The organism is Serratia sp. 4542, from assembly GCF_016805595.1.
GTDB lineage: Bacteria > Pseudomonadota > Gammaproteobacteria > Enterobacterales > Enterobacteriaceae > Serratia > Serratia nevei.
This window is the reverse complement of sequence record NZ_RXKV01000009.1, coordinates 1-229,552: the sequence shown is the minus strand read 5'-3', so window position 1 is coordinate 229,552 and position 229,552 is coordinate 1. Positions and strand designations below refer to the sequence as shown.

General features: G+C 60.2%; 205 protein-coding genes, 2 tRNA genes, 1 other RNA gene and 1 riboswitch (1 of these 209 cut by a window edge). Of the genes, 106 read left to right on the top strand and 102 right to left on the bottom strand.

Features of this window, described 5'->3' with window-relative positions:
• The 3 genes from arcB to mtgA form a co-directional block, all read left to right on the top strand.
• Positions 1-1,521, top strand: partial view of an aerobic respiration two-component sensor histidine kinase ArcB gene (arcB, locus tag EKL15_RS11785; protein WP_060440984.1) — the 3' portion only. It extends 819 nt beyond the left edge of the window; 1,521 of the gene's 2,340 nt are visible here — the last part of the coding sequence; its start codon lies beyond the left edge, outside the window; the stop codon is at positions 1,519-1,521.
• Positions 1,522-1,758: 237 nt separating this feature from the next.
• The gene (gene elbB, locus EKL15_RS11780) at positions 1,759-2,412 is read left to right on the top strand and encodes an isoprenoid biosynthesis glyoxalase ElbB (RefSeq protein WP_089186489.1); all 654 of its coding nucleotides are present in this window, start codon (positions 1,759-1,761) and stop codon (positions 2,410-2,412) included.
• Positions 2,409-3,140 (top strand): monofunctional biosynthetic peptidoglycan transglycosylase, encoded by a 732-nt coding sequence (gene mtgA / locus EKL15_RS11775; RefSeq protein ID WP_049198512.1) that lies wholly within the window; start codon positions 2,409-2,411, stop codon positions 3,138-3,140. The genes elbB and mtgA overlap by 4 nt, the downstream gene beginning before the upstream one ends.
• 40 nt (positions 3,141-3,180) lie before the next feature.
• Here mtgA and dolP read toward each other — a convergent pair whose 3' ends face one another.
• From dolP to EKL15_RS11755, 4 genes are read right to left on the bottom strand one after another with little or no spacing between them, the layout of a single operon-like run.
• Positions 3,181-3,756: a division/outer membrane stress-associated lipid-binding lipoprotein gene (gene dolP / locus EKL15_RS11770; protein ID WP_004937101.1), complete on the bottom strand. Its 576-nt coding sequence runs from the start codon at positions 3,754-3,756 to the stop codon at positions 3,181-3,183.
• Positions 3,757-3,765: 9 nt separating this feature from the next.
• Positions 3,766-4,356, bottom strand: a complete 591-nt coding sequence (gene diaA / locus EKL15_RS11765; RefSeq protein ID WP_004937103.1) for a DnaA initiator-associating protein DiaA — start codon at positions 4,354-4,356, stop codon at positions 3,766-3,768.
• 51 nt (positions 4,357-4,407) lie between these two features.
• The gene (locus EKL15_RS11760) at positions 4,408-4,761 is read right to left on the bottom strand and encodes a YraN family protein (RefSeq protein ID WP_094300729.1); all 354 of its coding nucleotides are present in this window, start codon (positions 4,759-4,761) and stop codon (positions 4,408-4,410) included.
• The gene (locus EKL15_RS11755; RefSeq protein WP_197786483.1) at positions 4,758-6,797 is read right to left on the bottom strand and encodes a penicillin-binding protein activator; all 2,040 of its coding nucleotides are present in this window, start codon (positions 6,795-6,797) and stop codon (positions 4,758-4,760) included. Before EKL15_RS11755 ends, EKL15_RS11760 begins: the two co-directional genes overlap by 4 nt.
• A 62-nt stretch (positions 6,798-6,859) precedes the next feature.
• Between EKL15_RS11755 and rsmI the strand changes: the two genes are divergently transcribed.
• Together rsmI and rnpB are read left to right on the top strand one after the other, a co-directional pair.
• Positions 6,860-7,723: a 16S rRNA (cytidine(1402)-2'-O)-methyltransferase gene (gene rsmI, locus EKL15_RS11750; RefSeq protein WP_004937108.1), complete on the top strand. Its 864-nt coding sequence runs from the start codon at positions 6,860-6,862 to the stop codon at positions 7,721-7,723.
• A gap of 41 nt (positions 7,724-7,764) precedes the next feature.
• Positions 7,765-8,142: RNase P RNA component class A (gene rnpB, locus EKL15_RS11745), an RNA gene on the top strand.
• A 57-nt stretch (positions 8,143-8,199) separates the two neighbouring features.
• On the opposite strand, the gene EKL15_RS11740 is transcribed toward rnpB, so the two are convergent.
• Complete coding sequence (locus tag EKL15_RS11740; protein ID WP_049273683.1) at positions 8,200-8,901, bottom strand: pirin family protein; 702 nt, start codon at positions 8,899-8,901, stop codon at positions 8,200-8,202.
• A 107-nt stretch (positions 8,902-9,008) separates the two neighbouring features.
• Here EKL15_RS11740 and EKL15_RS11735 point away from each other — a divergent pair, with 107 nt between their 5' ends.
• A complete protein-coding gene (locus tag EKL15_RS11735) occupies positions 9,009-9,905 on the top strand; it encodes a LysR family transcriptional regulator (protein WP_004937113.1) in 897 nt (298 codons plus the stop codon).
• 50 nt (positions 9,906-9,955) lie between these two features.
• On the opposite strand, the gene EKL15_RS11730 is transcribed toward EKL15_RS11735, so the two are convergent.
• The 11 genes from EKL15_RS11730 to EKL15_RS11680 all read right to left on the bottom strand — a co-directional run bounded on the left by EKL15_RS11730 (position 9,956) and on the right by EKL15_RS11680 (position 17,489).
• The gene (locus tag EKL15_RS11730) at positions 9,956-10,942 is read right to left on the bottom strand and encodes a glutathione S-transferase family protein (protein ID WP_060424696.1); all 987 of its coding nucleotides are present in this window, start codon (positions 10,940-10,942) and stop codon (positions 9,956-9,958) included.
• A 70-nt stretch (positions 10,943-11,012) separates the two neighbouring features.
• Complete coding sequence (locus EKL15_RS11725; RefSeq protein WP_004937119.1) at positions 11,013-11,408, bottom strand: DoxX family protein; 396 nt, start codon at positions 11,406-11,408, stop codon at positions 11,013-11,015.
• Between the two features lie 294 nt (positions 11,409-11,702).
• On the bottom strand, positions 11,703-11,990 hold the full coding sequence (locus tag EKL15_RS11720) for a YqjK-like family protein (RefSeq protein WP_004937121.1): 288 nt from the start codon (positions 11,988-11,990) through the stop codon (positions 11,703-11,705).
• Positions 11,987-12,388: a phage holin family protein gene (locus EKL15_RS11715; protein WP_015379160.1), complete on the bottom strand. Its 402-nt coding sequence runs from the start codon at positions 12,386-12,388 to the stop codon at positions 11,987-11,989. The genes EKL15_RS11720 and EKL15_RS11715 overlap by 4 nt, the downstream gene beginning before the upstream one ends.
• Before the next feature lie 2 nt (positions 12,389-12,390).
• Positions 12,391-12,696, bottom strand: a complete 306-nt coding sequence (locus EKL15_RS11710) for a YqjD family protein (protein ID WP_060424699.1) — start codon at positions 12,694-12,696, stop codon at positions 12,391-12,393.
• 164 nt (positions 12,697-12,860) lie between these two features.
• The gene (locus EKL15_RS11705; protein ID WP_084827508.1) at positions 12,861-13,232 is read right to left on the bottom strand and encodes a DUF1090 domain-containing protein; all 372 of its coding nucleotides are present in this window, start codon (positions 13,230-13,232) and stop codon (positions 12,861-12,863) included.
• 241 nt (positions 13,233-13,473) lie between these two features.
• On the bottom strand, positions 13,474-13,848 hold the full coding sequence (gene mzrA / locus EKL15_RS11700; RefSeq protein ID WP_004937130.1) for an EnvZ/OmpR regulon moderator MzrA: 375 nt from the start codon (positions 13,846-13,848) through the stop codon (positions 13,474-13,476).
• Complete coding sequence (locus EKL15_RS11695; RefSeq protein WP_049198505.1) at positions 13,845-14,525, bottom strand: DedA family protein; 681 nt, start codon at positions 14,523-14,525, stop codon at positions 13,845-13,847. Before EKL15_RS11695 ends, mzrA begins: the two co-directional genes overlap by 4 nt.
• Positions 14,526-14,661: 136 nt before the next feature.
• Positions 14,662-15,108, bottom strand: a complete 447-nt coding sequence (locus EKL15_RS11690) for a hypothetical protein (protein ID WP_060424701.1) — start codon at positions 15,106-15,108, stop codon at positions 14,662-14,664.
• Between the two features lie 186 nt (positions 15,109-15,294).
• Positions 15,295-16,071 (bottom strand): transcriptional regulator ExuR, encoded by a 777-nt coding sequence (gene exuR / locus EKL15_RS11685; RefSeq protein ID WP_004937137.1) that lies wholly within the window; start codon positions 16,069-16,071, stop codon positions 15,295-15,297.
• A 119-nt stretch (positions 16,072-16,190) separates the two neighbouring features.
• On the bottom strand, positions 16,191-17,489 hold the full coding sequence (locus EKL15_RS11680; RefSeq protein ID WP_060440992.1) for an MFS transporter: 1,299 nt from the start codon (positions 17,487-17,489) through the stop codon (positions 16,191-16,193).
• A gap of 77 nt (positions 17,490-17,566) precedes the next feature.
• Between EKL15_RS11680 and EKL15_RS11675 the strand changes: the two genes are divergently transcribed.
• From EKL15_RS11675 to EKL15_RS11665, 3 genes are read left to right on the top strand one after another with little or no spacing between them, the layout of a single operon-like run.
• The gene (locus tag EKL15_RS11675) at positions 17,567-17,734 is read left to right on the top strand and encodes a hypothetical protein (RefSeq protein ID WP_154618198.1); all 168 of its coding nucleotides are present in this window, start codon (positions 17,567-17,569) and stop codon (positions 17,732-17,734) included.
• Positions 17,735-17,789: 55 nt separating this feature from the next.
• Positions 17,790-19,202, top strand: coding sequence for a glucuronate isomerase (gene uxaC, locus EKL15_RS11670; RefSeq protein WP_060424706.1), 1,413 nt, complete (start codon positions 17,790-17,792; stop codon positions 19,200-19,202).
• Positions 19,203-19,222: 20 nt separating this feature from the next.
• Positions 19,223-20,710, top strand: coding sequence for a UxaA family hydrolase (locus EKL15_RS11665; protein ID WP_070915399.1), 1,488 nt, complete (start codon positions 19,223-19,225; stop codon positions 20,708-20,710).
• 52 nt (positions 20,711-20,762) lie between these two features.
• On the opposite strand, the gene sstT is transcribed toward EKL15_RS11665, so the two are convergent.
• The 5 genes from sstT to EKL15_RS11640 all read right to left on the bottom strand — a co-directional run bounded on the left by sstT (position 20,763) and on the right by EKL15_RS11640 (position 25,752).
• Positions 20,763-21,998, bottom strand: a complete 1,236-nt coding sequence (gene sstT / locus EKL15_RS11660) for a serine/threonine transporter SstT (protein ID WP_070915398.1) — start codon at positions 21,996-21,998, stop codon at positions 20,763-20,765.
• A gap of 262 nt (positions 21,999-22,260) precedes the next feature.
• A complete protein-coding gene (locus EKL15_RS11655; RefSeq protein ID WP_060424713.1) occupies positions 22,261-23,229 on the bottom strand; it encodes a TerC family protein in 969 nt (322 codons plus the stop codon).
• A 252-nt stretch (positions 23,230-23,481) separates the two neighbouring features.
• Positions 23,482-24,213 carry a glutamine amidotransferase gene (locus EKL15_RS11650; protein ID WP_060424716.1) on the bottom strand — a complete coding sequence of 244 codons (732 nt, stop codon included), beginning with the start codon at positions 24,211-24,213 and terminating at the stop codon, positions 23,482-23,484.
• Position 24,214: 1 nt separating this feature from the next.
• A complete protein-coding gene (locus EKL15_RS11645; protein WP_197803649.1) occupies positions 24,215-25,195 on the bottom strand; it encodes a Gfo/Idh/MocA family protein in 981 nt (326 codons plus the stop codon).
• A 50-nt stretch (positions 25,196-25,245) separates the two neighbouring features.
• Entirely contained in the window at positions 25,246-25,752 is a 507-nt protein-coding gene (locus EKL15_RS11640) for a M48 family metallopeptidase (RefSeq protein ID WP_004937154.1), read from the bottom strand.
• Positions 25,753-25,901: 149 nt separating this feature from the next.
• Between EKL15_RS11640 and rlmG the strand changes: the two genes are divergently transcribed.
• Entirely contained in the window at positions 25,902-27,041 is a 1,140-nt protein-coding gene (rlmG, locus tag EKL15_RS11635; protein WP_015379148.1) for a 23S rRNA (guanine(1835)-N(2))-methyltransferase RlmG, read from the top strand.
• A 34-nt stretch (positions 27,042-27,075) separates the two neighbouring features.
• Here rlmG and EKL15_RS11630 read toward each other — a convergent pair whose 3' ends face one another.
• Positions 27,076-29,097 carry an FAD-dependent oxidoreductase gene (locus EKL15_RS11630; protein ID WP_203089496.1) on the bottom strand — a complete coding sequence of 674 codons (2,022 nt, stop codon included), beginning with the start codon at positions 29,095-29,097 and terminating at the stop codon, positions 27,076-27,078.
• 424 nt (positions 29,098-29,521) lie between these two features.
• Between EKL15_RS11630 and EKL15_RS11625 the strand changes: the two genes are divergently transcribed.
• A complete protein-coding gene (locus tag EKL15_RS11625; protein WP_197803651.1) occupies positions 29,522-31,141 on the top strand; it encodes an ABC-F family ATP-binding cassette domain-containing protein in 1,620 nt (539 codons plus the stop codon).
• Between the two features lie 15 nt (positions 31,142-31,156).
• On the opposite strand, the gene EKL15_RS11620 is transcribed toward EKL15_RS11625, so the two are convergent.
• Complete coding sequence (locus EKL15_RS11620; RefSeq protein WP_070915390.1) at positions 31,157-32,647, bottom strand: PLP-dependent aminotransferase family protein; 1,491 nt, start codon at positions 32,645-32,647, stop codon at positions 31,157-31,159.
• Between the two features lie 121 nt (positions 32,648-32,768).
• Here EKL15_RS11620 and EKL15_RS11615 point away from each other — a divergent pair, with 121 nt between their 5' ends.
• Genes EKL15_RS11615 through EKL15_RS11605 form a run of 3 tightly spaced genes read left to right on the top strand, consistent with a single transcriptional unit; the run spans position 32,769 to position 36,801 of the window.
• A complete protein-coding gene (locus EKL15_RS11615) occupies positions 32,769-34,034 on the top strand; it encodes a 4-aminobutyrate--2-oxoglutarate transaminase (RefSeq protein WP_048234933.1) in 1,266 nt (421 codons plus the stop codon).
• 12 nt (positions 34,035-34,046) lie between these two features.
• Complete coding sequence (locus EKL15_RS11610; protein WP_038879538.1) at positions 34,047-35,501, top strand: NAD-dependent succinate-semialdehyde dehydrogenase; 1,455 nt, start codon at positions 34,047-34,049, stop codon at positions 35,499-35,501.
• Positions 35,502-35,559: 58 nt separating this feature from the next.
• Positions 35,560-36,801, top strand: a complete 1,242-nt coding sequence (locus EKL15_RS11605; RefSeq protein ID WP_203089494.1) for an amino acid permease — start codon at positions 35,560-35,562, stop codon at positions 36,799-36,801.
• A gap of 73 nt (positions 36,802-36,874) precedes the next feature.
• Here EKL15_RS11605 and yfcF read toward each other — a convergent pair whose 3' ends face one another.
• Positions 36,875-37,510 (bottom strand): glutathione transferase, encoded by a 636-nt coding sequence (yfcF, locus tag EKL15_RS11600; protein WP_004937171.1) that lies wholly within the window; start codon positions 37,508-37,510, stop codon positions 36,875-36,877.
• Positions 37,511-37,681: 171 nt separating this feature from the next.
• Here yfcF and EKL15_RS11595 point away from each other — a divergent pair, with 171 nt between their 5' ends.
• The gene (locus EKL15_RS11595; RefSeq protein ID WP_060388247.1) at positions 37,682-38,398 is read left to right on the top strand and encodes an HPP family protein; all 717 of its coding nucleotides are present in this window, start codon (positions 37,682-37,684) and stop codon (positions 38,396-38,398) included.
• Here EKL15_RS11595 and aac(6') read toward each other — a convergent pair whose 3' ends face one another.
• A complete protein-coding gene (gene aac(6'), locus EKL15_RS11590; RefSeq protein ID WP_203089492.1) occupies positions 38,399-38,839 on the bottom strand; it encodes an aminoglycoside 6'-N-acetyltransferase in 441 nt (146 codons plus the stop codon).
• 122 nt (positions 38,840-38,961) lie between these two features.
• A tRNA-Ile gene (locus EKL15_RS11585) sits at positions 38,962-39,037 on the bottom strand.
• Between the two features lie 146 nt (positions 39,038-39,183).
• On the opposite strand from EKL15_RS11585, the gene mug reads away from it, so the two are divergent.
• Positions 39,184-39,672: a G/U mismatch-specific DNA glycosylase gene (gene mug / locus EKL15_RS11580; RefSeq protein ID WP_060419767.1), complete on the top strand. Its 489-nt coding sequence runs from the start codon at positions 39,184-39,186 to the stop codon at positions 39,670-39,672.
• A 74-nt stretch (positions 39,673-39,746) separates the two neighbouring features.
• Here mug and rpoD read toward each other — a convergent pair whose 3' ends face one another.
• The 3 genes from rpoD to rpsU all read right to left on the bottom strand — a co-directional run bounded on the left by rpoD (position 39,747) and on the right by rpsU (position 43,846).
• Positions 39,747-41,588, bottom strand: a complete 1,842-nt coding sequence (gene rpoD, locus EKL15_RS11575; RefSeq protein ID WP_004937194.1) for an RNA polymerase sigma factor RpoD — start codon at positions 41,586-41,588, stop codon at positions 39,747-39,749.
• 157 nt (positions 41,589-41,745) lie between these two features.
• On the bottom strand, positions 41,746-43,494 hold the full coding sequence (dnaG, locus tag EKL15_RS11570) for a DNA primase (protein WP_025304325.1): 1,749 nt from the start codon (positions 43,492-43,494) through the stop codon (positions 41,746-41,748).
• A gap of 136 nt (positions 43,495-43,630) precedes the next feature.
• Complete coding sequence (gene rpsU, locus EKL15_RS11565; RefSeq protein WP_001144069.1) at positions 43,631-43,846, bottom strand: 30S ribosomal protein S21; 216 nt, start codon at positions 43,844-43,846, stop codon at positions 43,631-43,633.
• A gap of 325 nt (positions 43,847-44,171) precedes the next feature.
• On the opposite strand from rpsU, the gene tsaD reads away from it, so the two are divergent.
• Positions 44,172-45,185: a tRNA (adenosine(37)-N6)-threonylcarbamoyltransferase complex transferase subunit TsaD gene (gene tsaD, locus EKL15_RS11560; protein ID WP_049198481.1), complete on the top strand. Its 1,014-nt coding sequence runs from the start codon at positions 44,172-44,174 to the stop codon at positions 45,183-45,185.
• Positions 45,186-45,215: 30 nt separating this feature from the next.
• On the opposite strand, the gene plsY is transcribed toward tsaD, so the two are convergent.
• A complete protein-coding gene (plsY, locus tag EKL15_RS11555; RefSeq protein ID WP_047729813.1) occupies positions 45,216-45,860 on the bottom strand; it encodes a glycerol-3-phosphate 1-O-acyltransferase PlsY in 645 nt (214 codons plus the stop codon).
• A 107-nt stretch (positions 45,861-45,967) separates the two neighbouring features.
• Between plsY and folB the strand changes: the two genes are divergently transcribed.
• Together folB and bacA are read left to right on the top strand one after the other, a co-directional pair.
• Positions 45,968-46,327 (top strand): bifunctional dihydroneopterin aldolase/7,8-dihydroneopterin epimerase, encoded by a 360-nt coding sequence (gene folB / locus EKL15_RS11550; RefSeq protein WP_100395882.1) that lies wholly within the window; start codon positions 45,968-45,970, stop codon positions 46,325-46,327.
• Between the two features lie 132 nt (positions 46,328-46,459).
• On the top strand, positions 46,460-47,284 hold the full coding sequence (bacA, locus tag EKL15_RS11545; protein WP_025160107.1) for an undecaprenyl-diphosphate phosphatase: 825 nt from the start codon (positions 46,460-46,462) through the stop codon (positions 47,282-47,284).
• A 39-nt stretch (positions 47,285-47,323) separates the two neighbouring features.
• Here bacA and EKL15_RS11540 read toward each other — a convergent pair whose 3' ends face one another.
• Together EKL15_RS11540 and EKL15_RS11535 are read right to left on the bottom strand one after the other, a co-directional pair.
• On the bottom strand, positions 47,324-48,568 hold the full coding sequence (locus EKL15_RS11540) for a multifunctional CCA addition/repair protein (protein ID WP_100395883.1): 1,245 nt from the start codon (positions 48,566-48,568) through the stop codon (positions 47,324-47,326).
• Positions 48,569-48,690: 122 nt separating this feature from the next.
• Positions 48,691-49,311 (bottom strand): TIGR04211 family SH3 domain-containing protein, encoded by a 621-nt coding sequence (locus EKL15_RS11535; RefSeq protein ID WP_019453078.1) that lies wholly within the window; start codon positions 49,309-49,311, stop codon positions 48,691-48,693.
• A gap of 278 nt (positions 49,312-49,589) precedes the next feature.
• Here EKL15_RS11535 and EKL15_RS11530 point away from each other — a divergent pair, with 278 nt between their 5' ends.
• The 3 genes from EKL15_RS11530 to hldE all read left to right on the top strand — a co-directional run bounded on the left by EKL15_RS11530 (position 49,590) and on the right by hldE (position 55,288).
• Positions 49,590-50,897, top strand: a complete 1,308-nt coding sequence (locus EKL15_RS11530; protein WP_100395884.1) for an inorganic triphosphatase — start codon at positions 49,590-49,592, stop codon at positions 50,895-50,897.
• A 45-nt stretch (positions 50,898-50,942) separates the two neighbouring features.
• Entirely contained in the window at positions 50,943-53,780 is a 2,838-nt protein-coding gene (gene glnE, locus EKL15_RS11525; protein ID WP_100395885.1) for a bifunctional [glutamate--ammonia ligase]-adenylyl-L-tyrosine phosphorylase/[glutamate--ammonia-ligase] adenylyltransferase, read from the top strand.
• A gap of 77 nt (positions 53,781-53,857) precedes the next feature.
• Positions 53,858-55,288, top strand: coding sequence for a bifunctional D-glycero-beta-D-manno-heptose-7-phosphate kinase/D-glycero-beta-D-manno-heptose 1-phosphate adenylyltransferase HldE (gene hldE / locus EKL15_RS11520; protein ID WP_019453075.1), 1,431 nt, complete (start codon positions 53,858-53,860; stop codon positions 55,286-55,288).
• A 52-nt stretch (positions 55,289-55,340) separates the two neighbouring features.
• On the opposite strand, the gene EKL15_RS11515 is transcribed toward hldE, so the two are convergent.
• Positions 55,341-55,616, bottom strand: a complete 276-nt coding sequence (locus EKL15_RS11515; protein WP_004937216.1) for an accessory factor UbiK family protein — start codon at positions 55,614-55,616, stop codon at positions 55,341-55,343.
• A gap of 145 nt (positions 55,617-55,761) precedes the next feature.
• A riboswitch (FMN riboswitch) is annotated at positions 55,762-55,922 on the top strand.
• A gap of 109 nt (positions 55,923-56,031) precedes the next feature.
• Between EKL15_RS11515 and ribB the strand changes: the two genes are divergently transcribed.
• The gene (gene ribB, locus EKL15_RS11510; RefSeq protein WP_033636071.1) at positions 56,032-56,685 is read left to right on the top strand and encodes a 3,4-dihydroxy-2-butanone-4-phosphate synthase; all 654 of its coding nucleotides are present in this window, start codon (positions 56,032-56,034) and stop codon (positions 56,683-56,685) included.
• 53 nt (positions 56,686-56,738) lie between these two features.
• Here ribB and EKL15_RS11505 read toward each other — a convergent pair whose 3' ends face one another.
• Positions 56,739-58,271 (bottom strand): alkaline phosphatase, encoded by a 1,533-nt coding sequence (locus EKL15_RS11505; RefSeq protein ID WP_100395886.1) that lies wholly within the window; start codon positions 58,269-58,271, stop codon positions 56,739-56,741.
• A gap of 322 nt (positions 58,272-58,593) precedes the next feature.
• Between EKL15_RS11505 and ygiD the strand changes: the two genes are divergently transcribed.
• Positions 58,594-59,376 carry a 4,5-DOPA dioxygenase extradiol gene (ygiD, locus tag EKL15_RS11500; protein ID WP_033636069.1) on the top strand — a complete coding sequence of 261 codons (783 nt, stop codon included), beginning with the start codon at positions 58,594-58,596 and terminating at the stop codon, positions 59,374-59,376.
• A gap of 47 nt (positions 59,377-59,423) precedes the next feature.
• On the opposite strand, the gene EKL15_RS11495 is transcribed toward ygiD, so the two are convergent.
• Together EKL15_RS11495 and EKL15_RS11490 are read right to left on the bottom strand one after the other, a co-directional pair.
• Entirely contained in the window at positions 59,424-60,584 is a 1,161-nt protein-coding gene (locus EKL15_RS11495; protein ID WP_087763609.1) for a glutathionylspermidine synthase family protein, read from the bottom strand.
• 3 nt (positions 60,585-60,587) lie between these two features.
• On the bottom strand, positions 60,588-61,256 hold the full coding sequence (locus tag EKL15_RS11490) for a DUF1190 family protein (protein ID WP_100395887.1): 669 nt from the start codon (positions 61,254-61,256) through the stop codon (positions 60,588-60,590).
• A 353-nt stretch (positions 61,257-61,609) separates the two neighbouring features.
• Between EKL15_RS11490 and EKL15_RS11485 the strand changes: the two genes are divergently transcribed.
• The 4 genes from EKL15_RS11485 to dhaM are packed head-to-tail and all read left to right on the top strand — an operon-like array spanning position 61,610 to position 65,922.
• Positions 61,610-62,710 (top strand): glycerol dehydrogenase, encoded by a 1,101-nt coding sequence (locus EKL15_RS11485; protein ID WP_060424753.1) that lies wholly within the window; start codon positions 61,610-61,612, stop codon positions 62,708-62,710.
• Positions 62,711-62,761: 51 nt separating this feature from the next.
• Positions 62,762-63,832 (top strand): dihydroxyacetone kinase subunit DhaK, encoded by a 1,071-nt coding sequence (dhaK, locus tag EKL15_RS11480; RefSeq protein WP_060424756.1) that lies wholly within the window; start codon positions 62,762-62,764, stop codon positions 63,830-63,832.
• Positions 63,833-63,841: 9 nt separating this feature from the next.
• Positions 63,842-64,474, top strand: coding sequence for a dihydroxyacetone kinase subunit DhaL (gene dhaL, locus EKL15_RS11475; RefSeq protein WP_100395888.1), 633 nt, complete (start codon positions 63,842-63,844; stop codon positions 64,472-64,474).
• A gap of 17 nt (positions 64,475-64,491) precedes the next feature.
• Positions 64,492-65,922 (top strand): dihydroxyacetone kinase phosphoryl donor subunit DhaM, encoded by a 1,431-nt coding sequence (gene dhaM / locus EKL15_RS11470; RefSeq protein WP_193158417.1) that lies wholly within the window; start codon positions 64,492-64,494, stop codon positions 65,920-65,922.
• Here the strand turns inward: dhaM and dhaR are convergent.
• Both dhaR and tolC read right to left on the bottom strand, forming a co-directional pair.
• On the bottom strand, positions 65,919-67,868 hold the full coding sequence (dhaR, locus tag EKL15_RS11465; protein ID WP_100395890.1) for a dihydroxyacetone kinase operon transcriptional regulator DhaR: 1,950 nt from the start codon (positions 67,866-67,868) through the stop codon (positions 65,919-65,921). The two genes, dhaM and dhaR, sit on opposite strands and share 4 nt — an antisense overlap.
• Before the next feature lie 150 nt (positions 67,869-68,018).
• On the bottom strand, positions 68,019-69,533 hold the full coding sequence (tolC, locus tag EKL15_RS11460) for an outer membrane channel protein TolC (RefSeq protein WP_070915375.1): 1,515 nt from the start codon (positions 69,531-69,533) through the stop codon (positions 68,019-68,021).
• A 346-nt stretch (positions 69,534-69,879) separates the two neighbouring features.
• Here tolC and nudF point away from each other — a divergent pair, with 346 nt between their 5' ends.
• The 6 genes from nudF to EKL15_RS11430 all read left to right on the top strand — a co-directional run bounded on the left by nudF (position 69,880) and on the right by EKL15_RS11430 (position 75,316).
• Complete coding sequence (gene nudF, locus EKL15_RS11455; protein WP_004937242.1) at positions 69,880-70,512, top strand: ADP-ribose diphosphatase; 633 nt, start codon at positions 69,880-69,882, stop codon at positions 70,510-70,512.
• Positions 70,512-70,937: a DUF1249 family protein gene (locus EKL15_RS11450; protein ID WP_004937244.1), complete on the top strand. Its 426-nt coding sequence runs from the start codon at positions 70,512-70,514 to the stop codon at positions 70,935-70,937. The genes nudF and EKL15_RS11450 overlap by 1 nt, the downstream gene beginning before the upstream one ends.
• A 27-nt stretch (positions 70,938-70,964) precedes the next feature.
• Complete coding sequence (gene cpdA, locus EKL15_RS11445; RefSeq protein ID WP_033636061.1) at positions 70,965-71,792, top strand: 3',5'-cyclic-AMP phosphodiesterase; 828 nt, start codon at positions 70,965-70,967, stop codon at positions 71,790-71,792.
• Entirely contained in the window at positions 71,792-72,376 is a 585-nt protein-coding gene (gene yqiA, locus EKL15_RS11440) for an esterase YqiA (RefSeq protein WP_038879469.1), read from the top strand. Before cpdA ends, yqiA begins: the two co-directional genes overlap by 1 nt.
• A 46-nt stretch (positions 72,377-72,422) precedes the next feature.
• Entirely contained in the window at positions 72,423-74,318 is a 1,896-nt protein-coding gene (parE, locus tag EKL15_RS11435) for a DNA topoisomerase IV subunit B (RefSeq protein ID WP_025304305.1), read from the top strand.
• A gap of 83 nt (positions 74,319-74,401) precedes the next feature.
• Positions 74,402-75,316 carry a LysR substrate-binding domain-containing protein gene (locus EKL15_RS11430; RefSeq protein ID WP_060424765.1) on the top strand — a complete coding sequence of 305 codons (915 nt, stop codon included), beginning with the start codon at positions 74,402-74,404 and terminating at the stop codon, positions 75,314-75,316.
• 5 nt (positions 75,317-75,321) lie between these two features.
• Here the strand turns inward: EKL15_RS11430 and EKL15_RS11425 are convergent, their stop codons facing one another.
• Together EKL15_RS11425 and EKL15_RS11420 are read right to left on the bottom strand one after the other, a co-directional pair.
• Positions 75,322-75,630 carry a putative quinol monooxygenase gene (locus EKL15_RS11425; RefSeq protein WP_033638602.1) on the bottom strand — a complete coding sequence of 103 codons (309 nt, stop codon included), beginning with the start codon at positions 75,628-75,630 and terminating at the stop codon, positions 75,322-75,324.
• Between the two features lie 33 nt (positions 75,631-75,663).
• Complete coding sequence (locus tag EKL15_RS11420) at positions 75,664-76,245, bottom strand: NAD(P)H-dependent oxidoreductase (RefSeq protein ID WP_100395893.1); 582 nt, start codon at positions 76,243-76,245, stop codon at positions 75,664-75,666.
• Between the two features lie 315 nt (positions 76,246-76,560).
• Here EKL15_RS11420 and parC point away from each other — a divergent pair, with 315 nt between their 5' ends.
• From parC to ftsP, 3 genes are all read left to right on the top strand, one after another.
• On the top strand, positions 76,561-78,834 hold the full coding sequence (gene parC / locus EKL15_RS11415) for a DNA topoisomerase IV subunit A (protein ID WP_025304301.1): 2,274 nt from the start codon (positions 76,561-76,563) through the stop codon (positions 78,832-78,834).
• A gap of 246 nt (positions 78,835-79,080) precedes the next feature.
• Complete coding sequence (locus EKL15_RS11410) at positions 79,081-79,815, top strand: 1-acylglycerol-3-phosphate O-acyltransferase (protein ID WP_004937266.1); 735 nt, start codon at positions 79,081-79,083, stop codon at positions 79,813-79,815.
• Between the two features lie 132 nt (positions 79,816-79,947).
• Positions 79,948-81,363 (top strand): cell division protein FtsP, encoded by a 1,416-nt coding sequence (ftsP, locus tag EKL15_RS11405; RefSeq protein ID WP_049198460.1) that lies wholly within the window; start codon positions 79,948-79,950, stop codon positions 81,361-81,363.
• Between the two features lie 17 nt (positions 81,364-81,380).
• On the opposite strand, the gene EKL15_RS11400 is transcribed toward ftsP, so the two are convergent.
• Positions 81,381-82,292 carry a LysR family transcriptional regulator gene (locus EKL15_RS11400; RefSeq protein ID WP_060419760.1) on the bottom strand — a complete coding sequence of 304 codons (912 nt, stop codon included), beginning with the start codon at positions 82,290-82,292 and terminating at the stop codon, positions 81,381-81,383.
• A gap of 137 nt (positions 82,293-82,429) precedes the next feature.
• Here EKL15_RS11400 and xapA point away from each other — a divergent pair, with 137 nt between their 5' ends.
• Positions 82,430-83,251, top strand: coding sequence for a xanthosine phosphorylase (xapA, locus tag EKL15_RS11395; RefSeq protein WP_060441014.1), 822 nt, complete (start codon positions 82,430-82,432; stop codon positions 83,249-83,251).
• A gap of 81 nt (positions 83,252-83,332) precedes the next feature.
• On the top strand, positions 83,333-84,583 hold the full coding sequence (locus EKL15_RS11390; RefSeq protein WP_100396073.1) for a nucleoside permease: 1,251 nt from the start codon (positions 83,333-83,335) through the stop codon (positions 84,581-84,583).
• A 34-nt stretch (positions 84,584-84,617) separates the two neighbouring features.
• Here the strand turns inward: EKL15_RS11390 and EKL15_RS11385 are convergent, their stop codons facing one another.
• Both EKL15_RS11385 and EKL15_RS11380 read right to left on the bottom strand, forming a co-directional pair.
• Positions 84,618-85,550: a PfkB family carbohydrate kinase gene (locus tag EKL15_RS11385; RefSeq protein ID WP_100395894.1), complete on the bottom strand. Its 933-nt coding sequence runs from the start codon at positions 85,548-85,550 to the stop codon at positions 84,618-84,620.
• A complete protein-coding gene (locus tag EKL15_RS11380; RefSeq protein ID WP_100395895.1) occupies positions 85,547-86,944 on the bottom strand; it encodes a cytosine permease in 1,398 nt (465 codons plus the stop codon). The genes EKL15_RS11385 and EKL15_RS11380 overlap by 4 nt, the downstream gene beginning before the upstream one ends.
• A gap of 658 nt (positions 86,945-87,602) precedes the next feature.
• Between EKL15_RS11380 and EKL15_RS11375 the strand changes: the two genes are divergently transcribed.
• On the top strand, positions 87,603-88,337 hold the full coding sequence (locus tag EKL15_RS11375; protein WP_060424777.1) for a GntR family transcriptional regulator: 735 nt from the start codon (positions 87,603-87,605) through the stop codon (positions 88,335-88,337).
• Positions 88,338-88,417: 80 nt separating this feature from the next.
• Positions 88,418-90,586, top strand: coding sequence for a YgiQ family radical SAM protein (locus EKL15_RS11370; protein ID WP_060424780.1), 2,169 nt, complete (start codon positions 88,418-88,420; stop codon positions 90,584-90,586).
• A gap of 63 nt (positions 90,587-90,649) precedes the next feature.
• Here EKL15_RS11370 and EKL15_RS11365 read toward each other — a convergent pair whose 3' ends face one another.
• From EKL15_RS11365 to yqhD, 3 genes are all read right to left on the bottom strand, one after another.
• Complete coding sequence (locus EKL15_RS11365) at positions 90,650-91,255, bottom strand: transglycosylase SLT domain-containing protein (protein ID WP_060441017.1); 606 nt, start codon at positions 91,253-91,255, stop codon at positions 90,650-90,652.
• Between the two features lie 143 nt (positions 91,256-91,398).
• Positions 91,399-92,223, bottom strand: coding sequence for a 2,5-didehydrogluconate reductase DkgA (dkgA, locus tag EKL15_RS11360; protein WP_100395896.1), 825 nt, complete (start codon positions 92,221-92,223; stop codon positions 91,399-91,401).
• Positions 92,224-92,500: 277 nt separating this feature from the next.
• Positions 92,501-93,664: an alcohol dehydrogenase gene (yqhD, locus tag EKL15_RS11355; RefSeq protein WP_049196195.1), complete on the bottom strand. Its 1,164-nt coding sequence runs from the start codon at positions 93,662-93,664 to the stop codon at positions 92,501-92,503.
• A 226-nt stretch (positions 93,665-93,890) separates the two neighbouring features.
• On the opposite strand from yqhD, the gene EKL15_RS11350 reads away from it, so the two are divergent.
• Complete coding sequence (locus tag EKL15_RS11350; protein ID WP_232734409.1) at positions 93,891-94,778, top strand: AraC family transcriptional regulator; 888 nt, start codon at positions 93,891-93,893, stop codon at positions 94,776-94,778.
• A gap of 7 nt (positions 94,779-94,785) precedes the next feature.
• Here the strand turns inward: EKL15_RS11350 and EKL15_RS11345 are convergent, their stop codons facing one another.
• Positions 94,786-95,814, bottom strand: coding sequence for an NAD(P)-dependent alcohol dehydrogenase (locus EKL15_RS11345; RefSeq protein WP_100395898.1), 1,029 nt, complete (start codon positions 95,812-95,814; stop codon positions 94,786-94,788).
• A 107-nt stretch (positions 95,815-95,921) separates the two neighbouring features.
• Here EKL15_RS11345 and EKL15_RS11340 point away from each other — a divergent pair, with 107 nt between their 5' ends.
• Positions 95,922-96,842: a LysR family transcriptional regulator gene (locus tag EKL15_RS11340; protein WP_100395899.1), complete on the top strand. Its 921-nt coding sequence runs from the start codon at positions 95,922-95,924 to the stop codon at positions 96,840-96,842.
• Between the two features lie 10 nt (positions 96,843-96,852).
• Here the strand turns inward: EKL15_RS11340 and EKL15_RS11335 are convergent, their stop codons facing one another.
• On the bottom strand, positions 96,853-97,512 hold the full coding sequence (locus EKL15_RS11335; RefSeq protein ID WP_038879412.1) for a DedA family protein: 660 nt from the start codon (positions 97,510-97,512) through the stop codon (positions 96,853-96,855).
• A gap of 145 nt (positions 97,513-97,657) precedes the next feature.
• Entirely contained in the window at positions 97,658-98,854 is a 1,197-nt protein-coding gene (metC, locus tag EKL15_RS11330; RefSeq protein ID WP_038879409.1) for a cystathionine beta-lyase, read from the bottom strand.
• Positions 98,855-99,285: 431 nt separating this feature from the next.
• On the opposite strand from metC, the gene exbB reads away from it, so the two are divergent.
• Together exbB and exbD are read left to right on the top strand one after the other, a co-directional pair.
• Positions 99,286-100,266, top strand: a complete 981-nt coding sequence (exbB, locus tag EKL15_RS11325) for a tol-pal system-associated acyl-CoA thioesterase (protein WP_100395900.1) — start codon at positions 99,286-99,288, stop codon at positions 100,264-100,266.
• A 3-nt stretch (positions 100,267-100,269) separates the two neighbouring features.
• The gene (exbD, locus tag EKL15_RS11320; RefSeq protein ID WP_004937307.1) at positions 100,270-100,692 is read left to right on the top strand and encodes a TonB system transport protein ExbD; all 423 of its coding nucleotides are present in this window, start codon (positions 100,270-100,272) and stop codon (positions 100,690-100,692) included.
• 55 nt (positions 100,693-100,747) lie between these two features.
• Here exbD and EKL15_RS11315 read toward each other — a convergent pair whose 3' ends face one another.
• The 17 genes from EKL15_RS11315 to EKL15_RS11235 form a co-directional block, all read right to left on the bottom strand.
• Complete coding sequence (locus EKL15_RS11315; RefSeq protein WP_060422585.1) at positions 100,748-101,791, bottom strand: LacI family DNA-binding transcriptional regulator; 1,044 nt, start codon at positions 101,789-101,791, stop codon at positions 100,748-100,750.
• A 21-nt stretch (positions 101,792-101,812) separates the two neighbouring features.
• The gene (locus EKL15_RS11310) at positions 101,813-103,222 is read right to left on the bottom strand and encodes a sucrose-6-phosphate hydrolase (RefSeq protein WP_100396074.1); all 1,410 of its coding nucleotides are present in this window, start codon (positions 103,220-103,222) and stop codon (positions 101,813-101,815) included.
• On the bottom strand, positions 103,222-104,592 hold the full coding sequence (locus EKL15_RS11305; protein ID WP_060422588.1) for a sucrose-specific PTS transporter subunit IIBC: 1,371 nt from the start codon (positions 104,590-104,592) through the stop codon (positions 103,222-103,224). The genes EKL15_RS11310 and EKL15_RS11305 overlap by 1 nt, the downstream gene beginning before the upstream one ends.
• Before the next feature lie 63 nt (positions 104,593-104,655).
• The gene (locus tag EKL15_RS11300; protein WP_100396075.1) at positions 104,656-106,056 is read right to left on the bottom strand and encodes a carbohydrate porin; all 1,401 of its coding nucleotides are present in this window, start codon (positions 106,054-106,056) and stop codon (positions 104,656-104,658) included.
• 195 nt (positions 106,057-106,251) lie between these two features.
• Entirely contained in the window at positions 106,252-107,178 is a 927-nt protein-coding gene (locus EKL15_RS11295) for an aminoimidazole riboside kinase (RefSeq protein ID WP_100395901.1), read from the bottom strand.
• A 225-nt stretch (positions 107,179-107,403) separates the two neighbouring features.
• Positions 107,404-109,551: a phosphocholine-specific phospholipase C gene (locus EKL15_RS11290; protein ID WP_100395902.1), complete on the bottom strand. Its 2,148-nt coding sequence runs from the start codon at positions 109,549-109,551 to the stop codon at positions 107,404-107,406.
• A gap of 124 nt (positions 109,552-109,675) precedes the next feature.
• Complete coding sequence (gene queF, locus EKL15_RS11285; protein WP_060441065.1) at positions 109,676-110,515, bottom strand: NADPH-dependent 7-cyano-7-deazaguanine reductase QueF; 840 nt, start codon at positions 110,513-110,515, stop codon at positions 109,676-109,678.
• Positions 110,493-111,389, bottom strand: a complete 897-nt coding sequence (locus EKL15_RS11280; RefSeq protein ID WP_019453032.1) for a queuosine precursor transporter — start codon at positions 111,387-111,389, stop codon at positions 110,493-110,495. Before EKL15_RS11280 ends, queF begins: the two co-directional genes overlap by 23 nt.
• Positions 111,390-112,004 carry a helix-turn-helix transcriptional regulator gene (locus EKL15_RS11275; RefSeq protein WP_004937341.1) on the bottom strand — a complete coding sequence of 205 codons (615 nt, stop codon included), beginning with the start codon at positions 112,002-112,004 and terminating at the stop codon, positions 111,390-111,392.
• 529 nt (positions 112,005-112,533) lie between these two features.
• The gene (locus EKL15_RS11270; RefSeq protein ID WP_049198549.1) at positions 112,534-113,835 is read right to left on the bottom strand and encodes a cytosine permease; all 1,302 of its coding nucleotides are present in this window, start codon (positions 113,833-113,835) and stop codon (positions 112,534-112,536) included.
• A gap of 20 nt (positions 113,836-113,855) precedes the next feature.
• A complete protein-coding gene (locus EKL15_RS11265) occupies positions 113,856-114,545 on the bottom strand; it encodes a PAS and helix-turn-helix domain-containing protein (protein ID WP_100395903.1) in 690 nt (229 codons plus the stop codon).
• Between the two features lie 27 nt (positions 114,546-114,572).
• Complete coding sequence (locus EKL15_RS11260; protein WP_100395904.1) at positions 114,573-114,983, bottom strand: GNAT family N-acetyltransferase; 411 nt, start codon at positions 114,981-114,983, stop codon at positions 114,573-114,575.
• Between the two features lie 428 nt (positions 114,984-115,411).
• Positions 115,412-116,326 carry an alpha/beta hydrolase gene (locus EKL15_RS11255; protein WP_100396076.1) on the bottom strand — a complete coding sequence of 305 codons (915 nt, stop codon included), beginning with the start codon at positions 116,324-116,326 and terminating at the stop codon, positions 115,412-115,414.
• A 625-nt stretch (positions 116,327-116,951) separates the two neighbouring features.
• A complete protein-coding gene (locus EKL15_RS11250) occupies positions 116,952-117,836 on the bottom strand; it encodes an ATP-grasp fold amidoligase family protein (RefSeq protein ID WP_100395905.1) in 885 nt (294 codons plus the stop codon).
• 50 nt (positions 117,837-117,886) lie between these two features.
• Positions 117,887-119,182 carry a lysine N(6)-hydroxylase/L-ornithine N(5)-oxygenase family protein gene (locus EKL15_RS11245; protein ID WP_100395906.1) on the bottom strand — a complete coding sequence of 432 codons (1,296 nt, stop codon included), beginning with the start codon at positions 119,180-119,182 and terminating at the stop codon, positions 117,887-117,889.
• Between the two features lie 1,440 nt (positions 119,183-120,622).
• The gene (locus tag EKL15_RS11240; protein ID WP_157800471.1) at positions 120,623-121,225 is read right to left on the bottom strand and encodes a DUF2913 family protein; all 603 of its coding nucleotides are present in this window, start codon (positions 121,223-121,225) and stop codon (positions 120,623-120,625) included.
• A 345-nt stretch (positions 121,226-121,570) separates the two neighbouring features.
• Positions 121,571-122,395 (bottom strand): CoA ester lyase, encoded by an 825-nt coding sequence (locus EKL15_RS11235; protein WP_060423102.1) that lies wholly within the window; start codon positions 122,393-122,395, stop codon positions 121,571-121,573.
• 216 nt (positions 122,396-122,611) lie between these two features.
• Between EKL15_RS11235 and EKL15_RS11230 the strand changes: the two genes are divergently transcribed.
• Genes EKL15_RS11230 through EKL15_RS11190 form a run of 9 tightly spaced genes read left to right on the top strand, consistent with a single transcriptional unit; the run spans position 122,612 to position 134,168 of the window.
• Positions 122,612-124,471 (top strand): IucA/IucC family siderophore biosynthesis protein, encoded by a 1,860-nt coding sequence (locus EKL15_RS11230; RefSeq protein ID WP_060422613.1) that lies wholly within the window; start codon positions 122,612-122,614, stop codon positions 124,469-124,471.
• A gap of 34 nt (positions 124,472-124,505) precedes the next feature.
• Positions 124,506-126,611 carry a TonB-dependent siderophore receptor gene (locus EKL15_RS11225; RefSeq protein ID WP_060441067.1) on the top strand — a complete coding sequence of 702 codons (2,106 nt, stop codon included), beginning with the start codon at positions 124,506-124,508 and terminating at the stop codon, positions 126,609-126,611.
• A gap of 11 nt (positions 126,612-126,622) precedes the next feature.
• On the top strand, positions 126,623-128,023 hold the full coding sequence (locus EKL15_RS11220; RefSeq protein WP_100395908.1) for a Y4yA family PLP-dependent enzyme: 1,401 nt from the start codon (positions 126,623-126,625) through the stop codon (positions 128,021-128,023).
• An 11-nt stretch (positions 128,024-128,034) separates the two neighbouring features.
• Positions 128,035-129,048 carry a PLP-dependent cysteine synthase family protein gene (locus EKL15_RS11215; RefSeq protein WP_060441028.1) on the top strand — a complete coding sequence of 338 codons (1,014 nt, stop codon included), beginning with the start codon at positions 128,035-128,037 and terminating at the stop codon, positions 129,046-129,048.
• Positions 129,048-130,205: an NAD/NADP octopine/nopaline dehydrogenase family protein gene (locus tag EKL15_RS11210; protein WP_060441029.1), complete on the top strand. Its 1,158-nt coding sequence runs from the start codon at positions 129,048-129,050 to the stop codon at positions 130,203-130,205. The genes EKL15_RS11215 and EKL15_RS11210 overlap by 1 nt, the downstream gene beginning before the upstream one ends.
• A gap of 2 nt (positions 130,206-130,207) precedes the next feature.
• Entirely contained in the window at positions 130,208-131,434 is a 1,227-nt protein-coding gene (locus tag EKL15_RS11205; protein WP_060422630.1) for an MFS transporter, read from the top strand.
• The gene (locus EKL15_RS11200; protein WP_100395909.1) at positions 131,431-132,591 is read left to right on the top strand and encodes an ABC transporter substrate-binding protein; all 1,161 of its coding nucleotides are present in this window, start codon (positions 131,431-131,433) and stop codon (positions 132,589-132,591) included. Before EKL15_RS11205 ends, EKL15_RS11200 begins: the two co-directional genes overlap by 4 nt.
• On the top strand, positions 132,560-133,744 hold the full coding sequence (locus tag EKL15_RS11195) for an aminotransferase class V-fold PLP-dependent enzyme (RefSeq protein ID WP_203089490.1): 1,185 nt from the start codon (positions 132,560-132,562) through the stop codon (positions 133,742-133,744). Before EKL15_RS11200 ends, EKL15_RS11195 begins: the two co-directional genes overlap by 32 nt.
• A gap of 7 nt (positions 133,745-133,751) precedes the next feature.
• The gene (locus EKL15_RS11190; RefSeq protein WP_089186899.1) at positions 133,752-134,168 is read left to right on the top strand and encodes a ParB N-terminal domain-containing protein; all 417 of its coding nucleotides are present in this window, start codon (positions 133,752-133,754) and stop codon (positions 134,166-134,168) included.
• 618 nt (positions 134,169-134,786) lie between these two features.
• Here the strand turns inward: EKL15_RS11190 and EKL15_RS11185 are convergent.
• A tRNA-Phe gene (locus EKL15_RS11185) sits at positions 134,787-134,862 on the bottom strand.
• A gap of 704 nt (positions 134,863-135,566) precedes the next feature.
• Here EKL15_RS11185 and speF point away from each other — a divergent pair.
• Entirely contained in the window at positions 135,567-137,732 is a 2,166-nt protein-coding gene (gene speF, locus EKL15_RS11180; RefSeq protein WP_048234788.1) for an ornithine decarboxylase SpeF, read from the top strand.
• Between the two features lie 50 nt (positions 137,733-137,782).
• Here speF and mltC read toward each other — a convergent pair whose 3' ends face one another.
• The 3 genes from mltC to mutY form a co-directional block, all read right to left on the bottom strand.
• Positions 137,783-138,859 (bottom strand): membrane-bound lytic murein transglycosylase MltC, encoded by a 1,077-nt coding sequence (gene mltC / locus EKL15_RS11175; protein ID WP_004937402.1) that lies wholly within the window; start codon positions 138,857-138,859, stop codon positions 137,783-137,785.
• 63 nt (positions 138,860-138,922) lie between these two features.
• Positions 138,923-139,195, bottom strand: a complete 273-nt coding sequence (locus tag EKL15_RS11170) for an oxidative damage protection protein (protein WP_004937404.1) — start codon at positions 139,193-139,195, stop codon at positions 138,923-138,925.
• Positions 139,192-140,292, bottom strand: a complete 1,101-nt coding sequence (gene mutY / locus EKL15_RS11165) for an A/G-specific adenine glycosylase (RefSeq protein ID WP_004937408.1) — start codon at positions 140,290-140,292, stop codon at positions 139,192-139,194. Before mutY ends, EKL15_RS11170 begins: the two co-directional genes overlap by 4 nt.
• 177 nt (positions 140,293-140,469) lie before the next feature.
• Here mutY and trmB point away from each other — a divergent pair, with 177 nt between their 5' ends.
• From trmB to EKL15_RS11140, 5 genes are all read left to right on the top strand, one after another.
• The gene (gene trmB, locus EKL15_RS11160; protein WP_100397084.1) at positions 140,470-141,189 is read left to right on the top strand and encodes a tRNA (guanosine(46)-N7)-methyltransferase TrmB; all 720 of its coding nucleotides are present in this window, start codon (positions 140,470-140,472) and stop codon (positions 141,187-141,189) included.
• Entirely contained in the window at positions 141,189-141,515 is a 327-nt protein-coding gene (locus EKL15_RS11155; protein ID WP_100397085.1) for a YggL family protein, read from the top strand. The genes trmB and EKL15_RS11155 overlap by 1 nt, the downstream gene beginning before the upstream one ends.
• Before the next feature lie 95 nt (positions 141,516-141,610).
• Positions 141,611-142,534 carry a glutaminase B gene (glsB, locus tag EKL15_RS11150; RefSeq protein ID WP_033649631.1) on the top strand — a complete coding sequence of 308 codons (924 nt, stop codon included), beginning with the start codon at positions 141,611-141,613 and terminating at the stop codon, positions 142,532-142,534.
• Positions 142,535-142,564: 30 nt separating this feature from the next.
• Positions 142,565-143,287, top strand: a complete 723-nt coding sequence (locus EKL15_RS11145; protein WP_100397086.1) for a DUF2884 domain-containing protein — start codon at positions 142,565-142,567, stop codon at positions 143,285-143,287.
• A 100-nt stretch (positions 143,288-143,387) separates the two neighbouring features.
• A complete protein-coding gene (locus EKL15_RS11140) occupies positions 143,388-143,822 on the top strand; it encodes a DUF29 domain-containing protein (protein WP_100397087.1) in 435 nt (144 codons plus the stop codon).
• A gap of 37 nt (positions 143,823-143,859) precedes the next feature.
• Here the strand turns inward: EKL15_RS11140 and hemW are convergent, their stop codons facing one another.
• From hemW to EKL15_RS11110, 6 genes are read right to left on the bottom strand one after another with little or no spacing between them, the layout of a single operon-like run.
• Positions 143,860-145,002, bottom strand: coding sequence for a radical SAM family heme chaperone HemW (gene hemW, locus EKL15_RS11135; RefSeq protein WP_084827142.1), 1,143 nt, complete (start codon positions 145,000-145,002; stop codon positions 143,860-143,862).
• Positions 144,995-145,588, bottom strand: a complete 594-nt coding sequence (locus EKL15_RS11130; RefSeq protein ID WP_100397088.1) for an XTP/dITP diphosphatase — start codon at positions 145,586-145,588, stop codon at positions 144,995-144,997. Before EKL15_RS11130 ends, hemW begins: the two co-directional genes overlap by 8 nt.
• A 17-nt stretch (positions 145,589-145,605) precedes the next feature.
• Positions 145,606-145,896, bottom strand: coding sequence for a DUF167 family protein YggU (gene yggU / locus EKL15_RS11125; RefSeq protein ID WP_033649585.1), 291 nt, complete (start codon positions 145,894-145,896; stop codon positions 145,606-145,608).
• Positions 145,893-146,447, bottom strand: a complete 555-nt coding sequence (locus tag EKL15_RS11120; RefSeq protein WP_100397089.1) for a YggT family protein — start codon at positions 146,445-146,447, stop codon at positions 145,893-145,895. The genes yggU and EKL15_RS11120 overlap by 4 nt, the downstream gene beginning before the upstream one ends.
• A gap of 31 nt (positions 146,448-146,478) precedes the next feature.
• Positions 146,479-147,300 carry a pyrroline-5-carboxylate reductase gene (gene proC / locus EKL15_RS11115; protein ID WP_060422650.1) on the bottom strand — a complete coding sequence of 274 codons (822 nt, stop codon included), beginning with the start codon at positions 147,298-147,300 and terminating at the stop codon, positions 146,479-146,481.
• 19 nt (positions 147,301-147,319) lie between these two features.
• Entirely contained in the window at positions 147,320-148,027 is a 708-nt protein-coding gene (locus EKL15_RS11110) for a YggS family pyridoxal phosphate-dependent enzyme (protein WP_060422654.1), read from the bottom strand.
• A gap of 20 nt (positions 148,028-148,047) precedes the next feature.
• On the opposite strand from EKL15_RS11110, the gene EKL15_RS11105 reads away from it, so the two are divergent.
• Positions 148,048-149,070, top strand: coding sequence for a type IV pilus twitching motility protein PilT (locus tag EKL15_RS11105; protein ID WP_100397090.1), 1,023 nt, complete (start codon positions 148,048-148,050; stop codon positions 149,068-149,070).
• Here the strand turns inward: EKL15_RS11105 and ruvX are convergent.
• The 6 genes from ruvX to EKL15_RS11075 form a co-directional block, all read right to left on the bottom strand.
• A complete protein-coding gene (gene ruvX, locus EKL15_RS11100) occupies positions 149,067-149,489 on the bottom strand; it encodes a Holliday junction resolvase RuvX (protein ID WP_015379046.1) in 423 nt (140 codons plus the stop codon). The two genes, EKL15_RS11105 and ruvX, sit on opposite strands and share 4 nt — an antisense overlap.
• Entirely contained in the window at positions 149,489-150,052 is a 564-nt protein-coding gene (locus tag EKL15_RS11095; protein ID WP_033635940.1) for a YqgE/AlgH family protein, read from the bottom strand. The genes ruvX and EKL15_RS11095 overlap by 1 nt, the downstream gene beginning before the upstream one ends.
• A 145-nt stretch (positions 150,053-150,197) precedes the next feature.
• Entirely contained in the window at positions 150,198-151,148 is a 951-nt protein-coding gene (gene gshB / locus EKL15_RS11090) for a glutathione synthase (RefSeq protein ID WP_047729854.1), read from the bottom strand.
• 10 nt (positions 151,149-151,158) lie between these two features.
• The gene (gene rsmE / locus EKL15_RS11085; protein WP_033635938.1) at positions 151,159-151,890 is read right to left on the bottom strand and encodes a 16S rRNA (uracil(1498)-N(3))-methyltransferase; all 732 of its coding nucleotides are present in this window, start codon (positions 151,888-151,890) and stop codon (positions 151,159-151,161) included.
• A 69-nt stretch (positions 151,891-151,959) separates the two neighbouring features.
• Complete coding sequence (endA, locus tag EKL15_RS11080; protein ID WP_038879275.1) at positions 151,960-152,655, bottom strand: deoxyribonuclease I; 696 nt, start codon at positions 152,653-152,655, stop codon at positions 151,960-151,962.
• 101 nt (positions 152,656-152,756) lie between these two features.
• Positions 152,757-153,269, bottom strand: coding sequence for a SprT family zinc-dependent metalloprotease (locus EKL15_RS11075; protein WP_100397091.1), 513 nt, complete (start codon positions 153,267-153,269; stop codon positions 152,757-152,759).
• A 372-nt stretch (positions 153,270-153,641) separates the two neighbouring features.
• Between EKL15_RS11075 and fumA the strand changes: the two genes are divergently transcribed.
• Positions 153,642-155,288, top strand: coding sequence for a class I fumarate hydratase FumA (fumA, locus tag EKL15_RS11070; RefSeq protein ID WP_033635936.1), 1,647 nt, complete (start codon positions 153,642-153,644; stop codon positions 155,286-155,288).
• A gap of 150 nt (positions 155,289-155,438) precedes the next feature.
• Positions 155,439-156,305: a helix-turn-helix domain-containing protein gene (locus tag EKL15_RS11065; RefSeq protein ID WP_048234664.1), complete on the top strand. Its 867-nt coding sequence runs from the start codon at positions 155,439-155,441 to the stop codon at positions 156,303-156,305.
• On the opposite strand, the gene EKL15_RS11060 is transcribed toward EKL15_RS11065, so the two are convergent.
• Positions 156,229-157,281, bottom strand: a complete 1,053-nt coding sequence (locus EKL15_RS11060; RefSeq protein WP_100397093.1) for an XdhC family protein — start codon at positions 157,279-157,281, stop codon at positions 156,229-156,231. The two genes, EKL15_RS11065 and EKL15_RS11060, sit on opposite strands and share 77 nt — an antisense overlap.
• Before the next feature lie 8 nt (positions 157,282-157,289).
• Positions 157,290-157,874, bottom strand: coding sequence for an NTP transferase domain-containing protein (locus tag EKL15_RS11055; RefSeq protein WP_084827150.1), 585 nt, complete (start codon positions 157,872-157,874; stop codon positions 157,290-157,292).
• A gap of 208 nt (positions 157,875-158,082) precedes the next feature.
• Here EKL15_RS11055 and EKL15_RS11050 point away from each other — a divergent pair, with 208 nt between their 5' ends.
• The 3 genes from EKL15_RS11050 to EKL15_RS11040 are packed head-to-tail and all read left to right on the top strand — an operon-like array spanning position 158,083 to position 162,655.
• Entirely contained in the window at positions 158,083-160,872 is a 2,790-nt protein-coding gene (locus EKL15_RS11050; protein ID WP_100397094.1) for a xanthine dehydrogenase family protein molybdopterin-binding subunit, read from the top strand.
• Positions 160,869-161,423, top strand: a complete 555-nt coding sequence (locus tag EKL15_RS11045) for a (2Fe-2S)-binding protein (protein ID WP_203089488.1) — start codon at positions 160,869-160,871, stop codon at positions 161,421-161,423. Before EKL15_RS11050 ends, EKL15_RS11045 begins: the two co-directional genes overlap by 4 nt.
• The gene (locus EKL15_RS11040) at positions 161,420-162,655 is read left to right on the top strand and encodes a cytochrome c (protein ID WP_203089486.1); all 1,236 of its coding nucleotides are present in this window, start codon (positions 161,420-161,422) and stop codon (positions 162,653-162,655) included. Before EKL15_RS11045 ends, EKL15_RS11040 begins: the two co-directional genes overlap by 4 nt.
• Before the next feature lie 67 nt (positions 162,656-162,722).
• Here the strand turns inward: EKL15_RS11040 and EKL15_RS11035 are convergent, their stop codons facing one another.
• Positions 162,723-164,099, bottom strand: coding sequence for an amino acid permease (locus EKL15_RS11035; protein WP_004937488.1), 1,377 nt, complete (start codon positions 164,097-164,099; stop codon positions 162,723-162,725).
• 631 nt (positions 164,100-164,730) lie between these two features.
• On the opposite strand from EKL15_RS11035, the gene pdhR reads away from it, so the two are divergent.
• The 5 genes from pdhR (at position 164,731) to acnB (ending at position 174,992) form a co-directional block, all read left to right on the top strand.
• Positions 164,731-165,495, top strand: a complete 765-nt coding sequence (gene pdhR, locus EKL15_RS11030; protein ID WP_004937490.1) for a pyruvate dehydrogenase complex transcriptional repressor PdhR — start codon at positions 164,731-164,733, stop codon at positions 165,493-165,495.
• A 165-nt stretch (positions 165,496-165,660) separates the two neighbouring features.
• Complete coding sequence (gene aceE / locus EKL15_RS11025; RefSeq protein WP_004937495.1) at positions 165,661-168,324, top strand: pyruvate dehydrogenase (acetyl-transferring), homodimeric type; 2,664 nt, start codon at positions 165,661-165,663, stop codon at positions 168,322-168,324.
• Between the two features lie 13 nt (positions 168,325-168,337).
• Positions 168,338-170,221: a pyruvate dehydrogenase complex dihydrolipoyllysine-residue acetyltransferase gene (gene aceF, locus EKL15_RS11020; protein ID WP_019456076.1), complete on the top strand. Its 1,884-nt coding sequence runs from the start codon at positions 168,338-168,340 to the stop codon at positions 170,219-170,221.
• A gap of 233 nt (positions 170,222-170,454) precedes the next feature.
• Positions 170,455-171,879 carry a dihydrolipoyl dehydrogenase gene (gene lpdA, locus EKL15_RS11015; RefSeq protein WP_004937500.1) on the top strand — a complete coding sequence of 475 codons (1,425 nt, stop codon included), beginning with the start codon at positions 170,455-170,457 and terminating at the stop codon, positions 171,877-171,879.
• A gap of 515 nt (positions 171,880-172,394) precedes the next feature.
• Positions 172,395-174,992 carry a bifunctional aconitate hydratase 2/2-methylisocitrate dehydratase gene (acnB, locus tag EKL15_RS11010; protein ID WP_033635927.1) on the top strand — a complete coding sequence of 866 codons (2,598 nt, stop codon included), beginning with the start codon at positions 172,395-172,397 and terminating at the stop codon, positions 174,990-174,992.
• 73 nt (positions 174,993-175,065) lie between these two features.
• Here the strand turns inward: acnB and EKL15_RS11005 are convergent, their stop codons facing one another.
• A complete protein-coding gene (locus EKL15_RS11005) occupies positions 175,066-175,356 on the bottom strand; it encodes a hypothetical protein (protein ID WP_064291158.1) in 291 nt (96 codons plus the stop codon).
• Between the two features lie 466 nt (positions 175,357-175,822).
• Here EKL15_RS11005 and yacL point away from each other — a divergent pair, with 466 nt between their 5' ends.
• The gene (gene yacL / locus EKL15_RS11000; RefSeq protein WP_004937507.1) at positions 175,823-176,185 is read left to right on the top strand and encodes a protein YacL; all 363 of its coding nucleotides are present in this window, start codon (positions 175,823-175,825) and stop codon (positions 176,183-176,185) included.
• Between the two features lie 32 nt (positions 176,186-176,217).
• Here yacL and speD read toward each other — a convergent pair whose 3' ends face one another.
• From speD to EKL15_RS10985, 3 genes are all read right to left on the bottom strand, one after another.
• Entirely contained in the window at positions 176,218-177,012 is a 795-nt protein-coding gene (gene speD, locus EKL15_RS10995; RefSeq protein WP_049200100.1) for an adenosylmethionine decarboxylase, read from the bottom strand.
• A 27-nt stretch (positions 177,013-177,039) separates the two neighbouring features.
• Positions 177,040-177,903, bottom strand: coding sequence for a polyamine aminopropyltransferase (gene speE / locus EKL15_RS10990; RefSeq protein WP_197757108.1), 864 nt, complete (start codon positions 177,901-177,903; stop codon positions 177,040-177,042).
• Positions 177,904-178,027: 124 nt separating this feature from the next.
• Positions 178,028-178,375 carry a YacC family pilotin-like protein gene (locus tag EKL15_RS10985; RefSeq protein WP_004937515.1) on the bottom strand — a complete coding sequence of 116 codons (348 nt, stop codon included), beginning with the start codon at positions 178,373-178,375 and terminating at the stop codon, positions 178,028-178,030.
• Positions 178,376-178,593: 218 nt separating this feature from the next.
• Here EKL15_RS10985 and cueO point away from each other — a divergent pair, with 218 nt between their 5' ends.
• From cueO to hpt, 4 genes are all read left to right on the top strand, one after another.
• The gene (gene cueO, locus EKL15_RS10980; protein ID WP_203089484.1) at positions 178,594-180,294 is read left to right on the top strand and encodes a multicopper oxidase CueO; all 1,701 of its coding nucleotides are present in this window, start codon (positions 178,594-178,596) and stop codon (positions 180,292-180,294) included.
• Between the two features lie 105 nt (positions 180,295-180,399).
• Positions 180,400-180,591, top strand: coding sequence for a hypothetical protein (locus EKL15_RS10975; protein WP_049200097.1), 192 nt, complete (start codon positions 180,400-180,402; stop codon positions 180,589-180,591).
• A 5-nt stretch (positions 180,592-180,596) separates the two neighbouring features.
• Complete coding sequence (locus EKL15_RS10970) at positions 180,597-180,872, top strand: type II toxin-antitoxin system RelE/ParE family toxin (RefSeq protein WP_049208401.1); 276 nt, start codon at positions 180,597-180,599, stop codon at positions 180,870-180,872.
• A gap of 90 nt (positions 180,873-180,962) precedes the next feature.
• A complete protein-coding gene (hpt, locus tag EKL15_RS10965; RefSeq protein WP_048234659.1) occupies positions 180,963-181,499 on the top strand; it encodes a hypoxanthine phosphoribosyltransferase in 537 nt (178 codons plus the stop codon).
• Between the two features lie 37 nt (positions 181,500-181,536).
• Here the strand turns inward: hpt and can are convergent, their stop codons facing one another.
• Entirely contained in the window at positions 181,537-182,193 is a 657-nt protein-coding gene (gene can / locus EKL15_RS10960; protein ID WP_049200096.1) for a carbonate dehydratase, read from the bottom strand.
• 210 nt (positions 182,194-182,403) lie between these two features.
• Here can and EKL15_RS10955 point away from each other — a divergent pair, with 210 nt between their 5' ends.
• The 3 genes from EKL15_RS10955 (at position 182,404) to EKL15_RS10945 (ending at position 185,552) form a co-directional block, all read left to right on the top strand.
• Positions 182,404-183,327 carry an ABC transporter ATP-binding protein gene (locus EKL15_RS10955; RefSeq protein ID WP_203089482.1) on the top strand — a complete coding sequence of 308 codons (924 nt, stop codon included), beginning with the start codon at positions 182,404-182,406 and terminating at the stop codon, positions 183,325-183,327.
• Complete coding sequence (locus EKL15_RS10950) at positions 183,324-184,094, top strand: ABC transporter permease (protein WP_004937535.1); 771 nt, start codon at positions 183,324-183,326, stop codon at positions 184,092-184,094. The genes EKL15_RS10955 and EKL15_RS10950 overlap by 4 nt, the downstream gene beginning before the upstream one ends.
• A gap of 177 nt (positions 184,095-184,271) precedes the next feature.
• Positions 184,272-185,552, top strand: a complete 1,281-nt coding sequence (locus EKL15_RS10945; protein ID WP_055311947.1) for a polysaccharide deacetylase family protein — start codon at positions 184,272-184,274, stop codon at positions 185,550-185,552.
• Between the two features lie 34 nt (positions 185,553-185,586).
• Here EKL15_RS10945 and panD read toward each other — a convergent pair whose 3' ends face one another.
• From panD to panB, 3 genes are all read right to left on the bottom strand, one after another.
• Positions 185,587-185,967 carry an aspartate 1-decarboxylase gene (panD, locus tag EKL15_RS10940; protein WP_004937544.1) on the bottom strand — a complete coding sequence of 127 codons (381 nt, stop codon included), beginning with the start codon at positions 185,965-185,967 and terminating at the stop codon, positions 185,587-185,589.
• A 145-nt stretch (positions 185,968-186,112) separates the two neighbouring features.
• A complete protein-coding gene (panC, locus tag EKL15_RS10935) occupies positions 186,113-186,967 on the bottom strand; it encodes a pantoate--beta-alanine ligase (RefSeq protein WP_141960246.1) in 855 nt (284 codons plus the stop codon).
• A gap of 23 nt (positions 186,968-186,990) precedes the next feature.
• Positions 186,991-187,785: a 3-methyl-2-oxobutanoate hydroxymethyltransferase gene (panB, locus tag EKL15_RS10930; RefSeq protein ID WP_004937548.1), complete on the bottom strand. Its 795-nt coding sequence runs from the start codon at positions 187,783-187,785 to the stop codon at positions 186,991-186,993.
• A gap of 166 nt (positions 187,786-187,951) precedes the next feature.
• Between panB and qseB the strand changes: the two genes are divergently transcribed.
• Entirely contained in the window at positions 187,952-188,614 is a 663-nt protein-coding gene (qseB, locus tag EKL15_RS10925; protein WP_004937550.1) for a quorum sensing response regulator transcription factor QseB, read from the top strand.
• Positions 188,611-189,969, top strand: coding sequence for a quorum sensing histidine kinase QseC (gene qseC / locus EKL15_RS10920; protein ID WP_203089481.1), 1,359 nt, complete (start codon positions 188,611-188,613; stop codon positions 189,967-189,969). The genes qseB and qseC overlap by 4 nt, the downstream gene beginning before the upstream one ends.
• A gap of 5 nt (positions 189,970-189,974) precedes the next feature.
• Here the strand turns inward: qseC and folK are convergent, their stop codons facing one another.
• From folK to thpR, 6 genes are all read right to left on the bottom strand, one after another.
• Complete coding sequence (gene folK / locus EKL15_RS10915; protein WP_019456064.1) at positions 189,975-190,475, bottom strand: 2-amino-4-hydroxy-6-hydroxymethyldihydropteridine diphosphokinase; 501 nt, start codon at positions 190,473-190,475, stop codon at positions 189,975-189,977.
• Positions 190,475-192,022 (bottom strand): polynucleotide adenylyltransferase PcnB, encoded by a 1,548-nt coding sequence (gene pcnB / locus EKL15_RS10910; RefSeq protein ID WP_071591451.1) that lies wholly within the window; start codon positions 192,020-192,022, stop codon positions 190,475-190,477. The genes folK and pcnB overlap by 1 nt, the downstream gene beginning before the upstream one ends.
• A 61-nt stretch (positions 192,023-192,083) precedes the next feature.
• Positions 192,084-192,995, bottom strand: coding sequence for a tRNA glutamyl-Q(34) synthetase GluQRS (gene gluQRS / locus EKL15_RS10905; protein ID WP_203089479.1), 912 nt, complete (start codon positions 192,993-192,995; stop codon positions 192,084-192,086).
• 72 nt (positions 192,996-193,067) lie between these two features.
• Entirely contained in the window at positions 193,068-193,523 is a 456-nt protein-coding gene (dksA, locus tag EKL15_RS10900) for an RNA polymerase-binding protein DksA (protein ID WP_004937569.1), read from the bottom strand.
• Positions 193,524-193,706: 183 nt separating this feature from the next.
• Positions 193,707-194,414: a DNA/RNA nuclease SfsA gene (gene sfsA, locus EKL15_RS10895; RefSeq protein ID WP_203089477.1), complete on the bottom strand. Its 708-nt coding sequence runs from the start codon at positions 194,412-194,414 to the stop codon at positions 193,707-193,709.
• The gene (gene thpR / locus EKL15_RS10890; RefSeq protein WP_060422688.1) at positions 194,411-194,953 is read right to left on the bottom strand and encodes an RNA 2',3'-cyclic phosphodiesterase; all 543 of its coding nucleotides are present in this window, start codon (positions 194,951-194,953) and stop codon (positions 194,411-194,413) included. The genes sfsA and thpR overlap by 4 nt, the downstream gene beginning before the upstream one ends.
• A 188-nt stretch (positions 194,954-195,141) precedes the next feature.
• Between thpR and hrpB the strand changes: the two genes are divergently transcribed.
• The 7 genes from hrpB (at position 195,142) to EKL15_RS10855 (ending at position 206,848) form a co-directional block, all read left to right on the top strand.
• Positions 195,142-197,580, top strand: coding sequence for an ATP-dependent helicase HrpB (hrpB, locus tag EKL15_RS10885; RefSeq protein ID WP_203089475.1), 2,439 nt, complete (start codon positions 195,142-195,144; stop codon positions 197,578-197,580).
• Between the two features lie 118 nt (positions 197,581-197,698).
• Positions 197,699-200,191 carry a bifunctional glycosyl transferase/transpeptidase gene (mrcB, locus tag EKL15_RS10880; RefSeq protein ID WP_038872402.1) on the top strand — a complete coding sequence of 831 codons (2,493 nt, stop codon included), beginning with the start codon at positions 197,699-197,701 and terminating at the stop codon, positions 200,189-200,191.
• A 250-nt stretch (positions 200,192-200,441) separates the two neighbouring features.
• Entirely contained in the window at positions 200,442-202,646 is a 2,205-nt protein-coding gene (gene fhuA / locus EKL15_RS10875) for a ferrichrome porin FhuA (protein ID WP_203089472.1), read from the top strand.
• Positions 202,647-202,693: 47 nt separating this feature from the next.
• The gene (gene fhuC, locus EKL15_RS10870) at positions 202,694-203,491 is read left to right on the top strand and encodes a Fe3+-hydroxamate ABC transporter ATP-binding protein FhuC (RefSeq protein WP_049200086.1); all 798 of its coding nucleotides are present in this window, start codon (positions 202,694-202,696) and stop codon (positions 203,489-203,491) included.
• Entirely contained in the window at positions 203,491-204,399 is a 909-nt protein-coding gene (gene fhuD, locus EKL15_RS10865; protein ID WP_038872395.1) for a Fe(3+)-hydroxamate ABC transporter substrate-binding protein FhuD, read from the top strand. The genes fhuC and fhuD overlap by 1 nt, the downstream gene beginning before the upstream one ends.
• Entirely contained in the window at positions 204,396-206,384 is a 1,989-nt protein-coding gene (gene fhuB, locus EKL15_RS10860; RefSeq protein WP_149571399.1) for a Fe(3+)-hydroxamate ABC transporter permease FhuB, read from the top strand. The genes fhuD and fhuB overlap by 4 nt, the downstream gene beginning before the upstream one ends.
• A gap of 311 nt (positions 206,385-206,695) precedes the next feature.
• Positions 206,696-206,848, top strand: coding sequence for a Hok/Gef family protein (locus tag EKL15_RS10855; RefSeq protein ID WP_004937610.1), 153 nt, complete (start codon positions 206,696-206,698; stop codon positions 206,846-206,848).
• Between the two features lie 124 nt (positions 206,849-206,972).
• Here the strand turns inward: EKL15_RS10855 and metK are convergent, their stop codons facing one another.
• Positions 206,973-208,127, bottom strand: a complete 1,155-nt coding sequence (gene metK, locus EKL15_RS10850) for a methionine adenosyltransferase (RefSeq protein WP_016926681.1) — start codon at positions 208,125-208,127, stop codon at positions 206,973-206,975.
• Positions 208,128-209,035: 908 nt separating this feature from the next.
• Between metK and speA the strand changes: the two genes are divergently transcribed.
• From speA to EKL15_RS10830, 3 genes are all read left to right on the top strand, one after another.
• Positions 209,036-211,012 (top strand): biosynthetic arginine decarboxylase, encoded by a 1,977-nt coding sequence (speA, locus tag EKL15_RS10840; RefSeq protein WP_055311965.1) that lies wholly within the window; start codon positions 209,036-209,038, stop codon positions 211,010-211,012.
• A 194-nt stretch (positions 211,013-211,206) separates the two neighbouring features.
• Positions 211,207-212,127, top strand: a complete 921-nt coding sequence (gene speB / locus EKL15_RS10835) for an agmatinase (protein ID WP_004937606.1) — start codon at positions 211,207-211,209, stop codon at positions 212,125-212,127.
• Positions 212,128-212,463: 336 nt separating this feature from the next.
• Positions 212,464-212,616 carry a Hok/Gef family protein gene (locus EKL15_RS10830; protein ID WP_033638576.1) on the top strand — a complete coding sequence of 51 codons (153 nt, stop codon included), beginning with the start codon at positions 212,464-212,466 and terminating at the stop codon, positions 212,614-212,616.
• Between the two features lie 110 nt (positions 212,617-212,726).
• Here EKL15_RS10830 and EKL15_RS10825 read toward each other — a convergent pair whose 3' ends face one another.
• Positions 212,727-213,968 carry an MFS transporter gene (locus EKL15_RS10825; RefSeq protein ID WP_197658473.1) on the bottom strand — a complete coding sequence of 414 codons (1,242 nt, stop codon included), beginning with the start codon at positions 213,966-213,968 and terminating at the stop codon, positions 212,727-212,729.
• Between the two features lie 398 nt (positions 213,969-214,366).
• Here EKL15_RS10825 and EKL15_RS10820 point away from each other — a divergent pair, with 398 nt between their 5' ends.
• The 14 genes from EKL15_RS10820 (at position 214,367) to EKL15_RS10755 (ending at position 227,336) form a co-directional block, all read left to right on the top strand.
• Complete coding sequence (locus tag EKL15_RS10820) at positions 214,367-214,684, top strand: non-heme iron oxygenase ferredoxin subunit (protein ID WP_004937614.1); 318 nt, start codon at positions 214,367-214,369, stop codon at positions 214,682-214,684.
• 2 nt (positions 214,685-214,686) lie between these two features.
• Positions 214,687-214,995, top strand: a complete 309-nt coding sequence (locus tag EKL15_RS10815; RefSeq protein ID WP_004937617.1) for a recombinase-like helix-turn-helix domain-containing protein — start codon at positions 214,687-214,689, stop codon at positions 214,993-214,995.
• Positions 214,996-215,015: 20 nt separating this feature from the next.
• Positions 215,016-216,059, top strand: a complete 1,044-nt coding sequence (locus EKL15_RS10810; RefSeq protein WP_038874286.1) for an aromatic ring-hydroxylating dioxygenase subunit alpha — start codon at positions 215,016-215,018, stop codon at positions 216,057-216,059.
• Positions 216,056-216,811, top strand: coding sequence for an SDR family oxidoreductase (locus tag EKL15_RS10805; protein WP_047729877.1), 756 nt, complete (start codon positions 216,056-216,058; stop codon positions 216,809-216,811). The genes EKL15_RS10810 and EKL15_RS10805 overlap by 4 nt, the downstream gene beginning before the upstream one ends.
• A 36-nt stretch (positions 216,812-216,847) precedes the next feature.
• Positions 216,848-217,642, top strand: coding sequence for an IclR family transcriptional regulator (locus EKL15_RS10800; protein ID WP_004937625.1), 795 nt, complete (start codon positions 216,848-216,850; stop codon positions 217,640-217,642).
• 109 nt (positions 217,643-217,751) lie between these two features.
• Positions 217,752-218,693: a VOC family protein gene (locus EKL15_RS10795; RefSeq protein ID WP_047729878.1), complete on the top strand. Its 942-nt coding sequence runs from the start codon at positions 217,752-217,754 to the stop codon at positions 218,691-218,693.
• On the top strand, positions 218,690-219,901 hold the full coding sequence (locus tag EKL15_RS10790) for an NAD(P)/FAD-dependent oxidoreductase (protein WP_203089470.1): 1,212 nt from the start codon (positions 218,690-218,692) through the stop codon (positions 219,899-219,901). Before EKL15_RS10795 ends, EKL15_RS10790 begins: the two co-directional genes overlap by 4 nt.
• Before the next feature lie 23 nt (positions 219,902-219,924).
• Positions 219,925-221,181, top strand: coding sequence for an MFS transporter (locus EKL15_RS10785; protein WP_038874278.1), 1,257 nt, complete (start codon positions 219,925-219,927; stop codon positions 221,179-221,181).
• A 32-nt stretch (positions 221,182-221,213) separates the two neighbouring features.
• On the top strand, positions 221,214-221,738 hold the full coding sequence (locus EKL15_RS10780; RefSeq protein ID WP_004937634.1) for a cupin domain-containing protein: 525 nt from the start codon (positions 221,214-221,216) through the stop codon (positions 221,736-221,738).
• Positions 221,738-222,556, top strand: coding sequence for an alpha/beta fold hydrolase (locus tag EKL15_RS10775; protein WP_055311972.1), 819 nt, complete (start codon positions 221,738-221,740; stop codon positions 222,554-222,556). Before EKL15_RS10780 ends, EKL15_RS10775 begins: the two co-directional genes overlap by 1 nt.
• Entirely contained in the window at positions 222,553-223,347 is a 795-nt protein-coding gene (locus EKL15_RS10770) for an SDR family oxidoreductase (protein WP_047570596.1), read from the top strand. Before EKL15_RS10775 ends, EKL15_RS10770 begins: the two co-directional genes overlap by 4 nt.
• A gap of 15 nt (positions 223,348-223,362) precedes the next feature.
• Positions 223,363-224,157, top strand: a complete 795-nt coding sequence (locus EKL15_RS10765) for an aspartate dehydrogenase (RefSeq protein ID WP_060422711.1) — start codon at positions 223,363-223,365, stop codon at positions 224,155-224,157.
• A 16-nt stretch (positions 224,158-224,173) separates the two neighbouring features.
• A complete protein-coding gene (locus tag EKL15_RS10760; RefSeq protein WP_203089468.1) occupies positions 224,174-225,643 on the top strand; it encodes an aldehyde dehydrogenase in 1,470 nt (489 codons plus the stop codon).
• Between the two features lie 52 nt (positions 225,644-225,695).
• Positions 225,696-227,336, top strand: coding sequence for a thiamine pyrophosphate-binding protein (locus tag EKL15_RS10755; protein WP_203089459.1), 1,641 nt, complete (start codon positions 225,696-225,698; stop codon positions 227,334-227,336).
• A 40-nt stretch (positions 227,337-227,376) separates the two neighbouring features.
• Here the strand turns inward: EKL15_RS10755 and EKL15_RS10750 are convergent, their stop codons facing one another.
• Positions 227,377-228,129 (bottom strand): M48 family metallopeptidase, encoded by a 753-nt coding sequence (locus EKL15_RS10750; protein WP_019456034.1) that lies wholly within the window; start codon positions 228,127-228,129, stop codon positions 227,377-227,379.
• A 238-nt stretch (positions 228,130-228,367) separates the two neighbouring features.
• Here EKL15_RS10750 and EKL15_RS10745 point away from each other — a divergent pair.
• On the top strand, positions 228,368-229,552 hold a 1,185-nt coding region (locus tag EKL15_RS10745), incomplete at its 3' end, for a transketolase (protein WP_304621775.1).

Genomic DNA, 229,552 nt, shown 5'->3' with positions numbered 1-229,552 from the left:
GACGCGCTGGAGAACGCCAGCAGGGAGAAGACCACCTTTATCTCCACGATCAGCCACGAGCTGCGTACGCCGCTTAACGGCATCGTTGGCCTGAGCCGTATCCTGCTCGATACCGAGCTGAACGACGAGCAGCTGAAATACCTGAAGACCATTCACGTCAGCGCCATCACCCTCGGCAATATCTTCAACGACATTATCGAAATGGATAAGCTCGAGCGGCGCAAGGTGCAGCTCGACAACCAGCCGGTGGACTTCACCGGCTTCCTGGCAGATCTGGAGAACCTCTCCGGCCTGTTGGCGCAGCCGAAAGGGCTGCAGTTCATCATGGAGCCGCAGACGCCGCTGCCGCAGCAGATCGTGACCGACGGTACGCGCCTGCGGCAGATTTTGTGGAACCTGATCGGCAACGCGGTGAAATTCACCCAGCAGGGGCAAATCGTGGTGCGCGTGCGGCGTGAGGCGCAGGAGAAGCTGGTGTTCGAGGTGGAAGACTCGGGCATGGGCATCCCGCAGGACGAGCAGGACAAGATCTTCGCCATGTATTACCAGGTGAAAGATCAGCGCGGCGGCCGCCCGGCCACCGGCACCGGCATCGGGCTGGCGGTCTCCAAGCGACTGGCGCAGAGCATGGGCGGCGACATCACCGTGCGCAGCGAACAGGGGCACGGTTCTTGCTTCACTCTGACCATCCAGGCGCCGGCGGTGCAGGAAGCCGCCAGCGCGGTGCCGGAGGAAGAGGAACTGCCGTTGCCGGCGCTGCACATCCTGCTGGTGGAGGATATCGAGCTGAACGTGATCGTGGCGCGCTCGGTGCTGGAGAAACTGGGCAACAGCGTCGAGGTGGCGATGAACGGCCACGACGCGCTGGCGATGTTCGATCCGGACGAGTTCGATCTGGTGCTGCTGGACATCCAGCTGCCGGACATGACCGGGCTGGACATCGCCCGGGTGCTGCGCGAACGCTACGCCGGGCAGGCGCTGCCGCCGCTGGTGGCCCTGACCGCTAACGTGCTGAAAGACAAAAAAGAGTACCTCGAGGCGGGCATGGACGATGTGCTGAGCAAGCCGCTGTCGGTGCCGGCGTTGACCCAGGTCATCAAACACTATTGGGATCATCAACCTTCTCACACTTCAAAGAAAACGGAGCACAAGGCGATGCAGATTAATGAGTCGTTACTCGATACCGCGATGCTGGAGCAGTACATGGACCTGGTTGGCCCGCAGCTGATCCACCAAAGCCTGGAGATGTTCGAACAGATGATGCCGGGCTACCTGGCGGTGCTGGACTCCAACATGACGGCGCGCGATCAGAAAGGCATCACCGAAGAAGGGCACAAGATCAAAGGCGCCGCCGGTTCGGTCGGTCTGCGTCACCTGCAGCAGCTGGCGCAACAGATTCAAACGCCGACGCTGCCGGCCTGGTGGGATAACGTGCAGGATTGGGTGGATGAGTTGAAACAAGAGTGGCGCAACGACGTGCAGGTACTGCGGGCTTGGGTTGAGAACGCTGAAAAAAAATGACCCCGACCTAAGCCGGGGTGCGCGAATATTGCGCCAACACCAGGGAAATTGTGAACCTGCGTATTGGTTTCAGTGTTCTGGTCGAGCAGGTTGTAGCGAATTCCTAAACATCATACAGCCAACAACATAGCAAATGTAAGCGCTCTTGTTAGAAGATTCATTAAAATGTGTGATGTAGATTAGTGTTTGTCAACTCCGAGCACGAACCAGTTGACAGCAGCGACAGGAGTAAGAGTGATGAAAAAGGTGGGTGTCGTCCTCAGCGGCAGCGGCGTTTATGACGGTACGGAGATCCATGAAGCGGTGCTGACGCTGCTGGCGTTGGACCGTGCCGGCGCGCAGGCGGTGTGCTTTGCGCCCGATAAACCACAATGCCATGTTATTAATCACTTATCAGGTGAGGAGATGGCGGAGTCGCGCAATGTTCTGATTGAGTCGGCGCGCATTGCCCGCGGCGCGGTGCAGCCGCTGGCGCTGGCGGAGGCCGCGCAGCTGGATGCGCTGATCGTGCCCGGCGGCTTCGGCGCCGCCAAGAACCTCAGCAATTTCGCCGAAGCCGGCGCGGAATGTTGGGTCGATGAGGATTTGGCGCGTCTGACGCGCGAGATGCATAAGGCCGGCAAACCAATTGGCCTGATGTGCATCGCGCCGGCGCTGTTGCCGAAACTGCTGGATCAACAAGCGCGGCTGACCATTGGCAACGATCCGGACCTGGGAGAAGTGATTGACGCCATGGGCGGCGAGCCGGTGATTTGTCCGGTGGACGATATCGTGGTGGACAGCGAACACAAAGTCGTGACCACGCCGGCCTATATGCTGGCGCCGTCGATCGCGCAGGCGGCCCTCGGTATCGATAAGCTGGTGGCGCGGATACTGGAAATGGCTGAATGAGAAAATCGCTCGGCGGATGGCGGCGACTGCGCCCGTGGTATTGGCTGAAGCGCGGGGTCATCGCGATTCTCGGCCTGTGGGTGTTGGGCATTGTGGCCTTTGCCTTCCTGCCGGTGCCGTTTTCCGCCGTGATGGTGGAGCGGCAAGTCAGCGCCTGGCTGAGCGGCGACTTTGGCTACGTCGCCCATTCGGATTGGGTGTCGATGGACGACATCTCGCCGCAGATGGCGCTGGCGGTGATGGCGGCGGAGGATCAGAAGTTTCCAGACCATTGGGGCTTCGACGTGGCGGCCATTGAAAAGGCGCTCAGCCACAACGAGAAGCGCCCGACGCGCATCCGCGGCGCGTCCACGCTGTCGCAGCAAACCGCCAAGAACCTGTTTCTGTGGGATGGCCGCAGCTGGCTACGCAAAGGGCTGGAGGCCGGATTGACGTCGGGCATCGAGCTGGTGTGGACCAAGCGGCGCATTCTGACGGTGTATCTGAACATCGTCGAGTTCGGCGACGGGGTGTTTGGCGTTGAAGAGGCTTCACAACGCTTTTTCCATAAGCCGGCCAAACGGCTAAGCGCGGCGGAAGCGGCGCTGTTGGCGGCGGTATTGCCGAATCCGCATCGCTTTAGGGCCGATGCGCCTTCCGGCTATGTGATACAGCGACAGCAGTGGATCATGCGCCAGATGCGGCAGCTGGGCGGGGAAGCGTTTTTAAGCGAGAACAAGCTGGATTAAACGGGCGGGAGCGGCACGGTGCCGCTCCCGCCAGAACGGATTACTTCACATAGGTAAAGGCGGTGGTGACGTGCTTCACGCCGCTCACCTGGCTGGCGATCTGCGCCGCCGACTGCCCTTCCTGTTGGGTGACGAGGCCCAGCAAGAACACTTCGCCGTTTTCGGTGGTGACCTTCACGTTGGATGATTTCACCGTATCGCTGGTGAGCAGCTGCGAACGCACCTTGGTGGTGATCCAGGTGTCGGAGGACGCGGTGCTCAGGCTGACCGGCGTGCCCTGACGGATTTCGTTGTACACTTCGGTCGTGCCTTCCACGCCCATGGCGATCTGCTTGGCGCGCGCGGTGAGATCGGCGTTAGGCGACTGGCCGGTCAACAGCACTTTGCCCTGATAGGCGGTGGCGACCACCCGGGCGTCTTTCTTCAACTGCTGGTCTTTGCTCAGAGCGCTTTCGACCCTGGCTTCCAGCGTGCCGTCATCCACCTGGGTCCCGACGCTGCGCGGGTCGGTGGCGGTTTTGGTCGCGACGGCCGCACTGCCGACGACGACGCCGGCGATACAGCCTTGCAACAGCAGGGCGCTGGACAGCACTGCAAATGTGGCTTTTAGCTTCATCTCAGTTCCTTAATCGTCCTGGTGGGGGAATAACGTATTGTCTATCAGATCGCACAGGCAGTTTACGGTCAGCATATGCATTTCCTGAATGCGCGAGCTGCGGTGCGACGGGATGCGGATCTCGACATCCTGCTGGCCGAGCAGCCCGGCCAGCTCGCCGCCGTCGTAGCCGGTGAGCGCGACGATGGTCATATCGCGCGTGACGGCCGCCTCGACCGCTTTCACAATATCACGGCTGTTGCCGCGGGTGGAAATCGCCAGCAGCACGTCGCCGGTGTGCCCGAGCGCGCGCACCTGCTTGGCGTACACTTCGTCGTGCAGCCGATCGTTGCTGATCGCCGTCAGCACCACGTTGTCGGCGTTGAGGGCGATGGCCGGCAGGCTGGGGCGCTCGGTTTCAAAACGGTTGATCATGCTGGCGGCGAAGTGCTGCGCGTTGGCCGCCGAGGTGCCGTTGCCGCAGCACAGGATTTTGTTGCCGTTGAGTAAGGATTGAACCAGCGTCATCGCAGCGCGGGAAATGGCGTCCGGCAATGCTTCCGCCGCCGCGATCTGGGTTTGGATGCTTTCGGTAAAACAGACTTTAATTCTATCCAGCACGTTGTATTAATCCACTAAGTCAAAGGGCCGGTCTGCGCCGCAAAACCCCGATTAATCCGCATTGAAGGCGTTGGGTATCCATTCTAACTGGCTACCGGTAATGGCCAAAACATCAAAACGGCAAGATGATGTGTCAAAACTGGCTCCGCGCCCCGCCAGCCAGACGGCGGCGGCATGCAGCAACCGCTGTTGTTTGCGAAAGGTGACGCTGGCGGCCGCGCCGCCGAAGGCGTCGTTGCGGCGGTAGCGCACTTCGACGAACACCCAGGTGGCGCCGTCGCGCATGATGAGGTCGAGCTCACCGCCGCGCACCGCGACGTTGGCGGCGCAGAAGGTGAGCCCGGCGTGTTCCAGGTGACGGCGGGCCAGTAACTCATAGCCCGCCCCTGAGGCGCGTGGGTTCAAGAGACCGGAACGACCGTACCCTGACGGTATTGCAGCCAAGGCAGTTTGCGGTTGATCACGCAGTTCGGCGACGCGCTCAGCGTACCGGTGGTGCCGGAAACCTGGAAGCCCGGCAGCTGGCGCATTTCAGCAAAGTGGTTGGCCAATGTCCAGGCATCCATCCCCATCGCATACAGGCGCACCAGCGAGTAGTCGTTGCGGAAGCGCGCGCTGGCCTGCTGCAACAGCTGAGGGTTTGAACCGGCCAGCAGCGGGATGTCGCTGAACTGCAGGCCTTCCATTTCCAGGCGGAAGTCCGGGCCGGCACCGGCCTGATAGCTGCGCGAGCTGGCGTACATCGCCGGCTTGCCGCGCGAGCTGGTGGCCATGTCGATCATCGGTTTGATCAGCGTCAGCTGAGACTGGGTGGCGACGATATACACCGCGTCGACGCTGCCGCCGGTCGCGGCGGGCACGTCGCTCGGCGGCGCAGGAATGGTCAATCCGGCGATGGTCACGCTCTGCGGCGCCGGGGCGCTCGATATCGGCGTGCCGGTCATGCGGATGCCGCCGCTGTTGACCATCTGGCGCAGTTCGCCGGCGGAGCCGATGTCCTGACGCAGCACGGTTTGCCCGCCTTGCTTCTGCCATTCCTGGTTAAAGGCCTTGGCGACGCGATCGCCGAAGGCGCCGCGCGGCACCAGCAGCAGCGGTTGACGCTTCTGCTGTTCCCAGATGTGGCGGGCGGCGTCGCGCGCTTCATCTTCCGGCGACAGGGCGAAGTAACAGATGTTCAGGTTGTCCTTCGGCGTTTCCGGCTGGTTGAGCGCCAGCACGTTCAGCGTGGTGGTGCTGGCGGACAGCTGATCGACGTTCTCTTTCAGCAGCGGCCCGACCACCAGGGTGGCGCCATCCTGCTGCGCCTGGCTCAGCAAGGCGGCCAGCGGCTGGCTGGTGGTATCGTACACTTTGACCTGTGCGTTAGCGGCCTGCAGCGGCGTTATCGGCGCGCTGGACGGCGCCGCCGGTTGCGCGGCGGTCACGGCAGGCTGGCTCTCTTGCGCCGAAGGGCTGACCGCGCCGTTGGCGTTGATGTCACCCGCGGCGGCCTGATCGGTCGGCGCCGTTTGGGCCGGTGCGCTAGCCGGTTGCGCGGCTTGAGGCTGCGGTGCCGGCATGGTACCGCCGTTTTTCGCCGCTTCGAAGCCTTGCTGGATGGCGTCGGCGAACACTTTCGCCTGGCCGTTCAACGGCAGCAGCAGGGCGATTTTCGAGGTGGAGGCCTGGGTGAAGTTCAGCACTTGGTTCAGGCGAGCGGGCAGCGTTTTGGCCGCCGGGTTCTTCGGATAACGGTTCTGCCAGTCTTTGATGCCGGCCTTCAGCAGATCGGGATCCTGCTTGTTGTCCTGATAGACGCGCAGCAGATCCAGCCAGCCTTGCAGCACGTTCTCGTCGGCGTTGATCACCAGGCTGTTCATCTCCTGCGGCGTCAGCTGCAGCAGCGCCTGCCAGGTCTGATCCAGGTTGTCCTGGTGCGGTTTGCCGGTCAGCAACGGCTCCTGAGCGATATAGGCGCGGATCAAGGGCAGCGACGCTTTGCCCTGATTGGCGGCAATCTGCGCCTGGTAGTAGCGCACCTTCTGATTCGGCGACAGCGAAGCGCTGTCCAGATGGCCCAGCGTACTGCGGGCGCTGACGTAGCTCTTGTTGGCGATCTGCAGTTCGGCGGTCAGCAACTGGCGTTCAGTCTGCTGCGCACCGCTGAGGTTTTTCGGCAGCTGGTTCAGCTGGTCGCCGGCCTGCGGCAGTTTTCCTTCACGCAGCAAGGCGCGAATAGCAAGTAATTGCCAGTCAGCCTTGTTATCATCGCTGCTTTGCTGCAACTGCTGCAGGTAGTAATCGGAGCTGGCGCTCGCTTCGTCCTGTATATTGGCGGGCGGCGTTTGCGGGGCCCGACTTGGACAGCCTGCCAGGAAAAGGGCGGCCGCGATGACTGCGGTAAGTCGGACAGGCTTGGAACGCCCTGCTTTGGTACGAACGAATGTTGAGGAAAGCATACTGTATCCAGTGATGTTTTTTTCAAGATGCTCAATATTAAATCGGCAACCCGGATGAAACAATGAATCAACACCAACAATCAGTCATTTCTGCATCAACGCTGTATGTGGTGCCCACCCCCATCGGCAATCTGGGCGATATCACTCACCGGGCGTTAGAGGTACTGAAAAGCGTTGATCTGATCGCGGCGGAAGACACGCGCCATACCGGATTGCTGCTGCAACACTTCGCGATCAACGCGCGTCTGTTCGCGCTGCATGACCACAACGAACAGCAAAAGGCCGATCAGCTGCTGGCGAAACTGCAGGAAGGCCAGAGCATCGCGCTGGTGTCCGACGCCGGCACGCCGCTGATCAACGATCCCGGTTATCACCTGGTGCGCCGCTGCCGCGAGGCCGGCATTCGCGTGGTGCCTCTGCCGGGCGCCTGCGCCGCCACCACCGCGCTGTGCGCTGCGGGCGTCGCTTCCGACCGCTTCTGCTATGAAGGCTTCCTGCCGGCGAAAACCAAGGGGCGCAAGGATACGCTGATGGCGCTGGCGGAGGAACCGCGCACGCTGATTTTCTACGAATCCACTCACCGCCTGCTGGAAAGCCTGCAGGACATGGTCACCGTCTGGGGCCCGCAGCGCTATGTGGTGCTGGCGCGCGAGCTGACCAAAACCTGGGAATCTATCCACGGTGCGCCGGTGGGCGAACTGCTGGCGTGGGTGCAGGAAGATGAAGTGCGCCGCCGCGGCGAGATGGTGCTGATCGTCGAAGGCCACAAGGCGCAGGAGGATGCGTTGCCGCTCGAGGCGCTGCGCACGCTGGCGCTGCTGCAAAAAGAGCTGCCGCTGAAAAAGGCGGCGGCGCTGGCGGCGGAAATTCACGGCGTGAAGAAAAATGCGCTGTATAAGCACGCGCTGGAGCAACAACAGCCGTAAAGCGGTTGACCTGCCGCCGCCGCGACGCTACTATCCGCGCCGGAGTTGACCAGACAGTCGCCGCTTCATTGCCGTCCTCTTCGGGGAGACAGATGGAGGGGAGGAAAGTCCGGGCTCCATAGGGCAGGGTGCCAGGTAACGCCTGGGAGGCGCAAGCCTACGACTAGTGCAACAGAGAGCAAACCGCCGATGGCCCGCGCAAGCGGGATCAGGTAAGGGTGAAAGGGTGCGGTAAGAGCGCACCGCGCGGCTGGCAACAGTTCGTGGCACGGTAAACTCCACCCGGAGCAAGGCCAAATAGGGGTTCACATGGTACGGCCCGTACTGAACCCGGGTAGGCTGCTTGAGCCAGTGAGCGATTGCTGGCCTAGAGGAATGACTGTCCACGACAGAACCCGGCTTACCGGTCAACTCCCTCGACAAAAGAAAACCCCGCGCAACGCAAGTTGCGCGGGGTTTTTCGTTTTCCGGCCGGCTTACACCGGCAGGTCAATCAGCAGCGCGCGCAGCGGGGTCTCGGCGCGGATCGTCAGGCGATTCTCCTCGCGTACGAAGGCGCCGTCGCCGCAGGTCAGGCGCTGCGCTTCGTGGCGCTCGCCGGTGGCGGCGATGGTGCCGTGAATCGACTGCAAATAGGCGCGCGGCCCGTTAATCGTCAGCGTTTGTTCTTCGCCCGGCTGCAGATCGAGATGGTGGATCCAAACCTGCTGGCGCAGCTGCAGGCTGCCCTGCGCACCGTCCGGTGAGGCCAGCAGCAGGTTGCCCGCCGTCGGCAGCGTCAGGCGCTGCACCCGCTCGTTGTTGCGTTCCGGGCAGGCGTCCAGCCACAGCTGCAGGCGGGTCAGCGGCGTATCGCTGCTGACGTTCTGTTCGCTGTAGCTCAGGCCTGGCTGGGTGGCCAGCAGCAGCGCTTCGCCGGCTTTGGCGCGCGCGGCGTTGCCGTCGCTGTCGCGGTATTCCGCCTCGCCCTGCAGGATCAGGTTCAGGATATCCACGCTGGGATAGGTGCGCGGCTGGAACGACGCGCCCGGCGCCAGCACCTCCTGATTCAGCACCCGCAGCGACGCATAGCCCATCAGTTTGGGATCGAAGTAGTGACCAAAGGAAAAGGTGTAGCGAGCCTGCAGCCAACCAAAGTCAGCTTGCCCGCATTGTTGTGCTGTTCTGCATGTAATCATGGCAATCGGCTCTCTAAATTCATTATCCAAATGGTAAGCATCTGGACGTCGGATTGTTAGCCAGTTAATCTGGTCGGCATATTCAAATTTCCTGACAGAGGGATGTGATGGCCAGAGATCGGGCGCTCACGCTTGAGGCGCTGAGAGTGATGGACGCGATCGACCGGCGCGGCAGCTTCGCCGCGGCCGCCGACGAATTGGGCCGGGTGCCGTCGGCGCTTAGCTACACCATGCAAAAATTGGAAGAAGAATTGGACGTGGTGCTGTTCGACCGTTCGGGCCACCGCACCAAGTTCACCAACGTGGGGCGCATGTTGCTGGAGCGCGGGCGGGTGCTGCTGGAAGCGGCCGACAAGCTGACCACTGACGCCGAGGCGCTGGCGCGCGGTTGGGAAACCCACCTGACCATCGTCAGCGAAGCGCTGTCGCCGCCGAGCCTGCTGTTTCCGCTGGTGGACAAGCTGGCGCTGAAGGCCAATACCCAGGTGTCGATTTTCACCGAGGTGCTGGCGGGCGCCTGGGAGCGGTTGGAGCAGGGCCGCGCCGACATCGTGATCGCGCCGGACATGCATTTTCGCGCGTCGTCGGAGATCAACACCCGCAAACTGTACAAGGTAATGAGCGTTTATGTCGCCGCGCCGGATCATCCTATCCACCAGGAGCCGGAGCCGTTGTCCGAGGTGACCCGCGTGAAGTACCGCGGCATCGCGGTGGCGGATACCGCCCGCGAGCGCCCGGTGTTGACCGTGCAGCTGCTGGATAAGCAGCAGCGTCTGACGGTGAGCACGATCGAAGACAAGCGTCTGGCGCTGCTGGCCGGGCTGGGGGTGGCGACCATGCCGTATCCGATGGTGGAGAAAGACATCGAGGCCGGGCGGCTGCGCGTGGTGGGGCCGGAATACAGCCGCGAAGCCGATATCATCATGGCCTGGCGACGCGACAGCATGGGGGAGGCGAAAGCCTGGTTCCTGCGCGAAATTCCGCGCCTGTTCGCGCAGCGTTAACGTCGGTGGGATGACATCCCCTTGCCGGGCGGCAAGGGGATTTTTTTGTCTTAGCCGAAGAGCCGATCGCGGCCGTGCGGCTCGTCCAGATCCTGCGCCGGCCCGATGGAAATGATGCCGTGCGGGTTGATGGTGGCGTGGCTGCGGTAGTAGTGGTTGCGAATGTGCGGCAGGCTGACCGTGTCGGCAATGCCCGGCATCTGGTAGATGTCGCGCAGGAAACCGTACAGGTTCAGGTAGTCGCTGATGCGGTGTTTATCGCACTTGAAGTGGGTGACGTACACCGGATCGAAGCGCACCAGCGTGGTCCACAGACGCAGGTCGGCTTCGGTCAGCCGATCGCCGGTCAGGTAGCGGTGCTGCCCCAGGATCTGCTCCAGGCGCTCCAGCGCGTTGAAGACCCCGTTGACCGCTTCGTCATACGCTTCCTGGCTGGTGGCGAAACCGGCCTTGTACACGCCGTTGTTCACCTGATCGTAAATCCAACCGTTCAGCTCATCGATTTTGCCGCGCAGCTCGGCCGGGTAGTAATCGCCCGCGCGGGCCCCCACGCCGTCAAACGCGCTGTTGAACATGCGGATGATGTCGGCGGATTCGTTGCTGACGATGGTTTGCCGCTGTTTATCCCACAGTACCGGCACGGTCACGCGCCCGCTGTAGTGCGGATCGGCCTGCAGGTAGATCTGATACAGGAAGTCGGCGTGATACAACGGATCGCCGGTGGTTTCAGGAAAATCCTGGCCGAAGGTCCAGCCGTTTTTCAGCATCAGCGGGTGCACTACCGAGACCGGAATGATCTGCTCCAGCCCTTTCAGTTTGCGCATCAGCAGCGTGCGGTGCGCCCAGGGGCAGGCGAGAGAAACATACAGGTGATAACGGCCCGCTTCGGCCTGGAAGCCGCCTGCGCCGTGTTCGCCCGGCTGACCGTCGGCGGTCACCCAATTGCGAAACTGAGCGGTTGAACGTTTGAAACGGCCGCCGGTAGATTTCGTGTCATACCAGATGTCTTGCCAAACGCCATCGACGAGTTGTCCCATGGGAATCTCCTTGGTGTCCGAGTGAAAAGCGACAGGGCCCGGCATGCCGGGCCCTGAATGACAGTTTAGATTACCATTTCTTGTTCAGAAGACGGTCGATGCTGAAGCCGCCCGGGCCTGCAACCGCCAACACGATGAAGCCGCCGGCGATGGTCAGGTTTTTCATGAACATCAGCTGGTTTACGCCTTCCGCAAAGTCAGTGTGGAACAGCAGCGCGGTCAGAATGGTGAAGCCGGCAGTGAACAGCGCTACGGTGCGGGTCAGGAAACCGAACAGGATCGCCAGACCGCCGCCAAATTCCAGCAGGATGGTCAGCGGCAGCAAGAAGCCAGGCACGCCCATCGATTGCATGTACTGTTGGGTACCGGCATAAGCGTCACCCATTTTGCCGTAGCCTGCCACGATAAACAGGATTGGCATCAGAATACGAGCAACCAGCAAACCTGTATCTTCTAATTTTTTCATCATCTACTCCAAAGTGTTTTTGTGCGCCTGTTCGGCGGTAGTCATATCAACGGGCGGTATATCGGGTCTCTCACCCTGTCCGGCCCATATCGTATTGATGGAGTGAATGTTAAGCGGGAAGTGCTCAGGTTGTTAGCAAGTAAAACTGTCGTAATTTTTCAAAAAATCTGAATCTTTAGCGTGCTAATAAACTGACGCTGGTCAGCAGGTTGCCCGGCCCTCGGGATAAGCAGCGCTGTTTTAGGGGGAAAACGAGGGCGGAGCAACAGGATGTTTGAAGGAAAGGCGTGGGGCTTACTTGGCGGAGAAGGTCTTTTTAAACAGGCGGATAGCGCTCCAGGCACCGAAAGCGCGGCGCGACCAGCGGATCATCTTGCTGGGGTGGCGAATGCCGTACAGCGCCATGACGCTGGAACCGAGCACCAGATAGCGGCGCAGGCCAAACACCGTTTGCCAGCCGCGGTCGATGCGTTCGGTCTTCTCCAACCACAGAGACTTGTGTTCGGCCAGATCCAGGCGTTGCTGCTGGATCTGGCGAATCAGCCTCTCTTTTTTCCATTCCAGGTAGCGGCGGCGGCTCATGGCTCGCGCTCCAGTTCGGCGCGGTCGAGTTCCAGCTGCTTGCGCGTGGCGCCGAGCAGCGTGGTGCGACGGGCCTTGACCAGCGTCCAGATGGTGCCAACCACGGCCAGGAACAGCAGCACGCCGGTCGTGGCGCCCAGCGCCACCAGCCGGTAGACCGGATCGATGGCCCAGAAGATCAGGATCAGCAGGCTCATCAAACCGAAGGCGGTGAACAGCAGCGTCATACCGGCCATGATCAGCAGCTGAATGAGGTTGGCTTTCTCCTCTTCCAGCTCGACCACCGCCAGCCGGACACGGGTTTCCACCATGCCGACCAGGATCGTGATGATGCGCTGACCGATATCCAGGACCCCTTTAGCGGGGCCCTGCGCGCGCACTTGCGGTTGTTCAGCCATGATTAACGACGCGCGAGCAGCACGCCCAGCACGACGCCGACCGCCGCGCCGATACCGATGCCGGTCCACGGGTTGTCGCGCACGTAGTCGTCGGCCTGACCGGCGATCTGTTTGGTTTGCGAAGCCAGCTTGTCACCGGCGTCGCTCAGGCGAGCGCGGCTCTCTTTCAGCGCGCCTTCCGCTTTCGAACGCAGCTTCTCCAGCTCGGCTTTCGGCTTATCGGTGGAGGAGTTCAGCACTTCCTCCAGCGTATCGGCTAAGGACTTCAGTTCAGCGCGTAAGTTTTCTGCATTTGAATCATGTGCCATGTGATTATTCCTTAACGTTTATTTCGACAGACTTTTAACATAGCGGATTTTTTCGCCGGAGCAAAGGGGTGATGGCCAGCAGATAACACCAGGCATCAATTCCATATGCTTAAGAAATCCCGTGTGATGGGGCTCTCATCGATAAATCCGCTGGTGTAAAAAAATTATTCCGCCTGGGCGCGTTTCAGCTCAGCCTGCGCTTCCGCCAGCTTTTGCTGCTTCTTGGCGACCTTATCCAGCTTGCCGGTTTGCTGCGCTTCTTTCAGTTCCTGCCGGCGCTCGTCGACCTTGCGCTGCTTCTCCGCGATATTTTTCTGGCGTTCGGCCTGCAGACCGGCTTCGGTACAGTGAGTCTGCACTTCGCTCAGCGCTTTTTTCAGCCCGTCCACGCGGTGGGTGTTGCCGTGTTGGGTGGCGTAGTCGATTTGCTGCTGGATGTCTTGCGCTTTGGCGGCGCAGCCGCCCTCAGCGGCTGAAGCGAGCGACGGCAGCGTGCAGAGTGGCAACAGCAGTAACAGTGAATGGCGTAATTTCATCTTTCAGTTCCTTTTCATGGGATGCCTGAACAGGCATCCGCTTTCCTGACTGCCGAAGGCGGCAGCGCGAGAGGAGGGCGTTCATCGCCAGCTGAAGTTACCCTTCAGCATAGTCATGAAACCGGCGTGCCCCCAAAGAATCAGCCGTGACTTAGTGCCGACTGATTGATTTTTGAGCTAATCGATGCGAATGAAAATGAAGATAATGGCAATGAAAGGAAACCCCTTCATATGAAGGGGATTATCCCAGATTGAGTGGGGAACGCGCAAATTCGCGTACCCAGTGCGACGGCACGGGGGACTCGCTCAACGCGATGTGGTAACCGGGCGGCAGGATGGTTTGCAGCGCTTCGCGCGCCAGCAATTGCTGCTCCGGCGAATCCAGACGGATGACCAGGCCATCGCCTTCCGGCGTAATGCTTTTGATGCGGATGCCGCGCTCATCCAGGCGCTGATAGACGTAAAAACCGTCGGGCAGCGACAGCCCTTGCTGGCTGGCGCGAATGCGCAGCTCGCTCTCGGTGCGCACCATGCAGGGCACCAACAGCGTCGCCAACGCCAGCAGGGCGAGCGCGATCATCAAGACGTATTGCCAGCGCGGGCGCTTTGCTGTCACGCCCCTTTCCCCGGATTCTGGCTGCCGGCGCGTTTTTTGCGCCACAGCACGATCAGTGAGCCGACCAGCCCGACCACCAGCAACACCAGCGGCAACATCATCAGGCAGAACATCAGCTGATCTTCATACTTGCGGAACACCGGGGTTTTCCCCAGCGCGAAACCCAGCGTCGTCAGAATCAAGACCCACAGCAGGCCGCTCATCCAGTTGAAGAACTGGAAGCGCGCGTTGCTCAGGCCGGACAGGCCGGCGATGGTCGGCAGCAGGGTGCGCACGAAGGCCAGGAAGCGGCCGACCAGCAGGGCGGAAAGCCCGTGACGGTGGAACAGGTTGTGAGCGCGCTGATGGTAGTGGGCCGGCAGGTGCGAAAGCCAGCCTTGCACCGTTCGCGTATTGCCGAGCCATCGGCCCTGTATATAGCTGACCCAGCACCCCAGGCTGGCGGCGACGGTCAGGATGACGATGGTCAGCGGGAAGCCCATGGTGCCTTTGGCGATCAGCACGCCAACCAGGATCAGCAGGCTGTCGCCCGGCAGGAAAGCGGCCGGCAGCAGGCCGTTTTCCAAAAACAGGATCATGAACAGCAGAATGTAGAGGGTCCACACCAACGAAGGGTTCGCCAGCGTCTCAAAATCCTGCTGCCACAAGGCATGTATCAGTTCTTTAATGATATCCATCCGGTGTTCCTAAAACGTCATTGTTTATTTTTATCTCAGCGGCGGAGCGGGCGTGGGCTGAAAGCGCGCGGCGATCCTGAATGCTGATAACGATGAAACGGCGTTGCTTTAAGGTTTCTAAGCGGTGCGACACCGGTCATAGGTGGTAAGTCAGCGTGCCACGGTACTGCATGTTGCTTTCTTTCCAGCCGGCCTGCCGGCTCTGTTGCCTGGAGGCGTCCAGCGTCCAGTCGACCTGGGCAAGCCGGTTGGGGGCCGGGGTGTCCTGGCGGGGGAAACGAATTCGGTAGCCCGGCTCTGCGGCCAGGGTATAGACCGGCGCCGTCAGAGAGGACGCGAGCAGCGAACCGGGGAAAGAGTGCGCTCTGGGCAGCAGCAGCGGCAACTTGCCGGGGGCTTTGCGGCGCGCTTCGGCCGGCGCCCGATACACATGATCATAGGGGGAAAGCGCCGGCTCCGCCAGCAGCGGCAGGCTGCTCAGCGCGCTGGGGGTAGGCTTGGGTGACGCCACGCATAGCTGTTGGCCGGAGACCGAACCGGTCCAGCAGAAAACAGCAATCAGCATGGCAAACAACCAGCGCATTTATTCGCGTCCCGCCCCCGCAGCAATGGGTAAAAAAGTGGGCTAACTCTACCAAAATAGCACGATTGGCAACAGGGAAATCTACGTTGCCGACGGTGAAATAGTACACGGCAAACGGCGGTTCCGGCATCGATTCAGCGGATTTTACATTACCTGACATAAGCCGACGGTTTTTGACCGCCGGGGCTATTTCGGCTCGTGGTTCACGCCATCCAGATGTACCACCGGATTCTCGGCGAACAGGTAGCGATCGGCGTTGTATTCGAAGTCGTCGCTGGTGGCGTTAAACAGCATCTGCTTGGTGTTTTCCAGGTGCTGCCACATCGCCAGTTTGGCGGCGTAAGGATCTTTGCGCATCAGCGCCTTGAGGATCTGATCGTGATCGTCGCACCAGCTGGCGATCGAACGTTCGTCGATATGCTCGTGCAGTTTCTTCCAGTAAGGGTTGTTGACCCGCTGCACCCACATTTTTTCCACGATGGTGGCCATGGCGGTGTTCTGGGTGGCCAGCGCCACCTGCACGTGGAACTTCAGATCCCACTGCGAGTCGCGGAAGCGATCCTCTTTGCGGGCGTGCTCCTGGATCTCCATCAGCTGCACGATATCTTGTTTGGTCACCTGGGTGGCGGCGAATTCGGCGATGTTGCTTTCGATCAGCTGGCGCGCCTGCAGCAGCTCAAACGGGCCGGCGGTGGCGAACTCGATGCTGTCGCCCGGCACCACCAGGTGTTTTTGCTGGTTGGACACCACGTGGATCCCGGAACCCTTGCGCACGTCCACATAGCCTTCCACTTCCAGCATGATGATCGCTTCGCGCACCACGGTGCGGCTGACATTCATCTCTTCGGCGATGTATCGCTCGGCCGGCAGCTTGTCGCCTACCGGGTAGCGGCCGCTTTCGATACGTTGCTTAAGCTCGGCGGCCAGTTGCTGATACAGGCGTCTGGTTTCGGTGAATTCCATAGTGAATGCTCTATACGGTGCGGTGGGAGGGGGCGCGTGGCCATCGGATTTGTTATACCACTTATTCGGCACCGCTGCCAGAGGAGCAAAAGGCCCGGCGCGGCGGCCGGGCGGCGGGATCAGCTGCGCGCCGGGGCTGGCTGCAGCGTGGCAGGCTGCGCTTCGGCGGCCGGGCGGTTTTGCAGCACCGTCCAGATGACGATGGCGCCGAGAATGTCGAAGACCGACAGTGCGGCGAACAGCGGGCTGAAACCGAGGGTGTCCGCCAGGGCGCCGACCACCAGGGCGAACAGCGTGCTGGCGGTCCAGGCCGCCATGCCGGTCAGGCCGTTGGCGGTCGCCACCTCATTGCGGCCGAACACGTCGGAAGAGAGGGTGATCAGCGCGCCGGACAGCGCCTGATGGGCGAAACCGCCGACGCACAGCAGCGCGATAGCCGCATAAGGGCTGGTGAACAGGCCGATCATGCCGGGGCCGATCATCAACACCGCCCCCATCGTCACCACCAGCTTGCGCGAGACGATCAGATTGACCTTGAAATACTTCTGGAACAGCGGCGGCAGGTAGCCGCCGACGATGCAGCCGAGATCGGCGAACAGCATCGGCATCCAGGCGAACATGGCGATCTCTTTCAGATTAAAGCCGTAGGCCTTGAACATGAACAGTGGGATCCAGGCGTTGAAGGTGCCCCAGGCCGGTTCCGCCAGAAAGCGCGGCAGCGCGATGCCCCAGAACTGGCGGTTGCGCACGATCTGCCAGGCGGACATCTTTTTGGCGTTTGAGGTCTGGTGCTGCGCTTCCTGGCCTTCGAGGATGTAACGACGCTCTTCCTGGCTCAGTTTCTTCTGATCTTTCGGGTGCTTGTAGAACAGCAGCCAGCAGATGGCCCAGATCAGGCTCAGCACGCCGGTGATGATGAACGCCATCTCCCAGCTGTGCGCCACGATGGCCCATACCACCAGCGGCGGGGCGATCATGCCGCCGATCGACGAACCGACGTTGAAATAGCCGACGGCGATCGAACGCTCTTTGGCCGGAAACCACTCGCTGCTGGCCTTCAGCCCGGCGGGGATCATCGCCGCCTCGGCCATGCCGACCGCGCCGCGCGCCAACGCCAGTCCGCCCCAGCTGTTGGCCAGCGCGGTGCCCATACAGAACACCGCCCAAAGAATGGCGAACATGGCGTAACCGACCTTGGTGCCGAGCACGTCCAACACATAGCCCGCCACCGGCTGCATCACGGTGTAGCAGGCGGAATAGGCGGCGACGATATAGGAATACTGCTGGGTGGTGATGTGCAGCGTATCTTCCAGCGTCGGCGCCGCCACGGCGATGGCGTTGCGGGTCAGGTAACCCAGCACGGTGCCGACGGTCACCAGCCCGATCATGTACCAGCGTAACCCTTTAATTTTACGCATCCGAAATGTCTCCCCGTTTGAAGGTATGGCCGGCGATGCGGCTGGCGAGACAATAACCTGTCATACAGGTTTAAAAGTTGAGTGATATCACAAAAGGCATTATTCGCCTGAGCGATACTGTCGCCGGTGAAATAGGGCGTTTATGCCGCACATTTGCCGTAAAAACGAGTGAAAAAGGGATTGGAGGACAGCAAAACGGCAGATGGCGGGAAAAATTTGCTGGACGCTCGCTAAAATTGGTGTGATAACTTTTGTGATTCGATCCCTGTGCCGCACGGCAAGTAAGGTAAGGAGCCCGAGATGGCGACGTTTTTGAGCGAAGATTTCCTGCTGGACAGCGAATTTGCCCGGCGTTTGTACCATGACTACGCGGCGCAGCAGCCGATTTTCGACTACCACTGCCATTTGCCGCCGCAGCAAATTGCGGAGAATACCCGCTTCAGCAACCTGTACGATATCTGGCTGCGGGGCGATCACTACAAATGGCGGGCGATGCGCACCAACGGCGTGGCGGAGCGGCTGTGCACCGGCGATGCGGGCGATCGCGAGAAATTCGACGCCTGGGCCGCCACGGTGCCGCACACCATTGGCAACCCGCTCTATCACTGGACACACCTGGAGCTGCGCCGGCCGTTCGGCATCACCGGGACGCTGCTGTCGCCGAGCACGGCGGATGAGATCTGGCAGCGCGGCAATGCGCTGCTGGCGCAGGATGAGTTTCGCGCGCGCGGCATCATGCGGCAGATGAACGTGAAAATGGTCGGTACCACCGACGATCCGATCGACGATCTGCGCCACCATCGGGCGATCGCCGACGATCATAGCTTCGATATCAAGGTGTTGCCGAGCTGGCGGCCGGACAAGGCCTTCGCCATCGATGCGCCCGGCTTCAATGACTATCTGCGGCAGCTGGAGGCGGCGGCGGACACCGCCATCGGCCGTTTCAGCATGCTGTGCGACGCCCTGCACAAGCGTATGGATCACTTCGCCGCCCACGGTTGCAAGGTGGCCGACCATGCGCTGGACGTGGTGGTGTTCGGCGAGGCCGATGAAGCGACGCTGGATGCGATCCTGCTGCGTCGCCTGAACGGCGAGCTGCCGACGCCGGAACAGAGCGCGCAGTTCAAAAGCGCGGTGCTGCTGTTCCTGGCCGGCGAATACCGGCGCCGCGGCTGGGTGCAGCAATATCACATCGGCGCGCTGCGCAATAACAACAGCCGCATGTTGGCCGCCGTCGGGCCGGATATCGGCTTCGACTCGATCAACGATCGGCCGCTGGCGGAGCCGCTGTCGCGGCTGCTGGATGCCCAGGCGCGGCAGGGCGGCCTGCCGAAAACCATTCTCTATTGCCTCAACCCGCGCGATAACGAAGTGATCGGTACCATGATCGGCAATTTCCAGGGGGAAGGCACGCCGGGCAAGATGCAGTTTGGCTCCGGCTGGTGGTTCAACGATCAGAAGGACGGCATGCAGCGCCAAATGACGCAGCTGGCGCAGCTCGGGCTGCTGAGCCGCTTCGTCGGCATGCTGACCGACAGTCGCAGCTTCCTGTCGTATACGCGCCATGAATACTTCCGCCGCATCCTTTGCCAGATGATCGGCCGCTGGGTGACGGACGGCGAAGCGCCGGCCGATATCGCGCTGCTGGGCGGGATGGTGAAAAACATCTGCTTCGACAACGCCAAAGACTATTTCGCCATTGACCTGGCGTAGCCGTTATCCGGGACCGGTTTATGCAAAGTACGATAAAGATTCACGAGCAGGATAACGTGGCGGTAGCGCTGCGCGACCTGGCCGCCGGAGACACGGTTGAGCTGGCAGGCGTCGCCGTTCCGCTGGCGCAGCCGGTGGCGCGCGGGCACAAGTTTGCGCTCGGCCCGATCGCCGAGGGCGAGGACATCATCAAATATGGCCAGCCGATCGGCCACGCGCTCGTGGCCATCGGCCCTGGGGAGCATATTCATTCGCAAAACGCCAAAACCAACCTGAGCGATCTGGACAGCTACCGTTACCAGCCGCAGTTCCCGGCGTTGCCGCCGCAGGCGGCGGATCGCGAGGTGCAGCTGTACCGCCGGGCCGGCGGCGACGTGGGGATCCGCAACGAACTGTGGATCGTGCCGACCGTCGGCTGCGTCAACGGCATCGCCCGCCAGATCCAGCAGCGCTTTTTGCAGCAAACGCAGGCGGAGGGGATCGACGGCGTGCATCTGTTCAGCCATCCGTTCGGCTGCTCGCAGCTGGGGCAGGATCATGCCAACACCCGCATCATGCTGCAGAACATGGCGCGCCATCCCAACGCCGGCGCGGTGCTGGTGATCGGGCTGGGGTGCGAGAACAATCAGGTGGATGCTTTTCGCGCCACGCTGGGGATGGCGGACGAGCGGCGGCTGCGCTTTATGGTGTGCCAACAGCAGGACGACGAGGTGGAGGCCGGGCTGGCGCTGTTGCACGAGCTGTACCGGGAGATGCGCCACGATCGCCGCGAGCCGGGCCGCCTGAGCGAGCTGAAGTTCGGCCTGGAGTGCGGCGGTTCGGACGGATTGTCGGGCATCACCGCCAACCCGTTGCTGGGGCGCTTTTCCGATTATGTGATCGCCAACGGCGGCACCACGGTGCTGACCGAAGTGCCGGAGATGTTCGGCGCCGAGCGCATTCTGATGAGCCGCTGCCGCGACGGGGAGACCTTCGACAAAACCGTCGACATGATCAACGATTTCAAACGCTATTTCATCGCCCATCAACAGCCGATATACGAGAACCCATCGCCGGGCAATAAGGCCGGCGGCATTACCACGCTGGAAGAGAAATCGCTCGGCTGCACCCAAAAAGCGGGCCTGAGCCAGGTGGTGGACGTGCTGAAGTACGGTGAGCGGCTGCGCGTGCCGGGGCTGAATCTGCTCAGCGCGCCGGGCAACGATGCGGTGGCGACCAGCGCGCTGGCCGGTGCCGGCTGCCATATGGTGCTGTTCAGCACCGGGCGCGGCACGCCGTACGGCGGCTTTGTGCCGACGGTGAAGCTGGCCACCAACAGCGAGCTGGCGGCGAAGAAACCGCATTGGATCGATTTCGACGCCGGCGGCCTGATCCACGGCGTGGCGATGGAGACCTTGCTCGGCCGCTTCGTCGATCTGATCGTCGAGATCGCCAACGGCCGCCCGGCGCGCAATGAAGCCAACGATTTCCGCGAGCTGGCGATCTTTAAAAGCGGGGTGACGCTCTAACGCTGACAAAAAAGGCGCTCGAGGGAGCGCCTTTTTATGAAGCAACTTGCGCTTAACGCACCTTCAGCGGGTCTTCGTTCGCCAGCCGTTGATCTTCCGCCTGGCAGGCCGCGGCGGTGAACAGCACGTCGGTGGAGGAGTTGAGGGCGGTTTCCGCCGAATCCTGCAGCACGCCGATAATAAAGCCGACCGCCACCACCTGCATCGCCACGTCGTTCGGAATGCCGAACATGTTGCACGCCAACGGGATCAGCAGCAGCGAGCCGCCGGCCACGCCGGAGGCCCCGCAGGCGCACAGGGCGGCCACCACGCTCAGCAGCAGAGCGGTCGGGACGTCCACCGCGATGCCCAGCGTGTTCACCGCCGCCAGCGTCAGCACGGTGATGGTGATCGCCGCGCCGGCCATGTTGATGGTGGCGCCCAGCGGGATGGAAACCGAGTAGGTGTCCTCATTCAGATTCAGCTTCTTGCACAGCTCCATGTTCACCGGGATGTTGGCGGCGGAGCTGCGGGTGAAGAAGGCGGTCACGCCGCTCTCGCGCAGGCAGGCGAACACCAACGGATACGGGTTGCGGCGGATTTTCCAGTAAACGATCAGCGGGTTGAGCACCAGCGCCACCAGCAGCATGCAGCCGAGCAGCACCATCAGCAACTGGGCGTAGCCCCACAGCACGCCGAAGCCGGTTTCCGCCAGCGTGGAAGCCACCAGGCCGAAGATGCCGAGCGGCGCACAGCGGATCACCGCGCGCACCACCAGCGTAACCGCATGGGACATGTCGTTGATCAGCCCTTTAGTGGTTTCGGAAGCGTGGCGCAGCGCCAGCCCCAGCCCGACGGCCCACGCCAGAATACCGATGTAGTTGGCGTTAATCAGCGCATGGAACGGGTTGGCCACCACGCTCATCAACAGGCCTTTCATCACGTCCACGATGCCGCCCGGCGGGGTAATGTCCGTCGCGCCGGTGGTCAGCGCCAGCGTAGAAGGGAAGATAAAGCTGACGACGACCGCCACCAGCGCGGCGGCAAAGGTGCCCAGCAGGTAGAGGAACAGGATCGGGCGAATGTTGGTCTTCTGCCCCTGTTTATGGTTGGCGATCGAGGCCATCACCAGAATCAGCACCAGCACCGGCGCCACCGCTTTCAGCGCGCCGACGAACAGGGTACCGAGCAGGCCGACGGCGGCCGCGGCTGCCGGCGAAACCAGCGCCACCAGAATGCCGGCCACCAGGCCGACCATGATTTGTTTGACCAAGCTGCCCTGAGTAATCCTTTGTAGTAGTTTTTGCATAGTGCTTTCTTCCTGATGTTATCTGGCCGCCGCGGCGGGAACGACGCCGGGTAGCTTTATATGATTCTGTAACTAAGTGTGTTTGCCGAATCAGTATTCAGCAATCGAATGATGTTGGAAAGAGGCGGGGATGAAATTCTGAGCGCGGATCAACACTTGATAACATACTGGTTACATTTGTGTGATCGCAATAACGTTTGGCGTTTTGGGGGAATTGCCAAACAATCGCGGGGCGACTAGCGCCCCGGATAACAGATTGTGGTTATTTCTTCGCCAGGCGATCGTTGCGGCGATTGACCCAGGCGTTGATCAGCAAGGTAAGCGTCAGGATGCCTGCCACCACGCCGAGCGACACGCCGATCGGGATGTGGAAGAAGTCGATAATCAGCATCTTGATGCCGATAAACACCAGGATCACCGACAGGCCATATTTCAGCATCGAGAAACGCTCCGCTACGTTGGCCAGCAGGAAGTACATGGCGCGCAGGCCCATGATGGCGAACAGGTTAGAGGTCAGGACAATGAACGGATCGGTGGTCACGGCGAAGATCGCCGGGATGCTGTCCACCGCGAAGATCACGTCGCTCAGTTCGACCAGGATCAGCACCAGCACCAGCGGGGTGGCGAACAGGATGCCGTTGCGGCGCACGAAGAAGCGCTCGCCTTCCAGGCTGTCGGTCATGCGCAGGTGGCTGCGCAGCCATTTCACCAGCGGCTTGTCGCCGATCGCCGAGTCATCTTCCTTCGCCAGCGCCATCTTGATACCGGTGAACAGCAGGAAGGCGCCGAACAGATACAGCAGCCACTGGAACTGGCTGACCAGCCAGCTGCCGGCGAAGATCATGATGGTACGCAGGACGATCGCGCCCAGCACGCCGTAGATCAGCACCCGCCGCTGCAGGTTGGCCGGCACGGCGAAGTAGCTGAACAGCATCAGCCAGACGAACACGTTATCCACCGCCAGCGCTTTTTCGATCAGGTAGCCGGTCAGGAAGGCCAGCGCCTGGGTATCGGCGACGGCGCGCCCGGCGGTTTCATTCAGGTAGTACCAGAAACCGAAATTGAACAGCAGGGAGAGGCTGACCCACACCAGCGACCAGCTGGCGGCCTGCTTCAGGGTCATGGTGTGCGCGCCTTTACGGCCCTGCAACAGGAGGTCGATTGCGAGCATCACGACTATGACGGCGGCGAAGCTGCCCCATAACCACGGTGTGCCAACGGAATTCATCATCAGAGGTATCCTTCAAAAACAAAAACGGCCAACGTCGGAAGACGCCAGCCGCTCTGTGAACGCTGCAAGCAAACCTCGCCTTCCGGCAAGGTCTCACTTACAACGTTGATGAAGGTGGTTACACCTTTGACATCAGGTTGCCCGGTAACCGGATGCTTGCGCATCGTAATGACGATTGACCGGCAATGAAGTTACTCCCCTTTGCAGAGCAGAAAGTAATGCAAAATGTGTCGGCGGTCAACGTGAATCGCGTTAGCCGGCCATCGCTTTTTGCGCGCCGAGGCTGACGACGAATCCCTGCAGCAGCAGGCGGCTGAACGGCGTGTCGCTAACCTGTTGTTGTTGCTGTTGATAGCGGGCTTGTTGCTCGGGATGCAGTTCGCCAAGCCACTGCAGATACTGGCTCATCACCGCGCCGTTGAATTCCGGATGGAACTGGGTGGTCAGGGCGTGATCGCCATAGCGCAGGATCTGGTGCGCGTCCTGCTGCGAACGCGCCAGCGTCTGCGCGCCGGCGGGCGGCGTCAGCACGCTCTGCGAATGGATAAGGTTGGCCTTGAAACGCGGCGGCAGCAGGGTGAGCCGCCGGTCTTCGGCCGCGGCGGGCAGCAGTTCGATCTCCAGCGTACCCACCTCCATGCCCTGCGGGTGGTAGCCCACTTCGCCGCCGAGCGCGTAGGCCAGCAGCTGGTGGCCGTAGCAGACGCCGAACAGCGGCAGTTTGATCGCCATCGCCTGACGCAGCCATTCGGCGGCTTCCTCGCTCCACGGCAGCTGTTCGGTCACCATCGCCGGCGATCCGGTGATGACTACGCCGCAATAGGCGGCCGGCGGCAACGGCCGTTCGCCGGCGGGAAGATGCACGATGTGCGCGCGTTCGGCGTCGATGTTGCCCTGTTGCAGGAACATACCTTCAAAGTTGGCCAGTTCCTGGCGAATGGCCTGCGGCGCGTCGCCGGTTTGCATCACGAGCAGCGGTTTCATCTCATTCTCCGTCGGCGGGGAAGACGACGCCGGTCTGGCGGCGGATGTCGGTCAGCAGGCGGGCGACGATCAGCGAATTCTCCAGCCCCGGGTGTTCCACCTGATGCTTCTCAATCAGCTCGGCGAAGGCCAGCGCTTCATACAGCATGGTATTGATGTGCTGTGTCTGGCTCAGATCCTGGCGGTTGCCGCCGCGCGGCGTCAGCGCCACGCCCTGACACTCGGAAATCTTGTCGATAATCAGCGTGCCTTCTTCCCCCTGGATCTCGCTGGGGATCGCCGAGTCGCTGACCTTGGAATGGGAAAGCGTGACGTCGAAATCGCCGTAGTTCAGACAGACGGTGCCGTGGGCGTCCACGCCGGTATTCAGCAGCGTGGCGCTGGCCAGCACCGACTGCGGCGCGCCGAACAGCGCTACCGCGCTGGCCAGGCAGTAGTAGCCGATGTCCATGATCGAGCCGTTGGAGAACTGGGGGTTAAAGGTGTTGGGGTTCTCGCCGGCGAGATAGCGCGGGTAGCGCGAAGAGTATTGGCAGTAGTTGATAAAGGCTTTGCGCAGCCGGCCGACTTTCGGCAATGCCTGCTGCAGCGCCAGGAAATTCGGCAAGTAGGCGCTTTTGAACGCTTCGAACAGCACCACCTGATTTTCCCGCGCGCAGGCTACCAGCTGTTCCGCTTCGCGCTGGTTGGAGGCCAGCGGCTTTTCGCAGATCACGTGTTTTTTATGGCGCAGGAACAGCAGCGACTGCGGGCAGTGCAGGGAATTGGGGCTGGCGATATACACCGCGTCTATGGCGTCAGACTGCGCCATCGCCTCGAGCGAGTCGAAAAACTGCGTGACCTGATAGTTGGCGCCAAAGGCCTGCGCCTGGTCCAGCGAGCGTGAATACACGGCGCTCAGCTTGAGTTTGCCGCTTTCATGGGCGGCATCGATAAAACGTTCCGTAATCCAGTTGGTGCCGACGACGGCAAAGCGAATCATGGCGAGCTCCGGTCCAGGCCTAAAACCGCAGATTATCACGGCCTCACTCGCTATGCATACAGCTCGCCGAACAGCGAAAGGTGCGTCAGATACAGCCGGGTATCGAACTCCAGCTGGTGGTAATCCGGCTCCATATGGCAGCACAGGCTGTAGAACGCCTTGTTGTGATCTTTCTCTTTCAGGTGCGCCAGCTCATGCACCACGATCATGCGCAGGAAGGGTTCGGGCGCCACCTTGAACACCGTCGCCACGCGGATTTCCGCCTTGGCCTTCAGCTTGCCGCCCTGCACGCGCGAGATGGCGGTATGCAGGCCAAGCGCGTGCTTCATGACGTGGATCTTGCTGTCGTAGGCCACCTTGCTCAGCGGCTGGGCGTTGCGCAGATACTGGTTTTTCAGATCGACGGTAAACTGATACAGCGACTTGTCGGTGGTACAGTCGTGCACCTGCGGATAGCGCTGCAGCAGCACGTCTCCCAGCCGGTTCTGATGGATCAGTTGCTGCACCTGGCTTTGCAGATGCGTTGGGTAGCCTTGCAGGTAGGTCAATTCAGACATTCTTGTTCCGTATCAACGGCCATTCAGCCGGTCATTCTATGCTGTTTTTTCGCTCAAATCCTGACATACGCAATTTATCCGAAAAAACATTTTACTGACGGGCGTTTTTAGGGGATAAACAGCCCAAATTTTATCAGTCAGGAGGGGCAATGAGCCAACTCGATCTGGGAACACAGCAACTTGAGCTGGAGCGTTATCCCCAACAGGAAGAATCCACCCAACTGCAGGCGTGGGAAGCAGCGGACGAATATCTGCTGCAACAGCTTGAAAACGTAGATATCGGCGGCCGTCCGGTGCTGATTTTCAACGATAACTTCGGCACCCTGGCCTGTGCGCTGCACGCGCATCGTCCTTACAGCGTCAGCGACTCGTACATGAGCCAGCTGGCGACGCGCCACAACCTGAAGCTCAACGGTCTGGATCCCGAGCAGGTCACGCTGTTGGACAGCCTGGCCGAGCTGCCGGCGGCGCCGGCGGTGGTGCTGATTCGCGTGCCGAAAGCGCTGGCGCTGCTGGAGCAGCAGCTGCGCGCGCTGCGCCACGTCGTGACCGAAGACACGCTGATCGTCGCCGGCGCCAAGGCGCGCGACGTGCATACCTCGACGATGCAGCTGTTTGAAAAGGTGCTGGGCCCGACGCGCACCAGCCTGGCGTGGAAGAAAGCGCGCCTGATCTTCTGCCAGGCGGCGGATATCGTCCCACCGGCGGCGGCGGAAACCACCGACTGGACGCTGGACGGCACCGATTGGCTTATCCACAACCACGCCAACGTCTTCTCGCGCGGCAGCCTGGATATCGGCGCGCGCCTGTTTATGGAACATCTGCCGCGTGGCCTGAACGGCCATATCGTCGATCTGGGCTGCGGCAACGGCGTGATTGGCCTGACGGCGCTGGCGCAAAACCCGGAAGCGCAGGTGACCTTCGTCGATGAATCTTACATGGCGGTGGCCTCCAGCGAGCTGAACGTGGAGCACAACCTGCCGCAAGAGCTGGATCGCTGTCAGTTTGAGGTGAACAACGCGCTCGCGGGCATCGAGCGCGAAAGCGTGCAGGCGGTGCTGTGTAACCCGCCGTTCCACCAGCAGCATGCCATTACCGATCACACCGCCTGGCAGATGTTCTGCGACGCCAAGCGCTGCCTGCAGGTAGGCGGCGAGTTACGCATCGTCGGCAACCGCCACCTCGACTATCATCAGAAGCTCAAGCGTCTGTTCGGCAACTGCACGCTGGTGGCCTCGAACAAGAAGTTCGTGATCTTGAGAGCGGTTAAATCCGGCGCGCGTCGCTGAGCGTGATGACCAAGGGGCGCTGTGCGCCCCTTTTTTACAGCGCCATCGCCAGCCGCGTACCCTGATCGATCGCGCGGCGGGCGTCCAGCTCGGCGGCCACGTCGGCGCCGCCGATCAGATGTACGATTTTCCCCATCGCCTGCAGCGGCTGCTGCAGCTCGCGGCGTGGTTCCTGCCCGGCGCAGATGACCACCGTGTCTACCGGCAGGCAGCTGTCCTGCTCGGCGCGGGTGATGTGCAGCCCTTCGTCGTCGATCAGCCGATAGCTGACGCTGTTGAGCATTTTCACGCCGCGCATCGCCAGGCTGGCGCGGTGGATCCAACCAGTGGTTTTCCCCAGGCCTTCGCCCACTTTGCTGGTTTTGCGCTGCAGCAGATAGATTTGCCGCGCGGCGCGTGGCGCCTGAGGGCCTTGCGCCGCCAGCCCGCCGCGCTGCTCAAGGCGGCCGTCAATGCCCCATTCGCGGTTGAATTCCGCCTGATCCTGGCTGCTGGACACGCCGTGCTGGCTGAGGTACTCGGCGGTGTCGAAGCCGATGCCGCCGGCGCCGACGATCGCCACCCGCTGGCCGACCGGTTTTTTATCGCGCAGCACGTCCAGATAGCTCAGCACCTTGGCGTGGCCGATGCCGGGGATGTCCGGGGTGCGCGGCAAGATGCCGCAGGCGAGGATCACTTCGTCGAATTCGCTTAAATCCGCCGCCTCGACCTTGACGCCCAGCCTGACCGTCACTTCGCGCAGCGCCAGCTGGCGGCGGAAGTAACGCAGGGTTTCATGGAATTCTTCCTTGCCGGGGATCTGCTTGGCGATGTTGAACTGGCCGCCGATCTGATCGGCCGCGTCGAACAGCGTCACCTGATGGCCGCGGCTGGCGGCAGTGGTGGCGAAGGCCAGCCCGGCGGGGCCGGCGCCGATCACCGCCAGCTTTTTCGGTTTCTCCGCCATCGTCAACGGCATTTCGGTTTCGCGGCAGGCGCGCGGGTTGACCAGGCAAGACGTCAGCTTGCCTTCAAAAATCTGGTCGAGACAGGCCTGGTTGCAACCGATGCAGGTATTGATCTCGTCGGCGCGTCCCTCGGCGGCTTTCTGCACAAAGGCGGCGTCGGCGAGGAACGGGCGCGCCATCGACACCATGTCGGCACAGCCGTCCGCCAGCACCTGCTCGGCCACCGCCGGATCGTTGATGCGGTTAGTGGTGATCAGCGGAATACCCACCTTGCCCATCAGCTTGCGGGTCACCCAGCTGAACCCGGCGCGCGGCACCATGGTGGCGATGGTCGGGATGCGCGCCTCGTGCCAGCCGATACCGGTATTGATGATCGTGGCGCCCGCCTGTTCGACCGCCAGCGCCAGCTGTTCAATCTCCTGCCAGCTGGAGCCGTCTTCCACCAGATCGAGCATCGACAGCCGGTAGATCAGAATGAATTCCGCGCCCACCGCCTGGCGCACCGCCCGCACGATCTCGACGGCGAAGCGCATGCGGTTGGTGAAGCTGCCGCCCCAGCGATCGTCGCGCTGGTTGGTGCGCGCCGCCAAAAATTGGTTGATCAGGTAGCCTTCGGAACCCATCACCTCAACGCCGTCGTAGCCGGCCTGTTGCGCCAGCGCCGCGCAGCGGGCGAAGTCGGCGATGGTCTGCTCGATCTCCGCTTCACTCAGCGCGCTTGGCGCGAAGGGATTGATCGGCGCCTGCAGCGCGGAAGGGCCCACCGGGTGCGGCTGATAGCTGTAGCGGCCGGCATGCAGGATCTGCAGCGCTATCTTGCCGCCCGCGCGATGAACGGCCTCGGTGACCGGCCAATGGTGAGGCAGCTGCGCCTCGTTGTTGAGGGTGGAACCGCCGCGATACACCACGCCTTTGTCGTTGGGCGCGATGCCGCCGGTGACGATCAGGGCCACGCCGGCGGCGGCACGCTCGGCATAGAACGCGGCCAGGCGCTGCGGGCCGTCAGGCAGCTCTTCCAGGCCGGTATGCATCGATCCCATCAGCACCCGGTTTTTCAGGGTGGTGAAGCCGAGATCCAGCGGCGCCAGCAGGTGAGGGTAATTGCTCATTGCACTCTCCATCGTTCATCCCCCGCCTCTTTCAACCTGCAGCGTTGTTGCCTGCGTTCGCTCGCCCCAGTCACTTACTTGAGTAAGCTCCTGGGAACGCCCGAACTTGCCGCCTAGCTACAGGTTGAAAGCGATTGGGGATGAGCATCTGTTATTATTATGTGAACACAAGTGGTCGGATGAGATAAATCTAGCCGTTGTCGCGCCGCTTGGGAATCTGCGTTGTGCCGAATGTGATAGACGTCATGAATCTCAGGCACCGTTTGCATAACGAACAAAAGATCGGTTAACCTTTGCGCGTTGTAAATACCTTCTCTCTGCGGAGCCATAACCGAAAATGAACAACCACACCTGCTGATATCGGGTCCCACGCTGTGCGCTCCCGCGCCCTGTGGGGATGTTTTGATCTCATTCAGGAGTGCTTATGGCTCATTTTGCGCAGTCCCCTTATTTCGTTTTACATCAACTGACCTGCCAATTTGCTGACGGCGAAACGCTGTTCGGCCCGCTGGATCTCGCTTTCGAACGGTCGCGCTGCGGCCTGGTGGGGCGTAACGGCGTCGGCAAAACCCAGCTGCTGCGCCTGATCGCCGGGCGGGAGCGGCCGGGCAACGGGCACGTCGAATCCCATGCCGCATTGGCTTACGTTGCGCAGCAGCCGGAGATCGCGGCGAACACCACGCTGGCGCAGCTGCTGGGCTACGGAGAGGTCTTCGCCGCGCTGGCGCGCATCGAGCAAGGGCGGCCGTTGGCGGACGACATCGATCGTCTGGAAGGACGCTGGGATCTCAACGATCGCCTGCAAAGCGCCTTCGCCGCCGCCGGGCTGCCGGCCTTCGATCCGCTGCGACCCGCAAGCTCACTGAGCGGCGGCGAACGGATGCGCGCGGCGCTGTGTGGCGCTTTTCTGGGGGAGGCGGATTATCTGCTGTTGGACGAACCGACCAACCACCTCGACAGCGCCGGGCGCGCCTGGCTGTATCAGCAGCTGGATCAGTGGCGCGGCGGGCTGCTGATCGCCAGCCATGATCGGCAGCTGCTGGGGCGTATGGAGCGCATCGTCGAACTGACGCCCGGCGCGCTGCGCAGCTATGGCGGCAACTACGACGACTACCGGCGCCAGCGCGACACGGAGCAGCAGGCGGCGCGCGCCGATCTGGAACATGCGCGCGAGGAGCGCCGCCGCACCCGCGCCCGTCAGCAGAAAGAGCACGACATGAGCCAGCGGCGCTCGGCGCAAACGCTGCGCGTCGTCGATACGCTGAATATCGCCTCTTTCGAACGGGCGGCCTACAAATCGGCGGCGAAGGAGAGCCTTGGCACGCTGCGCAAACAGCATCAGGATCAGCGTGACAGCCTCGATGCGGCGGTGCGCGAGGCCTATCAGCGGGTGGAGGACGAGCAGCCGGTGTTGCTGGCGCTGCCGGGCAGCGAAGTGAGCGCGAACAAGCAGGTACTGGTACTCGAGCAGCTGCAGCTGCCGTTCGTCAGCGCGCCGCCGCTGGATCTGCGGATCGACGGCCCGATGCGCGTGGCGTTGACCGGCCCCAACGGCTGCGGCAAATCCACCTTGCTGAAGACCGTTCTCGGTCAGCTGACGGCGCTTTCCGGCCATTGTCATTGCCCGCTGTCGACGGCCTACCTCGATCAAACTCTGTCGCAGCTCGACCCGAGTCTGTCGGTGATGGACCATCTGGGGCTGCAGGATTCGCCGCTGGCGGAAGGCGCGTTGCGCACCCGGCTGGCGCAGCTGCAGCTTGGCGCGGATCGCATCGCGCTGCCGCTGGGCTCGCTTAGCGGCGGCGAACGGCTCAAGGCGGCGCTGGCCTGCGCGCTGTGGCGGCGACAACCGGCACAGCTGCTGTTGCTGGACGAACCGACCAACCACCTGGATCTGGCGTCGTCGCTGGCGATCGAAACTGCCCTGGCGGATTTCCCCGGCGCGATGCTGGTGGTATCGCACGACGAAGACTTCCTGCAGGCGCTGCGGCCGACGCACCGCCTGAACCGGCAGGCGGACGGCTGGCGGCTTCAGGCCTGGTAACGCGCAAAGGCGGCCCTAGGGGGCCGCCTTTTTCATCTCGGGCGCGTTAATGCAGGCCAACAGTTGGGTGAAGGCCGCGGCCATCTGCTCTTCCGGCACGCAGGCAAACCCCATCAGCAGGCCGCGCCGGCGGTTGGGCAGCATGTAGTAGCGCGACAGCGGCCGCACCAGCACCCCCTGCGCGCCGGCGGCGGCGGCGATCGCCACGTCGTCGGCCTCGTCCGGCAGGTTGAGGATCAGGTGCAATCCGGCGTTGCTGTTGAATTCGCTGAGCGCCTGTTTGCCGATGTGCTGTTCGATCAATCCGGTCAGGAAGGCGCGCCGCCGGGCGTACAGCAACCGCATGCGGCGGATATGCGCGGTGTAGTGCCCTGCCTGAATAAATTCAGCCAGCGCGCTCTGGATCAGGAGGTGCCCACCTCGGTACAGCTCGGCGTGGGCGGTTTTCAGCGCCTGCACCAGCGGCGGCGGTAACACCACATAGCCGAGGCGCAGCGCCGGGTAGAGCGTTTTGCTGAAGGTGCCGATGTAAATCACCGGCGCGTCGGCCTCCAGCCCTTGCAGCGCCGGGATCGGTTGGCCGGAAAAGCGGAATTCGCTGTCGTAGTCGTCCTCGACGATCCAGCCGCCGGCGTTGCGCGCCAGCGCCAGCAGCCGTTGGCGGCGCGCCAGGCTCATCACCGAGCCGAGCGGATACTGGTGCGACGGGGTCACGAAGATCAGCCGCGGTGGGTTGGTCGGCTGCTCCGGCGGCACCAGCCCGGCTTCGTCCACCGCCAGCGGGCAGATGTTCAGCGCATTGATGCGCAGGATATTGCGGATCCCCCAATAGCCCGGCTCTTCGATCCAGGCGTCATCCCCTGGATTGCACAGCATGCGCGTCACCAGATCGATCGCCTGATGGATGCCCTCGGTGATCAGGATCTGTTCCGGCGAGCAGCGCACCGAGCGCGCCACCCGTAAATACTCCACCAGCGCATGCTGCAGCTCCGGGCTACCGCCCTGATTGCTGTAGGTCAGCCGCTGCGGCGCCGGGCGGCGGCTGAGGCGCGCCTGGATCTTGCTGAACAGCTGATGGGGGAAGGCGTTGACGTCGGGCACGCCGGGAATGAATGCCCCCCACTGTTTGGGGCTGGCGCTGGCGTGGTGCAGCAGCGTGGCGCCGCGCTCCGACAGTTCGACGCGGCGCGGTTGCCCGCTGCCGTCCGCCGGGGCGCTGCCGGTGGAGAGGCAGCTGTCCGGCACCGTGTCGGCGACGAAGGTGCCGCTGCCGGCGCGCGCCAACACGTAACCTTCCGCCAATAGTTGTTCATAAACGGTTAACACGGTGTTGCGGGACAGGCTGAGTTCCTGCGCCAGATCGCGCGAGGCGGGCAGGCGGCTGGAGGGCGGCAGGCTGCCGTCGAGAATGCTGGTGCGGATCGCGTTGTAAAGCCGCTTGTGCAGCTTGTCATCGGGCTGCTCGCCGAGGCGCTGCAGCAACAGATCACCACTCAATGAGCGCAATTGGATCCCTCAATTATTCGTAACTGGCACTCGATTATAGGGCCACATCCTGTGTAAATAAACGGCATTGTTTCACGAATGTGAACGAAACGTGTAACTGGCACCGACCGGAGAGAACAGCATGAAAAACGCAGAATTGAACCAACGCCGTCAGGACGCCACCCCGCGCGGAGTGGGCGTGATGTGTGGTTTTTACGCCGAGCGCGCAGAGAACGCCACGCTGTGGGATGTGGAAGGCAAAGAAGTGATCGATTTCGCCTCGGGGATCGCCGTGCTGAACACCGGCCACCGCCACCCGAAGGTGATCGCCGCGATTGAAAAGCAGCTGCAGGCCTTCACCCACACCGCCTATCAGATCGTTCCTTACGAAAGCTATGTCTCGTTGGCGGAGCGCATCAACCAGCGCGCGCCGATCGCCGGCCCGTGTAAAACCGCCTTCTTCACCACCGGCGCGGAAGCGGTGGAAAACGCGGTGAAGATCGCCCGTGCTTACACCGGCCGTCCGGGATTGATCACCTTCGGCGGCGGTTTCCACGGCCGCACCTATATGACCATGGCGCTGACCGGCAAAGTGGCGCCTTACAAACTGGGCTTTGGCCCATTCCCCGGCTCGGTGTTCCACGGCCAGTACCCGAATGCGCTGTACGGCGTGACTACCGAAGACGCGATGAACAGCCTGGATCGCCTGTTTAAAGCGGATATCGATCCCAAGCAGGTGGCGGCGATCGTGCTGGAGCCGGTGCAGGGCGAAGGCGGCTTCAACGTGGCGCCGGCCGAGTTCATGCAGGCGCTGCGCGCGCTGTGCGACCAGCATGGCATCCTGCTGATCGCCGACGAAGTGCAGACCGGCTTCGCCCGTACCGGCAAGCTGTTCGCCATGGAGCACTACAGCGTTAAACCGGATCTGATCACCATGGCGAAAAGCCTGGCGGGCGGCATGCCGCTGTCGGCGGTGGCGGGCCGCGCCGAGGTGATGGACGCGCCGGCGCCGGGCGGGCTGGGCGGTACCTATGCCGGTAACCCGCTGGCGGTGGCCGCGGCGCATGCGGTGCTGGACGTGATCGACGAAGAGCAGCTGTGCCAGCGCGCCCAGCGTTTGGGGCAGCACCTGGTGGAAGTGTTGCAGCAGGCGCGCAAAACCAGCCCGGCGATCGCCGATGTGCGCGCGCAAGGCTCGATGGTGGCGGTGGAGTTCAACGATCCGGCCACCGGCAAACCATCTGCCGATATCACCCGTCAGGTGCAGCAGAAGGCGATGGAAGAAGGGCTGCTGCTGCTGAGCTGCGGCGTGAACGGCAACGTGATTCGCTTCCTGTACCCGCTGACCATCCCGGACGATCAGTTCACCAAGGCGATGGGCATCCTGTCTCGCGCGCTGGCCCACTAAGGAGCGAACGGCATGAAATTGAACAATCCCGAACTGTTGCGCAGCCAGTGTCTGATCAACGGCGAATGGTGCGATGCCCTGAGCGGCAAGCGCGAAGCGGTGATCAACCCGGCCACCGGCGCCGAACTGGCCAGCATTCCGCTGGTCAGCGAAGAGGAAACCCAGCAGGCGATCGCGGCGGCGCAGCGAGCGCAAAACGAGTGGAAACAGCTGACCGCCAAGCAGCGTTCCGCGCTGCTGCTGGCCTGGGCCGACAAGGTGCTGGCCGCGCAGGAAGATCTGGCGCAGCTGATGACCGCCGAGCAGGGCAAATCGCTGGCGGAAGCGCGCGGCGAAGTGGCGTACGCCGCGTCGTTCATCACCTGGTTCGCCGAAGAGGCCAAGCGGGTGGACGGTGCGGTATTGCAGGCGCCGCAGGCTTCGCAGCGCCTGGTGGTGGTGAAGCAGCCGATCGGCGTGTGCGCGGCCATCACCCCGTGGAACTTCCCGGCGGCGATGATCACCCGCAAGGTGGCGCCGGCGCTGGCGGCTGGTTGCGCCATCATCGTCAAACCGGCCGAGCAAACGCCGTTGACCGCGTTGGCGCTGGCCAAGCTGGCGCAGGACGCCGGCATTCCCGCCGGCGTTTTGCAGGTGGTGACCGGGGAAGCGGCACAGGTGGGCAAGGTGCTGTGCGACAGCCCGGTGGTGCGCAAGCTGAGCTTTACCGGTTCGACCGAGGTCGGCCGCATCCTGATGGCGCAGTGCGCGCCGAGCATCAAAAAACTGTCGCTGGAGCTGGGCGGTAACGCGCCGGTCATCGTGTTCGACGACGCCAATCTGGACGCGGCAGTGGCGGGCATCATGGCCTCCAAGTTCCGCAACAGCGGCCAGACCTGCGTCTGCGCCAACCGCATCTACGTGCAGGACGGCATCTACGAGCGGCTGGCGGAGAAACTGGTGGCGGCGGTCGAGCAGCTAAAAGTCGGCGACGGCAGCCAGGAAGGCACCACCCAGGGGCCGCTGATCGACAGCGATGCGGTAGCGAAGGTACAGAGCCATATCGACGACGCGTTGATCAAAGGGGCGCAGATCGCCACCGGCGGCCAGCCGCACGCGCTTGGCGGCACTTTCTTCCAGCCGACGGTGGTGACCGGCGTAACGCAGAAGATGCGCTTCGCCAAAGAAGAGACCTTCGGGCCGGTGGCGCCGCTGTTCCGCTTCCATGACGAGGCGGAAGCCATCGCCATGGCCAACGACACCGAATTCGGCCTGGCCGCCTACCTGTTCACGCAGAACGCCGCGCGCCAGTGGCGCGTGCCGGAGGCACTGGAGTACGGCATGGTCGGCATCAACACCGGGCTGATTTCCAACGAAGTGGCGCCGTTCGGCGGCGTGAAACAGTCAGGGCTCGGGCGTGAAGGATCGCGCTACGGGATAGAAGAATATCTGGAGCTGAAATACCTGTGTATCGATGTGAGCTGTTGAGCGTCAGGACGTTAACCCATCCCGGCGGCCAGCGTCGCCGGGCGATAAAGGATGATGCATGTCTGATAATATCTCTGTTTCTCCGGCGCTTGCCGCCGGGGTGCGAGCACCTGCACCCGCCAAATCGTTAAGTTTCCTCGAAGGGGTGGCGATGATCGTCGGCACCAACATCGGCGCCGGGGTGCTCTCCATCGCCTACGCCTCCAGCAAGGCCGGTTTCCTGCCGCTGCTGTTCTGGCTGGTGCTGGTGGGGAGCCTGACCACCATCACTATGCTGTACGTCGCCGAATCCACGCTGCGCACCCGCGCACATCTGCAGCTGAGCGGGCTGGCGAAGCGCTACGTCGGCGGCCTGGGCGCCTGGCTGATGTTCGCTTCGGTGTGCGTCAACAGCGTCGGGGCGCTTACCGCCTACATGACCGGCAGCGGCAAGCTGCTGCAATCGCTGTTCGGCATCTCGCCGGCGATGGGCAGCCTGCTGTTCTTCGTGCCCGCCGCCGGTGTGCTGTACCTCGGTTTGAAAGCGATCGGCCGCGGCGAGAAGTTCATCAGCATCGGCATGGTGGTGATGTTGACCGCGCTGGTGGCGGCAACGCTGCTGAAAGACACCACCCAGATGCGCAACCTGCTGGACGGCGACTGGCGCTATATGGTGCCGGTGTTCAACGTGGTGGTGTTCTGCTTCTCGGCGCAGTACATCGTGCCGGAAATGGCGCGCGGCTTTGCCGACAAGCCGGAACAACTGCCGAAGGCGATCATCGTCGGTATGGTGGTGACCTTCATTTTGCTGGCGGCGGTGCCGATGTCGGTGATCGCGCTCAGCGGGCTGGATGACATCTCCGACGTGGCCACCATCTCCTGGGGCCAGGCGCTGGGGCAGTGGGCGTTCTTCTCCGCCAACATCTTTGCGCTGTGTGCGATGCTAACCTCGTACTGGGGATTGGGCGGCAGCTTCCTGACCAATATTTTCGACAAGTTCCGGCTGGGCAACGACGAGCTGCCGCTGCGCCGCTTCGGCGTGCTGCTACTGGTGGTGGTGCCGCCGTTCGTGCTGGCCTACAGCGGGCTGGTGTCGTTCGTCAACGCGCTCTACTTCGCCGGGGTGTTCAGCGGGGTGATCCTGTCGATCATGCCGATGCTGATCCTGCGCGGCGCGCGCAAACAGGGCGACCAGACCCCGCGCTGGCAGTGCAACTGGATCACGCACCCGTTGCTGCAGGTCAGCATTGTGCTGCTGTACCTGGCCAGCGCGGTGTACGCCATCGCTTCATTGTTAGGCTATCTGCCCTCTGGATGGTGATTTGCCTTCCCTCAAGCAGTGATGTTGTTTCTCGGCATTGAGAACGGCGGCGTCGTGGCCGCCGATTTTTTTCTCAGGCGCGCCGTTTTTCCGACAACGCCAGCCAGGCCTGCACCGACGGGCGCTGCCACTGCTTGTGCGCATAGTGGCGCACGCGCTCCGGCACCGGGTCGCCGTGCATCACCAGCCGGTTGAGCATCAGCGCCAGATCGGTGTCGGCGATGCACCACTCCCTGAACAGATTGTCCTGCCCGTGGCTCAGCAGCTTTTCCACGGCGGCGATCAGCTTGCGCGCGGCCTCCTGCGCGGCTTCGGACAGCGGCGGGAACTTGCCGTTGTTGAACACCACCTCGGTCGAGCGCTCGGCGCGGATCGGCAACAGATCGCTGCGTAGCCAGGCCTGGATCTCGCGCGCCTTGGCGCGCAGCTTCACGTCGCGCGGGTACACGGCGTGGGCCGGGTGGATGTCTTCCAGGTATTCGGCGATCGCCGAAGACTCCGAGAGCTGAAACTCGCCGATCGCCAGCGTCGGCACCCGGCGGGTGAGCGACAGCGCCGCGTAGGCCGCCTCTTTGTTCTCTTCTTTCGCCAGATCCACCGGCTTCACGGTGAACGGAATGCCTTTTTCCGTCAGCACGACAAAGGCGGACATGGCGTACGGGCTGAAAAATTCACTGTCGGTATAAAGCTCGGTGATCGGTTGAGACATCGGCGGTTCCTCGGGGTTAAGGGGGGAACATTCATCATTGACGAGGGGAGGCTAAAAATCAATCTGTTAGCCTAAAAGTTCTTGGGCGGCGCGGTTTACGGCGCCGTGAGTTCCTTCAGGGTGATGTGATATATTTGTTGCCAACAAGTGAATTGAGCCGTATTGGGTAACATGAAGACGCAGTGGATAGAACGAGTAAAAGTGGGATGCGCGCGCCTGTGGCCGCACCCGCTGGCGGTGGGCAAGCGAGAGATGCTGATTTCCAGCGTCGGCGCCGGTTTGGGGCTAATGCTCGCCGGCTGGATCAGCCACTTTATTTTGGGCGAGGTGAACCTGTGGTTTATCGCGCCGATGGGCGCCTCGGCGGTGCTGCTGTTCGGCGTGCCCAACAGCCCGCTGGCGCAGCCGTGGTCGATCGTCGGCGGTAATGCGCTGGCGGCGACGGTGGGTGTCAGCGCCGGTCTGCTGATCCCCGATCCGGGCCTGGCCTGCGGCGTTGCGGCGGCGGTGGCCATCGGCCTGATGTTCAAGCTGCGCTGCCTGCATCCTCCGGGTGGCGCGGTGGCGCTGACCGCCATCCTCGGCGGCCCCGGCATTCACCAGATGGGCTACCACTTCGTGCTGTACCCGGTGCTGCTGAACTCGGTGCTGCTGGCGGCGCTGGCCATTCTGTTCAATAACCTGGCCGGGCGACGCTACCCGCACGCGCTGGCGCCGGCGGAGGCCAAACCGGCCAATCTACCGATCGATGCCGTTGCCATCACCCGCGCCGATCTGCACGAGGCGCTGATGGAGGGGGATCTGTTCGATATTGACGAGGACGATCTGCAGGAGATCCTGCTGCGCGCCGAGCAGCTGGCGCATCAGCGGCAAAGCAAGACCGCCTGATCAGCCCAGCGTTTTGCGGTAAAACACCACCCGCTCCGTTTCGGCAAAGCCCAGCGCCGCATGCAGGCGCTGGGAGTCCAGATTGGCGATGTCGGTATCCGACGCCAGCTCGCTGCACCCCTGTTGCTTCGCCCACTCCTGCACCTGTGCGATCAAGCGCGCGGCCCAGCCCTGGCGGCGCGCGCGCTCGACGGTATAAATCCCTTCCAAAAACGCCACCGGTGACGATTCGCAGCCGTTGACGTAATCGTAGCGCAGCGCGACCTCGGCAAAGCCAACGAAAGCGCCGTCCAGCCCCCGCGCCATAAACGCGGTGTGGTGCGGTGAAGCCAGTATCTCGCGCATTTCCGCGCGGTGATCTTCAGGCGAGCTGGAGGGCCACAGCGCGGTGCGCAGCGCCAGCCAGGCGGCGAGGTTGTCGTGGTCGCAGTTGATGATCATGCGGGGCCCTTATGAGTCGGAATAAATCAGGAATGCCGAAAGAGAAGTGTGGCACGGCGGCGGGAAACAAAAAAGCCATCCCGGACAGAATGGCTTGTAAGGCTGTGAAAACAGCTAAAATTTGGTGGCCCCTGTTGGGTTTGAACCAACGACCAAGCGATTATGAGTCGCCTGCTCTAACCACTGAGCTAAGGGGCCAAGCCGCGAGATTATAGGGAATCCTTAAGCGGCGGTCTACTGTTACCCGCCCGTATGTTGCTTTTCTGCACAGTTCTAGCCTGTTGTAATTGCTGGCGGATTTTGCGATAACCGCAGTAAATCCCTGTAATGGACTCACGACACTCATGGAACTTCTGGCACCTAACCTGCGGGTGGTGTTTTGCGGCATCAACCCCGGCCTTTCTTCCGCCCATCAGGGCTACCCTTTCGCCAACGGCAGCAATCGCTTCTGGAAGGTGATCCATCAGGCCGGCTTTACCGAGCGCCAGCTGGCGCCGGAGCAGTGGCAGCAGCTGAAGGATAACGGCTGCGGCATTACCGCGCTGGTGGCGCGCCCGACGGTGGCGGCCAGCGAGCTGTCGCGCGACGAGCTGCGCAGCGGCGGCGAGGTGCTGCAAGAGAAAATCCTGCGCTATCAGCCGCGCGCGCTGGCGATTTTGGGCAAGCAGGCGTTCACCACCGCCTTCGGGGTGAAAAACGCGCCCTGGGGCAAACAGGCGCTGATGCTGGGGGAAACCGAGGTGTGGGTATTGCCTAACCCCAGCGGATTGAACCGCGCCACGCTGGAGCAGCTTACCGCCAGCTATCGTGAGCTGTTCCTGGCGTTGCAATGATGCGGCAGGGCGTATTCAGGGCATAAAAAAACCCCGGCAGGCCGGGGTTTTTGTTTTTGGTGCGGCAGCCGGACTTAGTCGTCCAGGAAGCTGCGCAGCACTTCGGAGCGGCTTGGGTGACGCAGCTTGCGCAGCGCCTTGGCTTCGATCTGACGAATACGCTCACGGGTAACGTCAAACTGCTTGCCTACCTCTTCCAGCGTGTGGTCGGTGTTCATGTCGATGCCGAAACGCATGCGCAGCACTTTCGCTTCGCGCGCGGTCAGGCCGGCCAGCACGTCGTGGGTAGCGGAACGCAGGCTTTCCGAGGTCGCGGAGTCCAGCGGCAGCTCGAGGGTGGTATCCTCGATGAAGTCGCCCAGATGCGAATCTTCGTCGTCGCCGATCGGCGTTTCCATCGAGATTGGCTCTTTGGCGATCTTCAGCACCTTGCGGATCTTGTCTTCCGGCATCAGCATACGCTCTGCCAGCTCTTCCGGCGTCGGCTCGCGGCCCATCTCTTGCAGCATCTGGCGCGAAATACGGTTGAGCTTGTTGATGGTCTCAATCATATGCACCGGAATACGGATGGTACGCGCCTGGTCGGCGATGGAGCGGGTGATAGCCTGACGGATCCACCAGGTGGCGTACGTCGAGAACTTGTAGCCGCGGCGGTATTCGAACTTGTCTACCGCTTTCATCAGGCCGATGTTGCCTTCCTGGATCAGATCCAGGAACTGCAGGCCGCGGTTGGTGTATTTCTTGGCGATAGAAATAACCAGACGCAGGTTGGCCTCAACCATCTCTTTCTTCGCGCGGCGGGCTTTCGCTTCACCGATCGACATGCGACGGTTGATGTCTTTGACCTGCTCGATGGTCAGGCCGGTTTCTTCTTCGATCTGACGCAGTTTCTGCAGGCTGCGCTGCACGTCTTCAGCCACGTCTTTCAGCTTTTCCGACCATGGCTTGGCCATCGCCAGCGCGGCTTCGAACCAGGAATCGCTGGTTTCGTTGCCGGCGAACAGGGTGACGAAGTTTTTCTTCGGCATTTTGCACTGTTCAACGCACAGCTTCATGATGATGCGTTCCTGGGTGCGAACCCGGTCCATCATGGTGCGCATGCTGTTGACCAGGAAGTCGAACTGCTTCGGCACCAGGCGGAACTGCTTGAACACTTCAGACAGCTTCAGGATCTCGTCCGCGGCGCTGGCGTGGCTGCGGCCGTTCTTCTTGATCACCAGACGCGTCGCTTCATACTGATCGCGCAGCTCGGCGAACTTCTGACGCGCCAGCTCAGGATCGATGCTGTTGTCGTCTTCGGTATCGTCGTCTTCGTCGTCTTCATCTTCTTCGTCGTCGTCTTGCTCTTCGCTCGACAGTTCAGAACCGATGTGGGTGGCGGTTGGGGCGATGTCCTCTTCCGCGTTAGGATCGACGAAGCCGGTGATCAGATCGGACAGGCGCGCTTCGCCCGCTTCGACGCGATCGTACTGCTCAAGCAGGTAGGTAATGGCTTCCGGGTATTCGGCAACCGAGCACTGCACCTGGTTGATGCCGTCTTCGATGCGCTTGGCGATGTCAATTTCGCCTTCGCGCGTCAGCAGTTCGACGGTACCCATTTCGCGCATGTACATGCGCACCGGGTCGGTGGTGCGGCCGATTTCGGATTCCACGCTGGACAGAACCTGTGCGGCGGCTTCTTCCGCATCTTCGTCCGTGCTGTTCGAGTTTTCGGCGAGCAGCAGGTCATCGGCGTCCGGTGCTTCTTCCATCACCTGGATGCCCATGTCGTTAATCATCTGGATGATGTCTTCGATCTGATCGGAGTCGACGATATCTTCCGGCAGATGGTCATTGACCTCAGCATAGGTCAGATAGCCTTGCTCCTTACCACGGGTGACAAGTAGCTTCAGCTGTGACTGCGGGTTTTGCTCCATAAGACGGTATCCACACTTCAGAGTATTTAGGTTGGTGTCGGTCGGCGAAACCGCCAACAATAGCATTTGGGGCGTTTTCGTTATCGCCGCGGCCCACTATGGCGGCACTGTGCAGGGCTCTGCCCTCGCAATTATCGGCACTTAAGCCGTTTGGTATTCAGTTTTTCTTCGCTAAAACCTGGTTGAGAGAACGGACTTCTTCACGTTCCTCCGGGCTCAGGCCGCGCGTTCTGGCCTGGGCGATCAGCGTTTCCAGCCGTTGCTCGAGCACCGAGTCGTACAGGCTGGCCAACGTATCCAAAAAGGTCTGTTCGACCATGTCCTCAACGATCATATGGTTCCATGTCGCCAAGGTTTCAAGCTGCTGGCTGAATTTGTTGTCGCGATACAGCTCCAGCAATTGCCCGGTCGTCAGGCCCGGCTGCGCCAAACAGGTCTGCACCAGTTCGACGAACAGCGGCAATCCCGCCTGTTTGGTCTGCTCCAGCCCTTCAAGCGAAGGGATAAGTGTAGCCAACTGCGGATTTTGCACCAGTAACCCTATCAGTATACGCATGGTTGTGCGTTTTAGCTGGGGCGCCTGATAAGGATTCGCATTTTCCGCCTGCTTGGGCATCAGCTTGTCGAGCTGGCTGTCGTCCAGCAGCCCCAGCTTGTTGCCGAGCTCCTGACGCAGGTACAAGCGCAACGTTTCGCCCGGCACCTGAGTAATCAGCGGCAGCGCCAGCGTGCTCAGCTTGGCGCGTCCGTCCGGGCTGCTCAGATCCACCTGCGGCAGCAGGCTTTCGAACAGGAACGTGGACAGCGGCTGCGCCTGCTCCATTCGCTGTTCGAAGGCTTCTTTGCCTTCCTTGCGCACCAGGGTGTCCGGATCTTCGCCGTCGGGCAAAAACATGAACCGCAGCTGGCGCCCGTCGTTCAGGTACGGCAGCGCGGTTTCCAGCGCCCGCCATGCCGCCTCGCGGCCGGCGCGGTCGCCGTCGTAACAGCAGACGACGTTGTCGGTGGCGCGGAACAGCAGCTGAATGTGTTCAGCCGTCGTCGAGGTTCCGAGCGAGGCGACGGCATAATCGATGCCGAATTGCGCCAACGCCACCACGTCCATATACCCTTCCACCACCAGCAGCCGCTGGAGGGTAGGGTGGTTCTGCTGTGCTTCATACAGGCCGTACAGCTGGCGGCCCTTATGGAAAACTTCGGTTTCCGGCGAGTTCAGGTACTTCGGCATACCGTCACCCAATACGCGGCCGCCGAAGGCGATCACGCGCCCGCGCTTGTCGCGGATGGGGAACATCACCCGTTCACGGAAACGGTCGTACGAACGCCCCTGATCGTTAGTCACCAGCATGCCGGCATCGTTCAATGCGCGGCGCGAGTCGGCGTCGCGGCCGAAACGCTTCAGGGCGTTGTCCCATCCCGCCGGCGCGAAGCCGATGGCGAAATGGCGAATAACGTCGTCACTTAATCCGCGCTGCTGCAAATAGCTGCGCGCCGGTGCCCCGGAGGACTGCTGCAGTGACTGTTGATAGAACGCGCTGAGCTGCTCCATCAGTTGGTACAGGCTCTGGCGCTGATGGCGTTCGATCTGGGTTGGCCCGGTGCCCGCTTCGTAAGGCACTTCCAGCCCGTGCATGGTCGCCAGCTCTTCGATGGTTTCGACAAACTCGAGTCGGTCGTAATTCATCAAAAAATCGACGGCGTTGCCGTGCGCACCACACCCAAAACAGTGATAAAACTGCTTTTCGCCATTAACGGTAAAGGAAGGCGTCTTTTCGTGGTGGAACGGACAGCACGCGTGGTAGTTCTTGCCTTGCTTCTTGAGCTTCACGCGAGCGTCGATCAAGTCGACGATGTCGGTGCGAGCCAGCAAGTCATTGATAAATACGCGCGGAATTCGTCCAGCCATAAGCCCTTACTTCATTAGCCTATAAACGAGAACAAGCCGCGCATTCCTTTCGGAAAGCACGGCCTTCGTATGCAACTACTCGGTCTGCGCGATTTTGAAAATCAGAAATTCACGCGGTGGGGTTGCCCCCGAAGAATTAATACAGACGAGTGCGGCGTGCGTTTTCGCGAGCCAGTTTCTTCGCGTGACGTTTCACAGCAGAAGCTTTAGCGCGTTTACGTTCGGTAGTTGGTTTTTCATAAAACTCACGACGACGAACTTCAGCTAAAACACCTGCTTTTTCGCAAGAGCGTTTGAAACGACGCAGAGCAACGTCAAATGGCTCGTTTTCACGTACTTTAATTACCGGCATGTGCCTCTCACCTCAATAAAATTCGGTTTGTTGCTGGCCAAGCGCCAGCCTTTTCAAAATGGTGCGGAATTTTACTCCAATGGATGCTGCTTTGTAAAGCATCACCGCAAATTGAAACCCGCGTCGCTCTGCCGCAACGTGCGCAATTTTGCACCGGGCGCTGATTATAGACTAATCAGAAAAAAATGCTCGTGTTTAATCGCCTGGGCATTTTCTGGATGAATCATCGACATAGGTGCGAGCCGGTGACAAGATGCGCCGCGCTGGCGGTAAATGCGGCGGAATGTGGTAGACTGGCGGCCGCACGTGAATGATGGGAAATGTAATGCGAGTACTGGGTATAGAAACGTCCTGCGATGAAACCGGAATTGCAGTGTATGACGATCAAACCGGTTTGTTGGCCAACCAATTATACAGCCAGGTGAAGCTGCACGCCGACTACGGCGGCGTGGTGCCGGAACTGGCCTCGCGCGATCACGTGCGCAAAACCGTGCCGCTGATTCAGGCGGCGCTGAAAGAGGCCAACCTGACTCCGGCCGACATCGACGGCGTGGCCTACACCGCCGGGCCGGGCCTGGTGGGGGCGCTGCTGGTCGGCGCTACCGTGGGGCGCGCGCTGGCGTTCGCCTGGAACGTGCCGGCGGTGCCGGTGCACCATATGGAAGGCCACCTGCTGGCGCCGATGCTGGAAGATAACCCGCCGGCGTTCCCGTTCGTCGCGCTGCTGGTCTCCGGCGGCCATACTCAGCTGATCAGCGTCACCGGCATCGGTGAGTATGAACTGCTGGGCGAATCGATCGACGATGCCGCCGGCGAAGCGTTCGACAAAACCGCCAAGCTGCTCGGCCTGGATTACCCCGGCGGGCCGATGCTGTCGAAGATGGCGCAGCAGGGCACGGCGGGGCGTTTCACTTTCCCGCGGCCGATGACCGATCGTCCGGGCCTGGACTTCAGCTTCTCCGGGCTGAAAACCTTCGCCGCCAACACCATTCGCTCCAACGGCAACGACGATCAGACGCGTGCCGACATCGCCCGCGCCTTCGAGGATGCGGTGGTGGACACGCTGGCAATCAAGTGCAAACGCGCGCTGGAGCAGACCGGTTTCAAACGCTTGGTGATGGCCGGCGGCGTGAGCGCCAACCGCACGTTGCGCGCCAAGCTGGCGGAGATGATGCACAAGCGCGGTGGGGAAGTATTCTATGCCCGCCCGGAATTTTGCACCGACAACGGCGCGATGATCGCCTATGCCGGCATGGTGCGCCTGAAGAGCGGCGCCAGCCCGGAACTGAGCGTTTCGGTGCGGCCGCGCTGGCCGCTGGCGGAACTGCCTGCGGTATAAAGCAAAGGGCCGGATAATCCGGCCCTTCTGTTATTCGTCTTTCGGCTGGTCGCCGTTATCCGCATCCGCCTGGTTTTTCTTCTTGCGGAACTTGCCCCAGATCTTGCCTTCCTGGCCGCGCCACAGGCGCTGAATATTGTCGTGATGCCGCATCAGGATCAGGCAGGAGAGCATCGCCACCGGGAAGGTGAACTGCGGTTTGAACCACCAGACGTAGAACGGGGCGATCAGCGCGCTGACGATGGCGCCGAGCGAAGAGTAGCCGCTGAGCAACACCGTCAGCAGCCAGGTGCCGGTCATCAGGCCGGTCAGATCCCAGCCGATAGGCGCAATGGCTCCAAACGCCGTCGCTACGCCCTTACCGCCGCGGAAGTGGAAGAACACCGGATAGATGTGCCCCAGGCAGGCGGCGATCGCCGTCAGGCCGAGGTACAGCGGCGGCACATCGAGTTTGTAGGCCAGCCAGACCGGCAACATCCCTTTCAGAATATCGAATACCAGCACCGCCGCTGCCGCCAGCCGGCCGCCGATGCGCAGGACGTTGGTCGCCCCGGGATTTCCTGAGCCATGTTCACGCGGATCCGGCAGCCTGGCGATCCGGCAAACCAGGATCGCGCTGGAAATCGAGCCGCACAGATACGCGAAGATAATCATGCCAAGCGCGGTAGCACTCATAACGCGGTTCCGTTTAATAATGGTCGTTTTACTCGCAACATCTATGGATAATACGCACATTCCGCTGGAAGTGGTATCCGGCAAGGCCAAAAACAGAGAATGACGTGATGGATATCGTATTTATTGAAGAGCTTACCGTAATTACCACCATTGGCGTTTATGAGTGGGAACAGGGCATTCGTCAGAAGCTGGTGTTCGATATCGAAATGGGCTGGGATAACCGGCCGGCCGCCGCCAGCGACGACGTAACTGACTGTCTGAGCTATGCCGACGTCAGCGACGCCGTGATCCAGCACGTGGAGTCGAACCGTTTTGCGCTGGTCGAGCGAGTGGCAGAGGAAATATCCGAAATTTTGCTTCAGCGCTTCAATTCCCCCTGGGTCCGTATTAAGGTCAGCAAACCGGGCGCTGTAGCACATGCCAGACGGGTCGGCGTGATCATCGAGCGCGGCACTCGTCCCGCATGATTTTATGTCATCTGCTTGCAACGAAAGACCGTTAACCTGGTCTTAATCCTGAGAATTGTTTTAGCGGCATTGTCTTTAAGCATTGCCGCTTTTTTATGTGATAGCCGTTATTTTATGGGGTGAGCGAAGCACATGGCAGACATGCATTCACTGTTTATTGCGTTTGTTCTTGGGGTTGTCGAGGGATTAACCGAATTTCTGCCGGTTTCTTCCACCGGGCATATGATCATCGTCGGCGAGTGGCTGGGCTTTACCGGCGACAAAGCCAAAACCTTTGAAGTCATTATCCAGCTGGGGTCGATCCTGGCCGTAGTCGTGATGTTCTGGCGCCGGCTGTTCGGCCTGATCGGCATCCATTTCGGTGGCAAGCCGGTGGAGCACGAGGGCAAAACCAGCGGCCAGCTGAAGCTGGGGCACATCCTGTTGGCGATGATCCCGGCGGTGGTGCTGGGCCTGGCCTTCCATGATTTCATCAAGTCGCTGTTCGCGCCGAAAAACGTGATGTACGCGTTGGTGGTCGGCGGCCTGCTGCTGTTGGCGGCGGAATGGCTGAAGCCGAAGAAACCGAGCGCGGAAGGGCTGGATGACATCACCTACCGCCAGGCGTTCATGATCGGCTGCTTCCAGTGCCTGGCGCTGTGGCCGGGCTTCTCCCGTTCGGGTTCCACTATCGCCGGCGGTATGCTGGTGGGCGTGAACCGCTATGCGGCGTCCGAGTTCTCCTTCATCCTGGCGGTGCCGATGATGATTGGCGCCAGCGGCCTGGATCTGTACAAGAGCCTGCACTTCCTGACCTGGGGCGATCTGCCGATGTTTGCCGTCGGTTTCATTACGGCCTTCGTGGTGGCGCTGATTGCGATCAAGACCTTCCTGTCGCTGATCAAACGCATCTCGTTCGTGCCGTTCGCCATCTACCGCTTTATCGTGGCAGCCGTGGTTTACATGGTATTCCTGTAAGCCCGACGCCAAGAAAAAACCCCGCTTTGCGGGGTTTTTTTATGCCTGATCGTTGATAATCGTTTGGCTGAGTTTCCAGTCGGCCAGCGCCTGCTGGCGGCGGCGTTTGAGCTCGTCGCGGATCGCGGTGCCCTGCAGCCCGCTGGCCACCACTTCTTTGATAGATACCGCGTTCGCCACCTGATACGCCTGGCGCAGATAGTCGCCCTGTGGATAAGGGTTCTCCTCAAAGCCGGTGCGGCCGCGCGCGTCCGCTTCGCTGGTCAGGATCATCTGCTCCAGCCTCTGGGGTTTGCGCCAGACGTCGATGGCGTCGAACAGCTTCAGCAGGGTTTCCGGCCGCAGCTTGTTCACGGTGTGGATCAGGTCATGGTACTCGGCCACCAGCTTGCTCAGATCGCGCACCGGGTTGGGCACCCGCAGCCGCTGGCACAGGGCTTCGACCAGCCGCACGCCCGCCGGGCCGTGGCCGTGGTGATGCGGCCAGAATTCTTTCGGCGTCAATCCTTTGCCGAGATCATGGCACAGGGTGGCGAAGCGCACGTCCACCTCCGGCGTGAGGCGGGCGGCAATCGCCAGCGCCATCAGCGTGTGCACGCCGGTGTCGATCTCCGGGTGCCACTTGGCGGGGGCCGGTACGCCGAACAGCGCGTCGATTTCCGGGAACAGCACTGCCAGCGCATCGCAGTCGCGCAACACCTGAAAATAGACCTGCGGGCTCTGGCTTTGCAGCGCCTTTTCGGTTTCCTTCCAGACACGTTCGGCGGTCAGCGCAGCCAGTTCACCGCCGTGCGCCATTTGGCGCATCAGCGCGAGCGTTTCGTCGGCGATGTGAAAACCCAGGTGGGCGAAGCGAGCGGCGAAGCGGGCCACGCGCAGTACGCGCAGCGGATCTTCGCCGAACGCGTCTGAAACGTGGCGCAGCACGCGCGCCTGCAGATCGGCCACGCCGCCGTAAGGATCAATCAGTTCCCCTTCGGCGGAGCGGGCGATGGCGTTGATGGTCAGATCGCGCCGCAGCAGATCTTCTTCCAGCGTCACGTCCGGCGCGGCATAGCAGGTAAAACCGGTATACCCCTGGCCGGATTTGCGCTCGGTGCGCGCCAGCGCGTACTCCTCATGAGAATCGGGGTTGAGGAACACCGGGAAATCTTTGCCGACCTGCTGATAACCCAATGCCAGCAGCGCCGCCGGCGTAGCGCCCACCACCACCCAATCATGATCGACCACCGGGATGTTGAGCAGGCTGTCGCGAACGGCGCCGCCGACCAGATAAATCTGCACTGTTGACTCCTGAATATCGTGTAAGGCTCTGTCTATCAGATTACATGAATTGGCCGCGGGATGTCGGCACGAATGAAAAGGGCGCCCGCAGGCGCCCATACTCAAACTGAACGATACTGAGATCAGTTCATCCAGCGGTTGTTGTTCTTGCGGCGCGGGATCAGGTGCGGCAACAGCAGGCCCAGCAGCAAACCGACGCCGGCGACGCCGCCGCCGTACATGAACCACTGCAGGATAATGGTGCGCTGCTTGTCGTCGAGCTGCAGGTTAACGGCGTTGACCTTCTTCTGCGCGACCACCAGCTGGTTTTTCAGATCCTGGTTTTCCTTCTGCAGACTGCTGATGGTACTGTCGCTGCCCGCGACTTTCTCCTGCATTTCCGAGGTGCGCTGGTTCCAGGTGTTGTCGATGTTGGCCAGCTTGTCGGTCAGGGTTTTCACCTGCTGTTCCAGCTCGGGCACGCGGGTGCGCAGGCTTGGCGTCTGGCTGAGCTGGTCGAGTGGGATCCAGGTGGTGCGGCCTTTCGGATCGCGGATCTGGCCGTAGTTGGTGCTGTCGTTGACGCTCAGCAGGGTGACTTCTTCACCGGCGTTCAGAGTGCCGACAATACGGTACTGATTACCTGGGCCGCTATGGACGTAAGTGCTTAACTCATCGGAGATATAGCGTTTATCTTCGGCATGTGCGGCCCAAGTGATGCTGAAGCTCAGCGCGGCAAGGCAAATCAGGCGTAATTTCTGCATTAGTTCATCGTTTCTGGGTGAATTTATGGAACGATAGTAGAGCGTTCAGTCTGACGACGCAACGCCAAAACCGGAATGAGAACTATCTTACTGTGGCTGATTCTGTGAGTTGCGCAGCGTTTTATAACGTAACAGGTTTTTTCTACAGTTAGCAGGGTTAAGGCGCCGGGAATCGCGGTAAGATAATGGCAACTGTGCGTCATTGGGCAGCATACGGCGGGCCGAACGCGCCGCGCTGAAACCGACGCGAATGCGTAACTTATTGGTGTTAAAGAATTATGACCGTTGAAATTGAACTGAAATTCATCGCCGCGCCGCAAGCGGTGGCCGCTCTGCCACAATGGCTCGCCGCCTGGCCGCATCAGCATTCCGCGCCGCAAAAGCTGACCAACATTTACTTCGAAACGGCCGACAACGTCCTGCGCCGTCACGACATGGGGCTGCGAATTCGCGGTTTCGACGATCGCTATGAGATGACCATCAAAACCGCCGGTAAAGTGGTGGGCGGCCTGCACCAGCGCCCGGAATACAATGTCGCTATCGCCGAGCCGCAGCTGGCGTTGGCGCAGTTCCCTGCCGAGATCTGGCCGCAGGATTGCGATATCACGGCGCTGCAGCAGGCGTTGCAGCCGCTGTTCCGTACCGATTTCGTGCGAGAGAAGTGGGTGGTTACTTACGGCCAAAGCGAGATCGAGATTGGTGTGGACCAGGGCGAGGTGCGCGCCGGTGACCTCAGCGAAGCCCTGAGCGAGGTAGAGCTGGAGCTGCTGAACGGCAATACTGCCGATCTGCTGGCGTTGGCCGGTGAGCTGGCGGCGCACGGCGGGCTGCGTCAGGGCAGCCTGAGCAAGGCGGCGCGCGGTTACCACCTGGCGCAGGGCAATCTGCCGCGCCAGGTGCGCCCGCTGCGGGTGCTGAAGCCGGCGGCGAAGGCGACCGTGGAGCAGGGGATGATCGCCGCCTTCGAGCTGGCGCTGGGCCACTGGCAGTACCACGAAGAGCTGTGGCTGCGCGGCGACGCGCAGGCGCGCGCTTCGGTGATTGAGGCGGTCGGAACGATTCGCCAGGCGCTGGTGATCTTCGGCGGTTTGGTGCCGCGCAAGGCCAGCGCCGATCTGCGCGCCCGTCTGACCGAGCTCGAGCCGCTGTTGGCGGACAAAGCCGCGCAACCAGAGGCCCTGTGCTACAGCGCCACCTACCTGCAATGTAAGTTGGCGCTCACATCATGGCTGGTGAGCGGCGCCTGGCGGCCGTTTATCGATGCCAAAGCGCAGGCCAAGCTGGACGGTTCTTTCAAACGCTTCAGCGACATCATGCTGGGGCGCAGCGGTGCGGAGCTGAAAGAAGCCTTCAGCCGTACGCTGAACGAAGATGAATATCAGGAACAATTGCCGCGCCTGACGCGTCAGATTTCGGCGCTGGTCCTGCTGTCGGGTGCCTACCCCGACGAGCAGACCGGCCCTTATATCGAGGCCTGGCGCGAACTGCAGGCGGCGCTGAGCGAGCGCCGTCAGGGCTGGTATGAAGCCAGCCGCAAACAGGCCTTATCGCATGCGCCATTCTGGTTAAACGGCGCGCTTCGTTAATCAAGCCGGCCCGCCAGCCGTGGGCCGCAGAACGGGTCATACACTATGTCGCCACTTTCAGCCGCGTTACAGGCTCAGGCACAGCAGGTTGTGCAGCGTTTTCAGGAAGTTCACGGCGCGGACAGCGCCTTTAGCGAACAGGAGCAGTGGGTGCTGGCGTCGAGCGACTTCGTCAGCGACGCGCTGCTTGCCCAGCCGGCCTGGCTGGCGACGCTGCGCAAACAACCCCCGGCGCCCGGCGAGTGGCAACACTATGCCGCCTGGCTGCAGGACGAGCTGGAAGAGGTGCGCGATGAGGCGCAGCTGATGCGCACGCTGCGTCTGTTTCGCCGTGAAACGCTGGTGCGCATCGCCTGGGCGCAGGCTCAGGGGCTGTGTTCGACCGAAGAAACGTTGCTACAGCTGAGCGGATTGGCGGAAACGCTGATCGTCAGCGCGCGCGACTGGCTGTACCAAACCTGCTGCCGCGAGTGGGGCACGCCGTGCAACGGCGCCGGTGAACCGCAGCCGCTGCTGATCCTCGGCATGGGCAAGCTGGGCGGCGGCGAGCTGAATTTCTCGTCGGATATCGATCTGATCTTCGCCTACCCGGAAAACGGCCAGACTCAGGGCGGGCGGCGCGAGCTGGACAATGCCCAGTTCTTCACCCGCCTCGGCCAGCGGCTGATCAAGGCGCTGGATCAGCAGACCATTGACGGCTTCGTCTATCGCGTCGACATGCGGCTGCGGCCGTTCGGCGACAGCGGCCCATTGGTGATGAGCTTTGCGGCGCTGGAAGATTACTATCAGGAGCAGGGGCGCGACTGGGAGCGCTATGCGATGGTGAAGGCGCGCCTGATGGGCGGCGCGGAAGACGCCTACAGCCAGGAGCTGCGCAAAACGCTGCGGCCGTTCGTGTTCCGCCGCTATATCGATTTCAGCGTCATCCAGTCGCTGCGCAACATGAAGGGCATGATCGCCCGTGAAGTGCGGCGTCGCGGCCTGAAGGACAACATCAAGCTGGGTGCCGGCGGCATTCGCGAAATCGAATTCATCACCCAGGTATTCCAGCTGATCCGCGGCGGCCGCGAGCCGGCGCTGCAGGGGCGTTCGCTGCTGCCGACGCTGCAGGCGGTGGGTGAACTGGGGCTGCTGGAGGCCGAGCAGGTGCGGGCGCTGAGCGCCGCCTACCTGTTCCTGCGGCGGCTGGAGAATCTGCTGCAGGCGATCGGCGATCAGCAAACCCAGACGCTGCCGCAGGATGCGCTCGATCAGGCGCGGCTGGCCTACGGCATGGGGCTGGCGGATTGGCCGGCGCTGATGGCGACGCTGGAGTTGCACATGCAGGCGGTGCGGGCGGTGTTCGATGACCTGATCGGCGACGATAGCCCGGATGTCGGCGAAGATCCCGACTATCAGCACTACCACAGCCTGTGGCAGGACGCGCTGGAGGAAAACGAGCTGGCGCCGCTGACGCCGCACCTGGACGAAGAGAGGCGCCGACAGATGCTGCGCACCATCGCCGATTTCCGCCACGACGTCGACAAACGCACCATCGGCCCGCGTGGCCGCGACGTGCTCGATCAGCTGATGCCGCGTCTGCTGGCTGAGGTGTGCCCGCGCCAGGATGCGCCGACCGCGCTGGTGCGGCTGGCGCAGCTGCTGCTCAGCATCGTCACCCGCACCACCTACCTCGAGCTGCTGGTGGAGTATCACGCGGCGCTCAGCCATCTGATCCGCCTGTGCGCCGCGTCGCCGATGGTTGCCAACCAGCTGTCGCGCTACCCGCTGTTGCTGGACGAACTGCTGGATCCGGCCACGCTGTATCAGCCGGTGGCGCTGGACGCCTACCGCAGCGAGCTGCGCCAGTACCTGCTGCGGGTGCCGGAAGACGACGAAGAGCAAAAGCTGGAGGCGCTGCGCCAGTTCAAGCAGGCGCAGCAGCTGCGCATCGCCGCGGCGGATATCGCCGGCGCGCTGCCGGTGATGAAAGTGAGCGACCACCTGACTTATCTGGCGGAGGCGATCATCGACGCGGTGGTGCAGCAGGCCTGGAGCGACATGGTGGCGCGCTACGGCCAACCGACCCATCTGCAGGAGCGCGAAGGGCGCGGCTTTGCGGTGATCGGCTACGGCAAGCTGGGCGGCTGGGAGCTGGGTTACAGTTCCGATCTCGATCTGGTATTCCTGCTGGATTGCCCGCCGGAGGTGATGACCGACGGCGATCGCTGCATCGACGGCCGTCAGTTCTACCTGCGGCTGGCGCAGCGGGTGATGCATCTGTTCAGCACCCGCACCTCCTCCGGCATTCTGTATGAGGTGGACGCGCGCCTGCGGCCTTCCGGCGCTGCGGGGATGCTGGTCAGCACCGTCGAGGCGTTCGCCGATTACCAGCAAAACGAAGCCTGGACCTGGGAACATCAGGCCCTGGTGCGCGCGCGCATCGTGCATGGCGACCCGGCGCTGCATCAGCAGTTCGATGCGATCCGGCGCGAGATCCTGTGCAAAACGCGTGATGCGGAGATCCTGAAGCGCGAAGTGCGCGAGATGCGCGAAAAGATGCGCAACCATCTCGGCAACAAGCAGCGCGATCTGTTTGATATCAAAACCGATGAGGGCGGCATTACCGACATCGAATTTATCGCCCAATATCTGGTCTTACGCTATGCGCCGGGTGAACCGCGGCTGACGCGTTGGTCGGACAACGTGCGCATCTTCGAGCTGATGGCCAATTACGACATCATGCCGGAAGAGGAGGCGCGCGCGCTGACCCAGGCCTATGTCACCATGCGCGACGAGATCCACCATCTGGCGCTGCAGGAGCATTCCGGCAAGGTCGGCAGCGGGCTGTTCGCCGCCGAGCGCGAGCAGGTGCGCGCCAGCTGGGCCAAATGGCTGGATTAATACCTTTTTGCGGGTATTCCGGCGGTCTGTGGTAATATCTGCGCCACTAAAATTTTGTACTTTTTTGGAGTTATCGGATGAAAGTTACGCTGCCTGATTTTCGCCGCGCCGGTGTGCTGGTGGTCGGTGACGTCATGTTGGATCGCTATTGGTACGGGCCGACCAGCCGCATTTCACCGGAAGCCCCGGTGCCGGTGGTCAAGGTCGATACCATCGAAGAGCGTCCCGGCGGCGCGGCTAACGTGGCGATGAACATCGCTTCGCTGGGTGCCACTTCCCGTCTGGTGGGCTTGACCGGCATCGACGATGCGGCGCGGGCGCTGAGCGCCAAGCTGAATGAAGTCAACGTGCGCTGCGACTTCGTCTCGGTGCCGACCCATCCAACCATCACCAAGCTGCGCGTGCTGTCGCGCAACCAGCAGCTGATCCGTCTCGACTTCGAAGAAGGCTTCTCCAACGTCGATCCGCAGCCGATGCTGGAGCGCATTCAGCAGGCGCTGCCGCAGATTGGCGCGCTGGTGCTGTCCGATTACGCCAAGGGCGCGCTCAGCCAAGTGCAGGGGATGATCCAACTGGCGCGCGCCGCTAAGGTGCCGGTGCTGATCGATCCGAAAGGCTCTGACTTCGAGCGCTATCGCGGCGCGACGCTGCTGACGCCGAACCTGTCCGAGTTCGAAGCGGTGGTGGGCCACTGCAAGGATGAGGCGGAACTGGTGGAACGCGGCATGAAGCTGGTGGCGGATTTCGAGCTGTCGGCGCTGTTGGTCACCCGTTCCGAACACGGCATGACGCTGCTGCAGCCGGGCGTTGAGCCGCTGCATCTGCCGACCCAGGCGCAGGAAGTGTTTGATGTGACCGGCGCCGGCGACACCGTGATCGGCGTGCTGGCCGCCTCGCTGGCCGCCGGCAATTCGCTGGAAGAGTCCTGTTTCCTGGCCAACGCCGCCGCCGGCGTGGTGGTGGGCAAGCTCGGTACTTCCACCGTGTCGCCCATCGAGCTGGAAAACGCGGTGCGCGGCCGGGCCGAAACCGGCTTTGGCGTGATGACCGAAGCGCAGTTGAAACACGCCGTGGCGCAGGCGCGCCAGCGCGGCGAGAAAGTGGTGATGACCAACGGCATCTTTGACATTCTGCATGCCGGCCACGTCTCTTATCTGGCCAACGCCCGCAAGCTGGGCGATCGCCTGATCGTGGCGGTGAACAGCGACGCCTCGACCAAGCGCCTGAAAGGGGAAACACGCCCGGTCAACGCGCTGGAGAACCGCATGATCGTGCTGGGCGCGCTGGAAGCGGTGGATTGGGTAGTGCCGTTCGAAGAGGATACGCCGCAGCGCTTGATCGCCGACATTCTGCCGGATCTGCTGGTGAAAGGCGGTGATTACAAACCGGAAGAGATTGCCGGCAGTGCGGAAGTGTGGGCCAACGGCGGCGATGTCAAAGTGCTGAACTTTGAAGACGGGCTGTCGACCACCAACATCATCAAAGCGATCAAAGACGGGCGCGGCTAACGCCGGGCGACCTAAAGAACAAGGGCGCGCGGTGCGCGCCCTTGGCGGGAATTTATTCGTCTTCCTGCTTGGCGGCCGGTGCCGCGCTCAGTTTGCTTTCCAGCTCGGCCATGCGCTGTTCCAACAGCGCCAGCTTCTCGCGGGTGCGCAACAGCACCTGAGTCTGTACGTCGAACTCTTCGCGGTTAACCAAATCCAGGCGGGTCAGCTGCGACTGCAGGACCTGACGGATTTTTTTCTCAACGTCTTCCCCGAATTCACGAACGCCTTTAGGCATGGACTCATGAACCTGGCGTGCGATTTGTTCGATTTTTTTCGGGTCAATCATGGCGTATCCCTTTCAGAGTTTAATAGCTGCCGCTTAGTGTAATGCGAGTTGCCCGCCGGATAAACCATTAAGCGCATTCGCCGTGCGTGGCCGAATTGTGCTTTTGCCAATTGCCCTGCCTACCCATTAGCGTTATAGTCATCCTGCTTATTCTCAGGGCGGGGTGAAAGTCCCCACCGGCGGTAAATCACCTTCTACGGTGAAAGCCCGCGAGCGCTCAGCCAGCCTGTCAGGGCCGGTTAGAGGTCAGCAGATCCGGTGTAATTCCGGGGCCGACGGTTATAGTCCGGATGGGAGAGAGTAACGGTATCTGCCGGGCTTGCGCCCGCTTGCGTTATTTTTTTAGCTATTGCTAGCTACTCCTCAAGATCGCCCTGGTTCTGGTAATCCATAATTTTTAATGAGGTTTTTTACCATGAATCAGACGCTACTTTCAGACTTCGGCACGCCGACAGAACGCGTTGAACGCGCGATTGACGCACTGCGCAACGGGCGCGGCGTAATGGTGCTCGATGATGAAAACCGTGAAAACGAAGGTGACATGATCTTCGCCGCGGAAACCATGACCGTTGAGCAGATGGCGCTGACCATTCGCCACGGCAGCGGTATCGTGTGCCTGTGCATCACCGAAGAACGCCGTCAGCAGCTTGAGCTGCCGATGATGGTGACCAACAACTCCAGCCAATTCCAGACCGCCTTCACCGTGACCATTGAAGCGGCGCAGGGCGTGACCACCGGGGTTTCCGCTTCCGATCGCCTGACCACCATCCGTGCGGCGGTGGCAGACAGCGCCAAGCCGAGCGACCTGAACCGTCCGGGCCACGTGTTCCCGCTGCGCGCGCAGCCGGGCGGCGTGCTGAGCCGTCGCGGCCACACCGAAGCGACCATCGATCTGGTTTCCATGGCCGGTTTCAAACCTGCCGGCGTGCTGTGTGAACTGACCAATGACGATGGCAGCATGGCGCACGCGCCGGAAGTGATCGCCTTCGCCAAACAGCACGACATGGTGGTGCTGACCATCGAAGATCTGGTGGCCTACCGCCAGGCGCACGAGAAAAAAGCCAGCTGATAGCCGGCCGCTTTCAACGATAAAAAAGCCGCGTAACGCGGCTTTTTTTGTGGCTACCGTTTTGACAGGCGTTCGCCGATGCGGCTGGCGTAATTCATCACGTGGAAGGTGTAGTTCTCCTCCACCGTGCCCTGGAACAGATGGGCCCAGGGGCCGATGGCGTAGATGCCGAGATCTTCCCCTCCGTGGGTCTCGCTTTTCAGCGGGACCAGCGCCGGCTGAATAAAGTCGGGCGCGGTGGCCTGCTCCATGGTCAATGCCGGGCGTTCGGCCAGTGGGATCGTGCCGCCGGGGCCATTGGCGAAGCCGACGGTGGTGTAAGTCTTGCCGTCGCTGCCCAGCAGCGGTTTGCCGTTGACCCCCACGGAAATACCGAGGATAGGATTACCCCGCTTGGCATAGCCGGCGATGGTGAGTGTGTGGCTGTGATCGCCGGTCACCACCACCAGCGTGTCGTTCAGATCGACTTTATTGACGATGGTTTTCACCGCTTCGTTCAGGGCGACCGCGTCGCTCAGCGTGCGGTAGGCGTTACCGCTATGGCTGCCGTGATCGATGCGTCCCCCCTCCACCAACAGCAGGTAGCCCTCGGGATTCTTGGCCAGAATATCGATGGCCTTGCCGGTCATTTCCGCCAGCGAAGGTTCTCCCGCCGCGTCTTGCCGCCGATCGTGCTCGAAGTTCATGTGCGACGGCTCAAACAGGGCCAACAGGTGGTCGACCTTACCCGGCTCGATTTTGTCGAACTGCGCCTGATTCCATACGTATTGCCCTCGCTCGCCATAGCGTTGTAGCCAGGCCTGCGTCAGATCGCGGCCATCCTTTCTGGCGCCTGTTTTGCCGGGGTATTCCGGGTCGCTCACGCTGTCGGGCAGGAAGTTGGCGCGCCCGCCACCCATTGCCACGTTGAGGCCGTTGCCGTACTTCATTTCCACCAGTTGGCGCGCGATGTCGCGGCAGCCTGCGGCCAGGGCCGCTGCCGGCATTTTTGCGTCGGACTCCCAATCGCGGTTGGCGATATGGGCATAGGTCGCGCCCGGCGTGGCGTGGGTGATGGTCGCGGTCGTCACGGCACCGGTGGACATGCCGAGCGTTGCGGCCATCTCCCACAGCGTGGTGACGGCCTTGGTTTGCTGGTCCTCGCAATTGTTGAGGGTCGCCGTATGGTTGAGGCCCATCAGATCGTTGATGGTTTTGACGCCGGTAGTCATTGCCACTGCGCTGGGCGCGGAGTCGGTGATTTGGGCGTCGGCGGAGTAGGTTTTGGCCGCCGCCAGATAGGGGAAGGCCTCCCAGGCCAGCACGTTGGATTCGCCGTCCACGCCGCGCTGCTGCCCTTCAAAAATGCGGGCGGCGGTCACGGTGGAAAACCCCATGCCGTCGCCGACCACCAGAATGACGCTTTTGGCGCGGTTGGTGTTTGGCGTCTGTTTCAGCCGCTGTTGCAGCTGAGCTTGCGCCTGAAGGAAGTAAGGGTCTTCGCGCTGCGTCAGCTGCGCGTTGTCCGCTGTGCCGGCGGTTGCCGTCCAGCCGGCGAATAAGGACATGGAAAGTGCCAGGCGGGTTGCCAGGGTGAGTCTGAACATGAATTCCTCCTTGGTGAGACGTAATTCCCATCGCTCGGCGGGGTTGCCTGCTCCCGTCGGCAGAGGAGGAGTGTATAGATTGCGTTAACAAAAAATACATAAATTGTTCACAAATTAGATCTGTGTGGCAGTAATGCCATGACATTCATGTTTGTTATTAATCTATTGAAATATATAAATTTTTTATCTTTCTGTCTGCCGGCGCATTCCTCCGTTTTTAATTCAAATTTATTGAATATCTTCATCACGGTTATCCGGCTGTGTTGGTGCGGCAAAGCGCGTAATGTAGCGGCATAGCACAATTTGAACTAAGGATCTCCCTATGAACACCTCTCGTATGCCTGCACTATTTCTTGGCCACGGTAGCCCGATGAACGTGCTGGAAGACAATCGTTACACCCGGGCATGGCGTGCGTTGGGTGAGTCATTGCCGCGCCCGAAGGCGATCGTGGCGGTTTCCGCACATTGGTATACCCGCGGCACTGCGGTTACCGCGATGGAAAAACCCAAAACCATTCACGACTTCGGCGGGTTCCCGCAGGCGCTGTTCGATACCCGTTATCCGGCGCCGGGCTCTCCCGCGCTGGCTGCGCAGCTGCAGCAAATGCTGGCGCCGGTGCCGGTAACGGCCGATCTGGGCGAGTGGGGGCTGGATCACGGCACCTGGGGCGTCTTGATCAAGATGTATCCCAATGCCGACATCCCGGTGGTGCAGCTCAGCGTCGACGGCACGCAGCCGGCGGCCTATCACTATGAACTGGGCCGCAAACTTGCTGCGCTGCGCGATGAGGGGGTGATGATTGTCGCCAGCGGCAACGTGGTGCACAACCTGCGCATGGTGAAATGGCAGGGCGATACCAGCGCCTACCCGTGGGCGGAATCGTTCAATAACTTTGTCCGCGATAACCTGCGTTATCGGGGTGATAACCATCCGCTGGTGGATTTCATGCGCCATGAGGGGGCGGCGCTGTCGAATCCGACGCCGGAACACTATCTGCCGTTGCTGTACGTGCTTGGCGGTTGGGATGGAAAAGAGGCCATCAGCGTGCCGATCGACGGTATCGAAATGGGGGCGCTGAGCATGCTGTCGGTGCAGGTGGGGTAAAGAAAAACGCCAGTCAGAGACTGGCGTTTTTGTCTTCGGCGGGGCGATCAGCCGAGAATGGTGTGCGGGTAGAAGCGCGACAGATCCTGCGTGATCAGTTCGCGATCTTCGCGCAGACCGATGCCGCAAGGTTGATCGTTCACCAGCCAGCTGCCGATCAACGTGTAGCTGTCTTCGAACTTCGGCAGCGGATGGAACTGCTGCACGATCATGCCCTCTTCGCCGTATGGCCCATCGACGCGCGCCACTTCCTGACCGTTTTCGACGATCTGGATATTGGCGCCTTCGCGTGAGAACAGCGGTTTGGTGACGTAATGATCCATCGGCGGATGATCGTCTTGCGCGAAATAAGCCGGCAACAGATTCGGGTGGTTCGGGAACATTTCCCACAGCAGCGGCAGCAGCGCCTTGTTGGAGATGATGCTCTTCCAGGCCGGCTCCAGCCAGCGCACGCCGGCGTCTTCGAGCTTGGTGGAGAACATCTCGCGCAGCATGAATTCCCACGGGTAGAGCTTGAACAGGTTGCCGATCACCTGATCCTGCAGATCGGTAAACTGGCCTTTCTCGCCGAGGCCAATCTCTTCCATGAACAGGAACTCGGTCGGCAGACCGGCTTCCTGCGCGCAGTCCTGCAGATATTGCACCGTGCCGCGATCTTCTTCGCTGTCCTGGCAGCAGGCCAGGTGCAACAGGCCGAAGCCGTGATGTGCTTTCAGCTCGGCGAAACGCTCGATCAGCTTCTCCTGCAGGCTGTTGTACTGATCCGACTCCGGATCCAGCTTGCCGGCGTTGATCTGGTCTTCCAGCCACAGCCACTGGAAGAAGGCCGCCTCATACAGCGAGGTTGGCGTATCGGCGTTGTTTTCCAGCAGCTTCGGCGGGTTGACGCCGTCGTAGGCCAGATCGAGACGCGAGTACAGCGACGGCTGGTGGGTGCGCCAGGAGCTGCGCACGAACTCCCAGGTGTGTTTCGGGATGCAGAACTTGGCCATCAGCTCGTCGCTGCCGACCACTTTTTCCACCACCTGCAGGCACATCTGGTGCAGCTCGGCGGTGGCGCTTTCGATCTCTTCAATCTGCGCCAGCGTGAACTGGTAATAGGCGTCTTCACACCAGTAGGGCTCGCCGTACATGGTGTGGAAACGGAACCCGAACTCGGTCGCTTTTTCACGCCAGTCCGGGCGCTCGGTAATAGCAATACGTTTCATGCATCAACCGCCCATGCTGCGAGAGCCGGAGTTGGAGGCGGCGCTGCTGCGCTGCATGCTGGTCTGCTTGGCCACGGTCTCGCCGAAGCCGCCGCGGGTCACGGTGTTGGTGACCGCAGGCTTCGGCGCCATGGCGGTTTTCGGCACCGTCATGGTGCGGCCGCCGGCGGTGGCCGGGCCGTAGCTCTTGCCGCTGGCGTCGACAAACTTGCCGTTCGCCGGGCTGGCGGCGTTCTTGGAGGTGAACAGTGGCTGCTGCGCGAAACCGGAGCCGCCCATCAGGCGACCCATCATGTAGCCCGCCATCAGCGGCATCCAGAAGCTGCCGCTGCTTTGCGATTCCGCCGCCATGCCGGCCTGCGCCGGAGCCGGCGCCTGGGTGCACTGCGCTTCGCCGAACTCGGCGACGCAGTCTTCGCGGGTAGCATATTTCGGTGCGGTTTTCGCCGCTTCTTTCAGGGCGCTGTTGTAGGCGGTGGTGCACTGCTCGCTCATCGAAGGATTGGCGCGCGAACAGTCATCGGCATTCTGATACAGGGAGACCGTTTCATCGCTCTTCTCGCAGCCGGCCAGCATAAAGACAGCGCTGATCGCCAAAGCCACGGGCGCGACACGGTAGCTGCGCCAGGATTTGCGGAACGTCTCTTGGTTGATGTTTTTTGTCCGTTTCATCGTTATCAATCCCATCATGCGGGCTGTTTTCGCCCTTTCCCAGTAGTGGCGCTAAGGATAGGGGAAACATGGTCAAAATTAAAGCTGAAACGCCCGCAGAATCGACTCTTTACGCAGTTATACGTTGGGGTGTGCGCCAGTTCGCTTTCGCGGCGAATAAACGCGCGTTGGTGTTTCATCATGAAACGTTGTCGCTATGATGATGTTCCATAATGGAACAAAAATCGCGAGGCTCGCCAGGCGGGCGGCGGGCGCTCATAGTCGAAGCACAACAACAAGCCGGCGGCGAAGTCGGCGCGTCATCACCTGATATCTGAACGTTACCATCGCCAACTCCCTACAAGGATCCGGTTATGTTGAGAATCATCCAGTCACCAGGCAAATATATTCAGGGCGCCAATGCGCTGGCCGCCGTCGGCGAATATGCCAAATCCCTCGCCGATCACTACCTGGTGATCGCAGACGACTTCGTGATGCAGCTGGCGGGCGACACCCTGATGGGCAGCCTGCAGCAGCACGGCGTGAAACATCACGCGGCCCGCTTCAACGGCGAATGCTGCCGCAAAGAGATAGACCGGCTCGGCCATGAGCTGCAGGCTCACGGCTGCCGCGGCGTGATCGGCGTCGGCGGCGGCAAGACGCTCGACACCGCCAAGGCCGTGGCGCACTACCAACAGCTGCCGGTGGTGCTTATTCCCACCATCGCCTCCACCGATGCGCCGACCAGCGCGCTGTCGGTCCTCTACACTGAACAGGGCGAATTCGCCGAATACCTGATTTATCCGCGCAACCCGGACATGGTGGTGATGGACAGCGCCATCATCGCCAAAGCGCCGGTGCGCCTGCTGGTAGCTGGCATGGGCGACGCGCTCTCTACCTATTTCGAAGCCCAGGCCTGTTTCGACGCCCAGGCCACCAGCATGGCCGGCGGCAAATCGACGCTGGCGGCGCTCAGCCTGGCGCGGCTGTGTTATGACACGCTGCTGGCGGAAGGGGTAAAAGCCAAACTGGCGGTCGAGGCCGGCGTGGTGACGGAAGCGGTGGAGCGCATCATTGAGGCCAATACCTATCTGAGCGGCATCGGCTTCGAGAGCAGCGGGCTGGCGGCGGCGCATGCCATTCACAACGGTTTTACCGTGCTCGAGGAGTGCCACCACCTGTATCACGGCGAGAAAGTGGCGTTCGGCACCTTGGCACAGCTGGTGCTGCAGAACAGCCCCATGGCGCAGATTGAAACCGTGCTGGCGTTTTGCCATGGCATCGGCCTGCCGATCACGCTGGCGCAGATGGGCGTCACCGGCGATGCGACGGCGAAGATCATGGCGGTGGCCGAGGCCAGCTGCGCCGCCGGCGAAACCATTCACAACATGCCGTTCAAGGTCACCCCAGCGGGCGTGCAGGCGGCGATCCTGACGGCGGATAGGCTGGGCGCCGCCTGGCTGCAGCGTCATTGATACCCTTGGGGCGCGATGCGCCGCGCCCCTGTTCTTACAGAGGAAACCATCGTGAAAAAACTGATTAATCAGGTCGAGTCGGTGTTGGAAGAGCAGTTGCAGGGGCTGGCGGAGGCCCATCCCGAGCTGTTGGTGCACGCGGATCCGGTGTTCGTGACCCGCGCCGACGCGCCGGTGGCGGGCAAGGTGGCGATCCTGTCCGGCGGCGGCAGCGGCCATGAGCCGATGCACTGCGGTTTCGTCGGCGAAGGGATGCTCGACGGCGCCTGTCCGGGCGAGATTTTTACCTCGCCGACGCCGGATAAAATGTACGAGTGCGGCCAGGCGATCGACGGCGGCGCCGGGGTGTTGCTGCTGATCAAGAACTACACCGGCGACGTGCTCAACTTCGAAACCGCCACCGAGCTGCTGCACGACAGCGGCGTCGCGGTGGCGACGGTGCTGGTGGATGATGACGTGGCGGTCAAAGACAGTCTGTTTACCGCCGGGCGGCGTGGGGTAGCCAACACCGTGCTGATGGAGAAGTTGCTGGGCGCCGCCGCGGCGCGCGGCGACGATCTGGACAGCGTGGTGACGCTGGGGCATCGCATCAATAACCACGGGCATTCGATCGGCATCGCGCTGGGGGCTTGCACCGTGCCGGCCGCCGGCAAGCCGTCGTTCACCCTGGCGGAGAACGAAATGGAGTTCGGCGTCGGCATTCACGGCGAGCCGGGCATTGCGCGCCGCCCGTTCACCACGCTCAACGCGGCGGTGGACGACATGTTCCATACGCTGATCGACCACGGCCACTATCAGCGCACGATCCGCGTCTGGGATCGTCAGCAGGGCGAGTGGCGCGACGAGATGCAAACCAAGCAGCCGCTGACGCGCGGCGATCGGGCGATCGCGCTGGTCAACAACCTGGGCGCCACGCCGCTGTCCGAGCTGTATGGCGTGTACCATCGATTGGCGGAACGCTGCGCCGAGGCTGGCATCATTATCGAACGCAACCTGGTGGGCTCTTATTGCACCTCGCTCGATATGCAGGGCGTGTCCATCACGCTGTTGAACGTGGACGACGAGCTGTTGTCCTTGTGGGATGCGCCGGTGAAAACGCCTGCGCTGCGTTGGGGTTGCTGAGGAGGAATCATGGCGTTGACCAAACAACAGGTTGTCGATTGGCTGATGCGTTGCGGCGAGGTGTTCAACCGGGAGCGCGATTTTCTGACCCGGTTGGACACCGAGATCGGCGATGCCGACCACGGTTTGAACATGAATCGCGGTTTTAACAAGGTGGTAGAAAAACTGCCGTCGGTGGCGGACAAAGATATCGGCTTCATTCTGAAAAACACCGGCATGACGCTGCTGTCGAGCGTGGGCGGCGCCAGCGGCCCGCTGTTCGGCACCTTCTTCATCCGCGCGGCGCAGGCGGCGAACGCCAAGCAAAGCCTGGATTTGGTGGAGTTGCAGCAGATGATGCAGGAGGGGGTGGAAGGCGTGGTGATGCGCGGTAAAGCGGAGCCGGGCGACAAAACCATGTGCGACGTCTGGTGGCCGGTGGTGGAAAGCCTCGGTCAGTCCGCGCAGCAGAACCTGAGCGTGTCGGAGGCGCTGCAGCGCGCCGCCGACAGCGCCGAGCGGGCGGTGGAGAGCACCATTACCATGCAGGCGCGCAAGGGGCGGGCCAGTTACCTGGGCGAGCGCAGCATCGGCCACCAGGATCCCGGCGCCACTTCGGTGATGCTGATGATGAAAACGCTGGCCGAGGTCGCCGGTAGTTAGCTGTAGCAGGAGGCGAGATGATTAATATCGTGGTGGTTTCGCACAGCGCGTTGCTGGCGCGCGGCGTTGAGCAGTTGGCGCGGCAGATGATGCGCGGCGATGGCTGCAAGCTGGCGCTGGCGGCGGGCGTGGATGACGAGCAGCACCCGATCGGCACCGACGCGGTCAAAGTGATGGAGGCGATCGAAGCGGTTGCCGACGGCGACGGCGTTCTGGTGCTGATGGACCTGGGCAGCGCGCTGCTCAGCGCGGAAACCGCGCTCGATTTGCTGGATCCGGACCTGGCCGCCAAAGTGCGGCTGTGTGCGGCGCCGCTGGTCGAAGGCACGCTGGCGGCGGTGGTCGCCGCCAACTCCGGCGCCTCGCTGGAGCAGGTAGTGGCGGAGGCGCAGGGTGCGCTGCAGGCTAAACAGGCGCAGCTGGGCGAGGCCACATCTACGGCGAAAAGCGCGGCTTTGCCGCTGGCGCAGGGCAAAAGCGCAACCTGGACGGTGCAAAACCCGCATGGGCTGCATGCGCGCCCGGCGGCGCGGCTGGTAGAGGCGCTGGCGCCGTTCAAGGCCGAGCTGGTGCTGGAAAAGCAGGGGCAGTGCGTCGATCCGCGCAGCCTCAATCAGCTGGCGCTGCTGCAGGTGCGCCACGGCGACACCATTCGCCTGATCGCCGACGGCGCGCAGGCGGACGAAGCGCTGGCGGCGTTCAAAGCGCTGGCGGAGCAACATTTCGGCGAGACGGTTTCCGAGCGGCAGCAGCCTTCGCTGCACGGTATCCCGGTGGCGGAAAGCGTCACCAGCGGGCCGGTGTTCCAGGCCCCCAGCTTCCGGCCGCCAACCGTCGATCGACGGATCGGCGCGGACGAGGTGTTGGGCGAACAGCAACGCCTGCGGGAGGCGCTGCAGCACACTCTGAGCGATCTGAACCGGCTGGCGGAACGTACCGGTACGCTGATCGGCAAGCCGCAGGCGGCGATCTTCGGCGCCCACAGCATGCTGTTGGACGATCCGGATCTGCAGCAGGCGGCTTACACCCGCATTGCGCAACAGCTGTGCTGCGCCGAACAGGCCTGGCGGCAGGTGCTGGAAGCGATCGCCGAAGAGTACCGCGAACTGGATGACGACTACATGCGGGCGCGTGAACTGGACGTGCGCGACATGCTGCGCCGCACGCTGTGCCATCTGCAGGGGCTGCCGCTGCCGGCCATCGCGCTGGCAGAGCCGTCGATACTGGTGATGGACGAGCTGATGCCTTCGGAGGTGGTGATGCTCGACAGGCGGCTGGTGCTCGGCATCTGCCTCAGCGGTGGCAATGCCCTGTCGCACAGCGCCATTCTGGCGAAGGCGATGGGCATTCCGATGGTGGTCGGCATGCAGGATTGCCTGAGCAAAACCCGCAGCGGGCAGAAGGCGATGCTGGACGCCGCGCGCGGGGTGTTGCAGCTCAGCCACTAGGCGCGCAGCTTGAACTGGCGGATATCGATCCCGTGCTGTTTGATCTTCCGCCACAGGGTGGTGCGGCCGATGCCCAGCAGTTGCGCCATCTCTGTCAGCTGACCTCGGCTGACGGTCGCCGCGCGGAGGATCGCCTGGCGCTCCATGTCCGTCAGCGTCAACAGCGGCGCGCCGGGCTGCGGATCGCTCTCCAGCAGCGACGGCTGGCCGAGCAGGTGCGCCGGCAAATCTGCCAACTGGATGTGGTGGCCGTGGCAGATCATCGCCGCGCGCTCCACCACTCCTTTCAGTTCCAAATCGTTGCCGGGCCACAGGTAGAACGCCAGCTGGGCCATCACTTCGTCATCCACCCGAAAGCGACACTGAAAGTGTTGCTCCAGCGCGCGCAGATGGTGTTTGACCAGCAGCGGAATATCGCTCAGCCGCTGGCGCAGCGGCGGGATCTGGATCTCGAAGGCTTGCAGGCTGTAAAACAGCTGGCGGCGGAAGCGGTTTTGCTGCACCAGCAGCGGCAGATCGGCGGCGCTGCCGGCGATCACCCGCACATCGACCGGGATCACCCGGCTGGAATTGAGGCGGATCACCACGCCGGTTTTCAGCACCTGCAGCAACGCCGACTGCATCTCCGCCGGCAGGTATTCGATCTGTTCGAGATACAGCGTGCCGCCGTTAGCCAATTCGAATTTGCTCAGCTGGCCGGCCTCTTCTTCGCTGGCGTCGCTGCCCAGCAGCTCACGCAACCCCTGTGCCTGCGGTAGCAGCTGGCAGTTGAGGGCGATATACGGCCCGGCGGCGCGTTCGCCGGCGTTGTGGATAGCCTGGCTGAGACGCTCTTTGCCGACCCCTTCCTCTCCGCGCAGCAGGATTGGATGCTGGCCCTTGGCCGCCTGCTGCCCGTAACGGATCAGCCGCCGCATCTCCAGCGAGGCGGAGGGCATCTGCTCAAAGCTGTGGCTGACTCGCCCCAGCTGGCTGCTGACGTACTGGCGCAGCCGCTCGAGCGGGTGCAGCAGGGCGATGAAACTGCAGCGTTCGCCGTCGAAAATCGGCTTGAGCGTCAGCAAGGCGGCGATAAACTGCCGCTGGCTTTCGAAGGTGACTTCGACGTGTTGCAGCGGCTGCCGGTCGGCGATGGCGCGCTTGAGCAGGGCGGGCAGCGTCAGCAGCTGCGCCAGCGGTTTGCCCTGGCTCTGCTGCTCGTCCAGCTTCAGCAAGCCGGCGGCGCGCTGGTTGATGTATTGCAGGTAGCCACGGTGATCCCAGGCCATAACGCCGTCGTCCACGCCGTCCAGCAGGCCGTAAAGCTGATTCAGATGGCGGTTGGATTCCGCCAGCAGGCCGTCGGCGTTCAGCGAATTGCCGATTTCGCGGGCGATGGCCAGCGTCAGCGACAGATCGCCGGCGGCGCAGTCGGCCAACAGGCAGCCCAGCGCGATCGAGCCGCGTTGGCGGCCGCTGTTGTCGTAGACCGGCGTGGCGCAGAACGACCAGCCGTGCAGCGCCCGGCGCACGTGCTCTTCGCCGCTCACCCGCAGCGGGTGGCCTTCCGCCGCCGCCAGCGCCGGGGCGTTGGTGCCGATCTGCCCCTCGGCCCAGTAAGCGCCGGGGGCGAACCCCAATGGCTGCAACAGCTCCCAGGTTTTGGCGTCGCCGCAGCGCCACAGCATGCAGCCGCTCTCGTCGAGGATCATCAACAGGCAACGACGCGGCTCCATGTATTCGCAGGCGTCTTCCAGCGCCGCCTGGCCGAGCGTCAGCAGGTCGTTCTTGCGGCGGCAAATCGATTCGAAGGTGGCGCCCTGAGCGCGGTGCGGTGCCTGCCAAACGTCGGGCTGCATCAGGCTGCGGCAGCGTAGCCAGGAGGCGTAAACAGCCTGTGCCGGGCGCAGCGGCGGCGGCAGTTCGCCGTCGTTAATCAAGCGCTGCCAGCGTGAATCGTTGTCCATCGAACCTCATCCAGACTGCGAAAACGAGAGTGACGATGATACCACCTGAGGCAGCGACGGCTGTGAGGCGGCGGGCAGAAGTGGGGAAATCGGGGCAAAAAAAACGGGGCGCGGCGCAGGCCGGACCCCGTGTTTATCAACGCGCGCGCATCAGTTGCGGAATGGGTTGCCGCTGTTGCGTGCCGGTTGGCTGACGGCCGGTGCCGCAGCGCGTGTGGCGCTTGGTGCCGGCGCGGCGACCTGTTGCATCGGCGCGTTGTCCTGGTAGCCGTCCGCGTAGGCGTCCTGAGAGCGGTTCTGCGGCGCGACGGCGTCAGGCGCGGTCGACACCGGTTTGCCCAGTGCGCCGTTCAGCGTTAGCAGATCGTTCTGGTTCAGCGTGCCGAGCGCCGACTTGATGTTCAGCTGGTTGATCAGGTAGGTATAACGCGCGCTGGAAAGCTGCTGCTTGGCGTTATACAGGGTACTGGTGGCGTTCAGTACGTCGACGATGGTGCGGGTACCGACCTGATAACCGGCTTCCATCGCATCCAACGAGCTCTGCGCGGAGATCACTGCCTGTTTGTAGGCGTTGATGCTGCTGATCGAGGCGTTGACGTTGTTGAACGACGAACGCACGGTCTGCACTACGCCGCGGTGGGCGCTTTCCAGCTGCTCGCTGGCGCCGACGAAGCCGTACTGCGCCTGTTCCACCTGCGAGTTGGTTGCGCCGCCGCTGTACAGCGGCAGGCTGATCGAAACGCCAACCTGGTTTTGGCCGGCATCAGAATTGCTGTAACGGCTGGAGCTCAGCGTGTCGTGAGTCGCGGAACCGTTGTAACGGGTATTGGTGATCCCGGTCGACGCATTCAGGTTGACCGTTGGCATGTAACCGGTCTGCGCAGAACGGATCTGCTCGCGCGCCAGGTCCTGGCTCAGACGGGCAGACAGCAGGCTCAGGTTGCGCGCTTCCGCTTCTTTCAGCAGGTTGTTTACCGCTTCCGGGCGCTGGGTATTGAAGCGATCGGTATTCAGCGAGGCCAGCTCAGGATAGAAGGTGCCGGTGATCTGGCGCAGCGATTCCAGCGCGTTGTCCAGGTTGTTGCGGGCGGTGACTTCGGCCGCCAGCACGGTATCGTAGGCGGAACGGGCGTTCTGCACGTCGGTGATCGCCACCAGGCCTACGTTGAAGCGTTGGGTGGTTTGATCCAGCGTGCGGTAAACCGCTTGTTTGTTCGCCTGGGTATAAGAGAGCGTGTCAATGGCGCTCAGCACGTTGAAATAGGCGGTGGCGGTGTTGAGGATCAGCTGCTGTTCCGCGGTCTGGAAGGTCACGTCGGAGATGCCGGCGGTCTTTTCCTGCAGCGTCAGCGCACGCCATTTCGACATGTCGAAGATGGTTTGCGTCAGGCCGAGCGAAGCGCTGGTGACATTGCTGTTGACGCCGTTGCTGTCGCGATAGCCGTTGTTGTAGTTGTAACCGGCGCTCAGGCCGAGCTGCGGCAGCAGCGGGCTGCGCGCTTCATTGATCTTTTCGAATGCGGCGTCGCGGTCAGCAGCACTTTTGCGCAGATCCGGGTTACTTTCCCTGGCCTGTTTGTAGACCTGCAGCAGGTTCTCTGCCTGGCTCATTGCACTGAAGCCGCCCAGGCTCAGTCCGATAAGAAGGGGGAGCAGTTTCTTCATTTGCATTCCTTGTTGTGCAGCAATATTGCTATGTTAGCGCTGACGATAGACGAAATAGTTGCCGATTCTAGCAGAGTCTGCGGTACGCATCAGGTGGCTGAATGTGCCATCTCGCGTAACTTTTACCTTTCAGACCGCCCATTTACCTTGGCAAACTGCCCGGGTCGGCTGCAGCTGATATTATGGCTGACAATCCGGATTGTTTCCCACTATTACATGCGAGCGCACAAACGTGCCGCATCCGGCGGCGAAAAACAGCCTAACATAAAGCCGCGGCGGAGAGTCCCACTGTTTCTGTCATCAAAACCGTTTATTTTATCGGCATACTACGCAGGAGAATTCGCACATGAACCGTTCGCAGCCGTCACCCGTCACTTTCGATAAAAAAGATGTAGAAATTATTGCACGCGAGACGCTGTATCGTGGTTTTTTTTCACTCAATTTATACCGGTTTCGCCATCGCTTGTTCAATGGTGAAATGAGTCCTGAAATCACGCGTGAAATTTTCGAGCGCGGCCATGCGGCGGTGCTGCTGCCCTACGATCCGGTGCGCGACGAAGTGGTACTGATTGAACAACTGCGCATCGCCGCGGTCGATACCAGTAATTCGCCCTGGCTGCTGGAAATGGTGGCGGGTATGATCGAAACCGGCGAAAGCGTCGAAGACGTGTGCCGCCGCGAAGCGCAGGAAGAGGCCGGCGTGGTGGTCGGGCGCTGCAAGCCGGTGCTGAGCTATCTGGCCAGCCCGGGGGGCACCAGCGAACGTCTGTCGATCATGGTCGGCGAGGTAGACGCTGGCACCGCCGAAGGCATCCATGGCCTGGCGGAAGAACATGAGGATATCCGCGTCCACGTGGTCAGCCGCGAGCAGGCTTACCGCTGGGTGGAGGAGGGCGCGATCGATAACGCCGCATCAGTGATTGCATTGCAATGGCTGGCGTTGCACCATGAATCGTTGAGAAAAGAGTGGGCCAACTAATGAAACAGCGCTATACCCCTGATTTCCCCGAAATGATGAGATTGTGCGAAACCAACTTCGCGCAATTGCGCCGCTTGTTGCCGCGCAACGACGAAGCGGGCGAAACGGTGACTTATCAGGTGAACGGCGCCGGCTATCGTTTGACCATCGTTGAGTCCACGCGTTACACGTCGCTGGTGGAGATCGAGCAGATCTTTCCGGCGGTCAGCTACTGGAGCCTGCCCGCGATGACGGTGCGGCTGTACCATGACGCCATGGTTGCGGAAGTGTGTTCCAGTCAGCAGATCTACCGCTTTAAAGCGCGTTATGATTATCCTAATAAAAAGTTGCATCAACGCGACGAAAAGCATCAAATTAACCAGTTTCTTGCTGATTGGCTGCGCTACTGTTTGGCGCATGGAGCGATGGCGGTTCCGGTTTGTTAGACAGACTGAAATAACAAAGGACACCATTTGGAAAGCCTGTTTAAACTGCCCGTGGCGAGTGGGGCCGCGGTCAGGATTCTACAAATAACAGATACCCACCTTTTTGCCGGCGAACACGAGACGTTGCTCGGCATCAATACCTATCGCAGCTATCACGCGGTGCTGGACGCCATCCAGGCGCAGCGCCGCGATGTCGACTTGATCGTCGCCACGGGAGATTTGGCGCAGGATCATTCGCAGGAGGCGTACCGCCACTTCGCCGCCGGCATCGCGCAACTGCCGGCCCCCTGCGTGTGGCTGCCGGGTAACCACGATTTTCAACCGGCGATGGTCGACGCGTTGGCCGCCGCCGGCATTGCGCCTTCCAAACAGGTGCTGCTGGGCGACAGCTGGCAAGTGCTGATGTTGGATAGCCAGGTGTTCGGCGTACCGCACGGCGAATTGAGCGAATACCAGCTCGAATGGATGGAGCGCTGCCTGCAGGCTCACCCCGAGCGCTATACGCTGTTGCTGCTGCACCATCATCCGCTGCCTTCCGGCTGTACCTGGCTCGATCAGCACAGCCTGCGCAACCCGCATATGCTGGGTGCGATCCTGCTGCGTTATCCGAAAGTGAATACCGTAGTGTGCGGGCACATTCACCAGGATCTGGATCTGGAATGGCAGGGCCGGCGCCTGTTGGCGACGCCCTCGACCTGCGTGCAATTCAAGCCGCACTGCACGAACTTCACCATCGACGACGTCTCCCCCGGCTGGCGCTACCTCGATCTGTTGCCGGATGGCCGCGTCGAGACGCAGGTGTTCCGCCTGGAAAACGACGATTTCCGCCCCGATATGGACTCGGATGGATACTGATGCCTTCGACACTGCTCTACCTGCACGGTTTCAACAGCTCGCCGCAGTCGGCCAAGGCGGTGGCCTTCAAGGCCTGGCTGGCTGAGCACCATCCCGATATCCAGATGCTGGTGCCGCAGCTGCCGGCTTTTCCGGCGGAGGCCGCCGAGATGCTGGAGAATCTGGTGCTGGAGCGCGCCGGCCAAACGCTCGGGTTGGTCGGCTCTTCGCTCGGCGGCTATTACGCCACCTGGCTGTCGCAGTGTTTTTCGCTGCCGGCGGTGGTGGTCAACCCGGCGGTCAAGCCGTTTGAGCTGCTGGTCGACTATCTCGGCGCCAACGAGAACCCCTACACCGGCCAGCAATATGTGTTAGAGTCTCGTCACGTTTACGATCTGAAAGTGATGCAGATCGATCCCTTGGAGTCGCCGGATTTAATCTGGCTGCTGCAGCAAACGGGCGATGAAATTCTCGATTACGGCCAGGCAGTGGCGTATTACACCGCGTGTCGGCAAACGGTGGAGTCGGGTGGAAACCACGCCTTCGTCGGTTTCGAGCACTACTTCCCCCAGATTGTGGATTTTTTAGGGCTAAACGCGGTCTGACGGACCGTTCCGGCACCTCCCTTTAACCACGAAAAAATAATCAACGATGACTCAATCCAGCTATAACGCTGATGCCATTGAAGTACTCAGCGGTCTAGAACCAGTGCGCCGTCGTCCCGGCATGTATACCGACACGACGCGCCCAAACCACCTCGGCCAAGAGGTGATCGATAACAGCGTCGACGAAGCGTTGGCTGGTCACGCCAAGCGTATCGACGTGATTTTGCACGCCGATCAGTCGCTGGAAGTGATCGACGACGGCCGCGGCATGCCGGTGGACATCCACCCGGAAGAGGGCGTGCCGGCGGTTGAGTTGATCCTGTGCCGGCTGCACGCCGGCGGTAAATTCTCGAATAAAAACTACCAGTTCTCCGGCGGCCTGCACGGCGTTGGCATCTCGGTGGTCAACGCCCTGTCGAAACGGGTGGAAGTCAATGTGCGCCGCGACGGCAACGTCTACGGCATCGCCTTCGAAAACGGCGACAAGGTGCAAGATCTGACGGTGACCGGCACCTGCGGCAAACGCAATACCGGCACCAGCGTGCACTTCTGGCCGGACGAACAGTTCTTCGACAGCCCGCGCTTCTCGGTATCGCGCCTGACTCACCTGCTGAAAGCCAAAGCGGTGCTGTGCCCCGGCGTCGAGATCTATTTCATCGACAAGGTGAACAACACCGAACAGCGCTGGTGCTACCAGGACGGTCTGACCGACTACCTGATGGAAGCGGTCAACGGCCTGATTACCCTGCCGGAAGCGCCGTTCGTCGGCAATTTCGCCGGTGATACCGAAGCGGTGGACTGGGCGCTGCTGTGGCTGCCGGAAGGCGGCGAGCTGCTGACCGAAAGCTACGTCAACCTGATCCCGACCATGCAGGGCGGCACCCACGTCAACGGCCTGCGTCAGGGGCTGCTGGACGCGATGCGCGAGTTCTGCGAATTCCGCAATATTCTGCCGCGCGGCGTGAAGCTGTCGGCGGAGGATATCTGGGATCGCTGCGCCTACGTGCTGTCGGTGAAGATGCAGGATCCGCAGTTCGCCGGGCAGACTAAAGAGCGTCTCTCGTCGCGCCAGTGCGCGGCCTTCGTTTCCGGCGTGGTGAAAGACGCCTTCAGCCTGTGGCTGAACCAGAACGTTCAGGCGGCGGAACAGCTGGCCGAGCTGGCGATCTCCAGCGCCCAGCGCCGTCTGCGCGCCGCCAAGAAAGTGGTGCGCAAGAAGCTGACCAGCGGGCCGGCGCTGCCGGGCAAGCTGGCGGACTGCACCTCGCAGGATCTGGCCATGACCGAACTGTTCCTGGTGGAAGGGGACTCGGCGGGCGGATCGGCCAAGCAGGCGCGGGATCGTGAATATCAGGCGATCATGCCGCTCAAGGGCAAGATCCTGAATACTTGGGAAGTCTCCTCGGACGAAGTGCTCGCCTCGCAGGAAGTGCACGACATTTCCGTGGCGATCGGCATCGATCCGGACAGCGAAGATCTCAGCCAGCTGCGCTACGGCAAAATCTGCATCCTGGCGGATGCGGACTCCGACGGCCTGCACATCGCCACGCTGCTGTGCGCGCTGTTCGTGCGCCACTTCCGTTCGCTGGTGAAAGGCGGCCATGTCTATGTCGCCATGCCGCCGCTGTACCGTATCGATCTCGGTAAAGAGGTGTTCTACGCGCTGGATGAAGAAGAGAAAGCCGGCGTGCTGGAACAGCTGAAGCGCAAGAAGGGCAAGCCGAACGTACAGCGCTTTAAAGGGCTGGGCGAGATGAACCCGCTGCAGCTGCGCGAAACCACCCTCGATCCGAACACTCGCCGTCTGGTGCAACTGACGGTGGCAGAGGATGACGTCGATCAGACGCTGGCGGTGATGGACATGCTGTTGGCCAAGAAGCGTTCGGAAGATCGCCGCAACTGGCTGCAAGACAAGGGCGACATGGCCGAACTGGCGGTCTGAGCCTGACCCTGGCCCGGTGAAACGCCGGGCCTGCTTTCCCGCAGGGCGTTGCATGCGGCGCCCGTCAACCTGGGGCGAACCGCGTGAAGATCACCCTCGAAGAGCTGCTGGCGTTCACGGCGGTGGTCGACAGCGGTTCGGTCACCGCCGCCGCCGATCGGCTCGGCCAAACCACCTCCGGCGTCAGCCGCGCACTCAGCCGTCTGGAAACGAAGCTCGACGCTACGCTCTTGCGCCGCACCACGCGTCGCCTGAGCCTGACCGAAGAAGGGCAGAGCTTCCTGGCGCCTGCGCGAGAAATCCTGCGTTCGGTAGATCAGGCCGAAGAACTCATGGCGCTGCGGCGCCGGCTGCCCGCCGGTCGGCTGCGGGTCAACGCCGCCGCCCCTTTCATGGCGCACGTGCTGGTGCCGATGGTGGCGGAGTTCCGCCGCCGTTATCCGCAGATTGAGCTGGAGCTGGACACCGACGATCGCAATATCGACCTGCTGGAGAAACGCGCCGACATCGCGATCCGCATCGGCGCGCTGCGCGACTCTACGCTGCACGCGCGCCTGCTGGGCAACAGCCGGTTGCGCATTCTCGCCAGCCCGGATTACCTGCAACGGCATGGCGAACCGCGCGGCGTGGAAGATCTGCACCGCCATTGCCTGTTGGGATTCACCTATCCGGAGTCGCTGAACCAGTGGCCGCTACGCCACCGGCAGGCGCGGCATTTCGCCATCGAACCGACGATCTCGGCCTCCAGCGGGGAGACGCTGCGCGAGTTGGCGCTGCGTGGGGCGGGCATTGTCCAGCTGGCGGACTTTATGACGCGACGCGATCGGGAAGCGGGCAGGCTGGTGCCGCTGCTGGTGCGGGAGACGCTGGACGTGCGTCAACCGATCCACGCGGTGTATTACCACGACGCCCAGCTGGCGGCGCGCCTCACCTGTTTTCTCGACTACGTCAGCGCCCGCCTTGAGGGAGAACCGCCAGAGGCCGCAGAGGGCCTCTGAGGGGATTACAGTGCGTTTTCCAGCACGTAGATCTCGGTGCCCAGCACGTAGTCCTTGATGGTCTCGCGGTGCTTGAGCATATGGTCGATCTGCAGGTGTTTTTCCAGATGCGCCTGGCTTTGCCATTTTTCCAGCATAAACACCGAGTCCGGCGACAGTTTCTGCCAGGGGGCCTGGGTGTGGCTGTCTACCATCGGCGTGTATTCGCCGCAGCCTTCTTCCGCCAGCACCAGTGGCACCAGTTTTTCAATGGCTTGTAACACGGTGGCGCGGTGGCCGGGTTTGACTTTGATTTCTGCGATTACGGTGATCATCATTACCTCGTTGGTTAAGCCCTTCGCTGCCAGTTAAGCAAAAATTTCCGCCAGATGCTCGCGATAACGTGCGATGTCCGTTTCGATATCCGGTTGTTTTATCACGTCATTGCAGATAAAGGTTGGCAAGGCTTCCATCCCCAGGAACTGGTTGGCCTTGTGGAAGTGCAGGTAAACGCCGTCGACGCCGACGCCGTGGAAGAACTGGTTCGGATCGGTGAAAGCCTCGAGCGGGGCGTTCCAGGTCAGGCTCAGCAGGTATTTTTTTCCCTGAATCAGGCCGCCGGAACCGTACTTCTTGCCGGCGTCGGAGCGGGTGCGGCCATCGCTGGCGTACAGGCTGCCGTGGCCGGCGGTGAACACTTCGTCGATGTATTTTTTCAGGATCCACGGCTCGCCCATCCACCAACCCGGCATCTGATAGATGACCGCATCGGCCCACAGGTATTTCTGCACCTCGGCCTCGATGTCATAGCCGTCGTCGACCTCCGTGACCTGCACATCGTGCTGCAGATCGCGCAGGAAGCTTTCCGCCACGTCGCTCAGGGTTTGGTTGAGTTCGCCGTTGGAATGGCCGAATTGCTTTTTAGCGTTGATAATCAGGATATTGCTCATCTTTTGCGGCTCCCGTCAGAGTTAAGATAGATGCCGTTTTCCGCTGCGGTGCGCAAAAACAGCTTGCTGAACGAGAGTGTAATCGTTGGCCAGGCAAGTAAAAACGTGACGGCAGGCACAACAGTGTTGATTCTTAATCAACAATCACGGTGGGATTTTGCCTAAACGCCCCGGCGACAGCGCCTTCGGCCGGCGATCCTTGCGCCAACTGTGACAGCCACCCCGCAGATGGGTTACTATCGCGGGCAGAATCGACAAGCGATGCCTTATTGTCGTCCAGGGATTGCCAAGCCACGGTCTGAGGATAATTGAGTAATGAGTGATCTGACTCATGACGGTGTAGAGCGTTTACCGCTGCACACATTCACTGAAAACGCCTATCTGAACTATTCCATGTACGTCATCATGGATCGGGCGTTGCCGTACATTGGCGACGGCTTGAAACCGGTACAACGCCGCATCATCTACGCCATGTCTGAGCTGGGGCTGAACAACAGCGCCAAATTCAAGAAATCCGCCCGTACCGTGGGCGACGTGCTGGGTAAATACCACCCGCACGGCGACAGCGCGTGTTATGAAGCCATGGTGCTGATGGCGCAGCCGTTCTCGTACCGCTATCCGCTGGTGGACGGCCAGGGGAACTGGGGGGCGCCGGACGATCCCAAGTCGTTTGCGGCGATGCGTTATACCGAATCGCGCCTCTCCAAATACGCCGAAGTGCTGCTGGCCGAGCTGGGGCAGGGCACCGTCGACTGGATCCCGAACTTTGACGGCACGTTGCAAGAGCCGAAGATGTTGCCGGCGCGCCTGCCGAATATCCTGCTGAACGGCACCACCGGCATCGCCGTCGGCATGGCGACCGACATTCCGCCGCACAACGTGCGCGAAGTCGCGGCGGCGGCGGTGGCGCTGCTCGACAAGCCGGGCGCCTCGCTCGATGACCTGCTCGAATTCGTGCAGGGGCCGGACTTCCCGACTGAAGCCGAGATCATCACCCCGCGCGATGAAATCCGCAAAATTTACCAGAGCGGCCGCGGCTCGGTGCGCATGCGCGCCGTGTGGAAGAAAGAAGACGGCAGCGCGGTGATCACCGCCTTACCGCACCAGGTGTCCGGCGCCAAGGTGCTGGAGCAGATCGCCAGCCAGATGCGCGCCAAGAAGCTGCCGATGGTCGAAGATCTGCGCGATGAATCCGACCACGAAAACCCGACGCGTCTGGTGATCGTGCCGCGCTCCAACCGTATCGATCTGGAACAGGTGATGAACCACCTGTTCGCCACCACCGATCTGGAGCGCAGCTACCGCATCAACATGAACATGATCGGTCTGGATAACCGCCCGCAGGTCAAAGGGCTGGTGGAGATCCTCACCGAATGGCTGGCCTACCGTCGCGACACGGTGCGCCGCCGCCTGAACTACCGCCTCGAGAAAGTGCTGAAACGCCTGCATATCCTCGAAGGTTTGCTGGTGGCGTTCCTCAACATCGACGAGGTGATCCACATCATCCGCAGCGAGGATGAACCGAAGCCGGTGCTGATGCAGCGTTTCGGCATCTCCGACACCCAGGCGGAAGCGATCCTCGAGCTGAAACTGCGTCACCTGGCCAAGCTGGAAGAGGTCAAGATCCGCGGCGAGCAGGATGAGCTGGCGAAAGAGCGCGATCAGTTGCAGGCGCTGCTGGCGTCCGAGCGCAAGCTGAACACGCTGATTAAGAAAGAGATCCAGGCCGACGCGCAGACCTACGGCGACGATCGCCGTTCGCCGCTGACCGAGCGTGCGGAAGCCAAGGCGATGAGCGAGCACGACTTCGTGCCGTCCGAGCCGGTGACCATCGTGCTGTCTGAAATGGGCTGGGTGCGCAGTGCCAAGGGCCACGACATCGATCCGGCCGGCCTGAGCTACAAGGCCGGCGACAGCTTCCGCGGCGCGGCGCGCGGCAAGAGCAACCAGCCGGTGGTGTTCATCGACTCCACCGGGCGCAGCTACGCGCTCGATCCGATGACGCTGCCTTCGGCGCGCGGGCAGGGCGAGCCGCTGACCGGCAAGCTGACGCCGCCGCCGGGCGCCACCATTGAGCAGGTGCTGATGGCGGCCGACGATCAGAAGCTGCTGATGGCGTCCGATGCCGGTTACGGCTTCGTTTGCACCTTCAACGATCTGGTGGCGCGCAACCGCGCCGGCAAGGTGATGATCACGCTGCCGGACAACGCCAGGGCGCTGCCGCCGATGGAGATCCACGGCGCAGACGACATGCTGCTGTCGATCACCGCCGCCGGGCGCATGCTGATGTTCCCGGTTGCCGATCTGCCGCAGCTGTCGAAGGGCAAAGGCAACAAGATCGTCTCCATTCCGGCAGCCCAGGCGGCGGCCGGTGAAGACAAGCTGGCCTGGCTGTTCGTGCTGCCGCCGCAGGCGTCCGTCACGCTGCACGTCGGCAAACGCAAGCTGACGCTGCGGCCGGAAGATCTGCAGAAGTTCCGTGCAGAGCGCGGTCGCAAGGGCACCCAGCTGCCGCGCGGACTGCAGCGTATCGATCGCGTTGAAGTGGATGCGCCGGTGCGGGCGTCGGGCGGCGACAGCGAAGAGTAAGCGTTGGCGCTAGCGTTAACGGGCGGTCGCAGCATGCTGTGGCCGCCTTATTTATTTTTGCTGGCGTTTATTTTCCAAATAGTTAACATTTCTGCGCATAAAATTATTGTGCGTATTGCCGGCTGGCGGGAAAATAGCGAGAAAGGCAGGCGACATCGGCGTGCTTATCGCCTGGCCGGCAAATAATGAGTAAAGGAATCTGCGCAGCGAAGTAAACTGCGTTGGCAGTGTGCTAATGAGGTTGTTATGTTATTGATTTTGCGTGCCGTTCTCGCCACTCTTTTCTGTATTCTGGTGTGTATTTTCGGTTCTGTTTATTGCTTGTTCAGCCCGCGCAATCCCCGCCATGTGGCGACCTTCGGCCACCTTTTCGGCCGCCTGTCGACGCTGTTCGGCATCAAGGTTGAAACCCGCGTGCCGGCCGATGCGGCCAACAACGGCAACTGCATCTATATCGCCAACCACCAAAATAACTACGACATGGTGACGGCCTCGAATATCGTGCAGCCGCGCACCGTGACCGTCGGTAAAAAAAGTCTGGTGTGGATCCCGTTTTTCGGCCCGCTGTATTGGCTGACCGGTAATCTGCTGATAGATCGTGATAATCGCGCCAAGGCGCACGGCACCATCGCCCAGGTGGCGGAGCAGTTCAAAAAGAAAGACATTTCGATCTGGATGTTCCCGGAAGGGACCCGCAGCCGCGGTCGCGGGCTGATGCCGTTTAAAACCGGCGCGTTCCACGCGGCCATCGCCGCCGGCGTGCCGATTGTGCCGATCTGCGTATCGACCACCAGCGGTAATATAAATCTTAATCGCTGGAATAACGGTCATGTGATCGTCGAGATGTTGGCGCCGGTGGATACCAGCAAATACGGCAAAGAAAACGTGCGCGAGCTGGCGGCCCATTGCCGCGAGCTGATGGAGGCGAAGATCGCCGAATTGGACGCCGAAGTCGCCCAGCGCAACGCCGCCAAAAAATAAGAGTCTACCGGCTTCAAAGAATACGTTTTTAATTGGCGTTCAGCGCCGTTAACGCCTGAGCGCCTGCTAATCTTGATTGGCGGGCGTTTGGGTTTTGCACACGGTTTAGTTATTGCTTTTCATGGAGAAAATATGTCACTCAGTCGACGTCAGTTTTTACAGGCATCGGGCTTGGCGCTGTGCGCGAGCGCCGTGCCGCTGAGGGCAGAGGCGAGCGGAACGCAGACCCCATTACCCATTCCGCCGCTGCTGGAGTCTCGCCGCGGTCAGCCGCTGTTCCTGACCCTGCAGCGCGCCCACTGGGCGTTTATGGATAACCGCAAAGCGGCGGTGTGGGGCGTCAACGGCATGTATTTGGGGCCGACGGTGCGGGTTTACAGCGGCGACGACGTCAAGCTGATCTACAGCAACCGCCTGCAGGAGCCGGTGGCGATGACCGTCAGCGGGTTGCAGGTGCCGGGCACGCTGATGGGTGGCGCGCCGCGCATGATGTCGCCGAACGTCGACTGGTCGCCGGTGCTGCCTATTCGTCAGGCGGCAGCCACCTGCTGGTACCACGCCAACACGCCGAACCGCATGGCGCCGCACGTTTACAACGGGCTGGCCGGGCTGTGGCTGGTGGAAGATGCCGTCAGCAAAGCGCTGCCGCTGCCCAACCACTACGGCGTCGATGATTTCCCGTTGATCATTCAGGACAAGCGCTTCGATAACTTCGGCACGCCGCAATACGATGCGCCGTCGCAGGGCGGCTTCGTCGGCGATACGCTGTTGGTCAACGGCGTGCAAAACCCGTATGTCGAAGTGTCGCGCGGCTGGGTGCGTTTGCGCCTGCTTAACGCCTCCAACGCGCGCCGCTATACCCTGCAGCTCAGCGACGGGCGCCCATTCAACGTGATCGCCAGCGATCAGGGCTTCCTGCCCGCGCCGGTCGCGGTGCAGCAGCTGTCGCTGGCGCCGGGCGAACGCCGGGAAGTGCTGATCGACATGTCGAAGGGCGACGAGGTGACCATCACCGCCGGTGAAGCGGCGGGCATCATGGATCGCCTGCGCGGCCTGTTCGAGCCGTCGAGCATTCTGGTGTCCACCCAGGTGCTGACGCTGCGCCCGACCGGCCTGCTGCCGCTGGTGACCGACAACCTGCCGATGCGCCTGCTGGCGGATCAGCTGTTGGACGGCAGCGCCAGCCGCACCCGCGATTTCCGCCTGGGCGACGGCGGCGTTGGCATCAACGGCGCGATTTGGGACATGAACCGCATCGACGTGCAGGCGCAGCAAGGCACCTGGGAACGCTGGAACATTCATGCGGATACGCCGCAGTCATTCCATATTCAGGGCGTGCAGTTCCTGATCAAACGCGTCAACGGCGCGCAGCCGATGGCGGAAGATCGCGGCTGGAAGGACACCGTCTGGGTCGATGGCGACGTCGAGCTGCTGGTGTATTTCAACCAACCTACCTCCGAACACTTCCCGTTCCTGTATTACAGCCAGACGCTGGAAATGGCCGATCGCGGCACCGCCGGCCAGCTGATGGTGCAGCCGACGATGTAATCTGCGCTGCGGGCCGCTTACGGCGCCCGCAGCATCTCCAAAAAGGCCTGCACCACCGGTGTGATGCTGTCGGCGCGGTAAACCGCATACAGATCCGCCGGCGGCGCCTGTTGCAGCGAGCAAAAGCGGACGCCGGGCCACGGAATGCGGCCGTAGCTGTCCGGCAGCAGCGTAATGCCGCAGCCTTCCGCCACCAGCGCCAGCAGGGTTTGCGGCTCGTTGACCTGATAAGCGACGTCCGGCAGGAATCCCTGCTGCAGACACAGATTGTGCAGATACAGCCCCAGGCTGGCCTCATGCGGCGGCAGCACGATGAAGCTATCGTTCTGCAGCGCCGCCAGCGGGATGTTTTCCTGCTGCGCCAGCGGATGATCGAGCGGCAGCACCACGGCGATGCTTTCGCTCGCCAACCGTTGGCAGGTCAACCCCGGCAGCGTCTGCTGCTGCGCCTCTCGCCAGACCCCGATATCGATATGCCGCTTTTGCAGCGCGGCGATTTGCTGGCTGGGCGTCAGCTCGTTCAACGACCAGGTGACGCCGGCGCTTTGCTCGCTGAACCGCCGCAGCGCCGCGATCAGGCCGCCCCAGGCCGAGGTGCCGACCATGCCGACCACCATGTGGCCGCCTTCGCCGCGCCCCATCTGTTGCACCTGATGCAGCGCGCTGTCGGCCTGATCCAGCAGCCGCTCGACGTTGCGCAGCAGCGTGCGGCCGGCCGGCGTCAGCGTCATGGAGCGGGTGGTGCGTTTGAACAGCACCACGCCGAGCTGGCTCTCCAACTCCTTGATGTGCTTGCTGAGCGGCGGCTGTGACATATTCAGCCGCCGAGCCGCCTGGGTGAAGTTCATCTCTTCCGCCACCACGCGGAAATAGTGCAGCAGGCGGAAGTTAATCCGGCCGGGATCGGGCAGGGCATGGGGCTGATTCATCCGGGATATCGTCTCCTTGTGACGCAGCTCAACTTATAGGTAAATGGAATAAATCGGCCGCCAAGAATGTATTGGTCTCGGCTGAGCCTCGCTCTCTACTATGGGGATTATTATCCCCCGCTGAAAGAGAGAATACGATGTTTAATCAAGAAGATGCTTTTACCTGCGCCGATGTCGTCCGCGCACGCCTGCCGGATTTCCAGCCGAAAGCGGCCTTGATTCTCGGCTCCGGGCTCGGCGCCCTGGCGGAGGTGATGACCGAAACCGTCACCATCGACTACGCGGAGCTGCCGGGCTTTCCTGTGAGCGGCGTCGCCGGCCATGCCGGGCAGCTGGTCGCCGGCAAGCTGGAGGGCGTACCGGTATTGTGCATGAAAGGGCGCGGTCATTTCTATGAAGGGCGCGGCATGCAGGTGATGACCACCGCAGTGCGCACCTTCAAACTGCTGGGCTGCGAATTCCTGCTGGCGACCAACGCCGCCGGTTCGCTGCGCCGCTCGGTGGCGCCGGGCAGCCTGGTGGCCATTACCGATCACATCAACTTCATGCCGGAATCGCCGCTGGTCGGCGTTAACGACGAGCGCTTCGGGCCGCGCTTCTTTAGCCTGGCAAACGCCTACGATCGCGATCTGCGCGCCCAGCTGGCGGCGGTGGCCGAAAGCGCGGGCATCCCGCTGGCGGAAGGGGTATTCGCCGCCTACACCGGGCCGAATTTCGAAACGCCGGCGGAGATCCGCATGATGCAGACCCTGGGCTGCGACGTGGTGGGGATGTCGATCGTGCCGGAAGTCCTGACGGCGCGCCACTGCGGCCTCAAGGTGCTGGTGGTATCCGCGATGACCAACTACGCCGAAGGGCTGTCGGATACGCCGCTCTCCCATGAACAAACGCTCAGCTGCGCGGCGCTGGCGGCGGACGATTTCATGCGCCTGATCCGCGAGCTGTTCAAAACGCTGTAATAGCGCAAGCAAACCGGCGGCGGGCTGCAGGGGGCCTGCCGTATCAATCATCGTTGAAAGCATAATAACAAGGTGATGGCGATGGCGATAAAAACACGATTGAAAGTCATGATTTTCCTGCAGTTCTTTATCTGGGGTGCCTGGCTGGTGACGCTGGGCTCCTACATGATCAACACGCTGCATTTCAGCGGCATGCAGGTGGGGATGGTTTACAGCGCCAAAGGCATCGCTGCGCTGATCATGCCGGGGCTGGCGGGCATCATTGCCGATCGGTGGATGAAGGCCAACTCTCTGTATGCGCTTTGCCACCTGCTCGGGGCGCTGGCGCTGTACTGCGCGGCGCAGGTCGAGCAACCGATGCTGATGTTCTGGGTGATGCTGTTCAACGCCATGGTCTATATGCCGACCATCGCGCTCTCCAACGCCATTTCCTATTTTTGCCTCGAGAAGCACGGCTTTGACACGGTGAAGGACTTTCCGCCGGTGCGGGTGTACGGCACGGTGGGGTTCATTCTGGCGATGTGGCTGGTCGGCTTTAGCCAAATCGAGCTCAGCAATCTGCAGCTGTACCTGGCTTCTGCGGCGTCGCTGCTGCTGTCGGCCTATTCGCTGACGCTGCCGCGCTGCCCGACCAACCGCGCGGCCGAGTCAAAGAGCTGGGTGAGCGTGCTGGGGCTGGATGCGCTGGTGCTGTTCCGCCAGCGGCGCATGACGCTGTTTTTCCTGTTCGCCATGTTGCTTGGGGCGGCGCTGCAGATAACCAATACCTTCGGCAACCCGTTCCTGCACGATCTGTCGCTCAATCCGCTGTATCAGGACAGCCTCAGCGTCCGGTATCCGGCGGTGCTGCTGTCGCTGTCGCAGATCTCTGAAGTGTTCTTTATCCTCACGATTCCCTTCTTCCTGCGTCGTTACGGCATCAAGCAGGTGATGCTGATCAGCATGGCGGCCTGGACGCTGCGTTTCCTGTTCCTGGCGTACGGCACGCCGGTCGGCTTTGGTTTCGTTCTGCTGCTGCTGTCGATGATCGTCTACGGCTGTGCGTTCGACTTCTTTAATATCTCCGGCGCCATCTTCGTCGAGAAAGAGGCCGATCACCGCATCCGCGCCAGCGCGCAGGGGCTGTTCATGACCATGGTGAACGGGTTGGGCGCCTATCTGGGTGCGCTCGCCAGCGGCGAGGTGGTGGACTTCTTCAGCCATGACGGCGTGAAAGACTGGCAGAGCATCTGGCTGATGTTTGCGCTGTATACGCTGGTGCTGGGGATCGTGTTCGCGTTGAGCTTCAACTACCGCCACTCGCCGCAGGAGAGCGCGGTGGCGGCGCAGTAAGGCAGGGGGCGCAGCCTGGCTGCGCCCTGAAACGTCAGGCCTGCGGGAAGCGCTGTTGCAACTGCTGCCAGTCCGGCGGATTGGCGGCCCCGAGGCTGGCCACCACGCAAGCGGCGACCCGGTTGGCCAGATCGACCGCCTGCGGCAGCGGCCAGCCGGCGGACAGGCCCGTCAGTAAACCGGCGCAGTGGGCATCGCCCGCGCCGATGGTGTCGACCACGTCTACCGGATAGGCGGGAACGTGCAGCGGCGGCGTGCGGCCGTCGCAGATCCACGCGCCGTCGCGATCCAGGCGGCAGATCAGCGTCAGGTTGCGGGCGGCGGCATAGCGCTGCGCGGCCTCCACGGCGTCACCGGCGCCGCACAGCGCGGCCACTTCGTCGCGGTTGAGCGTCAATAGGGTGTGGCTGTCGCTGAGCATGGCGAAGAAATCTTCGCTGAGCTGAGCGATGCGCGGGCCGGGATCGATCAGGCGCGGTTGGTCGAACGGCATGCGCGTCAGCCACTCGCGCAGCGCTTCGCCGCTTTCACCCGCCAGCTCGTAGCCGCTGGCGTAGATCAGGGTGTGCTCCGTCAGCGGCAGCGTCGCCAGCTGCGCTTTATTCCATTGGCTTTCGCAGCCGGAAACCGTGATGAAGGTGCGTTCACCGTTCGGTTCCACCAGCGCCAGGCACCAGCCGTTGTCCATCTGGCCGTGGCGCAACAGCACCTCCAGCCCCAGCTCGCCCATGGCGGCTTCGGCAGCCGCGCCCCATTCGCCGTTGCCAACCGGCATGCCGTTAATCACCGGCGTTTCGAGGCGCACCAGCGCGCGCGCCACGTTGAACGCGCAGCCGCCGATTTGCCGCGCCTGCGGCTGGGCTTCGATATCTTCGCCGCTGGTCGGCAGGCGCGGCAGCGTCATCACCAGATCGCCGACCGCGCCCCCAATAACCAGGACAGGTGTTACAGCTTCCCACTCACTCATTGATGTTCTCTGCGTTGGGTCAGGTACAGACCGTAAGCGATCAGACTCACCGCGAACGACACAAACAGCCCCAGGCTGGAATCGGCGAACAAGCCTTTGGCCAGCGGGCCGTCGATAAAACCGGTTTTGGTGACCAGCAGGCCGCACAGGGCGCCGAGGAACCAGCAGAACAGCGGGGCTTTGCGCACGCCGCGGTTCTGGCCATGCAGGCCGTACAAAGCGTTGCCATCATACCCGTGGCGGCGGCGCAGGCACAGGTAATCGAGCAGGAAAATCGCCTCCCAGGCCGCCAGGAAGACGCCGCAGAACACCAGGAAGGAGATGAACGGCCCCATGAAATCGCCGGAGATGAACAGCACATACAGGGCGATGCCCAGCACTACGACCGCGTCGATCGACACCGCCAGCCACTGTTTGACCTGCACGCCGATGGTCAGCAGGTTAAGGCTGGCGGAATACAGGCTGAGCACCGCGATGGTGACGATGCCGGCGGTGGCGGCCAGCAGATAAGGGATCGCCATCCAGGCGGGCAGCACGGAGCCTATCAGCGCGATGGGGTTGGCGGCGCTGGCCAGATCGGGCAGCTGCACGGAAAGCAGGATGCCGGCCAGCATCAGCAGCATCAGCGGCAAACAGGCGCCGCCCATTACCGCGGCGAAAATGCTTTTGCTCGACGAGCTCGGGCTTTGATAGCGGCTGTAATCGGCGCCGGCAATCGCCCAGCTGATGCCGGTGCCGGCGGCGATCACCGATACTGCCGGCAGGAAGCCGGTCAACCAGCTGCCGGAAGGCAGCGCCAGCACCTGGCTCCACTCGGTGTTGAACAGGATATAGAGCACCACGATCAGCGTCATGGTGCCGAAGATGCGGCTGAACCAGCTTTGCATCCAGACCACGGTATTTTGCCCCAGCAGGCTGACGACGACAGTGAGCCCGCCGAACAGCAGCAGGCTGAGCGCGGTCAGCAGGTGGCTGCTACCCAACCCGAAGGCCTCGAACAGCGCCGCCAGCGTCAGGGTGCCGGTGATCACATTGACCGCTTCCCAGCCCATCAGGTTGATCCAACTGAACAGGGTGGGCGCCACGTTGCCCTTCAGGCCGAAAATCACCCGTGAGAGCGTCAGCGTAGAGGTGCGCCCGCGCTTGCCGGCGAAGCTGGTGAGGCCGACCAGCACGAAGCTGGCGACGCCGAGCAGCGCGGCGAGTACCGATTGCAGGAAGGATAAGCCGAAGCCGACGATAATGGCGCCGTACACCACGCCGAGAATGCCGATATTGGCCGCCGACCAGATCCAAAACAGCTCGATGGGCTTGCCGGTCTGTTCCGCGTCCGGCACCCGATCGATACCGGTGCTTTCTACCTTCCATGCTTCATTGCGATTGATATCGGTCATAGCAAATGATCCCTGTAGCGCAGGGCCGCGAGGGCCGCCGCAGTTGACTGAAAATCGATTCCGTTGGCGCGGTTGACGCCGGCTATTCCGTTGTCGGTGAAGACGCCGATTCCGCGCAGTGTGTAGCGGCTGAGACCGCCGGGTCTGTCAAAATGAGGGCGGTATCCGCCTGATCGGGTGAGGCACGTCGGCCGCACGGCGCCAATGAGTGTAGTCAAAGAGTGGGTCTGCAGCGGGGTTTGGCGAAGCGGGAACGTTTCTATTTGCCGACATCGATCCGGTTCGCCCACCGCGAAGGGATCCTGTGATGCGGCTATGAGCAGTGAGCAAGCTATCCATTAGCTACGTTGCTTATTCTCGGCCGTTTGTGCTGACAGTATATGCCCGCTGCCGGCCATCAAGGGTATCCTTTAGGGCTGGCAGCGGGTTTTTTATTGTTTTTAAAGTGGGTCCCTGGTGTTGGTGCGATTGATGTATCAACATCAATAAGCACAGATTACGCGCGATCTAGATCCAATGAAAGTCCATTAGGCAAAAATTGTGATGCCACTCTGAAAACATTAGCGATATTTTAGTTAAGGTGAGGGGCTTATCGCCGGATCGGCGATAGGATAAAAAACGAAATCCAGACAAATGGCATAGGTAAGAGGGCGGGCGAATGACGGATTTTATGGCCTGGCTGCGTGGCCATCTGGCGCAGGGGGCGGTAGCGCCGCGTTATATTCAGCTGGCGACGGCGATAGAAACCGCAATCAGGCAGCAGGTGTTGGCGGCCGAGGCGTTTTTGCCGCCGGAACGGCAGATGGCGGAAGGCCTGGGGCTGTCGCGCGTCACCGTCAGCAAGGCGATGAAGCTGCTGGAGGAGAAGGGGCTGATTTCGCGGCAGCAGGGCGTTGGCACCCGCGTGGCGATGCGCATCGGCTATTCCCTCGATAAGGACAGCGGTTTCACCGCTCAGGCGCTGCGCCACGGCAGCAGCGTCAGTAACCGATGGTTGCTGCGCACCCGGGTCGGCGCGCCGGCCAAGGCCGCGGCGGCGCTGGGGCTGGCGGAGGGGGATGAGGTGATCAAACTGCGGCGTTTGCGCTTGCTGAACGGCAGCCCGGTCTCGCTGGAAACCACCTATATTCCGCCGCGCTTCCTGCCCGAACCGGGGCAGTTGGAGCATTCGCTGTATGCGTTATGGCAATCGCGCGGCATCGTGCCTGAAGATAAACACTTTCTGCTGAAGGCGGTGTCCTGCAGCGACGAGGTCGCCGAGCTGCTCAACGTGCCGTGCGGCGCGCCGTTGTTGCACATCACCCAGACCAGCCGCAATGCCCAGGGCGAGGCGCTGGAGTTCAGCGATATCCTGTGTCGCAGCGACGTTTATGAATTCGAAGTGAACGGTTAGCGAAATAACCATGCTCTTTTTGCTGCTAGTGCGTATAATCGCCGCCCGGCGATTAATTAACCTGTAAAAAGAGCAGCAGAATGAGCACCACCAGCCTGATCCAACCCGATCGTGAACTGTTTTCCTATAAGCCTTATTGGGCGGAATGTTTTGGCACCGCGCCGTTTTTACCGATGTCGCGAGCAGAGATGGATCAACTGGGCTGGGACAGCTGCGACGTGATCATCATCAGCGGCGACGCCTATGTCGATCACCCGAGCTTCGGCATGGCGATCATCGGCCGCATGCTGGAAGCGCAGGGCTTCCGCGTCGGCATCATCGCGCAGCCGGACTGGAGCAACAAAGAAGATTTCATGCGGTTGGGGAAACCGAACCTGTTCTTCGGCATCACCGCCGGCAACATGGACTCGATGATCAACCGCTATACCGCCGATCGCAAACTGCGTCACGACGATGCTTACACCGCCGGCAACGTCGGCGGCAAACGCCCGGATCGCGCCACCCTGGTCTACAGCCAGCGCTGCAAAGAAGCCTATAAAGACGTGCCGATCGTGCTGGGCGGCATCGAAGCCAGCCTGCGCCGCATCGCCCACTACGATTACTGGTCGGATACCGTGCGCCGCTCGGTGCTGGTGGATTCCAAAGCCGACATGCTGATCTACGGCAACGGCGAACGTCCGCTGGTGGAAGTGGCGCATCGCCTGGCCGCCGGCGAGAAGATCGGTGATATCCACGATATTCGCAATACCGCAGTGATGCGCAAAGAAGCGCTGCCGGGCTGGAGCGGTGTGGATTCCACCCGCCTCGACAAGCCAGGCCGTATTGAAGCTATCCCGAACCCGTACGGCGACGATCTGCCGTGCGCCGACGGCGCCAAGCCAAAAGAGCCGGAGGCCAAGCCTGTCACCGTGCGCGCCGCCAAGCCGAAGCCGTGGGAGAAGACCTACGTGCTGCTGCCGTCCTTCGAGAAAGTGAAGGGCGACAAGGTGCTGTATGCGCACACCTCGCGCATTCTGCACCATGAAACCAACCCGGGCTGCGCCCGCGCGCTGATGCAGAAACACGGCGATCGTTACGTATGGATCAACCCGCCGGCGATCCCGCTGACCACGCCAGAGATGGACAGCGTCTTCGCGCTGCCTTATCAGCGCGTGCCGCATCCGTCCTACGGCCAGGATCGCATTCCGGCCTATGACATGATCCGTTTCTCGGTGAACATCATGCGCGGTTGCTACGGCGGCTGCTCGTTCTGTTCGATCACCGAGCACGAAGGGCGCATCATCCAGAGCCGTTCGGAAGATTCGATCGTTCGCGAAATCGAAGAGATCCGCGACAAGGTGCCGGGCTTTACCGGCGTGATCTCCGATCTCGGCGGCCCGACCGCCAACATGTATATGCTGCGCTGCACCAACCCGCGCGCCGAGCAGACCTGCCGCCGCGCCTCGTGCGTGTATCCGGAGATTTGCACCTACATGGACACCAACCACGAGCCGACCATCAAACTGTATCGCCGTGCGCGTTCGCTGGAGGGCATCAAGAAGATCCTGATCGCTTCCGGGGTTCGTTACGATCTGGCGGTGGAAGATCCGCGTTATATCAAGGAGCTGGCGACCCACCACGTCGGCGGCTACCTGAAGATCGCGCCGGAGCACACCGAAGAAGGGCCGCTGTCGAAGATGATGAAGCCGGGCATGGGCAGCTACGATCGCTTCAAGCAGCTGTTTGATCACTATTCGAAGCAGGCGGGCAAAGAACAGTATCTGATCCCGTACTTCATCTCGTCGCACCCGGGCACTCGTGATGAAGACATGGTGAACCTGGCGCTGTGGCTGAAGAAGAACCGTTTCCGCCTCGATCAGGTGCAGAACTTCTATCCCTCGCCGATGGCCAACTCCACCACCATGTATTACAGCGGCAAAAACCCGCTGAGCAAGGTGGGGTACAAGAGCGAAGACGTGGTGGTGCCGCGCGGCGATCGCCAGCGTCGCCTGCATAAGGCGCTGCTGCGTTACCACGACCCGGCCAACTGGGCGCTGATCCGCACCGCGCTGGAAGAGATGGGGCTGAAGCACCTGATCGGCAGCCGCCGCGAGTGTCTGGTGCCGGCGCCGAGCATCGACGAGCAGCGCGAAGCGAAACGCCTGCAGCGCCATACCCGGCCGGCGCTGACCAAGCATACCGATATCAATCGGCAGCGCACGCCGTCCAACCGGCCGCCGCGCAAACCGATTCGCAAAGCCAAGCCGTAACGGCCACGCCGCGTACGCAAACAAAAAGGAGAACCCTGGGGTTCTCCTTTTTACTTTTGCTCATCACAAACTATCGTAGGCGGCTTCCACTTTCATCAAATGGCGCGGCGCCTGCGGAGCGGGGTGGTATTTGCGCACGTGCCAGTTAAAGGCTTCCGGCGACAGGTTGTTGATCATCGCGATGGCCTGCTGACGGTTGCTGGAGAAGGTGCGCAGTAGCGCGCCGGTGCCGTTGACGTAGGCGATGATGGTGGCGTAGCGCAGCGTAACAGGGTTCGTGATCCCTTTAAGCTGCTGTTTTTGCAAGGTGGCCAGGTAGGCGGCGCCGAGATCGATATTGGTGTCGGGATCCCGCAGGTCGTCAGCGTCCGGGCAACCGCGTTTGCCTTTGTAGCGGTAGGCATCGCAGCCGGCGGTATCGGCTTTCAGCTGCATCAGGCCGATAGCGTTGGATTTGCTCACCGCCGCGGGGTTGAAGCCGGACTCCACCTGGATCATGGCGGTGATCAGCTTGGCGTCCACGCCGTATTCGCTGGCGGCGTCTTTAATGGCGCTATCGAAAGCGTGGCGATCGTAGCTGACGCGCTGTTTCTTGCCGGCGCAACCCGCCAGCACCAGCATGACGCAAAGCATGCCCAGCCGTAACCCGTGTGAGAAAGAGAATTTCATGGTGCTCCGTGCTTGTCTGTTTTTTTAACGGCGTTAACCGGCGGGCGAGGCCTCCGGCGTCGTCATCATAACGTCAGGCGGCGCAAGGGAGCAATGCGCGGGAAGGAAAAGCCCCCTCCGACGGGAGAGGGCTTGGGGAGGGGTTACAGGGTATCCGGATCCGGCCCGAGGCGGTTGCCGACGTCCAGCTTGGCGATCTCGCCCAGTTCGTCCTTATCGAGTTTGAAATCAAACACCTCGAAGTTTTCGCGGATGCGCGACGGCGTGACCGATTTCGGGATCACGATAAGGCCGCTGTCCAGGTGCCAGCGCACCACGATCTGCGCCGGGGTTTTCTCGTATTTCTCGGCCAGCGCCTTGATCAGCGGCTGGTCGAACACCCCTTTACCGCCCTGCGCCAGCGGGCTCCAGGATTCGGTGGCGATATGGTGCGTGGCGTTCCAGGCGCGCAGCTGGCGCTGTTGCAGCAGCGGGTGTAGCTCTATCTGGTTGACGACCGGCGCCACGTTGGTTTCATCCAGCAGGCGCTGCAGGTGCGGCGTATGGAAGTTGCATACGCCGATGCTTTTGACCAGGCCTTGATCGCGCAGCTTGATCAGTTCGCGCCAGGCGGAGACGTATTGATCTTGCTGCGGGCGCGGCCAGTGGATCAGGTACAGATCCACATAGTCCAGCCTGAGTTTTTCCAAACTGGTTTCCAGCGCCGCCAGTGGATCGCCCTGATCGTCGTTCCACAGCTTGGTGGTGATGAACAGCTCGCTGCGCGGCAGCGAGCTGGACTGCAGTGTGGCGCCGACGCCTTCCTCGTTCTTGTAGATCGCGGCGGTGTCGATGGAGCGGTAACCGATCTCCAGCGCTTTGCTCACCGCGCGGGTGGTCTCTTCAATACTCGCCTGCCAAACGCCGAGACCCAACTGCGGCATCAGATTACCATCGTGGAGTTTGATGATGGGTTGTTGCGTTGTCATGCGCATCTCCTTGTGTACGGATTGCGGCGCCTGCGGCACCGAAACGGCTATAGATAAATTCTAGTTGGCAAAATGGGCGGTTGCCGGGTTTGCCAGCCTAATTTCAGCGGTGGCGGGAGGGCGACTTTCTCCCCGCTCTCCCTGTGAATGAGCGGTAAGACGGGTGGTGCGAAACGATCGGCGGCACCCGACGGCACCCGGTGATCGGCCGGGCGTCGGATGCGGCGAAAAATGGCTGGCGGAGACTAAAGCCTAGCAAAAAATCGCCGTTTTGCGATTAACGCGCCGCTTCGTAAATGCGGCGGCTGACGTCCAGGGTGATGTCCTGATGCTCGCCCAGGGCGGTCATGCCGTGCTGATGCAGCTTGTCGAGCAGCGCCGGAATGCTGCTGCCGTCGAGCTGATAATCTGCCATGCGGGTCGGTACGCCCATCTGCTCGAAGAAGGCGCGAGTGGCGGCGATGGCGCCGTCGATACGGCTGTCTTCGCTGCCTTCGCGCAGGCCCCAGACGCGGTCAGCGTACTGCAGCAGTTTTTCGCGCTTCTGCGCTTTCTTCTCGTGCAGCAGCGCCGGCAGTACGATGGCCAGCGTTTGCGCGTGGTCGAGATCGTGCATGGCGGTCAGCTCGTGGCCCAGCATGTGGGTCGCCCAGTCCTGCGGCACCCCGGCGCCGATCAGGCCGTTCAGCGCCATGGTGGCGCTCCACATCACGTTGGCGCGCACCCCATAGTTTTCCGGTTCGGCCAGCGCGCGCGGGCCGTCTTCCAGCAGGGTCAGCAGCAGGCCTTCGGCGAAGCGATCCTGCACTTTGGCGTCCACCGGGTAGGTCAGGTACTGCTCCAGGGTGTGCACGAAGGCGTCAACCACGCCGTTGGCGATCTGGCGCGGCGGCAGCGAGTAGGTCACCACCGGATCCAGTACGGCGAAGCGCGGCTGCACCAGCGGCGAGAAGAAGTGCTGCTTGTCGCCGCTGCTTTTACGGGTGATCACCGCGCCGCTGTTGGATTCGGAACCGGTGGCCGGCAGTGTCAGCACGCAGCCCATCGGCACTGCGTCGGCGATGTGGCTGCCGACGGTCTGCAGGATATGCCAGGCGTCGCCGTCGGCGGTGTAACGCGCGGCGGCGGCGATGAACTTGGTGCCGTCAACCACCGAACCGCCGCCGACCGCCAGCAGGAAATCGATGTTTTCCGCCTTCACCACTTCGACCGCTTTCATCAGCGTTTCGTAGGTCGGGTTCGGCTCGATGCCGGAGAACTCCCGCACGTCGCGGCCGGCCAGCGCGCTGTACACCTGATCCAGCACGCCGTTTTTCTTCACGCTGCCGCCACCGTAGGTGATCAGAATGCGTGCGTCCGCCGGGATCTGGCCGGCCACTTCGGCAATTTGGTCCTTGCCGAACAGGATTTTGGTTGGGGTATGCAGAATGAAGTTTTGCATGGATGATTTCTCTCTTTCTGTCAGGCGGGCGCCAACGTGGCGCAAAGGTTTCTGGCCCGTATTGTCAGGAACCTGGCGGCAACGCACAATGCACATTCCTGTTTGGTTCTTGCCTATTCCTACAAGTCGCTGTAGAAATGGCGAGTTTTAAATTATTATTTATGCCGAATCGTTCTGACTGTAAGAGGGTGTTTCCGTGATTGAAATCGATGCGCAGCGCAGCCGCATGGCGCACCAGGCGATGGCTATCGCCACCGGCAACGGCTACACGCCGTCACCGGTGCCGCGGGTAAAGATCCTGTATGTCGATCGCCACAGCCCGCGCCAACCGGTGATGTACGAGCCGGGGATCGTGATTGTCTTTCAGGGGCACAAGGTGGGCTATTGCGGCAACAAGATGTTCCAGTACGATCCGCGCAACTACCTGCTGATGACGGTGCCGCTGCCGTTCGAGTGCGAAACCTTCGCCAGCCCGGAACTGCCGCTGGTTGGGTTGGCGGTCAATATCGATACCCAAATGCTGCAGGACTTGCTGATCGACATCGGCGACGACGACTACCTGATGCAACCGCGGGCGGAGAGCAACGGGGTGAACCTGGCCGAGCTGACGGAAGAGCTGCTGTGCGCCACCGAACGCCTGCTGGACGTGATGGCCAAGCCGCTCGATGCCCGGGTGCTGGGGCCGCAGATCGTGCGCGAAATCCTCTACTACGTGCTGCGCGGCACCTGCGGCGCGTCGCTGCAGGAGCTGGTCAACCGCCATACCCACTTTAGCCAGATCGCCAAGGCGTTACGGCGCATAGAAAATCAATATGCCGACAACCTCAACGTCGAGCAGTTGGCCAGCGAGGTCAACATGAGCGTCTCGGCGTTCCACCACAACTTCAAGGCGGTGACCAACACCTCGCCGCTGCAATACGTGAAGTCGTACCGGCTGCATAAGGCGCGCCTGTTGATGGTGCATGACGGCCTGAAGGCCAGCACGGCGGCGATCCGCGTCGGCTACGAGAGCGCGTCGCAGTTCAGCCGTGAATTCAAGCGCCTGTTCGGCATGACGCCGAGCGATGAAATCGCCCGGCTGCGCGACGCCAACCCGCTGCTGCTGGAGGGCTGAACCGCGTTTACGGGGTCAGGACGATCTTGCCGAACGGCCCGCGATCGAGGTGATCCAACGCCTGCGGCAGTTGATCGAAACGGTAGACCTGGTCGATCACCGGCTGCAGGTTGACGGCGTCCACGGCGCGCACCAGATCTTCCAGCGCGCGGCGGTGGCCGACGCCGATGCCCTGGATCTCCGCCGATTTCAGCAGTAGCAGGCCGGCGGGGGCGGAAATCTCGGCGCCCGCCAGCACGCCGATCACCGAGATGCGGCCGCCCACCGCCACGGCGCGTACCGAGTTGCCCAGATTCGGGCCGCCGACGGTGTCGATCACATGGTCGATGCCGCGATCCTGCGTCAGCGCATAAATTGCTTCCACCCAATCGCCGTTCAGTCGGTTGATGCCGTGACTGGCGCCCAGCGCCTGGGCACGCGCCAGCTTTTCATCGCTGCCGGAGGTCACATACACCTCGGCGCCGTGCGCTTTGGCGATTTGCAGCGCGAACAGCGCCACCCCGCCGGTGCCTTGCACCAGCACCGTCTCGCCGGCATGCAGCTTGCCTTGCTCCACCAGCGCGAACCAGGCAGTTAGCCCGGCGCACGGCAGGGTGCTGGCCTGCACGTCGTCCAGCGACGCCGGCGCCGCCACCAGCCAATCCTCATGCAAAATCACATATTCCGCCAGCACGCCCTGATAGAAACCGCCGAGGGTGTGGTAAGGCACCTGGCGTGCATCGCCGTACGGTTTTTGCCGGCCGTCGAGCCAGCCGGGGCTGAAGGTGGAGATGACCCTGGCGCTGGGTTGGAAACGGCTGACGCCGGGGCCGATAGCGTCGACCTCGCCGGCCATGTCCGAGGCGGGGGTGAACGGCTGCGGCAGCGTCAGCCCCATGCCGTTTTCGATCATCAGCTTGTCGCGGTAGTTGAGCGCTACCGCTTTCACTTTCACTCTGATTTCGTGTGGCCCCGGCTGCGGGATCGCGTCGGCGGTCAACCGCAGGTGTTCACGCCCCAGGGCGTCCATCGTCCAGTGTTGCATCGTGTCGGTCATGATGTTCTCCAAAGTCAGCGATTAACGACCGGTCGATAATATCGTTGATGGAGGTTCGCCAGTGGCGATAAGATTTCCGAAGATTGTTTCTTTCAGGGCGACAAATCATGAGCGATCGATTGAGCGGCATTTCGGTATTTGTCACCGCCGTGGAGGCGGGCAGTTTTGCGTTGGCGGCCAGCCGGCTGCACCTGTCGCGTTCGGCGGTGGGGAAAACCATCGCCCGGCTGGAACAGCGGCTGGGCGTGCGGCTGTTTCATCGCACCACCCGCAGCCAGAGCCTGACCGACGACGGCGCGTTATTCTATGAGCGCTGCCTGCGGGCGCTGGAGGAGATCCGCAGCGCGGAAACGCTGCTGGAGTCGGGCAAGCGACAGGTCAGCGGCCGGCTGCGGGTATCGATGCCGGTGCTGTTTGGCCGCATGTGCATTGCGCCGCTGTTGACCGAGCTGACGCGCGAGCACCCGGGCCTGGAGCTGGAGCTGTCGTTCAACGATCGGGTGGTGGATCTGATTGAGGACGGCTTCGACATGGCGATCCGCAACGGCACGCTGGCCAACAGCGGCGGGCTGGTGGCGCGTCGCATCGGCGATCATCGCATGACGCTGTGCGCCTCGCCGGCCTATCTGCAGCGGTGCGGCGAGCCGCACAGCATCGAACAGCTGGCGCAGCATGAGGCGGTGACCTATATGCGCGCCGGTGCGCGGCGCAGCTGGTTGGTATTGGATAGCGACGGCAAGCCGCAGGAAGTGATGCCGACTAACCGGCTGCAAATGGACGATCTGCAGGCGATTGCGGATGCGGCGACGGCGGGGTTCGGCATTGCCTGGCTGCCGTGCTGGCTGGTGCGTGAGCAGCTGTTGAGCGGGGCGCTGGTGCGCTTGCTGCGCGACCGGCCGGGCGCCGCCTTTGAAGCGCATGCGGTGTGGCCGCACACGCCTCACCTGCCGCTGAAGGTGCGGCTGGCGGTGGATACGCTGGTGAGCAAGTTGCCCGCCAGTCTGGCGTTGGTCGAGAAGGCGCTGTAGCGCGCCGGGCTCAGGAGGAGGCGCGCTTTTTACGCCAAATGACCAGCATGGCGCCCAGCAGGCCGACGAACAGCAGCAGCAGCGGCAGCAGCATCAGGCCGGTCATCACCTGGCTTTCGTAGCGCTTCACCAGCGGGATTTGGCTGAAAGCGTAGCCGAGGCCCACCAGCGCGCAAACCCAGATCGCCGCGCTCAGCCAGTTGAACACCTGGAAGCGTGAGCTGTTGAGCCCGGAAATGCCGGCCATGGTCGGCAGCAGCGTGCGCACGAAGCCGAGGAAGCGGCCGATCAGCAGCGCCGTCAGCCCGTGGCGGTTGAACAGGTTATGCGCGCGTTGGTGATATTGCGCCGGCAGCTGCAGCAACCAGCCCTTCACCAGGCCGGTGTGGCCCAGCCAGCGGCCCTGGATATAGCTCAGCCAGCAGCCGAGGCCGGCGGCGGCGGTCAGAATCAGCAGGGTGGGGGCAAAGCCCATCACGCCTTTGGCGATCAGCGCACCCGACAGCAGCAGCAAGCTGTCGCCGGGGAGGAAGGAGGCGGGCAGCAGTCCGTTTTCCAAAAACAGAGTGGTGAAAAGTACGGCGTAAACCACCCAAATTACGCTTGGATCGGCGAGGGCAATAAAGTCCTGCTGCCAAAGCGCATGAATAATCTCTCGTAATACATCCATTTTATGTCCTGTTGCATGCCGGTTGCGCCCGGGGTCACGTTCTCCAGGGTGCGGCGGTTACCGTATCTGACAGTTACCCGGATAGTGTACCGCTAATAGCTTAAGCCGACATTAAACGAGACGAAGAAAATTAGCGGAATCCGCCTTAGCGCACGCCGTTGAGGCGATCGAAACCGGCCGCCAGATCGGCGATCAGGTCTTCGACGTTCTCCAGGCCGATGTGCAGGCGCACCAGCGTGCCGGAGAAATCGACGCCGCCCGCCGGACGGATCGCTTCCAGCTCTTCCGGCTGGTTGGCCAGGATCAGCGACTCGAAGCCGCCCCAGGAGTAGGCCATGCTGAAGTGACTGAAGTTGTCCAGGTAGGCGGCCAACTGCGCATCGTCCAACCGCTCTTTCAGCACGAAGGAGAACAGCCCGTTGCAGCCGCTGAAGTCGCGGCGGTAGAACTCGTGGCCCTTGCAGCTGGGCAGGGCCGGGTGATTGACCGTCGCCACTTCCGGCCGTGCCGCCAGCCAGTGGGCGACTTCGATGCTGCTGCGTTCGTGCTGCTTCAGGCGCACGCTCAGGGTGCGCAGGCCGCGGCTCGCCATGTAGGCGGTGTCGGCATCCACCATTTGCCCCATCAGGTAGGAGTACTCGCGCAGCCGATCCCAACAGCGCGCGTTGGCGACGGCGGTGCCGAGCATGTAATCGGAATGGCCGATCAGGTATTTGGTGCCGGCCTGAATCGAAATGTCGATGTCGAAATCCAACGCCTTGAACAGCACGCCCGCCGCCCAGGTATTGTCGATCATGATCACCACCTCCGGCGCCACGGCGCGAATGGCCTGCACCATCGCCGGAATGTCCTGCACTTCCAGGGTGATGGAGCCGGGGGATTCCAGGAACACCACGCGGGTATTGGGTTGGATCAGCGTGGCGATGTCGGCGCCGATCAGCGGATCGAAATAGGTGGTGCTGACGTTCATGCGGCCGAGGATATGGGTGCAGAAATCCTGGGTCGGTTCGTACGCCGAACCCGTGACCAGCAGGTGATCGCCGGCGCCGACGAACGACAGGATCGCATTGGCCACCGCCGCTGCGCCGCAGGGGTACAGCACGCAGCCGGCGCCGCCCTCCAGCTCCACCATCGCATCCTGCAGGGCAAAGTGGGTCAGCGTGCCGCGTCGGCCGTAAAACAGCTCGCCGTGGGCGCGCTGCGCGGTGGCATGCTTTTTGGCGGCGACGGAGTCGAAAACCAAAGAAGAGGCGCGTTGCGTGACGGGATTGACGGAGCCCTGGGTGTAGCGTTTGCCGCGGCCGGCGCCGATCAGCGTGGTTTCGATGTGTTTTGACGTCATGGTACCTGGCTCACCTCTGGTTGCTCTGCACGTGCCCGTTTACGATAGCCCTTACGTTAGCATGAGTTAATATAGCCATCCAGACGTTTTAACTTCCAGATACAGAAACGGCTATAATTGGCTGCCGGGCGCGCCTTTCTCGCCTCATCCTTCTGCCGGGGGGCGAGAGAGAAGCCCATTCCTCGGTCAAGACGCCGTTCGGCAGCGCGGCGTTGTTGCGCCGTTGTGGGAGAAAAGTAACGAAATAACCCCATAAAAGGGGCGTTTGGCGGTGAACGGGCGCGGATTGGCGCTTTGCGGCGGGGCTGGCTAAAATTTTCTCGTTTATTTGGTAAATAATAATGAGAACTACTATCAATCCCCGGTTGGTTTGATATGATCGCACGCTGAATTATTCCTTAATTTTGATCGGTAATGGGTGGAGGCACAGCGTGAAAACGGCTGGCAAGAATTTAAATCAAGGATCGTTCGGCCAGGGCCGGGCGCAGTGGGGCAAGGCCTTCGGCCGCAGCCTGATGGCTTCTATGGTGCTGGTCGTGGGGCTGGCCGGCAGTGCGCAGGCAGCGCCGGCGGCCAATCCGGCCGTTACCGAAAGCGTTGCGCCGACCAGCGCGCCTGCACCTGCTGCAGCCGCCGCGCCGGAGAGCATCACGCCGGTGAACCCGGCGCCAACGATCCAGCCACCGGAAACCCGCGGCATGGACCTGTCCGTTTGGGGCATGTACCAGCACGCCGACGCGGTGGTGAAAGCGGTAATGATCGGCCTGGTGCTGGCCTCGATCGTGACCTGGACCATTCTGTTCTCCAAAGGCAGCGAACTGCTGCGCGCCAAGCGCCGTCTGCGCCGCGAACAGCTGGCGCTGGCCGAAGCGCGCTCGTTGGATGAAGCCTCCGAGCTGGCGCAAAACTTCGGCTCGGAAAGCGTCAGCGCGGTGTTGCTGAACGATGCGCAAAATGAGCTGGAGCTGTCTGCGGAATCTAACGACAACAACGGCATCAAGGAACGCACCGGTTTCCGCCTCGAGCGCCGCGTGGCGGCCTACAGCCGCAACATGGGCCGCGGCAACGGTTTCCTGGCTACCATCGGCGCCATCTCGCCGTTCGTCGGCCTGTTCGGCACCGTGTGGGGCATCATGAACAGCTTCATCGGCATCGCCCATTCGCAGACCACAAACCTGGCGGTCGTGGCGCCGGGCATCGCAGAGGCGCTGCTGGCGACCGCGCTGGGCCTGGTCGCGGCGATCCCTGCCGTCGTTATCTACAACATCTTCGCCCGCGTCATCAGCGGCCACCGTGCCCAGGTGGGCGATGTGGCGGCGCAGGTCTTGCTGCTGCAGGGCCGCGATCTGGATCTGGCCGCGACGGCGGAAGCCAAGCGCTCACAGCACGCACACCAACTGCGGGCGGGGTGAGTCATGGCGATGCGCTTAAATGAAGATCTGGACGACAGCGGCGAACTGCATGAAATCAACGTGACGCCGTTTATCGACGTCATGTTGGTGCTGTTGATCATCTTTATGGTGGCCGCGCCGTTGGCAACGGTAGATATTCGCGTCGATCTACCGGCTTCTTCCGCCAAACCGCAGCCGCGGCCGGAAAAACCGGTGTTCCTGTCGGTGAAGGCCGACAAGCAGCTCTACGTTGGCGATCAGCCGGTGAATGCCGATCAGCTGACTTCGGTGCTGGATCAACGCACTCAGGCGAACAAAGAAACCACCATCTTCTTCCAGGCGGACAAGAGCGTGGACTATGAAACGCTGATGAGCGTGATGGACACCCTGCGTAAAGCCGGCTACCTGAAAGTGGGGCTGGTGGGCATGGAAGGCGCCGCCAAGTAGCGGCAGCAAAACGATAAAGGGCGCTCAGGCGCCCTTTTTTATTGATTCAGAAATATCACTCCCCGGCCAACAACGCCCGGGAACCGGCATGACGCCAGTGGATGCGGCCCGGCAGATAAAGCGCATGCTGTTCCAGCGGCCGCTCGTCGATGAGCGCGGTAACCTGGTCGAAGCTATGCTGCGCCAGCGCCCGGCAGTCTTGCGCGACCGTGTCTATCTTCAGCGTCATGCAATCGAACAGGTAGTGATCGTCGAAGCTGCACAGGTGGATGTCGCTCTCCATCAGCTGATGCTGCGTCAGATAACGCAACACCCCTTCCAGCAGGCCACAGGCGGCGGTGAACAGCGCTTTGGGCGGACGCCCCAGCTGTGCGCACAGCTGAGCGAACATCTCGTAACCTGAGCTGGGGTGGTAGCTGCCGTTGATGATCCATTCCGGTTTGCACGTTACGCCGGCGCGCTCCAGGCCAAGCTGGAAGCCGGCCAGCCGATCGCGGGTCGGTGAAATGCGCGGCTGCCCGCCGAGAAAATAGATCTCATCCGGATGTTGGCGCGCGACCTTTTCCACCAGGTCGGCGGTCGCATTAACCGAATCGGTGATCACCAGCGGCAGCTCGGAACCGGCGATCAGGCGGTCCATCTGCACCACCGGCAGCCCGACGTTGATCTTCTGGTATTCCGCGTCGTTCAACTGGCTGGAGGCGACGATCAGGCCGTCGACCTGCCGTTGCACCAGACTGTTCACCGCCATCATCTCCTGCGCCGGGTTTTCATCGGTGCAGGCGATCAACAGCTGCAGACCGGCTTCGCGGCACAGCGTTTCCAGCTCGCGCGAGATCACCGCAAAGCCGTAGTTGGTCATCTCCGGTACCACCAGCCCCAGCGTGTGGCTGCGGTTGGAGCGCAAAGAGCGGGCGTGGATGCTGGGCTGATAATGGTGTTCGTGCGCCAGCGCCAGAATGCGATCGCGGGTGTCGTCGGACACCCGGTATTCCTTGCTGCGGCCGTTCAGCACCAGGCTGGCGGTCGATTTCGACACCCCGGCCAGCGTGGCGATGTCACTGATGGTAATGCGTTTATTTTTTTTCACTGACGCCATCTGAAGTCATCGGAGGATGCGTCATTCTAGCATGCATGGCGTCAGCGGCCAGTATTCCAACGCCAGCGCTGCGCTCCCGTTCAGCCGCAGTTGCGGTTCACCTGCCGGGAAGTAGCGCGCGCTCATCACCGCCTCGCCGTGGTTGATGAAGATTTCCACGCTGGAGCGATCGAACAGCAGCTGCAGATGCGTGACCGGGCCGCGCCAGTAACGGTGCTCCGGCCGGCCGTCGGCCAGAGAGGTGCGCGTCAGCTGCAGCCGCTCGCCGTCCCAGCTCAGCGTCATCGCGTCGCCAAAGGCGGCGCTGAACGCACCCTGCGGCGTCAGCTGCAGCTCCGCGGCGCCCAGCGCATAGGTGGGGGCGTCATCGGCGCGGCCTCGCCAGTCTTCTCGCTCGCCGCGCAGCTGTTGCAACTCGCGCGCCGGGCGCTGGTGGAGGCGGCCATGCCGCAGCGACAGCTCGCGTGGGCAGGTCATGGTATGGATCCAGCCATAACGGCGCGTCGGATGGGCTTCTTCATCTTGCTCGGGCACGCCCATCCAGGCGAACAGCAGGCGGCGGCCATCTTCCGCCAGCGTTGTCTGGGGCGCGTAGAACTCGAAGCCGGCGTCCAGCTCGTGAAATTCGTCGTGGCTGAAGGCCGCCTGCCGATAATCCAGCTTGCCGAGCAGATAACCGGCCTGATAACGGTTGAGGTAGCGTTCCGGCTGCGGCGCCAGCCCCTGCGGGCAGCAGATCAACACGTCGCCGCCGTCCAGCGAGAACAGATCCGGGCATTCCCACATGTAGCCGAATTCGCCCAGGCCGTTCAGGCCGGAACCGGCGATCTCTCCCAGCGCTTGCCAGTCGCGCAGATCGCTGGAACGCAGCAGCAACACCTTGCCGCGATCCTGCAAGTCACGCGCGCCGAGCACCATGTACCAGGCATCCTGATGACGCCACACTTTCGGGTCGCGTACGTGGCCGCTGTAGCCCTCCGGCAGCGGCAGCACCGGCCCGAGTTTGCGGTATTCGCCCCGATCGCTTGCCTGAGCCAGGCATTGGTAAGCGGTGCGTGAGCCGTCGGGGAATTTCACGTTGCCGGTATAGATCAGCGTGATTTTGTCTTCCGCCACCACCGCCGAGCCGGAGTAACAGCCGTGGCTGTCGTAACAGGCGCCCGGTGCCAGGGCGAGCGGCTGATGTTCCCAATGCACTAAATCGATCGACTGCCAGTGTCCCCAGCACTTGTTGCGATGATCGCAGCCCAGCGGATTCCACTGATAGAACAGGTGATAAACGCCGTTGTGCTGGATAAAGCCGTTGGGATCGTTCAGCAGGCCAACGCTGGGCGCCAGATGCCAGGCCGGGCGGTGCGGATCGCGCTGCGCGAGTGGCTGGCCGTTCATGACCGCCCGCAGTGCCTGTTTGATTAAGCTGAGTTCTTCCATCATTGCGCGTCCGTGTTGTATTTCAGCAGCAGGGAGAGCACGAAGGCGCTGCCAAAAGCGATTGCCAGGCCGAGGATATAGCTGACCAGCGAACTGGCCTGCACGATCGCCATGCCGGGGATCGCCGTCAGCCCGACCGCGTTCATGCCGACATGGTTGGCCACCACCCAGGCGCCGCCGAGCGCGCCGCCCGCCAGCGCCGCCAGGAAAGGCTTCACGAAGCGCAGGTTGATGCCGAACAGCGCCGCCTCGGTGATGCCGAGCATGGCGGAAAAGGCTGAAGGCACCGCGATGGCTTTGATTTTGGCGTCGCGGGTTTTGAAATACACCGCCAGGCAGGCGCCGCCCTGAGCGATGTTGGCCATCGACCAGATCGGCAGCAGGAAGTTGACGCCGATATTGGGGTTGCCGAGCAGCCCGGCCTCTACCGCATGGAAACTGTGGTGAATGCCGGTGATGACGATAGCGGAATAGAGGCCACCGAACAGCAGCCCGGCGAACCACCCGGCATGGGCAATCAGCGTGCTGAGCACGAAGGAGATGCCGTCGCCCAGCGCCCGGCCGGCGGGGCCGATAAACAGCAGGGCGACAAAGCCTGAGATGACCACCGTCAGGAACGGCGTCAGGATCAGATCGAGCGCGTTGGGGATCACCTTGCGCAGCCGCTTTTCCAGCACGCTCATGAACCACACCGTCAGCAGCACCGGGAACACGGTGCCCTGATAGCCGATCATGGCGATGTCCAGACCGAAGAAGTTCATGGTGTGGAACCCTCCGGCGACGCCCCAGGCGTTGGTCAGCGCCGGATGCGTCAGAATGCCGCCGAGCGTGGCGCCCAGGTAGGGGTTGCCACCGAATTCGCGTGCGGCGGTGAAGCCGATCAGAATCGGCAGGATAATGAACGCCGCCGAGCTGAACATATCCAGCATGATGAACAGCGCGCTGTTGGCATCGGCCCAGCCATAGGTTTTCACCATGCCGAGCAGCCCCATCAACAGGCCGGACGCGACGATCGCCGGGATGATCGGCACGAAGATGTTCGACAGCAGGCGGGCGATGCGCTGCAGCGGGTTGAGCTTTTTCGCCGCAATATCGGCGGCTTCGGCCTTGCTGGATTCGCTAACGCCCGCCGCCTTGATGAATTCCGCATGCACCTTGTTGACCAGCCCGGTGCCGAAGATCACCTGGATCTGACCGGCGTTGCTGAAGCAGCCTTTGACGCCGTCCAGTTTGCCGATGGCCTCTTTATCCACTTTGCTGTCGTCCACCAGTACCAGGCGCAGGCGCGTGGCGCAGTGGGCGGCGCTGGCGATATTCTCTTTACCGCCGAGCAGTGGCAACAGCGCGTTGGCGGTTGCGGTAATGTCCATGTTGTCCCCTTGCTAAATAAAAATGCCGCTGCGCAGTTTGCGGCGCAGCGACGTGAATCGATGTCAGAAGAAATATTTGAATCTGGCGCGCATGCCGTAACGCTGGTCGTTGTCGCCGTTGGCTATCTTGTTGTCGGCGTTGGCTTCCAGCAGCGAGACATAGGCCCCCAAATACAAATTGAAATTCTTCATATTCATAATGTTAGGTATCTGATACGACGCATGAACGGTGTGGATGTCGTAGTTGCCCGGTTCGCTGAGCGGGTTGTGGATATCGGCGGCGATCCCGGCGGTATTGAACTCTTTGATATTGTTATGGGCATAGATATAACCCAGTTCGAAGCGCCGCCACAGCACGTTCACGCCGGCGGTGAAGTCTTGCTCGCCTGACGCATCCAGATAGGCGGTGCTCAGGTTGGCCACCACGCCGTTGTCCGGATCGGCGGCGCTGTTGTTCCAGCTCATCGTCATGCCGTAGCCGTTGCGCTTGGACTGATCGACGAAGCGGCCCTGGCCGTCCTGATAACCGTAGGCGTTATTCACCACGTTGCTTTCCATTGCCGCTGCGATGCTGAAGGCGTCTTTTTTCCAGGCGATCACCGGGCGCAAATAGGCGACGTTTTTCTTATTGTTCAGGGCGTTGCCGTGGTAGCTGTTGTCCTGGAACAGCGAAGTGCCGTCCTCCACCAGCGTGTTCAGCTCGAAATAGACATCACCGGCGTATTTGCTCAACATCAGGTTGCCGCCGCTGCTGCTGCGGCCGCGGCCTTCTTTCATCATGTAGATATAGCCGAAGCCGTCGGCGTACAGATCGTTGGCGGTATTGCCGGAGTATTGAATGAAGGTGTCCTGATTCAGCGGGAACATGTCGTAGGCTTCAAAGCGGCCGATTTTGGTTTGCCAGTTCTTTTCATTGCCGAAGAAGAAGGCGGCGTCGTCCAGGTTCATTTTGCCGGTCATGTCCGCCAGCGGCTGCACGCTGAAGCCGGAGAAGTTGCCGTCCTGATTGCGGCGGTAGCCGTCCAGCCCGACCAGAATGCGGCCGTTGATATCCCAACGCTCTTTGTTGCCGGGCTTCCAGTCCTTGTGGTCGCTGCCTTTCAGCGACGTCAGTTGGCCGCTGCGGCTGGCGCCGTCCAGGTTGAACTCCACGTCGCCGTACAGCTTCAGATCGTTGAAGCCGTTCAGTTTCAGTGCGCCGGTCGGGGCAATCGGCGTAGCGGCATGCTGCGCAATCTGCGCGGTTTGCCGTTCGGTGTTGGCGGTGCGTTGTTCCAGCTGTTGCGCCCGGCGTTCCGCCGCCGTTGCGCGGGTTTCAGCCTGTGCGGCGCGCCGTTCCGCCTGCGCCAGACGTTGTTCCAGGGCGTTGAGGCGCGCCTCGATGCCGCCGCTGCCCGAGGCCGCTGCACTGGAAGCGGAGAGGAAAAGCCCTGTTGTTATCGCCAAATAGCTGCGTTTTTTCATCATCGTCTATCATCCGGGTAAGGGTTGTTATTATTGTTTGCTAAATTGCTAAACCGGTTTTTCAAGGCGAAAGATAACGAGAGGGAGGCGAGCTGGCAACTCAGTTAGCTAACCCGATTCAGCTATTGTGATCGAGCGCGCAAATCGTGGGCAAAAGACCACGGCGAACCTGAGGATCGCCGTGGATGCAGAGGATCAACGGAGGAAAGCCGCCAGCTCGTCGGCGTGGGGCAGGGCGGTCATGGCCCCTTTGGCGGTGGTGGCCAGCGCGCCGCAGGCCTGCGCCTGGGCGATAACCGCCGGCCACTGCGCTTCCTGCGGCAATTCGTGAAGGCGTGCCAGCGCCGCTAACAGCCCGGCGACGAAGGCATCGCCGGCGCCGGTGGTATCGACCGGAACGACAGGCGCCGCGCGGAAATGACGCAGCCGTTGGCCGTCATGCACATAGACGCCGTCGCCGCCCAGCGTCACCAGCAGCAGGCGCAGCGGATAGGTTTGCATCATCCAGCGAATGGCGTTCTCCAGATCGTCAAGATGGCTGATGAAAGCCAGCTCTTCGCGCGACAGTTTCACCACGTCCGCCAGCAGCAGCGCCTTTTGCAGGCAGGGGCGCAGCGCTTCCGGCTGGCGCCAGACCTCTTCGCGGATGTTGGGATCGAAACTGACCCGGCCACCGGCCGCCCGGATGCGTTCCATCGCGGCAAAGGCCGCGCTGCGGCTGGGCTCCTGCGAGAGCGCGATGGAGCAGAGGTGCAGCCATTCCCCCCGTTGGAAATCCGGCAGATCGTCAGGCTGCAAAAACAGATCGGCGCTGGGCTGCACCATAAACGTGAATGAGCGCTCACCCTGCAGATCGAGATCCACCACGACCGTGGAGGTGTGGTGTTCGGGGTCTGGCCGCATATGGCCGATATCCACCCCTTCATCGCTCAGCACCTGCTGCAAAAAGGCACCGAAGCCGTCTTGCCCCACCCGCCCGATAAAGGCGCTGTCGCCACCGAGCCGGGCGATCCCCACCGCCACGTTAGCCGGCGCGCCGCCGGGGCATTTGAGATAACCGTTGGCATTTTCCGGCACCAGGTCGATCACGGCGTCGCCCAGTACCCATACGCGATTCATCATGCTTAATCCCTGTTATTAGCCTTGTCAGATGGGTGGCTAAAATAGAAGAACCGGTTTAGCAAGGCAATGAAATAATATCCGACCGTGAGCGAGATCAAAAAAATAGCGGGGGGTGGGGCAGGGAGAAGGTTTTGAGAATGCGCCCACCGCGGGAGAACCGACGTCTGTGGGCGCCACAAAAAAGAGGCTGGCGGTTTAATTTCCGCGATTTCAATCTACAACGCTTTACTCCTGGCCCATCAGCGGGTCGCTGACGCTGTGCTCGCCATCCTCCAACCGGCCCGCCAGGCGGCGCAGCCAACCTCCCGGGCCTTGCAGCGTAAAATCGTACCAACCGCCGCTGGCGTGGGCGTCAAACCTCTGTTGGTGACTGCCGCCCGCCGGCAGCGTGATGCGCCACGGGCCCTGCTGCGTATAGGGGCAGCGTTCGAGGGTAACCGCTATCGCTTCGGTGCCCGGATTGTTCAGCTGCAGCTGCAGGCTGCGGCCCGTCGGGCGCAAACGCACCTCCGGCTGCGGCCGGTTCAGGGCGCCGCGCAGTTCACGATGAAAGCCGTTGGGGCCGAGCAGCCACAGATGGTACTCATCCTCCGTCTGCCAGTCGTCGCTGACCGCCTTGCCCGCCTCGACGGTAAAACGGCGCGGGATCTGCGTGAGGTCCCGCCGATCGTAGACGTGAAACACTGCTCCCTGCTCGCCGGTATTGAACAGGTTCAGCGTCACGCGGCGCTGTTCGGCCGCGACGGTGGCCTCGACGTGCAGCTGGTAGGGCAGCGCGCGGGAAGGGCGCGCCAGGCGGCGTTGGTGGGGCAAACGCTGGTGGACAGGCGATGGCAGCGGTACCTGCGGCAGCTGTTCCTGGCGCTGGCGCAGGCCATCGGCGGCGTGGCGGCTGGTGGCGGGCAGGCTCGGCAGCGCTTCGCCGTTAGGGTCGACGAAGTTGAACGCCGAGGTGAGATCGCCGCACACGGCGCGGCGCCAGGCGCTGATGTTGGGTTCATGCACCTGAAAGCGCTTTTCTAGGAATTGCAGCACCGAGGTGTGATCGAAGACCTGCGAATTGACCCAGCCGCCGCGGCTCCAGGGCGACAGCACCAGCATCGGCACCCGCGGGCCGGGGCCATAAATGCGGCCGTCCGGCGGCGGTTGATCCTGCGAACCGGGCGGCGCCACGTGCTGGAAGATCTCGGTGTCGAACGGCACCGTCGATTTACCGGCGAAGCTGCCGTCCTCGCGCAGCGACGGCGCGGAAGGCGAAGGCATATGGTCAAAAAAGCCGTCGTTTTCGTCGTAGTTGACCAGCAGGACGGTTTTACTCCACACCTCCGGGTTGTCGGTCAGCGCGTTGAGGATCTCTTGGGTGAACCAGCCGCCCTGCACCGGGCTGGAGGGATCGGGGTGTTCCGAATAGGCCGCCGGCGCGATGATCCAGCTGACCTGCGGCAGTTTGCCCTGCTGTATGTCGGAGCGGAACCCGGCCAGCATGGCGTCCAGATCGTTGCCGTCGGCGGCCGGCAGGGTGTTGCCGTTGCCTTTGTACAGCGGTGCGGCCTCGTTGAGCGCATCGCGATAGGGCACGAAGGCGTTGAAGTCTTTCGGCGGCCGCGCCGGATTGCCCACCTGAATGCTGGCGGCGCGGTACTGGCGGAAGCCCGCCAACGGGTTGTCGGTAAAGTTGTCCGGCAGGAATTGATACACCTTCCAGCTGACGCCGCTCGCCTCCAGCCGTTCCGGATAGGTTGTCCACTGGTAGCCGATCTCCGCCGGGCCGGGGCTGTCCCATTCGTTGACCACCACCGCCACGTCGGCGGCGGACGGGCCGTTGGTGCCGGTCCAGTGGAACAGCCGGTTGGTGTTGGTGCCGGCGTGAATAGCGCAGTGATAGGCGTCGCACAGGGTAAAGGCGTTGGCCAGCGCGAACTGGAACGGCAGCTCATGCTGGCGGTAGTAGCCCATTGAAGCCGGCGTTTTGTAGGTGGGCCAGGCGCTCATGCGGCCGTGATCCCAGGCGGCTTGCTCATCCACCCACGAATGCGGCGTGCCGGTGACGCGCTGGGCGTTGCCGCGTTTGCTGTCCAGGTGGTAGGGCAGTACCAACCGCTCGGCGCCCTGCTGTTGCCAGACATGGCGATCGCCGGGCAATGGAATGGTAAAACGATCGCTGAAGCCGCGCACGCCCGGCAGGGTGCCGAAGTAGTGGTCGAAAGAGCGGTTCTCCTGCATCAGGATCACCACGTGTTCGACGTCGCGCAGGGTGCCGGTGCGGTTGTTGGCGGGAATGGCCAGCGCTTTGCGAATCGAGGCGGGCAACAGCGAGAACGCCGATCCGATGGCGGCAGCCCGCAGGATGTCTCTGCGTGAAAGGTCAGGCATGCGTCGTTAATCTCCGTCAGTGTGCTTTGAAGATAGCCGCTGACGACGATAATGGCGAAAAATAACAGGGAGATGAAAGCGAGGGAAACAATGCTCCCTGGCGGGAGCATTGCGGGGATAACGCTTACTGTCTGATCAGGCGACCGAGCGCCGGCGCCGTTTCGAAATCGCTGCGGAAGGGGTTGATATCCAGGCCGCCGCGGCGGGTGTAGCGCGCGAACACGCTGAGTTTTTCCGGACGGCAGCTTTGCTTGATGTCGTTGAAAATACGCTCGACGCACTGCTCGTGGAATTCGTTGTGCTGGCGGAAGGAGATCAGGTAGCGCAGTAGGCTTTCGCGGTCGATTTTGCGGCCTTCATAGCGGATCACGACGCTGCCCCAGTCCGGCTGGTTGGTGACCAGGCAGTTGGATTTCAGCAGGTTGGAAGACAGCGTCTCCGACACCGGTTCCCCTCTCTCGGCCGCGCCGCTCAGATATTCCGGTTTGAAGGCGAAGTCGTCGACCGCGATATCCAGATCGTCGATGTTGATGCCCGGCAGGCGGTCGATCTGCGCCGGGTAACCTTCCAGTCCCGGATAGAGCTTGACGGTGACCTGGCCGTTGGCCGCCTGCGACAGATCTTTCTGCATGGCGGCGCTCACCTGTTCCACGCTGTCAAAGCGCGTTTGGTTGAAGCTGTTGAGATACAGCTTGAACGATTTGGACTCGATCAGGTTCGACGAGGAATGCGGGAAGGTAAATTCGCCGATGCCCACCACCGGCTTGCCCTTGGCGTTGAGCCAGGACAGCTCGAAGGCGGTCCACAGATCAAAGCCGCTGAACGGCAGCTGCCGCTCGTCCACGCCGATCAGATCGCGGCCGCGCGCACGCGGCAAGGCTTCGAGCAATGCGGGAGCATATTGATCCGGATAATCGGAGTTCGCGCCAAGATGGGTGATCTTATCTTGCTTTTGGATATGCATATTCATTGCCCTTTGCTTGTTCGGTATTGATGTAGCGGTTAAACAGACTGCGGGTGGCGTAGATTGGCCCGACGCCCAGCAGGGCGTAAACCACCTTGATCAGGAACTGCGACAGGATCATGGTTTTGATGATGTCCCAGCTCAGCACGTTGTAGAACGCCAGCGTACAGAACACCACGCTGTCGATGGCCGAAGCCACAACGGTACTGGTGATCACGCGCACAAACAGGTAGCGGGAGTTGGTCAACTCTTTGATTTTGCAAAGCAGGTAGGAGTTGACGTTCTCGGAGATCAGATAGGCCGCCGACGAGGCCACCAGCACCGCCATGATGCTGTGCACGATGCCGTTGTAGGTCTCGCTGTACTCCCACTGCGGAATGCTCGGCACCAGCGTCGTTACCCAGACCCCCAGGACGAAGGTCAGGTTGGCGATAAACGAGATGATAATCGTGCGCCGGGCCAGCCGTAATCCATAGAATTCGTTGAGGATGTCCACCAGAATGAACGTGAGCGGGTAGATGAAGATCGCCGGCGGCGTGATGAGATTCAGCACCGGGATTTGGATCGGCTTGACGCCGCACAGCGTTGAGAAAATATAAATCACGCTGAGCGCCACGGTAATAATCAGGTAGGCGTACCAGGAGCGTTCGTGGCGATCGCTGAGCTCGTAGGCGGTTTTTTGTTTGTTGTCGCCATAGAGTTTGCGGTACAGCGCCTGCAGCTCGTGCCGGCTCAGATCTTCTGATATTTCGCTGTCGGCCAGCTCATTCAGCCCCATGGTAATGGTTTTGCCGGTGGCCAATACCATGACATTGGCCGCGATGGTGCCATGTCGGGTGAAGCCCAACAGCTTGAACTTCTGATTCGGTTCCATTTATAACCTTTCTCCAACGATATAACCCAGGAATTGCACGGTGTCCTGAGGGCGTTTGTCCATGCTTTCGCTGTCTTTGTCGTCAACCACAAAGAAGCCGCTTTTTCCCGAGTGATACAGCAAAGGTGAATCGCAAATCAGTACCGGCGGGCGTTTGATGATGATGACTTCGCCGGGAATAAATGACCCTTTAATTTCGGTCTCTATTTTCATTGCCAACATGTTCGACTCATCGCCGAAGAAATAAGTCAGAGGAAACTCGGTGACCAGCTGCCCGATCTTGCGCTGCGAGACGGCCAGATAGCGCGACTGCGGGATCACCGGGATGGCGGAAGGGTTCTTGTTGCCCTCGGTGGACAGCGTTTCGTTGAGCAGCTCCAGTTTTTCCAGATCGTAGTCTTCGATCTCTTCACAGGAGACCCCGAAGAAATCGGAAATCCGATTCACGGTGGATTGCTGAACGTTGTTCACTCTTCCGTCAAGAATTTTGTAGAGAGTCGTGCGCGTCAGGCCGCTGCGGTTGGAAAAGGAAGCCTTGGTTTCACCGCGGGTACGCATCAGATATTCAATATTTTTAATGATGTTGATTTTGCGCTGTGCGTTGGTGGTTTTCATCGGCTGTCCTTACAAACATTACGCTGGCTTCACTATATCTTACGCGTCGGCGTTGTCCAGATAAAAAGGCGCTGAGGGGGAGGTAACAGGCTGATTATTGGTGGTAATTATTGTTTCTTGTCAGCCGTTTAGCGCAGTGATGTTAGCGCAGGCGATCGGGGTGACCTGCAAAGATGATAAAACTGTGTAAATCAATTGATTAGCTTTTGCTTATGGAAAAGTGAACACAAAAGCCAATTTTATGTGTACTTTTATGTTGACCAAAGCCGATTTCATGAGCTACTGTTCATTCAAGCTGAAGTTTTTCTTTATGATCAAAACACTGAAGCCAACGATTTTATAATAAAAAACTCAGAGGGGGCGCTGCCACACTCTGAGCCTAATAGATAGCTTGCTACCGACACCAGGGACCCTAACCACGATGGCCGTTTGTCCTCGCGATCGGCCCATTCTTTTCCGTTACGCCCACCTTTCCTGAGCATAAACACTCCCCCGTCACCGGAGGAGTGCATTAACTCATGGGCGAAAATCAGAGCGACTTCTGTGAGGCCAGCGGTTTTTGCGCCCGGCTGAAGGCCAGTTTGAGCACCCAATACAGCAGGCTGGCGGCCACCAGAGAGTTGATGGTCGGTACGCCCCATTCGGTCGCCAGACCCACGGCGCCACCGGCGATGCTGGCGACGATCGCCGCCCAGCCGATGGTTGGCGTCTCGTTTGGCAGCTGGCCCGTGCGGCGGCTCTCGTCCAGGATTTTGCGGTGGCTGCGCAGCAGATAATAGTCCACCAGCATGATGCCGATAATCGGCGGGAAGACTACGCCAAGCACCGTCAGGAAGTCGACAAAGCGGTCCAGAATGCCCAGCACCGACAGCGTGGTGCCCAGAATCCCGATCACCAGAGTGGTGTAGGTGTACTTCAGCTTTTTGCCGGTGATGCCTTCCACCGCGTTGACGATGCCCAGCGAAGAGGAATACAGGTTGAGATCGTTGACGCGCAGGGTGGAGAACACCACGACCAGCAAACCGGCGCCGCCGGCTGCTTGCGACATGATGGTGACCACATCGGCGGTGCCCAGGGTTTTGGCGATCAGGATTGCCAGACCGTTCACCACGAACTCGCCGGCGATGATGGTGAAGATCGTGACGCCGAGCACGTGCTTGCCGTTTTTGGAGTAACGGGTCAGGTCGGGCGTCATCAGGCTGGCCACGATGGCGCCGCCGACGACGATGGTGATGCCGGCGCTGATGGTCAGCGGTTCACCCGGCGGCGCCAGCTGGATGATCTCCTGCAGGTTATGCCCGGTCAGTGCGGTCACCGATATATAGGCCACCAGCATGATGAACATCGGCACCGCGATACGGGCGGCGATGCGCAGCGCTTTGAAGCCGAATGCCACCAGGATGGTCAGCAGCGTGCCCGAGAGCCCGGCGGCCAGGCCGAAGCCCAGCTTATTGCCGAGCGCGAAGTCGAGCGACTTGGCGAAAATGGCGTTCTGAATGCCGAACCAACCCAACAGGCTGACGGCCACCACCACGCCGATCAGCACCGACCCCAGACGGCCGAAGCCGCACCAGCGCGCCAGCAGGCTGCCGGAAATCCCTTCGCGCATGCCCGCCAGCCCCAGGCCGTAGGTCACCACGCCGAAGATCAGGCTGCCGACGAAAATGGCGGTGAAGGCGTCAAGCAGCGTCATGGAGTTGCCGAGCACGGCGCCGAGCATGAACTGGTCCAGCGCGGTCAACATGCCCATATGCACGATGGCCACGCTTAAAAACGAAACTCTTTTATCCTGCGGCACCCGGGTGAGCGGATAATCTTCGATCTTTATCACGGTGAGATCTTCCTTGCGGTTCAAATAAACTGAATGCCTTTGGTTATCAGGCGATCGGGAATGTAGTTATCCAGGTTGGCGTATTTGCAGTACTCCTCAAATTGCTGCTGAGTATGCACGTTGGCCTTCTGGTAAATGTTATAAATGCGGTTTTCGATGGTCTTATTGCTGACGTTATAGATTTTGGCGATCTCTTTCACCGTAAATCGCTGAAGCATAAGAAAAATGACATCGAGTTCGGCACGGGTGAACATCTCGTTATTGACTTCGGTGGTCAACACGCTGGGCTTTTGCTGATTGATGTATTTCAGCGGCGACAGGCTGTTCATCGGCTTGGCGTTCCAGATCACGCCAATCACCTGTTTGTCATCGTTGTACACCGGCAGCTTTTCGCTGATAAACGGCGTCAGGCTGTCTTTGCCGTACCAGTAGTGCGTTTCTATGACCGTGACCCGATCGCGCGCCGCTTCGGTCATCTTGTCATGCTCGATAAAGTCGGCGGCGGAGTCGGCCCAGTCGGCGGGGAATTCGTGGTCATATTTGCCGGCGACGTCGAAATTCAGCGGCGTATTGGTATAGAGATAAGCGGCGCGATTCATATAAAGGTGGCGGGACAGCTGGTCTTTGATGCCCCAGGGCTCGCTCAGGTGCTCCATCATGGTGATGAGGCCCTTAAAATAAGATTCATTATTTTTATGCGATGAACCCATACCTACCTCTGCGCCGCTCAGGCCGCGTTACAGGCTTTTAGCCAGGTAATGGCGGGTGTGGCGATGCGCGTAGTCGCCCAGCTCGCCGTAGACCCGGTAGCCCAGTTTTTCGTAGAAGCCCCGGGCCTGGAAATCGAAGGTATCGACATAGGCCATATGGCAACCGCGCTTGCGGGCTTCTTCTTCGGCCAGTTGCATCAATTGGCGGCCGTAACCACTCTTGCGACACCGCTCGCCGACCCACAGATACTGCACTTCCAGGCCGCCCCACCAGGTACGTGCGACGAGGCCGCCGACGATCTGCTGGTTGTCGTCGGTGACGGTCAGAAACAGTGGGTGAATGTCTACGGGCTGGGTTTTATGGTTGTGAGCCCAGAGGCTGTCGATAACGAACTCTTCATCCTGCGGGTTGGGTTTGTCGGTGATATTAATATTCATTTTTAATATAATTCCCTGATTTAATTATTCAAAACTGAACTAGGCACTTTCGCCTCAACCGCTTCTAATATCACTTCCGTTAATGTATTTCAAGGGTGGTTTTCACCCTTTTCCGCCGGGTGAGGGGGCGCTTATAGTAGGCGTCACAGGGAGAAGAAAATAGTGAAACAGGCGGTATTAAAACGCTGAAATGCCCTGCTTACACCATCTTTTCCTACTTGCGCCTCACCAGGGCCCCACCGGGAAAACTGCAGTACTGTATGGCTCCACCGGATAGAGCAAGCTCACTTGCCGACGGGGGGAGCCACTTTGTTTTTTGACGCGCCCACCCGCGCCCGCCACTCGCTGTCTTAGATATTAAACACTCTTCTCATCAGAAGATATGCGCCGCAGATGAAAATGTGGCCGATACCTTCTGATCCGCTGATTTAGTTCTCTGTTATGACGCTGCTCAGCGCCGGCTCGATGGCGGCATCCAGCATGGCGCCGTGTCCTAAGGCCGGCCACTCCCGATAGCCGACGGCGAGACCGTCGAGCTGCGCCAGGTGTTCGGCCAATAAACGCGTTGCGTCCGCCGGCAGAGCGGGGCTCTTCACGCCGGGCGGGGCCGCACGATCGCGTTCCGCCAGGCCAACCCACAGTTGCAGCTTCGCCACCGGCGCCGGGCGTCGCGCCATCATCTGCTGCGCTTCTTGCAGGATCATGCCGTTGCCCCACCACAGCGAGGGTTCCACGGCGATGTAGCGTTGGAAGGCGGTGGGATGGGTGAACAATGTGTGCAGCACGAAGAGCCCGCCATAGGAGTGACCCCACAGCGTTTGCCGCTGCGGATCGACCGCCAGTTTGGCGGCGATCGCCGGTTTGATCCGAGTTTCAATCAATTGCAGGAACGCATCCGCGCCCCCGCCACCCCGCGGCGGTTGCTTCAGGCCCGCCGGCAGAGGGAGCGTATAGTCGTAGGCGCGGCCGGCGGCATCGATGCGCAGATCGTTGTCATAGCCGATCATCACCAGCACCGGCGGCCGCTTCGCCGCCGCCAATTTGGCCAGCAAGGCGGGATTCAATCCCATCAGCACTGCATTGCCGTCGAGGAAATAAACCGTTGGATAGCCGTCAGGCGCAGGGGCCTGGCGCGGCTGGGCGATGCGAACGCGGTAATGCCGTTGGCCGTCGGCGGAGGTGAAGCGCAGATCGCTGAAACGGTAATCTGCAGAATCGCTATCGGCAACGGTAGTGCCGATCTTGCGTTCCAGGTTGGGCCTGGCCAGCACGGAGCCCGGCAGCCAAAGGCCGATGGCGAGCGCCAGAAGCGCGGAGATAAAACGCCGGTTGGACAAGAACATGCGGATCAACATCCTTGTAAAAAGCCGATAGTAGCATCCGTTCGGGGCCGGCAAAACCTACCTTTAGGGCGGGCATTCCGACGGCGAAGTGCGGCCGCAGCCCACAGAGGGCCGCCAGTTGCTTTGCCGGGTTAATAGCAACCCCTTGTTATTATTGATAAGTCAGGAATAACAAGGATTACAATTAATTAGAAATGGTTATGATTTTTGTGGGTGAGCAAACGGCGAAGAAGGGTGAAAACACACGGTTATCAACGTTGTTTAGCAAAAAAAGCCCTATAAAATAGGGCAAAGACACACAACAACACCAGGGAAACTTTCCGGTATCTTATATTATAGCTTCCTATACATATAGAACATTTTATTATAAATATGTAAGTGATTCTTATTAATCGCTCAATACCATTGTTTTTCAAATGGTTATGCAGCCTGGCTGAGGTATTGCCCTTGGGGCTGGTGCGGATAGCCAAGGGCGGGAGGCGGAGATGTTGCCGTCACGGCGGAAGAACGGGCGAGAGCCTCGGCCCGATAACCCTCAAGGCAATGCCGACCGGCAGGCGGCAAACGTGCCGGCCGGTATTTCTGCTCAGGCGTGGCCGAGCTTCACCGTGGGGCCAGGTGAAAATCAGTGCTGTTGCAACGTCAACATCTCGCCAAGCAAAACATCGGTTGGCGGCAGGATATCCGTATCCAGCCCGGCGGAGGGGGTAAAGGTCAATTCGCCGAAAATGATCTGGCCTTTGGAGATGTAGAAATCAACGCGAACAAACTCGAAGGGCGCGGACAAGCGTGAGGCGTAGTCAAACAGCTCATCGTAGCCTTCTGGCTTCACGAAGGCGTCTATTTCTTCCTGGCTCAAGGCCAGGCAGTCATCGCTGTAGCACAGAAACTTGAAATCTTTGTCAAAGAAGTAATACTTCGGCGACCCGGTATCTCTGCCGACACACAGCAACGTGCAGTAGGGCACACCGCGGAAACAATAGATTTTATAGTCTTCAGGCCCGTAACCATTGGCCGATTCGATATATTTCTCCCCAATGATCTTTTTTTGTATCCCTTTGTAGTTGAGCTCTACATAGGTTTTCCAATAATCGTCTTTCATCCAGCCATCGATCAATTTTTTGGCGCTCTTGATATTCAGCAATTTTTTATTCTGGCAAATAAGGTTATATCCGGAACCGTGATTCCCTTTGATCACAAACTTATCCGGTAATGCGTCCCACGGAATATCGTTCACTGAATCGCAGGCAAAGTACAATTCATTAAGGATCTCTTCGCACCCTTGATCTTTGATGTACTGTCTTACCGCATATTTATCTGCACACTGCTTCACCAACGCATTGTGACTATAACCATTCAACTTCAGGTGATTGATCTTTTCATTCCAGGTGGACGGCGCCTGCAAGTTCAACGGTTTGCCAAATGCTTTTTTGTAGAGCAATCTGGCCTTGAATTCGGGAGCCAATACGGCCAGCTGCTTCGTAATAAATTTAATGACTTGTCTTTTCATATCCGTAATTCCATCAAAGCGTAGTGACAATGATTAAGACGTTCTTGTATTTAAAACGCGTGTGGCACGCTTTCACTGCGCCATTGAATGGCCGTCGGCGTGGTTCCCAGATCAAATGGCTTGCGGTCTAACGCCCGATTAAGAATCCGGGCCGATCGCCACGCCATCAGGCTCAACTGCGGATCGGCGATGCCGTGATTGTGCATACTGGCGTTCATGGCGAATAAGCAGTTCTCCGCCGGGCCTTCCCACTCAAAGGTAAAGTCTGGGGCGATGCGGTATTCGCCATCCGCAGTGGTCAGCAGGCGGTGGGCCAAAGGTTCAAGGAACTCTGGCGTGGCCGTCTGATAACCGGTGGCAAAGATCACCACGTCCGCCTTGAAGGCTTCCTCACCGTGATCGAGATGATGACGCGTTTCGAGTTGGTAGGCGTTATCCAGCGTGTGTTTCACGGCCGTCAGCGAACGGCTGGGCAGCAGGCGCACCCATAATTTCTCGCGCAGAACATCGAAGCGGTGGTACATGGCGCGATAAATCGCCAGCAGCGATTCACTGGTGATGCCGTCTGAGGTCATTTTCTGTTCGGCCAGCATATGCCGCTTGGCCGCGCTATCCAGCGAGTAAAAGCTCTCGACGTAATCGGGCGTGAAGTATTCGTTGGCAAAGGCCGCTTCATCGAGCGCGTTGTAATTGTTGCGGCGCGATATCCAGTCGAGCTGTTCCGGCTGCCCCCATTCCCCTTTAAAAATATTCAGGAACAGATCGGCGCCGCTCTGGCCGCCGCCGACGATCGCCACGCGCTTGCCGGTCAGATCGGGGTTGCGCAGCATCATTTCGCTGGCGTGGAAACAGCGATCGCTTTGCGCCGTCACGCAATCCGGCAACTTTATTTTCTTGCCTATACCAATGCTGACGTGTTTGGCGTGAAAGACCTTATTCGAGGTGGTCACCACGAACTGGCGCTGCCGATCGTCGAACTCGATCCGCTGAACGTCTTGGTTAAACGCCAACGAGTCCATCCCGCCGGCGGCCCAGGTGAGGTAGTCGGCGAACTCTTCACGCGATGCGGTGCGCTGTTCTGTCGTCAGAAAACGATAGAACTTTCTGTTTTTTACCAGATAGTTGAGAAAGCTGTAGCGATTGGTGGGGGCAACTGCGCTCACCAGGTCTTTTAAAAAGTTGGTCTGCATGCTGCAATCCGCCAGGATCATCCCTGGGTGCCAGGAGAAATGAGGTTTTCGCTCCAGGAATTGCCCCGTAAACCCCTCTATTTCACTTCCTAAGGCCGCCAGGCTAAGATTCGACGGGCCAAGGCCAATGCCGATGATATCCAAACGCTGATTCATTAATAAGCTCCAGTATAATGAGAATAATACCCAGAAATACGGCTGCAGATAGGGTGGCTTATAGCAACCAGGCTGCCTTTTTCTTATAAGTAAGCTTCACGAATTAAATTTAATTAAAATCTGTACGGGCCAGAAATACCGAATTTTTAAATGCCCGTTTAGAATTAGGTAGCGCATCAGGTAAAGGCTACGGGCGTATTTCTTTCCATGAAAATCCCTATGAAAGCTTGCATGTGGTTTTAATGATTATTCCTAAGTAAAAATCCGATATCCCTGAGTCTCGACGCCATGAAAACGATCGCCTGAAGCGGCTACCCATCGTATGGGTTCTCATCTGATTTTCTGGTGTATGTGCCAGCCGGCGTTCGTTTTGCATTTCCGGGATCGGGTGTTCGTTGCTTAGAATAACCCTAAAATAGGCGCTGAGAAGGTGAAATAACGTGATATTAGAATCAGGGGGTATTTTGAAAAAATGAAATTAAAAGTGAAATTATGAAATCAGTTTATTATACTTCTTTTTTTACATTTTAATTCAATGGGTTGAATGCTTGTTCATAGCTGCTTGTTGAGTGAATGAGCAGGGGGGGGGGCCTGAGGAAGAGGTTCCCTTACTTCGTCGTTCTCATCCTGAATCAATAGAATTCGCCCCCTGTGAGCGTTAAGTGATAGGACAAGAAGTGTTCATGCCATATACAAAATGTGTTGCGCGTTTAGTGAACATCGACTCAATGCCAATGGGCTCTCAAAGAGGAGCGGCTACCCCGCGTAAGGCGATTGCGCTGATATAAAGGCCTGACTTGCTACTATGCCATCAATGGCAAGAAGGATGGGAAGATGCTGATGTTTCGGCTATGTACCGAACTAAGAGTGGGTCTAATAGAGCGATTATGAGGTTCTTAATCGATAGCCTAATTATCTTAGATGAGATAACTTCTCCTTAGGCGAGGCGAAAAAATTTTTTCTGGGTGTTAACAAACGACTCTATGTGCTGAAACTTGCAAAGTTAGATGATGGCAACCTTGTCATGTATAACGGCAGGATGCCAGAGAGGCTTTGTTCCGCGCCTAAAAAATAGGGTACGCATCCCATAATGTATCCACTATGGGATGGGGTTGATGGAACATAATTGAAGATTGCAAGGGCCTCTTAATGGGCCTCTTCTTGTTATGTCTCTTTGGTAATAAAAGCTTACTTGTCTATGGAGTATAGACCACTTCGCAAGGTGGGTTGCCTGTATTCTCCCGGCAAGAAAAAAGCATTCCTTCGGTAATCTGTTTGTTATCCTGCGTGATCCTCCCGTAGTAATAGACTTTTTTCCACATTATCTCGAGCGGCTGCTGCATCATTGGCGGCAAGGCGGCTAATTTTCTTTACACTGGCGCTGGCCACTGTGGCACGACTCAGCCGAGCGTGCAGGGCTGCGTGATTGGATATAAGTGCTTATTGGGGAAACAGCACGACCCGATGGAAGAGCTCGCCTCTCTCAATCAGCTTTGCAGAAATAGCTGGTTGGGCCATTAGCGCCAAGAGTGATTCAACATCTCCAATGATGCGTAACTCTAAAGTATTGGTTAACTCACCATTATCGGAGAACGCTGCTCTTAACGTATTTTCTTCCGTGTAAAACTCATTGGGTGCAGAAGATGCAGAAAAGCGTTCATCTTTCCAGATGTGGCTGTCCATGATGAAGTTTTTCCAACCTTGCTCTCTCAGTTTCTCGGTAACATAGGTGAGTCGAAATAAGTCCGATTGGGTGATGAGGGGGTCAGTGCAGGATCGCCACAGGTATTGCAGTTTTTCACGCAGCTTGCTGGCGGGGCCTTTTCTCCGTCCCTGCTCAAGCAGGAGTGCAATATCAATGGCAACACATTTTGGAAACCGCTTTTGTTTTTGAGCCGTAGCCAACCAACGAACCAAAAACAGATGTTCAGTCAACGGCGTACTGGCAACGCCTTCCTGGCGAGCAATACCCAGCCCAACAAGAGCACAAAAGGCCAGATGGCTCAGTGCTGATAGTGTAATTTCGGGGGGATTGCTTTGCATAGCAGTCTGCATCTTCGTCCCTATGATTTCAGTCCCTCTGACATCCTTGCCAGCGTAATAGTGTTACCCGATGCTATCATGAATTCATAAGAAAATCTTACCAAAATGAGCGTTGTGACAACATGCCTGGTTTGTGCGAAATGCAGCGCCTCTATCGCAGACTCGGGCTCCTTACTGGAAGGCTACTCTTTGCTTGTCGGACACTCTCTCCGGGGCAAATGCTTTGGCCTGACGTTAAATGATATCGAACGGTTAAATATATATAGAGAGAGTTTATCTATAACCACTCAAATAATAATTATGATTAATATTATTTGAGTGGGTTGCTAATATGTCCATTCTGATTTATTTATTGTCCATTAAACGGGCCGCCTGTTTTATTAAAGGTAAATCTACCATCGAACCTCCGATCTGGAATGCATAACTCTCTCTGGACTGTTTTAACACTTCTTCAGCCCATTTAATTTGTTCCTCAGTAGGGCTAAATGCTTTGGCAACCACATCGACTTGATCCGGATGAATACATAATTTCGCACTGAATCCAAGAGATCGGGCATGGCAGCAATCCGTTAACAACGTTTCGGGCGTACAAAATTCGGGGGTGACGCAATCAATAGGGGGCGGTAGGTTGGCAAGCCGTGAAGCCACCACGATACGACTTCTCGCATAGAGAAGTGCCTCAGGTGTTTGCAGACAATTAATATCGTGCGAATAATCTAAAGAGCCGAACGCTAATCTGACCACACCGCTACAGGCTATACTCTCACAGTGATACAATCCTCGCGCCGTTTCTATGATGCCGATAAAGGGTAGCCTTGATATTCCGGCATTAAGCCTCGACTTCAAATGGTTTATCGTTTCACTGCATTCCAGTTTTGGCACCATCACACCCGTAATCAATGGCTTATTTAATGAATTGAGTAAACTGATGTCGTCATCAAATTCCTTGTCGTTTGGATGATTTATCCGGATATATATTCCGGTTTTAACGCTGCTCTTATTAATTTTATGTAGCCAACTCAGAACGTTATCGCGCCCAAGGGGCTTTTCGTTCGGATGAACAGCATCTTCAAGATCAATAATGATCGCATCGGTACCACTGGCCAACGCCTTCGAAAACATTACCTCTTTATTAGCAGGGATAAACAAATAGCTAATCTCTATACTCATACCTTGTCCGCCTAAGTGATTGATATAAATTGATTCTCTCATCATGGATTACAGTTATGAGAATGATATTGATTATCATTTACATGAATTTATTTTGATGGTAGCGTAGTGACTGAAAGTTTTCAAGGAACCTGAGAGAGCAATGAAATATCACGTTGATCTTAAGGTTCTCAATTTACGCCTAATCGTTTCAACCCTCTTACTTTGGGAGAAAATATGATGGAGCTGGCAGAGGAGAATGGCTTTGCGAGACAGGCACTTTCAACACAACCTGATTTTTCGGCTCGTAACGCACTCTCTCGAATAATTCGTTGTCTTTTTTCGGAAAAACTACTTGATGAAAAGAAACTTGAGATTTTCGATGATAAAAGTAGGGTTAATTACCGCCTCTCTGATGGAGAATATACCCTTCGGCTAAATCTAACGGCGGTTTTTCCGGCGAATAGTGTTATTAATCGTGGTGATATTATCCTCGAGGCAGCCGACGGGAGCAAAACACCGATTCTGTCACATGAACAACTGATCGACGTCCTGAAAAATGAATTTAGTTTCAGCCCTTCGGCTGAGGGTATAGCTAAATTCAATAAAGATGTTGCTAACAGTATCCATAATGACCGGCTGGCCAGAGCGCATCGGTCAAAATGGCGGAATAGCATTACTAAAGACATGGAGAAAGAGGGGGAGTCTTATTTTGTTAAATGGATAAGACGCCATCACAGTTTGAGAGAGGGGGCGACTCTCCTGGACCAGTGGGGATCTCTGGAAGGCCACCCTTATTATCCTACCTGGAAGTCCCGGCCTGGATTAAACGATGAAGACATCGAGGCCCTGTCCGCCGAATTTGGAGCCCGAGTCATTCTTCGCATGGGAGCCATACAGGCCGACATGGTTTATTGCGAGAAGATGCCTCATGTTCAGGATACCCATCAATGGCTGTCATCGGCCTTTCCTGGCGTCTGGAGTGAATGGTGCGCCTGGCTCGAAAGTCAACATCACAACCCTCAAGAATGGCTGCCCATTCCCCTTCACCCCTGGCATCTTGAACATTGGGTCTTGGGTCATTTCGCCAAAGAAATAGACGAAGGCATTCTTTTGCCATTTGGTCCCGAAATTGAAACCGCACCCTCAATGTCGTTCAGAACTATGCTTCCGACGGCCCCGGCATTGCCTTTTATAAAATTGCCCGTTGCCATATGGATGACCAGTGAGATGCGTAGCCTCCAGGCTAAATCCATTCACATGGGGCCGCGTATTAGTACGATTATTGAGGATATCCTGGATGTGGAGCAGGGTTTTGACGGCAAACTCGACTTTTTCCGGGAAGATGCCGCATGGCACTTCCGTCATAAAGATCGTATGGATGACGCTGAGGGTAAGTTTCTCTCCGTCGTGTTTCGTAGTACGGATGCGTGGAAAAGAAACGATAATTCATTGGCTATCACGGTTGCATCGCTATTTACCGCCCTCCCGCATAAATCCGATCCCCTTATCAGTGAGCTGATTGCCTTGTCAGGATACACGCCTGAGACATGGTTTCGTCATTACACCCGGATCATACTGAAACCGGTCTTGGCTATGTATTTGATTTATGGCGTGGCGCTTGAAGCACACCAACAAAATACGCAGGTTTTATTTGATGATTCCGGCCGCGCTGTGGCCATGCTTATCCGTGACTTCGGCGATGGCCGCAGCTGGGCCCCGGCACTCCGTAAGCAAGGTTACGAACTCAAGCCTTATATCTGGCCTGGCATTTTACCCACGGTGTTTGAAGATGATATTGAACCCGTCAGAACCTTCGTCGTGGATGCTTGCCTTGTCAGTCATTTACATGAAATCGCCCTTTGCCTGACTCACTTCTATTGCATCCAAGATAACCGTATGTGGAAAGTTATTGGCGAAGAACTTGACCGTGTATTTAAAGAACTTCACCCAAGGCTAGATGACAGCTTCTGGCATCAGGAACGCGAGCATTTTATGAACCATCCCTGGTATACCCGCTCATTAATGAGCATGCATTTACAACAATATACTGATTATCGACTTCAGCACGGCCTTAATAATCCTTTAGCTGATTGATACGCCGGTAACTCTGGGACTCGAGATAATGGTTATGAATCGTAGAAAGAAGTTTCTGGTTTTGGCTGTTGTAGAAATTTTAATTCCTTATATTGCGAACGCGGAAGATACCGTTGTCGTTACCGCCGACAGTGCTGTTACACAAACTGAAGATGAACTATCCAAACAAGCCAACATTGGCTTATTAGGAAGTAAAGTCATTCATGATACGCCATTCAGTATCAAGGGATATACCTCGCGATACATTGAAGACAGGCAGGCTAAATCTCTCGGCGATGTTATAAAAAATGATTCATCCGTGCGGGTTACCTCTCCTTCAGGCGGGATCCTGGATTCTTTCATGATCCGTGGATTCCCTATTGGTGAAGGCAATACCGGTGAAGTGGCACTCAATGGTGTCTATGGTGTGGCACCAAATTATCAATTATTGCCGCAATATCTCGAACGAATAGAGTTACTGAAGGGGCCGGGCGCGGGGCTCTATGGGATGTCCCCGAATGGAGGGGTTGGCGGTGTCATCAACGCAGTGACTAAAAGGGCTACAGCTCAGGATATTAAACGACTCACCACCACCTGGGAGTCCAACAACCAACTCGGTGCATACGTCGATGTCGGTAAATTGTGGGTTACCCCGGACGGTGAGGTGTGGGGAATCCGTTTTAACGGTGGCGGTAGTGGTGGCGATTTGGCACTCGACAATGCCTATAAAAATACGGCATTAGGCGCGCTTGCTCTCGATTATGGGAACGGAGGGGTGAGGGCTTCCCTTGACCTGCTTGATCAATATCAGCGAGTCAAATCCCCAAATCGCCCCTTCACTGTCGCTGCAGGCATTGATGTTCCGGATGCTCCTGATGGTAAGACAAACATCGCACAAAAGGGGATGTGGTGGAAAATCCGGGATCAGGGGGCATTGCTACACACAGAATACGATATTAATGACAACGTGACCGTTTTTGCGAATGCAGGCGGTGGGCGCTCGATGGTTTCACGCATATCAGAGCAAACCCCTAATATTATTAACGACAAAGGGGATGTCGTCTCGACGATTACTAATTTCCGCTTTAAGGTGAATCGTTATACTTTAGAAGCTGGCGCAAGAAGTTATTTTTCAACCGGTTCCATTGATCATCAGGCGACGCTGCAGGTCAGTTATTACCATGATCGCCTCGCAATCGCCAGCACTTGGGGGCAAACGGTAGATTCCAATATTTATTCCCCGTCAGACGTTGATGTCACCCTGCCTTCTGCGCCAGCCAGAGTATCAAAAACCTCCTCCAGCCAGTTAAGTGGTCTCGCGCTTGCAGACACAATGACCGTACTGGATGGACGTGTTGACATCACGCCAGGCGTGCGTCTCCAAAGGGTTCGTGCCGATAACTTCGCCGCTAATGGCGATCGTTCATCCACCTATGATGACTCTGCCGTCACTCCGATGCTTGGCCTGGTTTACCGTCCCTGGAAACCCGTTTCGCTGTATGCCAACTACATTGAGGGGCTCAGCAAAGGTGATGTTGCCCCTGGTACGGCACAAAACGCAGGTCAGGTGATGCGTCCATACCGATCGCGTCAATACGAAGTGGGCATTAAATACGATGAGGCGGGAATCCAAAACAGTCTTGCTCTTTTCCAGATCACGAAGCCGAGTGGTGCAATCGACAGTAGCAATACATTCAATTCCAATAGCGAGCAGCGGAACCGAGGAATTGAACTGAATATCTCCCATAAACCTCTTGATAATTTGCGAATGTCAGGAAGCCTTTCCCTGATTGATGCTGAGCTCACCAAATCTCCCTCCACCGGCGTTCGTGGTAACAAACCCGTTGGCGTCTCCCCGGTACAAGCAAACGCGGGTGTGGAATATGACCTCCCTGTCCTACGGGGATTGTCCCTGAATAGTCATGTTAATTACAGCGGGAAGCAGTACGTCAATCAGGCGAATACGCAGTCTATCCGTTCTTGGACAACGGTAGATATGGGGGCTGCCTATAAAACGCGTGTGTACGGTACACCGGCAACTTTCCGCTTTGATGTTCAGAACGTGTTAGATCGCCATTATTGGGCTGGCGTGGCGTCATACAGCACCATTGCGCAGGGAGCGCCACGCACCTTCCTTGCATCGGTAACCATTGATTTCTGAGAGGATTTAATATGGCTTCGCTGTTAAATACCTATTGCCGGGAAACCACTTCATGGCGGGTAAGCCCTGCCAGAGAATTACCCCCCTATGTGGATCCTGTTATTGCCCGATGGTTAGAGACGTCCCCTGATACTCTTGTTCGCTTATCAGAAATTTACGGTTCTCCGCTCAATATTGTTTGGCCGCATACCGTGGAGAGTAATTTCAATGCGATGGCTGCTATTACGGCGGGATTTGGTATTGAAGCGAAATTTTATTATGGCGTTAAAGTCAATAAATCACAGTCGTTATTACAGGCTGCCGTCGCTGCCGGAACAGGGGCTGATGTATCCAGCCTGCATGAGCTCAACGATGCTATCCGCGCTGGATGCAGAGGCACCGATTTGTGTGCCACCGGTCCTGCAAAAACAATACGTTTTTTGCAGGAGTTAATTCTGCAGGGGGCGCGGATTGTCGTGGATTCAGTCGAGGAAATGGACGATCTCATGGAAGTAGCTAAATGCTGGAAAAGCCCGACAGGCCGAATCAGTATACTACTGCGCCTTCGCCCCGCGTTCAGCCATACCAGCCGTTTTGGTATGTCATCCAGTGAAGTGAGTGCCGTGCTTCAGAAACTCGAGACCTGTAATCCATTAAAAATCGATGGCTTCCATTTCCATCTTAGTGGCTACTCGCCCGTATCCAGGGTTAACGCTTTTTTTGACACATTACCGTTGATTGCCTGCGCCCGTAGTCTTGGCCATTCCCCATGCATTATCGATATCGGGGGAGGGTTGCCCGTTCAGTATGTAGAGGGGAATTGCTATAAGGCATGGCTATCCTCACAGACGCAGGAAAACTATCGTACTCGACGGGTCCCGGATGCTTTCTATCCCTATGGTGGTGATATAAACGCTGAGCACTGGCTCACTCAGTTTCTTGGCGGTGCGGGCCCTGTGGGTAAAAGAGTCTGCGATGCATTAATCGATGAAGGATTAACGCTGTGTGTCGAGCCCGGAAGAAGTCTGGCCAACCAGAGCGCCATAAGTGTTTTTCGTGTATGTCGAGTCCGGCCTCACGGTGATTCCGGATACGTTATTTTTGTCGAGGGAAGTAGCTTCAGTGCATGCGAAACGTGGTTTAACTCTGAATTCTTAAGCGATCCGCTTCATATTCGTCAGAATTCTCATGAGCCATCTCCTGCTGCGAAAGCATGGATTGCGGGTCATAGTTGCCTTGACGAGGACGTTATAACTAACCGTCTGATTGCATTCAAGAACCTGCCTGAACCGGGCGACTTGCTGATATTTGCCAATACCGCTGGTTACCAAATGGATTTACTGGAAAACCAGTTCCACCGGCACCCGCTCCCCACAAGACTGACCGCTGTCATGAGCTCGCGCCAAAACCTCATTTTTACCGTTGACAATTAAGGAGTTGTAAAATGATCTTCAGAAAAGTAACTGATTTGATTGGCAATACTCCCGTCATTCAATTACCGCTGGCGCAATCTGACTCTCGTCTTTATATCAAAGTGGAGAAGAACAATCCTGGCGGGAGCATGAAAGATCGCATGGCCAGAAATATGATTGTTGCGGCGCTGAAATCAGGGCGGATCCAACCAGGTGGGACGATTGTTGAATCATCATCAGGAAATACGGGGATCGGCCTGGCCATTGCGGCTATCGAATTTGGGCTTAAATTTATTGCAGTGGTGGACCATCATGCCGCTCAGGATAAAATTACCATCATGCGAGCTCTGGGAGCAGATATTCGTTACGTTAAGGGTAATTATGGTGAAAATGAAGTCGCGGTTGTGGAACGACAGCGTATGGCGGCTGAAATTGCAGGTGAAATACCCGGCGCAGTTTTCATGAACCAATCAGATAATGCGGCCAATGCCGGTGGATATGCAGACCTGGTGCGTGAAATTATCTGCCAGATTGGCAAAGTCGACGCGTGGATTGGATGTGTTGGCACTGGCGGTTCGATGACAGGGATAGCGCATGGCCTCAAGGTTCATAATCCGGATACAGTTACGATCGCGGTAGAGCCAGAAGGCTCTATCGTATTTGGCAAGCCAGGAAAACCCTATTATCAATCAGGGACCGGCACACCGGAAGGAGACACCGTCGGATTAGTTCTGGATTACAGCTGCATTGATTATGGTGAACAGGTTTCCGACGTCTGCGCTTTTGAAACTGCACGCTATCTTGCGCGCCGTTTCGGGCTGCTTGTTGGCGGTTCTACCGGTGGTGCAATATATAAAGCGTTGGAATTTATCAATAATGGAACGATTCGGGGGAATGTGGCTCTCGTTATTGCAGATGGCGGTGAAAAATATCTAAATACGATCTTCAATGAGGAGTGGCTCAAAGAACGGGATCTTCTCTCCGAGCAAGTCTGGGAGCAACTTGATGGCTGGTTTGCACTCTCTTCTGTTCAGGAGGGAGAATAATGTTCTCAGGCGAGAAGTTAAGGGTAACAATATGTGGGGCCGGCCGTACGGGCCACCTTGCTGCCATTTTATTCAGTCAAAATCCCGCAGTTGCAGTAACTCTTTACACTAGCCGGCCAGAAACTGTCACCGCATATCAAGGCAGTGGCGCTCAGTTGCATGCGATCATGCCTGACGCAAATGTCATAAAAGCCTCTGCCGTCAGGATGACGGCGTCAGTCGATGAAGCCTGCGCCGCTGCAGATCTCATTATCATTACTGCCCCAAGCCATGTACGCGAAAGCGTGCTTCAAAGCATCGCGCCAGCGCTGCCCCGGCATAAGCAGGTCTTCGTCGGAGCCATTCCCGGTTTTGGCGGATTTGACTGGCTGGCAGAAAAAGCATTTGGAGGCTTATCGAATATTGTTATATGGGGCATGAAAGATGTCCCCCATATTGCGTTTGATCTTGTACCCGGAAAAAGTGTCAGGATAGGGGGGGAGAAATCACAGTTGTACGTGGCTGTTCATCGCCGGGAAACACCTGAGAATACCGATATTCTGCTTGATTATCTGAGGCAGCTTTATGAGGCTCCCGTCACTCTGCTTTCTAATTATCTGGAGATTACCCTTACACCAGGAAATCCAATCATGCACAGTTCCGTCATTTATGGCCTCATCGGCCCATGGGGGCAGTGGCACGGGCATGCTTTCAATCATATTCCGTGTTGGTGGAGTGATTGCCCTGAACTCGGTGCTTATTTCCTTGCTCGCTGTGATGAGGAAAATCAGGCCTTATGTAAAGCTGCCGAACTTTCACTGGGTATCGATCTCAGCTCTGTGCAGCCATTGCAGCAGGAAATAGTCGAGGCATACGGTGACTCAATTTCTGACCCCAGAACACTCCTCAGTATTTTACGAACGAATAAGGCCTATGAGGGGATCCCGCTGCCTCTGATCCGCGAAGGGCGATCCGACACTTTTATTTTTGACAAAAACCATCGGGTCTTTCGGGAAGATATTGGCTGCGGTTTAAGCCTGCTGGTTTTAATCGGCCAGAGGCTCAAGGTGCCAACACCATATATAGAAGAAATCTATTACTGGTGTTGCGAGTATATGGGAGGGAAGATTGCCCGCTCCCCGATCCCCGCCGATTGGCCAACGATAAGGAGGGAATGAGGATGCGCGTAACGGGCAGTGTGACTTTTATTGTCCAGTTTCTGTTTATCGTGCAACTGCTTTCGATGGGAGCGATGGAAATGAGCGGCCCTTTTTGGCCGCTTCATATCGAAAGCATGACGTCCACAGAACTACTGAGCATCGCTGGCACAGGGGTGTATATAGCACCGATGCTTGGCGTTATGCTAACCAGCACATTCTGGGGGCGGGTAGGCGACAAAACGGGCAATAAAGTCATGATGATCCGCGCACTGATGGGCCTGGCATTAACGCAACTTGGGCTTGCTTTCGCCAATGACGTCTGGCTGGTGCTTATTTTACGTTTTTTACAGGGTACCTGTGCGGGTTATATTGCGCCGGCGCAGGCCTATGGTATTGCAATGGTGCCAGCGGCACAGCGTACGAGACTTTTTGCCTGGTTGCAGGTGTCGACCAACGCAGGCTCTTTGGCAGGGGCGATTATCGGGGGAGCCATTCTCGATCTACTGAGTTTCTTCTGGATAAACGTCAGCGCATTCATTATTTGTACGCTATGTGCACTGATTGTTCTTTTCATATTACCTGCTGATGCTCCTCATGGAGTCTCGTCTACTTCAGCTGTTCATTCAAAAGATAAGAAAAGGACTCCAACTGGAATCAACAATGGCGTCATTGTTGGCTTACTGACGGTTCTTGGCTTGTTATTAATGAGCCGCATGATTACGCAAACGCCTTTTTCTCTTTATGTCAGCACGGTGTTCAATGCCCCTAATTGGCTAACAGGATTAGCTTATGGATTACAGGCTACGGGAGTGATTGTATCAGCGTCTCTCTGGGCAAGATGGTTTGAAGCGCACGATATAGCCAGCACGCTCTACCGAATGGTGGGGATCATCATGGGATGTATCCTGGTAACGCTGCTGCTGGCTACAGTAAGGGAAACCAGCTGGTTTATCGGGCTTTATTTTTTATGGGGAATTCTCCTTGGCGCAACCACGCCTGTGCTTACCGCATTAATTTCGCGCACAACAGCCGAAGGTATGCAAGGGTATATATTGGGGGTGGTCCAGAGCATCAGCCAGTTCGCCTCCATCATAGGTATTGCTTTGGGGGGCGTAGTCCTTCTCTGGCCGGGGTTGTCAGCGTTGTTTCTTTGCGTTGTGGTCATGTATTCCATGACTTTAATGATTACGTTAAAAATCAGCCGTTCTTCAAGGGAATTCAACAAGAAAATAGGTTATGAAAAATGATATTACGACTTGTGCTCTTTATTGTATTGTTAACCTCATCAGTTGCTCATGCTGAACAGACGGTGACGCCTGTAACCGATCTCCTTGGCCGAACCGTTAACATCAAATTACCGGTACAGCGTGTCATCCTTGGGGAAGGGCGCCAACTGTATCTGGTCGCAATGCTTGATAAAGAAGATCCTGCCAAGAGGATAGTGGCCTGGCGGAAAGATTTAATACAGTCAGATCCGGCAACATGGCAGCAGTACCGGCAACAGTTTCCACAACTGGAGAAAATCCCGACATTTGGAGGCAGCGAGCAAGGGACCTTCGATATCGAACAGGCTATTAATTTGAAACCTGACGTCATTATCATGAATATGGATGCGCGAAATGCCATTGTTGACTCAGGGTATGAAGCCGCACTTGCCAGTGCGGGTATCCCAATTGTCTATGTGGATTTTCGGTATGACCCTATTGCACATATTCCTCCTACAGTGAAACTATTTGGCGAGTTATTTGGTCAATCGGAACGCTCTGAAGCCTATTTAAAGTTTCGCGATAGTGAGTTACAACGCGTCATATCCAGGACTTTAAAATTACAGAAGCCATTGCCAAAGGTATTTTTAGAACGTCTTGGAGGTTATTCAGAAGAATGCTGTATGACCTTTGGCAAGGGGAGTTTTGGGCGTTTTGTTAAATTAGCCGGAGGAGACAATATCGCAGCCAATCTTGCTCCCGGTTCATTTTTTACGCTAAATCCTGAAAAGGTGATAGCTGCAAATCCTGATGTCGTCATACTCACCAGCGGGAATTTTCAGGCCTTCGTTCCTGGCGGAAGGTGGATCCCTCTCGGACCGGGCGTCAATATCGAGGAGTCCAGGCGTAAGCTGGCATGGTTCACCACCCGTCCAGCTTATGCAGATAGCACTGCCCGCCGTAATAGCGCATTTTTCGCCATCTGGCATCAGTTCTACAACAGCCCGTATGACGTTATTGCCATCCAGCAACTCGCCAGATGGATACATCCACAATTATTCGCGGACCTGGCCCCTGATGACACATTCCGTCGTATGCATCAGGAATTTCTTCCCGTTCCGTATCAATCCGGGTATATGGTAAGCCTGAAAAAAGAGGAGAATAACCATGACGTTAAGTCTGGCACAACTCCGCGCTGACACGCCAGGGACTGAGCATGTTATTCATTTTAACAATGCAGGAGCAAGCTTAATGCCTGTCCCGGTTATACAGGCTGTGCATGAACACTATTTAAAAGAAATTACCCTCGGTGGGTATGAAGCCGCAGAGAGTGAGCGCCAATGGCTTGGTGATATATATGGTTATCTGGCGAAAATGATCCAGGCAAAGCCTGCAGATATCGCGCTTGTGGAAAATGCTACCCGGGCCTGGGACATCGCATTCTACTCTCTTCCCTTGCGCCCTGGAGATATCATCCTGACTTCGACCACTGAATATGCAGGTAATTATATACCTTACCTGCAACGACAAAAACGTGATGGCATTCAGATCAAGATTCTGGAAGCGGATGAGGAGGGGGCTGTTTGTCTGAAGCAATTACAACATGCCCTTGGCAACCCTCGGGTCAGATTAATCAGCCTCCCAATACTGGGAACTCATGGGGGACCAATACAGCCGGTAGAAAAAATGGGCGCCCTTGCTCGTGATGCTGGCGTGTGGTTTTTCCTTGATGCTTGCCAGTGTATTGGACATTTACAACTTGATGTCCAAAAAATTGGGTGCCACGTGTTAACAGCCTCAGGGCGTAAATACCTGCGAGCTCCACGCGGTACGGGTTTTTTATGGATGGACAGCACCCTGAGTTCGAATATTGAACCGGTGTGGCTTGATCACCATGCTGCAAGACTTATAGATGAGCAGAGTTATCATATTAGCGAGGGAGCCCGACGATTCGAATGCTGGGAGGCAAATATCGCTGACAGGCTTGGCCTGGGGGCTGCCGCGAAATATGCGCTTTCGTTAGGGCAAGATAAAGTAACGCAAAGAATTTTTAAGTTGGCTAAGCAACTTCGCTTAGGCCTGAAATGTATACCGCACGTTCAGTTACAGGATAAAGGAGATAATCTATCAGGAATAGTTACATTTACAGTTAAAAATAAAACAGCTGAATCTGTTAAGGAATACCTATCGGCTCAACCACGTCGAATTAATGTCTCATGTTCTCGATTTAGTTCGACATTCATTGACATGCGAAATCGTGGGCTGGAGTCAGTCGTTCGTGCATCCGTTCATGCGTATAACAGTGAAGATGAGATAGATATCTTACTTAATGCCCTTGAAAATTTCAGGTGAGGTGAACATGCAGTATGAGGTAATATTACACCCAGTTGCCTTGATCCGTCCCTCTGAAGAGGTCAACATGGAACATGTTATAGCATTAACAGAGGAGATAGCGCGTTGCCAAAAATGGATAACACCCGTTCCCATTGAAAAGCACACGGGGATCATTATGGATGGCAACCATCGATATCGTGTGGCCAATAATCTTGGGCTAATGTACCTTCCTTGTATATTGCTTGATTATACTGATATACGCGTGAGAGTACACGACTGGAATAATGGTGAGCCCTTCTGCCCGTTAAAAATCAGAGACCACATAGTCAACCAGGGAAAAATTTTTCCGTATAAAACCACTCGTCATTTATTTTCACCGGTTCTTCCAGCCGTTGATTTTCAGCTCAAACAGTTATTCGGTATACGTTCATTAACTATATAGTTCTTCTCGGCTCTGGTCGCGATCAATGCCGGAGTCCGTTTTGTAGGAGTAGTTCTGCACGAGAGCATTGCAGCGGATGCTTTTAGACACTCAGCCATTGAGCCAATCCTCGAGCTTAGGACGTTGCTGATGTCCCGCTATGTATGTACTGCGCCTCAGCGCGGCCGCAGATCGACCACGCGCTGCACTTTGCCTTCTTCCGAGCGAGGCCCTTGGCCGCATCATCGAACGCAGTTCGATGGGGAGCCCTGGCTCCGAAAAGCAAAAACCCAGCCATAGGCTGGGTTCTCTCAATAGGGCGACCGGACTCGGACAACCGGCGCTGGCGCCGCGTTGAACAGCGCTTCAGCGCTGGTCCGCAGGGTGAGGCCTTTGGCCGAATAATCGAACGCAGTTCGATGGAGAGTCCTGTCCCTGAAAAGCAAAAACCCAGCCATAGGCTGGGTTCTCTAAATAGGGCGACCGGACTCGGACAACCGGCGCCTGCGCCGCGTTGAACAGCGCTTTAGCGCTGGCCCGCAGGGTGAGGACTTTGGGCCGAATAATCGAACGTAGTTCGATGGAGAGTCCGTACTCCAGAAAGCGAAAAACCCAGCCATAGGCTGGGTTCTCTAAATATGGTGCCCGGACTCGGAATCGAACCAAGGACACGGGGATTTTCAATCCCCTGCTCTACCGACTGAGCTATCCGGGCAACGGGGCGCATTAAACCGTATTGGCCGGGTGGCGTCAATCGCTTTCTGTCACAAAGCCGATCGGTTGCTCTATTTTCAGGCAGCGAACCCGGCAGAGTGGGGAATGGGAGGGTATCGTCATTCAATAAATATGCATATAAAACGTGTATTTATACCGTCGTTAATATGGATTTTTATGATTTTTTAGTTAAATAACAATGCATTATTTTAAAATTAATGCGCGTTAAACCAAGGCGATTCTTGCTTGAACCCCGCAACGAATCATGCAATCATTGCGCAAATTTTAGCACTCTCCGTTCCCTGACGGTGTTCCCGCTTCTTATAAGCCAGAGGGTTATTGGCATGACTGGTTTTGTTGCTCAAGCGCTGCTGCGCACCAGACATCTGACGCCGCCACCGTTCCGCCGTTGTCTCCTTCGCACGTCATCCGCCCGAATACGCCTGCCGGCCATGCGGTAAGGCCGCCTGATGCTCGCTGTTAGGCATGCGTAAAGCCAGCGCTATGGCCCTGATTTTACTGATGCCTGTCGGACGCTGCCAAGACCAGTTCCCCCGATAGCCGCCTGATGATCCCCGATCATGAGCCGGTCACGCACGCCGCTTATGCTGCCGTGCCCGGGTATCGCTTTACCGGGATAACCGCGTTATCTCATTACCGTGCCGGTGGCACACCCTCATCCTTCACCGTTTGAGAGTCAGAATGATGAAAGAATTGAAAATCGCGACCAGCGCCAGCCTGGTCGCCACCATTGAGACGCTGCGCCAAATCGTGCGCGTAGAGCAGACGGACTACACCGACGTGGCGGCGGTGGTGGTGTCGGTCGCCGACGTGAACGCCGGCATTCTGGCGCGCTTGCAGGCGACGGGGTTCGACATTCCGACCTTCGTGGCGGTGGAAGGGGACGAGCATCTCTCGCCGGACTATCTGCCGTTCGTCAGTGGGGTTTTCGCGCTGCTGGCCGGCGCCAGCAAGCCGTTCTACATGGCGCAGCTGGAGGCCGCCGCCGACGCCTACGAGCAGGCGCTGCTGCCGCCATTCTTCAAAACGCTGAAGACCTACGTCGAGATGGAAAACTCGACCTTTGCCTGCCCGGGGCATCAGGGCGGTGAGTTCTTCCGCAAACACCCGGCCGGCCGGCAGTTCTTCGATTTCTACGGTGAGACCCTGTTTCGTTCCGATATGTGCAACGCCGACGTCAAGCTGGGCGATCTGCTGATCCACGAAGGATCGGCCAAGGATGCGCAAAAGCACGCGGCGCGGGTGTTCAACGCCGATAAAACCTACTTCGTGCTCAACGGCACCTCGGCGGCCAACAAGGTGGTGACCAACGCGCTGCTGACCCGTGGCGATCTGGTGCTGTTCGATCGCAACAACCATAAATCCAACCACCACGGGGCGCTGATCCAGGCCGGGGCCACGCCGGTCTATCTGGAAACCGCCCGTAACCCGTTCGGCTTTATCGGCGGCATCGATGCGCACTGCTTCGACGAACGCTACCTGCGTGAGCAGATCCGCGAAGTGGCGCCGGAGAAAGCCGCGGCGGCGCGGCCGTTCCGGCTGGCGATCATCCAGCTCGGTACCTACGACGGCACGATTTACAACGCTCGCCAGGTGATCGACACCATCGGTCATCTGTGCGACTACATCCTGTTCGACTCCGCCTGGGTGGGCTACGAAGGCTTTATCCCGATGCTGAAAGAGTGTTCGCCGCTGCTGCTGGAGCTGGACGAACACGATCCGGGCATTTTCGTCACCCAGTCGGTGCATAAACAGCAGGCGGGGTTCTCGCAGACGTCGCAGATCCATAAGAAAGACGACCACATCAAAGGGCAAAAGCGCCACTGCAACCACAAACACCTGAACAACGCGTTCATGCTGCATGCGTCGACCAGCCCGTTCTATCCGCTGTTCGCCGCGCTGGACGTCAACGCCAAGATGCACGCCGGCCCCGCCGGGCGCCGCATGTGGATGGACTGCGTCAAGCTGGGCATCGAGACCCGTAAACAGCTGCTCAAGCGCTGCTCGCAGCTGAAGCCGTTTATTCCGCAGCAGGTGGCGGGCAAAGACTGGCAGGATCACGATACTGACCTTATCGCCAACGACGCGCGCTTCTTCACCTTCGTGCCGGGGGAAACGTGGCACGGCTTCGAAGGCTATGCCCAGGATCAGTATTTGGTGGATCCGTGCAAGCTGCTGCTGACCACGCCGGGCATCGACGCCGCGACCGGCCAATACACCGAGTTCGGCGTGCCGGCCACCATTCTGGCCAACTTCCTGCGCGAGAACGGCATCGTGCCGGAGAAGTGCGATCTCAACTCGATCCTGTTCCTGCTGACCCCGGCGGAAAACCCGGCCAAGATGGAGCACCTGGTGGAGATGCTGGCGCAGTTCGAGCGCTATGTTGCAGAGGACGCGCCGCTGAGCGTGGTGCTGCCGACGGTGTACCGCAAGAACGAGCAGCGCTACCGCGGCTACAGCATTCGCCGGCTGTGCCAGGAGATGCACGATCTGTACGTCAGCTTCGACGTCAAACAGCTGCAAAAGGAGATGTTCCGCCAGGATCATTTCCCGCCGGTGGTGATGAACCCGCAGGACGCCAACGTGGAGTTTATCCGCGATAACGTCGAGCTGGTGCCCATCGGCCAGGCGGAAGGGCGCATCGCGGCGGAAGGGGCCTTGCCGTACCCGCCGGGCGTGCTGTGCGTGGTGCCGGGCGAAGTGTGGGGCGGCGCGGTGCAGCGCTACTTCCTGGCGCTGGAAGAGGGGATCAATCGCCTGCCGGGCTTCTCGCCGGAGCTGCAGGGGGTCTACATCGAGAAAAAAGATCACGGCTGGAAGCGTATCTTCGGCTATATGATCAAGCCATAGAAAAAGGGCCGGTTTGCACCGGCCCTTCTCATTTATCCACGCGGAACGCGTTACTTTCTGCGGTAGCTCTTCTGCGCGGTATTCACTTTCACCAGATAGCGGCGCGACTCGGCGGCCGGGTGCTTGGTGGTCAGCGTCTGGTACACGTCGCCCGGCTGCATGCCGTTGATGATGCCTACCGCGCGCGTTCTGTCGCTGGAGAACACCCGCAGCACGCTGCCTGCGCCGCCGTTGTAGGCGGTGATCACCGCATAGCGGCGCGAGGTCGGGTTCTGAATGCCGCCCAGGTAGTTGTTCTGCAGGATAGCCAGATAGGCGGTGCCGGTGTCGATGTTGTTCTCCGGATCGAACAGGTAGCTGCGGCTCGGGGTGCCCCATTTGCCGCGCATCTGGAACACATCCTTACCGGCGGTGTGCTGCACCACCTGCATCAGGCCCAGCGCGTCCGAACCGCTCACCGCATACGGGTTGAAGCTCGATTCGGTCTGCATGATCGCCAGGATCAGCGACTCGTCCACGCCGTATTTTTCCGACGCCTTGCGCACCATCGGCAGGTATTTGTGCGCACGTTTGTCCAGGTGGTTCGGCACCAGCTGGATGGTGACCGAGTAGATCACGTGCAGGCCGGAGGTGCGTTTTTGCAGCTTGGTCTGCAGCAGGTAATCGGCGAAGTGCGCCGCGCGCCATTCCCAGCGGATCGGCGCGCCCTTGTTATCCAGCACCTGGCCGTACAGGAACGGCTCTTTGCTGATCTGGATATCGTTGGCGTCGGAATAGAGATCGATGGACCCCGGATCGTCACCCATCAGCAGCGTGCTGATGATCGCCTGGCGCAGGTGCGCGGCCGGATCGGTGGTGGCGATGGTCTCGATGGTAATGGCGCCGGTGTCGAAGTTGATGTGGCTGCGGGTTTGGTACTGGTCGGTATATTTGACGTAGTCTTTCGGCCCGGCGATCAGAACTTCGTTCAGACCCCAGATGTTCTCGATGTTGTGGGCGAATTGGCCCATCAGAATGTCGAAGCCGTTGGTATCTTTAATCCAGGCTTCGTTGATTTCTTCACTTTTTTTGCCGGAACAGGAGATCAGCAAAGGCGCTATTACGAGCAAAGCTAAAATTTTCTTCATCTTAAAGCCGTTTGGAAGAAGTATAAGAGGATTGAAGCGGGCCAGCGCCTGGCCCCAACAGCGTTATTCGCTCGGCGGCGTATAGCCTTCGATGTGCACGTCGTGCCCTTCGAACAGGAACTTGATCATTTCCTCTTCCAGCAGCTTGCGGTCGTCCACGTTCATCATATTCAGCTTCTTCTCGTTGATCAGCATGGTCTGCTTCTTCATCCACTCGCCCCAGGCTTCCTTGGAGATCTCGTTGTAGATGCGCTTGCCGACGTCACCGGGATAAAGTTGGAAGTCCTGGCCTTCGGCGTCGCGCTGCAGGAAAGTACAAAAAATGGTGCGGCTCATGCTAATTCCTCATCGATGGCGCTATCGCCATATAAGTTTTGTTGGATCGGGGGCTGCTTCGCCAGCTGTTGCAACAGGCGATCCACCGGCGCTGCCAGCCCGACCGACGGCGGCTGCGCTAAGTTATACCAGAGACCTGCGCCCTCATCCATGCCGCTGCCCGCCGCGTCGAGCGACAGCCACATCGGCACGATATCGAGGTGGAAATGGCTGAACGTGTGGCGAAACGCGGTCAGCTGCTCCAGGCGCTTGCCTTTCAGACCGCGCTGCTGCAGCCAGAGTTCCAAATCCACGCGCGCGCTGAACTGCGGGAAGCAGAACAGGCCGCCCCACAGGCCCACCGCCGGGCGCTGCTCCAGCCACACCCGGTCGCCGTGCTGCAGCAATAAGAAGTAGGCGGTTTTTTCCGGCAGGGTCTGCTTGGGTTTCTTGCCGGGGTAGTTGGCCCAGCTGTGGTTGGCGTAAGACAGGCAGCCGACGTTGAGCGGGCAGAGTTCGCACTTGGGCTTGGAGCGAGTGCAGACCATGGCGCCCAGATCCATCATTGCCTGGTTGAACTGGCCGACGCCCTGCGCCGGGGTGACCTCTTCGCTGATTTTCCACAGCCGGTTTTCGACTTCTTTCTTGCCCGGCCAGCCCTCCACCGCGTAGCAGCGGGCCAGCACGCGCTTCACGTTGCCGTCGAGGATCGGATAGTGTTGGCCCAGCGCCAACGACAGCACCGCGCCGGCGGTAGAGCGGCCGACGCCCGGTAAATCGGCGATTTCTGCAAAGGTTGTCGGGAACTCGCCGCCGTGCTGTGCGACAATGGTCTGCGCCGCCTTGTGCAGGTTGCGGGCGCGGGCGTAATAGCCAAGGCCGGTCCACAGATGCAGCACTTCGTCGAGCGGGGCTTCCGCCAGCGCGCGCACGTTGGGAAAACGGGCCATAAAGCGCTGAAAATAAGGAATGACGGTGGCAACCTGGGTCTGTTGCAACATCACCTCGGAGAGCCATACTTGATAGGCGGTTTTTTCCAGCTGCCACGGCAGGGTCTTGCGACCGTAGCGCTGATACCAGTCAAGCACCACCTGTGCGAATTGTTGTGCTTGCATCATGAGCAGCGTCGTTATCCGGCAGAAAATGAAGCGAGATTGCAGCATAGAGTCATGGTGCTGTAAACCGGAACTTTCCGACGCCGCACGGCGGGTACAGAAGATGAACACTTGCTAAACCAATGTATCTTTGCATAATGCGCGTTTCCCTAATTGGCAGCCAAACAGACAGAAAGCACTATGATTAATGACGTCATCTCCCCGGAATTTGATGAGAACGGCCGCGCGATGCGCCGTATCCGCAGTTTTGTCCGCCGCCAGGGGCGGCTGACCAAAGGCCAGCAGCACGCGCTGGAGAACTATTGGCCGGTGATGGGCGTGGAGTATCAGGCTGACGCTGTCGATCTCACCGCGTTGTTCGGCCGCGACGCGCCGACGGTGCTGGAGATCGGTTTTGGCATGGGTGCCTCGCTGGTGACCATGGCGGGCAACAACCCGCAGCAGAACTTTTTAGGGATCGAAGTGCACTCGCCGGGCGTGGGCGCCTGCCTGTCCGACGCCCACGAGGCGAAGCTGAGCAACCTGCGCGTGATGTGCCACGACGCGGTTGAGGTGCTGGAAAACATGATCCCGGACGGCTCGCTGGATATGGTGCAGCTGTTCTTCCCCGATCCGTGGCACAAGGCGCGCCACAACAAGCGCCGCATCGTGCAAACGCCGTTTGTCGAACTGGTGCTGCGCAAGCTGAAGACCGGCGGCGTCTTCCACATGGCCACCGATTGGCAACCTTATGCGGAACATATGTTAGAGGTTATGAACGGGGTCGCAGGCTACCGTAATCTTTCCAGCGATAATGATTACGTGCCGCGTCCGGATTCGCGCCCACTGACGAAATTTGAATTACGCGGCCAGCGCCTGGGACATGGCGTTTGGGACTTGATGTTTGAGAGGAAAGAATAATGGCTAAGAACCGCAGTCGTCGTTTACGTAAAAAGTTGCACATTGAAGAATTTCAGGAGCTGGGTTTCTCCGTAGCCTGGCGCTTCGCCGAAGGCACGTCGGTGGAAGACATCGACAGCACGCTGGATACCTTCATCGATGAAGTGATCGAGCCGAACGGCCTGGCGTTTGACGGTAGCGGCTACCTGCAGTGGGAAGGTCTGATCTGCCTGCAGAAGATCGGCCACTGCACCGACGAGCAGCGCCAGCTGGTGAAAAACTGGCTGGAAGCGCGCAAACTGACCGACGTTAAGGTCAGCGATCTGTTCGATATCTGGTGGGATTGATCGCGCTTGCCCGATGAGCGCGGCTTCGCGCCGCGCCGTTTTATTGATCTAAGGTGCCTTAACGGCGCCTTTGTTTTGCCCGGAGTGTGACCGAGGTGGTAACAACATTGGATAACGCGTTGCTGGAGGAAATCCTGCAACAGGTGCGCCCGCTGATTGGCCAGGGGAAAGTGGCCGACTACATCCCGGCGTTGGCGGAAGTGCCCGCCGATCGGCTGGCGATCGCCGTCTGCACGGTGGACGGCGAACTGTTCCAGGCCGGCGACGCCGCGGAGCGCTTCTCCATTCAGTCGATCTCCAAAGTGCTGAGCCTGACGCTGGCGCTGACGCGCTATCAGGAGCCTGAGATCTGGCGGCGCGTCGGCAAAGAGCCTTCCGGCCTGCCGTTCAACTCGCTGCTGCAGCTGGAGATGGAGCAGGGCAAACCGCGCAATCCGTTTATCAACCCCGGCGCGCTGGTGGTGTGCGACATGCTGCAAACCCGGCTCAGCGCCCCCAAACAGCGCATGCTGGAGGTGGTGCGCCAGCTGGCCGGCGAAGACGACCTGGCCTATGACCTGCGGGTGGCGCGCTCCGAGTTCGAACACTCCGATCGCAATGCGGCCATCGCCTATCTGATGAAGTCGTTCGGCAACTTCGAGAACGACGTGATCACCGTGCTGCAAACCTATTTCCACTACTGTGCGCTGCGCATGAGCTGCGTGGAGCTGGCGCGCAGCTTCGTCTATCTGGCCAATCACGGCCGCGATCTCAACGGCGAGACGGTGATCAGCCCGCTGCAGGCCCGGCAGATCAACGCCCTGATGATGACCAGCGGCATGTACGACGGCGCCGGCGAATTCGCCTATCGGGTGGGGATGCCGGGCAAGTCCGGCGTGGGCGGCGGCATCGTGGCCATTGTGCCGGGCGAGCTGTCGATCGTCGTCTGGTCGCCGGAGCTGGATGCTTCCGGCAACTCGCTGGCGGGAACTGCGGCGCTGGAACTGTTGTCTCAACGTATCGGTCGTTCGATTTTTTAATCCCAATCTGGATGGGAGTCAGGAGAAGCTATGTTGAAGAAAACCGGGTTAGCCTTACTGCTGCTGGCGGCGACTGCCGCGCAGGCCCACGCCGAGTACCAATGCAGCGTTAAACCCCAGGACGATGTGATCATCAGCCCGCAGAGCGTGCAGGTGAAAGGCGCCAGCGGCGACCTGCAAATTTCGCCGGATGGTGACGTGATCCGCAACGGTCAGGCGCTGAGCCTGAGCGACAGCCAGCGGCAGAAAGCCTTCAGTTACCAGAGCGCGCTGCGCAAGCAGCTGCCGTGGATCGACGACGGCGCGCAGAAACACCTGGAGAAAGCCCGCTCGGCGCTGGATAAGGTGATCGTCAAAGAGCTGGGCAGCAACAGCAACGTGCGCAACCGGCTGACCACCCTCAACGGCCAGCTGAAACAGCAGATGAACCGCATCATCGAGCACCGCAGCGACGGCCTGACCTTCCACCACAAGGCGATTGACCAGGTGGAACAGGATGGCCGCAACATCGTGCAGCAGAGCATGGGCGGCGTGCTGCAGGACAGCCTGAACGAGATGGGCGTCAAACAGGCTGCCAACAGCGGCGGCAACCCGCTGCAGGCGATCATGGGCAACCTGGGCGGCTTGCAGAAGGCGATCCAGAACGAGTGGAACAACCAGGAGCAGGACTTCCAGAACTTCGGTCACGACGTTTGCAACCGCGTCACCGCACTGGAAACCCAGCGCAAGGATCTGCTGAAGGCGTTGAAGTGATTTAAGAACCTTCTCGGCAGTATGTTTTTTGACCTTCTTAAGCTTATCTGACAGACTGGTCAAACTACGTACAGATTTATGGATGTTTACGGAGGACGCTATGAGCCATACACGTTACGAAACCGATGTTGTTGCCTGGGCAAATGAACAGGCCGCTCTTTTGCGCTCCGGAAAATTGTCTGAGATCGATATTGAAAAGATCGCCGAGGAGATTGAGGACGTGGGGAAGAGCGAGCAAAGGGAACTTGCTAGCCGGATGACGGTGCTGATTGCACATTTGCTTAAATGGAAATATCAGCCGGCCAGGCGCGGAACCAGCTGGGAGAAAACGATTAAAGCGCAGCGCAAAGAGGTGCTTTACAGCTTGAAAGAGTCGCCCAGCCTAAAAGGTAAACTGAGCGATGCTGATTGGCTGGATGTCGTCTGGTCGAAGGCCGTTGCGCTCGCTACGGCCGAAACTGGGCTGGATGTATATCCGGAAAACGGCATCTGGGAAACTCAGCAGATTCTGTCTCAGACGTTTTACCCGGATTAACACCAATAAAAAAGCGCTGATTATTCAGCGCTTTTTTTTACTCGTCGTCCGCCAGGAACAGTTCCAGCAGCGAGTTGAGGAACAGTTTGCCCTTCTCGGTGATTTGCCAGTGCTCTGCGGTTTCTTCCAGATAGCCTTTGGCCAGCGCTTCGTCCAGCTGCGGGCGAATGACGCTTTCCGCCAACCCGGTGTAGTTGACGAAGTCGGCGCGCGGCGCAGCTTCCAGCAGGCGGAAGCGGTTCATGAAGAATTCGAACGGCCGATCCGCCGCCGCCACCTCATGCTGCTTGTCCATGTAGTCGCCGCGCATAAAGCCGCGCGGGTGCTTGGTCTTGGCGGTGCGCAGGATGCGCCCGTCGCTGAAGGTCACCTTGCCGTGCGCGCCGCAGCCGATCCCCAGATAGTCGCCGAAGCGCCAGTAGTTGAGGTTGTGCTGGCATTGGTAGCCCGGTTTGGCATAGGCCGAAGTTTCATACTGCTGATAGCCGGCGGCGCTCAGCAGCTGGTGGCCGCGCTCGAAGATGTCCCACAGCGCGTCGTCGTCCGGCAAAACCGGCGGGCGCGAGCTGAACAGGGTGTTCGGCTCGATGGTCAGCTGATACCACGACAGGTGCGGCGGGTTCAGGGCAATAGCCTGGCGCAGATCGTCCAGCGCCTCTTCCAGCGACTGATTCGGCAGGCCGTGCATCAGATCGAGGTTGAAGCTGCGTAGGCCGAGGCCGGTCGCCAGCGTTGCCGCGCGCTTGGCCTCTTCCGGGCCGTGGATGCGCCCTAAGCGGGTCAGCTTCTCGGCGCTGAAGCTTTGCACCCCGATGGAGATGCGGTTGACGCCGGCGCGCTGGTAGCCGCTGAAGCGATCGGCCTCCACGGTGCCGGGGTTGGCCTCCATGGTGATTTCGGCGTCGTCGGCGACGCGAATGCGCGCCCGCACGCCGTCCAGCAAGGCTTGCATCGCCTCTGCGCTCAGCAGGCTGGGGGTGCCGCCGCCGATGAAGATGGTGCTTATCTCCCGGCCGCCGGCCAGCGGCAGATCGGCATCCAGATCCGCCAACAGATGATCGACGTACTCCTGATGCGGCACGTCACCCTTCAGCGCATGGGAGTTGAAGTCGCAGTACGGGCATTTCTGCACGCACCACGGGATGTGAATGTAGAGACTCAGCGGGGGCAGCTTAAGCATTGCGCATGGCTTCCAACATCAGCGTCAGCGCCTTGCCGCGGTGCGAAATCGCCCGCTTCTCGTCGCGGCTCAGCTCGGCGGCGGTGCGGCCCAGCTCCGGCACGTAGAAGACAGGATCGTAACCGAAGCCGCCTTCGCCGGCGGCCTGCTCGGTGATCTCACCGGCCCAGCTGCCGTGGAACACCAGCGGCGTCGGATCTTCTGCATGGCGCAGATAGACCAGCACGCAGTGGAATTGCGCGCCGCGCCGGCCCGGCGCTACGCCTTTCAGCGCCGCCAGCAGCTTGTCGAGGTTCTGCCGATCGTCGGCGTCTTCACCGGCATAGCGTGCGGAGTAGATGCCCGGCGCGCCGCCCAGCGCGTCGACCGCCAGGCCGGAGTCGTCGGCGATCGCCGGCAGGCCGGTGACCCGTGCCGCATGGCGCGCTTTCAGAATGGCGTTTTCGATAAACGTCAGCCCGGTTTCTTCGGCGGATTCCACGCCGAGATCGGTTTGCGCGACCACGTCCAGGCCGAAATCGGCCAACAGGTCGGCAAGTTCGCGCACTTTGCCCGGGTTACCGGTGGCAAGAACGACTTTTTGCATAATGACTACCTTGAAAATTATTCGATGAGCGCCGCGACCACGGCGGGGATCTGTTGCGGATTCACGATGCGTAACTGTTTATGCCGCCCCAGTTCGCCTTTCTCGATGGTGACGCTGCTTTTCGCCACTTTGAACTGCTTGGCGATAAACTTGATCAAATGGGCGTTGGCTTGGCCGTCGACCGGCGGGGCGGTGATGGCGACTTTCAGTTCGTCGCCATGCAAGCCGATAATTTGGTCACGGCTGGCTTTCGGCTGAATATATAGCCTGATCGCCAGCCCGTCCAGCACCGGAGTGACTGCACTCACAGCAGGAACCAGATCTCGCCGAACAGATCCATGCCCAGGTAGTTGATCAAATAGAGGATCAGGATCACCACCATGGCGGAAAAGTCGATGCCGCCCATCGCCGGGATGATGCGACGGATCGGCGCCATCAAGGGTTCGGTCAGCTGGTACATCACGTAGTCGATCGGGCTGCGGCCCTGACTGATCCAGCTCATCAGCGCACGAATGATCATCACCCAGAAGATCAGGTAGCCAGCAGACTTCACCAGCGAGATTAGGCCGAACAGCAGGTTATAGGGGCTGAGCGACATCGCGCCGCCCTGGATCAGCAGTAGCAGCGGGTACTTGATGGTCATCAGCAGGAACGCCAGCAGCAGCGAAGCGCTGTCGATAGGCCCCAGCGACGGGATGATGCGGCGCAATGGGCCGACGATCGGCTGGGTGATCTTCACCACAAACTGCGAGAACGGGTTGTAAAAATCGGTGCGCGCCCACTGCATCCAAATGCGCAGCAACAGCACCATCACGTACAGATCAACAACGGTCTTGACCAGGAAAGTCAGCGTTAGCATGAAGTGGTCCTTCTCCTTAACTCGCGGTTATTTAAAATAATTTTTCCATCTCTTGCGCACGGGAAACGGCGGCCTGCATCGCTTGCGCCACGGTTTCCGGCAGTTGGCGTTCGTTGAACACCCGCAGCGCTTCGGCGGTGGTGCCGCCTTTGGAGGTCACCTGCTCGCGCAGCGTGCCCAGCGGCGTATCCGGGTTGGCTTCCACCAGCGCGGCGGCGCCGGAAGCGGCCTGCTGCACCAGATCGCGCGCGGTCTGGCTGTCGAAGCCCATGCGTTCGGCCTCTTTTTGCATCGCCTCCATAAACAGGAAGAAATAGGCCGGGGCGCTGCCCGCGGCGGCGATCACGCCGTTGATGCCATTTTCGTCATCGACCCAGCAAACTTTACCGACCGACGCCATTAAATCGCCGGTGTAGTCGCGATCCTGCCGGCTGACCTGCTCCGGTGCGTACAGCCCGCTCATGCCCTTGCCGACCAGCGACGGGGTGTTGGGCATGATGCGCACGATGTTCAGCTTGTCGCCGAGCAGCTGATAGAAACGGCTGACCTGAATACCGGCGGCGATCGACAGCACCAGCTTGCCTCTGAAATCGACCTGCTCGCGCAGCGGCTGGCAAACGTCGGCCATCAGCTGCGGTTTGACCGCCAGCACCACCACGTCGGCCGCGCGCGCGCAGGCGACGTTGTCGCCGCTGCTGACGATGCCGTAGTCCGCCGCCAGCGCGTCACGGTTTTTCGCCGAAGGGGCGCAGACGCTGATGGATTTGGCTGGATAGCCGCCCGCCACCAGGCCGGCGATGATTGCACGCGCCATGTTGCCGGCGCCGATAAAGGTAATCTTGCGATGTTGCATCAAATCCCTCGTCTGTTTGTCAGGCCTGCGAGTAGTCGCGGGCGCCAAAAATTGCGGTGCCGATGCGCACCAGGGTGCTGCCAGCGGCGATCGCCGCCGCCATGTCGTCCGTCATGCCCATCGACAGCGTATCGGCCTGCGGATAACGCTGGCGCAGGGCGAGAAAGGCATCGTTCATCCGGCTGAATACCGCCAGCTGCCGCTGGTAATCCGCTTCCGGCGCCGGGATGGCCATCAGGCCGCGCAGCGTCAGGTTCGGCAGCGCGGCGATCGCTTCGGCCAACGCCGGCAGCTCGGCCAGCGCGATGCCGGATTTACTCTGCTCATCGCTGATGTTGATTTGAATCAGCACGTTGAGCGGCGGCATACCGGCCGGGCGCTGATCGCTCAGGCGCTGGGCGATGCGCAGCCGATCTACGGTATGGCACCAGGCGAAGTGTTCCGCCACCAGCCGACTCTTATTGGATTGCAGCGGGCCGATAAAGTGCCACACCAACTCGCCGCTCTGCGGCGACTCGGCGAAATGCCGGATCTTGTCTACCCCTTCCTGCACGTAGTTCTCGCCGAAGGCGCGCTGGCCGGCGGCGATGGCTTCTTCGATCGCCGCCACAGGTTTGGTTTTGCTGACTGCAAGCAGGGCAACTTCTTCTGGCGCCCGCGCGCAGTTTTGCGCGGCGGCCGCGATGCGGTTTCTGACATCCTGCAGGTTCTGTTGGATAGTGCTCATTATTGACCCGGGAGAGTGATATGGATATCGATGAATTCGTGGCCCTTAGTGTAAAGCATAATGCTTCCGATCTGCACCTTTGTGCCGGTCATCCGCCGATGTTGCGCATCGACGGTGAACTGCAGCCGCTGGCGGCGGCGCCAACGCTGACGGCGCAAGGCGTGCAGGCCCTCTGCGACGGATTGCTGAGTGCGCAGCAGCGCGAGAGCCTGCGGCGGCTGGGGCAGATCGATCTGGCGCTGCACAGGCCGGGTGGGGAGCGGCTGCGAGCCAACGTTTTTCAGCAACGCGCGGGGATGTCTCTCGCATTGCGGCGCATCGCCGGGCAGGCGCCTTCGCTTGCCGAGCTGGCGGCGCCGGCCATCGTCCCGGCACTGCTGCGGCGCGACGACGGGCTTCTCCTGGTCACCGGCGCCACCGGCAGCGGCAAGTCCACCACGCTGGCGGCGATGATTGACGAGATCAACCGGCACCAGCCGCGGCACATTTTAACGCTGGAAGATCCGATCGAATTCCTGCACCGCAGTCGGCGATCGCTGATTCAGCAGCGGGAGATCGGCCGCGACAGTCACAGCTTCGATACGGCGTTGCGCGCTGCGTTGCGCGAAGATCCGGATGTGATCCTGCTGGGCGAGCTGCGCGATGTCGCCACCATTCGGCTGGCGCTCACCGCGGCGGAGACCGGCCATCTGGTGCTGGCGACGCTGCACACCCGCAGCGCGCCGCAGGCGGTGGAACGGCTGGTGGACGTGTTTCCGGCGGAAGAGAAACACTATGTGCGCGCCCAGCTGGCCGGCAGCCTGCAGGCGGTGATCGCGCAAAAGCTGATGCGGCGGCCCGGCGGCGGGCGAGTGGCGATCTTTGAGGTGCTGACGGCGACGGCGGCGGTCAGCAACCTGATCCGCGAAGGGAAAACCCATCAGTTGGCGAGCGTGTTGCAAACCGGCGCGCAGTCCGGCATGCAAACCTTTGAGCAAGGTTTGCAGCAGCGGATCGACGCCGGCGTGTTGGGGGATTGTGTTGGCGAAGGGGCGGGGAGTTAACCCAGCTGCCGTTCGAACCAGCTTTCGAGGATCACCACCGCAGAGGCGGAATCCACGCTGCCTTTGTCGAGCGCGCGGAAGCCGCCGCGATCGAACAGGTTGGCGCGCGCTTCCACGGTGCTCAGGCGCTCGTCATGCAGATCGATCTGGATGCCGAAGCGGCCGTGCAGGCGGTTGGCGAACTTGCGCGCCTGGGCGGTCACCGGTTGTTCGGTGCCATCCATGTTCAGCGGCAGGCCGACCACCACCAGATCCGGCTGCCACTCCTTCAGCAGCTTTTCGATTTTCAGCCAGTCCGGCGAGCCGTCCTGCGCTTTGAAGGCCGGCAGGGCGCGGGCGCTGCCGGTCAACTCCTGGCCGACGGCCGCGCCGATGCTTTTGGTGCCGAAGTCGAAGGCGATAATGGTGCGGTTGCTCATCAGGCGTGTCCTGCGTGGTTGGCGATGCTGCGAATGTCGATACCCAGAAGGTTCCCCGCCTCGCGCCAACGGCTGGCGATCGGCGTGCGGAACAGAATGTCGGTGTTGGCCTCGATGGTCAGCCAGGCGTTCTCCAACACCTCCTGCTCCAGCTGGCCCTTTTCCCAACCCGCATAACCCAGCGCCACCAGCACGTCGTCCGGCTGTTCCGGGGTGCCGAGCGTTTCCAGCACGTCTTTCGAGGTGGTGATCATGGTGTTGGGGGAAATTTGAATGCTGGCACCGAAGCCGTGGCGCGGCGTATGCAGGATAAATCCGCGATCGTCCGCCAGCGGGCCGCCGGCGAACACCGGCTTGTCCAGGCTGATGGCCGGATCGCGCGCAGGCGGCATGATCTTCAGCTTGCTCAGTACCGTGGCTACCGTGAACTGCTCCACCGGTTTATTGATCACCAAACCCATGGCGCCTTCTTCGTTGTGCTCGCAGACGTAAATCACCGAGCGCTTGAAGCGAGGATCCTGCAGGGTGGGCATGGCGATCAGAAAATGGTGCTGTAAATTCATGGCGTTAGTATAAGGTAATCAATGGGTGAGAAAATAAACAGCCGCCAGTATGCGGCTATACCCGCCGCCTTTCAAGCCGCGTGCAAAGGCGTGCTTTGGCGGGCGCGATGCAGGATAGCGGGCGGCAGGCCGCCCGCATGGCGCATTACTTCGCCGCCAGGCGCTTTTCAATCGCGTCCATCAGCATGCCGGTAATCGAGATCGGGAATGCCGCCTCAATTTCGCGCGCGCAGGTTGGGCTGGTCACGTTGATTTCGGTCAGGCGATCGCCGATCACGTCCAAGCCGACGAAGATCAGCCCTTTCTCTTTCAGCGTCGGCGCGACGGCGCGGGCGATTTTCCAGTCGCTCTCGCTCAGCGGACGCGCTTCGCCGCGGCCGCCGGCCGCCAGGTTGCCACGGGTTTCGCCCTGCGCCGGAATGCGCGCCAGGCAGTAAGGCACCGGCTCGCCGTCGACGACCAGAATGCGTTTGTCGCCGTCCTTGATCGCCGGCAGGAAGTTCTGCGCCATGCAGAAACGGCTGCCGTGTTCGGTCAGGGTTTCGATGATCACCGACAGGTTAGGATCGTCCTGCTTCACGCGGAAGATAGACGCGCCGCCCATGCCGTCCAGCGGCTTCAGGATGACGTCGCCGTGCTGCTGGTGGAATTTGCGGATGTGCGCGGCGCTGCGGCTAACCAGCGTGTCCGGCGTCAGTTCCGGGAACCAGGCGGTGAACAGCTTCTCGTTGCAGTCGCGCAGGCTTTGCGGCTTGTTGACCACCAGCGTGCCTTTGACTTCGGCGCGCTCCAGAATGTAGGTCGCGTAGATGTATTCGGTATCGAACGGCGGATCCTTGCGCATCAGGATCACGTCCAGATCGTGCAGCGCCAGATCCTGCTCGCTGCCGAAGCTGAACCAGTTCTCCTTGTCTTCCTTCACGCTCAGCAGGCGGGTGCGGGCGCGCCCGTCACCGGCGTGTAGATAGAGATCGTTCATCTCCATGTAGTGCAATTCGTAACCGCGGCGCTGCGCTTCGAGCAGCATGGCGAAGCTGGTGTCTTTCTTGATGTTGATGGAATCGATAGGGTCCATCACGATGCCGAGCTTAATCATCTTTTCTCCTTTAACCCAGGTCGCCGAAGCGGACCTGCAGAGCGGTAATGGCGGTGAGCGCTGTGGTTTCGGTACGCAGCACGCGTGGCCCCAGCAGAATATCAGTAAATCCGTGGTTGGTGGTCATGGCGATTTCGTCGGCGGACAAACCGCCTTCCGGGCCGATCAGCAGGCGGACGCGGTCTACCGGCTGCGGCAGCGTGTTGATGCTGTGGCTGGCGCGCGGATGCAGGTTGAGCTTCAGGCTGCCGTCCTGCTCGGCGCACCAGGCTTCCAGCGACATCGCCTCGCGGATTTCGGGAATGCGGTTACGGCCGCACTGTTCGCAGGCGGCGATGGCGATCTTTTGCCATTGCTGGATTTTCTTCGCCAGACGCTCGCCGTCCAGTTTGACGCCGCAGCGCTCGGAAAACAGCGGGGTAATGACGTTGACGCCCAGCTCGATGGACTTCTGAATGGTGAACTCCATCTTCTCGCCGCGCGAGATCACCTGGCCCAGATGCAGGTTGAGCGGCGATTCGATGTCATCCACGCGGCCGTCGCCGAGGCGCACCAGCACGCTCTTTTTGTCCACCCGAACTATCTCGGCGTCGAACACCTGGTTGCTGCCGTCGAACAGCTGCAGCGCCTGGCCGGCGCTCATGCGCAGCACGCGGCCGACGTGGTTGGCGGCGTCCTCGCTCAGGGCGATCTCCGCCCGATCGGTCAACGGCTGCGGATGGTAAATGCGGGGTATGCGCATGGGTAGTCTGATCCTGACGAAACGGCGCCGCGGGTTGGCGGCGCCATGAAAGATAAAGGCTATAGTAGGTTAGCTTTTCCGCTGCTGACAAGCCTGTTGAATATAGGGGTTGTGGTTGCCCTGCACCTTGGCGATACGTGCTTCACGCTGACATTCCCATTGGCTCACCGGATATTGCCGGTTCCACACCTCGAACAGCTGGGTTTGCTGGCGTGACAGCCGCAGCTGGTAGCGATCGCGCATGTAGAAGTAGGTGCGGGCAATGGCGCCGCGGGCGCGGGCGGGCGGCTCCGCCTGTTTATTCTTGAAGTCCACCTTCATCGGGCATTGCCCGTATTGGCCTTCACCGCCGTTCCATTGGCTGTACATGAAGTTATTGCGGTCGCCGTTCACTTCGCCGATCGCCGGCTGCAGGTTGTGCAGATCGGTTTCTATCTGGCGATAGGTGGCGTCTTTGTTGCAGTTCTTGCGCCCGCCGTCCTGCCAGCACTGCAGCTGGTGGCCGAACTGCCAGGCCGGCACCACGTGTTCCCACTCGATACGCTGCGCGCGTTGGGCGTTTTTACGCACCTGATAGCCACAGCCGGCGAGATCCGGGATGCCCTTCTTGCCTTGCCAGTCGATGCGGCAGCCGCAGTAAAAACTGCCCGGCGCATCCTGGTTAATCTTGGCCGCCGCCGCCTTGGCCTGAGAAAAATTATTGATGCCGTGCGCCTGTACGGCGCCTGCGGCGAAAACCGCCATAAACAAAATTCTGCGAAGCATATTCCAAAACAGCTCAAAATTGGAAAAGCAGGCAGGGTAACGGAACTTGCCGGCAGTGGCAAATGGCGATATTTGCTTGTTTTAACGTATAAATCGTTTAACTAAATGTTCTCGCTAGCAAGAAATTTCAGTTTTTCGCCGCACCGGCGGCAGCGGTATTCGCTTTCGCCGCGCAGCACGCGGTTATGGCGGCGAATGGTGAGCTGGTGCTGTCCGCAGCCGCAGCGGTAGGGGAAGGTTTTGCTTTGCACCGAGGCGGTTTCGAAACGGTGAGTGCGGCTGGCGGGGGTCAGCAGTACGCTTTCCATCATCCAGCGCCATTCGCGGCCGTGCGGCGCCACCCGGCCGAATTGGCGAAACACCAGCAGGTGCGCCAGCTCGTGCGGCACCACTTCATCGATAAACGGCTGTTGGTTTTCCAGCAGCAGCACCGGGTTCAGACGGATTTCCCAGCTTTGCAGCCAGGCGGTGCCCGCGCTGGTGCCGCGTTGCTGATAGACGATGCTGGGTTCGGGGAACTCGACGGCAAAATGCTGGCGTGCCAACTGCAGCTTTTCTCGCAGGCAGCGCATCACCGCTTGTTGCAGCGCGATGGGGATTCTTGGTTTGTTCATTGCGGCCTAGCTTAAGCAATGGCGCGGCGGCTGACAATATGCCCCGGCCTAAATCCGCATCCGACGCTTTCTTGGCGCTGTGCGCCGGTTTTTCGCCACATTGATAAGACGATCGCCGCCGATGGATTGTAATCAATGTGTTAACTGCGGGATAATAAAGCGTGCATGATGAGCCTGTACCCGCAGTTCTCACCGAGCAAGGTTGAAACGCCGCCTGTGGTAATCCCTTACGCAAAGAGCGGTTATTTTGCGATTTGGCGCAATAACTGACTGATTAAAAATACGTAAGGTGGAGGCAGTTTTTTGACAAGGCGCCGAGCCGTGCGCCGCAAGTGTGAATTTAACGCAGCTGATGTTGCAAGTGAGAGATCAATGTCGAATAAACCGTTCCACTATCAAGATCCGTTCCCGCTGAAGAAAGACGATACCGAATACTACCTGCTGAGCCGCGACCACGTTTCCGTGAGCGAATTTGAAGGCCAGGAAATTCTGAAAGTTGCCCCTGAAGCGTTAACCCTGCTTGCCCAGCATGCGTTCCACGACGCCTCGTTCATGCTGCGCCCGGCGCACCAGCAGCAGGTGGCCGATATCCTCGACGATCCGGACGCCAGCGAAAACGACAAGTACGTTGCGCTGCAATTTCTGCGTAACTCAGAAATCGCCGCCAAGGGTATTTTACCGACCTGCCAGGACACCGGCACGGCGATCATCGTCGGCAAAAAGGGCCAGCGCGTCTGGACCGGCGGCGGCGATGAAGCGGCGTTGTCGCGCGGGGTGTACAACACCTACATCGAAGAGAACCTGCGCTATTCGCAGAACGCCGCGCTGGATATGTATAAAGAGGTCAATACCGGCAGCAACCTGCCGGCGCAGATCGATCTCTACAGCGTGGACGGCGAAGAGTACAAGTTCCTGTGCATCGCCAAGGGCGGCGGTTCCGCCAACAAAACCTATCTGTATCAGGAAACCAAGGCGCTGCTGTCGCCGGGCAAACTGAAAAACTACCTGGTCGACAAGATGCGCACGTTGGGCACCGCGGCTTGCCCGCCGTACCACGTGGCGTTCGTCATCGGCGGCACCTCGGCGGAAGCGACGCTGAAAACCGTCAAGCTGGCCTCGACCAAGTATTACGATGGCCTGCCGACCGAAGGCAACGAGCATGGCCAGGCGTTCCGCGATCTGGAACTCGAAGCGGAACTGCTGCAAGAAGCGCAGAACCTGGGTCTGGGCGCGCAGTTCGGCGGCAAATACTTCGCGCACGATATCCGCGTGGTGCGCCTGCCGCGCCACGGCGCGTCCTGCCCGGTCGGCATGGGCGTCTCCTGCTCGGCGGACCGCAACATCAAAGGCAAGATCAACCGCGACGGCATCTGGCTGGAAAAACTGGAGCACAATCCGGGTAAATTCATTCCTCAGGAACTGCGTCAGGCCGGGGAAGGCGAGGCGATCAAAGTCGATCTCAACCGCCCGATGGCCGAGATCCTTAAACAGCTGTCGCAGTACCCGGTTTCCACCCGCCTGTCGCTGAGCGGCACCATCATCGTCGGCCGCGATATCGCGCACGCCAAGCTGAAAGAGCGTCTGGATCGCGGTGAAGGCCTGCCGCAGTACGTCAAGGATCACCCGATCTACTACGCCGGCCCGGCCAAAACGCCGGAGGGCTACGCGTCCGGTTCGTTGGGGCCAACCACCGCCGGGCGTATGGACTCTTACGTCGATCTGCTGCAATCCCACGGCGGCAGCATGATCATGCTGGCGAAAGGCAACCGCAGCCAGCAGGTGACGGATGCCTGCCACAAGCACGGCGGCTTCTATCTCGGCAGCATCGGCGGCCCGGCGGCGGTGCTGGCGCAGCAGAGCATCAAGAGCCTGGAGTGCGTGGAGTATCCTGAGCTGGGTATGGAAGCGATCTGGAAAATCGAAGTGGAGGATTTCCCGGCGTTTATCCTGGTGGATGACAAAGGCAATGACTTCTTCCAGAAGATCCAGGCCGGTCAATGCTCCAGCTGCCTGAAATAAGCGCGGCCCCCTTCGCCGCCTGCGGGCGGTGAAGGGGAGTGTGTAAAGTCCTGTAGCTTGCTGGACGTCGAGTTTTAACCTGTATACCCTACGCGGATAGCACTAAAATTCGACTAATGGAATATCGGCAACAGAAGGTTCGGCAAGCACATGGGTACGCAGGAAAGTCATATCAAGGAATTGCTGGTCTGGATTGAAGATAACCTGACCAATCCGCTGTCGTTGGATATCGTTTCCGCCAAGTCAGGCTATACGAAATGGTACCTGCAGCGCATGTTCAAGAAGCAGACCGGATTGTCGTTAGCCTCGTACATCCGCGCTCGCCGCCTCTACCTCGCCGCTTTCGCCTTGCGTTTCACGCAGAAGAGCATTCTCGATATCTCGGTCGAATACCAATTCGATAACCAGCAGACGTTCTCGCGCTGTTTCAAGAAACACTTCGCCGAATCGCCCAGCGTGTATCGCCATGCCCGCAAGCAGGACTTCAGCAATCTGGTGCGTTCGCTGGCGGCCAGCCAGCCCGGCGATATTCAGGTTGAACGCGTCAGCATCGCCCGGGGGCAATACGCCTTTCACGGCAAGCGGTACGCTTATCACCTGGATATCGAGAAGCTGGACAAGTCGCACCTGCCGCAGCGCAGCGCGCTGCGGGGGCAATTCTACACCTTGTTGGGCGAGCGCCCGACGCAAACCTATTCGTTTACCCAGCTGGTACCGGACGGCGAACGGGTCAGGGTCGATTATACCCTGGGCGTGACGACGGAATACCCGCTGCGCGAAGGCGTGGTGCTGGAGCCGCTGCCGGAGATCCACGGCGAGTTTTGCCGTTTTCGCTATTCCGGCAAGCCGGTGGCGCTCAACGACCACATCATTCAGATCTACACGCAGGTGTTGCCCGAAATGGGGCTGGCCCGCGGTGACGGGCCGGACATTACGGTGTTCAGCTATTCGCTGAGCGGGAAAGAGGAACTGCATCTGGAGCTGCAGCATCTGGTGCCGGTGGTGCCGCTGCATTGATCCCGTCGGCGGCCGGCAGCCGGTTTTTTTGCTGCACGATCGCCGCCATCACCGCCAGGGCGATCTCCGCCGGGGTTTTGCTGCCCAGCGGCAGGCCGATCGGCGCATGGATGCGTTCCAGCTCCTGCGGCGTAAATTCGGCAATCTGCTGCAAACGCTGGCGCCGCCGCGCGCTGTTTCTGAGCGATCCCATGGCCCCGATGTAAAACGCCGGGGTGTGGATCGCTTCCATCAGCGTCAGGTCGTCCATGCGCGGATCGTGGGTCAGCGCCACGACGGCGGTATTGGCGTGGCATCCCCCTTCTTCAATAAATTTGGCCGGAAACTGGCGCAGCAACGTCACGCCCGGTTTCAGCTCGGCGGCAAAGTTATCCAGCACCTCCGGGCGGTTCTCGCACACCAGCACCTCAAACCCCAGCGCCACGGCGAAATCGGCGCAGTACAGCGCCACGCTGGACAGCCCGGCGATCAGCAGGCGCGGCGCGGCCGCGATGTGCAGGGTGATCTGCTCGAGCCGGCGTTCGACCTGCGTGGCGCTGGTGAAGTGGCTTTTCTCGAGGCTGTGGCAGGCGTTGGGCAGCGTCAGGCGTTTGATCAACGCGTGATGCCCTTCCAGCGCGCCGGCGATGCGTTGCAGGTAAGCGATGCTGTCTTCACCCGCCGGCAGGTATTCGATCAGCACGTCCAGCACGCCGCCGCAGGGCAGCGCCACGTTGGGCGTCATGCCGCCTTCGCCGTAACGGATAACCTGGCTGGCCGCCTGATACTCCCCGGCGGCCACGCGGCGCAAAAAATCCTCCTCCACACAGCCGCCCGACAGCGAACCGCTGTAGCGGCCGTCGCGGGTCGCCGCCATCAGCGCGCCCGGCGACCGCGGCGAAGAGCCGTAGGTACTGAGCACGGTGCATAACCAGACCGGCTGTTGCTGCAGCCAGCTTATCGCCTGGCTGACCACGGTGACATCAAGATGTTGCATAGGTGAATTTACTCGCTGGCCGGGAGTTGCGATGGAAGATCAATATCCTGCACGACGCCGGGGTGCTCAAGCGGCAGCAGGTGCACTGCCGCGCCTTGCAGCAGTTCACGCGCGCCATTATCGCCGCGCAGTTGGCAAAGGGGTTTGCGCAATAGGGCGGAAAAGCCGACCGGGTGGCCGGGCTGTTGCGCATAGCAGGGGCGCACGATCGTGTGCTGCCGTAAGGCATCCGCCACCTGCCGGAAAACCTCGGCGCCGACGAACGGCATATCGGCCAGGTGGATCAGCCAGCCCTGCCAGTGCGGCGTGGCGGCAACGCCCGCGGCGATCGAGTCGCCGAGGCCCGAACTGGCGAGCAGGGTGACCGGCACCTGATTGGCGGCGCAGGCTGCCAGCACCGGCAGATTATCCGGCCGGGTCACCACCTGTACCGGCAGGCCGGAAGCCAATGCCTGGCGCAGGGTGTGTTCGAACAGCGATCGCCGCTCGCCCGCCGCGTCGGTAAATCCGGCGTTCAATTTGTTGCCCTGGCCGCCGGCCTGAATAAAGCGCTCCCCGCGTCCGGCGGCGGTAATGACAATGCCCGTGGTCATGGTTGAAGTCCGCGTTTGCGCAAATTATTTATTAGCATACAAACTACCTGTGTTTTGCAAATGTTTTTTTGTTGAAAACAGCCTGTTAATCATCACATAATTTTAGTTATAAGCATATGCTTATGACGTCTACGGCAAGGTCGTCAGCGTTTGCGCAACAACATCGCGAACAAAAACCAATTACAAGAAAGACGTGAAGGACTTATTTATGAGCAATTTCAACCCGTCGCGGCGCCGCTTTATCAAAAGCGCCGTGATTGCGGGGGTGTCTGTGTATCTCGCGCCCCTGTACAGCCGCGCCTACGCCGCGCTGTTCGAGCAAAAAATCCTCCAGTCACCCAACTGGGATCCGCAGAACAAACGCGTCCGTTTCCGTATCGATGGCCGCGCCAAGGTCATGGGGCAGAAGGTGTTCGCGCGCGATATCCGCGCGGTGGACATGCCGCACTGGCCGCAGAAACAGGCGCACGCCTTCATTCTGCGCGTCACCAAAGCCGACCGGCTGTTCGAAGGGGTCGATCTGTCGCTGTTGGGGGACGACCTGCAGCCGGATCGCCTGGTGACGGCGGAAGATCTGGCGCGCGACGGCCTGGCCTTCCCGGCGTTCTACGGTGACGACATGCTGCTGCCGAGCGGCAAAACCCCGGCCTACCTCGGCCAGGCGGTGGCGATCCTGATCTATCACGACTTCGCCCGTTTCCGCTTCGCCAAGGACAAGCTGAAATTCCGCGAAGAGACCATCAAATACGGCGCGGTCACCGGCCCGCTGGAGCGCGATCCCTGGGGCAGCTTCCGCTATGTGCGGGTGGGGGGCGATCAACCGTTCGACGACGATCGCTTCTCCAGCCTGAAGGACACGCCAATCTTCCCGGTATCGATGAAAAAACATCTGCCGGTGTGGCCGGAAGGGCGCGAGGGCGGCAAGCTGGATCAGGAAGGCATGCGCTATGCGGGCCTGATCGCCGACGAGATGGCAAACCCGCCGGCCGATTGGCTGGTGATGTCACGCCGCTACACTACGCAGTCGATCGATACCTCGGCGCTGGAGCCGGACAACGCCAACGGCTGGTTCGACGCCGAGACGCAAACGCTGCATCTGGTGGTGCCGACCCAGTCGCCGCAGGAAGTGGCCGACGAGATGCCGCGCATGCTGGCCAAGCGCAACCCGCCGGTGAAACAGCTGATCCTGCACCCATGCTACACCGTGGGCTACGGCTCGAAAGATCACTACAACTTTCCCTATTACGGCGCAGTGGCGGCGATGTACGGCGACGGCCACCCTGTGCGCCTGGCCAATGACCGCTTCGAGCAGTTCCAGACGGCGCTGAAGCGCCACGCGTTCGATATGAATTACCGCATCGCGGTGAATCGCCAGACCGGCGTTATGCAGTCGTTCCTCGGTGACATGACCGCGGACGGTGGCGGCCGCAGCAACTTTACCCCTTCGGTGGTGATGGTCGGCGCGACCGCCGCCCAGTCGATTTACTATTTCCCGAAAAGCGATCTGTCGTCGGTCGGGCTGGCCTCGCGCGCCATCGACGCCGGCTCGGCGCGCGGTTACGGCACGCTGCAGAGCATGGCCGCCACCGAGATGATGGTGGATGAGCTGGCCGCCGAACTGAAGATCGACCCGATCGAGTTCCGCCTGCGCAACGTGCTGAAATCCGGCATGAAAAACACCCAGGGGGCGATCCCGGCCGGTGCGATCCGTGCCGATGAAGTGCTGGAGAAGGCGGCGAAGCATGAGATGTGGCTCAAGCGCGCCGAACGCAAGGCCGAGTTTGAGAGCCGCCATCCCGGCAAGCGCTATGGCGTTGGCTTCGGCTGCGTGCAGAAAGACTTCGGCACCGGGGCGGAAACCTCGTTCGCCCGGGTGGAGCTGAGCGAAGACGGCCGCATCACGCTGCATCACAGCGGCGCGGAGATGGGCACCGGCATGTCGACCTCGCAGTCGGTGCTGTGCGCACAGTGGCTGGGCAAACCGGCCGACGAAGCGCATTTCTCGGTCACCGACTGGTCGGTGCTGCCGATGGTCACCAGCGGCGATCCTTACCTGATGTCGCAAGAGGAGCAGGATAAGCTGCAAACCAACCCTAACTGGACGCCGAGCTACTGTTCGCCGTCCAGCGCCAGCAACTCGGCCTATTACTTCTCGCACAGCACCCGCGAAGCGGCGCGCCTGATCTTCGATCGCGGCCTGTGGCCGGCGGCGATGGCGCTGTGGCAGGCCGGCATCGGCGGCGGCCAGGCGGCACCGCTGGTGGTGCGGCGTGAAGATGCGCGTTGGGTCGAGGGCGGCCTGACGGCGGCGGGCATGTCGGTGCTGAGCCTTGAGCTGCTGGCCAAGACGGCCTATCAGATGGGCGGCGTCACCGGCGCGGCGGTGCACGTTTTCAACCGCTGGCAGTGGGCGGAGGCCGATTTCACGCTGAACGGCAAAAGCGAACGCCTGCCGATCGACGGCATGGCGCTGCGCAACGCCGGCGGTGAATTCAAACCGCTGGCGCGCGGGCAAGTCTACTACCCGCCAACCCAGCGCAACAATGCGGCGGTGACCTACTACAGCGCCGTTGGCACGCTGGCGGAAGTGGCGGTGGATATCGCCACCGGCCAGGTGGAATTGCTGAATCACCATTCGATCATGGAGTGCGGCAACCTGATCGTGCCGGAACTGGTTTCCGGCCAGCTGCAGGGCGGGCTGGCGATGGGGATCGGCCATGCGCTGCACGAATATTTACCGCTGTACGAAGACGGCCCGGGCAACGGCACCTGGAACTTCAACCGTTACCACCTGCCGCGCGCCAGCGACGTAGCGGTGTGGAAACAGAGCGGCGACATCCTGCCGGCGCTGTCGGAAACCGATCCGCCGAAAGGCATGGCGGAGGTGGTGATGATCCCGATCGTGGCCGCGCTGGTCAACGCCATCGCCGACGCCACCGGCCACCGTTTCCGTGATTTGCCCGTTCGTGCAGAAAATATTCGTGAGGTATTACAATGAGCATTAAAACCCAGCCGATCTCCCTGACCATCAACGAGAAGCAGTACGGCCCGATCGATGTGCCGGAAGGCTTGATGATGATCGATTTCCTGCACGAGTACCTTGACCTGACCGGTTCGCGCCTCGGCTGCGGGCAGGGCATTTGCCACGCCTGCGTGGCGATCGTCGATCACCCGAGCGGCACCAGCGAAGAGGTGCGCACCTGCATCACCGGCGCGCATTTCTTCAACGGCAAGAAAGTGCGTACCGTCGAAGGCCACGCCAAGATGGACGAGCAGGGCGAGGTGGTTGAACTGTCGCCGATCCAGCAGGCGTTTCTGGAGCACTACAGCTTCCAGTGCGGCTATTGCACGCCGGGCTTCGTCAACGCCGCCACCATTTTCGTGGAAAAGCTCAAGCGTGAACCTATCGCTCGCGAGCAGCTGGAAAGCGCCATCGAGCAGGCGCTGGACAGCCACATCTGCCGCTGTACCGGCTATGTGCGTTACTACGAAGCGGTGCGCGACGTGGTGCTGAAAACGCCGGGCCTGCTGAAGGAGACGGCGCAATGAAAAAACGTCTCGCAGTATTGATTGTGCTGGTGGCGATCGTGGTGATTGCGCTGCTGTGGTGGCGGGAAAACCGCCGTTACGACGGCCCGGTGCAGCAGGTGAGCGCCGGCGCCGAACAGATCGCCCGCGGCCGCTATCTGGCGCAGGCCGCCGACTGCGCCGCCTGCCATACCGCCAGCGGCGGGGCGCCGTTGGCCGGCGGCTATTCGCTGGAAACGCCGTTCGGCACGATTTACGGCAGCAATCTGACGCCGTCGGCCGACCACGGCATCGGGCGCTGGACCAAGGACGACTTCTTCCTGGCGCTGACGCAGGGCGTGGCGCCGGGCGGGCGACACCTGTACCCGGCGATGCCTTACACCTCGTACAAGGGCATGTCGCGTCAGGATGCCGACGACATCTATGCTTACCTGATGACGCGCCCGGCGGTGGACGTCGCCATTCCGGCCAACGAGATGCCGTTCCCGTTCAACCAGCGCATGGCGCTGATCGGCTGGAACCTGCTGTTCCGCAGCCAGGATCCGCTGCCGGCCAGTTCGCAGGGCAGTTCGCCGCAATGGCAGCGCGGCCGCTATCTGGCCGACGTGCTGGGGCACTGTGGCGAATGCCACACGCCGCGCGGCGCGCTGGGGCAGATGGATCTCGCCAAGCCGATGCAGGGCGGCGATCTCGGCCGCTTCATGGCGCCGGACATTACGCCGCACGGCCTGGCGCAGCGCGGCTGGACGCCGCAGGACGTCAGCCGCTTCCTCAGCACCGGCCTCGCGCCGCAGGGTTCCGCCTTCAGCGAAATGCACATGGTGGTGGATCTCAGCACCCGTCATTTGACGCCGGAAGACCATCAGGCGCTGGCGCTGTATCTGATGGGCGAGCAGCCGCCGGCGGCGGTGCCGGTGAAAATGGGCCAGGGCAGCGATGCCGGGCGCATGGCCTATCTGGATCAGTGCGCCGGCTGTCACGCGCGTGAAGGCGAGGGCAAACCGCACGTCGCACCGGCGATGCGCGATAATGCCACGCTGCGCCAGGCGGACGGCAAGAACCTGATCGTGTCGGTGCTGGACGGCCTGCCGGCCCAGCAGTTCCCGAACGATGAAAGCATGCAGAGCATGCCGGGCTTCGGCGAGCGGCTGAGCGATGCCGAAGTGGCGGAGCTGGTGAATTACCTGCGCGTGACCTGGGGCGGCTTGCCGGCGGATATCACCGCCGAGCAGGTGAAAGCGCTGCGCAAGTAAGCGGCGTTCAGGCGAAAAAAATGGCCCGCATCTGCGGGCCATTTTATTTATTGTGCGGTCACGGGATTCAACGGCTGGTGACGCCGTCTACGCGTTGGCTGCGCTGTTTGATGGCGTAACCGACGGCCAGGATCGCCACCCATACCGGGATCAGCAGCACCGAGATTTGAATGCCCGGCGTCAGGTACATGATCACCAGGATGCCGGCCATGAACAGCAGGCACAGGTAGTTGCTGAACGGGTACCAGAAGGCTTTGAACTTCGGCACCACGCCTTCGCGGTTTTTGGCGGCGCGGAACTTCAGGTGCGCCAGGCTGATCATCGCCCAGTTGATCACCAGCGCCGATACCACCAACGCCATCAGCAGTTCGAAGGCGCGGCCTGGGATCAGATAGTTAATCAGTACGCACAGCGCGGTGGCGAGAGCGGAGATACCGATGGCCACCACCGGCACGCCGCGGCCGTCGACCTTCAGCAGGCTTTTCGGGCCGTTGCCCTGCTGCGCCAGGCCGTACAGCATGCGGCTGTTGCAGTAGACGCAGCTGTTGTACACCGACAGCGCGGCGGTGAGCACCACGATGTTCAGCACGGTCGCCACCAGGTTGCTGTTCAGCGCGTGGAAGATCAGCACGAACGGGCTGCCGCCTTCGACCACTTTGCCCCACGGGTACAGCGACAGCAGAATGGCCAGCGAACCGATATAGAAGATCAGGATGCGGTAGATCACCTGATTGGTGGCTTTCGGAATGCTTTTTTGCGGGTTGTCGGCTTCGGCGGCGGTGATGCCGACCAGCTCGAGGCCGCCGAAGGAGAACATGATCACCGCCATCGCCATCACCAGGCCCATGACGCCGTTCGGGAAGAACCCGCCCTGCGCCCACAGGTTGGTGACGGTGGCCTCCGGGCCGCCCATGCCGCTGAACAGCAGGTAGGCGCCGAACACGATCATGCCGATAATCGCCACCACCTTGATGATGGCGAACCAGAACTCCATCTCGCCGTAAACTTTAACGTTGGCCAGGTTGATGGCGTTGATCGCCAGGAAGAACACCGCAGCGGAGACCCAGGTGGGGATCTCCGGCCACCAGTACTGCACGTAGATGCCGACCGCGGTCAGCTCCGCCATCGCCACCAGGACATACAGCACCCAGTAGTTCCAGCCGGAAGCGAAGCCGGCGAAGTTGCCCCAGTATTTGTAGGCGAAGTGGCTGAAGGAACCGGCAACCGGCTCTTCCACCACCATTTCCCCCAGCTGGCGCATGATCAGAAACGCGATGAAGCCGCCGATGGCGTAGCCGAGAAGCACTGACGGGCCGGCCATTTTTATTGTTTGAGCGATACCGAGAAATAACCCGGTGCCGATTGCGCCACCTAAGGCGATGAGCTGAATATGGCGGTTTTTCAGGCCGCGTTTCAGCTGGTCACCATGCTGTTGACCATCCATCAATCTAACCCTCTGTCGTTGCGAATGACCACATGCCTGTAAAGCAGTGGTTACGATGTGTGTTTTGTTTTATTTACGGCGTTATAGCTATTAATTCCACGGCGCCGCTACCGTTTGGCAGAGAATAATGTTATGCGCGTCTGTTTGCACCTGCTTTGTCGTGTGAGTGATTAAGATTGCAGCAGTTTAGGAAACAAAATGCGGGTTGTGTGACGGCGGGGGGGATTCAGTGCATGAAATAAGCAACAAATCACATAATGCGCAAAAATAACGTAGATCCGAGCGGCGGCGTGCGTTCAAATAATGAACGAATCCCCGTTGCGCTGCTCGCCAAATAGCCATTCATTAAAGCGTCATAACCATGCAATAAAACTCGGGCAAAAAGTTTGCACTCTGCCTTGCGTAAGGTTTGGTAAAAGTTAAATCCCCAACCCGGCGCGTAAATGGTAATACCATCACGGCGTTACCGGTTTGCAGCGGGGTTTTCAGCGGGGTGTTAAAATGTGCGGGTAACCTGATTTCGATCAAGGCCCGTATGGACAGGAGGTGAATACTTTGTTACTTTACCGTCACGTTTTTGAAATTGGTATTACCAATTGACTCCGCGCCATTCGCAGAGAAGAATTCACTCATGGCCTACAGCAAAATCCGCCAACCCAAGTTGTCAGATGTTATCGAGCAACAGCTCGAATACCTGATCCTCGAGGGGACACTGCGCCCAGGCGAAAAACTGCCTCCGGAGCGCGAGCTGGCGAAACAATTTGATGTCTCCCGTCCTTCTCTGAGAGAGGCCATTCAGCGCCTGGAAGCGAAAGGGCTGCTCCTGCGCCGTCAGGGCGGCGGCACCTTCGTGCAAACTAATCTGTGGCAGAGCTTCAGCGATCCGCTGGCCGAGCTGCTGGCCGACCATCCCGAATCACAGTTCGATCTGCTGGAAACCCGTCACGCGCTGGAAGGCATTGCCGCCTATTACGCGGCGCTGCGCGGCACCGATGAAGATCTGGCGCGCATCCGCGACTGCCATATCGTGATTCAACAGGCTCAAGACAGCGGCGATCTCGACGCCGAAGCCGATGCGGTCATGCAGTATCAAATCGCCGTGACCGAAGCTGCCCACAACGTTGTGTTACTTCACCTGCTACGCTGCATGGGGCCGATGCTGGAACAGAACGTGCGTCAGAACTTTGAATTGCTCTACTCGCGCCGTGAGATGTTGGCAAAAGTGAGCAGCCACCGCGCCGGAATTTTTGAGGCGATTGTGGCGCGCGAGCCGGAAAAGGCCCGTGAAGCCTCGCATCGCCACTTGGCGTTTATCGAGGAAATCTTGCTGGATCTCAGCCGGGAGCATACTCGGCGCGAGAGATCGCTACGGCGTCTCCAGCAACGCAAGGATTAAGAGCTGTCCTCTTCAGGGTACACCAGCCTGCGGGGGTTAAGTTCGAGGTACTTAGTTAAGTACTTAAGCGGCAACTAAACTGATGGGCCTGTCTTCGTGTGTTTTTGCACAGAGCACAGGAAGACAGGCTCCAAACAAACCATTAGACAGATAAGGAATACCACCATGTCAGAACGTTTAAACAATGACGTGGATCCGATCGAAACCCGCGACTGGCTGCAGGCGATCGAATCGGTCATCCGTGAAGAGGGTGTTGAGCGAGCTCAGTTTCTGATTGATCAGGTATTGGGAGAAGCCCGCAAAGGCGGCGTTAACGTTGCGGCCGGTGCTGCAGCGCACAACTACGTCAACACCATCGCGGTAGAAGACGAACCGGCCTACCCAGGCAACCTGGATCTGGAACGCCGCATTCGCTCAGCGATCCGTTGGAACGCGATCATGACCGTTCTGCGCGCATCCAAAAAAGACCTGGAGCTGGGCGGCCACATGGCTTCCTTCCAGTCTTCCGCGACCTTCTATGAAGTCTGCTTTAACCACTTCTTCCGCGCACGCAACGAGAAAGACGGCGGCGACCTGGTGTACTTCCAGGGCCACATCTCTCCGGGCGTTTACGCGCGTGCCTTCCTTGAAGGCCGCCTGACCGAAGAACAAATGAACAACTTCCGTCAGGAAGTGCACGGCAATGGCCTGTCCTCTTACCCGCATCCTAAGCTGATGCCGGAATTCTGGCAGTTCCCGACCGTTTCCATGGGCCTGGGGCCAATCAGCGCCATCTATCAGGCGAAGTTCCTGAAATACCTGGAACACCGTGGCCTGAAAGACACCTCTGAGCAGACCGTTTACGCCTTCCTGGGCGACGGCGAGATGGATGAGCCGGAATCCAAAGGCGCCATCACCATCGCGACCCGCGAGAAGCTGGACAACCTGGTGTTCGTCATCAACTGCAACCTGCAGCGCCTGGACGGCCCGGTTACCGGCAACGGCAAGATCATCAACGAACTGGAAGGCATCTTCTCCGGCGCAGGCTGGCAGGTGCTGAAAGTGATCTGGGGCGGCCGTTGGGACGAACTGCTGCGTAAAGACACCAGCGGTAAACTGGTTCAGCTGATGAACGAGACCCTGGACGGCGACTACCAGACCTTCAAATCCAAAGACGGCGCTTACGTGCGCGAGCACTTCTTCGGCCGTTACCCAGAAACCGCGGCGCTGGTCAAAGACATGACCGACGACGAAATCTGGGCGCTGAACCGTGGTGGTCACGATCCGAAGAAAATCTTCGCTGCACTGAAAAAAGCGCAGGACACCAAAGGCAAACCGACCGTTATCCTGGCCCACACCATCAAAGGTTACGGCATGGGTGAAACCGCGGAAGGTAAAAACATCGCTCACCAGGTGAAGAAAATGAACATGGAAGGGGTTCACCACTTCCGCGATCGTTTCAACGTGCCGGTTGCCGATGCTGACATCGAAAAACTGCCGTACATCACCTTCGAGAAAGATTCCGAAGAGTACAAATACCTGCACGAACGTCGCCAGGCGCTGAAAGGCTACGTGCCGACGCGTCTGCCGGAGTTCACTCAGAAGCTGGAAATGCCGGCGCTGGAAGATTTCAGCTCGCTGCTGGAAGAGCAGAACAAAGAGATCTCCACCACTATCGCCTTCGTGCGTGCCCTGAACGTGATGCTGAAGAACAAGTCGATCAAAGATCGCCTGGTGCCAATCATCGCCGACGAAGCGCGTACCTTCGGTATGGAAGGTCTGTTCCGTCAGATCGGTATCTACAGCCCGAACGGCCAGCAGTACACTCCGCAGGACCGTGAGCAGGTGGCTTACTACAAAGAAGACGAGAAAGGCCAAATCCTGCAGGAAGGCATCAACGAACTGGGTGCAGCCTCTTCCTGGCTGGCCGCAGCGACTTCCTACAGCACCAACGATCTGCCGATGATTCCGTTCTACATCTACTACTCGATGTTCGGTTTCCAACGTATCGGCGACCTGTGCTGGGCAGCGGGCGACCAACAGGCGCGCGGCTTCCTGATCGGCGGCACCTCGGGCCGTACTACCCTGAACGGCGAAGGTCTGCAGCACGAAGATGGCCACAGCCACATTCAGTCTCTGACCATCCCTAACTGCATCTCTTACGATCCGGCTTACGCGTACGAAGTGGCGGTGATCATGCACGACGGTCTGGTGCGCATGTATGGCGACAACCCGGAAAACGTGTACTACTACCTGACCACGCTGAACGAAAACTACCACATGCCTGCGATGCCGCAGGGTGCGGAAGAAGGTATCCGCAAGGGTATCTACAAGCTGGAAACGCTGGAAGGCAGCAAAGGCAAGGTACAGCTGCTGGGCTCCGGTGCCATCCTGCGCCACGTGCGCGAAGCTGCGCAGATCCTGGCGAAGGACTACGGCGTGGGTTCCGACACCTACAGCGTGACCTCGTTCACCGAACTGGCGCGCGACGGCCAGGACTGCGAGCGCTGGAACATGCTGCACCCAACCGAAACGCCACGCGTGCCTTACATCGCTCAGGTGATGAGCGACGCGCCGGCGGTAGCTTCTACCGACTACATGAAACTGTTCGCCGAACAGGTTCGTACTTATGTGCCGGCCAGCGATTATCGCGTACTGGGCACCGACGGCTTCGGTCGTTCGGACAGCCGCGAAAACCTGCGTCACCACTTCGAAGTCGATGCATCCTACGTGGTGGTTGCTGCTCTGGGTGAACTGGCTAAACGCGGTGAGATCGAAGCTTCTGTGGTTGCCGATGCAATCAAGAAATTCGACATCAACCCGGAAAAAGTTAACCCGCGTCTGGCCTAAGAGGTACTGAATAATGTCTATCGAAATCAACGTACCGGACATCGGTGCAGATGAAGTCGAAATCACCGAGATTCTGGTGAAGGTCGGCGATAAAGTTGAAGCGGAACAATCGCTGATCACCGTGGAAGGCGACAAGGCTTCCATGGAAGTGCCCTCCCCGCAAGCGGGCGTGGTAAAAGAGATCAAAGTGGCGGTCGGCGATAAAACCGAAACCGGCAAACTGATCATGATCTTCGAAGCGGCAGGCGCAGCGGAAGCTGCACCGGCGGCGAAAGCGGAAGAAAAACCGGCGGCAGCAGCAGCTGCCCCGGCCGCCGCTGCGGCCAAAGACGTTGCCGTGCCGGACATCGGCGCTGACGAAGTCGAAGTGACCGAGATCCTGGTGAAAGTGGGCGACAAGGTGGAAGCCGAGCAGTCCCTGATCACCGTTGAAGGCGACAAGGCTTCCATGGAAGTCCCTGCGCCGTTCGCGGGCACCGTGAAAGAGATCAAGATCGCGACCGGCGACAAAGTGAAAACCGGTTCCCTGATCATGGTGTTCGAAGTGGCCGGCGCCGCTTCCGCTGCGGCCCCGGCTGCGGCGCAAGCCCCTGCCGCCGCTGCAGCACCTGCGGCCTCTGCGGCCAAAGACGTCGCCGTGCCGGATATCGGCGGTGACGAAGTCGAAGTGACCGAAGTGATGGTTAAGGTGGGCGACAAGGTTGCCGCCGAGCAGTCTCTGATCACCGTGGAAGGCGACAAGGCCTCTATGGAAGTGCCTGCACCGTTCGCGGGTACCGTGAAAGAGATCAAGATCGCGACCGGCGACAAAGTGAAAACCGGCTCCCTGATCATGGTGTTCGAAGTGGAAGGCGCTGCGCCTGCCGCTGCCGCCGCTCCAGCCGCTAAAGCGGAAGCTGCGCCGGCTCCGGCCGCCGCTAAAGCCGCCGCTCCGGCTGCGAAAGCGGATGACAAAGGCGAGTTCGCCGAGAACGCGGCATACGTGCACGCGACTCCGGTCATTCGTCGTCTGGCGCGTGAATTCGGCGTTAACCTGGCGAAAGTGAAGGGCACCGGTCGTAAAGGCCGCATCCTGCGCGAAGACGTTCAGACTTACGTGAAAGACGCAGTGAAACGCGCTGAAGCGGCTCCGGCTGCTGCCGGCGGCGGTCTGCCAGGCATGCTGCCATGGCCGAAAGTGGACTTCAGCAAGTTCGGCGAGATCGAAGAAGTCGAAATGGGCCGCATCCAGAAGATCTCTGGCGCGAACCTGAGCCGCAACTGGGTGATGATCCCGCATGTGACTCACTTCGACAAAACCGACATCACCGATCTGGAAGCGTTCCGCAAGCAGCAGAACGAAGAAGCGGCCAAGCGCAAGCTGGACGTGAAGTTCACGCCTGTCGTGTTCATCATGAAAGCCGTTGCTGCCGCTCTGGAGCAGATGCCGCGCTTCAACAGCTCGCTGTCCGAAGACGGTCAGAAGCTGACGCTGAAGAAATACATCAACATCGGCGTGGCGGTAGATACCCCGAACGGCCTGGTGGTTCCGGTGTTCAAGGACGTGAACAAGAAGAGCATCACCGAGCTGTCTCGCGAACTGATGGCCATCTCCAAGAAAGCGCGCGACGGCAAGCTGACCGCGGGCGAGATGCAGGGCGGCTGCTTCACCATCTCCAGCCTGGGCGGCATCGGGACGACCCACTTCGCGCCGATCGTCAACGCGCCGGAAGTGGCTATCCTGGGCGTCTCCAAGTCTGCGATGGAGCCGGTCTGGAACGGTAAAGAGTTCATGCCGCGCCTGATGATGCCGATGTCGCTGTCCTTCGACCACCGCGTTATCGACGGTGCCGATGGTGCGCGCTTCATCACCATCATCAACAACATGTTGTCCGACATTCGCCGTCTGGTGATGTAATGCAAAAGGGGCGCAGCATGCTGCGCCCCTGACGATTCTGTAGCAGTTTTGTCGGATTTTGCACAACTCGACAAAATTGTTGAGACACGGGTCACTCGAACACGCTTTGCAGATTATTAACAATTCTGTAAACTGCTCGCGGTGTAAGCGTCCCGGTGGATGAAGGGCGTTATGAGATCGATTAGCAATAAAAATGACGTCTGACCCGCCGGACAATCAATTAAGAGGTCATGATGAGTACTGAAATTAAAACTCAGGTCGTGGTACTTGGGGCGGGCCCGGCAGGTTACTCTGCAGCCTTTCGTTGCGCTGACTTAGGTCTTGAAACCGTTCTGGTTGAACGTTATTCCACTCTGGGCGGGGTTTGCCTGAACGTGGGATGTATCCCTTCCAAAGCACTGCTGCACGTTGCCAAAGTGATCGAAGAAGCCAAAGCGCTGGCCGAACACGGCATCGTTTTCGGCGAGCCGAAAACCGACATCGACAAAGTGCGCGTCTGGAAAGAAAAAGTCATCACTCAGCTGACCGGCGGTCTGGCTGGCATGGCGAAAGGCCGTAAAGTGAAAGTGGTCAACGGCCTGGGCAAGTTCACCGGCGCTAACACCCTGGTTGTGGAAGGCGAAAACGGCCCAACCACCATCAACTTCGACAACGCCATCATCGCTGCAGGTTCTCGTCCGATCCAACTGCCATTCATTCCTCATGAAGATCCACGCGTGTGGGATTCTACCGATGCGCTGGAACTGAAAACCGTCCCAGAGCGTCTGCTGGTTATGGGCGGCGGCATCATCGGCCTGGAAATGGGCACCGTATACCATGCGTTGGGTTCACAGATCGACGTCGTTGAGATGTTCGATCAGGTTATCCCGGCGGCAGATAAAGACGTGGTGAAAGTCTTCACCAAACGTATCAGCAAGCAGTTCAACCTGATGCTGGAAACCAAAGTGACCGCGGTAGAAGCCAAAGAAGACGGCATCTACGTCACGATGGAAGGTAAAAAAGCGCCGGCAGAACCACAGCGTTACGACGCGGTGCTGGTGGCGATCGGCCGCGTGCCGAACGGCAAACTGCTGGATGCCGGCAAAGCCGGTGTTGAAGTTGACGAGCGTGGCTTCATCAACGTCGACAAACAGCTGCGCACCAACGTGCCGCACATCTTCGCTATCGGCGACATCGTCGGTCAGCCGATGCTGGCGCACAAAGGCGTGCACGAAGGCCACGTTGCCGCGGAAGTTATCGCCGGCATGAAGCACTACTTCGATCCGAAAGTGATCCCATCCATCGCTTACACCGAGCCGGAAGTGGCATGGGTGGGTCTGACCGAGAAAGAAGCGAAAGAGAAAGGCATCAGCTACGAAACCTCCACCTTCCCGTGGGCGGCTTCCGGCCGTGCGATCGCTTCCGACTGTGCAGACGGCATGACCAAACTGATCTTCGACAAAGAAACTCACCGCATCATCGGTGGCGCGATTGTCGGCACCAACGGCGGCGAACTGCTGGGTGAAATCGGTCTGGCTATCGAGATGGGCTGCGACGCGGAAGACATCGCGCTGACCATCCACGCTCACCCGACCCTGCACGAATCCGTGGGCCTGGCGGCGGAAATCTACGAAGGCAGCATCACCGACCTGCCTAACCCGAAAGCCAAGAAGAAGTAATTCTGCTGGCTTGACCGGTTAACCAGCGGCTCCTGAAAAGGGGCCGTTTTTTTTTGCTCAAACTCAGAAAGCGGTATTTTTGTGGTCGCTGCGCCAAATTCCGATCCCCCTGCTTATATCCACTCTAATTATATGGATATAATACCCTGCTAGTCCGGCAGCCGATTACGCTGCGCTCAACGATTCAGCAAAGATTTAATGTTGCTTTTATGTGAACGAATTAACAACCGTTTCAAATCCTGATATGCTGGCTGAGCGGAACCGGGCACTGTACCTTACAGTCCAGGACATCGACAGCAGTGCCCCGTCAGGATAGATGGCATCTATATCGCCGTGCGCTCTACCCATCAGTCTTTCATGCTGTAACGCTGTTTGACCGTGCTTGTTTGCCCCAATCACCGTTTCGGGGCCTTTACGGGCCGATCGCCTAGCCACAGAGTGAAACCCCAAGGGTATAAACCCGGTTTGCATATACGCCAGGCACAATAAATGACAATGAGAGCGAGGAGAACGTCGTGCTAGAAGAATACCGTAAGCACGTAGCCGAGCGTGCTGCTGAGGGCATCGCCCCTAAGCCGCTAGACGCCACCCAAATGGCCGCGCTGGTCGAACTACTGAAGAATCCGCCAAAAGGCGAAGAAGAATTCCTGTTAGACCTGCTGATTAACCGTGTTCCACCGGGCGTCGACGAAGCCGCCTACGTCAAAGCAGGTTTCCTGGCGGCCATCGCCAAAGGCGAAGCGACATCCCCCCTGGTTACCCCCGAGAAAGCCATTGAACTGTTAGGCACCATGCAGGGCGGCTATAACATTCATCCGCTGATCGAAGCGCTGGACAACGAAACGCTGGCGCCCATCGCCGCGAAAGCGCTGTCCCACACGCTGCTGATGTTCGACAACTTCTACGACGTGGAAGAGAAGGCTAAGGCCGGTAACCCGCACGCCAAGCAGATCATGCAGTCCTGGGCCGACGCCGAATGGTACCTGTCGCGCCCTGAGCTGGCAGAAAAGATCACCGTCACCGTGTTCAAAGTCACCGGCGAAACCAACACCGACGACCTTTCCCCGGCGCCGGACGCCTGGTCGCGCCCGGACATCCCGCTGCACGCGCTGGCGATGCTGAAAAACGAACGTGAAGGCATCGTGCCGGATCAGCCGGGCAGCGTCGGCCCAATCAAACAGATCGAGCTGCTGAACAAGAAAGGCTTCCCGCTGGCCTACGTCGGCGACGTGGTCGGCACCGGTTCTTCCCGTAAATCCGCTACCAACTCCGTGCTGTGGTTTATGGGCGACGACATCCCGCACGTGCCGAACAAGCGCGGCGGCGGCGTGGTGCTGGGCGGCAAGATTGCGCCTATCTTCTTCAACACCATGGAAGATGCCGGCGCGTTGCCGATCGAAGTGGACGTGTCCGAGCTGAACATGGGCGACGTGATCGACGTTTACCCGTACAAAGGTGAAGTGCGCAACCACGAAACAGGCGCGCTGATCGCCAACTTCGAGCTGAAAACCGACGTGCTGCTGGATGAAGTGCGCGCCGGCGGCCGTATCCCGCTGATCATCGGCCGCGGCCTGACCACCAAGGCACGCGAAGCGCTAGGTCTGCCGCACAGCGACGTGTTCCGTATCGCCAAGCCGGTTGCCGCCAGCAGCAAAGGCTTCTCGCTGGCGCAGAAAATGGTCGGCCGCGCCTGCGGCGTCGCCGGCATTCGCCCTGGCGAGTACTGCGAACCGAAGATGACCTCCGTCGGTTCTCAGGACACCACTGGCCCGATGACCCGCGATGAGCTGAAAGACCTGGCCTGCCTCGGCTTCTCCGCCGATCTGGTCATGCAGTCGTTCTGCCACACCGCCGCGTACCCGAAACCGGTCGACGTGACCACGCACCACACGCTGCCTGACTTCATCATGAACCGCGGCGGCGTCTCGCTGCGTCCGGGCGACGGCGTGATCCACTCCTGGTTGAACCGCATGCTGCTGCCTGACACCGTCGGCACCGGTGGCGATTCCCACACCCGCTTCCCGATCGGCATCTCCTTCCCGGCCGGTTCCGGCCTGGTGGCGTTTGCCGCCGCGACCGGCGTGATGCCGCTGGATATGCCTGAGTCGGTGCTGGTGCGCTTCAAAGGTAAAATGCAGCCGGGCATCACCCTGCGCGATCTGGTGCACGCCATCCCTTACTACGCGATCCAGCAAGGCTTGCTGACCGTCGAGAAGAAGGGCAAGAAAAACATCTTCTCCGGCCGTATTCTGGAGATCGAAGGCCTGCCGGATCTGAAGGTTGAGCAGGCGTTTGAGCTGACCGATGCGTCCGCCGAACGTTCCGCCGCCGGTTGTACCATCAAGCTGGACAAGGCGCCGATCGAAGAGTACCTGAACTCCAACATCGTGTTGCTGAAGTGGATGATCTCCGAAGGCTACGGCGATCGCCGTACGCTGGAGCGCCGTATTCAGGGCATGGAAAAATGGCTGGCGGATCCGCAGCTGCTGGAAGGCGATGCGGATGCGGAATACGCGGCGGTGATCGACATCGATCTGAACGAGATCAAAGAGCCGATCCTGTGCGCGCCGAACGATCCTGACGATGCGCGCCTGCTGTCTGACGTGGCCAACAGCAAAATCGATGAAGTGTTCATCGGTTCTTGCATGACCAACATCGGCCACTTCCGCGCGGCCGGCAAGCTGCTGGATCAGCACAAGGGCCAGCTGCCGACCCGTCTGTGGGTGGCGCCGCCAACCAAGATGGACGCGGCTCAGCTGACCGAAGAAGGCTACTACAGCGTCTTCGGCAAGAGCGGGGCGCGCATCGAGATCCCGGGCTGTTCGCTGTGCATGGGCAACCAGGCGCGCGTGGCGGACGGTGCGACGGTGGTCTCCACCTCGACCCGTAACTTCCCGAACCGTCTGGGCACCGGTGCCAACGTCTATCTGGCGTCTGCCGAACTGGCTGCGGTTGCGTCCCTGCTGGGCCGCCTGCCGACGCCGGACGAGTACCAGACCTATATGGCGCAGGTCGACAAGACGGCGGCGGATACCTACCGCTATCTGAACTTTGACCAACTGGGGCAGTACACCGAAAAAGCCGACGGCGTGATCTTCCAGACCGCGGTTTAATTCAGCGTCAATCCCAAGCAGCGGGGCCCTTTCCAGGGCCCCGTTTTTTTATTTTACGTTCAAAGCCTGCCCGCTATTTTTTGAATATTTCCACGTGGATATCTTTGTGATCGCTCTCTTGCCCGGTGGCGGAGATGATGCGATAGAAGCAGTCCTTCCCATCCAGCCCGCTGAGTTCATTACATTTCTTATCAACCTCTGAGGAAATATATTTATGGCCGACGGTAGGCACGCCGGTCTGCTGAATGGAGAGATCGCCGAGTTTGGTGTAGTTGGCGGATTCTTCAAGGGTGATTTGTTTGGCGGCGAACGCCGATGCAGAGAACATCATGCTCAGTGCGATAATGGAGGTTATGTATTTCATGGCACACATCCTGATCGTGGTGATAGGTATGAATGAGGTGAGAACACCTCTGGCCGCTGGTGAACATAATTAGAGCTCCTTATTTAAAAGCTAATCGATATTGAGGGGATGTCAATAAAGTCGCGTCGCGCCAGGAATCAGTAACTTATTTATTTTAAAGGGAAATCATAATCCTGATAAAATCGTGACATACATCTCCACGGTATCTACATGATTCAAATAAATAACCGGCGATCGGCGGATTGTCGGCCGACTTTTCGCATGGCGGGCATGCGCCGCGCGGCGATGAGGCACCGCTTCGCTTTCCTTGAGGGATCGCGGCCGGCGTCTTCCCATCGCCGCCGCAAGCCGCTATATTGCGCGCCGCCAAGGTTTTATTTTGCCGAGTTGCCAACTTTGCGAGCGCTCACTGAGTTAGCAATCAATTTATGTTTACACTAAGAAAAAGGGCTCAGGAGGGCATGCTATGGATTACGAATTTCTGCGTGACGTTACCGGTCAGGTGATCGTCAGATTTTCGATGGGGCATGAAGCGATTGGCCACTGGATCAACGAAGAAGTCAAAGGCGATTTCAACCTGCTGGACCGCATAGAAGCCGGTGCGGCCGAGGTCAAAGGCAGCGAACGTCAATGGCAGCTGGAAGGCCATGAATATACGCTGTTGATGGATGGTGAAGAAGTGATGATCCGCGCCAATCAGCTGGAGTTCGAAGGCGATGAAATGGAAGAGGGGATGAACTACTACGACGAAGAAAGCCTCTCATTCTGCGGCGTTGAGGATTTTCTGCTGGTGTTGAAGGCCTATCGTTCTTTCATGCTGAAATACTAAGCATCAGGGCGCGGCGTGCCGCGCCCTTTCCATCACAGAGGCGGGATATTGCGGCCGTAATAGATTTCCTGCATCTCTTTCCATAACAGATCGGTGATCTGTTTGCGTTCGACGGCGCTCAGCGCTTCCGGTGCCGCATTGAACAGGTAATGCTTCAGATCGAAATCCTTCAGCAACATCTTGGTATGGAAGATATTTTCCTGGTAAACGTTCACGTCCATCATGTGGTACAGCGCCTTGATGTCTTCCGACATAAAGTTCTGGATCGAATTGATCTCATGATCGATGTAATGTTTCACGCCGTTCACGTCGCGGGTGAAACCGCGCACGCGGTAGTCCATGGTGACGATGTCGGATTCCAGCTGGTGAATTAAGTAGTTCAGCGCCTTGAGGGGCGAAATGACGCCGCAGGTCGAGACTTCAATATCGGCGCGAAAGGTGCATAGCCCGCCTTCCGGATGGCTTTCCGGGTAGGTGTGTACGCAGATGTGGCTCTTGTCCAGGTGCGCGACGACCGTGTTCGGCAGCGGGCCGGGGTGTTCCGACGTATCGACGTCTTTCGGATCGATCGGCTCTTCGCTGACCAGGATGGTGACGCTGGCGCCCTGCGGCTCGTAGTCCTGACGTGCGATGTTCAGAATATTGGCGCCGATGATTGAGCAGGTCTCGCTCAGGATCTCGGTCAGCCGGTTGGCATTATATTGTTCGTCAATGTAGGCGATATAGCCGTCGCGATCGTCCGCGGTCTTGGCGTAACAAATATCGTAAATACAAAAACTCAGGCTCTTGGTCAGGTTGTTGAAGCCGTGCAGTTTTAGCTTATGCAATTTGGGCCACCTCCTTTATCTTCTCGCTTAACGTGTTACGTTCAGGGCATTGAGCAAATATTGCGGCAGGGCAAAGCTGCCGACGTGAATTGCCGGGTTGTAATAACGGCAGTGTAGGCCGCTTTGGTTAAAGCGCTGTTGCAGAGTAGGCAGATCGATCTTGCGCAGCGCCGGGTTCTGGCTTGACCAGGCAAAGGTCATGATGCCGCCGTAATAGGTCGGGATCGCTGCCTGGTAGAAGCTGACGTCGCTAAAGTAGCCGCTCAGTTTGGCGTGGCTGTTGACCGCTTCGTCCTGCTGCAGGAAACAGACGCCGTTTTGCGCGACGAAAATGCCGCCCTCATTCAGGCAGCGGGCGCAGCCTTCATAAAACGCCGAGGTGAACAGGCTTTCGCCGGGGCCGATCGGATCGGTGCAGTCGGAGATGATCACATCGAAGGTTTCGTCGGTTTGGTTCACGAAGTTGACGCCGTCGTCGATCACCAGCTTGAAGCGCGGATCGTCATAGGCGCCGGCGCTGTGGTTGGGCAGGTATTGGCGACAGAACTCGACGACGCCGGCGTCGATTTCGACCATGGTGATCTGCTCCACGCCAGGGTGCCGGCTGACTTCGCGCAGCATGCCGCCGTCGCCGCCGCCGATGATCAGCACTTTCTTCGCCGCGCCGTGCGCCAGCAGCGGCACGTGGGTCAGCATTTCGTGATAGATGAACTCGTCACGCTCGGTGGTTTGCACCACGCCGTCGAGCGCCATTACGCGCCCCAGCACTGGGTTCTCGAAGATCACCAGATCCTGATGATCGGTCTTCTCGCGGTACAGCACCTTCTCTACCGAGAAGTACTGGCCGAAGCCCGTATGCAGCGTTTCGTACCAAATTTCTTTCTGGGTCATGTGCGGGAAACTCCGTAATAACAGCCATGAAAAATCGGCGCAACATCATAGCTAACTCTGCCTGGCGATGCACGGTTGAATTTCAGACAGAGAGCGCGTTAGGCGGGCGGGAGAAGAGGGGAAATTAGTTGGCGTAGGCCAGCAGGCTCAAAGAGTCGCGCGCCAGCGATTTGCATTTTTTAGGCGTTGGAATGGCGATGCCGCTGAGATCGCGGTAGCTGTCTTCGCCCAGCGCTTTCATATTGAAGCTGTTGTAATTGCTCAAATCCCAGCGGTTTTGTTGCGCGAAATAGACGATGGCGCGTTTGATTTGCGCATTTGGCAAATCGTTGTAGCCGCAATCATTTTTCAAATAAATAAATACCGCCGTCAGATCGGCCAGATCTTCCGCCTCGGATTCATTCAGCGCCAGACTGGCGTTGGAGAAGCCCAGCATCGCCAGCAACAGCATCGATAACGTTGTTTTTTTCATCATGAAATAGGCCTGTTTGTCGTTTGCAGACGTTACCACACTTGCCTGTAAAGGCACCAAATTTTATTGCCGCTGGGCGCGGCCTCGCGTTCGTCAATGGCGCTCTCTTGATTGTGAGGCATAGCTTAAAATACCGCCAGGAAAGGCTTGACCTTCCGCCAGGGGGAAGGTTTAGGCTGGCGGCATTGAGTTATGTCACTGAGAAAAGGGAGTCAGCGATGTTACGCCGTGATTTTATTAAATTAACCGCCGCGCTGGGCGCCGCGAGCGCATTGCCGTTATGGAGCCGGGCCGCCTGGGCGGCCGATCGGCCGGCCCTGCTGGTACCGCCGCTGTTGACGCCGGACGCGCAGGGAAAGATTGCGCTGGCGCTGCAGGCGGGGGAAACCCGCTGGTTGCCCGGCGCCGCCACCAAAACCTGGGGATTCAACGGCGCGCTGCTCGGGCCGGCGGTGAAGCTGCAGCGTGGCCAGCCGGTAACGGTTGATATCAAAAACAGCCTGGCGGAGGCCAGCACCGTCCACTGGCACGGCCTGGAGATTCCCGGCGACGTCGATGGCGGCCCGCAGGCATTGATTCATCCCGGCGCGACGCGCACGGTGAATTTCACCGTCGATCAACCGGCGGCCACCTGCTGGTTCCACCCGCATACGCACGGTAAAACCGGCAGCCAGGTCATGATGGGGCTGGCGGGGCTGGTGCTGCTGGAAGACGAAGAGAGCGCCAAACTGCCGCTGCCGAAAACCTGGGGACAGGATGATATTCCGGTGATCCTGCAGGATAAGCGGCTGGGCAAAGACGCGCAGATCGAATACCGCCTGGACGTGATGAGTGCGGCGGTGGGCTGGTTTGGCGACCGCATGTTCACCAACGGCGCGCAGTATCCACAACATTTGGCGCCGCGCGGTTGGCTGCGCCTGCGTTTCCTCAACGGCTGCAACGCCCGCTCGCTGAATCTGGCGGCCAGTGACAACCGCCCGCTGTATGTCATCGCCAGCGACGGCGGTTTCCTGGCGGAGCCGGTGAAACTGACCGAGCTGCCGATGCTGATGGGCGAACGCTTTGAAGTGCTGGTCGATGCCTCGGATGGGAAAGCGTTCGATATCGTGACGCTGCCGGTGAAGCAGATGGGCATGACGCTGGCGCCGTTCGATCAAGCGCTGCCGGTGTTGCGCATTCAGCCGTCGCTGGCGCAGGGCATCAAAACCATGCCGGACAGCCTGGTGAAGCTGCCGACGTTGCCTGCCACCACCGGCATCCAGGAGCGTTGGCTGCAGCTGATGATGGATCCGCAGCTGGATATGCTCGGTATGCAGGCGCTGATGGACCGCTATGGTCACCAGGCGATGGCCGGCATGAGCATGAATCATGGCGCGACGGGCGGCGCAGATATGAAAGGCATGGAGCAGGGCGGCATGCAGAGCATGGACCATGGCAACATGAAAGGCATGGAGAAGGGCGGCATGCAGGGCATGGACCATGGCAACATGGGCAACATGAAGGGCATGGATCATGGCAATATGGCCGGGATGGATCACGGTGGCGCGCAGGGCAAAGCCAAACCGTTCGATTTCAGCCACGGCAACATGATCAACGGCAAGGCCTTCGATATGACCAAGCCGATGTTCGCCGCCAAACGGGGCCAGTATGAAAAGTGGACCATTTCCGGCGAGGGCGACATGATGTTGCACCCGTTCCACATTCACGGCACCCAGTTCCGCATCTTGTCGGAAAACGGCAAACCGCCGGCGGCGCATCGCAGCGGCTGGAAGGACACGGTGCGCGTCGAAGGATGGCGCAGTGAAGTGCTGGTGCGTTTTGACCATCCGGCCAGCAGCGAACATGCGTACATGGCCCACTGCCACCTGTTGGAACATGAAGATACCGGCATGATGATGGGCTTCACCGTCGCCGATTGATGGCGGCCCGGTGCTCCGGTGGTGGCGCGCTCGCGTCGCCACCGCTTGGTTCAATGAAAGGAAGCCGTTATACTGATTAAAATATCAGCTGTTGAGGAGTGCGTCATGCCGACAAAATTGGATCCCATCGTTTCTGAGTTTGAGACTCAAGAGCAGGCTGATAGCTACGATCGTTGGTTCAGAAGCACCGTGGAATCTTCCATCAATAGCGACTCCCCCCGTATTCCCCATGACGAAGTCATGGCCGGCGCTCGTCACATTATCGAGCAGGCGAAAGCCAAAAGAAAATCGGCCTGACCCTTATGTTAACCGTCAAATGGACTGACGAAGCAAAAACGGGTTTATATACGCTGCTGGCTTTTATCGCTGAGCGAAATCCACTTGCCGCAGAGGCTTTGTTGCAACGCATTGAAGAGTCGGTTATCCCGTTAGCGGAACATCCTTATCTATTTAGGCCAGGCAGGGTGAACGGGACTCGTGAAATGGTTGTTCATCCTAATTACATTGTGGTTTACCGCGTGCTGGCTGCACATATTGAAATAGTGAGTGTCCTGCACGCTCGTCAGGAATACCCTTAATAAAGAAAACTCCCCTGTCCGGGAGAGAGGCAAGTCGTAACGGCCTATGCTAAACTCTGCGCCTTTCTTCCGGCAACTGACCTGAATACTATGAAACACACTGTAGACGTAATGATTTCCGAGCAGGAAGTTAAGACCCGTATCGCCGAACTTGGCCGCCAGATCACCGAACATTACCGCGACAGCGGCAGCGACATGGTGCTGGTTGGGCTGCTGCGCGGCTCCTTCATGTTCATGGCCGATCTCTGCCGCGCGATCGACGTGCCGCACGAAGTCGACTTTATGACTGCCTCCAGCTACGGCAGCGGCATGTCCACCACCCGCGACGTGAAGATCCTCAAAGATCTGGACGAAGACATTCGCGGCAAAGATGTACTGATCGTGGAAGACATCATCGATTCCGGCAACACGCTGAACAAAGTGCGCGAGATTTTGGCGCTGCGCGGGCCGAAATCGCTGGCGATTTGCACCTTGCTGGACAAGCCTGAGCGCCGTGAAGTGCAGGTGCCGGTCGAATATGTCGGCTTCTCGATCCCGGATGAGTTCGTGGTGGGGTATGGCATCGACTACGCTCAGCGCTACCGTCACCTGCCGTACGTCGGCAAAGTGGTGCTGCTGGACGAGTAATTGATGTGGGGCGCGGCCTGCCGCGCCCGCGGCGGGGTTAGATGCCTTTATCCTGCTTCAGTTTGGCTATCGCTTTGCGGTAGCCCATCTCCAGGCTCTCGCGGCTGGTCGCCAGCACTTCCATATCGCGCAGACGGCCGTCCTGAATGCCGTATACCCAACCGTGGATCATCACCTTCTGGCCGCGCTTCCAGGCGGACTGCATGATGGTGGAGTGGCCCAGGTTGTACACCTGCTCAATGACGTTGATCTTGCACAGCATGTCGAAACGCTGCTCCGGCGGCAGTTCGCCCAGCAGCGAGCTGTGCTTGTACCACAGATCGCGAATGTGCAGCAGCCAGTTGTCGATCAACCCCAGCTCCGGGTTTTCCACCGCCGCCTGCACGCCGCCGCAGCCCAGGTGGCCGCAGATGATGATGTGTTCGACTTCCAGCACATCTACCGCATACTGCACCACCGACAGGCAGTTAAGATCGGTATGGATAACGAGGTTCGCCACGTTGCGATGGACGAACAGTTCACCCGGCTCGAGGCCGGTCAAGCGTTCGGCGGGAACGCGGCTGTCAGAGCAACCAATCCATAAGAAACGGGGCTTTTGCGCCTGGGCTAAACGTTCAAAAAATTCCGGGTCTTCCTGACTGATATTGGCCGACCAGGCATGGTTGTTGGCGATAAGCTCTTCGATTTCTTTCATGGAGGTTATTGACTCGTAACGAACAGATTGCGTTGGGGTAATATAGGGTAAGCGTCACAATTTGGAAATCGGAACAGTGGTGCAACCTCATTTTCCGCACGGATTCGACTCAGTGGAAACGTCGCCGATGCTAGGATTATCGTTATTGTTTCAAGCCTCGCAGACAGGGGCGCGGCGGCATACTCATCGTCATAAGGTACTATTTTACATATGAATTATGCACTGGAATTAGCGCAGCTGACCAAGACTTACGCCGGTGGCGTCAAGGCGCTGCGCGGCATCGACCTGAGCGTCGAGGCGGGGGACTTTTATGCCCTTTTGGGGCCAAACGGCGCCGGTAAATCCACCACCATCGGCATCATCAGCTCGCTGGTGAACAAAACCGCCGGCAGCGTGCGGGTGTTCGGTTACGACATCGATAAAGACATCGTCAACGCCAAGCGCCAGCTCGGCCTGGTGCCGCAGGAGTTCAACTTCAACCCGTTCGAGACCGTGTTGCAGATCGTGGTGAACCAGGCGGGTTACTACGGCGTCACGCGGCGTGAAGCGATGGCGCGCGCCGAAAAATACCTCAACCAGCTGGATCTGTGGGGCAAGCGCAACGAGCGCGCCCGCATGCTGTCCGGCGGCATGAAGCGCCGCCTGATGATCGCCCGTGCGTTGATGCATCAGCCGAAGCTGCTGATCCTCGATGAGCCGACCGCCGGGGTGGATATCGAGCTGCGCCGTTCGATGTGGGGCTTCCTGAAAGAGCTGAATGCCCAGGGCACCACCATTATCCTTACCACCCACTATCTGGAAGAGGCGGAGATGCTGTGCCGCAACATCGGTATCATCCAGAACGGGGAGCTGGTGGAAAACACCTCGATGAAGGGGCTGCTGGCCAAGCTGAAGTCGGAAACCTTTATCCTCGATCTGGCGGTGAAGAGCCCGCTGCCGAAGCTGGACGGTTACCACAGCCGCCTGACGGATACCTCCACGCTGGAAGTGGAGGTGATGCGTGAGCAGGGGCTGAACGGCTTATTCGCCCAGCTGAGCGCACAGGGCGTGCAGGTGCTGAGCATGCGTAATAAGGCGAACCGCCTGGAAGAGTTGTTTGTCACCCTGGTTAACGGCAATGGAGAAAAAGCATGACGCGTTTGTATTGGGTGGCCTTGCAGAGCATCTGGGCCAAAGAGGTGAACCGCTTCGCGCGCATCTGGATCCAGACCCTGGTGCCGCCGGTGATCACCATGACGCTGTATTTCATCATCTTCGGCAATCTGATCGGCTCGCGCATCGGCGATATGCACGGCTTCAGCTACATGCAGTTCATCGTGCCCGGCCTTATCATGATGGCGGTGATCACCAACTCTTACGCCAACGTCGCCTCGTCGTTCTTCAGCGCCAAGTTCCAGCGCAACATTGAAGAACTGCTGGTGGCGCCGGTGCCGACCCACGTGGTGATCGCCGGCTATGTCGGCGGCGGCGTGGCGCGCGGCATCTGCGTCGGCGTGCTGGTGACCATCATCTCGCTGTTCTTCGTACCGCTGCAGGTACACGCCTGGTGGGTGATTGCGCTGACGCTGTTGTTGACGGCAATCCTGTTCTCGCTGGCGGGGCTGATCAACGCGGTGTTCGCCACCACCTTCGACGACATCAGCCTGATCCCGACCTTCGTCCTGACGCCGCTGACCTACCTGGGCGGGGTGTTTTACTCGCTGTCGCTGCTGCCGCCATTCTGGCAGGCGGTGTCCAAGCTGAACCCCATCGTCTATATGATCAGCGGGTTCCGCTACGGTTTCCTCGGCATCAACGATGTGCCGCTGGCGTTCACCATGGCGGTGCTGGTGGCGTTTATCGCGGTGTTTTACCTGCTGTCCTGGTACCTGATCGAGCGCGGCCGCGGCCTGCGCAGCTGATCGTATCGTGCCCCCGCTTTCCCGGCGGGGGCGCTTTTCTTGATTTGGCGCAGGCGGCGCGTAAATCAATAGAATTGCTCAGATAACCGCTAGTTCCCCGCTGTTCAAATCGTGCTATGCTGGCGCTCCACATTTCCTTCACTTTTGTCATTACGCACTCGTAAGCAGAACATCATCATGCGGCCTCAATACAAGTTAGCGGCTGGGTTACTCGGCATTCTGATGTCGTTGGTTTCCCCTGTGAGCCTGGCGAATCTGCTGTCGGAAGACAGCGCGGTTAAATCTGAATACATGGAAGCGCAGCGCGACAGCGAAGTCTATGCGTTGGTGGGCGAGCATGTGATCCCGGTCGGGGAAGTGAAGCGCGGGCAGCTGATCCAGGTGTTCCCGGCGGATGCGGAATACTACGAATTCAAATTCGGGCACGGCACCGGCTTTATCGATAAAGACGACGTGCGTGAGCTGAAGAAGTCGCGCAAGGTGCAAGACGATCTGGGCGAGCTGAACAAACCGCTGACCAACCAGAACCTGATCACCCAAAAAACGATCGACGTTTACACCGCGGCGGACAAGGACAGCGAGGTCTTCGGCACGCTGGAAGGCAACCTGCGCTATCCGATCATCGGCAAGCTGAAGGACCGGCTGAACAACACCTGGTACGAGGTCAACATCGGCGATCGGCTGGGGTTCGTCAGTGAGTTGGACTGCGAAATCGATAACGGCATCCCGGTGCTGACTTACCACCACCTGCTGAAAAACGAAGAGAACAAACGCTTCCGCCACACCTCGACCACCACCTCTGACGTGGCGTTCAGCAACCAGATGACCTACCTGAAGCAGGCGGGTTACGACACCATTTCGCTGTATCAGCTGGAAGCCTACCTGAAGAACCAGATCAACCTGCCGGGCAAGGCGATCGTGCTGACCTTCGACGACGGGCTGAAGTCGGTTTATCGCTACGCTTACCCGGTGCTGAAGGATTACGGTTTCCGCGCGACGGCGTTCATCATCTCTTCGCGCATCAAACGCCACCCGCAGAAATGGAACCCGGACTCGCTGCAGTTTATGAGCGTCTCGGAGCTGAAGCAGATTCAGGACGTGTTCGACGTGCAGTCGCACACCCACTTCCTGCACCGCACCGACGGCAATCGTCAGCCGATTTTGCTGAGCCGTTCGCTGCACAATATCGAGTTCGATTTTGAGCGTTCGCGCCGCGCGCTGTCGCAGTTCAACCCGCACGTGCTGTATCTGTCGTACCCGTTCGGCGGCTATAACCAGCGGGCGATCCAGGCGGCGCAGGATGCCGGTTTCCATCTGGCGGTGACCACGGTGCAGGGCAAGGTGAAACCGGGGGATAACCCCTATACGCTGAAGCGGCTATATATTCTGCGCACCGACTCGATCCAGACCATGGCGGATCGGATAGCCAACAAGCCGGGCACGGTGGTGGTGCAGTAAGGAAGAACGGGCGCGTAAGGCGCCCGTTTTAGCGTCAGGCGACCTGAACCGGCACGGCTTTCGCCTTGCGCTGCAGGTTGTTGTCACCTTCGAAATAGGCGACTTTCGGGTGGTGTTGGCGGGCGTCGGCGTCGGTCATTTGCACATAGGAGCAGATGATCAGCTTGTCGCCCACGCAGGCGCAGCGCGCGGCGGCGCCGTTGACCGAAATGATGCGCGAACCGCGCTCGGCGGCGATGGCGTAGGTGGAGAAGCGCTGGCCGTTATCCACGTTGTAAATATCGATCGCTTCATATTCCAGAATGCCGGCGGCCTCCAGGAAATCCTGGTCGATGGCGCAGGACCCTTCATAGTGCAAGTCAGCCTGAGTGACTTTGACGCGATGCAGCTTGCCTTGCAGCATAGTACGTATCATAGCTTTACCTAACTGAATATCGGCCTTCACAGGCGCTGGGGTTGAACATCTCTCCTGCATCCCTGCAATCTCTATCGTCACCGATTGCCCCGCCATTGTCTACCAATGGCCTGGGTTTCAGGGTGACGATAGTATAAAAAATGGCTTACAGCGTCAGGTCGACCTGCTGATTGTCGATAAGACGCGCCTTGCCCAGCCAGGCGGCCATCAGCACCACCGCCCGCTGGCTGTCCACCGTCAGCGGCTGCAGGCTGTCGGCGTCGCGAATAAACAGCTCATCCGGCGTAAAGCCGGCGGCGCGCAGCTGCTCGGCGGTCTGCTCCAGCAGCTCTTCGACATGGCGTTCGCCATTGGCCAACTGCTGCGCCAGCGCGTTCATGATCTTGCTCAGCTGCGGAGCGATCTTGCGCTCTTCGGCGGTCAGGTAGCCGTTGCGCGAGCTGAGGGCCAGGCCGTCTTTGGCGCGCACGGTCGGCACGCCGACGATGTCGATGTCGTAACCCATGTCCGCCACCATTTTGCGGATCAGCGCCAGCTGTTGGTAATCCTTCTCGCCGAAGCAGGCTAAATCAGGCTGCACCAGGTTGAACAGCTTGCTGACGATGGTGGAAACGCCGCGGAAGTGGCCCGGCCGGCTTGCGCCTTCCAGGATGCTGGAGATGCCCGGCACGTCGACGTAAGTCTGCTGGTCCAGCCCCTGCGGATAGACCGCAGCCGGGGCCGGCGCGAACACCAGATCGACGCCGCGGCGGGTCAGCTTCTCGCTGTCTTCTTGCAGCGTGCGCGGGTAGCGCGCCAGATCGTCCGGCCGATCGAACTGCATCGGGTTGACGAAGATGCTCACCACCACCACGTCGGCGCGGGCGCGCGCTTCATCGACCAGCGTCATATGGCCGTCGTGCAGGTTGCCCATGGTCGGCACCAGCGCGATGCGTTTGCCTTCCTGGCGCCAGCGGCGGATCTGCTGACGCAGCATCGGCAGGGTTTCGATAATAATCATTGGGTGACTCCTGGAACCATCGCTTAGTTAAAAGAGTGTTCAGCCGCCGGGTAGAGGCCTTGCTCCACTTCCTGAATGTAGTGCTGCACCGCCGTGCGGATATCGCCGCTCTGCGCCAGGAAGTTCTTGGCGAACTTCGGCGTATGGCCGCCGGTGATGCCGAAGGCGTCGTGCATCACCAGGATCTGGCCGTCGGTGCCGTTGCCGGCGCCGATGCCGATGACCGGAATGGACAATGCTTCGGTGATCTGGCGCGCCAGCTCGGTCGGCACGCATTCCAGCACCAGCAGCTGAATGCCGGCCAGTTCCAGATTCTGTGCGTCCTGCAACAGCTGTTTGGCGGCCAGTTCGTCGCGTCCTTGTACCTTATAGCCGCCGAACACGTTGACCGACTGCGGCGTCAGGCCCAGGTGGCCGCACACCGGTACCGCGCGCTCGGCGAGCATTTTCACCGTGTCGCACAGCCAGCTGCCGCCTTCCAGTTTCACCATGTTGGCGCCGGCGCGCATCAGCTCGGCGGCGTTGGCGAAGGTCTGTTCCGGGGTGGCGTAACTCATGAACGGCAGATCGGCCAACAGCAGGCAGGCCGGCGCGCCGCGGCGCACAGCGCGAGTGTGGTAGGCCACGTCGGCGACGGTGACCGGCAGCGTGGAGTCGTGGCCCTGCAGCGTCATGCCCAGCGAATCGCCCACCAACAGGACTTTGATGCCTTGCTCTTCAAACAGTTTGGCAAAGCTGGCATCGTAGGCGGTAAGGGTAGCAAACTTGCGCTGCTCCTGTTTCCACTGGCGCAAGTGGGTCACGGTGGTGGGTTTCATCACAACGTCTCCTGAAACGGGCCGTGCGGCGTACGCAGGCCCAGGCTGCAAAAAAGTGCAGTCATTCTACTGTAACCCGATCGGGGTGGGTAGCGCGGATCGCCATGCTTAAGCGGTTCTTAAGAACCTTGTGGTGCAATGGCGCCAAGACTCAAAAGGGATACTCATGCGAATTTTGCTGATCGAAGATGACAAACTGATCGGGGACGGCATCAAGGCCGGGCTGACCAAACTCGGCTTCAATCTGGACTGGTTCACCGACGGCGCCGTCGGCAAAAATGCGCTGGACAGTGCGCCGTACGACGCGGTGATCCTCGACCTCAGCCTGCCGGGCCTCGACGGCCTGGATCTGCTGCGCCAGTGGCGCCAGGCCGGGCAGGACGTGCCGGTCCTGATCCTCACCGCCCGAGACGCGCTGGAGCAGCGGGTCAGCGGGCTGCAAAGCGGTGCCGACGATTATCTGTGCAAGCCTTTCGCGCTGGCCGAAGTGGCGGCGCGCCTGCAGGCGCTGATCCGCCGCCGCCACGGCCAACTGATGCCGCAGCTGACGCACGGCAACGTGGTGTTCGACAGCGCCACCCGCAGCGTGAGCTGCAACGGCGAGCCGGTGACGCTGACGCCGCGCGAATTGGCGGTGCTGGAACTGTTTCTGCACAACAAGGGGCGGGTGCTGGCGCGGCCGTTGATTCAGGAGAAGCTGTACAACTGGGATGACGAGGTGAGCAGCAACGCGGTGGAGGTACATATTCACCACCTGCGGCGCAAGCTGGGCAACGGCTTCATCCGTACCATCCACGGCGTGGGTTACACGCTGGGGGATGCGCCGTGAAGCGTCTCAGCCTGCGGCTGCGCCTGATCCTGATCTTCAGCCTGCTGGCGCTGCTGACTTGGAGCACCGCCAGCGTGGTGGCCTGGGTGATGTCGCGCAACACCATCAACGAAGTGTTCGACACCCAACAGATGCTGTTCGCCAAACGGCTGGCGACCGCCAACCTCGGCGATCTGCTGGCCGATGAAAGTGCGCGCAGCCTGCCGAAAACCAAAAAGCTGGTGCACCACGGCAAACGCGGCGAGCAGGACGACGACGCGCTGGCGTTCGCCATCTTCGATCGCCAAGGCAAGATGCTGCTCAACGACGGCGAGAACGGCGCCGACTTCCTGTTTGACGGGGAGCGTGAAGGTTTTACCGACGGCGAGCGCAAAGGCGATGACGACAGTTGGCGCCTGGTGTGGTTGACCAGCCCGGACGGGCGCTACCGCATCGTGGTCGGCCAGGAGTGGGATTACCGGCGCGATATGGCGCTGGGCATGGTGACCGGCCAACTGGTGCCCTGGCTGGCGACGCTGCCGGTGCTGATGCTGCTGATCGCGCTGATGGTCGGGCGCGAGCTGCGGCCGCTGCGCACTGTGGCGGCCGGTTTGCGCCGGCGTGCACCCGATGACGCGACGCCGCTGGACGCGCGCCAGGTGCCGAGCGAGGTGCGCCCGCTGGTGGATGCGCTCAATGCGCTGTTCGCCCGCATCAACGCTCTGCTGGTGCGGGAGCGGCGCTTCACCTCCGATGCCGCGCACGAGTTGCGCAGCCCGCTGGCGGCGCTGCGGGTGCAGACCGAAGTGGTGCAGCTGGCGGGGGACGATGCGCCGATGCGCGAGCACGCGCTGGACAATCTGACGCTCGGCATCGATCGCGCGACCCGACTGGTGGATCAGCTGCTGACGCTGTCGCGGCTGGATTCGCTGTCGGATCTGGCCGAACTGGCGCCGATCGACTGGAACGATCTGGTGACGATGACCCTGGCGGAGCAGGATCGGCAGGCCCATGCGGCGGGCGTGACGCTGCGCTATGAACATCGGGGAACGCCGCCGCCGCGTCAGGGGGAAACCTTGCTGCTGTCGCTGCTATTGCGCAACCTGCTGGATAACGCGGTGCGCTACACCCCGCAGGGCGGCGTCGTCACCGTAACGCTGAGCGAACGTTCGCTGACGGTGGAGGACGACGGTCCGGGGGTCACCACGGAACATCTGGCGCGGCTCGGAGAACGCTTCTATCGCCCGCCGGGGCAGGAGCAAACCGGCAGCGGGCTGGGGCTCTCGATCGTGCAGCGTATCGCCGGCTTGCATGGTCTACAGGTCAGTTTCGCCAATCGTCCGGCGGGGGGATTTGTTGCGCGGTTGGCGCTGTAGGTGGGTCAGGACTTGGGTTTTGGCTGATGCCACAGCGCCATGCCGTTTTCCGGCACGCGCTTGAGGCAGCTGGCGAGCGGCTCGCCATCGGGGAAAATCAGGTCGGGGGCGATTTCCGCCAGCGGGTAGAGCATGAATTCGCGCTCTTTCAGGCCGTAATGCGGCACCGTCAGGCGCTCGGTATGGATCACCTTGTCGCCGTACAGCATGATGTCCAGATCGAGCGTGCGCGGCCCCCAGCGTTCATCCTTGCGCACACGCCCCTGATTGCGTTCTATCGCCTGGGTATGGTCGAGCAGCTGTTCGGGCGGCAACAGGGTATCCAGAGCCACCACCGCGTTGAGAAAGTCCGGCTGGTTTTGCGGCCCCAGCGGCTTGGTGCGGTAAAACGAAGAACAGGTGACCAGCCGGGTGCGCGGGAGATGCTCCAGCGCCTCCAGTGCGGCTTTAACCTGTTGCAGCGGCTGCGCCAGGTTGCTGCCCAGCGCGATATAAACGCGGATCATTATGCCCCTTCTTTACGCGGTGCCCGGCGGCGAGGGCGGCGTTGACGCGCGCGGCGCGGCGCCGGATCGTCCCCCAGGGTGCTCAGCATGGCTTTCTGCCGCGCCGGCGTGGCGTCCTGGAATTCGCCCCACCACTCGGCCAGACGCAGCATCTCCTGATTGTCTTCCACTTCCGCACGCAGCGCCAGCAGATCATAGGCGGCGCGGAATTTCGGGTGCTCCATCAGCTTGTGCGCGCGTTTGCCCTGGCGGCGGGACAGGCGCAGCTGCAGCTGCCAGATATCGCGCACCAGCGTGGTGATGCGTTTCGGAATGGCCAGCGAACGGCACTGCTCATCGAGTACGTCGTTCATCGCCAGCGCGAAGGCGTCGTAGTAGGCCAGGCCGCTTTCCTGCGCCAGCTTCTGCGCATGCTCCAGCAGCGGGTACCACAGCATGGCGGCAAACAGGAAGGCCGGGTTGACGCGCATGTCGTTCTGCAGACGGTGATCGGTGTTCTTCAGCACCTGCACCAGAATGCGCTCCATCGGCGTATCGTGGTTCGGCGTGAAGTTGCGGGCGATCAGCGGGAACAGCGGTTGGAACAGCTGATATTCGCACAGCTTCAGGTAGGTCTGGAAACCGTAACCCGCCTGCAGCAGCTTGAGGGATTCTTCGAACAGGCGCGCCGGCGGGATCTCATGCAGCAGCGAGGCCAGGCGCGGGATCGGCTCGGCGGTTTCTTCGCTGATGCGCATATCCAGCTTGGCGGCGAAGCGCACCGCGCGCAGCATGCGCACCGGATCTTCGCGGTAGCGGGTTTCCGGATCGCCAATCAGGCGAATCACGCCCTGTTTCAGGTCGTTCAGGCCGCCGACGTAATCGCGCAGGGTGAAATCCGCCACGCCGTAGTACAGGCTGTTGATGGTGAAATCACGGCGCTGGGCATCTTCCTCGATCGAGCCGAAGATGTTGTCGCGCAGCAGCATGCCGTTTTGCGCCTGCTGGGACGAGTTCTTGTCGGATTCCTGATTTTGTTCGTGGTGGCCGCGGAAAGTGGCCACTTCGATGATCTCCGGCCCGAACATCACGTGCGCCAAGCGGAAGCGGCGGCCGACCAGGCGGCAGTTGCGGAACAGCTTGCGCACTTGCTCCGGCGTAGCGTTAGTGGTGATGTCGAAGTCTTTCGGCTTTTTGCCGAGCAACAGATCGCGCACGCCGCCGCCGACCAGATAGGCTTCGTAGCCGGACTTGTTCAGGCGGTAAAGCACTTTCAGCGCATTTTCGCTGATGTCTTTGCGGGAGATCGAGTGCTGTTCGCGCGGGATCACGGTCATCGAGTCGTTGCTCTCGGCGATAGGAAAAGGCGGACGCTTGCGCGGCGTTGAGCGGCGGGCAGGGGCGTTGCTGCCGTTATCGGCGGCGCGCGGCTGCGGCGCAGGGCGGCTTGGCGCCGCGGCACGCTCTTCGCGGACTACGTTTTTATCGCCGGCCGCCGCGTCGTCGCGGGGCAGCTTGTCATCGCGGGTCAGTACCTTACGACAGAAGTTGGCTACTCGGGTAAAAATGGTACACCTCGATAGTGACTGATAAAAATGGAGCTAACAAAAAATAGCGGCTAATCATAGCTCACCATGGCTCCTTTGAGAATGCCGGCGTGTTTTCATCCAGAGGGATAGCCTCCTGACGCGGCACGTTTTCCAACCGCCAATGTGCGACCGCCCAGCTCAATAATAATGGCAGGTCAAGATCTTGCCAGCTTTCCGGCAGCGGTTGGCGCAGAAATTTCAGCGCGGCGATCAGCATCGGGCGCGGATCGCCGGCGGGCAACGCCGGCGCATGGTTTTGCTTCGACAGCTTGATGCCGTTGGCGCCCAGCGCCAGCGGCAGATGCACATAGGCGGGCACCGGCGCCTGCAGCTGGCGGTAGAGGGCGATTTGGCGCACCGTCGGTTCGATCAGATCGGCACCGCGCACAATCTCGGTCACGCCCTGAAAATGGTCGTCGATCACTACCGCCAGGTTGTAGGCGAACAGCCCGTCGCGGCGGCGAATGATAAAGTCTTCCCCCGCCAGCGCCGGATCGGCGTGCAATTCTCCCTGCAGGCGATCGTGGAACCCGTAAACGGGCGCGGTCTGGCGTAAGCGGATGGCGGCACCCTGTGGGCCGAGCTGCAAATCGCGGCAGTGGCCGTCGTACAACCCGCCGATCTGCTGGATGCGGCTGCGGGTGCAGGTGCAGTAATAGCTGAGCTCCTGGCGCTGCAACAGATCCAGCGCGGCGCGATAGGCGTCGTGACGTTGGGATTGATAGATGACCTGGCCGTCCCAGTGGAGACCATAATGTTCCAGCGCGGACAGGATGCGAGCGGCGGCGCCGGGGACTTCGCGCGGCGGGTCGATATCTTCGATGCGAACCAGCCACTGCCCGCGTTGGGCGCGAGCCTGAAGGTAGCTTCCCAGAGCGGCAATCAGCGAACCGAAATGCAGATCCCCGGAAGGCGATGGGGCAAAGCGCCCCACATAATGACTTTCTTGCATATCAGAGGGGGGAGGTTCCCTTTTCTCTGTGCGGCGCACGCAGGTGCGCACGCCGCAGCGGTAACAACGGTATTAGCCGGCCATCTGCTTTTCGCGGATCTCAGCCAGCGTCTTGCAGTCGATGCACAGATCGGCGGTCGGACGCGCTTCGAGGCGACGAATGCCGATCTCCACGCCGCAAGATTCGCAGTAGCCGAAATCATCGTCTTCCACTTTCTTCAGCGTTTTCTCGATCTTTTTGATCAGTTTGCGTTCACGGTCACGGTTACGCAGTTCAAGGCTGAACTCTTCTTCCTGGGTAGCACGGTCGGCCGGATCAGGGAAGTTGGCTGCCTCTTCTTGCATATGCGATACAGTACGGTCCACTTCGTCCCTGAGCTGGTTGCGCCACGCTTCAAGAATGCGCTTGAAATGCGACAACTGGGCGTCGTTCATGTACTCTTCGCCCGGCTTCTCTTGGTACGGCTCCACCCCAGCGATGGCGAGAATGCTCAAGGACGAGGTTTTACGGTTTTGCCCTTCTTGCATGTTGCTTCTCCTACATACACACGCACTATCGAATCCCCAATGCGGGGGAAAAACAGGCCGCTATAAATAACAGAAGGAAGGTAGGTTGGCAATTATTCCTGTCGCCCGCTTGACAATCGTGTGAAGGAGGGCGTATTTGGCGATCGTGCTGGCCGGTTGTCTATTTATAGGGACCCGACTGCGCTAATCGATAAAAAACGGCAGCTTATCGCAGAGATAAATACCGTCAGGTGATAACTTTGCCCCGTAACAAACCACTTCCACTCCCAACTGCCGGACCTGTGCCAACAGCGCCGCATAGCGCTCATCTATATGATGTGCCGGTGCGACCTGCTCAATACCGCTGTGTAACACGGCAAAGAACAACACCGCCCGTTGCCCGCTTTCAACCACGCTGAGCAACTCACGCAGGTGCTTTTGCCCTCTGAGCGTTACCGCATCAGGAAAGTAACCACGTTGTTGTTGCAGTAATGTGACTGACTTAACTTCAATATAGCAGTTAACCCGATTTTCTGCCTGTAATAACAAATCGATACGGCTGTTTTCACCGCCGTATTTCACTTCGCCGCTGATTTTACTGTAACCGGATAATTCATTGATTAAATTGTGTTCAATTGCCTCGCGCACCAGCGCGTTGGCGCGCAGGGTATTGACGCAGATCCAGTGCCCCTGTTGGGTATGGGTCAACTCCCAGCTGCGGGCGTATTTGCGCTTGGGGTTATCCGAGGTGGAGTACCAAACGGTATCGCCGGGCGTGGCGCAGCCGGTCATGGCGCCGGTATTGGCGCAGTGCAGCGTAAAGGTTTCCCCTTCCGGGGTGATCACGTCCGCCAGAAAGCGTTTGTAACGTTTGATCAGCGTGGCGGAACGCAGCGGTGGAGAGAAAATCATGCGGATGCCTGCTTGGCCAGCGGCCACTGTTCGAGGTGTTGATAGCGGGTGCGGCCGTTTTCGAACACCGACTCATATAAGGAAAAGGCGTCGGCGCTGAACGCCCAGCCCGGCGTCGCCGGCGGGATCGCCACCGGCTGGGTGGCGGCGCGCAACAGCGTGATGTGCGGATGGAACGGCAGCGCGCTTTGATGGCAGCCGTTGCGGGCGGCCTGCGAACGCAGCAGCTCGGCCAGCTGCAGCAGCCCGCGCGGCGCGCGGCGGGTGCCGAGCCAGACCACGCCGGGGCGCGGCCAATGGCCGAGGTCGTCGAGCCGCATGCTGAAGCCGGGTTGCACGATGCGGCCGGCCAGTTTGCGCAGCGCCAGCTCTTTCTGCGCGGTGACCTCGCCGAGAAACGCCAGCGTCAGGTGCAAATTAGCCGCCGCCACCGGTCGGCCGGCCTCCGGCGCAAACGCCTCGGCGCGCCAGCGGATCACCTGCTGTTGCAGGGCATCAGGCAAGGACAGGGCGAAAAACAGGCGGCGCGAATTGGACATGGGGGCTCGGTAAATAATGACAAATCCGTCGGGACAGACATGGATGCGGCTTGCAACGGTCTCGCGCGAAGCGGGACGCATGGACGAGGTCCGTACTATAGCTAACGCCGCCGCAGTTTGAAAGGCTACGGGGACAAAGCTAATGCTACACTGTACGCCGTTTAACGTTAACCACCACGGAGAGTTCAGTGTCTTCATTGCCCGTCAGCGCGGTGCTTGATGAGTTGCTGGCTGCGTTGCAGTCCGCTCCTCAGGTGCTGTTGCACGCCCCGACCGGCGCCGGTAAATCCACCTGGCTGCCGCTGCAGATCCTGGCTAAGGCCGGGTTGCCGGGGCGCATTATCATGCTGGAGCCGCGGCGGCTGGCGGCGAAAAATGTCGCCTATCGCCTGGCGCAGCAACTGGGGGAGGAGCCCGGCCAGACCGTGGGCTACCGCATGCGCGCCGAAAGCAAAAGCGGGCCGCAAACCCGGTTGGAAGTGGTGACGGAAGGCATTCTCACCCGCATGCTGCAGCAGGACGCCGAACTGCAGGGCGTGTCGCTGGTGATCCTCGATGAGTTCCACGAACGCAGCCTGCAGGCCGATCTGGCGCTGGCGCTGCTGCTCGACGTGCAGCAAGGGCTGCGCGACGATCTGAAACTGCTGATCATGTCGGCCACCCTGGACAACGCTCGCCTGTCGCAGCTGCTGCCGGAAGCGCCGGTGGTGGTGTCCGAGGGGCGCAGCTTCCCGGTTGAGCGACTGTATCAGCCGTTGGCCAGCCATCAGCGGCTGGAAGATGGCATAGCGGCGGCGGTGAAGCGGTTGCTGGCCGAACAGCCGGGATCTTTGCTGCTGTTCCTGCCGGGCGTGGCGGAGATCAATCGGGTGCTGGAGCGATTGACCGGCGAGGTGGCGAGCGATACCGATCTTTGCCCGCTGTATGGCGCGCTGCCTTTGGCGCAGCAGCAAAAGGCGATCCAACCGGCGGCGTCTGGCCGCCGCAAGGTGGTGCTGGCGACCAACATCGCCGAAACCAGCCTGACGATCGAGGGCATTCGGCTGGTGGTGGACAGCGGCCTGGAGCGCGTGGCGCGCTACGACGTGCGCAACGGTTTGACGCGGCTGGCGACGCAGCGCATCAGTCAGGCGTCGATGGTGCAGCGCGCCGGACGCGCCGGGCGCCTGGAGCCGGGCATTTGCTGGCATCTGTTCGCCAAAGAACAGGCGGAGCGCGCGGCGGAACACGCCGAACCGGACATTTTACAGAGCGATCTCACCGGCTTCTGGCTCGAATTGCTGCAGTGGGGATGCCATGATCCGGCGCAGCTGACCTGGCTGGATGTGCCTCCGGCGGCGGCATTGGCGGCGGCCAGGGCGTTGCTGCACCGGCTGGGGGCCACGGATGATGGTGGCAAACTTACCGCCCCGGGGCGCCAGATGGCCGCGCTGGGGTGCGAGCCGCGGCTGGCGGCGATGCTGGTCGCCGGCGCGGCGTTGAGTGCCGACGGCCTGGCGACGGCGGCGTTGCTGGCGGCATTGCTGGAAGAACCGCCGCGCGGCGGGCAGATGGATATCGGCTACTGGTTGAGCCGCCCGCAACCGAACTGGCGGCCGCGTGCCGCGCAGTTGGCCAAACGCCTGCCGCAACGTGCGGGGCAAATCGACGTCGATCTGGCGCCGCGCCTGTTGGCGCAGGCATTTACCGATCGTATCGCCCAGCGCCGAGGCCAGGACGGCCGCTACCTACTGGCCAACGGTCTGGGGGCGGCGATGAACCAGGACGAGGCGCTGTCGCGCGCGCCTTGGCTCATCGTCCCCAGCCTGTTGCAGGGCCACAACAGCCCCGATGCGCGTATCCTGTTGGCGTTGCCGGTGGACATCGAAGCGCTGGCGGCGCAGCTGCCGGCGATCGTCACGCAGCGCACGGCGGTGGAGTGGGATGACGAGAAGGGCACGCTGCGCGCCTGGAAGCGCCAGCAGATCGGCCGTCTGACGCTGCGCGCCCAGCCGCTGGCCAAACCGGCGGATGAGGAGCTGCAGCAGGCGCTGATCGATTGGGTGCGCGCACAGGGGCTGGCGGTGCTCAACTGGGAGGGTGCCGCCGAACAATTACGGGTGCGCCTGCAGTGCGCGCAAGCCTGGCTGCCGGAGGCGGAATGGCCGGCGATGGACGAAGAACCCTTGCTGGCGGCGTTGGAGCAGTGGCTGTTGCCGTCGCTGAACGGCGTGCGCGATTTGCGCGGCTTGAAGCAGGTCAATATCGCCGAGGCGCTGTCCCGGCTGCTGGACTGGCAGCAAAAGCAGCGGCTGGATAATGCGCTACCCACTCATTACACTGTGCCGACCGGCAGTCGCCTGCCGATCCGTTATGAGGCCGGCAAACCGCCGGCGCTGGCGGTGCGTTTGCAGGAGGTATTCGGCGAGCAGCGCAGCCCGATGTTGGCGGAGGGTCGCATCCCGGTGGTGCTTGAGTTACTCTCACCGGCGCACCGGCCGTTGCAAATCACCGGCGATCTGGCTGCCTTCTGGCAAGGTGCCTATCGCGAGGTGCAAAAAGAGATGAAGGGCCGCTACCCGAAACACGTTTGGCCGGACGATCCGGCCACGGCGGTACCGACGCGCCGAACGAAGAAATATCAGTAGGTCGCGATCATTTAAGGTTTGGAATTCAGATGTTTCTTCTGGTCAGCGCTGCGGCGTAGGCACAGATTAAGCGACTAATCATGGCCGGCAGTGTCGGCAAGCTCGGAGAACAACAGCCATGGCTGGGGATGACCGCGAGCCCATCGGGCGCAAAGGAAAACAACCAAAAAGCACCGCGTCGCGCAAGCCGCCGCGCCGTCGCCGAGACGACGATTATGACGATTACGAAGAAGACGAGTATGACGATGATGAGTATGAAGAGGAGGAGGAACGCATGCCGCGTAAGGTAAAAGCGACTCCGCCGCGTAAAAAACGCCGCTGGCTCGGCCTGTTTATCAAACTGATCCTGGTGATCGCCGTCCTGTTGGCGATCTATGGCGTCTACCTGGACTCGCAGATCCGCAGCCGCATCGACGGCAAAGTCTGGCAGCTGCCGGCGGCGGTATACGGCCGCATGGTCAACCTGGAACCGGGCATGCCGTACAGTAAGAAGGAGATGGTCAACCTGCTGGAAGGCATGCAGTATCGCCAGGTCAGCCGCATGACGCGCCCGGGCGAGTTTACCGTGCAGGCCAACAGCATCGAGATGCTGCGCCGCCCGTTCGACTTCCCGGATGGTAAAGAAGGGCAGATCCGCGCCCGTCTCGACTTCCAGAACAACCGCCTGGCGAAGATTGAAAACCTGGACAGCGGCCGCAGCTTCGGCTTCTTCCGCCTCGATCCGCGTCTTATCACCATGCTGCAGTCGCCGAACGGTGAGCAGCGTCTGTTCGTGCCGCGTTCCGGTTTCCCGGATCTGTTGGTGGATACGCTGATCGCCACGGAAGACCGCCACTTCTATGAGCATGACGGCATCAGCCCCTACTCCATCGGCCGTGCGGTGCTGGCCAACCTGACTGCCGGGCGTGCGGTGCAGGGCGGCAGTACGCTGACGCAGCAGTTGGTGAAGAACCTGTTCCTGAGCAACGAACGTTCGCTGTGGCGTAAGGCTAACGAAGCCTATATGGCGCTGCTGGTGGATTACCGTTACAGCAAGGACCGCATTCTGGAGCTGTATCTGAACGAGGTGTACCTCGGCCAGAGCGGCAGCGACCAGATCCGCGGTTTCCCGCTGGCCAGCCTGTACTACTTCGGCCGTCCGGTGGATGAGCTGAGCCTCGATCAGCAGGCGCTGCTGGTCGGCATGGTCAAGGGCGCGTCGCTGTACAACCCGTGGCGTAACCCGAAACTGGCGCTGGAGCGCCGCAACCTGGTGCTCAAGCTGCTGCAGAACCAGGGCGTGATCGACGGCGAGCTGTATGACATGCTGAGCGCGCGTCCGCTGGGCGTGCAGCCGAAAGGCGGCGTCATTACGCCACAGCCGGCGTTTATGCAGATGGTGCGTCAGGAACTGCAGACCAAGCTGGGCGATAAGGTCAATGACCTGTCCGGCGTGAAGATCTTCACCACGCTGGATCCGGTGTCGCAAGACGCGGCGGAAAAAGCGGTTGAAGACGGCATCCCGGCGCTGCGCGCCGCGCGTCACCTGCAGGATCTGGAAGCGGCGATGGTGATCGTCGATCGCTTCAGCGGTGAAGTGCGCGCCATGGTCGGCGGCGCCAACCCGCAGTTCGCTGGCTTCAACCGCGCCATGCAGGCGCGCCGCCTGGTCGGCTCGCTGGCCAAGCCGCCGACGTACCTGACCGCGCTGTCCGAACCGGATAAATACCGCCTCAACACCTGGCTGGCGGATGCGCCGCTGTCGCTGAAACAGCCGAACGGCGCCGTCTGGCAGCCGAACAACTATGACCGTAAATTCCGCGGTCAGGTGATGCTGGTGGATGCGTTGGCCAACTCGCTGAACGTGCCGACGGTGAACCTCGGCCTGTCGGTCGGGCTGGATCAGATCAGCGCTACGCTGCAACGCCTGGGTATCCCGAAAGCGGAGATCAACCCGGTGCCTTCGATGCTGCTGGGGGCGATCGGCCTGACGCCGATGGAAGTCGCGCAGGAGTACCAGACCATCGCCAGCGGCGGTAACCGTGCGCCGCTGTCGGCGGTGCGTTCGGTGATCGCCGAAGACGGCACGGTGCTGTACCAGAGCTTCCCGCAGGCGGAACGCATGGTGCCGGCGCAGGCCGCTTACCTGACGTTGTACGCGATGCAGCAGGGCGTGGCGCGCGGGACTTCCCGCTCGCTGTCGGTGAAGTTCCCGAACTACAACCTGGCGGCGAAAACCGGTACCACCAACGATCTGCGCGACAGCTGGTTCGCCGGCATCGACGGCAAGGAAGTGGCGATCGCCTGGGTGGGGCGCGACAACAACGGCCCGGCCAAGCTGACCGGCGCCAACGGCGCGTTGACCCTGTATCGCCGTTATCTGGAAAACCAGACGCCGCTGCCGCTGATGCTGCAGCCGCCGGAAGGCATTAACCAGATGAGCATCGACTCTGCCGGCAACTTTATCTGCGGCGGCGGCAGCTGGCGCACCATCCCGGTCTGGACCGACAATCCGCAGGGATTGTGCCAGGCCAGCCAGGCGGCGGTGCAGCAACAGCAGCAACCGGCGGCGGGTGAGCAAAAAGATGGCGATGGCGTCGCCGGCTGGATCAAGGATATGTTCGGCCAGTAATCGCTACCGGGGCGCCGGCCCGGTGAAAATTTTTTCTTTGTTATTAAGCCCGTAACCTTGGTTGCGGGCTTTTTTATTTTTCTGCTCGTTTTATTTCCCTGCTAATCGCATGGCTAAGCGCCTAATCCTTAACCTATTTGCCCTATGAATTCGGCTTGCAGTTTAATTTGGCTTCTGCATAAAATGCGACGCTTATAATAATTATTATCGTTTACATTCGTCATTTAATTATTCATCAGAGAAATCAACTATGCCGACCAAGCGTCTTTCATCATCCGTGGCCAAGCAGGGCCGCACCCCCGTCAGCGCGTTAGCGATCACCGTCGCTGCGGCGTTGGGCACGCTGGCGATGCCGGCTTTTTCCGCCGACGCCAAGCCGGCCGCCAAGGAAGACACGATTACCGTTGTGGGCGGTAGCAATACCGCCCAGCAGGAAAGCGCCTGGGGGCCGGTCGGCACCTATGTCGCCAAACGCAGCGCCACCGGTACCAAAACCGATACGCCGATCGAGAAGAACCCGCAGTCCGTTTCCGTGGTGACGCGTGAAGAGATGGATATGCGCCAACCGGATACGGTGAAAAATGCGCTGGCTTATACTCCAGGTGTGATGATTGGGAATCGCGGAGCCTCTACCGCCTATGATGCTGTGAACATTCGCGGCTTCAGCTCTGTAGGTACCAATATGTACCTGGATGGTCTGAAACTGCAGGACGACAACTATTCGATTTATCAGATCGACCCATACTTCCTGGAGCGAGCGGAAGTGCTGCGCGGCCCATCTTCGGTATTGTATGGCAAAAGCAATCCTGGTGGGGTGGTCGCTCTGGTCAGTAAGCGGCCGACAACAGAGACGCTGCGCGAAGTTCAATTCAAAATGGGGACAGATAATCTGTTCCAGACTGGTTTTGACTTCAGTGACGCCTTGGATGATGCGGGTGTTTATTCATATCGTCTGACAGGTGTGGCGCGCGATGAAGATCAGCAGCAGGTTGGCGAGAAAAGCAAACGTTATGCTATTGCTCCTTCTTTCAGCTGGCGACCGGATGATCGCACTTCTTTGACTTTCCTCAGCAGTTTCCAGGATGATCCTAGCGTTGGCTTCTATGGCTGGTTGCCGAAAGAAGGCACAGTGCAAAATGGCGTCAATGGTAAGTTACCAACCAGCTTCAACGATGGTGAACCGGGCTATAACAACATCTCCCGCAAGCAGCAAATGGTCGGGTATGCCTTTGAACATGCTTTCGATGATGTTTGGACCGTGCGCCAAAACCTGCGCTATTCGAAAATGGATGTGGACTACCGTTCTATCTATGGCCTAGGCATTGATCCTGATAATTCCGCTGAGCTGAAGCGTGGCGTGATGAACTCCAAAGAACATATGTCCAGCTTTGCAGTAGACACACAGGCGCAGGCTAAATTTGCTACCGGGCAAGTTGACCATATCTTGCTGATGGGCGTTGATTATATGCGTATGCGCAATGATGTCGTTTATCAATATGGCAGTGCATCCAATCTGAATGTCATCGCTCCAGAATATGGCAATCGGAGTTATACCATTACCGGTGGTGCCAGTCAGGTTAACCGTCAGGAGCAGACCGGCCTGTATGTGCAAGATCAGGCTGAATGGAACAACTGGGTTCTGACGATGGGGGGGCGTTATGATTGGAGCGACACCAACAGCACCAATCGCCTAAACCAGAATTCCGTCTCTAAGCAGCAGGATAACCAGTTTACCGGCCGTGCTGGCTTGAACTATGTTTTCGAAAACGGCATCGCGCCTTATGTCAGCTACAGCGAATCGTTTGAGCCAACCTCGGGTACTGATTTCTCAGGCAATACGTTTGCTGCCTCTAAAGGCAAGCAGTATGAGGCAGGGGTTAAATACGCACCTAAGGATCGTCCGATCACTGCCAGTTTGGCGCTTTACCAGTTGACTAAAACCAACAATAAAGTGGCCGATCCGAATCCCGAACATGCCTTCGCTAGTATATTGGGCGGTGAGATCCGTTCACGTGGTGTTGAGCTTGAAGCCAAAGCGGCGTTGACGGCCAATCTGAATATATTGGGTTCTTACACTTACACAAACACTGAATATACCAAAGACACTACGCTACAGGGCAACACGCCGGCGGCGATCCCTAAACATATGGCCTCCTTGTGGGCGGATTACACCTTCCATGAAACCGCGATCAGCGGGTTGACCTTGGGTTCAGGCGTGCGCTATGTCGGTTCCAGCTATGGTGACGAAGCCAACACGTTTAAAGTGAAGGATTATACGGTGTTTGATGCCGCGATAAAATATGACCTGGCGCGCTTCAATTTGCCTGGCTCTTCAATTGGTATCAATGTGAATAACCTGTTTGACAAAGAATATGTCTCCAGCTGCTTTGCAACCTATGGCTGCTACTGGGGCGCAGAACGTCAGGTGGTCGCCACCGCAACCTTCCGTTTCTAACCGGATAGCCGGGGCGGCGCCGCGTCGCCCCGGACAAAGCAGGATCTATGCAGGACAAACTTCTTAATCCCGGCGCGACCTTCGCGCTGGATAACGCCAGCTTCGCCGTCCCCGGCCGGGTGCTGTTGCAACCGCTGTCGCTCAGTTTTCCCCAGGGCAAAGTCTGCGGCCTGATCGGCCATAACGGTTCCGGTAAATCCACTCTGTTGAAACTGCTCGGGCGGCATCAAGCCCCCAGCGGTGGCCAGGTACTGCTCAATCGGCAGCCGTTGGCGCAGTGGGACAGCAAATCCTTCGCCCGCCAGGTGGCCTACCTGCCGCAGCAGCTGCCGGCGGCGGAAGGCATGACGGTGCGCGAGCTGGTGGCCGTCGGCCGCTATCCGTGGCACGGCGCGCTGGGGCGTTTTGGCGCCAACGATCGCCAATTGGTCGAAGAGGCCATTTCACTGGTGGGGCTCAAGCCGTTCGCCAACCGCCTGGTGGACAGCCTGTCCGGCGGCGAGCGCCAACGCGCCTGGCTGGCGATGATGGTGGCGCAGGACAGCCGCTGCCTGCTGCTTGACGAACCGACGTCGGCGCTGGACATCGCGCACCAGGTCGAGGTGCTGGCGCTCATTCAGCGCTTGAGCCGCGAACGCGATCTCACGGTGATCGCCGTGCTGCACGACATCAACATGGCGGCGCGCTACTGCGATCATCTGGTGGCGCTGCGCGGCGGTGAAATGATCGCTCAGGGCGGCCCGCTGGAACTGATGCAGGGGCCGGTGCTGGAGCAAATTTACGGTATTCCTATGGGCACGTTGCCGCACCCGAGCGGCGGCGCGCCGGTGAGTTTTGTCTACTGATGTCTTCTGCATTCACTTCTTCTCACGACCCGCTGCGCCGCCGTTTGTTGATGGCGCTGGCGCTGTCACCGCTGTTGGGCTCGTTGCCCGGCCGGGCGGCGGATGCGCCGCCGGATATCGCGCGCGTTGCGGCGCTGGAATGGCTGCCGATCGAACTGCTGTTGGCATTGGGCGTGACGCCGCTGGCGGTGGCCGATGTGCATAACTACAACCTGTGGGTGGCGGAGCCGAAGCTGCCGGCGACGGTGGTCGACGTCGGTCAGCGCACCGAACCTAACCTCGAACTGCTGCAGCAGCTCCAGCCTTCGCTGGTGTTGCTGTCGCAAGGCTATGGCCCGACGCCGCGAAAAATCCAACCCATCGCGCCAACCATGAGCTTCGGCTTCAACGACGGCAGCGGCAAACCGCTGACCGTCGCCCGCCAGTCGCTGCTGGCGCTGGGCCAGCGGTTGGGCATAGAAAGCCGGGCGGTAAACCACCTGGCGCAGTTCGACGGCTTTATGCAGGACGCGCGTCAGCGCCTGCAAAGCTATACCCGGCAACCGCTGCTGTTGTTTTCGCTGATCGACACGCGCCATGCGTTGATCATCGGCCAGAAAAGCCTGTTCCAGGAAGCGATGGACCAACTGGGCATCCGCAATGCCTGGCAGGAGCAAACCGACTTTTGGGGCACGGCGGTGGTGGGGATTGAACGGTTGGCTACGGTGCGTAATGCCCGGGTCATCTATCTCGATCACGGCAATCAGGCGATGATGGACAAGGTCAGCGCGACGCCGCTGTGGCAGTCGTTGCCCTTTGTGCGGCAAAACCAGCTGCGGCAGGTGCCGGCGGTGTGGTTCTACGGCGCCACGCTGTCGACGATGCGGTTTTGCCGCCTGTTGGCGCAGGCCCAGGAGAGTGCGGCATGAATGCAGGCATCCGGAGATTACCGCTGACGCTGATCCTGCTGTTGCTGGCGGCGGCAGGCGGCCTGACGATATACAACCTGGCGCAGCAGCTGCCGCCGGCGCAATGGATGCGGGCGCTCAGCGCGCCGGACATCGACGACGTGCGGCAAATGCTGTTCCATTACAGCCTGCTGCCGCGGTTGACGGTGTCGCTGTTGGCCGGCGCCGGCCTGGGGTTGGTCGGCGTCCTGTTCCAGCAGGTGTTGCGCAATCCGTTGGCGGAGCCGTCGACGCTCGGCGTTGCCGCCGGCGCGCAGCTCGGCCTGACCATTGCCACGCTGTGGGTGCTGCCGGGGGGCGAATTCACTCGCCAGCTGGCCGCTATGGTGGGCGCGATTGTGGTGGGCGGGCTGGTGTTCGGCGTCGCCTGGGGCAAGCGGATGTCGCCGGTCACGCTGATTCTGGCCGGGTTGGTGCTGGGGCTGTACTGCGGCGCGGTTAACAGCCTGTTGGCGCTGTTTCATTACGATCAGCTGCAGGGCATGTTCCTGTGGGGCACTGGCGCGTTGAACCAACAGGACTGGAGTGCCGTGCAGTTCATTCTGCCGCGTTTGCTGGTGGCCGGCGCGCTGGCGGCGCTGTTGCTGCGCCCGCTGACGCTGCTGGGGCTGGACGACGGCGTGGCGCGCAACCTGGGGCTGGGGCTGTCGATGGCGCGCTTCTGCACCCTGGGGCTGGCCATTATCTTCAGCGCCATGTTGGTGAGTGCGGTGGGCGTTATCGGCTTTATCGGCCTGTTTGCACCGCTGATGGCGAAGATGTTGGGCGCGCGCCGCCTGGCGCACCGCATGATGCTGGCGCCGTTGCTGGGGGCGCTGTTGCTGTGGTTGACCGATCAGGTGATGCTCGGGGTGACGCAGGTGTGGCGTGAGATCCCGACCGGCGCGGCCACCGCGCTGTTCGGTGCTCCGCTGCTGCTGTGGCTGCTGCCGCGTTTGCGCAGCGCCGCCACGCCGCCGCCGATGAACCTCGGCGACAAGGTGCCTGCCGAACGCGGGAATCTGCCTGCCTGGATCCTGGTGGGTGGCCTCGTACTGCTGATCGGCCTGACGCTGGCGCTGATGTTGGGCAAAAATGCCGGCGGCTGGCACTGGAGCCTGGGCGCGGAACTGGACTCCTTGCTGCCGTGGCGCTGGCCGCGGGTGCTGTCGGCGCTGGCGGCGGGCATGATGCTGGCGGTCGCCGGCACGCTGATCCAGAAATTGACCGGCAACCCGATGGCCAGTCCGGAAGTGTTGGGCATCAGTTCCGGCGCCGCTTTTGGTGTCGTGATGATGCTGTTTATGGTGCCGGGCGACGCCTTCGTTTGGCTGCTGCCCGCCGGCAGCCTGGGGGCGGCCGCGACGCTGCTTATCATCATGATCGCCGCAGGCCGCGGCGGTTTCTCGACGGAACGTATGCTGCTCGCCGGTATCGCGCTCAGCACCGCCTTTACCACTGTCATCTTCCTGCTGTTGGCCAGCGGCGATCCGCGTATGGGGGGCTTGCTGACCTGGCTCTCCGGCTCGACCTATTCGGTGGAGCCGGCGCAGGCGCTGCGTACCGCGCTGGTGGCCGCTGGCCTGATGGTATTGGCGCCGCTGTGCCGCCGTTGGTTGACCATCCTGCCGCTCGGCGGCGCCACCGCCCGTTCGGTGGGCATTGCGCTGACGCCGGCGCGGTTGACCATTCTTTTATTGGCCGCCGTGCTGACCGCCATGGCGACCCTGACCGTAGGGCCGTTGAGCTTTGTCGGGCTGATGGCACCGCATATGGCGCGCATGCTGGGCTTCCGCCGTGCGCTGCCGCAGATGGTGATCGCCGCGCTGCTGGGCGGCTTGCTGATGGTGTTTGCCGACTGGTGCGGGCGGATGCTGCTGTTCCCGTACCAGATCCCCGCCGGGTTGTTGGCGACCTTTATCGGTGCGCCGTACTTCGTTTATCTGTTGCGTAAGCAGACGTCGTAATCGGCGTCTCGCCGTGCTTTTTCTGCCCTCAAAGGCTCAGCGTCGCTGAGCCTTTTTTTATTTTTCAGGGTGTTGCAAGGCACTGCGAGCGGTTGCGCAAAAACGCTATTGCGTGCGAAAAGGAACACGTGGCGTGGTGGTGAGATGAATATACTGCGGGCGGGTGCTCTGGATCTTTGTCTCTGGAGCCCGTGCGAAAGAGATAAAGAGAAAAGCCCCGAGTCGATATCCATCAACCCGAGGCCTACTCTAACGCGTGACAACGTTAAGTTAGCCTCTTACCCGCCGCGAGGCAAGGAGAAGAAGGCATGATGCCGAACAAACGGAGCCTGTTAAAATTGGTGGTTATTTGTGCCACGGTAATATCACTGGCATGGATAACTCGCAGCACGCTGTGTGAGCTGCGGATCCGATCGGGCACTACGGAGGTTGCGGCCATTTTGGCTTACGAATCCGAACGGTAAGGCAACCCGGCAGCGGGGGCTTGGCCTCCGCTTGCCGGCAAGTCGCTGCGTTGATCCGGGAGCACCCATCCGCTTAAAAAAAACGGCGAGCCCAGGCTCGCCGTTTTCATGTTGATGTCGGGGCTTATTTCAGGCCGGCGGCATCGCGCAGCAGCGCGGCTTTGTCGGTCGCTTCCCACGGGAAGTGCTCGCGGCCGAAGTGGCCGTAGGCAGCGGTTTCGCGGTAGATCGGCTGCAGCAGATCCATCATCTGGATCAGGCCGTATGGGCGCAAATCGAAGAATTCGCGCACCAGCAGCGTCAGCTGTTCGGTTGGCACTTTCTCGGTACCGAAGGTTTCCACCATGATGGAGGTCGGTTCCGCTACGCCGATAGCGTAAGACACCTGGATCTCGCAGCGATCGGCCAGGCCGGCGGCGACGATGTTTTTCGCCACGTAGCGCGCCGCGTAAGCCGCGGAACGGTCAACCTTGGACGGATCCTTACCGGAGAAGGCGCCGCCGCCGTGGCGCGCCATGCCGCCGTAGGTGTCGACGATGATCTTACGGCCGGTCAGGCCGCAGTCGCCCATCGGGCCGCCGATAACGAAACGGCCGGTCGGGTTGATGTGGTATTTGGTGCCCGCCGTCAGCCATTCCGCCGGCAGGACCGGTTTGATGATCTCTTCCATCACCGCTTCTTGCAGATCTTTCAGCGAGATATCTTCAGAATGCTGGGTGGACAGCACCACGGCGTCGATACCGACGATTTTGCCGTCGTCGTATTGGAAGGTCACCTGGCTCTTCGCGTCCGGACGCAGCCACGGCAGGGTGCCGTTTTTGCGCACTTCGGACTGGCGCTGCACCAGACGGTGCGCGTAGGTCACCGGAGCCGGCATCAGCACGTCGGTTTCGTTGGTGGCGTAGCCAAACATCAAGCCCTGATCGCCGGCGCCCTGCTCGAGAGGATCGGTACGGTCAACGCCCTGATTGATATCCGGGGATTGTTTGCCGATGGCGCTCAATACTGCGCAGGAGTTGGCGTCAAAGCCCATGTCCGAATGAACGTAGCCGATTTCGCGTACGGTTTTGCGGGTGATCTCTTCGATATCGACCCAGGCGCTGGTGGTGATTTCACCGCCGACCAGCACCATGCCGGTTTTCACGTAGGTTTCGCAGGCGACGCGCGCTTTCGGATCCTGTTCCAGGATGGCGTCGAGGACGGCATCGGAGATCTGATCGGCGATTTTATCGGGATGTCCTTCGGAGACGGATTCGGACGTGAAGAGGTGTTTAGCCATTGTGTTCTTTACCTTGCATAAGACGGGTTAGAAATTACTGCACAGCGCTGGAGATCCGGCATCAAAGCGAAGGGTCTTCCGCTGATGGCGCGAGATGCATCCTGCAACGCCCCTCAGGCAAAGCCGTTAAGCAGTTTATCAGTTAACCAGTATAGATGGATTAACATCTGGACGTCTATTTTAGGTCAGGGTTTAGCCAGATTGCCAGTAATTTTTTGCGCTTTCGCTCTTTTGCGCAAACGGGTTGGCGCCATTTTCATCGCTTGAAACAGTTTTCGGCGAATTTTCATTTTGCTTTTTCACCTGCTTACCGGTATAAACTGCGCGCGCGGTTCATTTGCTGCACAGTACGGCGATTGGCGGTGGGGAAGGTGCGATAAACTTCCGCTTTGCATTCGCCGGCGTTGCGCTATTATCCGTCGCAGGCGTTCGCCGTGAGCGCCGCCGCTTCATCGAACGGTCACGTTCTTACACTATTTTAGAGGCTGGGTCGTTCACTCCGAACGGCGCGCGTGGAGGTGGTTGGATTAATGATCCGTTGTCTACCGGTTGTTGGCTCCCAACAGCAGTGCCGTTCTGGCGCACATTCTTCTGCTATTTCCCGTCTTGTCTCTCTGTCACTTACCAGGTGCGATAAACACTTGGCCGCTACTCAGGATTCTCGGGCCGGCTAACGGTCGTCTGAAGAACTGAACAAGGGTAGCCTGCAGCCTTCCTGTGGGATGTTTCTTGGCCCGATTCACGAGGTTTGAACAGGGTGTCTTACAATTATATGAGTGATAAACCGATCGCTGACCGCGAACGGCAGTTCTCTTCGCTGCCGTCAGCGCGGCTTGTTGGGTTGTTCTCGCGGGTTGTAGCTGCGATAGTGGCTGACGGTTTCGTCAGTGCGGAATGTGAGGCGAACCATGTCTGATGATCTGTTGATTCACCGCCCGCCGGTTGCGGGCGAGTCTTTATCTTTGCGCTCCATGCAGGAGGTTGCCATGAATGATCGTAATGCCAGCAAGATGCTGCGCACTTATAACGTCGCCTACTGGGGCAACAATTACTATGACGTCAACGAGCTGGGCCATATCAGCGTGTGCCCGGACCCGGATGTCCCGCAGGCGCGCGTCGATCTGGCAGAACTGGTGAAAACGCGCCAGCAAGACGGGCAGCGTTTGCCTGCGCTGTTCTGCTTCCCGCAGATCCTCCAGCATCGCTTGCGTTCGATCAACGCCGCGTTCAAACGCGCGCGTGAGTCCTTCGGTTACCAGGGCGGCTATTTCCTGGTGTATCCGATCAAGGTAAACCAACATCGCCGCGTGATTGAGTCGCTGGTGAACTCCGGGGAACCGCTGGGGCTGGAAGCCGGCTCCAAGGCCGAGCTGATGGCGGTGCTGGCGCATGCCGGCATGACCCGCTCGGTGATCGTCTGTAACGGCTATAAAGATCGTGAATACATTCGCCTGGCGCTGATCGGGGAAAAACTGGGGCACAAGGTGTACCTGGTGATCGAGAAGATGTCCGAGATCAACCTGGTGCTGGAAGAAGCCGAACGGTTGAACGTCATACCACGCCTGGGCGTGCGTGCGCGTCTGGCTTCGCAGGGCTCCGGCAAATGGCAGTCGAGCGGCGGCGAAAAATCCAAGTTCGGCCTGGCGGCGGTGCAGGTGCTGAAGCTGGTAGAGACCCTGCGCGAAGCGGGCCGTCTCGACAGCCTGCAACTGCTGCACTTCCACCTGGGCTCGCAGCTGGCCAACATTCGCGACATCGCCACCGGCGTGCGCGAATCGGCGCGCTTCTACGTTGAACTGCACAAGCTGGGCGTCAACATTCAGTGCTTCGACGTGGGCGGCGGTTTGGGCGTCGACTACGAAGGCACCCGCTCGCAGTCCGACTGCTCGGTGAACTACGGCCTGAACGAATACGCCAACAACGTGATTTGGGGCATCGGCGACGCCTGTAACGAACACGGCCTGCCGCACCCGACGGTGATCACCGAGTCCGGCCGCGCCGTGACCGCGCACCACACGGTGCTGGTCTCCAACGTGATCGGCGTCGAGCGCAACGAGTTCAGCGAGCCGCTGCCGCCGGAAGCCGACGCGCCGCGCGCGCTGGAAAGCATGTGGGAAACCTGGCTGGAAATGAACGAGCCGGAGAACCGCCGCTCGCTGCGCGAATGGCTGCACGACAGCCAGATGGATCTGCACGACGTGCATACCCAATACGCGCACGGCATGTTGGATCTGACCAAGCGCGCCTGGGCCGAGCAGCTGTATCTGAACATCTGCAACAAGATCCAGCAGCAGCTCGATCCGAGCAACCGCGCGCACCGTCCGATCATTGACGAACTGCAAGAACGCATGGCGGACAAGTTCTACGTCAACTTCTCGCTGTTCCAGTCGATGCCGGATGCCTGGGGTATCGATCAGCTGTTCCCGGTGCTGCCGCTGGAAGGGCTGGATAAGCCGCCGGAAGGCCGCGCGGTGCTGCTCGACATCACCTGCGACTCCGACGGCACCATCGACCACTATGTCGACGGCGACGGCGTGGCGACCACCATGCCGATGCCGCCGTACGATCCGGAGAACCCGCCGGCGCTGGGCTTCTTCATGGTCGGCGCGTACCAGGAGATCCTCGGCAACATGCACAACCTGTTCGGCGACACCGCCTCGGTTGACGTGTACGTGTTCCCGGACGGCAGCGTCGAGACCGAGCTGTCCGACGAGGGCGATACCGTGGCGGACATGCTGGAGTACGTGCAGCTCGATCCGAGTGCGCTGCTGGCCAAATTCCGCGATCAGGTCAAAGAAACCGATCTGGACAGCGAGCTGCAGGCGCAGTTCCTGGAAGAGTTTGAGGCCGGCCTGTACGGCTACACGTATCTGGAAGACGAGTAACCGCCCTCTTCAGGGGGGCGATATCGGCCCCCTTGAAGCATGGATAAAATGCGGCCATAATCTGCCGTATCGGTAGCACCGAAACAAACATCGAATAAATCCCTTTCTCGTCGGGCTAACGACGCGGGAGGGATTTTTTTTTGTAACGGCCCGGCGCCTGCGCCCGGCAACTTGTTGAACTACGAGGGTTTACTATGAGCACCTTAGGCCATCAGTCCGATAATTCATTAGTGTCCAACGCCTTTGGTTTCCTGCGCTTTCCGCTGAACTTCATGCCTTACGACAGCGATGCAGAGTGGGTCATCACCGGCATTCCGTTTGACATGGCGACCTCCGGTCGCGCCGGTGGCCGTCACGGCCCGGCGGCTATTCGTCAGGTATCTACCAACCTGGCCTGGGAAGGCAACCGTTGGCCGTGGAGCTTCGATCTGCGCGATCGGCTGAACGTGGTTGACTGCGGCGACATCGTGTTCAATTTCGGCGATGCGCAGGACATGAGCGACAAGCTGCAGGCGCACGCGGAGAAACTGCTGAAGGCCGGTAAGCGTATGCTCTCGTTCGGCGGCGACCACTTCGTGACCCTGCCGCTGCTGCGCGCGCACGCCAAGCATTTCGGCAAGCTGGCGCTGGTACACTTCGACGCCCATACCGATACCTACGCCAACGGCAGCAAGTTCGACCACGGCACCATGTTCTACCATGCCCCGAACGAAGGCCTGATCGATCCGCACCACTCGGTGCAGATCGGTATTCGCACCGAGTTCGATCATGACAACGGCTTTACCGTGCTGGATGCCGCGCAGGTGAACGATCGCAGCGTGGACGACCTGCTGACCCAGATCAAAGGCATCGTCGGCGATATGCCGGTGTACCTGACCTTCGACATCGACTGCTTGGATCCGGCGTTCGCACCGGGCACCGGCACGCCGGTGATCGGCGGTCTGACTTCCGATCGTGCGCTGAAACTGGTGCGCGGCATGCAGTCGCTGAACATCGTCGGCATGGACGTGGTAGAAGTGGCGCCGGCCTATGACCAGTCCGAGATCACCGCGCTGGCCGCGGCGACCCTGGGCTTGGAGATGCTGTACCTGCAGGCGGCGAAGAAACACGCCTGACGCCAGGCCACGCCTCGCTGAAAAAGCGGCTCCCATCGTATGGGGCCGCTTTTTTTATTTCATTTGTCGCCATCCGCGCTGCGATTTTCAGCCTGTTGCAACGCCTTTGCGCAATCCTGCGCAGAAATGAAACTGAGTCAGAGAATAAGGACACGGGACAACGGAGAGGATGAATATACTGCGCGCGGGTGCTCTGGATCTTTGTATCTGGAGCCTGCGTGAAAGGTACAAAGAGAAAAGCCCCGAGTTGATATCCATCAACCCGAGGCCTACTCTAACGCGTGACAACGTTAAGTTAGCCTCTTACCCGCCGCGAGGCAAGGAGAAGAAGGCATGATGCCGAACAAACGGAGCCTGTTAAAATTGGTGGTTATTTGTGCCACGGTAATATCACTGGCATGGATAACCCGCAGCACGCTGTGTGAGCTGCGGATCCGATCGGGCAACACGGAGGTTGCGGCCATTTTGGCTTACGAATCCGAACGGTAAGGCAACCCGGCGACGGGGGATGTCCCCCGTCTGCTGCTTGTTGGCGTCCAGATCCATGAGCACCCTCTCAACGCTGTCGGTTTTCCGACGCACAGGACAGGGAAACGGGTTTATGCCCGCTTCACCTGCCGCGCCAGCAACATGCGGCCAAACAGTGCGCCGCCTGCCAGCAATGTCAGCAACTGCGAGGCGATCAGCACCGCAAAGCCTGAAGACACCTTACCCTGGCTGGCCATCACCATGCCCATCGCCATCGGCACAAACGCCGAAAACAGATTGCCGATGCCGTTGATCAGCCCATAGGCGCTGCCGACCGCCTCCGGCCGCGCATAATGTTGCAGCAGGGTAGGGATCGCCGCGCCCTGCGCGCCCCAACAGGCATTGGCCGCCAGCAGGAAGAAGGCGATCCAGCCAAGCTGATGGCTGTCCATCACGCCATAGATACACAGCGCGGTCGCTGCGCCGCCGCAGACGAAGATCAGCGGCGCTTGATAAGGGCGGATACGATCGAGCAACACGCCGCCGAGGTATTTGGAGGCGATGCTGACGATGAAAGGCAGCGCGGCCATCCAGCCCATCTGCTTGATGGAGAACCCCTTTTCATCGGTCAGATACGCCGGCAACCAGGAGCTGGAGCCCCACAGATAGCTGAGCGTAGCGATCTCGATCAGCAGGATCCAGCCAAGCATCGGCGTGCGCCAGGCCAGCGTAAAGGTGTACCAGACGCGGCTCAGCACCGGTTGCGGAGCAGCAGGGCGCGAGGATGAAGACAGGGCGAGGGGATGAACGAACAGCCGTACTAGCGCGAGCCCCAGCAGCAGGTTGAGCAGCGCCAGCAGATGAAACGACATCGCCCAGCCGAAATGCGCCATCAGAAAACTCACCAGCGGAAAGCCGAGCACCAGCCCCAATGAAACGCCCAGCGCGCTGACCGCGTTGGGCTTGCCGCGCTCGTCGGTGGCGAAATGATCGCTGATGTACATGGTCTTCAGCGAGAACAGCGGCCCCTCGCTGACGCCAAGCAGCGCGCGCACCACGCACAGCAGCATCAGCGATCCCGCCAGCGGCGAGGCGGCGGTGAGCAGCGCCCACAGCACCACGCTCAGCGTCAGCGCGCGGCGGTAACCCATCAGCGTTTCCAGAAACGGCGTCAGCAACATGGCGGACAGGCCGTAGCCGAGCAAAAACACCGTCATCAGCGTGCCCTGGTGGGCGCGGTCGCCGCCGAGTTGGAAGTGTTGCAGGAAGTCGGGATTGACCAACATCACGGCGATATTGACCCGATCCGCATAGGCGATAACGATCAGAAACAGCAGGGCGATCACCCCAAACCAGCGTTGACGTTGTTGCACGTTGCGTTCCTCAATGCGAGCGGTTGACGAATTCAGGCAGCAGCAAACTCACCCGCGGATGCCATTGCGCACAAACGCGGGGGATGAGGCTGATTGATGTAAATTTATTGTTATCAAATAGGGTGTGAAAGACAGTGAGAAAACACTTTTACGCGCAATGCGTCGTCGGAATCAACGCATTTTTTGCCATAAATTAGCGGGAGAGCGCACAACTGACATAGGTTTTTCATATCGGTGCATGATTTCGTGATCCTTCCCGCATTTGTCATTTTTAAACAACCTTTCATTAACATTTGCCGTTCCGCTCGCTTGACGAAAGTTTCGCCAGACCTATAGTGGCTGTATTAAATAAGAAACTGAGTTTCATATATGAAACAATCAGATAGAGGACAAAAGCAATGAGCTGGAAGAATGTGTGCGAAGTGTCTCAGGTGAAAGAAGATTTTCCTTTCTCCGGCAAAGTGGAAGGAAAAGAGATCGGGGTGTACCTGCTCGACGGTAACTACTACGCGCTGGAAGACGTTTGCCCGCATGCTTATGCCTTGCTCAGCCAGGGGTTTGTAGACGACGGCAAGGTTGAGTGCCCGCTGCACGAAGCGCTGTTTGACGTGCGAACCGGCCAGTGCCTGCGCGAGCCGGGCGGTCGCGATCTGCAAACCTATCCCACCCGGGTGGTCGACAACCAAATCCAGATCACCTTTATCGCGGAGGAGTAATCATGCAGCACATCACCGATTTCAATCCCTGGCTGCCGGACACCCAACAGGTGACGCCGGCCCGCGAAGGCGGCAACGGTCAAATTCATCAGCCGGGCCAGTTCCGCAATGTCATCTGGCAAAACCGCGCCCGGGTGCCGGACGGTTTCGAAACCGCCCTGGTGGCGGCGCTGGAAACGATCTTCGATCAGGGCGCGGAAGAGCTGGAGCAGATCGTCAGCGCGCTGAATCAGCGCCGCCTGTTCGATCGCAGCGGCCAACCGTGGAATGAGGCGACGTTCCGCGAATTCCTTCACGTTAACGGTTTCTGAGCCACCTCCGGGAGAAGACAATGACAGCAAACACAACATCCTCCGAACAGAGCTTGCAGGACTATCTTGACCAGGGGTTGCGCGGCATGTGGTATCCGGTGCTGGCCAGCTGGGAAGTGGGCAACAACCCGGTCGGCATCACCCGCCTGGAGCAGCAAATCGTGGTATGGCGCGACGGCGAAGGCCAGATCCACGCGCTGGAAGACCGCTGCCCGCACCGCGGCGCGCGGCTTTCCATGGGGTGGAACCTCGGCGATCGCATCGCCTGCTGGTATCACGGGGTGGAGGTCGGCGGCGACGGGACGGTGAAAGACGTGCCGGCAGTGGATCGCTGCCCGCTGGTGGGGCAAAAATGCCTGCGGTCTTACCCGGCCAAAGAAGCCTACGGCGCAGTGTTCCTCTATTTCGGCGTGACGGCGGATGAAGCGCCGGCGGCGCTGACTTTCCCGCAAGAACTGGCGGACGAAGCCTCGTACAGCAACTTCCTGTGCACCGCCAGCTGGAACTGCAACTACCAATACGCCCTGGAAAACGTGATGGATCCGATGCACGGCACCTACCTGCACTCTTCCTCTCACTCGATGGCGGAAGGGGATCGCAAGGCGGATATGGGGCTGGAACCGACCGACAGCGGGTTTATCTTCAAGAAGAACGGCCAGATCGGCGTCAACTTCGACTGGGTGGAGTTCGGCAGCAGCGGCGCCTATTGGATGCGCCTGTCGATCCCATACAAGAAGCGCTTCGGGCCAGGTGGCCACTTCTGGATCATCGGCATGGTGGTGCCGGAAGACAAGGATCACTGCCGGGTCTTCTTCTGGCGCATCCGTAAGGTCAAAGACTGGCAGCGTGACATGTGGCGCTTCATGTACCGCAACCGCCTGGAATCATTGCATTGGGACGTGCTCGAGCAGGATCGCATCGTGCTTGAGAACATGGCGCCTAACGCCCGCGGCCGCGAATACCTGTACCAGCACGACGTCGGTCTTTCTCGCCTGCGCCGCCTGATGCAGAAAGAGGCGCAGAAACAGCTGGCGACGCTGCGCGAGCGGGAGGCGGCGCAGTGAACGGCCTGCTGAACGGTAAACGCATCGTGGTCACCGGGGCGGCGCGCGGCCTGGGCTACAGCTTCGCTGCCGCCATCGCCGCCGCCGGCGCGCAGGTGGTGATGTGCGACATTCTGGCGGATGAGCTGGCGGCGAGCGGTGCCGCGCTGCGCGAGCAGGGCGCTCAGGTGGAAACGCAGACGATCGATCTGGCGTCACCGGATTCGATCCGCTCGGCGTTCGAGAAGATCGCCGCTGGCGGCGGGATCGACGGCCTGGTAAACAACGCGGCGCTGGCGACCGGCGTCGGCGGCAAAACCATGATGGAATACGATATCGATCTGTGGGATCGGGTGATGCAGGTCAACGTGCGCGGCACCTGGCTGGTGAGTCAGGCGGCGGTGCCGCTGCTGGCGCGCAATCCGCACGCCAAGATCGTCAACGTGGCGTCGGACACTGCGCTGTGGGGCGCGCCGCGCCTGATGGCCTATGTCGCCAGCAAAGGCGCGTTGATCGCGATGACCCGATCGATGGCGCGCGAACTGGGCCCGCAGGGGATCTGCGTCAACGCCATCGCACCGGGCCTGACGCGGGTGGAAGCCACCGAGTATGTGCCCGCCGAGCGCCATCAGCTGTATGAGCAGGGGCGCGCGCTGGCCGGGGCGCAGCATCCGGACGATGTGAACGGTACGGTGCTTTATCTGCTGTCGTCGCTGGCGGATTTCGTCACCGGCCAACTGCTGCCGGTCAACGGCGGCTTCGTATTCAACTGAGGCCCGCAGGGCAGGCGCACAGCGCAGGAGCGAGAGATGGCGGACGAGCAAGCATGTAAGTATCTGATCCCGGGACTGGATCGCGGGTTGCAGTTGCTGCTGGCGTTTGGCGAGCAGCATAAGGAAATGACTTTCGCCGAGTTGCATCGCCTGGTCGATATGCCGAAGGCTACCGCTTACCGGGTGGTGCAGACGCTCGAGCACCTGGGCTTTTTGGAGCGCAATCCGCGCACCAACACCTTTGCGCTCGGCATCAAGGTGCTGCGCCTCGGCTTCGAATACATCGCGTCGCTGGACGTGGCGCAGGCTGGCCAGCCGGTGATTGAGCAGCTGCGCGATCGCAGCCAGTGCAGCAGCCATCTGGCGATCCGAGACGGGCGCGACGTTATTTACATCGCCCGCGTCAGCGCCGCCGGTTCGCAGATCAATCAGGTCAGCGTCGGCACCCGTTTGCCGGTGCACCAAACCTCTCTGGGTCGCATGCTGTTGACCAGCGCCACCCGCAGCGAGTTCGAACAACTTTATCCGGACGCGCAGCTGCCGGGCAATGCGCCGGGCACCCCGGCGGATCGCGAAACGCTGTGGCAGATGGTGCAACAAGACAAAGCGCGCGGCTATGTGATCGGCGAATCGTTCTTCCGCCACGGCATCTCCTCGATCGTCTACCCGATCTTCAACCGCGAGCAGCGGGTCGAGGCAGTGGTCAGCATCATGGTGCCGTCCGATGAGATCCCGAAAGCGGATCGCGAGCGGCTGCGCATGGAAGTGCGCGACGCGGCGGAGAAAATTTCCGGCTTCCTCGGCGCGCCGCCGCAGGCCAACGTCGGCTAACCGACAGGACCGACTCTTTTACTCAGGCAGGGATAAGGCCCGTAGCAAACAGGGGCCGGGGTTCACTCATGCCTGAAAACCGTATGCAGCGAGAACGTGAGGCTGAACAATGAGCGTAATCGGAATCGAAAAATTGGAATTTGGCGTCGAAGATCTGCCAACCTGCGAAAAATTCATGCAAGACTTCGGCCTGCAGCCCGCCACGCAACATTGGGGCGAACCGCAGCGCGAATTCACTACCCTGAGCGGGGCGCGGGTTGTCCTGCACCCGTTGCAAAGCGCGGCGCTGCCTGCGGCGTTTGAGGGCGGTTCTACCCTGCGCCGCATGACCTGGGGCGTGGCCTCGCCCGCCGATCTGGCGCGCCTGCAGCCGCGTTTGGCGCTGATGCCCGGCTTCCGTCAGGTGGGAGAAGAGCTGGAATGCCTCGATCCCAACGGCATGACGCTGCGCTTCGTCGTCAGCCGCCAGCAGGCGGTCGAGGTGCCGGTCACGCCGATCAACCAATGGGGCGACGTGCGCCGCATCGATCAACCCAGCCCGGTCTATTCGCAGGCGCAGCCGATCAACATTGGCCACGTGGTGTTCTTCGTTGAGGATCTGGCGGCGACCGAGCGTTTCTATCGCGAGCTGTTGGATTTCCAGGTTTCCGATCGCTATATCGATCGCGCCGTCTTCCTGCGCACCCAGGCGCGCGGCGGCCACCATAACCTGTTCCTGCTGAAGCTGCCGAACCGCCCACGGGGCCTGAACCACGTGGCGTTCACCGTGCGCGATATCCACGAAGTGATCGGCGGCGGCATCGCCATGAACAAAGAGAAGTGGAGCACCTTTATCGGCCCCGGCCGCCACCCGATCTCCTCGGCCTATTTCTGGTACGTCAACAGCCCGACCGGCGGCGCGTTCGAGTACTACACCAACGACGATTATCTGACGGAAAACTGGCAGCCGCGCGAGCTGGAGCATTCATTGGTCTCCTTCACCGAATGGGCGGTAGAGGGCGGCATCGATCACGACACGCGCCGCCAGCATAAAAAGGCGGAGGCGTTATGAACCGGCCGGAACACGCGGGCATCGTCATCGTCGGCGGCGGCCAGGCCGGCGGCTGGGCGGCCAAGACGCTGCGCGATCGCGGTTACAGCGGCCGGCTGACGGTTGTCAGCGACGAACCCTACGATTTTTACGAGCGGCCGCCGCTGTCGAAAGCGGCGCTGCTGGATGCCGCGGCTCCCCTCAGCCGGCTGTTCAGCGAACAGGCGGTGGTGGAGCTGAATATCGACTGGCGTCGCCCGCTGCGCGCCGAGTCCATCGATGCAGAACAGCAAATCGTCACGCTCAGCGACGGGCAACGGCTGCAGTTCGAGCAGTTGCTGATCGCCACCGGCGGGCGGCCGCGTGTGCCGAGCGCCGCCTGGGCGCAGCACCCGCGCGTGATGACGCTGCGTTCCTGGGACGATGCGGCCCGGTTGCGGCAGGGCCTGCAGGGCTGCCGTCGCCTGGCGATCGTCGGCGGCGGTTGGATCGGGCTGGAGATCGCCGCTTCCGCGCGCCGTCTCGGCGCCGAGGTGACGGTGTTTGAACGCCAGCCTGCGCTGTGCATGCGCAGCGTCGGCGCCGACGTCTCACAGGCGTTGCTCGAACTGCATCGCCAGCAGGGCGTCACGGTGCTGTGCGGCTGCGGCGAGATCTCGCTGGAAGATCGCGACGGCACCGCCTGGATCGGCAGCGAAGTCAGCGATCCGCAGGCCTTCGATCTGGTGGTGGTGGGGATCGGCGTTGAGCTGAATCTCGAACTGGCGCGCAGCGCCGGGCTGGCGATCGACTCCGGCATCGTGGTCGACGGCCAGGGGCGCACCAGCCATCCGGCGATCTTCGCCGCCGGCGATGTGGCGCGCCACCCGACGCTTGGCCTGTGCCTGCAGTCCTGGGCCTACGCACAAAATCAGGCCATCAGCACCGCCTGTGCGATGCTCGACGCCTTCGCCGCCCCGTATGACGACGTGGCCTGGCTTTGGTCGGATCAATACGACGCCAATATCCAGATCCTCGGCGTGCCGAGTGGCGGCGTGCACCATGTGGTACGCCGCACGCCGCAGTCGCAGGTGTTCTTCACGCTGAACGCCGATCGGCAGCTGGTGCAGATGGTGGCGTTCAACGACGCGCGCACCATCAAGCTCGGCAAGCGTTGGTTGGCGAGCGGCCGGGTGCTGGATCCGCAGCAGTTGGCGGATGCGGAGTTTTCTTTGATGGCGTTGAAATAACGCCCGAACCTCGGGAGCGTTTTATGACTACGCAAGACATTGACGCCCGCGCTGGACGGGCGGGGGAAGCCGTTGCCGAAAATCCGCAGCAGCGGGTGCGCTGGTCGGTGCCGATCGCGCTGTTTGCCTGCGTGCTGTTGGCGTTTTTCGACAAGATCAGCATCGCGGCGCTGTTTTCCGATAGCGAGTTCCAGCAGGCGTTAGGGATCGGTTTTGACCCGGCGCGGCTGGGCTTGCTGATGAGCGCGTTTCTGTTCTCCTACGGCATTTCCTCGATGCTGCTCAGCGGCATCGGCGATCGGCTTAATCCGGTCAAGGTATTGATTGGCATGATGGTGGTGTGGGGCGTGCTGATGGTGTTGATGGGGATGGTGCGTTCCTATCACGCCATGATGACGCTGCGCATTCTGCTCGGTATCGCCGAAGGGCCGCTGCTGCCGATGGCCTACGCCATTATTCGTCAGGCCTTCCCGCCGCAGCTGCAGGCGCGCGCCACCATGCTGTGGCTGCTCGGCACGCCGCTGGGCGCCGCGCTTGGCTTCCCGGTCACCCTGTACATCCTCAATACCTTCGACTGGCAGGCCACCTTCTTCTTTATGGCGTTTCTGACGTTGCCGGTGATGTTGCTGGTGCTGTTCGGCATGCGCCACCTGAACGTCGCGCGCCCGGCGGCGGCGACCAAGCCGGCGGTGTCGGAACGCCAACAGCATCGCCGCGAGCTGCTGCGCAGCCCGCACTTTTGGATGATCTGCCTGTTCAACATCGCCTTCCTGACCTACCTGTGGGGCATGAACGGCTGGTTGCCGAGCTACCTGATCAAGGGGAAAGGCATTCATCTGGAGCATGCCGGTTATCTCTCTTCGCTGCCGTTCATCGCCATGCTGCTCGGCGAAGTGCTGGGCGCCTGGCTGTCGGACAAGCTGGATCGGCGCGCGCTGGCCTGCTTCCTGTCGCTGTGCGGTGCCGGCCTCGGTCTGGCGGTGGTGCTGCACCTGCAGGGCACCTACAGCGTGATCGCCGCCATGGCCTTCAGCACCTTTATGTGGGGCGCCGGCGCGCCGAATATTTTCGCGCTGTTGGCGAAGGCGACCAGCAGCAAGGTCAGCGCTACCGCCGGCGGTATCTTCAACGGGTTGGGCAATTTTGCCGGCGCGTTGGCGCCGGTGCTGATGGGGGCGTTGATCGCCGCCACCGGCAATATGGATAACGGCCTGCTGTTCCTGGTGGTGATGGCTTTCGTCGGCTGCCTCATTCTGCTGCCGTTGCTGAGAAAGTACTGATTAATCAATCGATTCAACAGAGGAGTGACAACATGTCTCAGGTTGAGAACAAAGCCGGCGTTAAGCCGCAGGATCTGTCGATGGAAAATTGGGTGGAGTCGCGCATCGCCCGTTTCGAAGGCCGTAAATACGACTGGAACGCGCTGAAGTTCCAGGCCGACTTTGACCCGAAATACCGCCGTGCGCAGATGCGCTACATCGGTACCGGCGCTACCGGCGTGGCCAGCGACGCCAACACCATTCCGGCGGGCAATTTCACCTTCTCCACCATGGTGCTGCCGTCGAAGTGCGAGGGCCCGCTGCACCTGCACGACGACGTGGAAGAAGTGTTCTTCATGCTGAAAGGCAGCATCACGCTGATGATTCAGGATGGGGAAGAGTATTACGAAACCCGGCTGAAAGAGCGCGATCTGATCTCGGTGCCGGCGGGGGTGTATCGCGGCCTGTTCAACCACGGCGAGGAAGAGGCGCTGATGTGCGTGATGCTCGGCACCGCCAAGCCGGAGATCCCGACCTATCCGGCGGATCACCCGCTGTCCAAAGTGAAGCGCAACTGATGAACGGCCTGGCGCAACGCCAACGGGCGCGCTGCGGGGCGTATACCCTGAGCTGGCGCGAGGCCGGGCAGGGGCGGCCGGTGGTATTGCTGCACGGCATCAGCTCCGGATCGGCCTCGTGGATCAAGCAGCTCAACGATAGCGGCCTGACGGACGGCCACCGTCTGTTGGCGTGGGATGCGCCGGGCTACGGCGGCAGCCTGCCGTTGGCGGATCCTCAGGCCGATGCCGCCGGTTATGCGGCGGCGTTGGCGGCGCTGATTGATGAGCTGCAGCTGGCGCAGCCGCTGATCGTCGGCCATTCGCTGGGGGCGCTGATCGGCAGCGCCTATGCCGCCGGCTATCCGGACGGGTTATGTGGATTGGTGTTGGCGGATCCGGCGCAGGGCTATGCCACGGCGCCGGAGGAAAAACGTCGGCAGGTGTACGGCCAGCGCCAACAGATGATAGAGACGCTGGGGCCGGTGGGCTATGGCGAGCAGCGGGCGGCGGCCTTGCTGCGTGAAGGGGCGGATCCGCAGGATATCGCCTGGGTGCGCAACGGCATGCAGCAGCTCGATCCCGACGGTTTTCTGAGCGCCGCCTGGATGCTGGCCAACGACGATATCGGCCGCTATCTGGCGCGCTATCGCGGCCCTCTGGAAGTCTGGTGCGGTGAACAGGATCGCATTACGCCGCCGGAGAAGGCGGCCGAGCTGGCGCGTGAGCAGGACGCGACGCTGCGTTTGATCGCCGCCGCCGGCCATGCCAGCTACCTCGACGCGCCGGCGTGTTTCAACCGCTATCTGCGGGACTTTACGGGAGCAATCCAACGATGAATTTTCAGCTTGAGAATCGGGTGGCGGTGGTAACCGGCGGCTCGTCGGGCATCGGTTTCGAAACCCTGAAACTGCTGCTGGCCGAAGGGGCGAAGGTGGCGTTCTGCGGCCGCGATCCGGACAAACTGGCCGGCGCAGCAGCCAGCCTGCGTGCGGAGTTTCCGCAGGCGGAGATCCTGGCGCTGCGCTGCGACGTACTGGACGCGCAGCAGGTGGCGCAGTTCGCTGACCAGGTGACGGCGCATTTCGGCGGCGTGGATCTGCTGATCAACAACGCCGGTCAGGGCTTCGTCGCCCATTTTGACCAAACGCCGCGCGAAGCCTGGCTGCATGAGGCCGAGCTGAAGCTGTTCGGCGTGATCAACCCGGTGCAGGCGTTCTTACCGGCGCTGGAACGGTCGACGATCGCGTCGATCACCTGCGTGAACTCGCTGCTGGCGCTGCAGCCGGAAGAACACATGATCGCCACCTCGGCGGCGCGCGCCGCGCTGCTCAACATGACGCTGACGCTGTCGAAAGAGCTGGTGGGCAAAGGCATTCGCGTTAACTCGATCTTGCTGGGGATGGTGGAGTCGGGCCAATGGCGCCGCCGTTTCGACGAGCGCAGCGATAAAGATCAAAGCTGGGAGCAGTGGACGGCGGCGATCGCCGAACGCCGCGGCATCCCGATGAAGCGCCTCGGCAAGCCGCAGGAGCCGGCGCAGGCGCTGCTGTTCCTCGCTTCGCCGCTGGCTTCCTTTACCACCGGCGCGGCGCTGGACGTATCCGGCGGCTTTAACCGCCATGTGTAGCAGGGGCCGATAAAGATGAAGAAGATCATGATGATTGGCTACGGCGCGATGGCGAAGGAAGTGATCGCCCGTTTGCCGGAAGGCGTGGAGGTCGGTTGGATCCTGGCGCGCGCGGCTCATCATGCGGCGATCGCCGAGGCCTTTGGCGGGCGGGTGCAGGCGTTGACCCATCCCGAGCAGTGTTTGCAGCGGCCGGATCTGGTGCTGGAGTGCGCCAGCCAGCAGGCGGTGGCGGAGTTCGGCGAAGCGGTTCTGCAGCGCGGTTGGCCGCTGGCGCTGATCTCGACCGGCGCGCTGGCGGACGCCGCATTGCAACAGCGGCTGCAGCAGGTTTGCCGCCGCCATCACGGGCAGTTGATCGTGTTGTCCGGTGCGGTGGCGGGGATGGATGGGCTGGCGTCGGCGCGCGAAGGCGGGCTGGAGAGCGTGACCTATCAGGCCAGCAAAAGCCCGGCCAGCTGGCGCGGCAGCCCGGCGGAGCAGCTGATCGACCTCAATGCGGTGAGCGAAGCGCAGGTATTTTTTGAAGGGTCGGCGCGCGAAGCGGCGCGTTTGTTCCCGGCCAATGCCAACGTGGCGGCCACCATTGCGCTCAACGGCCTGGGGATGGACGCCACCCGGGTACGCCTGCAGGTCGATCCCGCCACCCGGCGCAATACCCATCGTCTGCAGGTGTGCGGCGACTTTGGCGAATTTCACATCGAGCTGAGCGGCACCCCGCTGGCGAGCAATCCCAAAACATCAACCCTGGCGGCGCTGAGCGCGGTACAAGCCTGTCGCCGTCTGGTGGACGGCGGTTTTATTGCCTGAACGGCAGGAGCGGAGCATGGAACGATTGAATATTTTTGTCGCCGGGCGCTGGCGTGAAGGGCGTGGCGAAGAGATGGCTTCGGTATTCCCGGCCGACGGCAGCGTCAACGCGCGGCTGCGTGCCGCGAACGTCGAGGACGTGAACGAGGCGGTGGAAGCAGCGGAACGCGCCTGGCGCGCGCCGGAATGGCGTGGGCTGGTGCCGCACCAACGCGCCTCGATCCTCTACCGCGTCAGCAACCTGATTCTGGCGCAGCAGGAACAGTTGGCCGAGCTGCAGACCCGCGACAACGGCAAGCCGCTGGCGGAAACCCGCGGGCTGGTGGCCAGCGCGGCGGCGACCGCGCGCTACTTCGCGGCCGCCTGCGAGGTGTTGGAAGGCGAGCTGCCGACCCCGCGCAGCGCCGAGGTGATGACGATAAGCCAGTATCAACCGATGGGGGTGATCGCCGCCATTACGCCGTGGAACTCGCCGATCGCCAGCGAAATGCAGAAGGTGGCGCCGGCGCTGGCGGCGGGCAACGCGGTGGTGCTCAAACCGGCCGAAGCCACGCCGCTAATGGCGCTGAAGCTGGCCGAGCTGTTCGAACAGGCGGGCCTGCCGGCTGGGCTGCTCAGCGTGTTGCCGGGCAAAGGTTCGGTGATCGGCGAGGCGTTGGCGCGCCATCCGCTGGTGAAAAAGATCTCCTTTACCGGCGGGACCAGCACCGGGCGCCATTTGGCGCACATCGCCGCCGACAAGCTGATCCCCACTTCGCTGGAATTGGGCGGCAAATCGCCGACCATCGTGCTGGAGGACGCCGATCTGGAGCAGGCGGCGCGCGGCATCTGCTACGGCATTTTCAGCTCCGCCGGCCAGGCGTGCATCGCCGGTTCGCGGCTGTTCGTGCATCGTTCGCTGTATCAGCCGCTGCTGGCGCGTTTGACCGAACTGACGGCGGGGCTGCGCATCGGCAACCCGCTGGTGCCGGGCGTGCATCTCGGCCCGCTGATCAGCGCCAAACATCGGCAAAGCGTGGCGGACTACGTGGCGCTGGCGCGGCAGGAGGGCGGCCGGGTGATCATCGGCGGCGAAGCGCCGGCCGATCCGCAGCTGGCGAGCGGTAGCTATTACCTGCCGACCATTATTGAAGGCTTGAACAACGACGCCCGCGTCTGCCAGGAAGAGATCTTCGGCCCGGTGCTGGTGGCGCTGCCGTTTGACGATGAGCAACAGCTGATCGAACAGGCCAATGACTCGGTGTACGGCCTGGCGGCCGGCATCTGGAGCCGCGACTTCCCTCGCGCGATGGCGCTGGCGGAGCGGCTGGAAACCGGCACCGTCTGGGTCAATACCTACAAAACGTTCTCGATTTCCACGCCGTTCGGCGGTTTCAAGGAAAGCGGGCTGGGCCGCGAAAAGGGCCTGAACGGCATCAAGGCCTACATGCAGCAGAAAAGCGTGTATCTGGCGCTGAGCCATCCGGTGAACCGCTGGAGCGACTAGGCCGACACCTCTACGCATAACCCTAATAACGAATACCCTAAGAAGGCAGATGATGAGCGATAAAATCACGGTTGGCGAGGCGATAGCCCGGACTCTGGAACAGTATGCGGTGTCGGCGATGTACGGCATCATTTCGATTCATAATCTGCCGATCGCCGATGCGGTGGGGCAGCGCGATAAAATTCGCTTCGTGCCGGCGCGCGGCGAAGCGGGGGCGGTCACCATGGCCGACGCGCACGGGCGTTTCTCCGGCCTGGGCGTAGCGTTGACCAGCACCGGCGCCGGCGCCGGCAACGCGGTGGGGGCGATGATTGAGGCGCTCAATGCCAACACGCCGCTGCTGCATATCACCGGCCAGGTGGAAAAAGCCTATCTGGACGCCGACGCCGGTTTTATTCATGAAACCCGCGATCAGCTCGGCTTCCTGCGCGCCTGCTCCAAGCGCGCTTACCGGGTCAATTCGCCGGAGCAGGCGGTGGCGGTGATCGAACGGGCGATCCTGGATGCGCAAACCGTGCCCTGCGGCCCGGTGGCGGTCGAGATCCCGATCGATATTCAAAGCAGCCTGGTTCCCCGTTCGGTGCTGACCGAGCCGTTGGCGCCGGCGCCGCTGCCGAAGGCGGACGATGCGGCGGTGGAACGGCTGCATCAGCGGCTGAAACAGGCCAAGCGTCCGCTGCTGTGGTTGGGCGGCGGCGCCTTGGCCTGCGGCGACGCGGTGCGCAAGCTGGCGGACGCCGGCGTGGCGGTGATCTCCAGCACCCACGGGCGCGGCATTCTGCCGGACAGCCATCCGCGCAGCCTGCGGGCGTTCCATAACTCACCGAGCATCGAAGCGATCCTGACGCAGTGCGATCTGACGCTGGTGGCCGGTTCGCGCCTGCGCAGCAATGAAACCCGTACCTGGACGCTGCCGCTGCCGCGCCCGCTGGTGCAGATTGACATCGATCCGGCGGCGGCCAACCGCAACTATCTGGCCGATGAACAGATCAACGGCGACTGTGCGGCGCTGCTGGCGGCGCTGGCGGCGCGGCTGGCCCCCGGCGAGAAGGTCAACGCCGAGTGGGATGCCGAGATCGCGGGGGCGGTGCAGCATGCGGAGAGCGCGCTGCGCCAGCAGTCCGGTGAATACGCCAAACTCAACGACGCCATCGACGCCGCGCTGCCGCAGGACGGGCTGTTGGTACGCGATATCACCGTTTCCGGCAGCGTCTGGGGCAGCCGGTTGTTCCGGGCGATCTCGCCGCTGTGCAACATTCACTCGCTGGCGGGTGCCATCGGTATGGGGCTGCCGATGGCCATCGGCACCGCGATTGCCAACCCGCAGCGCAAGGTGGTGGGGCTGGTGGGCGATGGTGGTCTGGCGCTGGGCCTGGGCGAGTTGGCGACCATGGCGCAGGAACAGGTGAATATCACCCTGCTGATCATGAACGACGGCGGTTATGGCGTGATGCGCGGCATTCAGGACAAGTACTTCGCCGGGCGCCAGTATTACAACGAGCTGCATACGCCGGCGTTCACCCAGATTGCCGAAGCGATGGGGCTGAAAGCCTGGAAGGTGGACGCAGCGGCACAGTTCAACGGCGTGCTGGCCGAAGCGATCAACTACCCGGGGCCGTCGGTGGTCGAGGTGGACATGAAACAGGTCGGGCCGCTGACTTTCGCCGGGCCGCCGCAGAAAACGCTGTATTAATACGATAAAAAACGCCCGGCGATGCCGGGCGTTTTCGTGATTATTTCTCTGCCGCGATGCGATCGCGGATGTGCTGCGCACGCGCTTGGGAAGAAGGGTGGTCGTCGAACAGGCTGCTCTGGCGGCCGGCTTCCATCTGGGCCAGCTTCTCGAAGCTGGTGGCCAGGCCGTTCGGATCGATGCCGCGTTTTTTCAGCAGATCGAACGAGTAATCATCCGCTTCGCTTTCCTGCTTCTGCGAGAACTGGGCGCTGACCAGCTTCTCGCCGATGTCTGCCAGCTGCGACTGCGACAGCGAGCCGATGACGCCGCCGGCGGAGGACGCCGCGGTGCGCAGCGCCACGGTGCCGTAAGCCACCTGCATCGCCTTGCGGGTGTGGCCCAGCGCCACGTGGCCCATTTCATGGCCCAGCACGCCTTCCACTTCGTTGTCGTTCATCATGTCCATCAGGCCGCTGTAGACGCGGATGCAGCCGTTGGCCATTGCCCAGGCGTTGACGTCTTTGGTCACGTAGACCTTGTAGTTGGCCGGGGTGCCGTTGATGTTGTCGCCCAGCGCCGCGGCGATTTTGTTGAGACGCTTGGCGTAGGTGCTGTCGGCCGGCGCGATTTGTGCCTTGCTGTCCATCTCGGCGCAGGATTTATCACTCAGGGCCTTAACGTCGTTGTTGCTCAGGGTCGCCGCCTGGAATGCCTGGGCGCCGGACTGCATCAAGGTTTCGGTATTCAGGTTTTGACAGCCGGTTGCCAAGGTGGCAATGCCCAACGCAATCAAAGAGGTACGGATCTTCATAACGCCATCTTCCTGTGAAGGTAACAAGGTAAAAGAATCATTTTGCTTGGAGGAAATCTTGTCGCAAGAGCCTAGTGTACGTCAGACGGGGCGAGAATAGTGTTATTCCGAAAAAGCGTCCAATCGTGCTAATAAGTGGTGAACTCGCTCTCATTTGGCATTAGGGATTGCCGTTGTGATGTGGAGTCTGAGAAAATAGGGAACTTGACTGCTTTTTTTATCCGACCTGGAGTAAAACATGTCCTCTCGTAAAGAGCTTGCCAACGCCATCCGCGCACTCAGCATGGACGCCGTACAAAAAGCAAATTCCGGCCACCCGGGTGCCCCTATGGGCATGGCGGACATCGCCGAAGTCCTGTGGCGTGACTACCTCAACCACAACCCGACTAACCCGCACTGGGCTGACCGCGACCGTTTCGTGCTCTCCAACGGTCACGGCTCCATGTTGATTTACAGCCTCCTGCACCTCACCGGCTACGACCTGCCGATGCGCGAGCTGGAAAACTTCCGTCAGCTGCACTCCAAAACCCCAGGGCACCCGGAGTACGGCTACACCCCAGGCGTTGAAACCACCACCGGCCCGCTGGGCCAGGGCATCGCCAACGCCGTCGGCTTCGCCATCGCCGAACGCACCCTGGCGGCGCAGTTCAACCGCCCGGGCCACGACATCGTTGACCACCACACCTACGCCTTCATGGGCGACGGCTGCATGATGGAAGGCATCTCGCACGAAGTCTGCTCTCTGGCCGGTACCCTCAAGCTCGGTAAGCTGACCGCTTTCTACGATGACAACGGCATCTCCATCGACGGCCACGTCGACGGCTGGTTCACCGACGACACCGCCCTGCGTTTCGAAGCCTACGGCTGGCACGTGGTGCGCAACGTCGACGGCCACAACCCGGACGCCATCAAGGCCGCGATTGAAGAAGCCCGCAAGGTGACCGACAAGCCGTCGCTGCTGATGTGCAAGACCGTTATCGGCTTCGGTTCGCCGAACAAGGCCGGCACCCATGACGTGCACGGCGCCGCGCTGGGCGCCGCCGAAGTGGCCGCCACCCGCGAAGCGCTGGGCTGGAAATACGCCGCCTTTGAAATCCCGCAGGACATCTACGCCCAGTGGGACGCCAAAGAAGCCGGTCAGGCCAAAGAAGCGGCCTGGAACGACAAGTTCGCCGCCTACGCCAAGGCCTTCCCGGAGCAGGCTGCCGAGTTCAAGCGCCGCATGAACGGCGAGCTGCCGGCCAACTGGAAAGCCGACGCCAAGGCGTTCGTGGAAAAACTGCAGGCCAACCCGGCCAACATCGCCAGCCGCAAGGCGTCGCAGAACGCGCTGGAAGCGTTCGGCAAGGTGCTGCCGGAGTTCCTGGGCGGCTCCGCCGACCTGGCGCCGAGCAACCTGACCATGTGGTCCGGCTCGAAAGCG

Excerpts from the sequence above, each read along its gene's own strand:
- EKL15_RS11710 (WP_060424699.1), bottom strand. The coding sequence starts at position 12,696 with ATGGCACATGATTCAAATGCAGAAAACTTACGCGCTGAACTGAAGTCC.
- pdhR (WP_004937490.1), top strand. The coding sequence starts at position 164,731 with ATGGCCTACAGCAAAATCCGCCAACCCAAGTTGTCAGATGTTATCGAG.
- folK (WP_019456064.1), bottom strand. The coding sequence starts at position 190,475 with ATGATCCGCGTTTATATCGCGCTGGGCAGCAACCTGGCGCAGCCGCTG.
- mutY (WP_004937408.1), bottom strand. The coding sequence starts at position 140,292 with ATGATGCAAGCACAACAATTCGCACAGGTGGTGCTTGACTGGTATCAG.
- EKL15_RS11420 (WP_100395893.1), bottom strand. The coding sequence starts at position 76,245 with ATGAGCAATATCCTGATTATCAACGCTAAAAAGCAATTCGGCCATTCC.
- EKL15_RS11495 (WP_087763609.1), bottom strand. The coding sequence starts at position 60,584 with ATGAAACGTATTGCTATTACCGAGCGCCCGGACTGGCGTGAAAAAGCG.
- fhuB (WP_149571399.1), top strand. The coding sequence starts at position 204,396 with ATGAATGCAGGCATCCGGAGATTACCGCTGACGCTGATCCTGCTGTTG.
- parE (WP_025304305.1), top strand. The coding sequence starts at position 72,423 with ATGACTCAATCCAGCTATAACGCTGATGCCATTGAAGTACTCAGCGGT.
- tsaD (WP_049198481.1), top strand. The coding sequence starts at position 44,172 with ATGCGAGTACTGGGTATAGAAACGTCCTGCGATGAAACCGGAATTGCA.
- mltC (WP_004937402.1), bottom strand. The coding sequence starts at position 138,859 with ATGAAGAAAATTTTAGCTTTGCTCGTAATAGCGCCTTTGCTGATCTCC.
- EKL15_RS11735 (WP_004937113.1), top strand. The coding sequence starts at position 9,009 with ATGGCCAGAGATCGGGCGCTCACGCTTGAGGCGCTGAGAGTGATGGAC.
- yqiA (WP_038879469.1), top strand. The coding sequence starts at position 71,792 with ATGCCTTCGACACTGCTCTACCTGCACGGTTTCAACAGCTCGCCGCAG.
- EKL15_RS11410 (WP_004937266.1), top strand. The coding sequence starts at position 79,081 with ATGTTATTGATTTTGCGTGCCGTTCTCGCCACTCTTTTCTGTATTCTG.
- EKL15_RS11245 (WP_100395906.1), bottom strand. The coding sequence starts at position 119,182 with ATGAATCAGCGTTTGGATATCATCGGCATTGGCCTTGGCCCGTCGAAT.
- EKL15_RS11265 (WP_100395903.1), bottom strand. The coding sequence starts at position 114,545 with ATGGGTTCATCGCATAAAAATAATGAATCTTATTTTAAGGGCCTCATC.
- EKL15_RS11485 (WP_060424753.1), top strand. The coding sequence starts at position 61,610 with ATGTTGAGAATCATCCAGTCACCAGGCAAATATATTCAGGGCGCCAAT.
- EKL15_RS10770 (WP_047570596.1), top strand. The coding sequence starts at position 222,553 with ATGAATTTTCAGCTTGAGAATCGGGTGGCGGTGGTAACCGGCGGCTCG.
- ygiD (WP_033636069.1), top strand. The coding sequence starts at position 58,594 with ATGAACACCTCTCGTATGCCTGCACTATTTCTTGGCCACGGTAGCCCG.
- rpsU (WP_001144069.1), bottom strand. The coding sequence starts at position 43,846 with ATGCCGGTAATTAAAGTACGTGAAAACGAGCCATTTGACGTTGCTCTG.
- EKL15_RS11255 (WP_100396076.1), bottom strand. The coding sequence starts at position 116,326 with ATGTTCTTGTCCAACCGGCGTTTTATCTCCGCGCTTCTGGCGCTCGCC.
- EKL15_RS11230 (WP_060422613.1), top strand. The coding sequence starts at position 122,612 with ATGATGGAGCTGGCAGAGGAGAATGGCTTTGCGAGACAGGCACTTTCA.
- EKL15_RS11690 (WP_060424701.1), bottom strand. The coding sequence starts at position 15,108 with ATGCGCTGGTTGTTTGCCATGCTGATTGCTGTTTTCTGCTGGACCGGT.
- EKL15_RS11315 (WP_060422585.1), bottom strand. The coding sequence starts at position 101,791 with ATGGCGTCAGTGAAAAAAAATAAACGCATTACCATCAGTGACATCGCC.
- EKL15_RS11655 (WP_060424713.1), bottom strand. The coding sequence starts at position 23,229 with ATGATGAATTCCGTTGGCACACCGTGGTTATGGGGCAGCTTCGCCGCC.
- EKL15_RS10790 (WP_203089470.1), top strand. The coding sequence starts at position 218,690 with ATGAACCGGCCGGAACACGCGGGCATCGTCATCGTCGGCGGCGGCCAG.
- gluQRS (WP_203089479.1), bottom strand. The coding sequence starts at position 192,995 with ATGCAAGAAAGTCATTATGTGGGGCGCTTTGCCCCATCGCCTTCCGGG.
- EKL15_RS11300 (WP_100396075.1), bottom strand. The coding sequence starts at position 106,056 with ATGAAAAAACGCAGCTATTTGGCGATAACAACAGGGCTTTTCCTCTCC.
- EKL15_RS11335 (WP_038879412.1), bottom strand. The coding sequence starts at position 97,512 with ATGGATGTATTACGAGAGATTATTCATGCGCTTTGGCAGCAGGACTTT.
- EKL15_RS11370 (WP_060424780.1), top strand. The coding sequence starts at position 88,418 with ATGAGCACCACCAGCCTGATCCAACCCGATCGTGAACTGTTTTCCTAT.
- EKL15_RS11705 (WP_084827508.1), bottom strand. The coding sequence starts at position 13,232 with ATGAAATTACGCCATTCACTGTTACTGCTGTTGCCACTCTGCACGCTG.
- uxaC (WP_060424706.1), top strand. The coding sequence starts at position 17,790 with ATGGCGACGTTTTTGAGCGAAGATTTCCTGCTGGACAGCGAATTTGCC.
- endA (WP_038879275.1), bottom strand. The coding sequence starts at position 152,655 with ATGCTTCGCAGAATTTTGTTTATGGCGGTTTTCGCCGCAGGCGCCGTA.
- EKL15_RS10760 (WP_203089468.1), top strand. The coding sequence starts at position 224,174 with ATGGAACGATTGAATATTTTTGTCGCCGGGCGCTGGCGTGAAGGGCGT.
- exbD (WP_004937307.1), top strand. The coding sequence starts at position 100,270 with ATGGCGATGCGCTTAAATGAAGATCTGGACGACAGCGGCGAACTGCAT.
- EKL15_RS10750 (WP_019456034.1), bottom strand. The coding sequence starts at position 228,129 with ATGAAGATCCGTACCTCTTTGATTGCGTTGGGCATTGCCACCTTGGCA.
- EKL15_RS11630 (WP_203089496.1), bottom strand. The coding sequence starts at position 29,097 with ATGAGCAATTACCCTCACCTGCTGGCGCCGCTGGATCTCGGCTTCACC.
- EKL15_RS11045 (WP_203089488.1), top strand. The coding sequence starts at position 160,869 with ATGAGCATTAAAACCCAGCCGATCTCCCTGACCATCAACGAGAAGCAG.
- EKL15_RS11680 (WP_060440992.1), bottom strand. The coding sequence starts at position 17,489 with ATGCGTAAAATTAAAGGGTTACGCTGGTACATGATCGGGCTGGTGACC.
- EKL15_RS11055 (WP_084827150.1), bottom strand. The coding sequence starts at position 157,874 with ATGACCACGGGCATTGTCATTACCGCCGCCGGACGCGGGGAGCGCTTT.
- can (WP_049200096.1), bottom strand. The coding sequence starts at position 182,193 with ATGAAAGAAATCGAAGAGCTTATCGCCAACAACCATGCCTGGTCGGCC.
- EKL15_RS11375 (WP_060424777.1), top strand. The coding sequence starts at position 87,603 with ATGACGGATTTTATGGCCTGGCTGCGTGGCCATCTGGCGCAGGGGGCG.
- EKL15_RS11225 (WP_060441067.1), top strand. The coding sequence starts at position 124,506 with ATGAATCGTAGAAAGAAGTTTCTGGTTTTGGCTGTTGTAGAAATTTTA.
- aceE (WP_004937495.1), top strand. The coding sequence starts at position 165,661 with ATGTCAGAACGTTTAAACAATGACGTGGATCCGATCGAAACCCGCGAC.
- EKL15_RS10975 (WP_049200097.1), top strand. The coding sequence starts at position 180,400 with ATGCCGACAAAATTGGATCCCATCGTTTCTGAGTTTGAGACTCAAGAG.
- EKL15_RS11695 (WP_049198505.1), bottom strand. The coding sequence starts at position 14,525 with ATGGATATCATTAAAGAACTGATACATGCCTTGTGGCAGCAGGATTTT.
- rlmG (WP_015379148.1), top strand. The coding sequence starts at position 25,902 with ATGAGCCAACTCGATCTGGGAACACAGCAACTTGAGCTGGAGCGTTAT.
- glnE (WP_100395885.1), top strand. The coding sequence starts at position 50,943 with ATGTCGCCACTTTCAGCCGCGTTACAGGCTCAGGCACAGCAGGTTGTG.
- EKL15_RS11625 (WP_197803651.1), top strand. The coding sequence starts at position 29,522 with ATGGCTCATTTTGCGCAGTCCCCTTATTTCGTTTTACATCAACTGACC.
- EKL15_RS11605 (WP_203089494.1), top strand. The coding sequence starts at position 35,560 with ATGTCTGATAATATCTCTGTTTCTCCGGCGCTTGCCGCCGGGGTGCGA.
- plsY (WP_047729813.1), bottom strand. The coding sequence starts at position 45,860 with ATGAGTGCTACCGCGCTTGGCATGATTATCTTCGCGTATCTGTGCGGC.
- EKL15_RS11755 (WP_197786483.1), bottom strand. The coding sequence starts at position 6,797 with ATGCTTTCCTCAACATTCGTTCGTACCAAAGCAGGGCGTTCCAAGCCT.
- dhaR (WP_100395890.1), bottom strand. The coding sequence starts at position 67,868 with ATGGACAACGATTCACGCTGGCAGCGCTTGATTAACGACGGCGAACTG.
- EKL15_RS11665 (WP_070915399.1), top strand. The coding sequence starts at position 19,223 with ATGCAAAGTACGATAAAGATTCACGAGCAGGATAACGTGGCGGTAGCG.
- EKL15_RS11615 (WP_048234933.1), top strand. The coding sequence starts at position 32,769 with ATGAAAAACGCAGAATTGAACCAACGCCGTCAGGACGCCACCCCGCGC.
- EKL15_RS11280 (WP_019453032.1), bottom strand. The coding sequence starts at position 111,389 with ATGGAACCGAATCAGAAGTTCAAGCTGTTGGGCTTCACCCGACATGGC.
- nudF (WP_004937242.1), top strand. The coding sequence starts at position 69,880 with ATGAACCGTTCGCAGCCGTCACCCGTCACTTTCGATAAAAAAGATGTA.
- EKL15_RS11290 (WP_100395902.1), bottom strand. The coding sequence starts at position 109,551 with ATGCCTGACCTTTCACGCAGAGACATCCTGCGGGCTGCCGCCATCGGA.
- EKL15_RS11110 (WP_060422654.1), bottom strand. The coding sequence starts at position 148,027 with ATGAGCACTATCCAACAGAACCTGCAGGATGTCAGAAACCGCATCGCG.
- EKL15_RS11650 (WP_060424716.1), bottom strand. The coding sequence starts at position 24,213 with ATGAAACCGCTGCTCGTGATGCAAACCGGCGACGCGCCGCAGGCCATT.
- EKL15_RS11730 (WP_060424696.1), bottom strand. The coding sequence starts at position 10,942 with ATGGGACAACTCGTCGATGGCGTTTGGCAAGACATCTGGTATGACACG.
- EKL15_RS10970 (WP_049208401.1), top strand. The coding sequence starts at position 180,597 with ATGTTAACCGTCAAATGGACTGACGAAGCAAAAACGGGTTTATATACG.
- mrcB (WP_038872402.1), top strand. The coding sequence starts at position 197,699 with ATGGCTGGGGATGACCGCGAGCCCATCGGGCGCAAAGGAAAACAACCA.
- EKL15_RS11140 (WP_100397087.1), top strand. The coding sequence starts at position 143,388 with ATGAGCCATACACGTTACGAAACCGATGTTGTTGCCTGGGCAAATGAA.
- metK (WP_016926681.1), bottom strand. The coding sequence starts at position 208,127 with ATGGCTAAACACCTCTTCACGTCCGAATCCGTCTCCGAAGGACATCCC.
- speE (WP_197757108.1), bottom strand. The coding sequence starts at position 177,903 with ATGACCCAGAAAGAAATTTGGTACGAAACGCTGCATACGGGCTTCGGC.
- EKL15_RS11645 (WP_197803649.1), bottom strand. The coding sequence starts at position 25,195 with ATGATTCGCTTTGCCGTCGTCGGCACCAACTGGATTACGGAACGTTTT.
- EKL15_RS10945 (WP_055311947.1), top strand. The coding sequence starts at position 184,272 with ATGCGGCCTCAATACAAGTTAGCGGCTGGGTTACTCGGCATTCTGATG.
- EKL15_RS11515 (WP_004937216.1), bottom strand. The coding sequence starts at position 55,616 with ATGATTGACCCGAAAAAAATCGAACAAATCGCACGCCAGGTTCATGAG.
- EKL15_RS11190 (WP_089186899.1), top strand. The coding sequence starts at position 133,752 with ATGCAGTATGAGGTAATATTACACCCAGTTGCCTTGATCCGTCCCTCT.
- EKL15_RS11275 (WP_004937341.1), bottom strand. The coding sequence starts at position 112,004 with ATGAAAACCACCAACGCACAGCGCAAAATCAACATCATTAAAAATATT.
- EKL15_RS11130 (WP_100397088.1), bottom strand. The coding sequence starts at position 145,588 with ATGCAAAAAGTCGTTCTTGCCACCGGTAACCCGGGCAAAGTGCGCGAA.
- EKL15_RS11450 (WP_004937244.1), top strand. The coding sequence starts at position 70,512 with ATGAAACAGCGCTATACCCCTGATTTCCCCGAAATGATGAGATTGTGC.
- dhaM (WP_193158417.1), top strand. The coding sequence starts at position 64,492 with ATGATTAATATCGTGGTGGTTTCGCACAGCGCGTTGCTGGCGCGCGGC.
- sfsA (WP_203089477.1), bottom strand. The coding sequence starts at position 194,414 with ATGATTTTCTCTCCACCGCTGCGTTCCGCCACGCTGATCAAACGTTAC.
- EKL15_RS10855 (WP_004937610.1), top strand. The coding sequence starts at position 206,696 with ATGCCGAACAAACGGAGCCTGTTAAAATTGGTGGTTATTTGTGCCACG.
- xapA (WP_060441014.1), top strand. The coding sequence starts at position 82,430 with ATGTTTAATCAAGAAGATGCTTTTACCTGCGCCGATGTCGTCCGCGCA.
- EKL15_RS11505 (WP_100395886.1), bottom strand. The coding sequence starts at position 58,271 with ATGTTCAGACTCACCCTGGCAACCCGCCTGGCACTTTCCATGTCCTTA.
- cueO (WP_203089484.1), top strand. The coding sequence starts at position 178,594 with ATGTTACGCCGTGATTTTATTAAATTAACCGCCGCGCTGGGCGCCGCG.
- elbB (WP_089186489.1), top strand. The coding sequence starts at position 1,759 with ATGAAAAAGGTGGGTGTCGTCCTCAGCGGCAGCGGCGTTTATGACGGT.
- proC (WP_060422650.1), bottom strand. The coding sequence starts at position 147,300 with ATGCAACATCGCAAGATTACCTTTATCGGCGCCGGCAACATGGCGCGT.
- EKL15_RS11715 (WP_015379160.1), bottom strand. The coding sequence starts at position 12,388 with ATGGCTGAACAACCGCAAGTGCGCGCGCAGGGCCCCGCTAAAGGGGTC.
- EKL15_RS10765 (WP_060422711.1), top strand. The coding sequence starts at position 223,363 with ATGAAGAAGATCATGATGATTGGCTACGGCGCGATGGCGAAGGAAGTG.
- panB (WP_004937548.1), bottom strand. The coding sequence starts at position 187,785 with ATGAAACCCACCACCGTGACCCACTTGCGCCAGTGGAAACAGGAGCAG.
- EKL15_RS11720 (WP_004937121.1), bottom strand. The coding sequence starts at position 11,990 with ATGAGCCGCCGCCGCTACCTGGAATGGAAAAAAGAGAGGCTGATTCGC.
- EKL15_RS11385 (WP_100395894.1), bottom strand. The coding sequence starts at position 85,550 with ATGAGTGAGTGGGAAGCTGTAACACCTGTCCTGGTTATTGGGGGCGCG.
- EKL15_RS11305 (WP_060422588.1), bottom strand. The coding sequence starts at position 104,592 with ATGGACATTACCGCAACCGCCAACGCGCTGTTGCCACTGCTCGGCGGT.
- EKL15_RS11345 (WP_100395898.1), bottom strand. The coding sequence starts at position 95,814 with ATGACCGACACGATGCAACACTGGACGATGGACGCCCTGGGGCGTGAA.
- EKL15_RS10950 (WP_004937535.1), top strand. The coding sequence starts at position 183,324 with ATGACGCGTTTGTATTGGGTGGCCTTGCAGAGCATCTGGGCCAAAGAG.
- EKL15_RS11535 (WP_019453078.1), bottom strand. The coding sequence starts at position 49,311 with ATGCAGAAATTACGCCTGATTTGCCTTGCCGCGCTGAGCTTCAGCATC.
- ruvX (WP_015379046.1), bottom strand. The coding sequence starts at position 149,489 with ATGAGCAACCGCACCATTATCGCCTTCGACTTCGGCACCAAAAGCATC.
- EKL15_RS11425 (WP_033638602.1), bottom strand. The coding sequence starts at position 75,630 with ATGATCACCGTAATCGCAGAAATCAAAGTCAAACCCGGCCACCGCGCC.
- EKL15_RS11035 (WP_004937488.1), bottom strand. The coding sequence starts at position 164,099 with ATGGATGGTCAACAGCATGGTGACCAGCTGAAACGCGGCCTGAAAAAC.
- EKL15_RS11610 (WP_038879538.1), top strand. The coding sequence starts at position 34,047 with ATGAAATTGAACAATCCCGAACTGTTGCGCAGCCAGTGTCTGATCAAC.
- yacL (WP_004937507.1), top strand. The coding sequence starts at position 175,823 with ATGGATTACGAATTTCTGCGTGACGTTACCGGTCAGGTGATCGTCAGA.
- hldE (WP_019453075.1), top strand. The coding sequence starts at position 53,858 with ATGAAAGTTACGCTGCCTGATTTTCGCCGCGCCGGTGTGCTGGTGGTC.
- EKL15_RS11060 (WP_100397093.1), bottom strand. The coding sequence starts at position 157,281 with ATGCAACATCTTGATGTCACCGTGGTCAGCCAGGCGATAAGCTGGCTG.
- qseB (WP_004937550.1), top strand. The coding sequence starts at position 187,952 with ATGCGAATTTTGCTGATCGAAGATGACAAACTGATCGGGGACGGCATC.
- EKL15_RS11530 (WP_100395884.1), top strand. The coding sequence starts at position 49,590 with ATGACCGTTGAAATTGAACTGAAATTCATCGCCGCGCCGCAAGCGGTG.
- EKL15_RS11350 (WP_232734409.1), top strand. The coding sequence starts at position 93,891 with ATGGCGCACCAGGCGATGGCTATCGCCACCGGCAACGGCTACACGCCG.
- EKL15_RS11595 (WP_060388247.1), top strand. The coding sequence starts at position 37,682 with ATGAAGACGCAGTGGATAGAACGAGTAAAAGTGGGATGCGCGCGCCTG.
- EKL15_RS11005 (WP_064291158.1), bottom strand. The coding sequence starts at position 175,356 with ATGAAATACATAACCTCCATTATCGCACTGAGCATGATGTTCTCTGCA.
- dnaG (WP_025304325.1), bottom strand. The coding sequence starts at position 43,494 with ATGGCTGGACGAATTCCGCGCGTATTTATCAATGACTTGCTGGCTCGC.
- EKL15_RS11490 (WP_100395887.1), bottom strand. The coding sequence starts at position 61,256 with ATGAAACGGACAAAAAACATCAACCAAGAGACGTTCCGCAAATCCTGG.
- speA (WP_055311965.1), top strand. The coding sequence starts at position 209,036 with ATGTCTGATGATCTGTTGATTCACCGCCCGCCGGTTGCGGGCGAGTCT.
- EKL15_RS11365 (WP_060441017.1), bottom strand. The coding sequence starts at position 91,255 with ATGAAATTCTCTTTCTCACACGGGTTACGGCTGGGCATGCTTTGCGTC.
- dkgA (WP_100395896.1), bottom strand. The coding sequence starts at position 92,223 with ATGACAACGCAACAACCCATCATCAAACTCCACGATGGTAATCTGATG.
- EKL15_RS11155 (WP_100397085.1), top strand. The coding sequence starts at position 141,189 with ATGGCTAAGAACCGCAGTCGTCGTTTACGTAAAAAGTTGCACATTGAA.
- EKL15_RS11390 (WP_100396073.1), top strand. The coding sequence starts at position 83,333 with ATGGCGATAAAAACACGATTGAAAGTCATGATTTTCCTGCAGTTCTTT.
- thpR (WP_060422688.1), bottom strand. The coding sequence starts at position 194,953 with ATGTCCAATTCGCGCCGCCTGTTTTTCGCCCTGTCCTTGCCTGATGCC.
- mug (WP_060419767.1), top strand. The coding sequence starts at position 39,184 with ATGGAACTTCTGGCACCTAACCTGCGGGTGGTGTTTTGCGGCATCAAC.
- EKL15_RS11145 (WP_100397086.1), top strand. The coding sequence starts at position 142,565 with ATGTTGAAGAAAACCGGGTTAGCCTTACTGCTGCTGGCGGCGACTGCC.
- EKL15_RS10800 (WP_004937625.1), top strand. The coding sequence starts at position 216,848 with ATGGCGGACGAGCAAGCATGTAAGTATCTGATCCCGGGACTGGATCGC.
- EKL15_RS11250 (WP_100395905.1), bottom strand. The coding sequence starts at position 117,836 with ATGAAAAGACAAGTCATTAAATTTATTACGAAGCAGCTGGCCGTATTG.
- dksA (WP_004937569.1), bottom strand. The coding sequence starts at position 193,523 with ATGCAAGAAGGGCAAAACCGTAAAACCTCGTCCTTGAGCATTCTCGCC.
- EKL15_RS10795 (WP_047729878.1), top strand. The coding sequence starts at position 217,752 with ATGAGCGTAATCGGAATCGAAAAATTGGAATTTGGCGTCGAAGATCTG.
- EKL15_RS10810 (WP_038874286.1), top strand. The coding sequence starts at position 215,016 with ATGACAGCAAACACAACATCCTCCGAACAGAGCTTGCAGGACTATCTT.
- EKL15_RS11725 (WP_004937119.1), bottom strand. The coding sequence starts at position 11,408 with ATGAAAAAATTAGAAGATACAGGTTTGCTGGTTGCTCGTATTCTGATG.
- EKL15_RS11050 (WP_100397094.1), top strand. The coding sequence starts at position 158,083 with ATGAGCAATTTCAACCCGTCGCGGCGCCGCTTTATCAAAAGCGCCGTG.
- EKL15_RS11215 (WP_060441028.1), top strand. The coding sequence starts at position 128,035 with ATGATCTTCAGAAAAGTAACTGATTTGATTGGCAATACTCCCGTCATT.
- EKL15_RS11200 (WP_100395909.1), top strand. The coding sequence starts at position 131,431 with ATGATATTACGACTTGTGCTCTTTATTGTATTGTTAACCTCATCAGTT.
- rsmE (WP_033635938.1), bottom strand. The coding sequence starts at position 151,890 with ATGCGCATACCCCGCATTTACCATCCGCAGCCGTTGACCGATCGGGCG.
- panC (WP_141960246.1), bottom strand. The coding sequence starts at position 186,967 with ATGATTATTATCGAAACCCTGCCGATGCTGCGTCAGCAGATCCGCCGC.
- rsmI (WP_004937108.1), top strand. The coding sequence starts at position 6,860 with ATGAATCAACACCAACAATCAGTCATTTCTGCATCAACGCTGTATGTG.
- lpdA (WP_004937500.1), top strand. The coding sequence starts at position 170,455 with ATGAGTACTGAAATTAAAACTCAGGTCGTGGTACTTGGGGCGGGCCCG.
- ftsP (WP_049198460.1), top strand. The coding sequence starts at position 79,948 with ATGTCACTCAGTCGACGTCAGTTTTTACAGGCATCGGGCTTGGCGCTG.
- aceF (WP_019456076.1), top strand. The coding sequence starts at position 168,338 with ATGTCTATCGAAATCAACGTACCGGACATCGGTGCAGATGAAGTCGAA.
- EKL15_RS11210 (WP_060441029.1), top strand. The coding sequence starts at position 129,048 with ATGTTCTCAGGCGAGAAGTTAAGGGTAACAATATGTGGGGCCGGCCGT.
- EKL15_RS10815 (WP_004937617.1), top strand. The coding sequence starts at position 214,687 with ATGCAGCACATCACCGATTTCAATCCCTGGCTGCCGGACACCCAACAG.
- EKL15_RS11220 (WP_100395908.1), top strand. The coding sequence starts at position 126,623 with ATGGCTTCGCTGTTAAATACCTATTGCCGGGAAACCACTTCATGGCGG.
- EKL15_RS11740 (WP_049273683.1), bottom strand. The coding sequence starts at position 8,901 with ATGATTACATGCAGAACAGCACAACAATGCGGGCAAGCTGACTTTGGT.
- EKL15_RS10985 (WP_004937515.1), bottom strand. The coding sequence starts at position 178,375 with ATGAAAAAAACAACGTTATCGATGCTGTTGCTGGCGATGCTGGGCTTC.
- fhuA (WP_203089472.1), top strand. The coding sequence starts at position 200,442 with ATGCCGACCAAGCGTCTTTCATCATCCGTGGCCAAGCAGGGCCGCACC.
- folB (WP_100395882.1), top strand. The coding sequence starts at position 45,968 with ATGGATATCGTATTTATTGAAGAGCTTACCGTAATTACCACCATTGGC.
- EKL15_RS10775 (WP_055311972.1), top strand. The coding sequence starts at position 221,738 with ATGAACGGCCTGGCGCAACGCCAACGGGCGCGCTGCGGGGCGTATACC.
- parC (WP_025304301.1), top strand. The coding sequence starts at position 76,561 with ATGAGTGATCTGACTCATGACGGTGTAGAGCGTTTACCGCTGCACACA.
- EKL15_RS10830 (WP_033638576.1), top strand. The coding sequence starts at position 212,464 with ATGCCGAACAAACGGAGCCTGTTAAAATTGGTGGTTATTTGTGCCACG.
- fhuD (WP_038872395.1), top strand. The coding sequence starts at position 203,491 with ATGTCTTCTGCATTCACTTCTTCTCACGACCCGCTGCGCCGCCGTTTG.
- bacA (WP_025160107.1), top strand. The coding sequence starts at position 46,460 with ATGGCAGACATGCATTCACTGTTTATTGCGTTTGTTCTTGGGGTTGTC.
- EKL15_RS11260 (WP_100395904.1), bottom strand. The coding sequence starts at position 114,983 with ATGAATATTAATATCACCGACAAACCCAACCCGCAGGATGAAGAGTTC.
- EKL15_RS11065 (WP_048234664.1), top strand. The coding sequence starts at position 155,439 with ATGGGTACGCAGGAAAGTCATATCAAGGAATTGCTGGTCTGGATTGAA.
- ribB (WP_033636071.1), top strand. The coding sequence starts at position 56,032 with ATGAATCAGACGCTACTTTCAGACTTCGGCACGCCGACAGAACGCGTT.
- hemW (WP_084827142.1), bottom strand. The coding sequence starts at position 145,002 with ATGCTTAAGCTGCCCCCGCTGAGTCTCTACATTCACATCCCGTGGTGC.
- EKL15_RS11295 (WP_100395901.1), bottom strand. The coding sequence starts at position 107,178 with ATGATGAATCGCGTATGGGTACTGGGCGACGCCGTGATCGACCTGGTG.
- yfcF (WP_004937171.1), bottom strand. The coding sequence starts at position 37,510 with ATGTCTCAACCGATCACCGAGCTTTATACCGACAGTGAATTTTTCAGC.
- EKL15_RS10780 (WP_004937634.1), top strand. The coding sequence starts at position 221,214 with ATGTCTCAGGTTGAGAACAAAGCCGGCGTTAAGCCGCAGGATCTGTCG.
- EKL15_RS11400 (WP_060419760.1), bottom strand. The coding sequence starts at position 82,292 with ATGAATCAGCCCCATGCCCTGCCCGATCCCGGCCGGATTAACTTCCGC.
- EKL15_RS11380 (WP_100395895.1), bottom strand. The coding sequence starts at position 86,944 with ATGACCGATATCAATCGCAATGAAGCATGGAAGGTAGAAAGCACCGGT.
- exuR (WP_004937137.1), bottom strand. The coding sequence starts at position 16,071 with ATGGAATTCACCGAAACCAGACGCCTGTATCAGCAACTGGCCGCCGAG.
- yqhD (WP_049196195.1), bottom strand. The coding sequence starts at position 93,664 with ATGCAAAACTTCATTCTGCATACCCCAACCAAAATCCTGTTCGGCAAG.
- trmB (WP_100397084.1), top strand. The coding sequence starts at position 140,470 with ATGATTAATGACGTCATCTCCCCGGAATTTGATGAGAACGGCCGCGCG.
- gshB (WP_047729854.1), bottom strand. The coding sequence starts at position 151,148 with ATGATTAAGCTCGGCATCGTGATGGACCCTATCGATTCCATCAACATC.
- EKL15_RS11105 (WP_100397090.1), top strand. The coding sequence starts at position 148,048 with ATGGATATCGATGAATTCGTGGCCCTTAGTGTAAAGCATAATGCTTCC.
- EKL15_RS11235 (WP_060423102.1), bottom strand. The coding sequence starts at position 122,395 with ATGAGTATAGAGATTAGCTATTTGTTTATCCCTGCTAATAAAGAGGTA.
- queF (WP_060441065.1), bottom strand. The coding sequence starts at position 110,515 with ATGCATATCCAAAAGCAAGATAAGATCACCCATCTTGGCGCGAACTCC.
- EKL15_RS11095 (WP_033635940.1), bottom strand. The coding sequence starts at position 150,052 with ATGAATTTACAGCACCATTTTCTGATCGCCATGCCCACCCTGCAGGAT.
- EKL15_RS11195 (WP_203089490.1), top strand. The coding sequence starts at position 132,560 with ATGACGTTAAGTCTGGCACAACTCCGCGCTGACACGCCAGGGACTGAG.
- EKL15_RS11120 (WP_100397089.1), bottom strand. The coding sequence starts at position 146,447 with ATGCTAACGCTGACTTTCCTGGTCAAGACCGTTGTTGATCTGTACGTG.
- sstT (WP_070915398.1), bottom strand. The coding sequence starts at position 21,998 with ATGCAAAAACTACTACAAAGGATTACTCAGGGCAGCTTGGTCAAACAA.
- EKL15_RS10755 (WP_203089459.1), top strand. The coding sequence starts at position 225,696 with ATGAGCGATAAAATCACGGTTGGCGAGGCGATAGCCCGGACTCTGGAA.
- EKL15_RS10820 (WP_004937614.1), top strand. The coding sequence starts at position 214,367 with ATGAGCTGGAAGAATGTGTGCGAAGTGTCTCAGGTGAAAGAAGATTTT.
- dolP (WP_004937101.1), bottom strand. The coding sequence starts at position 3,756 with ATGAAGCTAAAAGCCACATTTGCAGTGCTGTCCAGCGCCCTGCTGTTG.
- EKL15_RS11640 (WP_004937154.1), bottom strand. The coding sequence starts at position 25,752 with ATGTCTGAATTGACCTACCTGCAAGGCTACCCAACGCATCTGCAAAGC.
- metC (WP_038879409.1), bottom strand. The coding sequence starts at position 98,854 with ATGACGTCAAAACACATCGAAACCACGCTGATCGGCGCCGGCCGCGGC.
- EKL15_RS11040 (WP_203089486.1), top strand. The coding sequence starts at position 161,420 with ATGAAAAAACGTCTCGCAGTATTGATTGTGCTGGTGGCGATCGTGGTG.
- dhaL (WP_100395888.1), top strand. The coding sequence starts at position 63,842 with ATGGCGTTGACCAAACAACAGGTTGTCGATTGGCTGATGCGTTGCGGC.
- EKL15_RS11310 (WP_100396074.1), bottom strand. The coding sequence starts at position 103,222 with ATGGAAGAACTCAGCTTAATCAAACAGGCACTGCGGGCGGTCATGAAC.
- speF (WP_048234788.1), top strand. The coding sequence starts at position 135,567 with ATGAAAGAATTGAAAATCGCGACCAGCGCCAGCCTGGTCGCCACCATT.
- hpt (WP_048234659.1), top strand. The coding sequence starts at position 180,963 with ATGAAACACACTGTAGACGTAATGATTTCCGAGCAGGAAGTTAAGACC.
- fhuC (WP_049200086.1), top strand. The coding sequence starts at position 202,694 with ATGCAGGACAAACTTCTTAATCCCGGCGCGACCTTCGCGCTGGATAAC.
- speB (WP_004937606.1), top strand. The coding sequence starts at position 211,207 with ATGAGCACCTTAGGCCATCAGTCCGATAATTCATTAGTGTCCAACGCC.
- EKL15_RS11075 (WP_100397091.1), bottom strand. The coding sequence starts at position 153,269 with ATGAACAAACCAAGAATCCCCATCGCGCTGCAACAAGCGGTGATGCGC.
- fumA (WP_033635936.1), top strand. The coding sequence starts at position 153,642 with ATGTCGAATAAACCGTTCCACTATCAAGATCCGTTCCCGCTGAAGAAA.
- mtgA (WP_049198512.1), top strand. The coding sequence starts at position 2,409 with ATGAGAAAATCGCTCGGCGGATGGCGGCGACTGCGCCCGTGGTATTGG.
- EKL15_RS11340 (WP_100395899.1), top strand. The coding sequence starts at position 95,922 with ATGAGCGATCGATTGAGCGGCATTTCGGTATTTGTCACCGCCGTGGAG.
- EKL15_RS10955 (WP_203089482.1), top strand. The coding sequence starts at position 182,404 with ATGAATTATGCACTGGAATTAGCGCAGCTGACCAAGACTTACGCCGGT.
- EKL15_RS10785 (WP_038874278.1), top strand. The coding sequence starts at position 219,925 with ATGACTACGCAAGACATTGACGCCCGCGCTGGACGGGCGGGGGAAGCC.
- EKL15_RS11240 (WP_157800471.1), bottom strand. The coding sequence starts at position 121,225 with ATGCAAAGCAATCCCCCCGAAATTACACTATCAGCACTGAGCCATCTG.
- rpoD (WP_004937194.1), bottom strand. The coding sequence starts at position 41,588 with ATGGAGCAAAACCCGCAGTCACAGCTGAAGCTACTTGTCACCCGTGGT.
- EKL15_RS11205 (WP_060422630.1), top strand. The coding sequence starts at position 130,208 with ATGCGCGTAACGGGCAGTGTGACTTTTATTGTCCAGTTTCTGTTTATC.
- tolC (WP_070915375.1), bottom strand. The coding sequence starts at position 69,533 with ATGAAGAAACTGCTCCCCCTTCTTATCGGACTGAGCCTGGGCGGCTTC.
- panD (WP_004937544.1), bottom strand. The coding sequence starts at position 185,967 with ATGATACGTACTATGCTGCAAGGCAAGCTGCATCGCGTCAAAGTCACT.
- EKL15_RS11170 (WP_004937404.1), bottom strand. The coding sequence starts at position 139,195 with ATGAGCCGCACCATTTTTTGTACTTTCCTGCAGCGCGACGCCGAAGGC.